Genomic DNA, 230686 nt, shown 5'->3' with positions numbered 1-230686 from the left:
ACGGTGCTCTCGCTGATGCCGAGGCTGTCGGCGATCGCCTTGTTTCGCTTGCCCGTGGCGAGATGGCCCAGCACCTCGAGTTCGCGGGGGTTGAGGTCGCCGAGCTGTTGTTCGTCGGGCCTCACCGCCGGAGGATCGAGCGGAATGGCGACGGCGACGCGGGAGCCCCACCCGTCGACGGACTCGACGGCAATCCGCCCACCGAGGGTGTGGACGCGGCCCGACAGTTGCCGAACGAGTGCGTCGGTGTCCAGGCCGCCGGCGCCGTCGTCGCGGACTTCGACCAGAAGATTGGATCCGTCGCAGTCCCAGGCGATGCGAATCCGTTCGAGCGTCGCCTGTGCGGCGAAGGCGAGAACAGCGCTGCGCACCACCGCGCGTGCGGCATGCGCGACTTCACCGGGAAGGGCCCGTCCGTCCGCGGGCGGATCGACGTAGTCGACGACCAGTGGCCGGTGCTGCAGAAGGGGCCGGAGTTCACCCTGTAGTCGGGCGAATGCGGTGGTGACGGCTTCCTCCGTGAGGAGGCGGTCGGACTCACCGGCCGAGCGCAGCGCCACCAGGGCCGTGGACGCGGTCTCGCTCGCCGTGATACGCGACCGATGATCGTCGAGATCCTTGGACCGGAGAGTCGCGAGGATCGACTCGAGGGTGGCGGCATGTAGATCCGTCAATTCGACGATGGTCCTGGCCCTCTCGCTCGACGCCGCCCGCGACTCCGCCAGATAGGCCGGACTGGCCTGCGCTACCTGCAGTCGAATGGACACGGCCACGACACCGAACGCGGCCCCGACGAGGTCGACGTCGCGGATGCGCTGACGGGTTTTCGGTACGACGAGCAGCAAGGTGCCGGTGGCGTCCAGCAGTGCCCAGACCTTCCGCTTCGAGCCGGCGATCACGGCGTGATCGTCGAAGACCTCGTCCACGGCCAGCTGGGTGCGCAGTGCATCGAGTTCGGTGATGGTGACCCGCTCGACGATCGACGGATCTCCGCTGACCTTCCGAGGACGTCCCGTGCATTCACGGGTGAAGATCACGAGTGCGGTGTGCGGCCAGATGTCGGCGAGAAATTTCGAGAACCGGACGGCGATGTCGGGGAGCGAGCCGTCGATGACGTCGCGCATCGAACCGAGGAGATCCGCAGGTGACACCGAGGTCGAGCTGGAGAGAACCACCTTACGAGGGTATCGCGCGGTGCTGGTCAGGCCCGAGCCTCGGCCCGGGCGGCATCGATGACGTCGGACCGCTCGAGACCCAGAATTTCCAGGGCGCGGGCCGCCGTGCCGTGTTCGACTCCCGCTACCGCGCGGACGATGTCCGCCCCGGTGAACGGTCGACGTCCCGCCTTTGCCACCGCTGTCGCCTCGCGGAAGGCCTCGCGTGCTGGTGCCGACAGGTGCAGGGGGCCGGAACGGGGCCGGCGCAGTGCCGTGTCGACGGAGGTGGTGTCACCGATGCCTGCTGCAGCGAGTGCGTCACGGTGCACCCGGGTAATGGCCTCGCGCAGAGCGTCCCGGTCGGACCCCAGACGCTCGAACACTCGCCGAGAAGTGCCGTCCGGCAACGAAAACGACGCCAATAAGAGATGTTCCGCACCGGGCTCCCGGTCACCGAGCCGGTCGGCTTCGGCTTCGGTCTCGGCGAACAGCCGTTTCATCGACCGCATGTCGCGCCATCCGCGGGTCAGCATCATCGTGTGCCTCTCCTCTTCGCGTTGCCTGTTTCTCTGCGTCCGGGGCCCAGACGCTTGTGTGCCGCCTGCCCTGAGATTCCGAGAGCCTGACCGATCGCCGACCAGGTCCAGCCGGAAGCGAGGGCCAGCTCCACTGCCTTGCGCTCGAGCTGATCCGCCTGACGTCGAAGTGCCACCACGGCCGCCAACGCGGTATCCGGATCCAGATCGTCAGCCACAGCTGTCAACATATGTTGATGAGGCGACTCCGTCAACCTTTGTTGATAGGCCGGTGGGTCTGCGGTCAGGCGAGGTTGATCGTCGCGAAGATTGTGGTCGGTCGAGGCGAACCACCGGGCGGCTCCACACTGAATCCGAGGGCCGTCGACTCGTCGATGCCCGTGACGACGGCCGTCGTGGACGGAGATACGGCGCCGGCGTCCATGATCCCCGCCGACACCGGTTCGTGGGAGGGACCGAGGAGCCACATCTGGTACACCGAGCCCGGAGCAGGCGGAGCGACATCATTCATCACCAGGACGCCCGCGTCGACATCCTTGGAGAAGACGACCGTGGCCGAACCGCCACCGGCAATAGGCGCTACCGCCGTGCGGACGTCGTCGGCCGCCAGAATCTGGGCGGGAACGGGCTCGGTGGAATCATCGCGGAACTGCTGCACCACGGTCACACCGCCGACCGCGAGAACGACCACTGCGGCCGCCGCTGTCAGCGCGGCGATCAGCCGGTTGCGGCGTCGACTGCGCGCGCCGTCGAGCGACACCGGGGTGGTCGCGGCGGGCAGCGACCCGAGGATGCGGCCGATCAGGTGGGCGGGCGGTTCCACTGCGGTAGACGCGGACTGTGCGGCCATCGTTTCCCGGACATCTCGTACCGCGTCGGCGAACTCGACGCGAACCTGGGGCGTAGCGTCCCGCACCGCGGCGTCGATCTGGCGCCGTTGCACGTCGTCGACCGCGTCGAGGGCGTATACCGGGGCGAGATCGAGCAGAGGGTTGGTGGACTCATCCATCGACCTGCACCCCCAAACACTGCCCGAGCCTTCTCAATCCGTCTCGGATCCGCGATTTCACGGTGGGTAGGGCCACGGACAACCGCTCTGCCACCTCGCGGTAGGTGAGTCCGCCGTAATAGGCCAGGACGACGGTCTCCTGCTGGATTTCGGTGAGAGTGCCCAGGCAGTCGATGACGTCATTCTTGTCGCCACGGCGGGCAACCTCTTCGGACACGGCGTCGAACGGGCCGTAGTAGCTCGCCGCGCCGTAGGTCGATTCCCGGTCGGTGCCCGACTGCTCGGAGCGCACCCGATCGACCGCACGCCGGTGCGCCAAGGTGATCAGCCACGACAGCGGTGAGCCCTGGCGGGGGTCGAAGCTCGCTGCGGACTTCCAGACCTGCAGATACACCTCTTGGGTGGTTTCCTCGCTGTAACCGGGGTCGCGGAGAACGCGCAACACCATGCCGTACACGCGCGCGCTCGTGCGTTCGTAGAAGACGGTGAACGCTTCGGTTTCGCCCGCGGCAATCTGCGCGAGCAAAGCCGTCAGCGTCACGTTCTCCGTGGCCCTGTCGACGCCGGTCATCGGCCTTGTCCGTTCATCGAACTTCAGCCTAATCCCAGCCTGCGGCCGGTGCGACCAGGTCGGGGACATCGACCTCTCCAGCAACCGGGTTGCCGCCTCGAACGCCCCGACCTCGGTGACCGAATCGTTCATCGGATTGCCGCCGACGGTGGGCACGCGGATGAGCGCTTGCGCACGTGCCTCGTCGTTGTGGCGAAACCGAATTCCATATCAGTGATTCGAAGCTGAAGTGGCCGTGGATTGCCGGATCGACTCGGGCCCAGAGGAATACATCGTTGGGGCCGGTCCTCTGCCTCTTCCTGCAACGCACAAACCCGGCGGCACCGAGATTCGGTACCACCGGGATCTGTGTGTGATGGCTGAGCCGGGAATTACTGCGGCATCAGGACGGAGTCGACCAGGTACACCGTCGCGTTGGCGGTCTGCACGCCACCGCAGATCACGCCGGCGTCATTGACCTTCAGGTCGTCACCCGAACCGGTGACGGTGACGGAACCACCCTCGACGGTGGCGTGCTCGCCATCGATGTCGTCCGGTGCGATCTGCCCGGGCACCACGTGGTAGGTGAGCACCTTGGTGAGCAGAGCAGAATCGGTCTTCAGCGTTTCGATGGTGGCGGGATCAACTTTTGCGAATGCGGCATCCACAGGCGCGAAGACCGTGAACTGTCCACTGTTGAGCGTGTCCACCAGGTTGACCTGCGGATTGAGCTGTCCCGACACCGCAGCGGTGAGCGTGGTGAGCAGCGGATTGTTCGAAGCGGCGGTGGCCACCGGATCCTGCGCCATTCCGTTGACCGACCCTGCGCCCTCGGGCACGGTCTTCGCGTACTCGGCGCAACCGGGACCCACCAGGTTGGCGGCCGGGTCGGCCATCGCGGAAGAAGTGGTGGATCCGGAGCCGGAGTTCGACTCGGAAGTCATGGTGTCTGCGGCGCCGGCAGTGCTCGACGAGTCGCTGTCGTCCGAGGAGCATGCTGCGCCCAGCAACACCAAGGACGTGCTCGCTGCGACTGCCAGTACCCGTGTGGTGATGTTCATGGAAATTGCCTCTCTCCGATGTGGGTGCGGTTGCGCACCATCGACAGCCATTCGGAGCGGTTCGCGAAGCGGATGGGTCCGCTTTTTATTTTTGTATCCAACCCATCCGGTGGCGAGGCGGCGTCGAATTCCTTCCGCAAGGGTGCCGCGCAGCCCTCTCTTCGGGGTGTGCGTGTCACCGCGAACTCGATCACCGGAAGAGGGCTCGACATGGGCGTTTCGACAATGCGTGGATGTGCCGTCGGACTTGCGACCGCTGCCGCCGCTGTGTTGCTTGCAGCGGGTCCGGCGCAGGCAGAACCGATGGGGCAGGCGGAGTTCCCTGGGGCACTAGCCCCTGTCGCCGACCTCGACGTGGAGCGGTATGCCGGTACCTGGTACCAACTGGCAGCGGTACCGCAACCGTTCAACCTCGATTGCGCGCGCGACACGAGAGCCACCTACGGAGTGCGCGATTCCACGAATGTGAGTGTTTCCAACTCCTGCACGACGTGGACGGGGGGAACGAGCGGCATCGAAGGGAACGCGCGCGTCAACGATCCCGTCACCAACGCACAATTGCACGTGAGTTTTCCCTCGGTACCGTTTCAGAGCGGACCCGAGGGTCCCACCAACTATGTGGTGACCTACATCGCCGACGACTATTCGTGGGCACTGGTCGGCGATCCGGCGCGCACGTCGGGTTTCGTCCTGTCGCGGACTCCTGCGGTAGACGATTCCGGCTGGACGCAGATCCGCCAGGTGGTGGAATCGCGGGGTTACAACTCGTGCCTGCTGCTGACCTCACCGACCACCGGAGGTCGAGACAACATTCAACCCCTCTGCACCGTGTGACCCAGGCGGGCGGCGGCGCCGGTGATGTTCTCCATCATTCCCCGAAAGATGATCCCGTGGAACGGAAGGATGGAGTACCAATACAGCCGGCCCGCCAGTCCTTTCGGGAAAAATATGGCGCGTTGCTCCAACCGCGACGAGTCCTGATCGACGGGGCGGACACGCCATTCGAGCCAGGCTCCGCCGGGAGCCCGCATCTCCGCGCGCAGCCGCAACAGCGAACCGCGCTCGATATGCTCGACACGCCAGAAATCCAGTGGATCACCGGTATTGAGCTGCTTCGGATTTCTACGACCGCGAGTGAGCCCGACACCGCCGGCGATCCGATCGAGCCAGCCACGCACGGACCAGGCCAGCGGAAACGAGTACCATCCGTTTTCCCCGCCGATACTCTCGACGACGCTCCACAGGGTGTGCGCATCCGCAGCGCACTCCTTGCTGCGCTCGTCGGTGTAGACCACCTCACCGGCCCAGTCGGGGTCGGACGGAAGCGGATCGGACGGGGCACCCACGGGGGACGCACTTGCCCAGGTGGTCTCGACCTCACCGTTGTCGATGCGCCGCAACGCCAATCGAACGGCGTCACGGTACGACGTCAGCCCTGCTGCCGGTGGTGGAATCACGTCGTCGATGTCGTGCTCGCCGACGACGGCATCGTTGTGCAGTGATTCGATCAGTGCGCGGCCCAGCGAACGCGGTATGGGGGTGACCAGTCCTATCCACAAACCGGCGAGTTTCGGTGTGAGCACGGGCAGGACGAGAATTCTGCGTTGCCGCAGTCCGGCGATCTCCGCATAGATCTGCATCATCTCGCCGTACCGGATCACGTCGGGGCCGCCGATGTCGTAGGAGCGGCTGCGCGGTAACGGGGCCTCCGCTGCCGCGACGAGGTAGTGCAGGACGTCGCGGACGGCGATGGGTTGGATCTTGTTGTTCACCCACCGCGGCGTCGTCATCACGGGAAGTCTGTTGGTGAGGTGACGGATCATTTCGAAAGAGGCCGAACCGGATCCGATCACGACCCCGGCCTGCAGAACCATTGTGGGCACGCCGGACTCGGTGAGGATCTTCCCGACTTCCGTCCGAGAACGGAGGTGCGGAGACAGGTCCGCGGATTCGGGGTGGAGCCCGCCCAGATAGACGATGCGTCCAACCCCGGCCGTGTGGGCGGCTCGAGCGACGTTCTCCGCGCTGACCCGTTCGGCCTCCTCGAACTCGTCCGGGCCGCCCATGGAATGGACGAGGTAGTAGACGACGTCCACGTCCGCGAAAGCGGCAGAAAGGGATTCGGGATCGCTCAGGTCACCGCGAGCAATGTCGACGTCCGATGCCCACGGAACATCGGTGAGCTTCTCGGGGGAACGTGCCAGCACCCGCACCTGATACCCGGCTTCCAGCAGTCGGGGTGCGAGGCGTCCACCGATGTATCCCGTAGCACCCGTGACCAGTACGCGTAACTGTGTCATTCCCATACGCTACCCGTCACGGGTGCCGCCTTGCTCGATCAACGCTAGGGTCGAGTGATGGGCATCGTGCATTCGAGCGTGATCCGATCCGCGCGGGACGAGCTGTTCGCGTGGCATACGAGACCCGGGGCCTTCACTCGGCTGTCGCCGCCGTGGCAGCCGCTGGCGCTCGACGAGGAAGCGGAATCCCTGAAGGCGGGGCAGGCGGTGCTGCGCTTGCCGGGCGGCCTGCGGTGGACAGCCCGACACGACCCAGCGGGGTACGACCCGCCGCGGCAGTTCGTCGACTATTCGGCGGGGCTCCCGATGCGGTTGCTGGTGCCGTGGCGGCACACGCACACGTTCGAGGTCGTATCCGAAGACGAGACCCGGATGACCGACCGCGTCGACACCGCCGTCCCTGGCCGCTTCCTGACCTCGACGTTCCGCTACCGGCATCGCCAGGTCGCCGACGACATGGCCCGCCACCAGTGGGCATCGACCCTGGCGCCGGGTTCCCGCACGATCGCGGTGACCGGTAGTTCGGGCTTGGTGGGTTCGGCTCTCACCGCGTTCCTCGCCACGGGAGGGCACCGGGTCGTCCGCTTGGTGCGCCGCACGCCGCGGACCCCGGACGAGCGGCGTTGGAACCCGGCCGCTCCGGCCGCCGATCTCCTCGCGGGCGTCGACGCGGTGATCCACCTCGCCGGCGCGTCCATTGCGGGCCGCTTCACCGACAGCCACCGCCGTGCCGTTCGGGACAGCCGCATCGAACCCACTCGGCGGCTGGCTGAGCTGATCGCATCCACTCCCGACGGACCCAAGGTCTTCGTCACTGCGTCGGCGATCGGCTACTACGGTCCGGACCGCGGCGACGAGCTCCTGCACGAAGCCGACGAGCGTGGTGACGGCTTCTTCGCCGACACGGTGGCAGAGTGGGAAGGTGCGACCGCTTCCGCCTCCGATGCGGGCGCGCGGGTGGTGGCCGTGCGGACCGGTATCGTCCAATCGCCGAAAGGTGGTGTCCTGCGGCTACAGCGGCCACTCTTCGAAGTGGGACTCGGTGGCCGGCTCGGTGCAGGTACGCAATGGTTGTCGTGGATCGACCTCGACGATCTGGTGGACATCTACCATCGGGCCGTCGTCGACACGCGCTTGACTGGTCCGGTGAATGCCGTCGCGCCGAACCCCGTGCGCAACGCGGAGTACACGGCGGTACTTGCGTCGGTGCTGCACCGGCCGGCGTTCCTACCGGTGCCCGACTTCGGACCCAAACTACTCCTGGGTGAGCAAGGGGCCCGAGAACTGGCCCTCGCGAATCAGCGAGTTGTTCCGGGACGGCTTCTCTCGCGCGAGCACCGGTTCCGGCGCCCCGATCTCGAAAGTGCCCTGCGGCATCAGCTCGGGCGATTCACGACAGCGGAGTAGCACCCCGTTCCTTGTCGTACGCGGCGACGACACGTTTGGGGGCGGTGAGGCGCCACGCCTCCTCGACCAGCTCCGCCAGTTCGGTCGACGTCACCGCCTCCAGAACCACGTCGATCCACCCCCAGCGCCCGAAGAACGGTGCCACGAGAAACACCTCAGGATCTTCCTGAACGAGGGCGGTCTGGGTTTCGAGGGTGGCTTTCAGACACACCGTGGGCGCGCCGTACCCGACCAGACCGAACATCTTGTTGCGCACCCGGAAGGTCGGCTGGTCACCCCAGTTGGCGACCACCACCTCGTGTGCCTCTGGCAGAGCCAGCATCATCGTGCGCACCTCGTGCTCGGTCGGCATCACAGCTCCCACACTTCCTCGTGTTGTCGGGTTCCGTTATATCCGGCCGCACCGACATCGCTCGGGTGTTGCGAGCATGGCAGGTGGGAGTTCGTAGAGTGACGGTGGTGACGATCGAGGCACCGGAACAGGAGTGAACCGATGACCGAAGCAGAACCGGCCGGCCCGACCGGTGGTGGTCGAAGTCCCGCAGTCGAGGCGGGGCTGGCAGTGCGCCGCGAGGTGATGGGCGCTGATTTCGTCGAGCGGGCGCTCACCCGCACTGCCGGTACCGACAGCGAATCTCTGCAGGAATTCGTCAGTGAACACGTCTGGGGTGCTGTATGGAACCGGCCCGGGTTGGATCGGCGCAGCCGTAGCCTGCTCAACCTCGGGATGCTGATTGCACTGCGGGCGCACGGTGAGCTGAAAGGGCATGTGCGCGGAGCTCTTCGAAACGGTCTGACCCGCACGGAGATCGTGGAGGCGGTCATTCACGCCAGCGCCTACTGCGGTGCCCCCGCCGGATTGTCGGCGATGGCTGTGGTGCAGGAAGCACTCGACGAGGAACTCGGTCCGCTCGCGGGCACAACCGACGCGTCGTGACGGTATCGGATTCGGACCCACCCCTCGCGGGTCCGAATCCGATACGCCTTCACTGCGTCAGCCGGTGACGCCGGTGATCTCGTTCGGCGTCTGCGGAAGATCGGCCGAATCGGACACGGTCCAGGACTCGAGGTCGACCGCGTGGATCCTGTTCTTCGCCGGATCGGTCACGTAGGCCGTGCCGTCCTGCACGAACAGAGCGGGCCGGGGCGACTGCCACTTCTCCGGCTCGGTCCAGGGGTCGATCAGCGGCACCGTACGGGTCACCGTCTTGGACCCGGGATCGATCACGTGCAGTGCGCCGTCGGTACCCAGGACGAGCGCTTCACCGTGCACACCGCGGCCGAGGGAACGGAACGTGTAGCTGGTGCCGAGGTCGACGAGCGTCAGCTGTCCGGTGGTGGTGTCGGTCAGGCTGACCCGCTGAGGACGCTCGAGCTCGGCGTCCGGGTCGGTCTTGTAATCGCCCAGGATGATCGGGGAATTCTCGTCCCCGGCCTGGTTGCCGATGCGTCCGTACGGATCGGGACTGGTCACCTTGGTGATGACGCCGTCACGGTAGATCAGCAGGCCGTTCTGGCAACCGACAACCACGGTTTCGTCCGCCGCCACGGCTTCGCCGTGTACGCCGGGGCACTCCTCGTTGCGCGCAATCTCCTTGCGGTCGCGGTCGAGTACGACGATGCCGGTCCGCTCGTCTTCGTTGCCCACCGTGGTGAGCATGCTGCCGTCCGACAGTTCGACCGCCACACCATGGTGCGCTTCCGGTGTCGTGTAGTCGGTGGTCTCGGGCAGACCACCGGCGAGCTTTGCCGGGTCGAAGACGCGCACCAAGCCGGTTCCGTCGTCGAACAGCACCGTTTTGCCGTCGTGCCGGACCACGTGCCCGGGCGTCGTCGCGTCGAACGAGATGTCCGTGACAGCCGGATCATTGACGAAATGGCTGTCGCCGTCCGTCCAGGTTCCGGTGTCGAGCGCGGTGAAACTGCTGCCCGTGCTGATGAGTACATGCCGGCCGTCACCCGCCGGGTTGAGGCGGTTGAACCCGTCCATCTCGGCGGTTCCGACGACATCGAGTGTCTTCGCGTCGAGCACGAGCACGCCTCCGTCGTAGCTCAACGCGAGGCGGGGCGTCGCCGAATCGGTGCGCGTTGCGTTGTCGGTGGCAGCGTCTGCCGAGTCGGAAGAGCAGGAAGTCAAGAGCGCAGCCGAGAGTCCTAGAGCAACAAAGGCCGCGGGCAGGGGAGATCTACGCAAAAGGGTCACCCATGAGAAGTACTCCTTATCGCAAATGATTGTCAAAGCCATGGATGTGCATGTGGCGATGTGTCACGACGCCAGGCTCCGGCTGATCGTGAGGGAATTGGAGTCCATCATCTGTATGTAGGTCCCGGCGTCCGACCCCACGTCCCCGAGTGACTCGGTGAACAGGGAGACGACGGCGACGGGCAACCTCGCCTCCGAAGCCAGCACTTCGGCGAGCCGATTCGGTTGTGACGAATCCACGAAGATTGCCGGTGCCTTCGCGGAAGTGATGGTGGCGGCGAGTTGCGACAGGTCGGAAGCGCTGGGTGACGCCAGTGTGGTTCCACTCGGAATGACGGCGCCGACCACCTCGAAATCGAATCGCTCTGCGAGATAGCCGAATACATGATGGTTCGTGACCAGTGTGCGGCGCTCTTCCGGAATGCCTGCGAACCGAGACGTCATCCGCTCGGTCAGCTCCTCGAGTTGACCCGAGTAGTCATCGGATCGATCTCGAATCACCTGTGCGTCCACACCGGTCACGTGCTCGATGACCGCGTCGCGAACAAGGGCGACAGCTTCGCGCATGCGGTCCGGATCGGTCCAGATATGTGGGTCCAGTAAGCCCGAGGACTGCCCGGTGCCGTACTCGATGGGCCGCACACGCTCACCGACCTCGAGAATCGGGATCGACTCGGCCCGGGCAGCTTCGACAGTGCTTCCCAATCCCTCTTCGAGCCCGAGTCCGTTGGATACGACGAGATCGGCGCTCGCCACCCGTGCGGCTTCCGGGGCCGAGATCTCGAACGAGTGCGGGTCGGCATTCCTCGGCATCAGCACCATGACGTCGGCCTGATCCCCGACGACGTTCTCTACCACGTCACCCAGAATGTTCGTCGTCACCACCACCAACGGGCCATCGGCGGCTGAGGAGGCACACGCGGTGACGGCCGAGGCGGTGAGCGCGAGCAGAAGACCGAGCGGCACCAGGCGCCGCAACGTCGCCGTCATGAACCCACGACGCTGACCGAGGAGACGGAAATTCCGACATCAAGCCTGCGTGCTATTCGTGCGTTGTCTCGATAGTCGATCTCTATCACGGCTTTCGCTTCCGGGTCGGTGACGTAGGCGCGATTGCCGCCGACGGTGATCGCTGCGGACTCGTGCGGCTTGTCGCCGGTCAGGGCCGTGGCGGATGCCGTCTCCGCCCCGGACGCTGCGTCGAACACCCGGAAGGTGCCGTCGGCGAGGACGGCGAAGAGCGAGCGGCCGTCGCCGGACAGGTTTACGTCGAGCGCCGCGGCCGGCGTCCGAACGTGGGTCCAGTGGTGGGTCAGTGGATCGAGCAGCAGCACACCGTCATTGGCGGTAGGTGATCCCGCTGTCGCGGCTAGGAGGGGCGTTCCGTCGGTCCCACGGAACGCGGTGGGGCGGGTGCTCGGTCCGATGCCTTCCGGGTACGGAATCTTCTCCGCCGTCCACTGTCCGCCGGTGACGCGTGCGAGGAAGACACCGTCGTCACACGCCGCGAGCGCGTAGGAGTCGAAGACGGCGTGTCCGTTCGCTGCCGGGCACGCGACGTCGAATGCCGTCTCCACCCCGCTGTCCGCGTTGCGGAGCTCGAACGAAGCCGGTGCGAAAGCCCCTGCGCCGGTGCCCGGTCGAGAGACGAGGTAGCGATCGGCGACGGGTATCGCCATTCCGGCGTGCGCAGATGCGGACGGCACGACCTCGCCGACCTCGGCGCTGTCCTTGCGCAGCTGCGCGAAGTCGATCACGTCGGCGCGGCCGTCGGCATCGAAAAATGTGGCGACCTTGTCGTCACCGATTACGACGGCTCCCGGCTGTTCGCCGGTCAGCTTGCCGATCTCGATGGGGGCCTTGGTGTAAGAGTGGTTGTGGTCGCCGTGGTCGATGGTCCATGATCCGGCGTCGACCACATGCACGGTGCCGCCCGATGCATCGACTGCGAACGCGTAGCGGTCCTTGACTGTGGTGAGGACCGTCGGATGGTCGAAATGGAACGAATGGATCTTGTCCGCGGTCGTCAGATCGAGGACGTCGACACGGCCGGACAGCGCGTCTGCGACGACCAGTCGTGGCTCGGGCCCCTCTACCTCGGTGGCTCCTGCTTCGGCCGCGAGGTCGCTGCCCGGCCTGCTCTGGCCGCTGGGCGCGGTCTCGTCCGTCGCGTCCGAGCCGCACCCGGTCGATACCAGCGCGGTGATCGACATGGCGAGCGCCGCGCGCACCAATGTCCTGTTCTGCACTATGCACTCCATCTACTACTAATGATAATCATTACTGATAGGCTAGCCAATCGGCACAGGCGCGGGCGAACTCGCTGCACGTAGGCGCATCACTGCAGTTCGGATGAGTACGGCGACGAAGAATTGCAGCACGGCCAGTCCGGCAATGGTGGAGCCCGCGGCGGTGTCGGCGTTCCACGACACGATCAGTCCAAGGGCTGTGGCCGACCATCCGAGCAGCACGGCCAGGCTCATGGTTGCGACAAGCGAGCGGCCGAAGAGTGCCGCGGTGGCGGAGGGCGCAACCAGGAGTCCGAAGACGAGCAATGTTCCGACGATGCGGAACGACGCTACGACGGCGAGGACTACCAGGGCGAGCAGCGCCAGGTGCGCCAACCGCGGCCGCAACCCCAGTGTGTGTGCTTTGCGTTCGTCGAAGACCAGAGCAACGAACGGCCGGTAGGCCACCACGGAGATCAGGGCTGCGACGACAACGGCTGCGGTGAGCCAGATCAGATCGTCCCACGTTGCCGACAGCACATCCCCGAACAGGAACGCCGTGAGATCGACCGCGAACGAGCGTGCCCGCGAGACGATGACCACACCGAGTGCGAGCATTCCGACGAACAAAAGACCGATGCCCGTGTCCTCGGACAGCCGGGAATTCTTCGACACCCACGAAACGCCAAGAATCATCACCACCGCGCTCGCGGCTGCGCCGAGGACGAGGTTGGCGCTCGCGAGGTACGCGACCGCCACGCCGGGCAACATCCCGTGGGAGATGGCTTCACTCATGAACGCCATTCCGCGTACCACCACCCAGGTGCCCACCAGCCCGCACAGAACGGAGACCAGCATTCCGGCGAACAACGCCCGGCGAACGAAAGACACCATGAACGGATCGAGTAGCCACTGCATGGTGCTAACCTAAGCGATAATGATTGTCGTAAGCGAACTCACCGTGCGGTACGGGACCGCCGTGGCGCTGAACCGTGTCAGCGCATCCTTCACTGAGCGGACGGTTACCGCGCTCATAGGGCACAACGGGTCCGGCAAGTCGACGCTGCTCCATGCACTGGCCGGCATCCTGCGCCCCACGTCCGGAAGCATCGACGGCCTCCGCGGGCGGCGCGTCGCCTACGTGCCACAACGTACGGCGGTCGGGGACAACCTGCCCCTCACGGTGCGCGAGCTCGTCGGCATGGGCGCGTGGCAGCGCCGTGGACTGTTTCGCCGCCTCACCCCCGACGACCGCCAAGCTGTGGAGGTTGCGTTGACGAGGCTCGACATCACGGATATCGCTGCGCGGCAAGTAGGTACGCTGTCGGGCGGTCAACGGCAACGCGCGTTGCTCGCTCAGGCGCTCGTGCAACGCGGTGACCTACTGCTCCTCGACGAGCCGACCACCGGACTCGATGCGCAGGCCCGCGCCGTAATCAACGACGTGATCGACGAAGAAGCCGCACGAGGTGCCATCGTCGTCGTGGCCACCCACGAGCTGCTCGATGCCGAGCGCGCCGGTTGCACGCTGACGTTGACGGCCGGGTCTCTTCAGGGGCCGACGGACGCCACTGTGTCCGGGAAGTTCTCTGTGTCTGCTTAGTTTTCTGTGTCCGCCTGGCTCTCTCGTTGCAGTTCGACGAGTACGAGCCGGTTGCCGTCGGGATCGCGGAAATAGAACATGGGCGGTACGTAGTCGCCGAGGCGCATGACCTCCGCGTCCACATCGACACCGTGCGCCGCGAGAGTCGCATGATCGGCGTCGGCGTCCGCAGTGGACAGCCGAATGCCGGTCTCGACGCCGGCCGGTGCGCCCTCACGTTCCGGAACCAGGGCAATGGAGGTGACTGATCCTGGGGGTGCCACCTCGACCCAGCGCTGCCCCTCGCCGAACTCGGCATCCATGCGGCGTTCGAAACCGAGTGTGCTGACGTAGAATTCGAGGGCCCTGTCCTGATCGGCGACAGGCACGGCCACCGTATGCACCCCGTTGATGTGTGTCTTGCGCTGTGCGGTCACGGTGTCATCCCCTTCTCGTCACCTCTCCTCGCCGGAGCTCACGGCTGCGCGAACGCCTTCTCGAGTGCGGCGATGTCCAACTTGCGCATCTGGAGCATCGCCTGGACGGCGCGCTGGGCCGCGGCGGTGTCGGGGTCGCTCATCAGCTCGTACAGGCGTTCGGGGACCACCTGCCAGGAGACTCCGAAGCGGTCCTTCACCCAGCCGCACTGGCTTTCCTCGCCACCGTCTGACGTGAAAGCCGCCCAGTATCGGTCTACCTCGTCCTGATCCTTACACCTCACTTCGAACGAGATGGCTTCGCTGAACGTGAATTGCGGGCCGCCGTTGAGTGCGGTGAACGGTTGCCCGTTGATGTCGAAGGACACCGTCATCACCTTGCCCTCGGGGCCGGGTGTGCCGGGCGCGTAATAGGTCACGTCGGTGATTCGTGAGTCCGGGAAGAGGGAGGTGTAGAACTTTGCTGCCTCTTCACCGCGGTCGTCGAACCAGAGGCAAGGGGTGATGGGTTTCATGACGTGGGTCCTCTCGGGTGATTTCGATCAATCCTCACCGATATGGACCACGCACATGCCCGAAACTCATCGCCCGGCGGCCACGAATCTCAGCGGACCGTCCGAGTGGTAGCCACAGCAATCGCACCGAGCAGCCCCACCAGGGCAAACGCATAGAAGCCCCACGGGACGGCGTAACCGGCTCCCAGCATCACCCCACCGAGAATGGGACCGCAGATCGCGCCGACGCGTCCCACGCCTGCAGACCAGCCCAGCGCGGTCGCACGGATCTGCGGCGGATGGTTCGCCGAGGTGAATGCGTAGACCAGCACCTGCGCACTGAACACGAAGCACCCGGCGAGAAACACCAGCACATAGATCCCGAACGACACCTTGACGCTGAGCAACGCCAGGAACACCGCGGCGCCGGCGAACCAGATGATCGCCGCAGGACGAGGGCCGATTCTGTTGGCCACGCCGCCGGCAATCAGAAGTCCGACCACCGCGCCGGCATTGAGGATGAGCAGGAAGGTGAGCGAGGCCCCGAGGTTGTATCCGGCTTCGCGCATGATGGTCGGCAACCAGGTGTTGAGTCCATAGACGAGCAGCAGTCCCATGAAGGACGTGACCCAGATAGCGATGCTGTTGCGCAGGAACGGACGTGAGAACAGGGCGCGCACCGGATTGGCTGCGGACGCGACGGGTGCGTCGGCGGCCGGCGCGGGTTCCAGTTCCAGTCCGTACTGCTTCGCGATGGCCTCGGCCTCGGACCGCTTGCCCTGCGCGAGGAGGTACGACGGCGATTCGGGGAGGTAACGCAACATCAGGGGAATCAGCACGATCGCGGGCAGCGCACCTGCAACGAACATCGACCGCCAGCCGAACGGCTCGATCAGCACGATGGCCAGCGCGGCCGTCGCGACCGCACCCACGTGATACCCGGTCATCAGCAGAGTCGATGCCGAACCGCCGCCTTGCTTCTTCGAGAATTCGTTGACCAGAGCCAGCGCCGTCGGGAGTGCGCCACCGAGGCCCACGCCGGCGAGGAATCGGAACAGTCCGAAGAAGAACGGGTTGGGCGCTACCGCGCACAGCAGTGTCAAGAGCGAGAATGCCGCGACCGCGTACAGCAGCGCGCGCCTGCGGCCGATCACGTCGGTGAGCGTGCCGATGACGAGCGCCCCGATCGTCATGCCTACCAGGCCGAACGTCGAGATGAACGTGATTGTGCCTGTAGACAGACTCCAGTCGGCGTCGTCCCGCAGCGAGGGGATCACGGCGCCGAGCACCACCAGATCGAACCCGTCGAGTAACACCGCCACCCAGCAGAGGGGTGCGACCCAGAGGGCAGTGGAGGAGCGCATCGCGCTCCGTTCGGAAGTGGTCATCAGATCCTCGGCTTCAGCAGTGTTCGTCAATTGAACACAAGTTCATATTGCGCACCGATTGTGGGGTGAGTCATAGATCCGTGTCAAACGGCGTCGGTTCGCCGCACCACACCCGGAATACTGGCGGCATGGCCGGAGCCGACGAACGCAGCATGCTGGGCCGGGCATTTCTCGTTCTCGGTGCGTTCACGTCGGAACGGCCGCGTCTGTCCCAGTCGGAGTTGAGCAGGCGTACCGGTCTGCCCCTGCCCACCGTGCATCGGCTGTGCCGGCAGTTGGTGGAACACGGCGCGCTCGAGCGGGCCGACGACGGAACCTACGAAATCGGGGTCCAGCTGTGGGAATTGGGGGCTCTCGCGCCCCGCGCCCACGGACTGCGGCAGGTGGCGCTGCCGTATCTCGAGGACATCTACGAGGCCACCCGCGAAAACGTCCAGCTGGTGGTCCGGGAGGGACTCGAAGCGCTGTACATCGAGCGACTGTCCGCGCGGGGTGCCGTGACCGTGGTCGGGCGTGCCGGGGGACGGCTGCCGCTGCACGCGTCGAGTGGTGGTCTGGTTCTGCTGGCGTTCGGCGGCGGCGAGCTGCTCGACGCCGTGCTCGCAGCCGGCCTCGAGCGCTTCACCCCGGCGACCATCACCACCGAACACCGGCTTCGCAGCACCCTCGACGACATTCGCCGAACCGGATGGGTCACCTGCCGTGAACATCTCAATATCGGGACGCTGGCCGTGGCTGCGCCGGTGTCGCGGTCGACGGGCGAGGTCGTGGCCGCCGTGTCGGTCGTGGTGCCTGCGGAGAAGGATCCGGCACCGCTGATTCCCGCCGTGCGGGCGGCGGCACGGGGCATCTCGCGCGGCGTCGCCTAGTGGTCTTTCACTCAGTGGAAGTGGGGGTTTCGGGAGTGCGGTTCGGGCGCAACAGTGACTGGTGTCACGAACTACGCGAGGAGTCTGCGCATGAACACACAGGTCGGGATCGTCGGCGGAGGCCCCGCAGGACTGACGCTGTCCCACCTTCTGCACCTGCAGGGCATCGAGTCCGTGGTACTCGAAACCCGCACCCGCGAGGAGGTCGAGGGCACGATCCGCGCCGGTGTGCTCGAGCAGAACACGGTGGATCTGATGGTCGACACCGGGCTCGGCGACCGCATCAAGCGTGAGGGGCACACCCATCAGGGCATCGAACTGCGGTTCGGCGGCAAGGGGCACCGCATCGCGTTCGACGAACTCACCGGCGGCCGCGCGGTCACGGTGTACCCGCAGCACGAGGTGCTGAAGGACCTCATCGCCCGCAGGCTCGCGGACGGCGGTGACCTCCGCTTCGGCGTATCGGACGTGCACGTGCACGACCACACGTCCGAATCCCCCAAGATCATCTATCGCGATGCCGACGGCAACGAGCAGACCCTCACGTGCGCCCTCGTCGCCGGATGCGACGGGTCGCGGACCAGCACCCGCGCCCTGATCCCGGCCACCACCGTGCGGACGGACCACTTCCGTCAGTACCCGTTCGCCTGGTTCGGCATCCTCGCCGAGGCCCCGCCGTCGTCGGAAGAGCTGATCTACGCCAACCACCCGCGCGGCTTCGCGCTGATCAGCACCCGCACCCCGCAGGTGCAGCGGCACTACCTGCAGGTCGACCCCGACGATTCGGTGGACAACTGGTCCGACGACCGTATCTGGTCCGAACTGCACGCCCGCGTCGACGGCGAGGGCGCAGAAATAAAAGACGGCAAGATCTTTCAGAAATCGATCCTGCAATTCCGCAGCTTCGTGTGCGAGCCCATGCAGCACGGCAACCTCTTCCTGGCCGGCGACGCCGCCCACACCGTGCCCCCCACCGGCGCGAAGGGCATGAACCTCGCGATCGCCGACGTCTACTTCCTGTCCAAGGCGATGTCCGAGTACTTCACCACCCGCAGTCGGGCCGGGCTCGACAGCTACACCGACACGGTGATGCCGCGCGTCTGGCGCACCCAGCACTTCTCCTGGTGGATGTCCTCGATGCTGCATCGGCTCCCCGACGACACCGGATTCGGCCACAAGCGGCAGATCGCCGAACTCGACATGGTCACCCGATCAGTCGCCGGACGCACCCTCATCGCCGAGAACTATGTGGGCACCCCGCTCGAGCTGTGAGTACTTATTAACCGCCCGCGGTTAATAAGTACTCACAGGCGGCGGAGCTGCTTCTCCCGGGAAACGACTCCACTCACAAACTAGAACCTGTTACATTCGCCGAAGGGGGAACGACAACAGGAGCCGCCATGATCCTCGATCGGTTCAGAGTGGACGGCCGGGTCGCCGTCGTCACGGGCGCGGGCCGCGGCATCGGCGCGGCCACCGCAGTGGGGCTTGCGGAGGCGGGCGCTCACGTCGCCATCTCCGCCCGCCATGCCGATCAGCTGCAGAAGGTGGCGACGCAGATCGAGGAGGCCGGGCGACGCGCGTTGGTCGTGCCCGCCGATCTCATGGATCTGCAAGCCGTCGCCGCGCTCGCGGACGCCGCGCAGGAAGAGTTCGGAAGGCTCGACATCGTCGTCAACAACGTCGGCGGCACCATCCCCAACGCCCTTCTCGACACCGACTCGGACTATCTCGAGGAGGCATTTCATTTCAATGTGAGCACCGCACATGCACTTGTGCGGGCGGCGGTTCCGCACATGCTCGCGCACGACGGCGGGTCGGTGGTGAACATTTCGTCGGTGATGGGCAGGCTGTCCGGCCGCGGCTATCTTGCCTACGGAACGGCGAAAGCCGCACTGGCACATTACACCCGGCTGGCGGCCCGCGATCTGAGCCCTCACGTCCGCGTCAATGCGATCGCCGTGGGGTCGGTGTTGACGTCCGCACTCGAATTCGTCGCCTCCGACGAGGCAGTGAAAGCGTCGATGGAAAGTGTCACCCCGCTCGGCCGGATCGGCGACCCCGAAGACATCGCGGCGGCCGTGCTCTACCTGTCCTCGAAGGCGGGTTCGTACATCACCGGCAAGGTACTCGAGGTCGACGGAGGCCTCGACCAGCCGAACCTCGACCTCGGCCTTCCTGATCTGAAACTCGGAGAGAAGCCATGAGCTACCGCGTCGTCGAATGGTCCACCGGCACAGTCGGGCGACATGCCATCGCAGGGATCGATGCCCGCGACGACCTCGAACTGGTCGGCGTCTGGGTGTCCAATCCGGACAAGGTCGGGAAGGACGCCGGTGAACTGGCCGGCCTCGACCGTGAACTCGGGGTGAGGGCCACCGACGACAAGGCTGCCCTGCTCGCGTTGAAACCGGATTGCATCGTGCATACCGCGATGACGGACGACCGCATATTCGAGGCCGTCGAGGAGCTGATCTCCTTTCTCGAAGCGGGCGTCAACGTCGTGTCGTCGGGTCCGGTGCTACTGCAATATCCGATCGGCGTCGTCCCGGCCGAACTCGTCGACCGCATCCGCCGTGCCGGGGAGCAGGGTGGCGCCAGTCTGCACGTCAACGGCATCGACCCAGGGTTCGCCAATGACGTTCTGCCGCTGGCCATGACAAGTTTGTCGCAGCGCATCGACGAGGTCCGCTGTTACGAGATCGCCGACTACTCCACGTACTACCAGCCCGTGGTGATGCGTGACATCTTCGGATTCGGGAAACCTCTCGACGAGACGCCGATGCTGTTTCAGCCCGGAGTGCTGTCGCTGGCGTGGGGAAGCGTTGTCCGCCAGATCGCGGCAGGCCTCGACATCACACTCGACGAGCCGCTGGTGGAGAAGGTCGCACGGATTCCGGCAGACCACGACCTCGACGTCGTGTCCTGTCACATCCCCGCAGGCACGACGGCTGCCGTGCGGTTCGAGGTCATCGGCACCGTCGACGGCGTACCGCGCGTGGTACTCGAGCACATCACCCGGACGCATCCGGACCAGATGCCCGAGTGGCCGAAGCCGAACCGCGGTGACGGCTGCTATCGCATCGACATCACGGGAGAGCCGATGATGTCCGTCGAGTTCAACCACAACGGCGAAAACGGTGACCACAACGTGTCGGGCATGATCGTCACCGCGATGCGACTGGTGAACTCGGTGCACGCCGTCGTAGAGGCCGAACCCGGCCTCGTCACCGCACTGGATCTTCCACTCATCACCGGTCGCGGGTTGTGCGCTCCGCGCCCCGTGAGTACTTCTTAACATCGGGCGGTTAAGAAGTACTCACAGGGGCGAAGCCCTCACGGGCGAAGCCGTCAGTGCGCCTCGGCGAGCTCCGCTCCGATGCCGGTCTCGGCCCGCACCAGCATTTCGGCGAACTTTTCGTCTCGGTCGGACTTGATGCCGTTCCGCCGTTCCGCGACGAGCGAGCCGATCACTGCTGCAGCCAAACCCAGAGGCATTGTGATGATGACGGGCAATTGGATGGTGAGCGGTGCCGGTCCGCTGCCCAACCAGAGCGCCTCTGTGAACATCAGGCTGATCACGGTCGACGCCAGCCCCACGGAGATTCCCCACACGGCTCCTGTGCTGTTGAACCGTCGCCAGTTGAGACTGAGGAGCAGGCTGGGGAGGTGAGCGCTTCCCGCTACCATGAACGCCATTCCCATGAAATAGGTGATATTCGTGCTGTCGCCAATGGCCATGGTCAGCCCGATGGCGATGATGCTGAACGCAACCGCGGCGTACCGCGCGATCTTCGCTTCGCGGATGTCTGTGGATTCCGTGTCGGCGGCTTTCGTGCGGGTGACGGTGGGCCAGACGTCGTGCGCGAATGTGCCCGCCGCCGAGATCACCACACCGGCGACCACGGCGACAATGCTGGCGAATGCCACGGCCGCCACCATAGCCAAGGCGATGGATCCGCCTACCGTGCCGACGCCGCCGCCGAGTTCGGTGACCAGGGTGGGTGCCGCAAGGTTGCCGCCGGCACCGACGCGATCTGCTCCGTCGGGTCCGAGAAGTGCAGCGGTGCCGAATCCCATCACGATGACGATCAGGTAGAAGGCGCTGCACAGCGCGACAGTCCAGCCGAGAGACTTCCGTGCAGTCGCGGCCTCCGGGACCGTGAAGAAGCGAATGAGGATGTGCGCCATGCCCGCGGTGCCGAGGGCGAAGGCCAGTGAGTACGAGATGAGATTGATTGCGCCGGTCTGTCCGAAGATGAGTCCGGGCGTCAGGATCGCGTCTCCTGCGGCGGCGTTGTCGGTGGCGTCGGACAAGACGGACGGGAGACTGAACCCGAACTTCGCGAGAATTCCCAGGCAGACGATGATGGCCAGCACGGACAAGATGGACGACTTGATCACCTGGACCCAGGTGGTGGCAAGCATGCCGCCGACGAAGACATAGATGCCCATCAAACTTCCGGCGACCACGACGGACAGCCCGAAGGGAATGCCCGAGACCGACTCGAGGAGGACGCCCGCCGCGACGAGCTGGGCCAACAGCACGAAGGTGCCGGTGACGATCGTGCTGAGCGCGACCACCACCCGGACCTGCCGGGCACCCGTCCGGAACACGAGAACGTCGGCAAGAGTGTACTTTCCGACGTTGCGCATCTTCTCGGCGAGGAGGAACAGCACAGGGAGGAAGGAGACGACGGAGGTACACAGGATCACGGCCCCGTCGACGCCCTTGTAGAAGATCAGTCCGGTGGTACCCAGGAAGCTGCCCGCGGAGATGAACTCGCCGGCAATCGCGAAACCGTTCTGCCAGCCGGTGATCGAGCGACCGGCCGCAAAGAAGCCGGTGGCGCTGCGACTGCGCCGGGACGCGGCAAAGGTGACCCAGAGGGTCAGGGAGATGACCGCAGAGCAAATGGCAATGGCAAGGTAATCGGCTTCGCCCGTCATGCGGCACGCTCCTGATGGCGTAGTTCGATGGCCAGAACGGCCGCATCGGCGGCCGGCTGAATGTAGGTCCGGGATAGCCGGAAGTAGGCGTACACCAGAAGCCAGGTGCCGGCGAACTGGGAGAACACCACCCACAGTGAGAGCGGTATGCCCAATAGTGCAGTCCTGCCGAGCACTTCGGGGAAGAAGGCGAACCCGACGAGGAAGCTGGTGAACAATCCGACCGCGACGACGCCGAGGCTTGCCGTCACGGCGCGGCGACGTCGTCGCAGTTCGACGAACTCCGGCAACGCGAGGATCGGTGACCAGATCGCGGCGCCGGATTCGGTGAGGGAGGCGTCGGTGGTCATGCGTGCACCGCCGCACGGCGCGCGGAGTCGAGCGCGAACCGGTTCTCGTCCCAGCCGTCGGTCAGCGGCCCGAAGTAGTGGAAGCGGACCTGTTTGCGACGGTACAGCCAGCGGTCGCCGACGCGGACCACCTCGTCGGTGTATCGGCCCGCTGCGATCGACGAGGTGCCACCCGACACGCACGGTTGCCACAGAAACGAGCGCACGGTCGCGCGGTCACCGTCCAGGTCGATCTCGAGGTTGGTGATGAAGTGCCAGAACGCCGTGAGGCCACCGGCGGCGAGTCCGGAGAAGAACTCCCTCATCCCGGCCTTACCGCGGGGGTTGGACAGGCCGTCGAACTCTCCGTCGTCGGTGAACAAGTCCATCAGAGCGTTCCAGTCGCCGTCGTCGAGTAGACGGCAGTACTGCGCATCGAGTGTCCGGATGGACTCGAGGTCTTCCAGTCGGCGGATTCGTTCTTCGAGGGTGCTCAAGGCGGCGTACCTCCACGGTGCAGAGCGGGTGAGGAAACACGGTCATTAACGGCCGTTCATGTGATGGGGACCATAATCGAGGGTGGGAGGGTAGTCAAGACGACGGTTGTTGCCCATCCGTCCTGGTCGCTCTACTCTCCGAGAGATGAACACTCGGTCAATCGTCGCCGCTCAGCCGACCGTTCGGCAGCGCATTCTGGACACTGCGCTCGACGAGTTCTACTTCTCGGGGTTTCACGCGGCGACGATGCGGAACATCGCGAAAAATGCCGGTTGTAGTGCGGCAAACGTGTATAACCACTTCGAGAACAAGGCCGAGCTCCTCGTCGATATTCTGCGTTCCGCCAGCGACGAGCAGTTCACCGCTACCCGGAACGCCCTGCGGAAAGCGGGCCCGGCACCGGCGGATCGGTGGCGAGCTGCCGTGGTGGCGCACTCGCTGTACACCGCGCGACACCAGCGCGCCTGCCTGGTCGCCAACACGGAGCTGCGGTACCTCGAAGAAGTCGATCGCAAGCGGGTGGTCGGATCTCGGGACGCGCAGGAACATCTCTTCGTCACCATCGCGGAAGAGGGCGTGACCAGCGGCGACTTCGACGTCCCGCACGTCCATCAGGCTGTCACCGCGGTCTTGACCATGTGTGCCGGCATCGCTCTCTGGTACCGGGCCGAGGGTCCTCTCTCGGCGCAAGCGGTTGCCGATTCGTACGGCGTCTATGCGCTCAACCTCGTGGGATACCGCGCACCCTGAGTCGGCGCTGTCCGAGGTCACCGTTGACGCCGGTGGCGCACCCGTGCTGTACTGGGTGAACAAGCGTTAATGTGATTCGGGTGTGGAACCTGAGTTCCCCCGTCTCGCGCCCCGAATCTCGAATGGATGAGGAGTGTCCATGACTCACCGGCCGTCACAGCCGCGAACCGATTCGCCGCGATATCTCACCGAGGACCGACTGGCGATCCGTGACCTGGCACGCGACTTCGCGATGAGCCAGGTGCTGCCCGTCGCCAACGAACTCGATCCGGTCCAGGGAACCATCCCCGACACCCTCAAGAAGGCCATGGCGGACGTCGGATTCTTCGGCATCATGATCCCCGAAGAGCACGGCGGTCTCGGTCTCGGTGTATTCGAGTACTGCCTTGTGGCCGAAGAACTCTCCCGTGCGTGGATGAGCGTGTCGGGGCTCCTGGCGCGTGGCAACGGGATGGGGGGCGGCTTCACGCCCGAGCAGGAAGCCGATCTCCTGCCCAAGGTGGCGCGCGGTGAGTACCTGGGTGCCTACGCGTTGTCCGAGGCGGAGGCCGGTTCCGACGTCGCCAACATTTCGTGCCGTGCGGTCCGGGACGGCGACGACTGGGTGGTGAGCGGCACCAAGATGTGGTGCACCTACGCCGACGAGGCCGACTACCTCGTTCTCTTCGCCCGGACGGACCCGCAGAAGGATCCGGCCAAGCCGCATCGCGGCATCAGCGCCTTCCTCATCGAGAAGGAGCGCGGCGAGTTCCCGCAGGGCATCAGCGGTACCAAGATCCGCAAGATCGGCTATTTCGGCTGGAACACGTGGGAGTTGTCGTTCGACAACTACCGGGTGCCGGCCAGCGCGATGCTGGGTGAGGAAGGCAAGGGCTTCTACCTGGCAGTGAGTGGTCTGGAGGTGGGTCGTGCGCACACCGCTGCGCGGGCCATCGGCCTCGCCCGGGCCGCGCTCGAGGACTCGATCGCCTACCTCCACACCCGTCGGCAGTTCGGTCACGAACTGGCAGATTTCCAGCATCTGCGCTTCAAGGTCGCGACGATGGCGGCCGACATCGAAGCTGCCCGCCAGCTCATGTACTCGGTGGCCACCGATATCGACACCGGACGCCGGTGCTCTCTCGAAGCGTCGATGTGCAAACTCGTCGCGACCGAGATGGCCGAACGCGTCACCAGTGAGGCCGTGCAAATCCATGGAGGCGCGGGCTACACCACCGACTTTCAAGTGGAAAGACATTGGCGCGACGCACGATTGACGAAGATCTTCGAAGGTACCAGTGAAATTCAGATGCGGATCATCTCGGACGAGTTGCTGGGGAGAGTGTCGGAATGAGTGTCCTCACGCAACAGCAGCGCGTGGCTGTCGGCGACAGGGCCGTCAGCGCCGAGCGCCGGGTGTCCGACGTCATTGCCGCGTCGGGCGCTACCTTCCCCGGATCGGGTGCGTCACTCACGGGGGTCGTCATCGCCGGAGTGCTCGACGCATCGAACCTGGACGGCGCAGCCCGAACGGGTCTGCAATGGAACACCGTGTCGGCGGTAGAGGCCGACGATGTCGTTCGGGCCGAGTCGGTGATCACCCGCGTTCAGCGGTCCGAGGACACGGTGGAGGTCGACCGGCATCTGCGGTTGATCGACGAGAACGGAAGCGTCCGGGAGCAAGGAGTCGAAACCTGGCGGCTGCCTGAGGGGTCTGCCGTCGGAACCGATCCGGCCACGGATTTCTGCACCGTCGCGTGGGCGGAGCTTCTCCGCGAAGCACTCGCCGACGACCGGAACTTCACCTCGTCGTTGGCCACCTGGGACGGGACGATAGGCCTGTGCTGCCTCGACGGTTCGGGGCACAGCCGTGAGGTGCATCTGAGGATCTACCGTGGACGCATCATCGACATCAGTAGGCGAGTTCCGGGGGGTGCGACGTTCACGCTTCGCGCGCCGGCGTCGACATGGGTGGACTTGATCTTCGGTGAACATCACGACTTCATGCGGCGTGCAATCCGAGGCGAATTCTCTTCCGCGGGAGACGGTTACGAATACCTGCGTCTCACCAAGCCACTCGACATCCTCGTCACCCACGCCCGGGCCGCCGCGAATGACCGACGATGCGCGCAGAACGACACCTCGCCACTCACCGGGGGAAGGGAGGCCCGCTCATGATCGAGGCCCGCTATCTGAACATCGATGGCGCTCTCGGGTTCGTCGAGATCGTCACACCCGACACGTCCACGGACGGCACACCCACGGTGCTGTGCCTGCACACTGCGGGGCAGAGCGGGGTGCAATGGCGGCACGTGGCATCGGCACTGTCGAGGAGGGGCTATCGGGTGATCGTGCCCGACCTTCCCGGTCACGGCCGCTCCGAGCCTGCGGTCGGCGGGCCCGTCACCGATCTCGTCGTCTTTGGGAACTGGCTGTGGAAAGTGCTCGACCTGCTCGGAGTCGAGCGACCCTATGTCATAGGCTGCTCGATCGGCGGGAAGCTGACCCTCGAGCTGGCGACGCGCCCCGAGCGCCCACTGGCCGGCGCGATCGCGATGGCAGCCGAGGCAGGGCCCGGCCGGGTCAACGTCGGCGGACTGCGGCGCGAACTCGAGGATGTCGCCGGTCCGAGTCGCGGTGACCGCACCTACCTCGGCACCCTGGCCTCGGTGGGACACTCCGTGCCCGCGGAGGCAGCCCAGCTGATCGCCACGATGCACAAGCGTGAAGACCCGGAGATTTCGTCGTCGGATCTCATAGCCTGGGGAATGCACGACGTCCGGAACCGTCTGGGCCACATCACGTGCCCGCTCCACGTCGTCGCCGGAGAGCAGGACCCCTGGATCCAGACCGGTGCGGTCGAGAAGGTGGCAGCGGTGATCAATTCGGCGCGACCGGGCTACGCGCGCTACACGAAGCTCGACGGAATCGGCCACTACCCCATGGAGGAGGTCGACGACTTCGCGTCGTTGGCGGACCAGTGGCTGACCGAGTTGCGTTCGGCGGAGGTGCTGTCGTGACGGCGCACGACACGGCCACCCGCCGTGACTCGCTCGCTTCGCTTCTCGACGAACTGGTGACGGCCGACCCGGATGCTGTCATGACGATCGACGTCGTGGGTGACAGGCGTGTACCCCTAAGCCGCGCGGAGTTCGCTGCACGCGCCTCCAGTGTGGCGTCGGAACTGCGACAGACCGGTATACGGCGTGGCCAGTGTGTGGCTGTGCTGCTTCCGAACTGGTCGGATGCGGTGCTCTGGCAATGGGCGGCGTCGGCGGTCGGGGCACACGTCATCGGCGTGAATACCCGCTACAACACGCAGGAAATTGCCCACATTCTCACCTCGGCCAGGCCGGCGGTAGTGGCGGTGGCCGCCCGGTTCCACGGACTCGATCTGTTCCGACGACTACGGGATGCGCAGCAGGATCTCGACATCCCGGCTCCGGTCGTCGCCGTCGTGCGAGGGCCGGAAGTGGGCGCGTGCGAGCTCGAGTGCGCCGCGTTCGACCTCGGCAGCGGCGCCTGGAACGTGGGTGACGGGACCGACGGTTCTTTGCGGGTACCGCAGACGCCCGACATGGCGAGCACGACCGTGGCCGGCGCCCACGCGGACGCCGACGACCCGCTCGCAGTGGCATTTACGACTTCGGGATCCACCGGGGTACCGAAACTGGCCGCACATCGGGAAAGTGCAATCGTTCGCCACGCACGCGCGGACGCCCGCCTTCTCGGCATCGAGCCCGGTGATGTGACCCTGTGTGTGCTACCGGTGTCCGGCGTCTTCGGATTCAGTACCGCGATGGCAACACTCGCGGGCGGTGGTGCGCTGCTGATGGAACCGGTGTTCGACGCCTCCGCGACCTCCCGGCGTATGCAGTCCGAAAGGGTCACGCACGTCGTGGGCGGCGACGACCTCTTCACCCGCCTGTACGACACCTGGCACGGCGGGGAACGCGCTGACCTGTCCTCGCTGAAGAGGATCGGTATCGCAGACTTCCTCGGCCGGTCTCATGAGGTGGCAGCGTGGGTGCGCGACGAGTTCGGTGCCGTCACCACCGGCGTCTTCGGGTCGTCCGAGGTGTTCGCCCTGATGCTGCTCTGGACGGATGGTGACCCGGAATCGTTGCGGTGGAACGGTGGGGGACGCCCGGTGTCCCCGGAGATCGAGGTTCGGATAGCCGACCCTCTGGACGACTCCGTACTACCGGACGGTCAGCAGGGTGAACTTCAGGTCCGCGGACCGAACGTCGTCGACGCGTATCTCGGTAGTCCGGATGCAGCGGCGCGAGCATTCACGGCGGACGGGTGGTTTCGCAGCGGCGATCTTGCCGTCGCAACGGGCGACGGCGGCTATACGTACGTATGCCGGATGGGTGACGTACTGCGGTTGCGCGGATTCCTGGTGGATCCGGCGGAGATCGAGCACCGGTTGGCCGAGCACGAGTCCGTGCACCTGGCGAAGGTCGTCGGGATCACCGGCGCCGGCGGATACACCCAGGCAATCGCCTTCGTCGTCCCCACGGAGGGTGCAGAAACCGGCGCTGCCGAATTGAAGGCGTGGTGCGCAGAGTCGTTGGCAGCGTTCAAGGTTCCGAGCGCCGTGCACATCATCGAACGAATGCCCACCACGGTGGGTGGAAACGGAACCAAGATCCGAGCGGTCGAGCTGCGCGAATGGGCGCAGCAGTGGACCGATCACGAAAGGGATTTCCGCAGTGCCTGAAAACTCGAATGCCCAGGCGAACGATGTCGTCGTCTGTGAGCCCCTGCGTACCCCGGTCGGACGCTATGGCGGGCAGTTCAAGGACGTTCCCGCTGCGGACCTCGGTGCCCGCGTGGTGTCCGAGCTACTGGCTCGCACGAAGATCGAACCGGAAAGCGTCGACGACGTCATCTTCGGGCAGTGCTACCCCAACGGTGAAGCACCCGCCATCGGCAGGGTCGTGGCCCTGGATGCCGGCCTGCCGGTGACCGTTCCCGGACAGCAACTCGATCGCCGTTGTGGGTCCGGCCTGCAAGCAGTGCTCGACGCAGCGATGCGTGTGCAGACGGGGGTGGCCGAGTTGGTCATCGCCGGCGGCGTGGAGTCGATGAGCCGCGCCGAGTACTACACCGAGTCGATGCGCTGGGGAGCGGGCGGAGCGCCGGCAGCACTCCACGACCGTCTGGCTCGCGGGCGGGTGACCGCGGGGGGCCGGAACTACCCGGTTCCCGGCGGCATGCTCGAGACGGCGGAGAACCTGCGCCGCAAGTACAACATCAGCCGCAGCGAGCAGGACGAACTTGCGGTGAAATCCCATCAGAGGGCTGTCGCAGCGATCGAGTCGGGGAAGTTCGCTGAGGAGATCGTTCCGGTGGAGGTTCCCCGCCGCAAGGGCGACCCGCAGCGTGTCGATCGGGACGAGCACCCCCGGGCGGACACGACGGTCGAGTCGCTCGCCCGGTTGCGCCCGATCATGGGCCACAGCGACCCGGATGCGACCGTCACCGCAGGAAACGCAAGTGGGCAGAACGACGGCGCCGCAGCCTGTCTCGTCACCACCCGTGCCCAGGCGGAGCGTCTCGGCCTTCGGCCACTCGCACGGCTGGTCACCTGGGCGGTGGCCGGGGTCGAGCCGTCCGAAATGGGTATCGGACCGGTGCCGTCCACCGAGCGGGCACTGAAGCGCGCGGGGCTGACGCTCGCAGACATCGACCTGATCGAACTGAACGAGGCATTCGCGGCACAGGCGCTGGCCGTCACGCGGGAATGGAACTTCGGAACACAGGATTTCGACCGCACCAACGTCAACGGGTCGGGCATCTCGCTCGGCCATCCCGTCGGTGCGACGGGAGTGCGAATCCTCGCCACCCTGTTGCGCGAGATGGACCGTCGCGGCGCCCGCTACGGACTCGAAACGATGTGCATCGGCGGCGGCCAGGGATTGACGGCCATCTTCGAGCGGGCATAGCCACTCAGCTGTCGAGAGTCCGAATCCAGTCGGTGAGCGCCCGCACAACCTGTGCGGGCGCTTCCGGCAGTAGTGCGTGACTGGCGTTCGGGATGACGGACACGGTGACCACTTCGCCCAACTGGTCCCGCAGTTCGTTCGCCGTCTCGCGGGGTCGAAATGGGTCCAGAGCTGCCTGAAGGTCGAGAATCGGCTGATGTGCCACGGCCCACCACTCCTCTTTGGGTGTAGCGGCCGAGGCTGCGAGCTGCTGTTTCGACACGTACGGGTACCAGCCGGTGAGCCACTCGGCGGGGTCGTTGCCGGGTGCGAAGAACCCGGTCTGCAGATGGCGGAGCCGCTCGGATTCGGGCAGGGACGAGTCGGCGCACTGCACCGCCAGCGTGGTCAACTCGGCAGGATAATGCCGCGCCCCACCCGCCGCGACCACGACGCCGCGCACCAGCTCCGGCCGGTCGGCGGCCAGCATCCGGGCGACGTAATGCCCGAAGGCATGGCCGACCACCACTGCCGCGCCGTTGTCCTGCGCCTCGATCACTGCTGCCACGTCGGCGGCGAGGTCATGCAAGGTGATGTTGTCGAGCGGTCCTTCGCTCCGGCCGATTCCGCGGGGCTGCGGGCGGGAGACGCGGTACCCGTTCCGCGCCAAACCCTCTGCGACGTCGTCATAGTCGTACGATTCGCGGCCCAGTGAGGGCAGCAGAATTACCGACGGACCGTCACCCTCGACGACGACCTCGATCACTGCGTCGCTAGTGTGCACGAACTCGGTCGTTCTGCCTGTCATCATGCTTCCTGTCCTGTACAGCAATGCCCCGGGTGAGGCGATGCGAATCGTCTCACCCGGGGAAATGGTGGGTGGGTATCAGTCCGTGGCGGGATCGAGCGCGAAGTCGTAGTCGACCACCTTACGTCCCGCGTCGTCGATCACTGGATCGAGCAGCAGTTCGGGTTTGGTTGCGGTGGCGACATCATCGTCGACCCAGTCCCCACCGGCAAAGTACAGCTGCGTGATGATCGGCTGCTTGCCGGGAGAGGTCACCCGCAGGTGGAGGTGCGCCGGACGCCACGGGTGCCACCCGGCAGCCTCGATGAACTGGCCGGTGGGCCCGTCGGTCGGGATCTGGTAAGGCGCAGGCTGAATAGTCGTGATCTCGTATCTTCCCTCCGAGTCGGTCACGATGGTTCCGCGCAGATTCCACTCGGGGAGGTGGGGTGCGAACTGAGAGTAGTAGCCTTCGTCGTCGGCATGCCACAACTCGATGGTTGCCCCGCTGAGTCCTGCGCCGTCCAGGTCGGTCACCTGACCCCGGAGGACCAGCGCCGGGTGCGCCCGATCTTCGTCACGCATCGGAAGCGTGCACCGGGCCGGGAGCTGTGGCGCTCCGGGAACGTAGTACGGACCCTCGATGCTTCCTTTGGTGCCCTTGAAGTTCCGCGAGTTCACCTCTTCGATGTCGTGCTCGACGAACACGTCGAGAAGTAGCGGCCACTCACCGCCCTCGCCCACATCGATGAGCCACTGCTTGAGGACGCGGTACTCCGGATAGGTGACGGCATGCTTCTCGATCAGGGCGCTCAATCCGGCGAGCGCCTCGGTAGCGATGGCGGACAGACGCTCCGGCGAGGTATCGGCCGTGAATCTGGCGCCCTTGAATTTGTCCGTCGCGGCGTTGCCGGAGCCGACCGCGGTGGGGCTTTCTGTGGTGATCATATTCTCTCCTGGTCTGAGGGGCTAGCTGCGGCCGAAGTAGGACACGTCGTCGTTGCCGATCAGGTCCGGCACTGTCCAGCCGTCGAGGTCGTACTCGGCCAGGCACTGCTCGGCCAGGCCCTTCATGGAGCTGACGGTTCCCCGGTTCTCGGCGAACATGAGCAGTTCCGCCTTGACGCCCTCGTGGTTGCCGGCGTAGTTGCGTTCGTACAGTTCGTGGCGGCCACCGAACTCGCTGCCGATCGAATCCCACAGCGCCTTCATGATCTTGACGCGATCGACCGCGGTCATGCCCTCCGACCCGCGGACGTACTTGTCGAGGTACGGCCGGACGTCGGGACTCTTGAAGTCGGCGGCCGACGACGGCAGATAGATCAGCCCGGATGCCACGTCCTGTTCGATGATCTCCTTGATGCGGGGGTAACCCTGCTGCATGAACATGCGGTAGGTGAGGCCGTACTCGAGCTTGGGGATGACCGTGTCGCCCACCCACGGCTCCGGGTCGCGGACCATCGATTCGGTGAGGGACCAGAACAGGTTGCGCCAGCCGATCACTTCACCGACGCGGGTCTGTACCCCTCGGAAGCCGCCCGCTCCGGTGGCGTCGAGTGCCTTCATCAACATGCCGGCGATGAAGTCGAGCTTCACGGCGAGTCGCGTGCACCCCTGCAGGGTGAAGCGCGGCAGAAAACCGGACTGCGGGAAGAAGGCGTTGATCTTCTCCACGTCGCCGTACATGAAAACGTTTTCCCACGGCACGAGTACCTTGTCGAAGACGAAGATGGTGTCGTTCTCGTCCATCCGGCTCGACAGAGGATAGTCGAACGGGCTTCCCATCACCGCCGCCTGCTGCGTGTAGGACGTGCGGCAGATCAGCTTCACGCCTGGGGCGTCCATCGGCACCGTGCAGATGAGCGCGAATTCCTTCTTCTTGATCGGCAGACCGTAGTGGGCGATGAAGTTGTAATTGGTGATAGCCGAACCGGTCGCGACCACCTTCGCGCCGGAGACGACGATTCCCGCGTCGGTTTCCTTCTCCACCTTCATGAACACGTCGCCGACCTCGTCCGGGGGCAGCTGTCGGTCGACCGGCGGGTTGATGATGGCGTGGTTCCAATACAGGACCTTTTCCTGCGACTCCTTGTACCAGCGTTCGGCGTTGTCCTGGAACGGTGAGTACAGCTCCTTGTTCGCGTGGAGGGTTCCGAGGAACGAGGCCTTGTAGTCGGGGGACCGGCCCATCCAGCCGTAGGTCATCCGTGCCCAGGTGGCGATGGCGTCGCGGTCCTTCAGCAGGTCATCCGAAGTCTTCGACGCCCGGAAGAACGGCATAGTGACGCCGCCGTTTCCGGTGTCGGTGGGTGTCGTCAACGTGTCGACGTGCTCACCGGTATGCATCGCGTCGTAGAGTCGCGCGGTCATCCGGATCGGGTTGCGGAACGCGGGGTGGGTGGTCACGTCCTTGACGCGATCCCCATGCAACCAGATTTCTCGGTCATCACGCAACGATTCGATGTATTCGTCGCCGGTCATCGGCCGCGACGCGAAGTTCTTCGTGCGGTTGGCCTCGCTGTCGGCGGCAACGTTGACCTTGGTGCGGTCGACGGTGGTCTCGGGGGCGGATTCGGTGGTGGTCATGGTGTTCCCTTCGATCAGAATTACGAGGCAGCCTGGGCGAGTTGCAGGTGGAGCGGAGTGAACGAGGCGGCGGCGTCGAACCATCCGCTGTGGGGGTCGTCGAGGCAGCCGTTCCACGCCGTGGTGCCCGAAGTGGCTCCCAGGTCGTGAAAAGTGCTGCGGTAGAACAGCAGCGGATCTTTGGTCGAGTCGACGGACGCGTCGACGATCTCGCCGATGAAGATGATGTGGTCACCGCCGTCGTAGGAGGCCCAGGGCGAGCAGATCAGCGTTGCTGCGTTGCCCGACAGTGCGGGAGCGATACCCGAGGAGTCCCACACCGGTTCCGTCCGTTGCGGCTTTCCGGCGAAGTGCATGGCCGTGTCGAGTTGATCGGCGGCGAGGATGTTCACCGCGAACGGTGCGTCGGTCAAGTAGCCGCACGCCTTCGACTTCCGGGTCAGCGTCACCTGGCACAGCCGAGGCTCGATCGAGATGGCGGTGAAGGCCGTGACAGTGGCTCCGTGCGGAGTGCCGTCTGCGTTGGTGCACGTGATCACGGTGACGCCGCTGGCGAACTGGCCGAAGATGTTACGCAGAGTGCGTTGATCCATTTCGAGACCGCCTTTCTGCACGATTCGTGCGAACGCCCCTGCATTTCCAGGGCATGCACACAACATATGACGGCCGTCACAGCCCGTCGATCCGCATTGCGAAGGCGCGATCCGGATCGCGAAAGAAAGTTGCGGGGGTCGGCGCCCACGCCCTTGTAGTGACGGACGTCACAGGCAATGCTAAGGTCGGGAATTGCCCGTGCGCGGCCGTAGCGCGAGGTGAGAGGTCTGGAAGCAGGCATGCGAGAACAGCTGGTGGGTTCGGGTTTCACGGACTGGGACGAAGTCCACGAAGTGGTGGCCGACGCGTACTTCCCTCACGACCTGCGTCCGCTGTCCCGGGACGACGCGGCAAGGTCATCGCTCGAGTCCACCGAACTCGGCCCCTCCCGGCTCGCGCGAATCGGGTTCGGCGCGGCCGTGTCGATCGAATCCGACCACCCGGGCGCATACGGCATCAACATCCCGCTGGCCGGCCACATCGTGTCCGTCACCGGTGCCAGGGAAGTGACGTCGACGCCAGGATTCGCGACGATCTGCCCACCTGACACCCGCACCGTGATCACCGACTGGAGTAGCTCCTGCGAGATCATCGGTTTCAAGGTGGAACGGGACTATCTGCAGCGGGAGATGGACCGCGTACTCGCGAGGCCGGGCCGGCAGTTGCCGCGGCAACTCGACCTACGGTCCGGCGCGGGCGCCGAGTGGCTGGGATTCGTCCGATCCGTCGCCGACCAGGCGTTGCACAACAGCATCCTCCTGCAGAGCGATCAGGTGTCGCGGCAGCTCTGCGGTGCACTCACCACCGCGCTCGTACTCGCCGCGATGCCGGATGACGACGCCGGCGCATCGGGTATCCGACCGCGCATCGTCAAAAGGGTGGTCGACGCGATCCAACAAGACCCCGCCCGCCCCTGGACCGCGGGCGAGATGGCCGAACTCGTCGACGTCAGCGTCCGCCGCATGCAGCAGGGATTCCGCGAATACGTGGGTATGACGCCGATGGAATATCTCAGCGACGTCCGGCTCGAGCGCGTCCACGCAGACCTGACCGCAAGTGTCTCCCCGACAACGGTTTCCGACGTCGCTTCTCGCTGGGGCGTCATGCATACCGGCAGATTCGCGGCCGCCTACCGGCGCAAGTACGGGGTGACGCCGTCCGACACCCTGCGGGGCGGGGAGTCCTGAGGGCTGCGTGGTCTGGTCTGGTGTAATCGCGGGTGGTGTTCGAGGCGAATACCCAGGACGTACGCTCTGGTAGCACGATTCCGGCGGTGAGTTTCAGGCGTGGTCCTCGCCGCCGCAAACCCGGCACGCTCCAGGCCGACAAGGACTGCGACAAGCACCGCCGGATCGCTGCGCGGGCAGAGGGCATTGTTCGGAGCATCGCCCGACGTGGCGTCGACAGGAACGAGCGGCCCGGTAGACACCGGTGGAAGATCGAACGCACCAACGCCTGGCTCACCGGGTATCGGCGCCTGACCATCCGCTACGAACGCCACGGCGATCACTTTGTCGGATTCCTCCATCTCGCTGCGGCACAACCGCTTCAAGACGGTCCCCACATGGGGCAAGGTCTTAGTCGAGCGACCAGCTGTGCGGTTCCTGGATCGTTGCCAAGATGCGGTTCGATGTGATTGCTCACCTAGGTGGATTGGTCGGGAGATCATCAACAGCTTGCGCGGTCTAGTGCGGTGATCCTTTCAGTCGGCATCGGGGCGGGCACCTGGTAAGGCTGCCGCAGAGGTCCAGTGAAGTTCCGCTGCAAGCGAATGGTCCCACTGACATGAGTGACTCGCGGAACGTGTCGGACCCCTGGGGTAGTGTTGCACTCATCAGTTCGACTGGGGGGTCGGTGAATAGCGCAGTGCTGGATAGCTCAGTGTTGAATAGTCCGGTGGCAGAGCAGCTGTCGACGTTATCTGCATCTATCGACGTGCTCCTCGAAAGCGATTTGACGGCACTGCGCGATTCCGACGTGCTCGAGGCCATGCGGCGATTGGAGCAGTCGCTGCGCCGCGCCGAGGCGGTGTCGCATCGGTTGGTCGTCGAGAGTGTCGAACGCTCGATACCGGCCGCACTCGGATACAACTCGCCGAACAAGCTACTCGTCGACGTTCTCCGTGTGTCTGCGGTGGACGCATCCGCCCGCGTCGCGGCGGCGCGAAACCTCGGTGTGTGGCATACATTGTCCGGTGATTCGATTGACCCTTCGATGCCCGAAACTGCTGCAGCGCAACGTGACGGCGACATCGGACCCGGTCATTCACGCGCAGTGGTCAAGGTGATGCGGAAGATCCCGCACGCAGTCGACAATGACGACGCTTCCCACGCCGAATCGATCCTGGCCCAGCTGGCGAGAACCGGGACACCCGAGGACGTCGAGCAGGCCGACACCGGATACTCGCGTACCTCAACCCAGACGGAAACCTCGGTGACGACCGTGACCGCAAGCGCAGACGCGGCATCTCGCTCGCGCGGCAGGATTCCGAACTGATGTCGAGAATTTCCGGTGAACTCGATCCCACGGCGCGAGCGTTGCTCGACCCGATCCTCGCCAAATGGGCCCGCCCCGGAATGAACAACCCTGACGATCCGGAATCACCGACGGGTGACATCGAAGACGCCACACTCGATCGCGCAGCACTCGCAGCGGCGGCCGCACGCGACACCCGCTCGGCGGCCCAGCGTAACCATGACGCGTTCAGTGCCATATTTCGGGCGCTGCTCGAAACGGGGGTACTCGGCAGACACCGCGGCCTGCCCGTCACCGCGATCATCACGATGACGCTCGATCAACTCGAAAAGGCCGCAGGCGGTCTCGCGACGACAGCGAGCGGTGGTCTCCTACCCCTCGAGGACGCATTGACGCTTGCCGAGCATGCTCATCCGGTTCTCGTACTGTTCGACCATTCCGGTCGTCCTCTGCGCCTAGGCAGACGTCGTCGGCTCGCCAATGCCGATCAGCGGCTTGCCCTGATCGCTGCCGACGGCGGATGCACCCGTCCGGGATGCGCCGCGCCGGCCAGTCTGTGCGCCGTCCACCACGTCACCGACTGGCAGAAAGGCGGCGGGACCGACATCGACAACCTCACCCTCGCATGCGATGCGTGCCACGCACAGGTCAACGATGGCTCAGCTGGCTGGAACACCACATCAACCCGCACTGATTCCGAATTTCCGGGCAGGACCGAATGGATCCCACCACCGCAGATCGATCCCACACGAGCTCCGCGAATCAATCACCGGCACCACCCCGGTGAGTTGATCGAGCATGCGCGGGCGAGTAAAACACGAGGCCAGAGTCTTCACCGAACGGAGCGAGGTGCAGGGTGATGCAGCAGGAATTACCCGCAGTCCACCATGAGGTGCCGAGGGCCGCGCAGCACCGGGTTGGGTCGGTACGGCGGCGGGTCCTCCACGAGGCGCGGGTTCGGGAGTCGGCGGATCAGTTCATTGAGCGCCATCTGACCTTCGAGCCGGGCGAGTGGTGCGCCGAAACAGCTGTGTATGCCGCTGCCCAAGCCGAGGTGCTGGTTGTCGGCGCGGTCGGGAACGAACCGATCGGGGGCGGTGAAGCGCTCCGGATCCCGGTTGGCGGAGGCCAAAGCCAGGACGATCGGTGAACCCTTCGGCACGGTCACGCCACCGACCTCGACGTCGACGATCGGGGTTCGCTGGGGAACCAAATGGACGGGCGGTTCGAACCGCAGCAACTCCTCGACCGCCAGAGGCATCAGCTCCGGATGGCGCTTCAGGCGGTCCAGCTCGTCCGGATTGCGGAGCAGGGTGAGCATGCCATTGGTGATGAGATTGACGGTCGTCTCATGGCCGGCGATGAACAACATGATCGAATTGGTGACCAGCTCGAGAGTGTCGAGACCGCCGTCATGGTGATCGGCCGCCAACCCGGACAACATGTCGTCACCCGGATTCTTTCGGCGTTCCTCGATCAGCCCGGCCATGAACATGCCCATTTCCATCTGTGCCTGCTGAGCTGCCTTCATCTTCGCGTCGCTGTCCGAATCGCGGGTCGGTTCGATGGAGGCCACCAGCGCATCCGCCCACACGTGAAAGCGCGGTTCCTCCTCGCGGGGAACACCCAGCAGTCGGCAGATCACGGACACCGGGAAGGGATACGCGAAGTCGTCGACGAGATCGATGCGGTCCTTCCCCTCGAGGTTGTCGACAAGGGTGGACACGAGGTCCGCGAGTTCTCCGCGCATGGAGTCGACTCTGCCGGGCATGTGCGGCGGTCCGAACTGCCGCGTCGTCAACCGCCGAAGCCGGTCGTGCTCGGGCGGGTCCAAACGGATGAATGCGGGCCCACCGTTGTCGGCTCGATCGGCGCCGGGCATTCCTGCACGGCGATTGTGCAAGTCGGAACTGATACGCGGATCGTGCAGCAACGCGGCGACGTCGTAATACCGTCCGACGAGGTAGGAACCGTTGTCCTGCAGCGCCGCCGGTGTCTCACGAAGTTCCTCGTACAAGGGATACGGGTTCGCTCGATTCGACTGGTCGGTGATGCGTTCGAGCAACTGCGCACGCGACATGACGAATCTCCCTGTTACTTGGGTTACTTAGGCGCCGAGACGAACTCGACGTGGCGCTCGGTGGGCAGGTGTCCGGTCACAGACACGGTCGGGCCGTGGCTCAGAATGGCGGGGTCGGGCAGCTCCGACGACCGCACCTCCCAGGGATCCGTCCGGTCCATCACGGCGAAGTCGGGCGGAAATGCAGCCGCCGATTCGATGAGGCCGCGGTAGAAGTCCAGCCATCTGCCGTGGTTGAACGCGACTGCCGCGGTGAGGCGTCCACGGAAACCGTAGGCGGCGACGAATCGGCGTTCCTCGACCGACCCCTGGGAGACGACCACCTGATCGGAATAGGTGGGGATACCGACCGATTTGATGTTGACCTCGAACTGACTGGACCAGAACGCCGGAATGTCGAGATGAGGGCGGCGGTGCAACCCCTCGTGGATCATGTTGTGGGCAGCCACTTCCGCTTGCCCGATGGCGTTGCCCCAATGCTCGAGCGCGATCAGTTGGTAGTCGTAGAGCGGATGTGGTTGCCGGGCAATGTCACCGGCCACGAAAACGTTGTCGGTGACGAGACCGTTGAGGTCGAACGCGCGGCAGCCGGCGTCGCAGGCCACTCCCCGTGGTCCCGCGGCGAGACCGGACCCGGCCAGCCATTCGGTGTTCCGGATGCTGCCCTGAGCGACGACGGCCACATCGACGTCGAGGGCTGTTCCGTCCGACAGGTGTGCCCGGCGCAGTCGGCCCTGCCCGTCACCTTCCAATCGCGCAACGGTGATGCCGCATCGTAGGTCGACACCGTGGTCGCGCTGCATGTCAGCCGCGACCGCCGCGACCACTCCGCCGAGGGCCCCCACCAGAGGCGCCGGTCCACGTTCGGTGACCGTGACCGACAACCCGCGCTCGCGGCACACCGATGCGATCTCCGAACCGGTGAATCCGGCGCCGATGACCAGCACATGACCGGGACCTGCAGACAGCCGTTCGTCGAGGCGCCGCGAGTCGTCCAGAGTGCGAACCGTAAAAACACCGTCGAGGTCACTTTCCTCCGGCTTCGGCCACGGGCGTGCCCGCACACCGGTCGTGAGCAGAACCTTGTCGAAGGGGACGCTGTCGCCGTCGCCGAGCACAACCCGGTTGTCCTCGAGGTCCAGCGCGGTTGCCGGGACACCGAGTCTCCACTTGGCGTCGAGGTCGGTTCGGGCGGGCAGCGTCGCGTGTTCAGGCGGCATGATCCCGAGCAACACCGCTTTCGACAGTGGCGGCCGATCGTACGGTTCGTAGGGTTCGTCACCGACAATGGTCAGTGGGCCGTCGAACCCCAGTCGTCGTAACTCGTCCGCTGCGCGCAAGCCGGCGAGCGATGCACCGACGATAACGACCCGCATGTCACTGCTCATGCGACTGCGGCCGAATGTCGGTGGTGATGGCCTGCACCGGGCAGGCGGCCGCGGCCTGCGAGACCCGCTCGCGTTCGCCGTCGTCCGGTCCGGCGTCGTAGAGAAGGGACTCCTCGCCGTGCAGCGTGAAGACATGCGGTGCGAGAAACACGCACTGCGCGTATCCCTGACACCGATTGAGGTCGACGACGAGTTTCACGTCCATCACCCGATCCTGAACAGTTCCGTTGCCGAGGGGTCCACAGGGACAGTGCGGCGCACGGCCGCCCGTTCGAAACCGGCGAAAAATCCGCCGGTTGTCAGTATCCCGGAGCGGACGGTCTGTACGGTTCGGATCCGCTGTTCTGGAGTTGTTCAGAACTGCCGTGCCCATCCCGCACGCGTGCGGGGAATACCGCCGAGTAGAACCCCGCGGTAAGAACGGCGGTTACAAGTAGTTTCAGAGCGGACGGATGTCACTGTCCGGAAACGACTTTGGCCGTTGCGGGGAAATAGGCGACGAATCAGCACCGATCGTGATGTGATGTGCTCACACATGATCGGAAAACGCCGAGCAGCGACAACTCAGGGGCGAAAGATTGACGATTGAAGCTCACCGCGACACCCGCGAAACGCGCCACCTTTCCGCGTTGGATGCAGCGATAGACATCCTGACCGACGCGCGAGGGGACTCTTACAGCCCGGACCAAGCATTCGACGAACTGCTCGACACCTCGATGCGACATCAGGTGGATATCGGAGACCTGGCGGAAGCACTCGCCGATCTTGCGGAGGGCGTAGACCCGCCCGACGGTCATCGCCGGGCACGTGAGGTGGCAGGTCGGGCGTGGGCCTCGCTCCTGCACTGACCCCGATCCTCCACTGACCCCGCTCCTGCACTGATTTTCAGTCAAGCGCTGTTTTCGATCAAGCGCTGAACGGGGCTACGGCACGCGCGTCAGCCCGAGCACTCGATGCAGGTGCGGACGGCGGGAAGTGCGTCGAGCCGGACGTCGGCGATGGGCCTCCCGCACCGGATGCACGTGCCGTAGGTTCCGGCATCGAGTCGCGCCAGCGCGGCCGTCAGCTCCTCCACGTCCCGGCGTGCATCGGTGAGCAGGGCCGATACCTGGGCCCGTTCGAACGCGATGGTCGAGCCTTCCGGATCGTGCTCGTCGTCGTCCGTGGTGAATTCCGATCCCTCGACGATGGCGGTGAAGCGCCTGCTCAGGGACGCGAGCCGGTGCTCCGCATCGGCCTGTTCGGCCAAGATCCGGGCGCGGTAGTCGGGAGCAGACGAGTCGAGCGTCACACGTCGTCCTCCGATGGTCGATGGAAGTGCTGGTGTCGACGGTATAACCCCTTCTACGGTGAGTCGGTGAAGAGACCCCTCATACGTATGTCACGGGCGGCCGCGAGTGTGACCGTAGCCTCCCTGACGATGGTCGGCACGTGCCTCGCCGCCCCTTCCGCGTCCGCAGACGATGCTGCCGGGGCACCCGGTGATGTCGTGGAAGTGGCTCCGCTCCCAGACGCTCTGTGGATTCCCGGTGCCGCCGACGCGCAGCGCATCACCTACTGGTCGATCGGCCCGGACGGCGATCCTGCACTCAGTACCGGTGCGATGTACGTGCCCCCCGGCGAGGCGCCCGAAGGTGGCTGGCCAGTGGTCGCGTGGGCGCACGGCACTTCGGGTCTGGCCGATCACTGCGCTCCCTCTCTCGTCGGGCCGGGCCTGCCCGAGCGGGATTATCCGTACCTCGGGCGCTGGCTCGAGCAGGGATATGCCATCGTCTCCACCGACTATGTCGGGCTGGGCACGCCGGGAGTGATGCCCTATCTCGACGGCAAGGTAGAGGCGCACAGCGTCGTGGACTCCGTGAAGGCTGCGCGTGCCGTCGACGAATCGCTGTCCAACAAGTGGGTGGTGGTCGGCCAGTCTCAGGGCGGCGGCGCCGCTGTCATCACCGGGCGCTATGCGACGGAGTACGGCGGGAAGTCGCTCGACTACCGCGGCGCCGTCGGTACCGGCGTTCCCGCGAACATCGAGTTGGCATTGCTGCCGCTCGGAGGAGTTCCCCCGACCGCCATTTCGGCAGGACTCACGTCGTATCTGTTCTACATCCTGGCCGGCCTGCGCTCTGCTCATCCCGAGATCGGCCTCGACGCCTACCTCACCCCGCTCGGTGCGCAGTATGTCGACGCCGCCGAGCAGTTGTGCGTCCACGAGATGCACGAGGCCGCCGAGGGGGTGATCGTCGGTGATCTCTTCAGCAAGCCACTGAACGAGATCCCGAACTTCTACCCGTTGTTGGTGGACTACATGGGTGTGCCCACCAGTGGTTACGACCGCCCGCTGTTCATCGGGCAAGGTCTCACGGACATCGACGTACCTGCTCCTTCGGCGGTCTCCCTGGTGGCGGCACTCACCGCGAACGGTGAGCCGGTGACGTTCAAGACCTATCCCACCGATCACAGCGGCACGTTGATCGAGTCGCAGGCGGACACCATCCCGTTCGTGAGGGAACTCTTCGCCGGGTAGCGGCACGTGTGCAGATCTCGGACACTTGCGGATCCGGCCGCACGGCACTATGGCGTGGGTCACAGACTGTCGGTACGTTCAGGAGGGGTCGCGTGTCGTGTGCACGGCCCGCACAGGCCAAGGAGGCGAGGGTGGGATTCGGCGGCTCGACGGGGTCCGCGGCAATGCGGCCCGAGATCGCATTGTCGTGGAAACGGTCGGCGCTCAGCGGCCTCGAACCGAGTTCGACACCGGACGCCGATCCCTGCAGCGACCTCGACGGATCCAGCCGGTTACTGCAGGCAGCGCGGCCCATCCTCACCGAAATGGAAGCCCAGATCCAGGGCACCGGCTTCTGCGTTCTCCTCGCTGACCGCGACTGCCGCATAGTGGCCAGACTCTTCGACGGGGCCAGGGTCGAGCGGATGATCGATGCCGCCGGAGCTGTGCTGGGCACACGATTCGGTGAGGACTGTGTCGGAACGACGGCGCTGGGCACGCCGCTCGAGATACGCCGCGGCGTCGTCATTCACCGCGACGAACACTACCTCGAACGGTTCAAGGACTTCAGTTGTTACGGCCACCCCATCGTCCATCCAGCGACTCGCCGGGTGGAAGGCATCCTCGACATGACGGGGATCGCAGCCCGGGCGAACCCGCTCTTCGCCCCGTTCCTCGCGCGCGCGGCGAGTGACATCGAACGACGCCTGCTCGAGGGGTCTCGGGTGTCGCAACAGCGCCTGGTCGACGCGTTCCAGCGCATCTCGCCCCAGAATCAGCTCGCGGTCACCGCGATCGGCGAGGACATCCATCTCAGTAATCGGGTCGCACTGGACCTTCTCCAGGTGGCCGACCATGCGACGCTCCGCAGCATGGTCGCCGATCTGCGCCCCGATCAGTCGAAGACGGCTCGTATTCGACTGTCCTCCGGGGAAGCTGCACTGGTGCAGGCCGACTACGTCGCGGGCACGGAGGGCGGGGCGGTGTTCGTCGTCCGCCCGGAACATCGGACCACCACGCCGATTCGCCGCGGGAGGTTGGCGTCCAGTTCGGTGCTGCAGCGCAGCAGGTCGGAACTCGCGCGGCTGCGGGACACCAGGGAACCGGTGGTCATCAGCGGTGAGCCGGGCACCGGCAGAACCACCGCGATTCGCGACCTCGCCGGTGACAAGTCGCTCGTATGTATGGACGCTGCCGGCATCGCGCTCGACGGCACCCAGCGATGGCTCGACAGGCTCGTCACGCTGGCATCCGGTTCGGTAGACGTTCTCGGGATCGAAGAGGTGCAGTTGCTTCCCGAGTCGATGCAACCGCTCCTCGCGAAGATGCTCGAATCGGAAGCAGGCCCGCGCATCGTCCTGACGAGTACACCTCTCGACAGTGTCCCACCGAGCGTTGCCGGGTTGGTCGGTCGGTGTTCCGGACAGGTGGTGCTCCCGCCGTTGCGGCAACGCAGTCGCGAGTTCGCGGACATCGCGCAGGCGATCCTCGACTCGCTGGAACCCGGATTGCGCCTTACGGCGAGCACGATCGAAGCCCTCGTGGCCCGCGAGTGGCCGGGGAATCTCGCCGAGCTGTCCGTCGTCCTACGAACTGCGGTGCGGCGACGCACCAGCGCGAACATCACTGTCTCCGATCTGCCGGAGTCGTATCGGACGCCGCCGCGAGTGACCCGTCTCGCTGGACGTGAGCGCGCGGAGCGGCAGGCGATCATCGATGCGCTGCAGGAATGCGGAGGCAACAAAGTGCATGCCGCGAACGCGCTCGGTATCAGCCGCAGCACGCTGTACACCCGTATGCGCGCGCTGGATATCACTGGCTGACAGCGCTTCGCGTATACCGTCGTCGAACGGCGAAGGTGTCCGGAGTCAGGACAGTTAGTGACATTGCCATCCGTGCACTATGGGCTACGTCACATTCACGACTTCGGAGGTTTTGATGACAGCGACGATCGAGCCGAGCCAGGCAGAACTCTTGCCGGCAGTACGGAACTTCCTGTCCGGTACCAAAAAATTCTTGGTCGGCGGGCAGTGGGTGGAATCCGCGAACGGTGAGACTTTCGAGACCATCGACCCGGCGGACGGTCAGGTCCTGACCACGGTGGCCCGCGGCGGAGCCGAGGACATCGATCGCGCAGTTCGCGCCGCCCGTAAGGCATTCGACGAAGGTCCCTGGTCGACCATGAAGCCGAACGAGCGGGAACGTCTCATCTGGCGGGTCGGTGACATCCTCTCCGAACGCGCCGACGAGTTCGGCCAACTCGAGTCGCTCGACAACGGTAAGTCGGCGGGCATCGCTTCCGCCGTCGACGTCGCCTGGTCCGCGGACATCTTCCGGTACTTTGCCGGCTGGGCCACCAAGATCGAGGGCAGCACGGTCAACGTGAGCATGCCTTTCGTCCCGGGTGGGCAGTTCCACGCCTACACCTTGCGTGAGCCCGTCGGTGTCTGCGGCCTCATCGTGCCCTGGAACTTCCCGCTGCTGATGGCCGCGTTCAAGCTGGCGCCCGCACTGGCGGCCGGCAATACGGTAATCCTCAAACCCGCCGAGCAGACACCACTGACCGCCCTGCTGCTCGGTGAAGTGTTCGAGGAGGCAGGCTTCCCACCCGGTGTGGTCAACATCGTCACCGGGTACGGCGACGCCGGCGCGGCATTATCCGCCCACGACGACGTCGACAAAATCGCGTTCACCGGTTCCACGGAGGTGGGCAAGAAGATCGTCGACGCCGCCAAGGGCAACCTCAAGAAGGTGTCCCTCGAACTCGGGGGCAAGAGCGCCAACGTCGTGTTCGCCGACGCCGACTTCGACGCCGCCGTGACCGGTTCACTCAACGCCTGGCTGTTCAACCACGGCCAGTGCTGCGTCGCAGGGACCCGGATGTTCGTCGAAGACAGCATCTTCGATGACTTCACCGCTGCGGTGGCCGAGGCGGCATCGCAGGTCAAGATCGGCCCCGGTCTCGATCCCACCACTCAGCTCGGACCGCTGGTGTCGCAGGAACAGTTCGACAAGGTGACCGGTTACCTGGCTGCGGGACTCGCCGACGGTGCCCGCGCCCTCACCGGCGGAAAGCGCTGGGGCGAGAGCGGGTTCTACGTCGAACCGACCGTATTCGTCGACGTGAAACCCGAATTCAGCATCGTCGAGGAAGAGATCTTCGGCCCGGTCGTGGCAGCTTTGCCGTTCAACGCGCAGGAAGGTGTGGCCAAGGCCGCAAACAGCAGCATCTATGGTCTCGCCGCCGGCATCTGGACCAAGGACCTGTCCAAGGCGCACCTCACGGCCCGTCAGTTGAAGGCCGGTTCGGTATGGATCAACCAGTACAACGGTTTCGACACGGCAATGCCGTTCGGCGGGTACAAGCAGTCGGGCTGGGGTCGTGAGCTCGGTGCCACCGCCATCGACCTCTACACCCAGACCAAAGCCGTCAACATCGCACTCTGATCGTCACTCGTCGAGGAGAAGACATGAAGACAAAAGCAGCCGTCCTACTCGGACCGGGCAAGCCCTTCGAGATCATGGAACTCGAGCTGGACGGTCCGGGGCCGGGCGAGGTTCTCATCAAGTACACCGCCGCCGGTCTGTGCCATTCGGACCTGCACCTGACCGACGGTGACCTGCCGCCGCGCTACCCGATCGTCGGTGGGCACGAAGGCTCCGGAATCATCGAAGAAGTCGGGCCCGGGGTCACGAAGGTCAAGCCCGGCGACCACGTCGTCTGCAGCTTCATCCCGAACTGCGGAACGTGTCGCTACTGCGCCACCGGGCGTCAGAACCTCTGCGACATGGGCGCGACCATCCTCGAAGGATCGATGCCGGACGGATCGTTCCGATTCCATTCCGGCAAAGAGGATTTCGGTGCCATGTGCATGCTCGGAACCTTCGCGGAGCGTGCCACCATCTCGCAGCACTCGGTGGTGAAGATTGACGAGTGGCTGCCGCTCGAGACCGCGGTGCTCGTGGGCTGCGGCGTCCCGTCGGGCTGGGGAACTGCGGTGTACGCGGGTGGCGTCCGGGCCGGCGACACCGTCGTCATCTACGGCATCGGCGGCCTCGGCATCAACGCCGTGCAGGGAGCGGTCAGTGCGGGAGCCAAATACGTCGTGGTCGTCGACCCGGTGCCCTTCAAGCGTGAGACGGCGCTGAAGTTCGGCGCCACACACGCGTTCGCCGATGCCGCGGAAGCCGCCGCCACGGTGAACGAGTTGACGTGGGGGCAGGGCGCGGATCAGGCACTGATTCTCGTCGGAACCGTCGATGAAGAGGTGGTGCAGAACGCGACCGCCGTCATCGGCAAGGGCGGAACCGTCGTCATCACCGGGCTCGCAGATCCCACCAAGTTGACGGTGCACGTGTCCGGCACCGACCTGACGCTCAACCAGAAAACGATCAAGGGAACCCTCTTCGGCTCCGCGAACCCGCAGTACGACATCGTCCGGCTGCTGCGCCTCTACGACGCCGGACAGCTGAAGCTCGACGAGCTGATCACCACCAAGTACACCCTCGAGCAGGTCAACGAGGGGTATCAGGACCTGCGGGCCGGCAAGAACATCCGTGGCGTGATCGTGCACCAGTAGGCGCCTCCGGCGCTCGTGCGCGGTTGACGAGTCCAGAGACTCCTCAACCGCGCACGGGCGCGGAGCGCCACACGTCGGCGAGGAGGTCGTACGACTTCAGCCAGGACTCGGTGTCCTCGGCCAGCGAGGCGACGATCAGCTCGTCGGCCTGGGCGTGCTCGGCGAACTCGTCGAGGTACGCCTTGACCTCGGTCGGCGTTCCGACGGCGGAGTAGCGCACCATCTGGGTGATCTGCTGACCTGCGGGTGAGGTCATGATCAGGTCGACTTCCTCGGGCGTGAACTTCTGCCCGCGCCCGACCATCTGCACCACACGACGGCGGAGTGAGGATTCGAACTGCCGATGCGCCTCCTCGCTGGTGTCTGCAGCGATGGCGTTGACACCGGCGATCACATACGGCTCCGCCAGCTGTTCGGACGGCTCGAAGCGCTCCCGGTACAGCGTCACGGCGTCGACCAGGGAGTCGGGGGAGAAGTGGGACGCGTTGGCGTAGGGGAGTCCGAGCTTCGCGGCGAGCTGAGCACCGAACAGCGAGGAACCGAGAATGTAGAGGGGGACGTTGGTGCCCTTGCCCGGTATCGCGTCGACCCCGGGAACCCGGGACTTGCCTGCCAGGTAGGCCTGGAGCTCGAGAACGTCCTGCGGGAATCGGTCGGCCGACGCCGGGTCGCGGCGCAGCGCGTACATCGTCTTCTGGTCGCTGCCGGGTGCGCGCCCGAGTCCGAGATCGATGCGACCGGGATGCAGGGTCTCGAGAGTGCCGAACTGTTCGGCGATGGTCAGCGGGGCGTGGTTGGGCAGCATGATGCCGCCCGCACCCAAACGAATGCTGCTGGTGTGTGCGGCGACGTGGGCGATGAGCACGCTCGTCGCGGACGACCCGATCGATGCCATGTTGTGGTGTTCGGCGTACCAGATGCGGCGGTAGCCGCGCGTCTCCGCGAGCTGCGCCAGCGCCACGCTCGCCTCGAAGCTGTTCCGCGCCGAGTCGCCCTCGCGGATATGGGCCAGATCCAGAATCGACAGCGCAGCACTCACGGACTTCGTCACCTTTCGTCACCGAACAGGCGCGAGACGTTAGCCTCGCGCACTACCTCCGAAGTCCAACCGCGGAGGCAGTGCGCGTATTCCTGGGTCAGCCGCCGACCAGAGGGCGGAGCGTGCGGCCGGTCAGCTCCACGATGCCGGGCTCGTGCCCGTTCACCACGAGGTTGAGGACGATGCCATCGATGCCCTTGTCGAGAACACGGGTCTGGATCTGCTCGGCCACCTCGTCCGGTGATCCGCAGAACTGTCGTTGGGTGGCCGCGGCTCGCTCCTCGTCGGAGGCGGTGGAGAGGTCGACGCCCTGAGTGAGCAGGAATTCCTGCTGGAGCTGTCGGGCGCGGTCACCGCTCTCGTCGATGATGACGAAAGCCAGGTAGCTGGTCTCGAGGGTGGAACGGTCTCGCCCGACCTCCTCGCACCGTGCGTCCAGGGCCTGGAGCTTGCGCGGGATCTCCGCCGCGTTGCAGATGATGTTCAGGTGGTGTGCGAACTGCGCGGCCAGCCGGAACGTTTTCTTCTCGCCGGAACCGCCGAGGAGGATCGGCAGGTCGTTGCGGATCCGGGGTTCGTTGATGGCATCTTCGACGTGGTACCACTTGCCGTCGAAGGTGGGACGCTCCCCCTGCAGCATCGGCGCAATGATCTGTAGTGCCTCGTCGAGGCGTTCGAAGCGGTCGGTGAACGTTCCGAATTCGTAGCCGAACTGGCGGTGTTCGAGTTCGAACCAGCCGGCCCCGATACCGAGGACGGCGCGGCCGCCGCTGACGACGTCCAGCGTGGACACCGTCTTCGCGAGCATGGGTGGGTTGCGGTAGGTGTTGCCGGTCACGAGGGCGGACAACTGGATGGTCTCGGTGGCCGTGGCGAGAGCGCCGAGCGCGGTGTAGGCCTCGAGCATCGGCTCGTCGGGCTTGCCTATCCCGGGCAACTGGTAGAAGTGATCCATCACGAACGCGGTGTCGAAGCCGGCTGACTCGGCCTCGCGCGCCTGCGCGATGACCGTCGGGAAGAGATCCGCGACGGAGTCGGAGTAACTGAAGTTCGGCATTTGGTAACCAAGGCGAATAGTCACGCGCTCGACGCTACCCGGATCGCGGCGAAGGCACCCCCTTTATCTCGAGGGGGTACTTGTGCACCCTGGGGTGGCTGGTGAGGGATGCGGTGGGCGCGCACACTTGTGGCGATGAACACCGCCCTGCCCTTGACCGCCGCGCAGCGGTCCATCTGGTTCGCGCAGCAGCTCACGCCGGAGATTCCGTACGTCATCGCCCACTACGCCGAGCTGCACGGGCCTGTCGACCTCGCAGTCCTCGGTGACTGCACCCGTCGCGCGCATCTCGAATTCGGTTGGGGAGCAATCCGTCTCCTGGATGTCGACGGGCAGCCACATCAGGTGGTCGACCCGACTGTGGTCGATCGGGTGCCCACTACCGACTTGCGTGACGAGAACGACCCCGTCGAAGCGGCCCACCGGTGGATGCACCACGACCGAAGCGCGCGCACGGACATGTACGACGGGTCACTCCTCGTGTCACACATTCTGCAGCTGGGAGACGAGCACTACTACTGGTACTCGCGAGCGCACCACATAGCGTCGGACGGGTACGCCGCGATGATGCTGATGAGCCGCACCGCCGAGCTGTACGTCGCCGCTGTCGAGGGCAGGGAACCGCCGGACTGCCGCGCCGTGGGACCGGAACGCGTCATCCAGGAGGACGCCGCCTACCGCACCTCCACCCGGTTCGTCCGGGACCGCGACTACTGGCGGGAACAGGGCAGCGATCTCCCTTCGGTCGTCGGATTGAGCGGACGCGCCGCGCGTTCCGACACGACCGCCCGGATTGCAACCGGACACGCAGCTCGAAGCGCGAGTTCGCGCAATTCCACGGCAGTGGCGGTCGCCGCCTTCGCCTCGTACCTCGCCAGGATGACCGGCAGCGACGACGTGGTGCTCTCCTTGCCGGTATCGGCGAGAACGACGGCCCGTCTGCGGACTTCAGGAGGATGCGTCTCCAACGTCATTCCGTTGCGACTCGGGGGTATCGGCTCGGGCACGGTTCGGAACGCGGTGGCAACGACCGAGGCTGCAGTGACGGCCGCCCTGCGCCACCAGCGCTACCGTCGCGAGGACATCGGCCGCGACCTCGCCTCGGGCGGGGTCGAACTCATGCATTTCGGCCCGGTGATCAACCTCATGATGTTCAAGGAGATCACGCTGGGCGCCGTGCAGGCAACGGTTCGGGTCCTTACCACCGGTCCCGTCGCAGACCTCGCCGTCAACATCTATCCAGGATCGTCGGACCGTGCCGCCCGGATCGACTTCGAGGGGAACTCGTCCCTGTACGGTCAGGCGGAACTGGCCGGGCACCACAACCGATTCCTCGCCTTCCTCGACCGATTCACCGCCTCGATCGAGTCGGAGTGCCTGATCTCCGATCTCGACATCTTCCTTGCCGGTGAACGTGAGAACTTCGCCCCCGCGCACGGGCTTCCGGATATCGTCCCGACTACTCTGGACCGTCTCCTCGCGGGGTGCGTCGCCGATGATTTCGAGGCTGTCGCGATACGCGACCAGGGGCGTGAGCTGTCCTACGGTGACCTGGACCGCGTCGCCAACCGGCTCGCCCAGGAGCTGATCTTCAGGGGTATCGGTCCCGAGAGCTTCGTCGCAGTCTCCGTCCCCCGGTCCCTCGAATCGGTGCTGGCGTTGTGGGCGGTCGCGAAGGCCGGCGCGGCTTATGTCCCGATCGACCCGGCACACCCGAGCGCCCGCGTCGCCTATTGCCTGGCCGACTGCGGCGCGACGGTCGGGTTGACCGTTCGTTCGGAGCTCGATCGTCTACCCGCCACGGTTGATTGGCTGACTATCGATGTCGACGAACAGCCTTGCTCAAAAACGACTTCCGCGACGACGGACGACGTGGAACGAGTGAGTCCCCTGCGTCTGGATCACCCCGCCTATCTGATCTACACGTCCGGGTCGACCGGGGCGCCGAAGGGCGTCGTCGTCACTCATCGTGGTCTCGCCAACCTGGCGCAGGAGATTCGGGACAAGTATGCGGTGTCCACGCGTTCTCGTGTTCTGCATTTCGCCTCACCGAGTTTCGACACCGCGCTCGTCGAAGTGCTCGCGGCGTGTATCGGAGGCGCAACGCTCGTCGTGACCCCTCCCGGGCACTTCGGCGGCGACGAGCTGTCGCGACTGCTGCGCGAGGAACACGTCACCCACCTGTTGACGACGCCCTCCGCCCTGGCGGCGATCGACTCCGCCGCGAAAAACGAGCTGGAGTTGGTGCTGGTCGGAGGAGAAGTGCTGTCTCCGGAGTTGGTGCGGCGCTGGGCTGGTGGCCGAGAGATGCGCAACGCGTACGGTCCGACGGAGACGACGTGCAGCGTCACTCTGACCGAGCCGATGTCGCCGGACGGAAGAGTGACGATCGGCGGTCTCATGCGCGGTGTGGACGCGGTGGTTCTCGATCATCGTCTGCGTCCGCTGCCGCCGGGCGCGGCCGGTGAGCTCTACCTCACCACGGCAGGCCTCGCCCGGGGATACCATCGGCGTTGCGGCCTGACCGCCGCACGGTTCGTCGCCAATCCGTTCGGCGACAGCGGATCCTGCATGTTTCGCACCGGCGATATGGTGCGGTGGACGGTGTCGGGGACTCTCGAGTTTCTCGACAGGGCCGACGACCAGATCAAGATCCGTGGGTTCCGGGTCGAGCTCGGCGAGATCAACGCCACGTTGAACACTTATCCGGGCGTCACCTATGCCACGACGATGGTGCACAGGAATTCGGTTGGTGATCCGAACCTCGTGTCCTTTGTCATGGTCGAGGGAAACGCGCCGATCGATCGGGAAGCGTTGAAAGCGCACGCGGCGCGATTCCTGCCGGACTACATGATTCCGAAATCGTTCATGCTCGTGCATTCGATTCCGTTGACACCGACGGGAAAGCTCGACCGGTCGGCTCTACCCGTTCCGGAGTTCGGCTCGGATTCGGTGCCTCATCGCGACCCGGAGACACTCGCCGAGCACCGCGTCGCCCGGGTCTTCTCCCGAGTGCTCGGGGTGGATTCGGTGGGCGCCGACGATTCCTTCTTCGACCTGAGCGGCGACTCGTTGTCGGCCATCCGGGTGGTCGGGACGCTCAACGCCGAGCTGGGCACAACGCTGGGTGTGCGAGAACTGTTCGATGCACCGACGGTCGCAGCACTCGCACTGTCGATTACGGACGCTTGTGAACACCCGTCGCGAACTCAGGTGCGGGGGGCACCGAGATTGGGCGCCGCAGGATTCCAGGGCGGCCAGGGGATGCCCGAGCTCGTACCGCTGTCTCCCTCGCAACAATTCATCGACCGCACGCTCGTGGATCCCGCTCTCCACAACATCCCCTTCACGGTACGAGTGCGTGGGCCGTTCGATGCCGAAGCGTTGCAGTCGGCGATGGCAGACGTCCTCCACCGGCATCGCTCGCTGAGAACCGTGTATCCGGACTCCCCGGCGGGTCCGTACCAGCGCGTGCTCGACGTGGTCGACGCCCTGCCCGACCTGTCGCCGGTGCCCGCCGGCGAATCGGATGCGGAGGACCAGACATCGGACCTGCTGACGGCGGGATTCGACGTGCGCCGCGACCCTCCGCTCCGCGCCCGGCTCTTCCGTCTGGGCGACCACGACCACCTCTTGTCCTGCGTCCTCCATCACATCTGCGCGGACGGGTGGTCCCTGGCTCCCTTGGCGCGCGACCTCGCCGACTCCTACCGTTCCCGGGCGATGGGTGGTGAACCCCAGTGGGAGCCACCGGCCGTGGACTATGCGGACTACACGATGTGGCGTCGAACGATGCTCGGCGACGAGAACGACCCCGACAGTGTCGCGTCGAAACAGATCGGCCACTGGACGAAGGAACTGTCGGGCCTTCGCGGAGAACTCGCGCTGCCCACCGACCGACCCCGGCCGCACCGGTGGACCTATCGAGCGGGGCGACTTCCGTTCACCCTCGACGAGCATGCGCATCGGGGGCTGCTCGCGACCGCGCACGAACACCACGCCAGCCTCTTCACGGCGCTCAGGTCGGCCGTGGCGGTACTGCTCGCCCGGCTCAGCGGCGATCCGGACATCGCGATCGGGACCCCGATCGCGGGCCGGGGAGATCCGGTGCTCGACGACGTGGTGGGTATGTTCGTCAACACACTGGTTCTGCGGACCCGGGTCGACCCGAGCATGACACTGTCCGACATCGTCGATCGATCCCGCGACGTGGAGCTACGTGCGCTGGCGAATGCGGATGTGCAATTCGAACGGCTCGTCGAGGTACTCGACCCACCTCGATCGGGGTCGCTGCACCCGCTCTTCCAAGTGGCGCTGTCGCTGAACAACTTCGCTCCGGCGGCCTTCGACGTCTCCGGGCTCGACTTCGAGGTGACTCCGCGGCCACTCGACATCGCCAAGTGCGATCTGCACTTCCACTTCACCGAGCGACACGACGCCGACGGAAGGCCCACCGGGATCGACGCCGAACTTGTGTATTCCGCCGACCTCTACGACGCCTCCACCGCACAGGATTTCGTCGACACGCTGCACACCATCGTCGACCCGATCGGTAGGTGACCTCACGGAATCGCCGTGATAGAGATACCTCATGAGCGGCATCCGGAGAATTGGTCGGGGAGTAGCGCTCGCGGCGGTCGTCCTCGCCGTGGCCGCCTGCTCCGGCCAGGAAGGAACGGCGGTCAGTGAGCCGTCGACGACGACGATAGCCACGGCTTCGGACACGGCGGGCGCCGAGGCGACGACGCCCGCGAGCCTGCCGTACACGGAGACCGAGCTGCGGGTCGGTGGTTCCACCGGCCGCGTCATCTACGACGTCGTCATCCCGCAGATCGAGGGCGGAAACTCGGCGGTCACCGCCGAGTTCAACGAATCGATGCGGGCCGCGCTCCAGGACCAGATCGACGGCTGGGGCACCGACGCCTTCACGCTGAGCAGCCAGGAGCACCGCGTCGTGCACATCGGCGAGCACGTGATCAGCGGGTTGCTGGTGACGTCGTGGAACGCCGATCCACCCGGTGCGCATCCCACCCCGATCGTCGCGACGGTGGTGGTGAATGCCGACACGGCCGCGCCGATCACGCTCGCCGATCTCTTCCCAGATCTGGATGCCGGTCTACGGAGGTTGTCCGAGCACTGCGCAACTCTGCTGCCGGCCACGGCTGCCGGCCCCGAGTTCGACCGCACCGGCATCGAGCCCGTCGTAAGGAACTTCGCCAACTGGCTCGCGACCCCCGCCGGGATGGAAATCCACTTCGACGACTATCAGGTGGGGCCGCACGCCGTCGGGCTGGTGACCGTCACCGTCCCCTGGGACGTTCTCGGTGACGTGGTCGATCCGAAGCTTGCCGACGTGGTGTCGAGTTAGTCCGTGCGCCGTCCATCCGTGGTAGAACAGGTATCAGTTTTGGTACCCGGAGGGTGATCATGGACCTGGAAGCTGCGCCGCGATCAGCAGACTCAAGTACGCCTACCTGCGCGCCCTCGACACCAAGCAATGGGACGAATTCGCCGACACCCTGCTCCCCGACGCGACCGCGAGTTACGGCGAACATCTGAGATTCGACTCACGCGACGCGGTGGTCGAGTTCATGAGAACCAGCCTCGGCCCGCAGACCATCACCGAGCATCACTGTGGCCACCCGGAGATCGACGTCGACGGTGACACCGCTACCGGCCGGTGGTACCTCTCAGACCTCGTGCTGATACCCGAACACGACATGGCGCTGCGCGGAGCCGCCTTCTACTCCGACCGCTATGTTCGCGGGCCGGACGGGCGATGGCGCATCGCGCACACCGGCTATGAGCGGACCTTCGAGGCGGTGATGTCTCTCGCCGACATCCCCAGCTTCCGGTTGACGGCGCATCCCTGATGGGCACGCTGGACGGCAAGGTGGCGCTGATCACCGGAGCAGGGCAGGGCGTCGGGGCCGGTATGGCACGTGCACTGGCCAAGGAGGGCGCGCGGATCGCGGTGGTGGGACGCACGGAGTCGAAACTCGTCGAAACGTGCGCTGCCATCGCCGACTTCGGTGGTGTCGCCGAGCCCGTCGTGTGTGACATCAGCAAGCGGGAGCAACTGGGGCCGATGGTCGCACGTGTGGTCGAGGTGTTCGGCGGCATCGACATCCTGATCAACAACGCCAACGCGAGTGCGCTCGGTCCGTTGCTGGAGGTCACTCCGAAGCTGCTGGACCGGGCCATGGCGGTGGGTCCTGTGGCGACTCTGTTCCTCATGCAGTTGTGCCATCCCCACTTGAAGGCACGCGGCGGCGGCTCGATCGTCAATCTCGTGAGTTCCTCGGCGGTGCGCTGGGACACCAGCGGTTACGGGCTGTACGCGGCCACGAAGGAGGCCATGCGCTCGCTCACCCGCACCGCCGCCAGTGAGTGGGGCGCCGACGGAATCCGGGTCAATGCCATTGCGCCGCATGCCCTCTCTCCCGGTTTGCAGTGGTGGACGGAGAACAATCCGGAGGAGGCGGCCGAGTTCGTCCGGTCGATACCGTTGGGCCGGATCGGGGACTGTGAGCAGGACATCGGACGCGCCGTCGTCTTCCTCGCCGGACCCGACGCCGGCTACCTGACCGGTGCCACCATCCCGCTCGACGGCGGCCAGGCACGCTGGAGTTGAGCGTCGAGCCGGTTGCCTGCGAGCACCCTGTCAGGGCAACCGGTGGAACGCCTCGTCCAGTCCGCGAAGCCCGCTGGTGTCGATGAGGAACTCCGATTCGAGGCATTTGCGGAGCTCGTCGGCGCTCGTCAGCTCGAGTCGGACGGACTCACCACCGAGCGGGTGGACGGTGAACCGGGTTCCGTTGAGTGCGTACCGTCGCCCTTCCGCGACCCGGGCAGCGAGGAGCCCGGTGACGAAATGGGAACCGGGCCAGGTGGACAGGTACCAGTTCGGCGCCTCGTAGTCGACGGGGTGCTGCGGGGTGAGGTCGAAGCGGTAGATGGGACGCCACTCGTCACCGACGAGGGCCTCCAAGAGGTAGTCGCCGCGCAGGTCGAGCAGCCGGAACGGCTCGAGCCGAGTGTCCTGCACCGTGTTCGTTTCGAGGCGCAACGTGGTGTCGAGGGTCATGCCGCCGAACCCGACGTCGATGATGCGCCGGTCACCTTCGACATCGACCAGAAGCAGCATGTGCGAGCGCGGGTTGATCACGTCGGTCGACGGCGACCCCCACAGCACCCGAGCCGCCAACGCCGTGACGTCGAAGCCCAGTTCGAGGAGGACGGCGCGCAACAAGAGGTTCTGCTCGAAGCAGTAACCTCCTCGACGCGATTCCACCAGTTTGCATTGCAGCGACTCGAGGTCCAGCCGATTCGGTGTGCCGAGGAACGGATCGAGGTTCTCGAACGGAATCGACCGGGCATGGTGGGCGGCAATGGCGTTCAGTGTTGCCGTCGTCGCGGATCGGTCCCCGTCGTATCCGATCCGTTCGAAGTACCGCTCGAGGTCGAGATCGCCTGCAGTTCCCATGACCCTCAGTGTAAGCACGCCCGAGTGGGTGATCAGGCGCCGTTCGCGTCCGGTGAGCGGCATCGTGCGCGCGAGCGTACTTTCGCACTTGTATGGGTGGAGACGGGCGCGCGGCGGAAGGACTCTCATGAAACGGGGATGTGTTGCGGCTGCCGCGTTGCTGGTGGGCTTTGCCGCCACCGGTTGCCAGACCGATTCGAGCACGGGGGAGTCGGCGGCGACATCGGCGGCGCAACCACCCGTTGCCGCTCCCACCGTTGCCGCTCCCACCGTGGTCGCGACCGAGTTGGAGGTGCCCTGGGGAATCGCGCTGTTGCCCGACGGCGCCGCGGTGATCGCCGAGCGTGACAGCGGCATCATCCGTCGTCTGCAACCGAACGGTGACGTGACCGAGGTCGGGGAGGTTCCGGAGGTGGCAGCGCGGGGGGAGTCGGGACTGCTCGGGCTCGCCGTGTCACCCGCCTACACGTCGGACCAGACAATTTTCGCCTACCTCACCACCGACGAGGACAACCGCGTGGTCGCCGTGCGGTACGACGGCCGCAGCCTCGGCGAGCCCGTCCCGATCCTCACAGGAATTCCGGCCGGGTCGATCCACGACGGGGGCCGAATCGCCTTCGGACCCGACGGCAAGCTCTACGTCACCACCGGTGAAGCCGGTGATCGGCCGCTCGCCCAGGATCCCTCCTCGCTCGGCGGCAAGATCCTGCGGATCAATCCGGACGGAACGATTCCGCCCGACAACCCGCTGTCCGGCTCACCGGTCTGGTCGCTGGGACACCGGAACGTGCAGGGCATTACCTGGGACGACGCAGGCAGGTTGTGGGCCACCGAGTTCGGCGCGAACACGTGGGACGAAGTGAACCTGATCCGGCCGGGCGCCAACTACGGATGGCCCGAGGTCGAAGGGCAGGCGGACGAGGCCGAATTCGTGGACCCGGTGGTGCAGTGGCCCACGGACGAGGCGTCACCGTCCGGCGTCGCCTACCTCGACGGGTCGCTCTGGGTGGCGGCATTGCGGGGCGAACGGTTGTGGCGGATACCCGTCGGCGGGGACGGCTCGCTCGGTGAACCGCAGTCGCTGTTCGCAGAGGAGTACGGGCGGCTTCGCACCGTCGTCGCCACACCGGACGGGGTGCTGTGGTTCAGCACGAGCAACCGCGACGGTCGGGGGTTGCCGGCAGAGAGCGACGACCGCATCCTCGCGGTGCGGCCGTCGGCCTGAAGTGCGGCCGGGCGTCAGTCGGTCCAGGGCGCGACGGGCGGCTTCACCCACATGATCTTCTCGTCCGCGTGTGCGGGCGATGCCGACGGATGATCCGGGTGGCGCTCGGCCCACGCCGACTTCTGGTCGAGCAGTTCGGCCACGGTGAGCCAGGTTTCCATGGTGCTCGGTGGATTGGATCCGGCTGCCCGCGCCAGTTTCCGCAGTGTGCTGTCGGTGAGGTCGAGCAATTCCTTCCCGCTGATAGCGCGATCCCAGACGTATTTGGCGAGCCCCACGGCCTTCTCGCGACGTTTGCGCGCCGCGCCTTCGGTGTGGGCGAAGTCGACTTCCTGAGGTTCCATCGCCTCCCTCTCTCGTGCGCGCCACTACGGTAGGTCACCGCGTGGTCGTGCCGGTATCGTGGGATGACGATTGTCGCAGCAGACGCGCGCAGTCGATGCGAACGGTAGGGAAGTCGGAATATGGGCAGGCAGCGTGGTGGCCGAACTGCGCACGCAGCCGAAGGTGGGCCCGTCGCCGGGGTCTATCCGATCGACACGGGAACCTGCGAACTCGCCGAGGACAACGTCAATCCCCACGGCTGGGTCCTCAATGTGAACGGCGTCGAAAGTTCACACATCGACCTCACGGATCCCGAACACCTCGATTTCGAGTACATGCGGTGGATGGCCGACCTGATCGGATCCCGCTGGCAGCGCGCGGACCGGGTGCGGGCGCTGCATCTCGGCGGCGGCGCGTGCTCACTTGCCCGTTATCTGTCGGCTGTGTACCCGGACGCCCGTCAGGTAGTGGTCGAACTGGACGGCAAGCTGGCCGAACTGGTGCGTCGGTGGTTCGATCTGCCGCGGGCACCGCTGCTCCGACTCCGCGTCGGTGAAGCCAGGGCTGTCACCGAAACCCTCACCGAGTCGAGCCGCGACCTGATCATTCGTGACGTGTTCGCCGGCAACACGACGCCTCCGTCACTCACCACCGTCGAATTCACCGGCCATGTTCGCAGGGTCCTGGCACCGGGCGGGATCTACGTCGTCAACTGCGGTGACACCCGCGACCTCGTGAAGGCGCGGCGGGAGGCGGCCACCATCGGCAGCGTGTTTCCGCACACCGCCGTGATCGCGGACCCAGCCATGCTCAAGGGCCGCCGCTACGGCAACATCGTGATCGCCGGAAGTGACGCGCCCCTCGGCGACGACCCCGCACTGGTTCGGCAACTACTGGGTGGTGGTGTGCCCGCACACCTCTGGGACGACGCGCAGGTTCGGTCGTTCGCCGGTTCGGCGCGCGTCCTGCTCGACGCGGAAGGATCACCGGGCGAGTCCGGGTGAGACGGCGCTGCGGGAACATCACCGACCGCACCGTGGTTGGGTGTCGGTATGAGCCTGGAAGTGAACGACGCGCAGCGTCCCCTGCTCGACCTCGTCGCGACACACTCGCACGCCGTCCTCACAACGATCAAAAGGGATGGCCGACCGCAGCTGTCCAACGTTCTCTACACCTGGGACCCCGACACGAACACCGCCCGGATCTCGGTGACCGCGGACCGGGCGAAGACACGCAACGCCGCGCGGGACCCCCGAGTGTCACTGCACGTGAGCGCGCCCGACTTCTGGAGTTACGCGGTCGTCGAAGGTGACGCCGAGCTGAGTGCCGTCGCCAGCGACCCCCACGACGCGGCCACCGACGAGCTCGTCGAGGTATTCCGCAATGCAGCAGGTCGGGAACACGATGACTGGGAAGACTTTCGTCGGGCGATGGTGTCCGAGCGACGGCAGGTACTCCGGGTCCGCGCGACACACCTGTACGGCATGGCCCAGCTGCCGTGAGCATTCGGCCCGGAACGTAGTTGTGGCAGGCCGCCGCCCCCGGTGGGACCATGGGGTGCATGCGCAGGAGGCGGTGGCCGGCGGCCGCGCCGCCCGCCACGGGAGGGGTCGTCGTATACGGCCCCGCCGCACTCGCGACTACCCGTGATCTGACGCTCCGGCTGGCAGAGGTGGTCGCCCACCCGGCGGGTCTCGAGCTGCGCATCGAGCTCACCGCCACGGGACGCACGGCTGACAGGGCGCGTCACGAAACCCGCCCCCTCGACGATCCCGACGACCCGTCCGCCCGCTGGTCGTATCTCGCGGTGCACGTGCGGGTGGACGACGTGGTCGGTGAGGCCGACCCGAGCCACCTGCAGTCCACGTCGAGGGTGGCCACGAGCGAGACGTCCGAATATCACACCGAGCCCCGCTACTGGGTCGGCGCCTACCCGGAGTCGGGCGTGATCACCCTGACCGTGGGGTGGCCGGAAATCGGGCTGCATGCCCGGACCGACGTCATTCGGCTGGGCCCCAACCCCGCCCGGTGACAGGGCGAATGTACCTTTCGGCGCGGTAGCAGCGTCGAAAGGTACATTCGCCTCGAAGTCAGCGAGGCTGCTCGGCCAGCTTGGCGGCGATCACACCGTTGAGCCGCTGCAGACCGCTCGGGGTGATGCCGTGGATCTGGCCCTCGATGCTGCGCACGACATGCGTGTCGCTCAGGACTTTCTCGCTGGACTGAATCAAAACCGTTCCGGCGCCCGTGAAGTCGAACTGTCGTTCCTCCCCCGAGTTGATGCCCATCATGTGGGCGCCGGCGGCGAGGAAGTTGCTGATCCACCCCTGGTCGTAGTGGTGACTCGGCGACGGGCAGTCCGCCCACCCGACCAGGGCTTCGGGGTCGATCCGCAGTGGCGGCTCGGCGAACATCACCGGGCCGTTGGAGGAGGCCAGGAACTTGCCGGTTCCGATGAGGGTAAGGAACCCCGGGACAATCGACTGGTTCAGCGACAAACCCGGTTCGAAGGCAAGGAGATTGGACGCCCGGATGGTGAGGTTGCCGTCGTCGAGGTCATACGAGTTGATGTCGTAGCCCCGGTCACCGATGATCAGCTTGCCGAAGCCTTCGGCTACTGCATACTCACCCATGTAGAGCGGCGCCGAGAACTGGTTGGCCACCATGTGCAGTGCGGCGCCGTGCAATCCGTGGGTCAGCGCCTGGAACTGCATCTGCCCGTAGTAGGCGATCATCGCACCCTTGCGGATGAACCAGGGGGCCGTGAGGTCGATGCAGTAGGCGTAACTGTTGTCCGGAATGTTGTCGCTGGCGCCCAGGGTCGACGGATTCAGCACGTTGCTCACAGTTTCTCCTCCGAAGCCTGAACGTAGACGATTCCTTGTCCGCTGCACTGCAATTGCATCGCTTCTCCGGCGCCGCGGCCCACGGCATCCCGCCAGCCGACCGCGGACTTCAGTTCTACCTGGACGTTTCCGTACGTACCGACGAACGCGTCGGGGTCGACGAGGATGGGGTTGGGACCGCCCACGGGGATCTCCAGGAAACCACCGTGCGCCAACAGCACCGCCGATCCGTACCCGGACAGCTGCGTCGTGAACATGCCCGTCCCGGACAACGCACCCGCAGCGGCGCCTCGAAGTGCACCGAGCATTCCGCGACCACCGCCGCCGCCCTGACTCATCACCGAGACCACCGAGCTCTGCAGTCCGGCGTTGTGGGCGAGCAGTCGGGACGCCTCGACGCACAGAGTTCCACCCTGCGACATGTCGACCACGTGCACCTCGAGACCGGCGTGACCGTAGTGCACCTCGCCCTGTCCCTGCGCGAGCATCGTGCGCTCGTGTTCGCCCTGCATCATCCGTCCGGCCATGCGGGTGAACCCGCCCATCCCGGCCATGGACTGCGAACCGGGGACCTGGTGCGGGGAGAACTGGACCTGACCGGTGTAGAACAGCATCGACCCGGTGCGCGCGACGACTCCGCCCGCTGCCCCGACATCGACCTTGACGACCTTCGAGTTGACCTGTGTGAACACCATGCTGATCACCGTTCCGCCGGCTGGATGGACACGACGCCGTGGCCGTCCCACTTGAGGGAGAAGGCTTCGCCGTTGCCCTGGCCGACGGCGGTCCGCCACGACACATCGGTGACGAAGGACTGGGTCAACTGCCCGCGGGCCGAGACGAAGGCGTCGGGGTCGACCACGAGTGGATACTGCGGCGACACCTCGAGGTGGATAAGCGGGCCGCCGGCCGAGAGGAGGGCCACCTGCCCCTGTCCCGACACCGTCGTGGTGAACAGGCCCTGGCCGCCGACACCGCCGCGGAGACCGGTGAAGGTGACGTTGGTGTTCAGGTTGCCGCTGAGTGCGAGGAGTTGCTGCGACTCCACCTGCAGCGTTTCACCCGCGAGGTCGATGACGGTGACGTGCTGGCCGCCCACCGCGAAGTAGACGACACCGTTGCCGGAGCATTCCATCAAGGACAGCGACTCGCCGGTGGCGCGCCTCTTCATCCCCGCCAGTACACCGTCGCCGCCACCGAAACCGGCCGATTTGAAGCTGACATTGCCCTCGTAGGCAATCATCGATCCCTGTATTGCCCGGATGGTGGTTCCGGCCAGTTGGGCTTCGACCACCTTCTTCGACTTCTCGAGCAGCCGCGCCATAGGTGCCCTTTCCAGTGCCGAGCGGCAGTGTTCGTGACCGGGTCACGAACACTGCCGCAGGATGTGAGTACAGGCAGAACCTAGCTGATGGTGACCGGTTTCGGCTCGTCCACGTCGTTGTCCGAGCTTCCGCCGGCGGCTGCCGCCTTGCGGTTGCGCAAGATGCTGGAGATGAACGCGGCTCCGATGAGGGCGACGCCGACGAGTCCGGTGACGTTCTCGTTGACGTGGTAGCCGATGGAGACGAGCAGGATCACGGCCAGGGCGCCGATGGCCCAGTGCGCACCGTGTTCGAGGTACACGTAGTCGGACAGGGTGCCCTTGCGAACGAGGAACACGGTGATCGAGCGGACGAACATCGCACCGACGAAGCCGAGGCCGAGGGCGATGATGATCGGGTCGGAGGTGATCGCGAAGGCACCGATCACGCCGTCGAAGGAGAACGACGCATCCAGGACCTCGAGGTAGAGGAACAGGAAGAAGCCGGCCTTGCCAGTGGCCTTGGCCAGTTCGGTCGGGCCGCCACTGGAGCCCTCGACGACCTCGCCGTTCTCATCCTCTTCGGGGGTGTTGAACAGTTCGCCGAGGCCGTTGACGGCGATGTAGGTGATCATGCCGAGGACGCCGGCGACCATCACGGTGGAGACGGTGTCTTCGGGCGCGATGTACGAGGCGGTCAGCAGAAGCAGGCCACCGGCGACGATCACTGCGAGCTGGTCGAGCTTGCCTGCGCGGGCGAGCGGCTTCTCCAGCCAGGACAGCCAGGTGATCTCGCGCTCTTCGAGGATGAATCCGAGGAAGAGCATCAGCAGGAACATGCCGCCGAACGCCGCGATCTGCGGGTGGGCGTCGGTGAGCAGGGTTTCGTAGCTGGGGCTGCCGTCGGGGAAGTATGCGGCGTCGTCGGCGGGCGGGTTGAGTGCGAGGTCGAGAGCGAGGACCGGGCCGAGGCCGGATGCCAGCCACACGATGACCAGCGGGAAGACCAGGCGCATGCCGAACACGGCGATGACGATGCCGACGGTGAGGAAGATTTTCTGCCAGAACTCGCTCATCCGTCGCAGCACGGTGGCGTTGATGACGGCGTTGTCGAACGACAGGGAGATCTCGAGGATCGAGAGGATGACGACGAGCAGGACGGCTTGGGGGCCTCCGTAGAGCGCCGCGATGATGATGGACACCACCGTGACAGCGAAGGACAGACCGAATATTCGCAGAACCACTGAGCGTGGCCTTTCTTGTTGGGCAATGCCGGGTGGCTACTGCTGGAATACGAACGCCGAGGAGGGTTCCACGTCAGCGACGCGAAACCCTACCCGGCTGATGTAGCGAAACTACCGTCAGACGTTGACGCCGTAGTCGCGGGCGATACCGGCGAGCCCGGACGCGTAGCCCTGGCCGATGGCGCGGAACTTCCACTCTGCGCCGTTCCGGTACAGCTCACCGAAGACCATCGCCGTCTCGGTGGACGCATCCTCGGACAGGTCGTATCGGGCGAGCTCGTTGCCGTTTGCCTGGTCGACGACGCGGATGTACGCGTTGCGAACCTGGCCGAACGACTGCGAGCGGGTCTCGGCGTCGTAGATCGAGACGGGGAAGATGATGCTCTCGATGTTCGCGGGGACCGCCGCCAGGTTGACGTTGATCACCTCGTCGTCGCCTTCGCCGGCGCCGGTGGTGTTGTCACCGACGTGCTCGATGGAACCGTCCGGTGAGCGCAGGTTGTTGAAGAAGACGAAGTGCTGGTCGGAGACAACCTTCTTGTCGGCACCCGCACCGATGGCGCTGGCGTCGAGGTCGAAGTCGGTACCGGTGGTCGAACGAGCGTCCCATCCGAGTCCGACAGCGACCGCAGTCAGGTTCGGCGCCTCCTTCGTGAGTGAAACGTTGCCGCCCTTGGTCAAGCTGACGCCCATTCAGGGGTCCTTTCGAGAGGAGGTGTTCGACCTCGACGGCTGTCGAAGTCTCGAGATCGTCGTGCACCACCACGATAATGAATTTGTCCGACTTGTCCCATCCGATAGCTGTCCACAGGTTTGTCCACAGGCGATTCCGGTCAGCTCGGGCCGACGGCGCCGACCAGTACGATTTCAGGTGTGACGAGCGGATGGTCGGGACGCTTCCGAGGAAGAGCCCGGAGCGACGAGTCGACTCGTCGCGCCCACGACACCATGGTCGCAGCGTTTCTCGACATGGACAACCGTCAGAGCATCGCCGCCGCGGCGGTCGACGCCTCGAAACAGCTCACCCCGGAACGCGGAGTCCAGCGGATGTGGGAGCCGGTTCGGGAGGGGTGCTATCAGGCGGCGTCCGCGTATCTCGCGGCGGAAGATCAATTCGACGGCGTCCAGTCGCCGGCGGCAACCGCCGCATTCGAGCAGGTCACAGCGCAATTGGTGGCCGCGACACAGGCGCTGGACGAGTTCTACCGCGCGCATCGCGGTCATCTCGAGGAATCCATGGCGATGCTGGCCGCGATTCCGCAGGTGGCGCAGCAGGCCCTGCAGACAGCCGAGGCCGCTCGGGACGGGCTGCGGCGACACCAGGCGTACGGCGACTATCCGTCGGTGCGGGCATCCGCTGCGGCGCTCGACGACGCCGTCGCGGCCTTGCAGGCAGCCCGGGGGGCCAACCCGGTGCGCGAAGCCGCGGGCCGGGTACGGGATGCTGCGGCGGCCCTCGACAGTGCGCTGGCGGCTGCGCCGTCCAAGGAGCGGGACGCGTCACATGCGGTGTCGTCGGTGACCACCCGGATCGCCGCCGTGCAGACCCGTGCCGAGCGGCTCGCGCCTGCCTACTCCGCACTGTTGCGAGAGTTCAACGCGAGAAGTTCGGCGGATCTCGTCCACAACCAACAGGACAGTCGCCTGCAGATCGAACAGGCCGAGGCCGATCTGCAGAAGGCGCGTGAGGCCCTGACCGCGGGCAACCCGGAAGGCGCGCTCGAGTTGACGAGCGCGGCGCGGACTCATCTGGCGGATGCCGAGGCGAAAGTGGACGGTGTCACCGACCGGTTGCGACTACTGCGGCACGTCCGCGAGAATCCGCGTGCGAAAGAGAACGAAATCAGATTTCGCCTGCGCGATGCCCAGATGTTGGCTGTCAATCGCGGGCTCGTGCGGGAATGGGGGTCGGTCCTCGACGCCCAGCTCGAGCGGATCCACCGGATCGCAGGGACACTGACGGGCAGGCACCCCGACTACTGGGCGTATATCACCCAGCTCGATGCGGTGTCGGCGTTCATTGCCGAGGTGGTTCAGAAGATGAGAGGACATACAGCGCAGCGATGACATGGGGGGACGATGAGTATTAGCGAACAGACCGCGGCAGGCGCCGTGACACCGGGTACCACGATGCCGCGGGTTCGGCACTTTCACCACCTCGACTCACAGACTCACGAACGGTTGTTCCTGCACGCTCCGCAGTCGCTGGAACCGGACGAGGACAGGGTGGTGCTGGCCGTCGCCCTCGGTGCGACGTTGTACGTGCCGGCCACCCGGTCCGATCTGGCGGACATCGTGCTTCGCCGGTCCGCGGAGGGCGTGTGCTCGATGGTCCTCGACCTCGAGGACGCCGTTGCCGACGATCAAGTGGAGTTCGCGCTGCTCAATGCCATCGACGCGCTCGACCGGCTGGCCGCTTCGGGTGGTGCCCGGCTGCAGCTCTTCGTGCGGGTGCGGGCGGCCGCTGATCTTCGGCGCATCGCCGAGCTGCTGACCACGGGCGCGGAGGTCCTCACCGGGTTCGTGATCCCGAAGTTCGGGAGCGTCACCGGCCGCGAATTCCTCGACGAGCTGGCCGCGGCGTCCGATCGTCTCGGCAAGCACCTGTACGCGATGCCCGTGCTCGAATCGCCGGAACTGGTACACCGGGAGACCCGTGACCACGAACTCGCGCGTATCGGCGAGTTGCTGGCCGAGCGTCGTGATCAGATCCTCGCGGTGCGGGTCGGGGCCACCGACATGTGCGGCACCTTCGGGATCAGACGTGACCGCGACCTGACGATCTACGACGTCCGGGTGGTGGCCGACGCGATTGCCGCCATCGTCAACTACCTCGGGCGTAGCGACGACACCGGGCACGTCATCACCGGACCGGTGTGGGAGTACTTCGCCGATCACGAGCGGATGTTCCGGCCCACGCTGCGCGCGACTCCGTTCGAGGAACACGACGAGGTGCGGTTCCGTCAGCAATTGGTGAGCCGGGATCTCGATGGTCTGCTCCGTGAAATCGCGCTCGACCGGGCCAACGGTATCCAGGGCAAAACGGTGATCCATCCCACCCACGTGGCCGCCGTGCACGCCCTGTCCGCGGTCACGCACGAGGAGTACCACGACGCTCTCGACATTCTCGGCGCCGACGGCGTCGGAGGGGTGCGCGCCTCGGGGTACCGCAACAAGATGAACGAGATGCGCCCTCATCGCAATTGGGCCGAGAAGACGCTCGTCCGAGCCAAAGTGTTCGGCGTGACAAACGAGGGGATCACATTCGTGGATCTGTTGACTGCGCTGGCCGTCCGATGACGTCACCGACCGTGTTACGTGAGGTGCCCTGGGCCACCGAGCATCTCGGGCTGACGCTCGCTCACGTCGATTCGGCGGTCGGGCTCACCGTTCCCGAGCTGATCGAGCCGGGGCTGCGCCGCAACCCGCGCCGGGCGCACCTGCTCGTCTCGACGGTCCTTGGCAAGCACCTGCCCACCGAACCCGGGGTCGTGATCTCCGCGGGCAACACCCTCGGTGACCTGGTTGCCGAGGTGCTCGGTTCGGACGTCGATCCAGTGGTGCTCGGGTTCGCCGAGACCGCGACCGGCCTCGGGCACTGTGTCGCCGCCCGGCTGCACGCCCGGTGCTACCTTCACTCGACTCGTCGTGACGTCCCGCAGGTGGGGACGTTCGCCGGGTTCGAGGAAGGGCACTCCCACGCCACCAGCCACCAGCTGCAACCGACCAGCGCCGAATTGTTCGCCAACGACCTGCCGCTCGTCCTTGTCGACGACGAGATCTCCACGGGGGCCACCGCAGTCGACGCGATACGCGCACTGCACCGGCACAACCAGCGCAGCCGCTACGTGGTGGCGTCGCTCGTGGACATGCGTACCTCGGAGCATCGCGACGCCATGGACGTTGCCGCGGCGGAGCTGGGCGTACGGATCGACAGTGTCAGCTTGGCGCAGGGCTGCACGGAGCTCCCGGACGGGCTGGTGGAGTCCGTCGCAGCTCTTCCCGACCCGGTGCTCAACGGCGTCGCCGAGCGGGCAGGCACCGTAGAGCGCGTCGACCTCACCTGGCCTGCAACGGTTCCCGACGGAGGGCGTCACGGATTCCTGAGCGAAGACGTTCCCGCCTTCGATCACGCTGTCGGATCCGTGGCTGCCGCACTCGGTGATCGTCTCGATTCCCGGCGCCCCGTGATCGTCGTCGGGCACGAGGAGTTGATGTATCTGCCGCTGAGGGTGGCGGAAGCGCTCTCGACATCCGGCCATCGGGTGCGATACCAGACGACGACGCGGTCGCCGGCGTACGTGCTGAACGAGGCCGGATATCCACTGCGCCGTGGATTCCGCTTCATCGCACCCGAATCCGGTGAGGAACAGCCCAGATTCCTGTACAACGCGCAGTGGCCGGACGAGGATGCCGTGGTGGTCGTGATGGTCGACGCGCCGGCCGACACCGACCGGCTGACTTCCAAGGGTGGCCTGCTCGACGTGCTCACCGCATCGGGCACCGACGTGGTGCTCGCAGTGGTGTCGGGAGCCGACCCCGCCCGGCTACGGGCCGCACGAGAAGGTGTGTCGTCGTGACAGGTCCGACCGGACCCGGCCCGTTGACCGGACCCGCATTCGGGTCGTACGCCGCCGAAGAGGTGGCGTGGCTGCTCAAAGACCTCTCCCACGTCAACCTCGAGGCGGACGTGGCAGAGCGGGAACGGCGCATCCAGGCGGGTGACGCCCACTACGCCGAAACCCTGCCGATCGAGTATCAGCCGGACGTCGAATACCGCGAGCTGTTCGAGAAGGTCCTGCAGGACAGTGCCATCCGACTTGCCCGGGCGGTGGGGACCGTGACCGAACTGGTCCTGGCCGAACGAGGCCGGGACATCACCCTCGTATCGCTGGCGCGCGCCGGGACCCCGGTGGGCGTGTTGATGCGGCGGTGGGCGCGCGAGGTTGCCGGAGTGGCGCTGCCCCACTACGCCGTCTCGATCGTCCGGGACCGCGGTATCGATGCGACCGCCCTTGATTATATTGCGGCGCATCATGATTCCCGCAAAGTGGTGTTCGTGGACGGCTGGACGGGTAAGGGCGCCATCGCGCGAGAGCTGTCGCAGGCGCTCACCGAGTACCGCGACGCCGGGGGTGCCGTTTTCGACGACGACCTCGCAGTCCTCGCCGACCCCGGGCACTGCGTACGCACGTTCGGCACCCGCGACGATTTCCTCATCGCCTCCGCCTGCCTCAACTCGACGGTCTCCGGACTGGTGTCGCGCACGGTCCTCAACGACACCCTGATCGGGCCGGGCGACTTCCACGGCGCCAAGTTCTACGCCCACCTCGCGGGTGAGGACGTGTCCAATCATCTCCTCGACTCCGTCTCCGCCGCTTTCGCCGATGTGCGCGAACACGTTCCCGGTGACGTGGATAAGCTACTCCGCGGTGACCGGACACCGACCTGGGACGGCTGGAAATCGGTCGAGGCAATCCGCGAGCAGTACGGAATTTCCACCGTCAACTTCGTCAAGCCGGGAGTCGGCGAGACCACCCGGGTATTGCTGCGACGCGTGCCGTGGCGTGTACTCGTTCGCGACCTCGACGCGCCTGAGCACGCGCACATTCGACTGCTCGCCGCGGCGCGCTCGGTTCCGGTGGAGGAAGTGCCCGACCTGGCGTATTCGTGCATGGGCCTCATCAAGGATGTGACATGAGCAGGCAGGACACCAAAAGTTCAGGCAGGACGGCGCTGATCGCCACCGACCTCGACCGGACCATGATTTATTCGCGTACCGCGATGGAGCTCGGTACGGCGGAGTCCGACGTGACGTCCACGCCGGACGCCGAGGACGTGTTGTGCGTCGAGGTGTACGACGGAAAACCGTTGTCGTACGTCACCTCCGCCGCCGAGGCTATGCTGAGGAAGCTCACCGCTTCGGCGGTGGTGGTCCCCACGACGACGAGAACCATCGTGCAGTTCCAGCGGATCGAGTTGCCCGGCGCGCCCTGGCGGTATGCCATCACCACGAACGGCGGAAACATCCTGGTCGACGGGGTACCCGACGAGCAGTGGCGCACCGGTGTCGAGACCGCGCTCGCAACCGGTGGCGCCTCACTCGAGGAGGTCGGGACCGAACTGGGTCGCCGGATCGACGACAGCTGGGTCCGCACTTTCCGCGTCGCCGACGAGTTGTTTTCCTACCTGGTCGTGGATCCCGAAGCGATGCCGTCGGGATTCGTCGAGGAGTGGGACGAATGGTGTGCGGCGCGGGGATGGGGGGCGTCGCAGCAGGGTCGCAAGATCTACACGATGCCGAACGCGGTGTGTAAGAGCCTCGCGGTCGCCGAGGTTCGTTCGCGGCTGATCGACGACGGGGTGCTTCCATCGGATGCACCCGTTCTCGCAGCCGGTGACGGTGCGCTCGACGCCAACATGCTGAGCGCCGCCGACGCCGCGATCCGCCCACGCCACGGAGAACTCGAATTGGCGAACTGGCAGCATCCGACGCTGTCCATCACCGAGAGCAGCGGTATCGCCGCTGGTGAGGAGATTCTCCGGTGGATGTCGGCGCGCGTCGCCCACGGTGCGGCGGCGACGTCTGTCACCTCTCTTTTGTAGGTTGGTAGGCAAACCGGTCGAACGGGACGAACCCGACGCTCCCCACAGTGAAGGAATCACGCAGTGTCCACTCCGCTTTCCAAGGGTCAGAACGGCCCACTGAGCGTCAACGAGGTCGTCGTCTCTCTCGAACTGACGGCCGCCGCAGACCTGTCCGCACTTCTCGTGACCGAATCGGGGAAGGTGCGCTCCGACGCCGACTTCGTCTTCTTCAACCAGCCGAGCGGTCCGGGTGTCCAGCTGGTTCCGGGACCTGCCGGTCAGGCGGCCTCGCTGAAGGTGGCGCTCGGGTCGGTGCCCGCCGACATCGAGCAGGTGCGTGCGGTGATCACCCTCGACGACACGAACAGTAACTTCGGCCGATTCGCACCGCCGACCGCTCGGGTGGCCGATGGTGCAGGTAACCCGTTGTACGAGTACAAGATCGAGGGCCTGAACTCCGAGTCGATCGTGATCGCTCTCGAACTGTATCGGCGTCAGGGTGCCTGGAAGGTGCGGGCCGTGGGCCAGGGGTATGCCGGCGGATTCGCGGCACTCGTCACCGATCACGGCGTGTCCGTCGACGACGCGCCCGCACCTGCACCCACACCGCCCCCGGCCGCACCGACACCGCCTCCGGCGCCTGCAGCACCGACACCGCCTCCGGCGCCTGCAGCTCCGACTCCGCCCCCGGCAGCGCCAGCTGCGCCTGCCGCCCCGGCCGCCCCGGCCGAGGTCAGTCTCACCAAGTCGCGGCCGGTCAGCCTCACCAAGGGGCAGAAGGTCACTCTCCGCAAGGAGGGGGGTGTCGCGCTCACGTTCATCCAGATGGGCCTCGGCTGGGACCCCGTCGAGAAGCGTGGAATGTTCGGCAGCCGTTCCGCAGACGTCGATCTCGACGCGTCGGCAGTGCTGTTCGCCGACAACAACCTCGTCGACGTCGCCTACTACGGACAGCTGGCCTCCAAGGACGGTTCGATCCGGCACCAGGGTGACAACCTCACCGGGGAGGGCGCCGGCGACGACGAGGTGATCATGGTGGATCTCACCCGCATCCCACCGCACGTGTCCAGCATCGTCTTCATCGTCACCTCCTACCGCGGGCACACCTTCGAACAGGTGAAGAACGCTTTCTGCCGGTTGGTCGACAGCACCTCGCAGGCCGAGCTCGCCCGGTTCACCCTGCAGGGCGGCATGCCGTTCACCGGAATGGTGATGGCCAAGGTGTACCGCGTCGGCGGCGAATGGAAGCTCCAGGCGATCGGTGAGGGCATTCAAGCCAAGCACGCCGGTGAAGCGGCTCCGCAACTCACCCGCTTCCTCGGCATCTAGGGCAGGGCGGTGACGATTCACCTCGCGGCCGGCCAGAACACGGTGCTGCCTTCGCATTCGGTGCGTTTCCAGGCGGTGAACGCGAGCCCGATCGACGTGTCGGTGCTCGTGGTCGACGGAAACCTGCGCGCGCTGTCGTCGGATCACTTCGTGTTCTACAACGCTCGATCCGCGACCGGCGTGACTCTCGACGACGGCAACGTGATTCGGCTGAATCTAGGCGAGGTGGACGGCACCGCTTCGGCGGTGCTCTGTGTGGTGAGTGTGGACCCGACGGCCGACGAGGGAACACCCCTCCCTCGTAGCGGTTTGTCGGCCACACTCTCCGACGAGCACGGCGCTCCGCTGGTCGCTTTCGAGGTACCGCTCGTCGGCAGCGAGACGGCGGCAATCTGCCTCGAGCTTTATCGCCGCGGCGACGAGTGGAAGGTGCGGGCCGTCGGGCAGGGCTACGACGGCGGCCTGGCGGAGTTGCTCACCCGGCACGGGGTCGAGGTGGACGAGCCGAAGCCGACAGTCCCTGCCCCCACGCCTGCCGGGCCTGCCGCCGTGCCCCTCGACCCAGCCCACTCGTTCGAGCGGGCATGGATGATCTTCGAGGATGCAGCTCGCTCTGCCGCCTCCTTCCGGGCATCCCGCGACTATGCCCAGGCCCGGCTGGACGATGAGCTGTCGGCGTCGGTGGCCGACCAGTCCACGAGAAACAGCCCCGCCGCGGCGGGATTGCAGGCCCGAGCCCACGAACGTCACGACGCGCTCCTCGCCGAGGCGCAGTCGAAATTCGCGGGTGAGACAACGCAGTTGGCCGAGGAACTCCGCGTCATCGACCCGCTGCTGCCGCGCTCGCTGGCCACCTTCGAATCGACTTCGTGGTCGGCCCGGGACGCGAGCAGTGCGATGACCGACGGTCTGCGGCTCGGCGAATTGTCCGCACCCGATCTCGGTGACCTGCGGGTGCCGTTCTGTGTGCACTATCCGCTGGCTCGCCCGCTGTGGATCGTCGGGGACTCGGCGGAGGCCGCGCCGGTCGTCGCCGCACTGGCGGTACGCATGCTGGTGGCATCCGCCGCGGCAACGCCCACGCTCGAAGTCGTGGACATCAGCGGTTCGTTGCGCGCTCTCACCGAGCCGCTCGCCGCGCTGCTGGCTGCCCCGGTGGTGACTGCCGCCGCCGACATCTCGGCACGGCTCGCCGCACTCTCGGACAGCGTCGACCTTGCAGAAATGGCCGCACACAGCCGGATCGCGGATGCGAGGCCGTCCCCACGCCTCGTCATCCTCAACGATTTTCCGCACGGCTACGGAGCCGAGGATGCTGCGCGCATCGTCCATCTGGCCGACCACGGTCCTGCAGTGGGGACGTCCCTGATCATCGTCGGCGACGACAGTGCGGCGGAGACGGACCCCGGTGTCGCGGTGCTCGAGAGATTCGCGCAACAAGTTCCATCTTCGGGGGTTCTCACCGTGTCCGACCCGTGGACGGGCAACCAGTGGATCCTCACGCCCGACCGGCTTCCCGCCGATCCGCTCCAGCGTGCGTCGGTACTCGATTCGCTCACCGGGCGGTAACTTACTCGTCCGGTAGCTCGATGCCGAGTTCCCGCGCCTTCGCCGCGACCGCGTCGGGGAACACGTTGCGGAACAAGAACAGGTCTTGTCCGAGAACCCACCCGGGCGCAAGTTCCGTCGCGTAGCGCTCGAAGTAGCCCAGCTGCTTGCCGAACAGCACCAACTCCTCGGGGCTCGCGACACCCCACTTCTTGCCGATCCCGACCAACGCCATGATCAGCTCGCTGAGGCGCAGTTCGCCGAGGTCACGCCCGAGGAGGGGCGCGAGGGCGGCCGCTACCTGCAGTCCGACCTCCTCGTCGGTCGCAGGGTTGTCCGTCACGTATCCCAGGCTCCGGATACCGCGGGCCATCCGGGAGAAGTCGCCGTCGATCAGCGTCGCATAGAACATGTCGCGGAGAATCTGACGCCACGACTCCGGAAGCTCCCCGACGATGCCGAAGTCGAGCATCGCGATACGGCCGTCGTCGAGCACCCACAAATTCCCTGCGTGCACGTCGCCGTGGAAGGGCCCGTGGACGATGACCGATTCGAGCCAGACCTTCACGCCCCGGCGGATCAGCATCCGGGTGTCCATGTGTGCGAGATCGGGGAAACGGTCGAGGGGCAGTCCGTACATGCGTTCCATGCAGATCACGTGGGGACCGCAGTAGTCCCAGTACACCTCAGGGGTGGTGACCCCTTTGTTGTCCCCGAACGCCCCGATGTTGGTACGGAATCGGGCCTGGCGATCAGCCTCGACTGCGCTGTTGAGCTCCGTCATCGTGGCGGCGTGCAGGTCGCGGATGATGGCCGTGGCGTTGGCGATGCGGAAGAACTCGAAGAGCCGCTCGAGGATTCGCGCTCCCCAGTACGCGGTGCGCAGATCCACCACCATGCGGCGGAAGATGTCGGGGCGCTGTACCTTGATGACCGCTTCCCGGCCATCGTGCAGAACGCAGGCGTGGACCTGCGCAACGGAGGCGGCGGCAAGGGGGATGTCGTCGAATGCGGCGAACAATGCGTCCACCGGATGTCCCAGGTCTTGCTCGATGACCCTGCGTGCCTCGGCAGCGGGTACCGGTGGGACGTCGTCGAGACATCGCAGGCACGCGTTGGCCAGCGGGGCGGGGAACACCCCGGACGACGACGCCATCAATTGCCCGACCTTCACGAAGGTAGGTCCCAGCACCTCGAACCCGTCGACCAATCCTTCCGACGCCGCGTCCGCGAGGGTGCGGCCGCGGCGACGGAAGGGCCAGCTGGCGACGGAGAACAGCACGTAGGCCACGACGACGACGCCGATGACCACCGCTCGCCACAGTTCCGCGCCGCGAAACCGGTCGAGGGTGACGGCGTCGACGGTCAAGGCTGCTTCGGGCGGTCCCGAGGCGTAGGGGCCGACTGGACGTGCCGTTGGCTCTTGCACAGTTCCTACCCTTGCGTTCAGTCCTGGCTGCCGTTCAGTGGGGACCCTACCCCGACCGATGAGCCGGACTTCTGCCGGTATGCGGGACGTGCTGTCACACTATTTCGTTAGCGCAAGTCAGATCCCCAGCGCGGCCGCGAGTTCGCGAAGCGCGGGAACCGGATCGTCCCCGGCCGGCAGCACCTGAATAGCGACGTGGTCGGCACCGGCATCGAGGTGTTCGCGCAGGCGTCCGGCGATGTATTCCGTGTCCCCGTGAGCCACCAGGGCGTCGATCAGGTCGTCACTGCCGCCGTCGGCGATCTGCTCGTGGGTGTACCCGAGCCGTTCGAGGTTGCTCACGTAGTTGCGCAGGTGCAGGTAGGGGTTGTCGACGGCGGCCCGTCCGATGGGGCGGGCCCGAGCGGTATCGGTGTCGAGAACGACCTTCTGCTCGGGCGCGAGTATCGGACCGGTGCCGAGGAGTTCGCGGGCCTCGCGGGTGTGTTGAGGAGTGGTCAGATACGGGTGCGCGCCGGCGCTGCGCGCCGCCGACAGCTCCAGAACCTTCGGGCCTAGTGCGGCCAGAACCCGGCGATCGGCCGGCACTCCGGCTTCGTCGAGGACGTCCAGGTAGCTCACCAGAGAGGAGTACGGCTTGCTGTAGTTCAGTCCCGGCTGTTCGGGATGGCCGACGCCGATCCCGAGGAGGAAACGCCCGGCATGACGCTTTTCGAGGCGGTGGAATGATTCCGCGACCTCTTCGGCGGGCGCAGTCCAGATGTTGGTGATGCCGGTGGCCACGGTGATCGTGGAGGTGGCGTCGAGCAGGCGCTCCGCCACCTCGAGGTCGGCCGGCGGAGACCCGCCGATCCAGATGGCGCCGTAGCCTGCCTTCTCTATTGCAGCGCCCACCTCGGGCTGTAGGCCGCCCGCGTGTCGCCATACGCCGAACTGTCCGAGCTGCGGGGTATTCGCTGTGGTCTCTGTCATGTGGCGTGCAACCTCCCCTGTTCGTCATTCATTCCGGCGACTCGTACTCGGCGGACCGTCAGCTTCCCGGTGCGCGATAGTCGGCCTCACGCCGTACTGCGTCGTCGATCTGTTCGGGCGTCAACAGCATGACCGACTCCGACCGTGCGGCACCGGATGCGGCGGTACGGATGCCGAGAGCAGCGGCAGCGACTTCGTCGGGTACGTCACCGATGACGAACAGATCTCGTCCGCCGAGCGCGAAGTAGCAGGATTCTACTGTCCCGCCGATGCTTTCGACCATCCGTGTGATTGCCTCGCGTCGAGCGGTGCCGCCCTCGGTGAGGAGGCCTTGCGCGCCTTCGGATGAGTACGTGACCTGCCAGAGGTATTTCGGCATGGGGCCTCCTCGGTTGTGGTCCGTCCCATGCTTCTCCCCGGGAGCGATCACGCGCAAGGGGCAACGCCGTTAGTGTCGTGATATGGCGCAGGCCCGAATAGGTATCTCCGGTTGGACGTATCCGGGCTGGCGTGGTGATTTCTATCCGGAGGGACTGGCTCACCGGAAGGAATTATCCTATGCGGCGGGGCGATTGACGTCCATCGAGATCAACGGGTCGTTCTATTCGTTGCAACGACCCACCAGCTACGCGAAGTGGCGGAGCGAGACACCGGAGAGCTTCGTGTTCGCGGTCAAGGGTGGCCGCTACATCACCCACATGAAGCGACTGGTGAATGCGGAGAGCGCAATGGCCAACTTCTTTGCCTCGGGTGTGCTCGCGCTCGGTCCCAAGCTCGGGCCCTTCCTGTGGCAGCTCCCCCCGACACTCGCCTTCGACGAGTCGAGCCTGGGTGCCTTCTTCGACCAGCTTCCGCGTACTACCGCGGAGGCGGCGGCGCTCGCGGCTCACCACGACGAGAAGCTGTCCGGCGATCGAGTTCTGCTCGAGACCGATGCCGACCGCCCGCTACGCCACGCGCTCGAGGTTCGCCACCACAGCTTCGACACGGCGGAGGCGACCGAACTGCTCCGTGCCCACGACATCGCCTTCGTGGTGGCCGACACCGCGGGCCGGTATCCGTTGGTGGAGGCGACCACCAGCACCTTCGTCTACATCCGGCTGCACGGCGACAAGGAACTTTACGCAAGCGGTTACGACGACGAAGCGCTCGACCGGTGGGCACGCAAGATCGAGCGGTGGATGGAGAAGGGGCTCGATGTGTTCGTGTACTTCGACAACGACATGAAGGGGTATGCACCGTTCGATGCGCTCCGGCTGATCGAGCGCGTGCGGGGGAATGGAGGTGTCGGGCCGCCGTGAGAGGGTGATGGCGCACTTCTCCCGGAGAAAGAGGATCACCCGATGTGGCCTACACACTGGCCGACGGTCGCCCGTGACATTGCCGAAGCGGTCGACACCGCACTCGCCGCTGCTCGCTCTTCGGACACGGCAGCGCTGACCGAAGCAGCGGCGAAGCTGGCCGGGGCACCGCCGGAACAGGTTCGGGTGGTGCTGGCAGCCGTGGTCCGGGAACTGCTCGAGACCCTCCACCCCGACGGCCTCACCGGCGAAGATGTGCAGGACGTGCTCGGGCGCTGCGCTCGCGCGGCCGCGCTGTGGCTCCCCTTCGTCCCGGTCGACGCCTTCGTCAGCGTGCTCACGGGTGCACTCGGGGTGACCGAGGTGGAGGAGAACCCGCGATCCCCGGAATGCGTGTTCGAGGCGGCGGTTCTGGTGATCGCCGACCTGTCGGCCACGGCCGCAGTGCCCGCTACCGACTACTTGCGGCGGGCGCTCGACGAGATCGCCCGCGCCGAAACCGTCGAAATGCCCTGATCGGCTAGGGGTGGACTCCGGACTCGACGTTGGTGGCGATGCGGCGGAGCAGCCCGGCCAGAACCGCGCGTTCGTCCTCGTCCAGACCGTCGAGCAGCCGCCTGTCGCGCTCGATTCGTCGCGGGAACTCGGCGTCGACGAGCGCGCGCCCGGCGTCGGTCAGGTGAATCATCACCACCCGCCCGTCGCGCTCGAAGGGCAGGCGTTCGACGAGGCCGAGCCTGCCGAGCCGGTCGACGTGTTTGGTGGTGGATGCGCCGCTGAGCATGGTCACGGCGGTTACTTCGCTGGCCCGCAACGGCCGCCCGCTCCGGGCCAGCACGCACAGCACGTCGAACTCGGGACGGGAGACGCCGTGTTCGTCGAGCGAATGGTCCAACTGCTGCAACGCGCGCGACCCGATGCGGGTGATCCGCCCGATCACCTCGATCGGTGAGGTATCGACCTCGGGATAGGTTTCAGCCCACTCGCGTCGGACGCGGTCGGTGAAGTCCTCGTCCGGACGGGAAGTGCTGCTCATGACAGCCATGGTAGCGACCGACCTCACACTAGTTCACAACTATTTTACTAGTGAAATATACGCTACGCTCGAGCAATGCAGGTTCTCCCTCGATGCGTACCCGACAGCAGTCGACTCGCGCACTGCCGCACTGCGCTGAAGCATTCGGTGACCCCCGCCACCTGGCGTCGAGCGCTCGAGGTTCACCCGGTCGACGCCACCATCGCGCCGGCGATACGCGTGGGTGCGGCCACAGCGCTGGTGTTGGTGCTGGGCGGACTGCTGGGGCACGGAAACCTGGCGGGACTCGGTGCGCTCGGTGCGCTGACGGCGGCATTCGGGCGGTACGAGCCGTATCCGCAGCTCGCCCGCAAGGCCGGTTTCGTGGGGATCGCCTTGGTTGTCTACGTCGCTGCCGGCGCACTGCTCGGTGCGGCCGGCTGGGCGGTGTGGTGGCAGATCGCCCTGATGTCGGTGGCCGCGGGTGCCGCTGCCTGGCTGCTGACCGCCTTCCGGATCGCCGGCCCCGGTCCCGTCATCCTGATCTTCGCCGCCACCGCTGCAGTCGGGTATGCCAGGTCTCTCTCCGACGTGGGACCGGCTGTGGCCGCTGTCGCAGGGGGAGTGGCCGTCGGGTGGCTCGCCGTCATGACGCCCTATTTCTTCCTTCCGCTCGGACCTGCGCGGCTCGCGGTGGCGAGGGCACTCGCGGCGGTGTCGGAACTGGGTCGTGAGTGCGAGGGCGAAACTCTGACCTCTGCCCGCCGGGCCGTCGATCGTGCGTGGGAGGTGCTGGCACACACCGGCAGGCGCCAGGACGCGCACGTTCGTCAACTCTCCGTCCTGCTCGCCGACGCGGAAACGGTGGTCGAGCGGTGGACGTCGGATCGAGACTGCGCCACCCTGCACACCCTCGCCGAATACGAGAGCGAACTTCGCAAGGTGAAGCGCCGCAGTGTTCTTCCCGGGGTCGAGGGTCCCGATCGAGATCTGCCGGCGCCCGGCCGTTTCCTTCCGGACGGCATGCGCCGACTGCGGTCACGGGACGCGGCGGTCACTGCTGCCCGCATTGCGGTGGCAGCGCTCCTCACCGGATGCTTCTGCCTCACTGTGGAGTTGGAGCATCCGTTGTGGGCATCGATGGGTGCGATGGCGGCCATGCAGGGCATGACTTTCAGTCAGACGGTGCAGCGCGGGATCCAGCGATTGACCGGAAATCTAGCCGGCGCAGTCCTCGCGGCAGCATTGATCGCCGCGGCTCTGGGATACTGGCAGACGGTGGTCGTGATCGTCGTACTGCAGACGGCGACCGAACTCGTCGTCATCAGGAATTACGGCTTCGCGTCCGTCGTGATCACCCCGATGGCTTTGCTGCTCACCGGTCTGGGGTCGGCAGTCACCCCCGGCATCGCGGTCAGTCGGGTTATCGACACCCTGGTCGGCGTGGTGATCGGCGTGATCGTGTCGGCCGTGGCCATCAGTCGCACGGACGACCACCACGTGTCCCGGTCGAGTGCGTAGAACTGCGAAATACCCTTCAAGTACGCGCCGATCGGGTGTGGAATGTCTGTATGGACACAGAACAACTTCTACCGACGGATCGTCGAAGGCTTGCGCGGACAGCAGTGGAGTCGCTCGGTACGCAACGCAGTGATCACGCCATCGTCCGGGTGACCTGCCCGGCCAGTCACCGCGTTGCCACCGTGTACCGGACGGACGAGGGCCCTGTGGTCGTCGCCGGGGGTGGTCCCGGGGGCCACGGATCACGTGATCGGGCGGGCACCGGACACCATGGCGATCGACCCGGCACCGACTACATCGACATGCTCGACGCCTCCAGATTCGAGGACGATCAGATACCGGCTCGGTGCGCGTGCGGTTCCCGCACCCTTTCTCGGTCGGAACTTCGGCAGGCGGTCCAGTCCCACACACACGCCGTCTCGGTTCCCTGAGGGACCGAGCCGGGGTAGTAGAAACATCCGCGGGTCGGCGAGCCGGCCTGTGGTTGGATACCCGCATGGGGAAACGACGGTGGCTCCGCCGCATGCTCGGGGTGGGAGCGGTGGCGGGGATCCTCGCCGGAGTCGTCGTGGCCGCGTCGACGGTCTGGGTGTCGCGTCAGGCCACCGGCCACATCTATGACCTCGAGGATGCTCCGGCAGCTCCCGTGGTAATCGTCCTCGGTGCGCAGGTGCGTGACGGCAAGCCGATGGCGTACCTGTCCGGCCGGCTCGACGTCGCCGTCCAGCTCGTGAAGGACGGCCGCGCGCGTGCGGTCCTCGTGTCGGGTGACGCGGGCGGGAGGTCCGGCGACGAGGTCGCGGCGATGACGGAGTACCTGGTGGAGAAGGGCATCGACCGAGATGTGATCGTCGGTGACCCCTATGGGCTCGATACCTACGACACGTGTGTGCGGGCCATACATACGTACGGTGTGACGAAGGCTCTGGTCGTCACCCAGGAATTCCACGTGCCGCGGGCCGTCGCGCTGTGCCGCGACGCGGGCATCGACGCCGACGGCGTCAACGCGGGCTGCGACTGCAGTGTGTTCGCGAGGGCCAGGAACACCATCCGAGAACCACTGTCCAGGCCCAAGGCCGTGCTCGACCTGTTGTCCGGCCGGGACCCCGCGGTGGTGTCCGCTCGGGACGATGCACTCGCGAAGGCCCTCGCACGCCAGGACTGACTTCCGGCGTGAGTCACATGCCGCCTCGGTATTCTTCTCACAGTCGACGATCGGAGGCTGAGCATGGTGTCCGATTCCGGTGCCAGACCGGATCCCAGTTCGCAGGACATCCGGAAATGGCGTCGCTATCTCGCCGACGAGCGCGCGGAGGCGGCGGTCTACCGGGACCTGGCAAAGCGTCGAACGGGTGAGGAACGCGCGATCCTCCTTGCACTCGCCGATGCCGAGGGTCGTCACGAAGCGCACTGGCGGACGCTCCTCGGGGAGCACGTCGGCAAGCCCGTGCGCGGTGACCTCCGGACTCGAATCCTGGGTGTCCTCGCGAAAAGGTTCGGCTCGGTGTTCGTGCTCGCCCTCGCACAGCGCGCGGAGACGCGCTCGCCCTATCCGACGGACGTCGACGCCACCGATGCCATGGGCGCCGACGAACGCATCCACGAAGAAGTGGTACGCGCACTGGCTGCGCGGGGACGGAATCGGCTCTCCGGCACCTTCCGTGCCGCCGTGTTCGGTGCCAACGACGGTCTGGTCAGCAACCTGGCGCTCGTGCTCGGCATCAGCGGAAGCGGCGTCTCCAATTCGATTGTTCTCCTGACCGGTCTTGCGGGTCTGCTCGCCGGCGCACTCTCGATGGGAGCAGGTGAGTACGTATCGGTCCGATCGCAGCGCGAGCTGCTCGAGGCCTCCACGCCGGGGCGTGCCGCCCGTGAGGCGGTGGCTCTCCTCGACGTCGACGCCAACGAACTGGCCCTCGTCTACCGGGCGCGCGGAATGTCGGTGGAGGAGGCCGAGAACCGCGCGAACGAGGTGCTGCAGACCACGTATCACCCTGAACCTGCCACCGAGAGCGTCGACCAGCACGAGGCCGTCGGCACCGGCATCGGTGCTGCCGCGGCGAGTTTCAGTTTCTTCGCCTCAGGCGCCATCATCCCCGTACTGCCGTACCTGTTCGGGCTGGAGGGCACCGCAGCGCTCCTCGTCGCTGCTGCGCTCGTCGGCGTGGCGCTGCTCGGAACTGGTGTAGTGGTCGGGCTGCTTTCGGGTGGCCCACCCGTCAAGCGGGCTCTACGCCAGCTGGCAATCGGTTACGGCGCCGCAGCCGCGACCTATGTGCTGGGGACGCTGTTCGGGACGGGCGGCTGAGACTCGCCGGGACCTTCCGCGGGGACATTCGGGTCCGTCAGCACCGCGCGTACAGCGTCGGGTAGCTTCTCGCGACGACTGCGCGGCGGCTTCTGCCCCGACTGCAGATAACGCTGCACGAAGCTGTGCGGAAGGTCGATGACGGCGAGCACGACGAGGTCCGATTCTCTGCGGCCCGCACGCCCGAAAACGTTTCGGGTCAGGGCCGCCATGCGTGCGGCGTGTCTCTGTCGGTGGCCTGGACCTCCGCTCGCAGCGCCGGGTCGAGATCGAGGTGCAGCACGTCCTCCCGGCGCAGGCGATCGAGTAGGAGCGTGTCCTGCGGCGTCTCGACGCAATGGTCGTAGAACGCGAGCGCGAGCTGCACGGCCATCTCGACCGGATCACCGGCGGCGTCGCTTCCGTCGGGCACCGGTTCGATCTATCACCGCTTCGCGTCCGTCGACGAGTTGCTGGTACGCGTGTGGCTACGGGCGGTACAGCGCACCCAGCAGGTGTCCCCACCGCGAATGCGGGCATGACCACGGGCCGCCGATACAGCGGCACGGACGCGGTGGCCGCCGGGATCGTCGACCGGACCGCCCAGGAAGGGCTGACCCAACCGGAGACGTCAGGTCACCAGTGAACGGGTAACGACGTCCTGTAGCGACAGCCGACGCCGCGGAATGTTACCCCCGGGTATGGCGTGTGGGAATCGGTGGACGTAACCCGGCGATGCTAAGTTGCCCTCGCCAGGTGTGGCCGAGACGGACCTGCGCGCGGAAAGAGTGGACAGCGGAGGGGTTCGGGGATGTCGAAGAGATGGGTCGCGTCGTTCGCGGCGGTGGCTATCGGTTCGGGCGTGATCGTCTACTCGAATCAGAGCTCGGCCGGCGCCGAACCCGAAACGGTGTCCAACGGGGTGCCGGGTAGTGGTTCGTGCGCCAGCGACAGCACCAACGAAACCGCTTCGCTCATACCGGAAAAGCTCGAAATTCCGATCCCGTACCCGAAGATCACCACCGTTCCGTACCCGGCGCCCACCACGGAACCTACGCGTATTGCTGCGCCACCGCTGCCCGCGGACCCGTGTATGGATCCCTGCCCCGACCTCACCGACGACACCGAGCTCGATCCGGGAAACTTGTCGAGCGTGTTGAACATTCCGGATGTCAGCGTGAAATTCACGCCCTTCCACCTCGGCATTCCCGTCCCCGGCGCAGACGTGGCCTTGCCGCCTCCGCCGCCGCTGGTGCATCCCGCGACCGAGGAAGCGCCCCGGAGTCCTGCTCCGGCAGCCCCGAAGATCGGTGACGTGACCCGGGTGGCCAAGGTGACCGGGGCCGGCTCCGTCAGCCGGACCGACAAGCGCTACCAAGTCAACGGCACCGACCTGGGCATCATGTGGGAGAGTGCGCCCGACCAGGTCGCGGTCGCCTTCGGTGACACCGTCGGCAAGGGCTTCATGCCGCCCGGTGGCCAGGGCGGCGACTGGCGCAGCAATGTCCTCGGCTTCAGTTCCGACCGCAACCTCGCGGACGGGATGAGCCTCGACAGCATGGTGCAGGACAGCCGTTGTCACGCGGCGGAACTGCTGGACAGCCGGAAACTCGACAACGTCGAGATCACCACCATTCCGACGTCGGGATTCGCGGTCGGCAACAGGCAGTACATGAGTTACATGTCGATTCGGACGTGGAACAGCATTCCCGCAACGTGGTGGACGAACTATGGCGGCATCGCCTACTCGGACGACGGCGGGTCGACGTGGACCAAGGACCCCTACGCCAAGTGGGACAACATTTTCGGCGTCACCAAATTCCAGGTGGCCTCGATGGTTCCGGTCGGGGACTTCGTCTACATGTTCGGTACTCCCAATACCCGGCTGGGTTCGATCGGCCTCGCGCGGGTTCCCGCCGATCAGGTGCTCAACAAGTCGGCGTACCAGTACTGGCAGCACGGAAACTGGACCCCGGTCGGTGGTTTCAACGAGGCCACCCCCATCGTGAACGCGCCGGCCGGCGAACTGTCCGTGCGGTACGAGGAGGCCACCGGCAAGTGGCAGATGTCCTACCTCGACACCTCCAAGGCGGCCATCGTTCTCCGGGAGTCCGATTCGCCGCAGGGTGAATGGTCGGACGGTGCCCCGATGGTCAGCGCCATGGAGTATCCGGAGCTGTACGGCGGTTTCATCCACCCGTGGTCGAGTGGTGAGGATTTGTACTTCACCCTGTCGACGTGGTCCGACTACAACGTGTTCCTCATGAGGGCGAAGTTGGGCGGCTAGCGCCCGTGAGTGGTTGACGAGCCCTGGGACTCCTTAACCACTCACGAGCCCGGAGGGCCTACAGCAGCCCGTGCCGGGGCGGAATGGTCCTCGACAGCGTCCACCGGCCGATGTGCTGGATCTTCCAGCGTGTCGGGTCGTGCAGGGTGTGGGTACGCGCGTCGCGCCAGAAGCGGGAGAGGTTGCCCGACTCCGACGCACTGCGCGTGCCCCCGAGCTCGAACAGCACGGACGACGCCTCGAGTGACGCCCGTGCCGACGCCACCTTGGCAGCGGCCGCGTCGATCGAGGCGACGACGGCCGTCGACTCGGTCAGGTCTCTGCGTGCGGCGTCGATGCTCTGGGCCGCCTCTCGCAGCAGAGCGGTGGCCGCCCGCACCCCGAGCGATGCTTCACCGGCCAATTGGATGAGCAGGGGGTCGTCGACGGCGTCGCCGACACCGGCTTCGAAGTACGGCCGCGCCCGACGTGCCGACCGTACCGCTTCGTTGAGCGCGGCGGACGCGATGCCGGCGTCGATGGCTGCGTGCAGGATCTGCGCCTGCGCACCGTACGTGGTGGGTGCCTCGAAGATCGGGGAGAACGGAACGACGTGGGCCGCGGGCACCCGCACGGAGTCGAGGGTGACGGTGCCGCTCGCGGTGGTTCTCTGGCCCATGCCGTCCCAGTCGTCGACAATCGAGAGTCCCGGTGCGGTCCTCGGGACGTAGGCAACAGCTTTGGCCGGTCTTCCGGTTGTTGTGGTGGCCCCGGTAAGTGTGGCCCGTACGGCGATCCAGTCGGCGAAGAGCGCGCCGGTGCTGTAGAACTTCGTTCCGTCGACGACGAAGTCGGGGCCCTGCTCAACCAGAGTGGTGGCGTCGACGTCGATGGTCGTCGTCCCGCGCTCGCTTTGCGCGTTGGCGAATTGCGCACCGGCGAGAACTTCGCTGTAGAAGAACTTGCGTTGATCCGAAGTCCCTTGAAGCCGCAAGACCTCGAGGAACGTGTAGTGGCTGTGCGGGATCTGCGCGATACTCGGATCGGATTCTGCCAGAAGGCGAAACACCTCCGTGAGCGTCTCCATTCGCGCGTCGATTCCGCCGTGCTCGCGCGGAACACTCAGCGCGAGAAGGCCGGACTGTGCCAGTGCCCGAATCTGGTCGTGCGGCAGTGTCCGTTCCGCGTCACGGGCCGAGGCGTCGACGGCGAATTGTGCGGCGAGATCGGCGGCGGCGGCCAGGGCCTGCGCCTCGTCGGTGATTCGGTGAGCGTTCTGGACGGCGGTCATGGTCCTCCGAGTGGTCGTGACGTGCCGAGTCCGGCTACCGGGTGTGGCAGCCGGACTCGGTGATCAGTGAAACGTAGCTGTGCGAGATCCTATGTGTACCAAGTTGGTTCGGGAATCTCGCCGGTCAGGACGTAGCCGCCTACCTCGCGGCGCTTGTACGCAACGGGATCGTGCAAGGTATGCGTGCGGACGTTACGCCAGAAGATGTCCAGCCCGACGCTGTTGGAGGTGGCGCGCGCACCCGTCAACTCGAAGACTCTGGTTCCGATTTCGAGTGCAACGTCGGCAGCCCGTAGTTTCGCTGCGGCAATCCGCACGGCGAGATCGCCGCGAGCCTGCTCGGTGAGGTTTTCCCGTGCGTCGTGCAGAACCGCGTCGGACTCGCGATTGACCTGATCGACGAAGGCCTCCGTCGCCCACAGCTTCGCCTGCAGGTCGCCGTAGCCTTCACGCAGGTACCACTCGTCGGTGGCGAGTTCCTTGTTGTCGCCCCCGTACGGCCATGGGCGGGTGCGCGTTCGGGTGTACTCGGCGGCGGTGTCGAGGGCGCCGCGGGCGATTCCGACGTAGAAGTTGGCGAACACGATCTCGAGTGCCGGAAAATTCAGCGTGTTGTAGACGAGCGGCTGGAACTCCTTGTCCACGAAACCCGCTGCGCCGGCCCAGTCCACCTCGACGTCCTTGATCTCCACCGTGCCGGAATCGGTGAGACGCTGACCCAGGTTGTCCCAGTCACCGCGGAAGACGATGCCGTCCTGAGCGGTCGGAACGATGGCGAACACATGGGTGGCGGTGCCCTCGATGATGCCCTCGAGCACGGTGAGGTCGGTGGCACGTCCTCCGGTGGAGAACGATTTCACGCCGTTGTACACCAGGGTCTCGCCACGGTCGACGATGGTGAGGTCGGTGTCCCGCGGGTTGACCGCACCGCCGAAGAGGAAGTTGTTGCTGGTGTACAGCTCCTCCACCGCGCCGATCTGAGGTTCGGTGCCGACGAGACGCACCGCCCACGCCCACAGGTAGTGGTATCCGAGGAGCTGCCCGATCGAACCGTCGCCGCGAGCGATCACCCGGACCACCTGATACGCCGTCTCCCAGCGCTGTCCGCCGCCACCGAACTCGGTGGGGCCCAGGAGTGTGACCAGTCCGCTGTCCTTGAGGAGCTGGACCTCCGCGTAGGGGGCGGCTCCGACGCGGTCGCGTTCGACGGCGTCGCGGGCGAGGATATCGCTCACCTTCTGTGCGCGGGCAATCCACTCTGCGCTCGTGGTCGGGGTCTCTGTCCAGACTGTCTCTGCCGTGGTTACTGTCATGACTGATCTTCTGTGTCGTTCCGTGCGGTTCCGATGGCCCAGACGTAGGTGGGTTCGGTTCCGTTGATTTCGTAGTCGCCGACGACCTTCGCCTTGAACACCACCGGGTTGTGGCTCGCCACGGTGCGCGCATTTCTCCAGAACCTGTCGAGGCCCCAGCAGCGGTCTACACCCGAGGCGCCGAGTGCGTCGAAAATCTTCGCCGTGGCCGGGACGACGAGGGACGTCGAGGCGATCTGTCCTCGCGCGGACGCGATTTCGGCGGCGATGTTGGCTGCCTTCTCCTCATCGGGGTCGCTGCCGAACGCGGCCTCGTACGCCCATTGGGCCGGCTCCGCGGCATGAATCGCGATGGCCTCGGCTGCGTGCGCGGCAGCGGACACCTCACCCACCACCTGCTGGATCTGGGCGTCCTGAGCGTAGGTGGGTGCGTTGCCATGACTGAACGTGCGGGTGCGGGCGGCGACGCGTGCGGCAGTGGCGTCCGTCGCAGCTCGGGCAATCCCGGCCAGAGTCGCCAGGTGGAACAACTGGTAGAAGGCGGTCTGATACTTGAAGCGCGTGGAGAAGTCGAAGATGTTCTCCGGCCGGACCACTGCGTTCTCGTAGGTCGACGTGCCCGAACCGGTGGTCTGTTGCCCGAAACCGTTCCAGTCGTCGCTGTGGGTCACGCCCGGTTGGCGTGCGTCGACGGCGGCGATGACGAAAGCACCGGTGTCGGTGCGCTGCGAATACAGGTCGATCCAGTCGGCGAAGATGGACCCCGTGCTGTAGTACTTGGCGCCGTTCGCGAGGAAGTGATCACCGTCGGGTGAGGGCGATACCTTGGTGTTGGCTTCCCCGAGGGCGACGTCCCCGATCTCCGTCCACGCGTTTCCGACGAGTTGGCCCTCGACGAAACGCTGCAGCCACAGGTCGCGGTCCACGCCTTCCGCCGCCACCAGACGGTCCTCGACGAATGCGAAATGGCCACGCAGAGCCTGCGTGACATTGGAATCCGCAGCGGCGAGTTCGACGAGAAGCCGGAACAGCTGCGGAATGCTCGCGCCGAAACCGCCGTGCGACGTGGGCACCCGGATTGCGCCGAAACCAGCCTTCTTCAGGGCGTCGATTTGTTCGTAGGGAAGGACATGGTCGCGCTCGCGCTGCACCACCCCCTCGGCGATGTCGGAGAAGATGGGTCGGAATGTTTTGGCGAGCGTGTTGTAGTCCGTCTCGCTTGGGATCGGGGAAGCAGCTCTTCGCTCCTGTACGGCTGTCATGTCAGCGAAGCTCACACGCCTCCGCAGGAAGGGGGAAGGGTTGCACGCGTCATGATCGGAAGGGTGGGCACCACCGCGGTGAACAGGTTCGATCCTGGGTATGTCAACGGAACACATCGCCGATCAGATCAAGTTCGCCTACTGGGTGCCCAACGTCAGTGGCGGACTGGTCACGTCCGACATCGAACAGCGCACGAGCTGGGACTACGAATACAACAAGACGCTCGCCCAGACGGCGGAGAACAACGGTTTCGAGTACGCACTCAGCCAGGTGCGCTACGAGGCGAGCTACGGCGCGGAGTTCCAGCACGAGTCGACCAGTTTCAGCCTCGCGCTGTTGCTGGCCACCGAGCGGCTGAAGGTGATCGCGGCGGTGCACCCCGGATTGTGGCAGCCCGCCGTCCTGGCGAAGTTGGGGGCCACAGCAGATCACCTCTCGAACGGCAGGTTCGCGGTGAACGTGGTGAGCGGCTGGTTCAAAGACGAGTTCACCCACCTCGGAGAGCCCTGGCTCGAACACGACGAGCGCTACCGGCGCAGCGCCGAGTTCCTGCAAGTGCTGCGCAAGATCTGGACCGAAGACGAGGTCGATTTCCGGGGGGACTTCTACCGCATCCACGACTTCACGCTGAAGCCGAAACCGTTGAACACGCCGGAACGGCCCAACCCGGAACTGTTCCAAGGCGGAAACTCTTCCGCGGCCCGGGTGAACGGAGGACGCTACGCGGATTGGTACTTCTCCAATGGCAAGGATTACGACGGTGTCACCGAGCAGATCGTGGACCTTCGCCGGCATGCGCGTGAGGCGAACCGCGAGGTGAAGTTCGGTCTCAATGGATTCATCATTGCCCGCGACACCGAAAAGGAAGCCCGCGACACCCTCCGGGAAATCATCGACAAGGCCAACAAGCCGGCCGTCGAAGGGTTCAAGTCGGCCGTCCAGCAAGCGGGTGCGTCCACCGCCGACAAATCGGGTATGTGGGCGGATTCGACCTTCGAAGATCTGGTGCAGTACAACGACGGGTTCCGCACCCAGCTGATCGGCACACCCGAACAAGTCGCCGAGCGGATCGTCGAATACCGGCGCCGCGGGGTCGATCTCATTCTGGGCGGCTTCCTCCACTTCCAGGAGGAGATCGAATACTTCGGCGCCAAGGTGCTGCCCCTTGTCCGCGAACTCGAGGCCGCTGAGAGGCTTGCGCCCGTGAGTGGTTAGCGAGCCCAGAGACTCGTTAACCACTCACGGGCGGCGGAGCCGCCTACCGGGCGAGGGCCCGGCCGGCGGCGCGCCCGGAGAAGATGCAGCCACCGAGGAAGGTGCCCTCGAGGGCGCTGTAACCGTGCACGCCGCCGCCGCCGAATCCGGCGACCTCACCCGCGGCGTAGAGGCCCTCGAACGGCGTGCCGTCCGGCTTGATGACCTGGGAGTCGAGGTTTGTTTCGAGCCCACCCAGGGTTTTGCGGGTGAGGAGGTGCAGCCGAACAGCGATCAGCGGGCCGTTTTCGGGGGAGAGTATCTCGTGGGGGGCGACGACGCGAGTGATCTTGTCGGCGAGAAGGTTCCGTGCATTGTGGATAGCCATCACCTGGAAGTCTTTGCTGTAGCTGTTCTTCACCTCGCGGTCTCGGGCCACGATTTCGTGTTCGAGGTCCTCGTACTTGATCAGCGGCTGGTCGGTGAGCGCGTTCATGCCGTCGACGAGGTCGCGAAGGTTGTCGCGGACCACGAAATCGACCCCGTGCTGCTTGAATGCTTCGACCGGTCCGGGCGCACCCTTTCTCAGGCGCGCGGCGAGGAGCTTGAAATCCCGCCCGGTGATGTCGGGGTTCTGTTCGGAGCCCGACAGCGCGAACTCCTTCTCGATGATCTTCTGGTCGAGCACGAACCACGTGTGGTGGTGGCCGCTGTTCATGATGTATTCCAGTGTTCCCATGGTGTCGAACCCGGGGAAGTTGGGGCTGGGCAGTCGTTTCCCGTTGGCGTCGAACCACATGGACGACGGGCCGGGAATGATCCGGATCCCGTGATTGGGCCAGATGGGATCCCAGTTCTGGATGCCCTCGGTGTAGTGCCACATGCGGTCGCGGTTGACGATGTTGCCGCCCGCGTTCTCGGTGATTCCCAGCATTCTGCCGTCGACGTGCGCCGGGACCCCGGCGAGCATGTTCTCGGGCGCCTTGCCCAGCCGGGCAGGCCAGTTCTTCGCGACCAGTTCGGGGTTTCCGCCGATGCCGCCGGAGGTGACGACCACCGCCTGCGCCGAGAATTCGAAGTCCCCGACCGCCGTTCTCGAGCTCTTCACCCCGCGCGGCTCGGTGGACGGTTCGAGGACGGTGCCGCGCACCCCGGTGGCGGCGCCGTTGGTGACGACGATCTCGTCGACCTGATGTCGATGCTTGAACGTGACCAGTCCGCGCTGTGAGGCGGCGATGACGCGGGTGAGGAAGATTTCGACGACACCCGGTCCGGTGCCCCAGGTGATGTGGAAGCGGGGCACCGAGTTGCCCTGCCCGAGTGCAGATCCCCGACCGCGCTCGGCCCACCCGACATTGGGCATCAGACGCAGGCCGAGGTCGTGCAGGTATTGGCGCTTCTCGCCGGCGGCGAACTCGACGTACGCCTGCGCCCACAGGCGGGGCCACTGGTCTTCTCGTTCACGGTCGAAGGCGGCGGTGCCCATCCAGTCCTGGATCGCAAGCTCGTACGAGTCCTTGATACCGAGACGCCGCTGCTCGGGCGTGTCGACGAGAAACAAACCGCCGAGTGACCAGAAGGCCTGCCCGCCGAGGTTCGAGGAACTCTCCTGCTCGACCACCAGGACTTTGCGGCCCGCCTTCACCATTTCATAGGTGGCGACGAGACCGGCCAAGCCGGCGCCGACGACGATGACATCAGCCTGTTCGGTCACGAAGACTCCTCTTGTCGGGCGGTGCGTGGTGGGGTGGTGTCGGGCCGGCTGTAAGCCGTCACGACGTGGGTGAACAGATCGACGCGTAGTTCCCGGGCTGACGCGCTGGCGTCCTCGATCAGGCACTGGACGCTGGTGCCGTCGTGTACGGCGACCAGGGCGCGGCCCAATGTTTGTGGGTCGCCGACAATGGTGCGGCCGAGTCGGCCGAGGGCGCTCTCGAGGATCGGCACTATCGTGTCGAGGATCGCTTGTTCGCGCGCCGCGAGGGCCTTCTTCAAGGCGGGATTGCGTAGCGCATGCGCGGTGAATTCGGCGTTGATCCGGTACCACTGGTCGTCGACCGGAACGACGTCGAGTATGAGGGCGGTACCGGCACGCACTTTCTCCGACGGCGGAAGATCGGTCAGGTCGATGTCCGACGACTCGGCTGCCAGTCGAATGTGCTCGAGCATGGCGGTGGATCGCTGTTCCCACATGGCGAAGAACATTTCGTCGAGGGAGGCGAAGTTGGAGTAGAAGGCTCCGCGCGTGTATCCGCCGCGCTCACAGATCTGTTCGACAGTCGATCGCCCGAACCCGTTCTCCGAGAACACCTCGCCCGCTGCGTCGAGCAGGCGCCGCCGAGTTTGGCCTCGCCGTTTCGTCACCCTTCTCGGCGCGTCGGTGGCACGGTGAGGGGTGGGCGCCGAAGATGTCGCCATGTTCCCTCCTCTGCGCCGGGGTCGGTGGACTCACTCGATACACTAACGTATCGAATACGCCGGTGTATCGAAGTCGGTGTGACGGGTGAGTGCCGACGGATGGCCGGGTCAGAGGTAGAGGTCTTGCTTGCGGATCGCAGATGTGGCGGCGACGCTGACGATCGATGTGGCGACGAGGTAGCCGCAGGCGAGCCACGGGGCGCCGCCGCCGATTGCGATGAGGGCGGTGAGGATCATCGGAGTCACACCGGAGGCGTAGATCCCGGAGAATTGATACACCACCGACAGTCCGGTGTAGCGGATCTCGGTGGGATAGAGATTCGCATAGAGAGTGCCCTGCGCTCCGTAGAACAGAGCGTGGATGATCCCGAATACAAGCACCAGCGCGACGGTGAACCAGAGCATGTTCTCGGTGCCGAACAGGCCGAAAGTCGGGAACACCGCCATGACGACTGCCGCGATCGTGACGGCCAGCAGGACGGGCACTTTCGCGAAGTCCAAGCTCTTCGTCGCGTAGGTGATTGCGAAGACGCTTCAGGTGTTGAACGCAGCCCCTTCACCCCAGCGCGAGAGTAATCCGAGCACACTGCTGCGGCGGATGGGGCCGCGAAACACGTCCTTCAACGGAGCGGAGGAACGCGTCTGCAGTTCGTGCACTTCCCGGAATGCCGGGGTCTCCTCGACCTTCAGTCGCACGACGAAGCCGATGACGACGAGGATCAGGCTGAGCAAGAACGCGATTCGCCACCCGTACGAGAGGAATTGGGTGTCGTCGAAGATCACCTGCAGGGCCGCGAAGACTCCGGTTCCCAGTGCGAGACCCAGGGCGAGGCCGATCTGCGGGATACTCCCGAACAGCCCGCGTCGCCGCGCGGGGCTGTGCTCGACGGCGAGAAGCACGGCGCCCGCCCATTCGCCACCCAGGGCGAACCCCTGCAGAATCCGGAGCAGGAGCAACAGCACTGGGGCGAGAACACCGACCTGCTCGGCGGTCGGCAGCACGCCCATCAGGGCGGTCGCGATGCCCATGATGAACATGGTCAGCGCGAGCGTCTTCTTGCGCCCGATGCGGTCGCCGATGTGGCCGAACACGACTCCACCGATCGGGCGGACCACGAAACCGACTGCGAACGTCGCGAAAGCCAGCATGGTGCCGACGAAAGAGGTCTGGTCGGGAAAAAAGAGTTGGTTGAAGACCAGGCTGGCGGCAGTTGCGTAGAGGAAGAAGTCGTACCACTCCACAGTCGTGCCCAGGAGACTGGCGGCCACGACGGTGCGTAACCGCGTGCGCCGCTCGAGGTCGGATTCGGTCGACGGCGAGGAGGCGGGTTGGGAGACCGTGGTCATGGGCCGGTGACGTTATCGGTGTCCGCCGCCTGCCTTCACCCTCCGAATCACGGTGAATGAAACCCTCCCGCCGGGGCCGCCCGGTTGATGAACTGGGCAGCGCTGCCCATCTTCGTCGACAAGGATCCCGCGTGTCTTTGCATTTCCACTGGTTCCTCCCCACCTACGGTGACTCCCGCAACTTGATGGCAGGCGGCCACGGAAGCTCGATGGCGGGGGATCGTCCCGCAACGCTGAAATACCTCAACCAGATCGGCGCAGCCGCGGAGGCGAGCGGTTTCGAATCGGTTCTCACTCCCACCGGCGCCTGGTGCGAGGACGCGTGGCTCACGACGGCGATGATGGTGGAGACCACTGAAACGTTGAAGTTTCTGGTCGCATTGCGGCCAGGCTTGCTCAGCCCGACGCTCGCCGCTCAAATGGCGTCGACGTTCCAATGGCAGTCGCAGGGGCGCCTGCTGCTCAATGTGGTGACCGGTGGAGAAGACCACGAGCAGCGGACGTACGGCGATTACCTCGACAAGAACCAGCGATACGCACGGTGCGGAGAGTTCCTCGACGTCATCCGGCGTCTGTGGTCGGGCAACGGTCCGGTCGACTACGCCGGCGAGTACATCCGGGTCGAGAACGCTTCGCTGCAGCGGATTCCTGATCCCGTGCCACCGATCTTCTTCGGCGGGTCGTCACCTGCGGCCGGTACCGTCGCGTCCCAGTTCGCCGACACCTACCTCACCTGGGGTGAGCCGCCCAGTGCTGTCGCCGGGAAGATCGCGTGGATCCGGGACCTCGCCGAGGTACAGGGGCGCACGCTCGACTACGGCATCAGACTGCACGTGATCAGCCGCGACACCTCCGAGGAGGCCTGGGCCGAAGCCGACCGGCTGTTGGCAGCGCTCGATCCGGCCACGGTCGAACAGGCGCAACAGAGCCTCGCCCGCTCGGGCTCGGAGGGACAGCGGCGCATGCGCGAGCTGCACGGCGGAGGCAGCGCGTATTCACAGGCGAGTGACGCGCGGAGTCTCGAGGTGGCGCCCAACCTGTGGGCAGGTGTCGGACTGGTGCGGGGTGGCGCCGGCACCGCGCTGGTCGGCTCGCACGAGGAGGTCGCCGACCGCATCGCCGAATACGCGGCACTAGGACTCGACCATTTCGTGCTGTCCGGTTATCCCCACCTCGAGGAGTCGTACCGCTTCGGAGAGGGCGTGCGGCCCATACTCGAGCGCCGCGGGCTCGTCCAGCCACGCAGCCACCGCCTGGGCGACCTGTCGGGCTCGACGGCGTTCCTGTCCTCTCGTCGGTAGGTACTGCCAGACTGGGAGCATGACGGCGGCTGCTCGAGCACGACGACGCGGCCCCGACGTAGGTTCGGTGCAAAACACCACACAGGCAGGGGCAGCACATGATTACAGGCGTATCCCTCGTAACGCTGTACGTCACGGATCAGGACGAGGCGAAGAAGTTCTATGTCGACACGCTCGGCTTCGTCGAGGGCACCGACGTCACGATGGGTGACGGGTTCCGCTGGGTGACGATCATGCACCCGGACCACTCCGAGCTCGAGGTCACCCTCATGAAGCCGGGACCGCCGCTCGACGCCGACATGGCAGAGGCGATCCGGCGTGCACTGGCGAGTGGGACGATGGGCGGCTTCGGATTGACCACCACCGACTGCCGCAAGACCTACGACGAGTTGCGCGCGAAGGGGGTCGAGTTCACGCAGCCTCCGGCCGAACGCCCCTACGGGGTAGAGGCGGTGATGCGCGACAATTCGGGGAACTGGCTGGTGCTGGTCGAGAAGCGCGAGTTCACGGGCGAAGATTTCCCGCACTGATCATCCTGGAACAGTCAGCTCGGACCGGAACCGTCAGCAGCGCGACCGGTGACGGCGGACGGCGTCCCGGTTGGCGCAGCGAGGCGAGCAGTAGCGTTGCCGCCCGTTCCGCGAGGTGTCTGCATAGATCACTGTGCATTCCTCCACCGCGCACCGGCCGAGGCGGCTCATCCCTCGGCCGACGAGATGCAATGCGGTTCCGACGGCAATGAGTGCCTCGAGCACTCCGGCGAGGGAACGCTGGTCGTCGCGATAGTGCAGATGCCAGCCGTCGCCGGCGTGGTTGGTCAGACGTGGGTAGGCGGACGCCTTGGCGAGGAGGAGATTGACCTGCTCTGCGCGGTCCTGCTCGTTTGCGGCGTCCACGATGACCGCCCACCGGTCGAGCACGGCGACCACGTCTCCGAGGTCGTCCTCGGAGACCGGGAAATCGACGACGACTCCGGCCTCGATGCATCGGGCCACCAGTTCGTCGATGGTCCGGGGCCGGCGATTCGCCAGATCAGCGGCGAGTTCCACCGCATACTCCCCGTAAGGGTTGAGATGCACAATGTCATTACATCACGCTGGAGCCATGAGTGAACGGCACGAGCACGCCTGGCGGGAAGTATCGCGACATCGGACGAGTGCAGGGGTGGTGTCCTACACGGGCTGTAGTTGCGGACGTTGGCGATTAGTCCTGGTAGAGACTGCGATAGCGGCATCTACGCAGATCTACGTCTGATCGCAGAAAGGCATAGATTCGTCTACGGAACGGTGACCTCCCCGACGAGGGGCTGGCATTTTCGGCGCGGGACGCACATAATCACCACGTGAGCCAAGTTACTGTTACTTCGAGTTCACTCATCTTCGCGCAATCTGGCGGAGAGGGTGGCGGCGCAGCGTTCGACCAGATCATCGGGATCACGGTGGCGACGGCGGTCATCACGATCGGCCTGCTGTGGATCGCGTACCTGCACCGTGCGCGGAAGATCACGTGGCTACAGTCGATTGCCGACGCCGCGGGTCGCAAGCTGGACCGCCCCGCGTGGGTGGCGCTCCCGCTGTTCACCTTCGTGGGCACCATTCTCACCGCGTTCTTCGGCTTCATCTGGGACGTGAGTCTGCATATCGGACGCGGGCGTGACGACGGCCCGCTGGCGAACCCGGCGCACTACTTCATCCTCGTGGGTCTCTTCCTGCTGTTCATCACCGGCATGCTGGCGATGATCTTGCCCCGCGACGAGAAGCCAGGTCCGGCCGCTCTGAAGATCACCCGCACCTGGTACGTCCCGGTGGGCGGGGTACTGGTTGCCGGGGCGGGCTTGTACGCCCTCATCGGTTTTCCGCTCGACGACGTCTGGCACCGCATCTTCGGTCAGGATGTCACGCTGTGGGGCCCCACTCACCTCATGCTGATCGGCGGAGCGGGACTGTCTCTGATCGGCGTTCTCCTCCTCGACTTCGAAGGTCGCGCCGCCAAGACGGGTGAGACGGCCGCCGACAGTCGGCTCATCTGGTTCCTCCGGTGCGGCACCTTCGGTGGACTGATCATCGGCTTGTCCGTCTTCCAGATCGAGTACGACTTCGGTGTCGAACAGTTCCGGTTGGTCCTGCAGCCGATGATGATCGCCGGTGCTGCCGCATTCGCGCTGGTCGCCGCGCGCATCGTCCTCGGTCCTTTCGCGGCACTCGTCGCGGTCGCCGTCGCCGGAGTGGTGCGCGCTGTGACCGCGTTGATGGTTGGCCCGGTACTCGGGGCCCCGACCAACGTGTTCGAACTGTGCCTCGGCGCAGCCGTGGTCATCGAACTGCTCGCCCTCACCCCGCTGATCAAGAATCGGGTGGCGTTCGGCGCCGTGGGCGGATTCCTCGTCGCCACGGTGGGACTCTGGCTCGAATCGTTGTGGATCGACGCCATGTACCTCTACCCCTGGCCCACCAGTATGTGGCCGGAGGCACTGGCGATGGCCGTGCCCGTCGGTATCGCAGCAGGAGCCTGTGGTGCGCTGCTCGGCCGGGTGCTGCGGTCCGAGGGTTTGCCGCGTCCCGCGCTCAGCCGGACCATCGTGGTCGCCACCGTACTGGTGATCGGCGGTGCAACCGCCAACGGCCTGATCGCCACCGTCCCGGAGAACGCGACGGCCACAGTGGTCCTCACCGACGCGGCACCCGACGGCGGCCGAATGGTCAATGCCGAGGTCACCATCGATCCGCCCGATCTGGCGAGCGACGATCCGGCCTGGGTGTCCATCCTGTCCTGGCAGGGCGGGCCCGACCTCGACAACGGTTTCACCGTGGACAACCTCGAACGCACCGGGCCAGGAACCTACCGGACCAACGAGCCCGTGCCGGTGCACGGAACGTGGAAGACATTGCTGCGCGTGCAGGACGGGCGCACCATGACGGCGGTGCCGATCTTCCTGCCGAGCGACCCGGGGATCGGTGCCGAGGAGCTGCCCGCGGAGTCGTCGTTCACCCGTGAGTTCGTCCCGGAGATCACCATCTTGCAGCGGGAGCGCAACTTCGATCATCCCAGCTGGTTGTTCGCCGCTGCCTCCCTCGTCGTGTTGGCCTGCACACTCGCACTCGTCACCGCCCTGGCCTGGGGCGCCGGACGGATCGGCAAGTACACCAGGGGGCAGGCGACCGCCGACACCCGCGAGGACGTGAACGTGACATGAGTCCGGCGAGCGACCCGAATGTCGTGTATCTCGCGGACCACTCGGTGTTGTTGGCGATTCCCGCCTTCGTTCCGGCATTCCTCGTCGTCGGTCTGGTCGTCTATCTGGCGGTCCGGGACCGTAAAGCCGAGGCAGCCGAGAATGCCGAGAACACCGATGACGAATCAACGAAGCGGAAAGAGGAGGACGTCTAGGTGATCAGGCGGTTGACCGCCGTGGTGGTGCGGTTCCGGAAACGAAGCCCCCGGCACCGGTACGCCGGCCAGTGAGACCTCGGCAGAGACCACACCGGACGCGGCCGAGGACAGTGTCGTGATCGACCTCCGGATCAACCAAGGCACGGTGACGCCCACCAACGAGCGCATCGACGTCGCGGTAGGACAGACCGTGACCGTGCGCGTCGACAGTGACGCCGACGATGAACTGCACGTACATGCGGTGCCGGAGCACTCGTTCGAAATTCACCCGGGGACGGGCCAGCAGACCCAGTTCTCGGTAGAGGTTCCGGGCCAGGTCGCCTTGGAGCTGCACGAGACCGGCAAGACGGTGGCCACCCTGCTCGTGCGTCCATGACCGCTGTGCTCGCACACGGGCTCGGTGGGTCCACCGATCTTCCGATTCCCTTCACCTTTGCCCTTATTGGCGCGAGCTGGGCGCTGACCGTGTCGTTCGTCGTTCTGGCCTTCGCGTGGAAGACCCCGAAACTCGATCCCGACCGCCCGGGCCGCGCCCTCCCCGACTGGGTCACGCGGTTCGCGGACTCGCCCATCACCCGGAACGTCCTGGCGGGTGTAGCGCTCGTCCTCACCGCGTGGGTGGCTCTGGCCGCGTTCTTCGGACCGTCGACGTCCGCGGACAATGCGTTGCCCGGTGTGTTCTACGTGCTTCTGTGGGTGGGCCTGGTCGCGGCGTCGCTGGCGTTCGGCCCGATCTGGCGGGTGCTGTCCCCGGTACGGACAGTGCATCGAATGGGTTGCGCCGTGCTCGGGCGCTCACCCGGAGAACGGAACCGGCGTTACGGCGACTCCTGGGGATATCGACCGGCGGTGGTGGGTCTGTTCGCTTTTGTGTGGCTCGAACTCGCCTATTCAAATCCGGGTTCGGTTACCGCCGTGCGTACCTGGTGTGTGGCCTACCTCGTCACGACGTTGGCCGGCGCTGTTGTCGCGGGGGAGCGCTGGTGCGAGCGAGGTGATCCCTTCGAGGTCTACAGCACCCTTGCATCCCGGTTGTCACCGCTGAGCCGCAACCGCGGTGACGGCCGGATCGCCTTACGTAATCCGCTCGACCATCTGGGGTCGATGCCCGTGCGCGCCGGGTCGGTGGCATTGATGGCGACGCTGCTGGGGTCGACGGCGTTCGACAGCTTCTCCGCCTTTCCATGGTGGCAGCGCACCCTCGACGCAGCCGGGGGACCAGTAGCGGAGACGCTGGCGCGCACGGCCGGACTGCTCGTCTTCATCGGCTTCGTGGGTGTGTCGTTCTGGGCGGCCACCAGGGCGACGGGCGGCCTACGTCCCGAGCAGCGCGCCGCCCTCCCCGGATTGCTCTCGCATTCGTTGATTCCGATCATCATCGGCTATGTGTTCGCCCATTACCTGACGTACCTGGTGGAGAAGGGTCAGGCGACGGTGATCCTGCTGGCCGACCCGCTGGGGCGCGGATGGAATCTGCTCGGACTGGGCAACGCCGAGGTGGCGTACATACTGTCCGAGCACCCGTCCGCGACCGCGTCGATCAAGGTGCTTTGTGTGCTGATCGGGCACGTCCTGGGCGTGGTCGCGGCACACGACGCATCGGTGCGAATTCTGCCGCGCGGGCATCAGCTCACCGGACAGCTGGCACTGCTGCTCACCATGGTCACGTACACCTTCGGTGGGCTGTACCTGCTGTTCGGCGGCTGAAGCGCACGCTCGGCGTGGAGGCTGTCAGCGTTGGAGAACGACCGCGGCCTCGGCGGTGAGCGAGGAGAACGTGAACGTCTCTTCGAGGTACAGCGTCACGTCGGTCGCGGTGTGGCTGTCGTAGCCGATGGACAGGTCGGCGCCGAGGGTCAGCTGGTTGTCACCGCCACGGGTGGAGAGCACGTACCCGCCGCGGATCGCCGGGGCCCAGATAATGTCGCCGGTGACCAGGGCGTCGAGGTGGTGGAACACCGGGTGCCCGGCATCGCGGGTCTCGCTGACTGCCGTGTACGTGTCGGCGTCGACTACCACCGAGTACGGTCCCTCGACACCGGCGAGACGCAACGCCGACAATGCCGAGGCCACGGCGTCGGGAACGAGAAGCGGATCTTCGGGCAAGCTCAGGACGGGATTGTCGCTGGACGCGCCGATGCCGCGAATCCCGGCCTGCTCGAACCCGTCGAAGATCGACTGGTCCTCGGCGAACGCGAGGGCCTTCGCGGCGTCCTTGACGGGCTGCCAGTCGGAGTCGAGAGAGCCCCTGGCCACGTCGTCGACCTCCGCGCGACTGAGCGTGAACGGGAAACGCAGTTCGACGAGGGGATGGACCTGGCGCAGTTGTGCCCGAATTCGGCTGTCGGAGGTACTGATCGGGGTGACGCGCCCGACGTTGTGGGCGGAGTAGGAGTAACCGAACGGCCCCGCGACGTCGACGACCCGTCGCCCGGCGACATGGCGCTTGAACGTACGGGCCGCCTCCTCGCTGATCTGCTGCCACGCTGCCTCCGTCACCGGGGCGAGGTTGCGGTGCAGATTGCTCGAATCACTCATTGCGATACTCCTTTGAGACCACCGATGTTCAAGGACAGGTCGTACGGGTCCGGCTCCTCGGCTTCGCCGGTGACATTCGATGGCGTCTCGGCGCTCTCCGGTTCGTCGGCGAGGGACTCGAGGACGTCCCGGCTCGGAACGAAGAACAGCGTGCCTGTGACGGCCGTGGAAAAGTCGAGGATGCGGTCGTAATTGCCGGGCGGTTCGCCGAGGAACATGCGGCGCAGCATCAGTTCGGTGACGCCCGGATCCCTGGCGTAACCGATGAAGTAGGTGCCGAACTCACCGGCCGCCAGGCTGCCGAACGGCATGTTGTCGCGGAGGATCTGGTGTTCGACACCCTCATCGTCGACGATCGTGTTGAGGGCGACGTGGGAGTTGCCGGGCTGTGCGTCCTCGTCGAGCTCGACATTCTCGAGCTTGGTACGCCCGATGACGCGTTCCTGCTCGGTGACGCTGAGCGACGTCCAGGCGCTCATGTCGTGCAGATACTTCTGCACGATCACGTAGCTGCCACCACGGAAATCCGGATCCTCGTCTCCGATGAGGGCGGCCTCGTCGGCGTCGGCGTCCGTGGGGTTTTCGGTGCCGTCGACGAATCCGAGGAGATCGCGGGCGTCGAAATACCGGAAGCCGGACACCTCGTCGACAACGGTGGCAGCGGACCCGAGCGCTGCGACGAGCAAGCGGCCCAGCTCGAAACAGAGGTCGGCGCGGGCAGCCTTGATGTGGAATAAGACGTCGCCAGGAGTGGACGGGGCGCTGTGAACGGGTCCGGACAGGGGGAGGAAGCGGTGCAGCAGAGCCGGTTTGGCGGCGGGGCTCAAACGGTCCCAGAACTCGGACCCGATGCCCACCACACACGACAGCGATCCCGACAGTTCCCGGAAACCCACGGCCTTGAGAAGGCTTTCGAGGTCGGCGACGACGTCGCGGACCGTCAGCGCGTCCTCTCGCGACTCACCCGCCACCACGACGAGGAAGAGCGATGCCGCACTCGGTGGTGTGAGAACGGCTTGCGCAGCCAATCTCGGCACTGGACCCGGCATCACGGCCTCCGATCATCTCGACAACGACGCTGCACCGACCGACGGGTCCCATTCAACACCCTCGGCTGAATCCGTCGACTCGGGACCGCAATCCTTACCGGAACACGATGTCGGTGGGTGCGTCTACCGTCGGCGACATGCCACTCTCTGCGCACGAGCGCGAACAGTTCCTGGCCGAGCCGCACATCGCGGCGCTGTCGGTGTCCGCGGGCGAGCACCGCGGGCCCCTGACAGTCCCGATCTGGTATCAGTACCACCCCGGTGGCGAAGTGTGGGTGCTCACCGGCCCCGGGTCGGAGAAGGCGCGCCTCATCGAGGCGGCCGGGCGATTCACGATGATGGTCGAACGAGTCGAACCCACCGTTCGATACGTCTCCGTCGAGGGCGCGGTGACGCGAACCGCCCCGGGAACGGACGACATGATGCGGGAGATGGCTCAGCGTTATCTCGTGCCGGAGAAGGTCGACGCCTACCTCCACTTCGCCAAGGCTCAGCTCGGCGAGCAGGTTGCGATCTACCTCCGGCCCGAGCACTGGCGATCGGCAGATATGGGATCGAGCTGACTCGCTCCGGTGCCCGGGGAAAACGCCTCAGACCTGCACGGTGTCGAGAAGGGCTTCGGCAACGGCTTCGTTGCCGAAGAGTTGGAGGCTGTCGAGCGGCCGCCGCCGCCACACGGCGAGGAGTAGTTGTTGCGCCGAGCCGCGCAACGCGACGTCGGCTTTCGTGTGTTCGGTCGTGACGGACATGCCGTCGTCGGTGAAGGCCAGCAGCCACTCGGCGTCATCGGTGTCGGTGCCGTGCAGGTGTACGGTGCGGCCGAGCAGGCTTTCGGGCACCTGCCCTGCACCAAGAAATCGCGAGGCTATGGCCTGGATCCACTCGCCGACGCCGTCGGCCGCTGCGGTGGGGTCTGCGGGTTCGGGCAGTGGCCCACCGGCCGTGTGGACGGCATCGGCGGCGTCGAAACGATGGACCGTCGCCTCGTGAGCCTGTCGGCGAACCCACCACCGCAAGGTTGCGGGTCCGACGAAGGTGGTTGCGGGCACATCGAGATCTCGCTGCTCGAACTCGGTCATCATCGACTCGTGAGCTGAACGGTAGGCGTCGAGACACTCCGGTCCCCGTGGCATTTGCCGCGCCGGTCGAGCCTGGTCGAGAGCGGCTCCGGGGCCTGCCTGCATCACGGCGGTCACCCACAGGTGGACTTTGCCGGTGTGCCGGACCACGTGTTCGAGCGTCCAACCCGGGCATGACGGTACCGGCGCGCCAAGAGCGTCGGCCGGCATCGACGCGATGCGCTGCCCTTCGGTGCGCAGAACGTCGAGAAGTAGGGGCGTGCCGGGGTTCGTCATCCGCTCACGGTAATCCATCGTCACAAGGTGTACGGGGCAGTCGACGCCTGGATTTGTTCGAGGAATTCGGGTGGGACGGCAGGCCACTCCGGTTGCCAGTCGCCGGCCAGTTGATCTGCCCGCAGATCCGCGGAGAGGGCGACGACGAGCGGTCCACCGTCGGGGAGAATGCGGCGAAGGCCCCGGACGGCGCAGATGGACGCCACGGAAGCGAGTACTTTCTTGGCCTCGTCTTCGCGGCCCGCCGCGGCAAGGCACGCCACCAGCAGTCGATCGGCCAGGAGCAGCGCCCGTCGGCGTCCGCTGCCCTCCAGCCTGCCGGTCCACTCGTGCGCCCATGTGCAGGCCAGCTCGATGTTCTCCTGGGAACGGGTGGCGAGGAGGAGACGGATGGCGGTGGCTTCTTCTACCTGCGCTGTGATCGAGTTCAGCCCCTGCACCGGTCGGCGACGCTCTGCATAGGTGATCGGTGTGGCTGGCCCGAGTGCGGGATGGGCGGAGATCCCCAATCTGCGCCGTTCGTTCTCCACGCGGGCCTTCAGGCGCGGAAGTCGATGCGCAGTGGCGATTTCGTAGCCTTCGTGCAGCCGGCGGGCGGCTTCATCGCGGTTGTTCCGGAGTGCCTTGATATGGGCCCCTGTGACGTACCGGGCGATCTTGAAGTCCACGCCGCCGCTTTCCGCGCCGAGGCGGTAACCGTCGTCGAGTAACTGCTCCGCCTCGTCGAGTTCGCCCCGCTCGTAGAGGAGCTCGCCGAGAAGGGAACCCGCGAGCCGGCCCGAGGGCGCGTGCACTCCGCCGGCTTTCCGCGCGCCACCCCTCGCCTTGCGGAAGCGCTTCTCGGCCTCGTCGACGTCGAGTTCTTCCTGCGCGCAGATGCCCACGTAGCACTCACCGTGAACCATGTTGTGCGGTCCCTTGTTCCGCTGGTAGTAGGGTTGCGCTCGTTCCTGGAGCCGTCGCGCTGCGGCGAAATCGAATCGATACACTGCGGCGAAGGTGGCGACGTTGGAAGCGGCCGACACCACCCAGGGGTGCAATGATTCCGGCTGGGCGAGGCTCTCGGCGACGAGTTCGTCGATGTCGTCGATCCGGTCGGCGCGCAGCTCCCCGACCCCGCGAACCGCACCGATCTCGGCGTGGAGATCCGCGATGTCCCCCGGGTCGAGTGCGCTGTGTTCAAGGGCACGCTCGGCCAGTTCGAGTGCCCGCCGCGCCGGTTCCATGCGGCTCAACATCATGTCTGCCCAGGCAACGGTGATCTGCAGTCGGGCACTGCGCTGCACCAACCGCGGCGGGAGCTTGCCGACCAGGGAGAGCAGCGTCGCGGTCTGCGAATGCTCGAAGAGCGACAACCCGTCGGCCTCCACCAACTCGACGGCCCGTTGTTCGTCACCGGCCGCCAGAGCATGATCGACAGCCTCCCGGAGCAGTCCGTGGTTGCAGAACCACTCCGACGCTGCCCGATGAAGTTCCCGAAGACGTTCGGGCTGATCGCGTTCGAGCCTCCTACGGAGAAATTCGGCGAAGAGGGTGTGGTAGCGAAACCACGTCCGCTCGTCGTCGATGTGACGAAGGAATAGATCCTGGTCCTCCGCCTCCTCGAGCATGGCCTGCCCCCGCGCCGTGTCCGCGAGGGTGCAGGCGAGGCGTCCACAGATGCGGTCGGTGATCGACGTGGCGAGCAGAAAATCGAGCATCGCCGGTTCGAGGGTGTCGAGGACGTTCTCGGCGAGAAACTCGCCGATCGCATGATGCCGTCCCGACAGCCCGGCGATGAGTTCCCCGGGATCGGACCGGCCCCGCAACGACAACGAGGCCAGCTGCAGCGCCGCCACCCAGCCGTCGGTGGAATCTCGGAGTTCGGTGACGTCGTCGTTCTCGAGGGGCAGACCACCGAGGTCGACGAGGAACTCTCGCGCCTCACCGTTGTCGAAACGGAGTTCGGCATAATCGATTTCAACCAGTTCGTCCTTGACTCTCATCCGGCTCATCGGCAGGCCCGCCCGGGTCCGGCTCACGACGACCACCTGAAGGTGGTGACACCCGTTGTCGAGGAGGAACTCCAGGGCGGCGATCGTCGCCGGATCGGACACCCGTTGCCAGTCGTCGATGATCAGCGCGACGCGCTCACCGCTCGAGTGGATCTGATTGACGAGGGAGGTGAGTACGTACCGCTCGGCCTCGTTGTCGTGCTCCTCGAGAACCTGACCGAGTTCCTCGGCCAAACTCGGCCGCACGTGCCGGATCGCCTCGATGAGGTGCGCGACGAACCAGACCACGTTGTCGTCGTCGTTGTCGACGGTCAGCCATGCGACGGCCACACCGTCCGCGGTCAGGACATCACGCCACTGCACAGCCAGGGTGCTCTTCCCGAAGCCGGTCGGGCCGTGGATGACTGTGAGTAGCCGGCGGCGGCCGGCCCGCAACAGGTCGATGAGGCGTGCACGCTCCACCAGTCGCCGGGTGGGCACCGGCGCCCGGAACCGGGTAGCCGGCGTCGGCGGTGGTGTCGAGGTGTCCCGTCGCCTGCCGGTGGTGGAGCGAGGGGTGTCACCGGTTGTGGTGCCGGCGCCGGACGGTGCGGCATCGGCGGGATGGACGACGACGATGCCTTTGTCGACGGGCATCGCCATCTCGTCGACGGGCAGCCCGTGACGGCGTTCGATGTCGCGGAGTTCGTCTCCGAACGCGGCGGCGGAGGCCGGACGCTCCTCCGGGTTACCGGACATCGCCCGTTGGATCACGTCGCTCACGTCGGCGGGAAAGCCTTCCTGGCGCAGATCGGGCACAGGCTGGGTGGTGATCCGCAGGAACTGGGCGATCACCTCCTCGCCGTGGTGCCGCTCGAACGCGGCATGACCGGTGATGGCGCTGAACAGGGTGGCGCCCAGGCTGTACACGTCGGACGCCGCGGTCGGTGCCCGTCCCGACAGCACTTCGGGGGAGGTGAACGCCGGTGATCCCGTGACTGTGCCGGCCGAGGTCTCGAATGCCCCGGACATCCGTGCGATGCCGAAGTCGGTGAGCTGCGGCTCGCCGTATTCGGTGAGGAGGATGTTGCCGGGTTTCACGTCGCGGTGGAGTATTCCCACCCTGTGGGCGGTCTCCAGGGCGCCGGCGAGTTTGACGCCGATTCGGAGCGCCTCGCTCCACGGCACGGGACCCCTTCTGCGGATCTGCATGTCGAGCGAGTCGTGGGGATGAAATTGCATCACGATGAAGGGTTTGCCGCTGTCCGTAGCGCCGACCTGCATGATGTTGACGATGTGTGGGTGTCCGCTCAATCTGCCCATCGCGCGTTGTTCCCGCAAGAATCGTTCGAGGTTTTCTGCGTCGAGTTCCGCGGTGAGCACCTTCACGGCGACGGTCCGGTCGAGCTGGGGTTGCACGCAGCGGTAGACCACTCCGAATCCGCCGCGGCCGATTTCTACGGCATCCTCGAGCCCGACTGCGGAGAGTTCGGCTGCGAGCGTGGGAGCGGCGCCACGCTGAGTCGCGAGCGGATCAAATTCGGCCATCGTCGGCCTCGACCTGACGTTGTGGCGTCAGCAACCGCGCGGGCATGCAACCACCTCTTTGCTCGTCGTCGAGCATATCGTGGCGCGCAGTGCCGTGCCGCCGCCCCAGCGTGCACATGCCCGCGAACCGTGGACAATCGAACGATGCCACACGTGCGGAGAATCGTGGACCTTTCCCACACGATCGGTCCCGGAATGCCGGTGTATCCCGGCGATCCGGTGCCGATGCTGACGCCGCACCGCACGATCGAACGCGATGGCTACAACGTCTTGGGTGTCCGCTTCGGATCGCAATCCGGCACCCATGTAGATGCGCCCGCCCACATGGACGCAACCGGCGCCACCGTCGACGCCCTGCCGCCGGAGCTGTTCGTCGGCCGCGGCGTGTTGTTCGACGTCCGGGATCTCGGTGCGCGCGAACGTATTACCGTTGATGCGATCCGGGCCGCTGCCGAACGCGTAGGACCCGGCGACATCGCCCTGTTCCATACCGGATGGTCGCGTTATTACGGCAGCGACGCCTATTACATGCACCCCTATCTCGATCCCGATGCCTGCGAACTACTGCTCGATCGGGGGGTGCGGACATTCTGCGTCGACGCACCGAGTGTCGACGAGACGCCCTCCGACGAGCAGGCCGACAACGGATATCCGGTGCACCACCTGATCGCCGCTGCCGGGGGAGTGATCGGCGAGAACCTGTGCCACGTCGACCTCATCGACTTCCCCGACCCCCTCGTGAGCCTGTTGCCGATCTCCATCGAAGGCTCGGACGGCGCCCCCACCCGTGCGGTGGCGCTCGACCTCGGGTACTGAAGTCGACGGCGGGCTCGAACCACATGCACGCGCGGTGACTGTCAGCCTCCGGCGACCGACTGCAGAATCTGTATTTCCTGGCCCGGCGCCACTTCGGTGCTCACGCCGCTCAGTAGGCGAACGTCCTCGCCGTTCACGTAGACGTTGACGTACCGGCGCAGGGCGCCGGTCTCGTCGCGAATGCGCCTGCCGAGCACTGGATACCTTTCGGCGAGAACGTCGAGGACCGCCGCCACTGTTGCCACGGAGTCGAGAGCCACGTCGACGGTGCGTTCACCGCCCACGATCGAGGCGAGGGCGCGCGGAACCCGAACGGACACCGCCCCGGTCACGGCGCGGCCACCACCGCCGCGCGCACACAGAGGACGTCGGGCAGGTGTCCGACCACCTCGGTGAACGTGGCGCCCTCGTCGGCGCTCGCATATACGGCACCGCCGCGCGTACCGAAATACACTCCCACGGGGTCGGCGGTGTCGACGGATGCGGCGTCACGCAGCACCACGTTGTACTCGCGTTCGGGTAAGCCGCGGTCGAGCCGGGTCCAGGTGTTGCCGGCATCCTCGCTGCGGTACACGGCGAGGCGGCCGTCCGGTGGGATCCGTTCGGCGTCGGCCTCGATCGGCACCACCCACACCGTGCCCTCGCGAGACGGATGGGTGAGCATGACGAAACCGAAGTCCGACGGCAACCCGTCGGCAATCGACTTCCACGTGTCGCCGTTGTCGTCGGATCGGTACACGCCGTGATGGTTCTGCGCATACAGCCGATTCTCGGTCACCGCGTCACGGGCGATCTTGTGGACGCATTGCCCGAACTCCGGATTCGGATCCGGCAGGAAGCCCGCCGAGATGCCCGCATTGCGCGGCTGCCAGGTGCGGCCGCCGTCAGTGGTGCGGTAGACGCCACCCGTGCTCATGGCGACGTGCACCGTGTGCGGGTCGCGGGGATGCGGAACCACGGAATGAGCTGCAGCGCCGCCGAACCCGGCACCCCACTGCGACCGGTGCGGGTGGTCCCACAGTGCGCGCTCGAGTTCGAAGTGCTCGCCGCTGTCCAGGGATCGCCACACCGAAATCGGTTCACAGCCCGCCCATACGACACTGGGCCGGTCTGCGCTGTCCGGTTGGAGTTGCCAGATCCGCTCGAGCGCGGCGTCGTCGGTGTCACCGAATCGGATCGCTCCGTGGTCCGGTTCGACCCATGTGGCGCCCAGGTCGTCGGAGTGCGCGACGGTCGGTCCCCAGTGCTCCGACCGGACCCCCACGAGAATGCGGGTGCGGCCCGCGCGGGTGTCGATGCCGATGCTGGGGATTTCGTGCATCAAGAAGTGTGGGCCCGAAAACGACCACGCGGTGCGGTTTCGGCTGGTGGCCAGCCAGAGGCCCTTCTTGGTTCCGATCGCGAGCAAAACTGTGTCGGCTGCGCTCATCGTTACATCGGACCACTCGGTCCGGCGAATGGCAATGGTGCGATCACACCTCGACGGTCAGGTCAGCTGGCGAGGGAATGCGACGCGTGGATCCGGGACCGCAGGTGGGCGAGCGCGCGGTGCTGGGCGACGCGAATGGCCCCGGGCGTGGTGTCGAGCACGCGAGCCGTCTGTTCGGCGGACATCCCGACCACGATGCGCATGAACACGATCTGCTGGTGCCGGACCGGGAGCGTCTGCACCAGTTCGTCCATCTCCCCTCGAAGTTCGGTGCGCAGCACGTGGTGCTCGGGCCCCTCGTCGATATCGACGGTGTGATGCGCAGTGGCCGATCGTGCGGTGGGCACCGACAGGCGATTGGCGCGCCGACGGGCATCGGCCACCTTGTGTGCGGCGATACCGAAGATGAACGACAGCAGGGATTTACCTTCGTCGCGGTAGGTGCGCAGTGCGCTCATCAACGCGAGGGAGACGTCTTGGGTGACGTCGTCGGCCGAGGCGTGCGGGTGTTCCACCGATTCGAGTCGGGACGTGCAGTAGCGATGCACCACCGGGTGGGCGATGCGGAGAATCTCTTCCACGGCCTCCTCGTCCCCGACGGCGGCGAGGGGTGCGAGGCGCTCGAGCTGTGCTCTGACGTCCGTCTCGATCATGGTGTTCTCCCGTTCCGTGTGACTGCTTCCAGCCTCGGCGGAACGGGCGCCCGTCGATAGGCACCGAAGGGTGACGAACACCCACCCCCTCGTGGGCGTCGTGGACTTCATAGCGGGATCTAGGACACGCGCTAGATGTCCGCAGATTCGGTTATCGAGGTTGTTACCTTCGAGGCCATGGACCCCGTCCGTAACCCCTACGCCCCCGGTGCAGGCCAGCGTCCACCGGAGCTCGCGGGCCGAAGCAGACAGCTTGACGCGTTCGACGTGGTGCTCGAGCGGATCGCCCGCGGCCGTCCGGAACGCACTGTGGTGCTCACCGGCCTCCGCGGAGTCGGGAAGACGGTGCTGCTCAATCATCTGCGGTCGGCGGCCATCTCCCGCAGCTGGGGCACCGGCAAGATCGAGGCCCGCCCCGACCAGGACGTGCGCCGACCGCTGTCGTCGGCGCTGCACATGGCAGTGCGCGAGATCGCGGGGGCACACCGCAACCCCGATCGGGTCGAGGAGTTTCTGGGCGTGCTGAAGTCGTTCGCGTTGCGGGCGACGGCGGACAAGGGCATGCGGGAGAGATGGCAACCCGGGATCGACGCCCCGGCCGTGAAGGGTCGGGCGGATTCGGGAGACATCGAGATCGATCTGGTGGAGTTGTTGCTCGACGCCTCCTCGCTGGCGCGAGATGTGGGCGTCGGGATCGCGCTGTTCATCGACGAGATGCAGGACCTCGGTGCCGCGGACGTCTCCGCGATCTGCGGCGCGTGCCACGAACTCAGCCAGGACGCGGCGCCGCTCATCGTGGTCGGTGCCGGTCTCCCGCACCTGCCTGCGGTGTTGTCGGCATCGAAGAGTTACTCGGAGCGCCTCTTCAGTTACCACCGCATCGACCGGCTGGACCGGGCGTCGGCGGATCGCGCGCTGATCGCGCCCGCGGAGCGGGAAGATGTGAAGTTTGCCGACGAAGCCTTGGATGCGTTGTACGCGGCCGCCGACGGTTATCCCTATTTCGTGCAGGCGTACGGGAAGGCCACCTGGGATGTGGCTGCGGCCAGCCCGATCACCGAGGAAGACGTGCGGGTGGCGGCACCGACCGCGGAAGAAGAACTCGCCGTGGGGTTCTTCGGTTCCCGCTACGAGCGCGCGACCCCGGCCGAACGCGAGTACATGCGGGCGATGGCGGATCTCGCCGGCGACGACGGCCCCGTCGCGACAGCAGCGATCGCCGCCGAACTCGGTCGTAAACCGGCCTCGTTGTCACCCGCCCGGGACGGCCTGATCAAGAAGGGCTTGATCTATTCGGCCGAGCGTGGATCCATCGGGTTCACCGTCCCGCATTTCGGCCGGTATCTGCGCGGCCAGAGCGACTGAGAGATCGGTAGTGCAATCTATCGCTTTCTAGGCTCAACGCTAGAGAGTCGAATACGACGCTAGCGGGAGTCGTGGAGTTCAGCCCTGATCGATGTAGTGCTCGAGCTGGTCGCGTTCGCTCTGCAGCTCGCCGATCCGGCTCTTCACCACGTCACCGATGCTGACGATGCCGACGAGCTGCCCCTCCACCACCACGGGCAGATGCCGGATCCGGCGCTCGGTCATGGTCTCGGCGAGGCTGTCCACACTGTCGGTGGGCAGGCAGGTGAACACCGAGGTGCTCATGATGTCCGCGACCCGTGCCTTCAGCACGTCGGGTCCACGCTCGTGAATCTTGCGCACGACGTCGCGCTCGGTCACGATGCCGACCAACGAGCCCTTCTCGAGCACCACCAGCGCGCCGACATTGTGCTGGGCGAGCTCGTCGACCAGGCTGGTCACCGACGTATCGGCGTCGACCGTCGCTACCGCCGTACCCTTGCTCCGCAATACATCCGCGATCCGCATCTGGACACCCCGATCCATCCGCACTCGTACCCGCCGGGTCGATCGCGGGCAACTATCGAGCCTAGGCCAGCGCTACGGCAGCTCTCCGCATGTTTACCTACTCGTGACCGTAGCCTTGCGAACGATCCTGCTCCTCGGGCCACGCCGTTCCTCCGTACATTCGGCGCCGATGACTCGAGTGAGCGGGGCCGCCGCATACGACGCGGCGGGTGTAGACGGGATTCGATCGCTGTGGGAGCGCGTGAGCGCGGTCAGCCCCACCCCGGCGACGTGGATCGTCCAGGTGGTGGCAGTGGTAGCGGTTGTGCTCGTACTCGAGCCCCACGCCTGGCGCATCACGCGCAACGTGGTGACGATCATCCACGAGGGTGCGCACCTCGTGGTCGCGCTGCTCTTCGGCAGACGACTGAAAGGCGTCCGGCTGCACTCGGATACGTCCGGGGTCGCGATCTCGTCGGGCAAGCCCACAGGACTCGGTGTCGTTCTCATGACCTTTGCGGGGTATGTGGGTCCCGCGGTCCTCGGCCTCGGCGCAGCATGGGTGCTCGGTACCCGCCATGCCGTCGCGGTGCTCTGGATCGGGGTGGTGGCACTCGCCGCCATGCTGATCCTGGTTCGGAACCTCTACGGGCTGTTCTCCCTCACCGTCGTCGGAGCCCTCCTGTTCGGGTTGGTCTGGCTCGGCACGGAGCAACAGCAAGTGGCGGCTGCCTACCTGATCACGTCCTTCATGCTGGTGGCGTCGCCGCGGCCGGTCATCGAACTGCAGCGGAGTCGGGCACGGCGGGCCGCCCCCGACTCCGACGCCGATCAGCTGGCGCGGCTCACCCGCGTTCCCGGCATCGTCTGGGTGGGGCTCTTCCTGCTGGTCAACATCGGATGTCTCCTGCTCGGAGGCTGGTGGATTCTCCGTCCGGTCGGGGGGTGATCGCGGGCCCCGCTCGTCATGCGACCTCGTGCTCGCTGCCTGCCGCGACCTTGCGCAGGCCGCGGTAGGCACCTTCCGCCGTCTGTCGCCCCGCCACCACGGCTTCCACCTCGGCGGCGATAGGCATGTCCACGCCGTGGTCACGGGCGAGTTCCATGACGGTCGGTGCGGTCTTGACACCCTCCGCGACCTGGCCGAGTTGGGCGACGGCCTCCTCCACGGTGAGTCCGCGGGCCAGCGCTTCGCCCACCCGGCGGTTACGGGAACTGGGGCTCATGCACGTCGCGATCAGGTCACCGACACCGGTGAGGCCGGCGAAGGTTCGCGGGTTGGCGCCCATCGCCTCGCCGAGCCTCGTCATCTCGGCGAGCCCTCGGGCGAGCACCATGGCCCGCGTGTTGTCGCCGACGTCGAGTCCGTCGGCCATGCCCGACGCGATGGCCACGATGTTCTTGAGCACGCCACCGAGCTCGCACCCGAGCACGTCGGTGTTGCGGTAGACGCGGAAGACTGGGGACGCGAACAGTGGCTGCAGGGCGGTCGCCACTCGAACGTCCTGGGTGGCCACCACGGAAGCCGCGGCAAGTCCGTCGACGATCTCCCGAGCGATGTTCGGCCCCGCGAGGAGCCCGACGGGATGGCCGGGGAGGCATTCCGCGATCACCTCGGTGGGACGCAGCCGAGTGCCGGGCTCGAGTCCCTTGGCCAGCGACAGCACCGGTACCCACGCGCGCACCTCGTTGGCAATCTGCGAGAGGGTGCCGCGGACGGCATGTGAGGGCACCCCGACGACGAGGACATCTGCCTCCTGCGCTGCCTCGACGAGGTCGGCGGTGGCGCGCATCGAATCGGGGAGTACGCGGTCACCGAGGTACCGGGAATTCCGGTGGACGGTGTTGATCTCGTCGGCGGTGTCCGAGCTCCGCGCCCACAACAGGGTCGGTGTGTTCCGCGCCGCCAGTCCGGCCACCGTGGTTCCCCACGAGCCCGCGCCGAGAACGACGACGCGTACCGGCCGGGCCATTATCGATCACTCCTGTATCGATCACTCCTGGGGCGAATAGGGTTCATACCGTCAAGCGTGGCATCGGAAGCCGGCGACCACACCGAAATCGCCAACGGAGCCCCCGGACCGCGACGTACGGTGGCTTCATGAAGTGGTCGAACGCCCTCGGGATTCCGGCCGCCGCGCTGGCCGCCGTGGCTTCGTATGACCTGCTCCAGCGGCGGCACGCTCTGCTGCGCAATTTTCCCGTCCTGGGCCACGGCCGATATCTGCTGGAGTCGCTCGGGCCGGAGCTTCGGCAGTACATCACGACCAATAACGACGAGGAGCGTCCCTTCACCCGCGATCAGCGTCGCTGGGTGTACGCGTCGTCGAAAAAGGAAACCAATACGTTCGGGTTCGGCACGGACAACGACATCGAGTTCACCGACGGCTACACCATCATCAAGCACCGCACGTTTTCCGACATCGCCCCGTCGGCCGTTCCCGGGGGTGGTGACACACTTCAGCTCCCGTCGGCCAAAGTTCTGGGTTCGGCACGCGGCCGGGCCAAGGCCTTTCGTCCACACTCACTCGTCAACATCTCGGCGATGAGTTTCGGCTCGCTGTCGTCGGCGGCGATCACCGCTTTGAATCGCGGTGCCACGGCGGCGGACTGCCTGCAGAACACCGGTGAGGGCGGGCTGTCTCGCTACCACCGGAACGGTGCGGATCTGGTGTTCCAGATCGGTACCGCCTATTTCGGGTGCCGGGACGAGGACGGCCGCTTCGATCTCGATCGACTGGTGTCCCTCGTGCACTCCGCCCCGGTACGGGCCATCGAGATCAAACTCAGCCAGGGTGCGAAGCCGGGGCTCGGTGGCCTGTTGCCCGGTGCGAAGGTCACGGCCGAGATCGCCGAGATCCGCGGCGTCCGGGAAGGCAGCGACTGTGTCAGTCCTTCACGGCACACCGCGTTCCACGACGTCGACAGCATGCTCGACTGGGTGGAACTCGTCGCCGCCGAGACGGGACTGCCGGTGGGCATCAAGTCGGCCGTCGGAGACTCCCGGTTCTGGGAATCGCTGATCGAGGAGATGACCCACTCCGACCGGGGCGTCGACTTCGTGACGATCGACGGCGGCGAGGGTGGCACGGGTGCGGCACCGCTGGTGTTTTCCGACGCGGTCTCGTTGCCGTTCCGCAGTGGATTCGCCCGGGTGTACTCGATGTTCGCCGAGGCAGGACTCACCGACGGCATCACGTTCATCGGCTCCGGCAAACTGGGTTTGCCCGACAACGCTGTGGTGGCGATGGCTCTGGGTTGCGACATGATCAACGTTGCCCGCGAGCCGATGCTCGCGATCGGTTGCATCCAAGCCCAGAAATGTCACACCGATCGATGCCCCACGGGAGTGGCCACCCAGAGCAGTTGGCTGGAACACGGCCTAGACGCCCAGGCGAAGTCGGTGCGGGCCGACAACTACATCCGATCGCTGCGGCGGGACGTGTTCAAGGTGGCCGAGGCGTGCGGAGTTGCACATCCCGGACTGATCACGGCTTCGGATGTGGAGGTCGCGGACGGCAACCGCCGCGCGACTACTCTCGCCGAGCTCTACGGTTACCGGGACGGGTGGGGACTTCCGGGACTCGCCGATCGCGACGAGATCACCCGGCTGATGGCCGAATACGCGGAGGGCCCGGTGGGCGAGACCGGCTCACCCGACGCGCAGACGAAGCCCGGAACCACTGGCACTACCGGCACTACCGGCACTACCGGGGCCGACGGTCACCGCTGATACACGTCGGGGATGCCGTCGCCGTCGTCGTCCCGGCTCTCCGCAAGCGCGATGTTGCGGTAGGCGCCGTTGCGCATTCGCAGGACCGCCGAGGCCAGGACTGCGGCGGCCACCGATCCTGTCAGTACGCCGACCTTGACGTGATCACCCCGCAGGGAGTCCATGCCGAAGGCGAGGTCGCCGATGAGGAGGGAGACGGTGAATCCGATGCCGCCGAGCAGGGCGACGCCGAGAACGTCGAGCCAGGCGAGGCCGGAGTCGAGGGTCGCCCGGGTGAACCGCGACATGAGGTACGTCGTGCCGAAAATCCCGACTGCCTTGCCGATCACCAGGCCGGCGACGATACCGAGTGCGACCGGGTCGCGTAGTGAGGTGCTCAGTCCGGAGAATCCGCCGACGGTGACCCCGGCGGCGAAGAAGGCGAACAACGGCACTGCGAATCCCGCCGAGATGGGCCGAATTCGATGCTCGAAGTGTTCGGCCAGACCGGGCCCGGCATCGGGTCCGCCGGCCTTCTCGCTGCGAAGCACGGGAACGGCGAAGCCGAGGAGGACGCCCGCCACGGTCGCGTGAATGCCCGACTCGTGCACGAGGATCCAGGTAGCCCCGGCGAGGGGCAGCAGGATCCACCAGGAGCGGACGCGTCGTTGCACGGCAACGGTGAACAGTGCCAGCGGGATCAGCGCGAGAAGCAATGGGCCGAACGCGAGCTCGTCGGTGTAGAAGACGGCGATCACGGTCACGGCCAGCAGGTCGTCCACGACTGCGAGGGTGAGCAGGAAGGTGCGCAGGGCTGCCGGAAGATGAGTGCTCACGATGGCGAGGACGGCCACCGCGAACGCGATGTCGGTGGCCGTCGGAATCGCCCAGCCGGCGAGCGCCCCCTCACCGGTGCGGGCGTTGATCAGAACGAAGACCAGCGCGGGGACGGCCATGCCGCCGACGGCGGCGGCGATGGGAAGAGCGGCGCGGCGAGGATCACGCAGGTCTCCGGCCACGAACTCCCGTTTGAGTTCGAGGCCCACGACGAAGAAGAAGATCGCGAGCAACCCGTCGGCGGCCCACGTCCCGAGCGAGAGGTTCAGGTGCAGTGAGGCCGGTCCCACGGTGGTGTCGCGCAGCGCCGTGTACCCGTCGGACCACGGCGAGTTCGCCCAGACCAGAGCGATGACCGAGCCGATCAGGAGCAGCGCTCCGCCCACCGTTTCCTTGCGGAGGATGTCGGAGATCCGTGCGGTCTCCGCCCACGATCCGCGGGCAAACAGCGTCGATCGGTTTTGGGATTCGCTCACGGCACACTCCTGGAAATCGGGTCGACAATATACTTGCCGACCAGACTTCCCGGCGCACCGTGGACCACCCTACCGTCCCGGAGTGGTCAACGTTTGCGCGCGGTCACCAGGAGATATTCCCATTCCATGGCGGTCCCGTCGAAGTGGCGTCGCGCGAGGTCGGCGAGTTCACCGTCCAATGCGGCCACCCGCTCCGGGTCACCGGCGATGTTGCGGTACACGGCGATCGTGGGGCCGTACCGCTCCTTGAAATAGTCGCGGAACTCCTCGGGGGTCGGGAACTTCTCGACGTGCAACGTCTGCCGCGTCGCCGTCAGATCGGTCACCCTGTCCCCGAACAGTTCGCGGACGTGTTCCTCGCGACCCCAGAGCGGTGGGGGTTGCGCGCCGGGTGGGGGAGCAGGGGCATACGGTTTCATCGTCGCGAACATCTGACCGATGAAACCCTCCGGCGTCCAGCTGAGCAGTCCAATCCTTCCTCCCGGACGGCAGACACGGACGATCTCGTCGGCGCTCTGCTGGTGGTGCGGCGCGAACATGACGCCCACACAGGACATGACGACGTCGAACTCCTCGTCGTCGAAGGGCAGTGCCTCGGCATCCGCTTGCTGCCATTCGACCGCAGCCCCCGCCGCAGCAGCCTCACGGCGTCCCACATCGAACAGTTCCGGGGTGAGGTCGCTGGCGACGACGTGGCCCCCTGCGAGCGCGGCGGGAATAGCGGCGTTGCCCGACCCCGCTGCGACATCCAGGACGTGGTCGCCCGACCGCACCTCGCACGCTGCCACCAGCGCCGGTCCGAGGTCCGGGATCACCTCGCCGGCCAGCGAGGGGTAGTCGCCGAGCGCCCACATGGCGCGGTGCCGGGTTTTCAGCTCGCGGTCGGCCTCGACTGCGTCGATCGTGTCCTTCATCTCGAAGACCTCCTGTGGTCGGATGGGCGCCTGGTTGTCAGGACGCTCAGGTGCCAGCCTTCGCGCAACGGGTGCCCGGGAAAAGACACCCTGGGGTGGTTTCCGGCCCCCCGACTTCAGCCGTCGTTGCGGAACTGCGCCGCGAGTTCGCTGCGGGAGCGAACGCCGAGCTTCGCGTAGACCCGTGTCAGGTGGTACTGCACCGTCTTGACCGACAGGAACAGTTCTCCCGCCGCCTCCTTGTTGCTGGCACCACCGGCGACGAGTTCCGTCACCGCCTGTTCCTGAGGCGTCAGGTCCGCGAGTGAGACACGACTGCGCTCGAGGTTGAGCCCGCCCGCCTTGATTTCGCGGTCGCACCGCAACACGTACGACGTTGCACCGAGGGCCGAGTATCCCTCCCGGGCGGCCTGGATCACCGCATCGGCATCACGGCGTTTACCGGCCCGTCGCAGGGTCTGGCCGTACGCGAAGTTGACCCGGGCGCGGTCGTAGGGCAGGGGCAACGTGTCGAGATGCTGCAGTGCTTGCTCGAAGACGGCTCGGGCGGCGTCGATATCCCCTCGGGCGCCGAGTATGCGTCCGCGGGCGTAGCCGAGCCGCGCCTGGGCGGAACGGTGCTGTCGCGCTGCGGCCCGTTCCTCGTGTGGGATGAGGAAGGTGTCGGCGTCGTCCACTCTCCCGACCATGACGAGCGCATTCGCGTAGACGTCCGGCCAGTGCCAGAACCCGGGTTCGTCGACGCCCTCCCGCGGCCGGAGCCGGGTGAGGGGTTCGAGTGCGCGAATCACCGTGGGGTAGTCGGCTTCCACCTCGGCGCACTGGGCGCGTGCCAGCGAGGACGGTAAGAACATGATCGGGTAGTCGTGGAGGCTCGCGGCCGCCCGCCGGAGGTGATGCTGTGCGGCATCGCGGTTGCCACGCAGCGCCTGCGTCTGCGCTCCCGTCCAGTGCACGAGTGGCCGCAGTAGGTCCAGCCCGACATCCTCCAGCTGACGCGCGGCACGTTCGACGGTGGCCACGGCCCCACTCCAGTCACCCAGGGCGAACTGGGTGCGTGCCAACCAGGCCTGCGCCCACAGCGAAATACGGGCAGACCCCATCCGAAATGCCGTCGGGACGGCACTTTCGAGTTCCTGCCGCGCCGCCTCCGGCTCGTCCAACGCCAGGTCGAGCCACCCCCGGGCCATCTCGAAGCGTTGCGACTGGGCGCCCAGTGCGACTGTGGCCGACAGGTGGTCGTACGCGGCCCGCGCCTCGGCTGTCTTGCCCGTCGCTGCCAGTCCTAGGCCCATGATCGCCGCGGATTCCACGGCCGAAGGATCGCTCGGGTCGACGAGTGACACTGCCCGCGAACCCCACTGGACGAGGTCGGGCCCATGCCACCGGGCCAAGGAGTCGAGGACCCGGCGCTGACAGATCAGTGCGGCAGTCGCCGGATCCGCGGCGGGGTCGCAGGCAGACCACGACTGCGTGAGCAGCAGGTCGGCCTCCGCGGGGCGGCCCCGCTGGATGGCCAGATAGCCGAGGACGGCGTCACGGAGCGGGCTTGCGGGGAAGCTTTCGATCTCGGGTGCGAACGCGATCGCCTGCGGCAGATTTCCGGTCCCGACCAGGGCGTCGACGGCGCGGATCAGGCGTTGCTCTCGAATGCGTCGGTCTGCGCTGAGGCGGCTCGACTTGATCAGGGCGTCCGCGACGGCGGACCAGGCCCCGACCGTGGCCCGGTGGACGGCGTGGCGGTCGAGTTCATCGGCGAGTTCGGGGTGGGGAAACGGCGACGCGGCAGCGAGATGGTCGAGGCGCTGACTGTCGTCGTCGACGACGCGTGCTGCGTGCTCGTGCAGGTCGCGCAGTCGGATCGGGCCGAGGTCGCGGTAGACGGCGGCCCGGGTGAGTGCCGAGGGGAACACCAGCACGGTAACGCCGCGATGCTCACCCATCGTCAGCAGTCCCGCTCGGTGCGCCTCGTCGAGTGCTTCGACAGGATTCTCGATGTCCGCAAGTTCGGCGACATCGGCGAAACGCGGATCACCGCCGAGGACGGAGGCCGCTTCGACCAGGGCGCGCGCGGGCGCCGAGCACGCCGTGAGCCGCGAGCGCACCGATGCGGTGACCGCCCGGGGGACGGGCAGCACGGGTTGCCAGTGGGACCAGGCGCCCGGATCCACTTCGTGCAGGAGTTGCGTGACGTGCCGGGGATTTCCGGCCGTGTGCTGCGTGAGCTGGTGCGCAAGGGGCGCTGGAAGTTCCACGTGCGCAATGCGGTTCGCGAGTGTGCGAATGTCGGACGCATCGAGGGGCGGGACACACAGCCGGTGACGGTGATGTCGGTCGAGGAGCTCGATCACGTCGGGCGAGACGTCGGCGGACGGTTCCGACGTCGTGATCAGCACCAGCATGGCAGGGCGGTCGAGAAGATAACTGGCCGACGTCACGGCCTGCAAAGAGTCGAGGTCGGCCCAGTGTGCGTCGTCGAGTACGACCACGGCCTTCTCCCCGGGAAGTGCGGTCACCGCGGCGGCGAGCTCATGGGCGACGCCCAGAGGATGTCGTGCGGTCACTGCGGACCCCAGCATCTGCTCGACCACGCCGAACGGGTGCCCCGTCGCCCAGGGCGTAGACACTGCGGCAAGTGTCGGCACCTCGGAGTGCGCCGCGAGGAACGCCTCGACGAGGGTGGTCTTGCCGATGCCGGCGGCCCCTTCGACCAGCACGACGGCCGGCATGTCGGGAGTCGCCCCGCGCAGGAAAGCCTCGAGACTTGCGAGCTCACGCGAACGGCCGACGAGTTCGCTGTTGGCTGGGTCACTCACAAGGCTCACCGTATCGCGACGCGATTTCAGGCGGGTGCCTGGCAGAACGGCGGAACGCTTGTAACGTGAGGTGAGAAGCAGCTGATCGACACGGACGCAGCAGTCGAGAGATCCGGTGCACTTATGACGACGGACGCGAACTCCACCAAGCTGGAGCGGGTGGTCATCCGCTTTGCCGGCGATTCGGGTGACGGCATGCAGCTGACCGGGGACCGGTTCACCTCGGAGGCGGCGGCATTCGGCAACGATCTCGCGACGCAACCGAACTTCCCCGCCGAGATTCGTGCGCCGCAGGGCACATTGCCAGGGGTGTCGTCGTTCCAGATCCAGATCGCCGACTTCGACATTCTCACCGCCGGTGATCGCCCCGATGTGCTGGTGGCAATGAACCCTGCCGCGTTGAAGGCGAATCTGCCCGACCTGCCTCGCGGCGGGATGATCATCGTCGACATGGACGGGTTCACCAAGCGGAACCTGTCGAAGGTCGGGTATGCGGCCAGTCCGCTCGAGGACGATTCCCTCGCGGACTACACGGTGCACCCGGTCCCGATGACGACGCTGACGGTGGGCGCGGTGCAACCTGCGGGCCTGAGCCGAAAAGACGGTGAGCGGGCCAAGAACATGTTCGCGCTCGGATTGCTCTCGTGGATGTACAACCGGCCCACACGCAGTATCGAGCAGTTCCTGCGCACCAAGTTCGCGGCGAAACCCCAGATTGCTGAGGGGAACCTCCTCGCCTTCACGGCGGGGTGGAATTACGGTGAGACGACGGAAACCTTCACCGCTACCTACGAAATCTCGGCCGCGACCCTGCCGCGGGGCACCTACCGTCAGGTGACCGGCAACACCGCGCTGGCCTTGGGAGTGGTGACGGCGGCGCAGCTGGCCTCCCGCGAGGTGTTCCTGGGCACGTACCCGATCACTCCGGCGTCGGACATCCTGCACGAGCTGAGTAAGCATCGGAACCTGGGCGTCACCACCTTCCAGGCGGAGGACGAAATCGCCGGTATCGGGGCGGCCCTCGGGGCGTCGATCGGCGGGGCGCTGGGGGTGACGAGCACGTCCGGACCGGGCCTGGCGCTGAAGAGCGAGGCGATCGGGCTGGCGGTGATGACGGAGGTGCCGTTGCTGGTGATCGACGTGCAGCGCGGTGGGCCGTCCACCGGACTGCCGACCAAGACGGAACAGTCGGATCTGCTGCAGGCAATGTACGGGCGCAACGGTGAATCGCCCGTTGCGGTGCTGGCGCCGCGGTCACCCGCCGACTGCTTCGACACCGCTGTCGAGGCCGCGCGGATAGCCCTCACCTATCGCACGCCGGTGCTTCTGCTTTCGGACGGTGCCATCGCGAACGGCAGTGAACCGTGGGCTGTTCCGAATGTGGCGGACATGGACCCGATCGACGTGGACTACGAGAAGGCGCCTCCGCCGGAGGGGGTGTTCGCGCCCTACGCGCGCGACCCGGAGACGCTGGCCCGCGCCATGGCGGTGCCCGGCACCAGCGGGCTCGAGCACCGGATCGGTGGGCTCGAGAAGGCCGACGGCAGCGGTGACATCTCGTACGATCCCGCCAACCACGACCTCATGGTCCGGCTGCGGCAGGCGAAGATCGACGGCATCACCGTCCCGGATGTGGTGGTCGACGATCCCTCCGGTCAGGCGGAGTTGCTGTTGATCGGGTGGGGTAGTTCGTACGGTCCGATCGGTGAGGCGTGCCGCCGGGCCCGGCGGGAGGGGAAGAAGGTTGCCCGGGTGCACCTGCGACACCTCAACCCCCTGCCGTCGAATCTCGGTGCGGTGCTCCGCAGTTATTCCACAGTGGTGGCACCCGAAATGAACCTGGGCCAGCTGGCGATGATTCTGCGATCGAGGTACCTCGTCGACGTGCAGTCGGTCACCAAGGCGCAGGGTCTCGCGTTCCTCAGCGACGAAATACACAGGGTGATCGACGCGGCGCTGGCGGGAACGTTGCGCGAGCAGGAGCTGGCCAAGACCTCCGACGCGCTCGCTTCGGCCACCTATCGGACGAACCGCCCCCGGCAGGAGGAACCGGCGTGACCCAGATGATCAATCGCATCGGGAGGACTCTCGCACTCAGCGCGACCGCGCACGTCCCACACACCGATGTAGCGCAGAAAGCCAAGGACTTCACCACGGATCAAGAGGTGCGGTGGTGTCCGGGTTGTGGTGACTACGTCATCCTGGCCACGATCCGCAGTTTCCTGCCGGAGCTCGGCCTGAAGCGCGAGAACATGATGTTCGTCTCCGGCATCGGATGTTCGAGCCGGTTCCCCTATTACCTCGACACGTACGGCGTGCACTCGATCCACGGCCGTGCCCCGGCCATCGCGACCGGGCTGGCGGTGACACGTCCGGACCTGTCGGTGTGGGTGGTCACCGGTGACGGTGATGCCCTCTCCATCGGTGGCAACCACCTGATCCACGCGTTGCGGCGCAACGTGAATCTGACGATCTTGTTGTTCAACAACCGGATCTATGGCCTCACCAAGGGCCAGTACTCACCGACCTCGGAGGTCGGGAAGGTCACCAAGTCCACCCCGCTGGGGTCCGTGGACCACCCGTTCAACACGCTGTCCCTGGCGCTCGGTGCCGAGGCGACGTTCGCGGCCCGCGCCCTGGACTCCGACCGCAAGGGCCTTACCGAGGTGCTGCGTGCGGCCGCGGCGCACCGGGGCACGTCGTTCGTGGAGATCTTTCAGGACTGCCCGATTTTCAACGACGGTTCGTTCGACGTGCTCCGCAAGGAGGGTGCGGAGCAGCGGCTGATTCCGTTGACCCACGGAGAGCCGATCGTGTTCGGGAACGCAGGCGAATACTGCGTCGTGCGTGCCGGTTTCGGTCTGAAGGTGGTCGAGACCGCCAACGTCGACCGGAACGAGATCGTCGTGCACGACGCCCACACCGATGATCCCGACTACGCGTACGCCCTCTCGCGGCTGTCCGACCAGGACCTCACCCACACGGTGACCGGCGTATTACGCAGCGTTGTGCGCGACACCTACGACGATGCGGTACGCAGGCAGAACGACCTCGCCCGCGAGAGGGATCCCGTAGACGAGGGCTCGCTCCAGCGGCTTCTGACCGGGCACGACACCTGGACCGTTTAGGCGGTGACGGGCGCAACCTCGGCGCGGAGGGCGACTCGTGCGCGCGGTACGAAGAACGTGACGAAGGCGCCCAGTACGGCAATGCCCGCGAACACGGAGAACGCGACCTGGCTGCTGATCCCTGCACTGATGAGTGCGCCGCCGATGAGGGGTCCGAAGATTCCGCCCAGCCGGCCGAATCCGGCGCACCATGCCACTCCCGCAGCGCGGGCGGAGGTCGAATAGTAGTTGGACACGAAACCGTAGATCAGCACCTGAGTTCCGATCGTGCCCACTCCGGCAACTGCGACCGAGGCGAGCAGCACCGGGAGTGGGAATCCCAGGGTGAGCACCACCAGCGCGACCGCAGCGAGGAAGAACGTGGTGGCCACGACTCGCTGAGGGCCGATACCGTCGGCGATCTTGGAGGCGATCAGACCGCCGATGATGGCGCCGCCGTTGAGGACCAGCAGGAAGGACAGCGACCCCTTGGCGTTGAAGCCCGCGTCTCCCATGATTTTCGGCAACCAGGTGTTGAGTCCGTAGGTGAGGAGGAGGCCGGAGAAGCTCATCACACCGAGAAGTCCCGTCGCCCAGGCATACCGGCGGGTCGCGAGGGCCGCGAATCCGACTTTCTCGACCGATGCGTGTTCGAGGGCGATCTCCTCTGCGTCGGGCATCGGGATGCCCGTGTATTCGGAGATGCGGCGGGCCTTGTCCTCGTACCCGCGTGCGACGAGCCACTTCGGGGACTCCGGTAGCTTCATGAGGGCCAGTGGCAGCAGCGTGACGAGCGGGAGTGCGCCGATCCAGAACAGGCCACGCCAGCCGATCGCGTCGCGGAGCACTATGGCCAGCAGAGATGCGAGTACACCGCCGGCTGGGACTCCGCTGTAGACGATGGCGTTGTACAGATTGCGCTTTCCGGGAGGTGCGAATTCGGCGACCATCGCGCCCACGGTGGCGACGAGTCCGCCGACCCCGATCCCGGTGAAGAATCGGAGCAGTCCGAAGGTGGTGATGCTCGTGGCAAGCGCCGCGAGCCCCATACCCACGGAGAACCATACGATGTTGATCAGCATCATCCGCCGGCGGCCGAGATAGTCGCCGATGGCGCCCGACGCCAGTGCGCCGACCATCACACCGACGAGGGCGTAGGAACCGAGCGCGCCGGCCTGGGCCGGTGAGATCGCCCCGAGTTGACTGGGGTCGTCGAGCAACATCGGGAGGATGGTGCCGTAGACGACGAGGTCGTAGCCGTCGAAGACGATGGCGATGGTCGCGAGTGTGACGATCCAGGTGACGGCCCTGCGATGGCGGGGGCTGGCCCAGCTGTCGGTCGTGGATGAGTTCATGGTGATCTCCGCTCGGGAAGTCTGACGAGGAGCCGGGTTGCCCGCCAATGAGGCGGTGGAGATATGTGGGGCCGCTAGCCGAGGTCGCCGCCGGCGACGGGCAGTACCGAGCCGGTGATGTAGGAGGCCTCGTCGGAGGCGAGGAAGAGGATCGCGGCGGCCTGTTCGTCGAGGGTGCCGTACCGCCTCAGCAGGGATGAGTCGACGGTCTGGTCGACGATCTGCTGGTACCACGCCTTCTCCTGCTCGGATTCGGTATCGGGACCGCGTGGGACGCGGCGCGCCGGTGCCTCAGTTCCTCCGGGAGCGGTGGCCACCACGCGAATTCCGTACTGTGCCGCCTCGAGCGCGAGCGACGCGGTGAGAGCGTTGACCCCGCCTTTCGCGGCTGCGTAGGGCACGCGATTGACTCCGCGGGTTGCAACCGACGATACGTTGACGATCGTGCCGCTGCGCTGCGCGATGAGATGCGGCAGTGCGGCGCGGCACGTCCACAGCGTCGGGAACAGCGATCGCTGCACCTCCGCGGCGATCTGTTCCGGCGTGTAGTGCTCGTACGGTTTGGCCCAGATCGTTCCGCCGACGTTGTTGATCAGCACGTCGATCCGGCCGTGCTGGGCGCGGGCCTCGTCGATCGCGTCCTGCGCGTCGGTGAACTGTTCGAGGTCCGCGGTGATGCTGTGTGCCTCGGCCCCCTTCTCCCGCAGTACCTTGGCGACGTCGTGGACGAGTTCGGCGCGGTCGACGAGGACGACGGACGCGCCCTCGTCGGCGAGCCGGGTTGCGACGGCCAGCCCGATTCCCTGTGCGGCGCCGGTGACGGTGACGGCCCTGCCGTCGAACCGATTCGCGTAGAACGCCGGCCTCATGCGACTGTGCTGTTCTCGATGGCGCGGCACATGGTGGTCTTCGCGTGTGCGCTGTGCGCGACGATCAGTTTCCGTGCGGAGTCGCGGTCGCCCTTGTCGAATGCGGCGACGATGTCGAGATGCTCTTGCGGGATGTGCTCGTCGACCCAGCCGGAGTTCCGGAGGACCTTGCGCATCAGCTGGGTGACCTCGAGCCGGTTGTACGCCTCGAGCAGCACCTCGTTGCCGGTGCAGCGGAAGAGGAACTCGTGGAACCGGAAGTTGGCGTCGGTGAATGCGTCCGCGTCGGTGAAGTGGTCCCGGTCGATCGAGGCGCCGGACGCTTCGGCGAGGATGCGGTACTCGCCCAGCTGTTCCGGAGTCAGTCTGCCGATGGTGAGTTCGAGCGCGCCGAGCTCGAGTGCCATGCGGGCGTCGAACTGCGCATCCGACTCGGACAGCGGCTGGTGTTCCTCGCCGATCTCGTACTCGGGCACAGCGGATTCGGGCGTTTCGGCCGGTCGCGGTGCGGGTGTCTCGGATCTGTGGGGCGTCGCCGCAGTGTTGAACTTCTCGAAGTAGAAGTTTGCCGGCGTGATCCCCTCCGACTTCAGGTGGTCGCGGACGGCTTCGACCATTGGCGGCGGCCCGCACAGGTACACGTCGACGTCACCGTCGTTCAGATGCGCCGGCTCGAACAGTCCGGTGACGTACCCCTTGTTCGGCGCGCTGCTCGCCGGATCCGATACGCAGTAATCGAATGTGAACTGCGGCAGCGACTTCGTGTATGCCTCGAGCTTGTCCAGCTCCACCAGATCTGCGTCGGACGAGACTCCGTAGACCAGGTGCACGGGGTGGTCGGCGGCGTCGGTGCGCATCGTGTCGAGGATCGACAGCAGCGGGGCCAGCCCGGTGCCGCCGGCGAGTAACAGAGCGCGACGCTTCTGCTCGCGGAGGAAGAAGCTTCCCATCGGGCCGGTGAACTCCAGCGTGTCGCCGATCTGTGCGCGGTCGCGCAGGTATTCCGACATCAGGCCGCCGTCGGTGATCTTGACCAGAAACGACAGTTCCTCGGACGTGGGCCCGGTGCTGAACGAGTACGAGCGCGTCGCCTCCGTCCCGGGCACGGTGATGTTGACGTACTGCCCGGGGAGGAACACCAGATCTTCGCGGTTCGCGATCTCGATCGTGAACCCGATGGTGGTGTCGGAGAACCTGCGGATCGCCGTGATCGTCGACGAGAACGTACCGGTGGCGGTCTTGGCGACGTCGGAGGTCGTCGGAATCCGCAGCACCAGATTGCTTTCCGGCATCATCTGGCACGGAAGGCAGTAGCCCTGCTCCGCCTCGTCGTCGGTGAGCGCTTCCTCGATGTAGTCGCCGCCGTCATACGTGCCGGATTCGCAGAGCGACTTGCAGGTGCCGCACGCACCGTCTCGACAGTCGAGGGGGATGTTGATGCGCGCGCGGTAGGACGCGTCGGCGACCGTCTCGTCGCCGTCACACTTGATGAAGCGGGTGATCCCGTCCTCGAAACTCAGTGCAACTTGGAAAGTCATGAAAACAGCTCGATTCGCGAAGAATGGGGAAGAAGGTCAGATGTGATAGATGTCGACCACGTGGTGGATGTAGTCGTTCTTGAGCACGACCTTCTTCTTCAGGATCAGCGGCTGCTCACCGGAGAAGTCGATGGTGTAGAACGAATTCCCGAAGTACGTGTCGACCGTGTTGTAGCGGAAGTAGAGCGTGAACCAGTTGAACCGGACGTCCACGACCTCGCCGCGACGCTCGGTCACCTCGACGTTCGAAATATTGTGACCGGTACGCGGTTCCGGCAGGCTCGTCGCGCTCGACCTGTCCGTCTTGATGCGGAACACCCGATCCTCGATGCCGCCGCGGTTGGCGTAGTAGATCAGGGAGATTTCGGTCATCGGGTCGGTGGTCAGTTCACCGTCGTCGGCCCATGCCGGCATCCAGAACTCGGAGTCGGGGTGATAACACTCGATCCACTTCTCGAATTCACGGTCGTCGAGGTGGCGGGCCTCACGGTAGAGGAACTGCTCGATATCGTGCTGGGTGACGGTGTTTTCGGCTACTGCAGTCATGAAACTTTTCTCCCTCAGCGGTTGTTCGCAGCAGCGGCAGCGTCGGCGTCGAGCGCCTTGGTGAGCGCCTGCACCCAGTAGCCGTGCTGGATCGGGTAGAGGCCCTCGTCCTCGGTCTTCACACCGCTGGAGATGGGGTTGATACCAACCTTCTTCGCATCCTCGTCGGGGCCCCGGAGTTGGTGGGTGACACCGCGGCTGAGGTCGTTGAACGGTGCGGCGCCGGCCTGGTACGTCTTCTGGCAGGAGCGGAACTCCTCGAGATCATCCGGGGTGGCCATGCCGGTGGCGTTGAAAAAGTCTTCGTACTGGCGGATGCGGGCTGCACGTGCCGCCCGGCTCTCACCCTTGGGGGCGATGCAGTAGATGGTGACCTCGGTCTTGTCGACGGAGATGGGACGGAAATGCCGGATCTGCGAACCGAACTGGTCCATCAGATACACGTTCGGGTACAGGCACAGGTTGCGGGACACCCCGATCATCCAGTCGGCGCGGTCCTCGCCGTACTCGGCGACGAGTTCGTCGCGACGCTCGTTGAGGGGGCGGTTGGCGGGGTCTGCCCACTTGGTCCACAGCAGCAGGTGACCGTTGTCGAACGAGTAATACCCGCCCTGCTGCTTCGACCACTTGCCGGCGTCCATCGCCTTGGTGGCGTTGGTGGATTCGCCCGACTCCCGGCGCGACGTGGTCGCGGCGTAGTTCCAGTGGGTGGCGGACACGTGGTAGCCGTCGGCGCCGTTCTCGGTCTGCAGCTTCCAGTTGCCGTCGTAGGTGTAGGTGGATGCACCGCGCAGCACCTCGAGTCCCTCGGGTGACTGGTCGACGATCATGTCGATGATCTTCGTGGTGTCACCGAGGTGTTCCTCGAGCGGCGGGACATCGGGGTTCAGGCTGCCGAACAGGAATCCGCGGTAGTTCTCGAACCGCGCGACCTTGGTGAGGTCGTGGGAACCGTCCTTGTTGAACTGTTCCGGGTAGCCGGCCTCACGCGGGTCCTTGACCTTGAGGAGCTTGCCGGAGTTGTTGAACGTCCAGCCGTGGAACGGGCAGGTGAAGGTGGTCCGGTTGTCCGTCTTCCGCCGGCAGAGCATGGCGCCGCGGTGGCTGCACGCGTTCACCAGGGCGTTGAGTTCGCCCTCCTTGTTCCGGGAGATGACGATCGGCTGACGGCCCATGTACGTGGTGAAGTAGTCGCCGACGTTCGGGATCTGGCTCTCGTGGGCCAGGTAGATCCAGTTGCCCTCGAAGATGTGCTTCATCTCGAGTTCGAACAGATCCTCGTCGGTGAATACGCTGCGTCGCACCTGATAGCGTCCGGTTTCCGGGTCTTCGATCAGTGCGTCGGCCAGCTTGGCGCGCACGTCGTCGGACGGCGCTGTGTACAGGGTTTCAGTCATGGGATCCTCCAAGATCTCCGGGGGCTTGCGCCCTGCGAGGGCGCCCGGGTCCGGCAATGGATTCCACTCTTGCAGCCTGTGCGCTGCATCACACTAGGCATTTACCGAGTACTGCCTAGGACATGTTCACGATGCGCACACCGGGGCCGGCGACCCCGGTGTGCGCGACGTTCAGACGGCCGGGGTGAACTTCTCACGGAAGATCCGCCGCGGAGCCATACGACGGCGCTTGAACGCCTTGACGCCGGCGTCGACCATGGCGGGTGGCCCGCACAGGTAACCGGAATAGCCGCGACAGCTGTCGAAATCGTCGACGAATGCGTCGGTGACGTAGCCGGTCCGCCCAGGCCACGTCTGGTCGCTCAGGCATGGCCGGTAGCGGAATCCGGGGTGCGCGCGTTCCCACTCCTGGAACAGGTCCACGTCGTAGAGGTCGGCTTCCTCGCGCACGCCGTGATACAGATGAACCGTGCGGTCGGGTGTAGCCCTGAGCGCTTGGGCTGCTATCGATTTGAGCGGCGCGAGCCCAGTTCCGCCGCCGAGCAGGATCATCGGCCCGTCGTCGTCGGTGTCGAGGCAGAAGTCACCGAGCGGACCCACCATGTCGACGCGATCACCCACACTCAACGGTCCGAAGATCCAGTTGTCGGTGGCCAGCCCGCCGGGTTGGCGGCGAATGTGGAATTCGAGCACTTTCGACTCACTGGGGGAGTTCGCCATCGAGTACTGGCGCCCCTGATCTGAGCCCGGCACCCGTAACTCCACATACTGCCCTGCCGAGAACTCGAGCGGACTGTCGAGAGTGACGAGTAAGCGCCGGGTGTCGCGGGCGATGTTCTCGATGCCGCTGACCGTGCCCACCAGGTCCCGCAGGGCATGAACGGTCGCCGCGGGTGCCGAGTCCAGCCGCTCCACCACCGTGTCACCGCAGGGAGCAGCCTGGCAGGCCAGCGCGAACCCGGCGTCACGCTCGGCCGCACTCAGTGTGCTGTCGGGAGATCTCCGATGATCCACCGAACCCGACACGACCCGCAGTTTGCAGGTCCCGCAGGTGCCCTGGTTGCACGAATTGGGCATCCAGACGCCGCCGCGGAGAAAGGCGTCGAGGATGGCTTGATCGGGACCGCACTGGACTGTGTCGGTGCCGACGGACACGGTGTGTGTCTCGGTGCGGGTCATGGTCATACCTCCCAAGTGGTGTGCAGTGCTGTCGGGCCGCGGAAACCCCAGCCCCAGAATTCGACGTCGGCGCCGGTGTCCCGTTCGAGGTTGGGGATCGCCTCGAAAAGCTCTTCGAGCCCGATGCGGCACACGTGATTGGCGAAGTAGATACCGGCGCAGGCGTGCTGTCCGGCGCCGAACGCCAGATGGGGCAGCGGTGGGCGGGTCATGTCGTACTCCGTCGGAGCGTCATAGACCTCGGCGTCGTGGTTGGCCGAGCCATAGGACATCAGGACGACCGAACCCTCGTGCAGGAAGACGTCGCCGACTGTGACGTCCTTCGTGCTGATGCGGGCGGTCGCCGACCAGATCGGGGAAGTCCAGCGCATGCCCTCGGAGATGGCGCGCGGAATCAACGCGGGTTCGTCGATCACCGCCTCGAGCTGCTCCGGACGGCTGAAGAGGCCGACGAGGGTCGACGCCATTGCGTGCCCGGGTTCCTGCATCGCGCCGAGCAGGAAGACGAAGAGCGTGGGATAGATGTAGTCCCGCTCCCGTACCTGTCCCTCGGGCATCCCGTCGTGCAGCCAGTGGGAGATGGCGCTGTCATCGGGATTGACGATCCAGTTGTCGATCAGGGGGTCCACGATGGCCCGGATCTCGGCCTTCGCGTCATCGCCCTGGATGAAGCCCTCCGGATTGGTGAACTCACCGTTCTCGTCCACGCCGGCATTCGTGAAGGAGTTCGACAGCCGGCGGAACCAGTCGCGTAGCGTGTCCGAGCTGACGTCGTTCAGGCCGAGCAGGTCGCCGAGGGCTCGCACGCTCACCGGCTCGCAGTACTGCGACACCAGGTCGGCCTTGCCGTCGTTCTCGAACTGCTCCACGTAACGCCGGGCAATGGGGCGGACGAGTGAATCGACCCAGCGGTCCACCTCCGACGGCTGCAGAGCGGGGTCGACCATCGAGCGGAGGTCGCGGTGGATATCGCCGTTGACCCCGATCACCGCGGGGTGGCCGAACGTGCGGCCGCCGGCCTTGGTGATGATTCCCTCGAAGTCGGGGCTGGTGGCGATGGCTCGGCACAGCTCCGCAGTGGTCGCCACGTAGGAGCCGAGGACCGGGAGGTACGCCAGTGGAGCCTCGGCGCGCAAACGCTCGTACACGGGGTAAGGGTTGCGTTCGAGTTCCGTCATGGTGATCTCGTCGATCCAGGAAAGGGTCGCAGTCATGGGATTCTCCTTGTTCGGTAACAACTTTCGCTGCAACGGCGGGTGAAGGAGAATGTAGGTGCCGGCTCTCGGGCGCGTCTAGCCGATTCGCGCGACGGCTGGACGATGTGCGCGACTAGTTGTGATTGGTATCTCAGTTATCCTCGACTCAGCGGGACGACACAGCTTCAATGGAGGTCGGAACGACATGTGGACGAGGCAGGTGTAGGCGATGGCATCGACGGTTACCGAGACTCATGACTGGGACGCGGCGTCGAGGGCGGTGGCCGGTGCGTACTTCCCGCACACGTTGACGGACCTGTCTCCGGACGGCTCCCTGAAACTCTCGATGCGTACCGTCGATTTCGGGTCGGTCACCCTCGGAAGACTGGGCTGGGGTGCGGACGTGTCGATCGCCTGCGACTACCCGGGCGCGTACGAGGTCAACATCCCGCTCTCCGGCTCCCTGGAGTCGCGCTCCCCGGTGGGTGACGTGGTGTCACGGCCCGGCCAGGCAACGGTGTTCCGGGCGAACGAACCCACCCTGATCAGCCGGTGGAGCGGGGATTGCTCGGTGCTCGGCGTCAAGTTCGACAGCGAATACCTCGAACGGGAAGCGGATCGCATACTGGGCACCGATGTGCGCTCGAAGTTGCTGCTGCCCTCTCAGATCGACCTCACCGACGCCTCGGGCAACAGCTGGTTCCGACTGTTGAGGTCGCTGACCGCGCAACTGCGCGAACCGTCCGACCTGCTCGCCAATCCGGTAGTGGGACCGCAGCTCGCCGGCGCCATCACCGCGGCCTTCGTCCTGGCAGTCACACCGGATCAGGAGGTGCGCAGGACGGCGCCGCGTCCCCGCATCGTCAAGCGCGTACTCGACGGGCTGAACGACGACCCGGCCCGCGCGTGGACGGCGGCAGACATGGCCCAGCTGGCGGGCACCAGCGTTCGCCGGCTGCAGGAAGGGTTTCGCGAGTACGTCGGGCGCAGCCCGTCCGAATGCCTCCTCGACATCCGCCTGACGCGCGCCGACGCCGATCTGAGGGCACGGGAGCCAGGTGTCACGGTGTCCGACATCGCTGCCCGGTGGGGTTTTACCCACGCCGGCCGGTTCTCCGCGGCATATCGTCGCAGGTACGGCAAATCCCCGTCAGAGCTCGTGCGCTTCTGACGGGGATTGCGCGTGTGTAGTTACTTGTTGCCGAAGTACGAGACGTCGTCGTTGCCGATGAGGTCCGGCACCGTCCAGCCGTCGAGGTCGTACTCGGCCAGGCACTGCTCGGCCAGACCCTTCATGGAGGCGACGTCACCACGGTTCTCGGCGGCGAAAAGCAGTTCCGCCTTGACGTTCTCGTGGTTGCCGGAGTAATTCCGCTCGTAGAGTTCGTGCCGGCCACCGAACTCGGTGCCGATCGAATCCCACAGCGCCTTCATGATTTTCACGCGGTCGACTGCGGTCATGCCGTCCGAGCCGCGAACGTACTTGTCGAGGTACGGACGCACGTCGGGACTCTTGAAGTCGGCGGCCGACGACGGCAGGTAGATCAGCCCGGATGCCACATCCTGCTCGATGATCTCCTTGATGCGGGGGTAGCCCTGGATCATGAACATGCGGTAGGTGAGGCCGTATTCGAGCTTGGGGATGACGGTGTCGCCGATCCAGGGCTCCGGGTTGCGTGCCATCGATTCGGTGAGGGACCAGAACAGGTTTCGCCAGCCGATCACTTCCCCGACTCGGGTCTGCACGCCTCGGAAGCCGCCCGCTCCGGTGGCGTCGAGTGCCTTCATCAGCATGCCGGCGATGAAGTCGAGCTTCACGGCGAGGCGGGTACAGCCCTGAAAAGTGAAGCGGGGCAAGAAGCCCGACTGCGGGAAGAAGCCGTTGATCTTGTCGACGTCGCCGTACATGAAAACGTTTTCCCACGGCACGAGGACCTTGTCGAAGATGAAGATGGTGTCGTTCTCGTCCATCCGGCTCGACAGCGGGTAGTCGAACGGGGTGCCCATCACCGCGGCGTTCTGGGTGAACGAGGACCGGCAGATCAGCTTCACGCCCGGTGCGTCCATCGGCACCGTGCAGATGAGCGCGAATTCCTTCTTCTTGATCGGCAGGCCGTAATGGGCGATGAAGTTGTAGTTGGTGATCGCCGAGCCTGTGGCCACGACCTTGGCGCCGGAGACGATCAGGCCCGCGTCGGTTTCCTTCTCCACCTTCATGAACACGTCGCCGACCTCGTCCGGGGGCAGCTGCCGGTCCACAGGAGGATTGATGATGGCGTGGTTCCAGTAGAGAACCTTCTCCTGCGACTCCTTGTACCAGCGTTCGGCGTTGTCCTGGAACGGCGAGTACAGCTCCTTGTTCGCGTGCAGGGTTCCGAGGAAGGACGCCTTGTAGTCGGGGGACCGGCCCATCCAGCCGTACGTCATCCGCGCCCAGGTGGCGATGGCGTCGCGCTCCTTCAGGAGGTCGTCGGACGAGGTCGGCGCCTTGAAGAACGGCATGGTGACGCCGCCGTTTCCGGTGTCGGTGGGGGTGGTGACCTTGTCGACGTGCTCACCGGTGTGCATCGAGTCGTAGAGACGGGCAGTCATGCGAATGGGGTTCCGGAACGCCGGGTGGGTGGTGACGTCCTCGACACGCTCGCCGTGTAACCAGATCTCGCGATCGTCACGCAACGATTCGATGTACTCGTCGCCGGTCATGGGCCGCGACGCGAAGTTCTTCGTGCGATTCACCTCGCTGTCGGCGGCGACGTTGACCTTGGTGCGGTCGACGGCGGTGTCGGGGGCGGATTCGGTGGTGGTCATCGAGATGGCCTTTCTTCGGGAATCGGAATCAGGAGACGGTGTGGAGATGGAACGGGGTGAACGAGGTGGTGGCGTCGAACCAGCCACTGTGCGGGTCGTCCATGGAACCGTTCCAGGCGGCCGAAGCCGACGGGGTGCCGAGGTCGTGGAATGTGCTGCGGTAGAACAGCAACGGATCCTTTCCTGTGGTCTGCGCGTCGACGATCTCGCCGATGAAGATGAGATGGTCGCCGCCGTCGTACTCGGCCCACGGCACGCACGACAGCGTGGCGGCCGAGCCGCAGAGGACGGGGGCGGTGGGGCCGTCCGTCCATGTCGGCTGCGGCTCCTGCGGCCGGCCGGCGAAATGCAGTGCTGTGTCGACCTGGTCGGCGGCCAGGATGTTCACCGCGAAGGGCGCGTTGCTGAGGTAGCGGCACGCCTTCGACTTACGGGTCAGCGTCACCTGGCACAGCCGTGGCTCGAGGGAGACGGCGGTGAAGGCGGTGACGGTGGCCCCGTGCGGTTCGCCGTCGGAGTTGCTGCACGTGATGACAGTGACTCCGCTGGCGAACTGTCCGAAAATGTTCCGGAGTTCGCGCTGTTCCATGATCGGAAGCCTCCCTTCGTGTCGGGGCGCTGGTGCGGTGAACACGAAGGTACGACCAGGTCCACCGCGCGTCGATCCGCTGTGCGAGGTGCCGATCCACTTTGCGCAGTGACTCGGATCACGGCGGAAATTGCAATCGATGGTGTCCGCGGTCACACTTGTGCCATGTCGACCACGTCCAGGTTCGTCCGTTCCGATGATTGGGACGAGGCGTCGCACGTGGTGTCGGACGTCTACTTCCCGCACCGCCTGACCCCGCTGAGCAGAGAGACCGCCGGCAATACGGTCGCGCAAGCCGTGGAGCTGGGCCCGGTGAAGATCACCCACATCGGGTGGGGAGCCGACGTATCGATCCAGTCGGATCACCCGGGTGCGTACGCGGTGAACGTGCCGCTGTCGGGACACCTGGAGTCGGTGACCGGGAAGACCGAGGTGTCGTCGGTGCCCGGGTCGGGGACCATCTGTCCACCCGACACCACGACGCTCATCACCGACTGGAGCAAGGACTGCTCGATCATCGGGGTGCGGGTCGACCGCGACTACTTACACAGGGAGATGGCGCGGATTCTGGCGCGGCCCGGACTGCGCCTTCCCCCGCAATTCGATCTGACCAGCGAGAACGGTGCCAGTTGGCTGGCGTTGGTGCGGTCACTCCTCGATCAGATGTTGCGTTCGGACGGTGTCTACGCCAACCCTCTCGTCGCCGAGCAGCTGTCGGGGGCGGTCACCACGGCACTGGTCCTGGCAGCGATCCCGGACGACGAGACGGCCGGTGCCGGTACCCGGCCGCGCATCGTCAAGCGGGTCATCGACGAGATCCACGCCGACCCCGCGCGGGCGTGGACGGCCGCCGAGATGGCCGAGATCGCGGGTGTCGGGGTCCGGCGCCTTCAGGAGGGATTCCAGGAGTACGTCGGGGTGAGCCCCCGCGACTACCTGCTCGACGTGCGGCTCGATCGTGTCCACGCCGACCTGCTCCGCGCCGACCCCTCGGCCACGGTGTCCGATGTCGCGATGCGGTGGGGGTTCACCCACACCGGCCGGTTCGCGGCGGCGTTCCGGAAGAAGTACGGGGCGGCGCCGTCGGACGTGCTGCGCGGCTGATGTCGTCTGGTCGGTCGCCGTTCGGCCTGGCTACGACAGGGCACCGATCCGGGCACGGGCACGCAGCGCGATGAGTTCCCGGGCGTGGGCCTCGAGCCCGCGATCCTCGTCGGACTGCGGAATCCATTGCCGCACTGTGGTTGCGGCGCCTTCCTCGTCGACCGCGGCGACCACGGTGAGGCAGTGGGTGGTCAGATTCATCTCGCCCGTGCGCGGATCGCCTGATCGCACGTGCACCGAGATGTGCATGGTCTGCGCGCCGGTATGGAGCAGTCGGGCATCGACCTCCACGACGTGACCGATCTGGATCGGCCGGTAGAACCGGACCCCACCGGCGTACACCGAGACGCACGGACCGCCGCTCCAGGCGGTACCGCAGAGGTAGGCGGCCTCGTCGATCCAGCGCATCACCGTGCCACCGTGGGTCTTGCCGCCCCAGTTGACGTCGGTGGGGGCTGCGAGAAATCTCATGACCGACACGGGTGCCGTGCCCTTGTCCGTGTATTCCTGCCTGCTCATCGCCTCTTCGATGTCGGCGCGGAGTCCGACCCGCATGATCGCCTCGTCGGCTTCGGCGTGGTCCTCGGCGGTGACGGGCCGCCACGGCGGGACGTTCTTCGGCTTGCCGGAATCATCGACGGCCACGAAGATCACCAGACAGTTACTGGCCTCGGTGAACTCACCGGTACGCGGGTCGGCCGAGGACACCGTGCACTGGATGTGCATGCTCGAGCGGCCCGTGTGCACCAGCCTTGCCTCGACCTCCACCAGGTGACCGGACTCGATCGATCGGGTGAAGCGGATGTTTCCCACATAGGCGGTGACGCAGTAGCCGCCACTCCAGCCGACCGCGCACGCGTAGGCGGCCTTGTCGATCCACTCGAGGATGCGACCACCCTGGATCGATCCGCCCAGGGTTGCTACCTCCGTGGGTGCCGCGAGGAAGCGGAGTGTGATGCTGCGGGGAGGGGTGTTCATCGATGTAATCCTCGGGGATGCGACGTGGCCGGCACAAAGCGCGAACCGGGGCGGCGAAACGTCGTTGTCCGCCGATGGCGGGGCAATTATCCCACGGATGCCCCGGGCCCACCCGTCCCCGATGTGAACGGGCCGCGGGTTGACGAACCGTGTGACTACAAGCACACTCGATAACGACCGCACAGCGTTCTCGCGGTACGCACAGCGTACGAGAGAGATCGGATCTGATAATGACCTCGACGTCGACCACGTCCGCACCGCACGTGGATCGGGCAAGCCTCGACCACGTCGACCGGGAGTTCTACCTCCCCGCCCAGCGAGTGCTGCCCTGGAAGGCAAACCTCGCGGCACTCCCCGGTGAACCCGGAACTCCGCTGCGCATCACGGGAGTGGTGCGGTCGCGCGACGGCGAAACGTTGTCGGGGGCAGAGCTCGAGGTGTGGCACGCGGACGCCGATGGATGCTATTCCGGGTACTCCGTCGAGATTCTGCGCAACAACCTGCGCGGCATTGTCGTCACCTGCGCCGGGGGTCGCTTCGACATCTCCACCATCAAGCCCGCGCCGTGCGAATTCTCCAGCGTCCCCAGCGATAACGAGGTGGGTCACATCAACGTGATCGTGCATGCGCGCGGTTACCGCTCGCTCGGGACGCGGGTGGTACCGCCACCCGGCGCAACGCACGAGATGTCCTGCGAATTCGTGCTCGACCCGCTGTAGCCGGATCGCAGCTGTCAGCCCGCGAACCCCATGTCGGAGCTGAGGGCGGCCGCGGCGGCGAGGACGCACGGCACGGCCTGTTCCCGGAATTGTGCGGGCGTATTGCGTGCAGTGGAGGTGGAGCAGGCCACCACGCCCACGACGGAGCCCGCCGCGTCCCGGACCGGGGCGGCCAGCGAGATGAGTCCCTTTTCGAGCTCCTCGGACGTCAACGCGAATCCTTGCTCACGAACCTTGGTGAGTTCACGTTCGAGCTCTGCGGCGCTGCCGATGGTGTCGGGTCCGTTTTGGCGAAGGTCGACTCGCTGACCACGCGTTCGACGACGTCGGCGGGAGCCCACGCGAGCAGTGCGCGCCCCATCGACGTGGCGTACGCGGGGACGCGGGTGCCTACCGAGACGTTGATACTCATGATCCGGCGGACGGGAACGCGCGCTGCGTAGACCACGTCGGCCCCGTCGAGCACTCCCAGCGAGGCCGACTCCTGAGTCTTCTCCGCCACCTCGAGCAGTCGCGGCATCGCCGCCTCGATGAGGGCGTGCGACTCCGAGTAGTGCTGCCCGATGCTGAGCACGCGGGGCGTGAGTGACCACCGGCCTCCCGAGCCGGCGACGTAACCGAGCTTCTGCAGTGTGAGCAGGATCCGGCGGACCGCGGGACGCGAGAGCCCCGCTTCGGTCGCGAGTTCGGCCAGTGTCGGGTTGGGGCGCTGCGCATCGAAGGCCAGAAGCACTGCGAAGCCACGTTCGATGCTCTGGATGTAGTCGCGATCGTTCTCGGGCATTGCGGCCTCCACCAGCGGTTTCGTCAGGGTGCACGGAAGTTGGGGTTGACATTTCAATGTGACTGCGCGCACAGTAGATATGTACGCACAGCGTGATGTTAGTACGCATAGCGTACAGAACGCAAGACCTCGGCGCGTGAACACCCACCGTGTCGCCCACAACTCGATATCAGCCTTATCCGCTTCCCTCCCAGCCCAAGGAGAAACAGATGACCACCACCGAGAGCCCCACCGCCGCCGGATCCGGCTCCGCAGCCACCGACAAGTTCAAGTCCGAACGCGTCAGCGCCGACACCTCACCGGAGCGGCTCGCGGCGATCGCCAAGGACGCCCTCGGCGCGCTCAACGACGTGATCCTGAAGCACGGCGTCACCTACCCCGAGTACCGCGTGTTCAAGCAGTGGCTGATCGACGTCGGTGAGGGCGGGGAGTGGCCGCTGTTCCTCGACGTGTTCATCGAGCACTCCGTCGAAGAGGTTCTCGCCCGCACCCGCAAGGGAACCAAGGGCAGCATCGAGGGGCCGTACTACATCGCCGGTGCGCCGGAACTGCCCGCCACCTGCACCCTGCCCATGCGCGACGAAGACAAGAAGATCACCCCGCTGGTCTTCTCCGGCCAGGTCACCGACCTCGAGGGGAACGGGCTCGCCGGCGCGAAGGTCGAGCTGTGGCACGCCGACAACGACGGTTACTACTCGCAGTTCGCCCCGCACCTGCCCGAGTGGAACCTGCGCGGCACGATCATCGCCGACGAGGAGGGCCGCTACGAGATCACCACGATCCAGCCGGCGCCCTACAAGATTCCGACCGACGGCCCGACCGGTCAGTTCATCGAGGCGCAGAACGGTCACCCGTGGCGTCCCGCGCACCTGCATCTCATCGTGTCGGCTCCCGGGAAGGAGTCGGTGACCACGCAGCTGTATTTCAAGGGCGGCGAGTGGATCGACAGCGACGTCGCGTCCGCCACCAAGCCCGAGCTCATTCTCGACCCGAAGACCGGTGACGACGGCAAGAACTACGTCACCTACAACTTCGTGCTCGACCCCGCGTGAGCTGTTCCACCCGTAGAGAGAGTGATTCGATGACCGACCTGTCTATCGTTTCCGTCGAAACGACGATCCTCGATGTGCCGCTGGTGCGTCCCCACAAGTTCGCCACCACGTCGATGACGGCGCAGCCACTGCTGCTCGTCGCCGTCACCACCGCGGGCGGCGTGACCGGTTACGGCGAGGGTGTCGTTCCGGGCGGCCCGTGGTGGGGCGGCGAATCGGTGGAGACGATGCAGGCGATCGTCAAGCGTTACATCGTCCCGGTCCTGCTGGGGCGGGGTGTCGACGAGATCACCGGAATCATGTCGGACATCGAAAGGGTGGTCGCGAACGCGCGTTTCGCGAAGGCCGCCGTCGACGTCGCATTGCACGACGCCTGGGCGCGCAGCCTCGGTGTGCCGGTGCATACGCTGCTCGGCGGAGCCTTCCGTGACAGCGTCGAGGTCACCTGGGCTCTCGGCGCCGCTCCCGCCGAGGAGATCGTCGAGGAGGCCCTCGGTCTCGTCGAGTCGAAGCGGCACTTCAGTTTCAAACTCAAGATGGGCGCCCTCGACCCGGAGGTCGACACTGCCCGGGTCGTTCGGATCGCCCAGGCACTGCAGGGCAAGGCCGGCGTCCGGATCGATGTCAATGCCCGCTGGGACCGGCTCACCGCGCTGAAGTACGTGCCCCTCCTCGTCGAAGGCGGCGTCGAACTGATCGAGCAGCCCACCCCCGGTGAACAGCTCGAGGTCCTCGCCGAACTCAACCGGCTCGTCCCCGTCCCCGTGATGGCGGACGAAAGTGTCCAGACGCCGCACGATGCTCTCGAGGTCGCGCGGCGCGGCGCGGCCGACGTCATCGCCGTGAAAACCACCAAATGCGGTGGGCTCAAGCGCAGTCGCGAGGTGGTGGCCATCGCCAAGGCGGCCGGCATCGCCTGCCACGGAGCCACGTCCATCGAGGGGCCGATCGGCACAGCGGCGTCCATTCACTTCGCCTGCTCGGAGCCCGGCATCGACTTCGGTTCCGAACTGTTCGGACCCCTGCTGTTCAGCGAAGAACTGCTGCAGCAACCACTGCAGTACGGCGACGGCAAGGTGCATCTGCCCGAAGGTCCCGGGCTCGGAGTCGAGCTCAACATGGATGCCGTCAAGACTTGGACCAGGAACTGAGGAGAACACCACCCGATGGCACTCTTTCACGTCCGGATGGACGTCAACATTCCCCGCGATCTCGACCCGGACGTCCGGGACGAGACCATCGCCAAGGAGAAGGCCTACTCTCAGGAGCTGCAGCGCTCCGGTAAGTGGCCGGAGATCTGGCGAATCGTCGGAAAGTACAGCAACATCAGCATTTTCGACGTCGACTCGGCCGACGAACTCCACGAAATACTGTGGAATCTGCCGCTGTTCCCCTACATGAACATCGAGATCACCGCGCTCACCCGGCACGGTTCCGACGTCAAGTAGGCGGCTCCGCCGCCCGTGAGTGGTTAACGAGTCCAGGGACTCGTCAACCACTCACGGGGCGCGGAGCGCCCTATCGTTGCTGCGCGAGGAGCCGGTCGACGGCCCGCACGCTGAGGACGTGGTCGAGTGCCATGGTGGCGCTACCGACCACCCCGGACAGCTCCCCGTGCGTCCAGGGCAGAATCTGTAGCTGTTGTGTGGCCACGGCAATAGCATTGCCGTACAGGGTTTCCCGAAGTCCGGCGACGAAAGTGTCGTAGGCCTGTGCCATGTCGCCGCCGACGATGACGACCTCCGGGTTGAGGAGATTGACCACGCCGGACAACACTTCGCCGATCTGACGCCCGCTCTCCCGGATCATCCGCCGCGCCTCCGCGTCGCCCGCGAGCGCCAGCGTGATCACGTCGCGGATGTGGGTGACGTTGCGTCCCTGTCCCTGAAGGTTACGGACCAAGGCCCACCCACCCGCAACGGCCTCGACACATCCCACGTCGCCGCAGCGGCACACCACACCTTGTGCCGCTGCGGTTTTCGTATGTCCGATTTCACCGGCAGCGCCGAGAGCGCCCCGCTGAAGGGCTCCTCCGGACACGATCCCGGCGCCGAGGCCGGTGGATGCCTTGATCAGGAGCATGTCGGCGAAGTCGCGGCGCTCTCCACGCCGCTCCGCCAGAACCATGACGTTGGCGTCGTTGTCGACGAAGACGGGCGCATCGGTCACCTCGGCGAGAAACGGTTGCAACGGCACTCCGTCCCACCCCGACATCATCGGTGAGTTGAGGCTGCACCCGCGCTCGATGTCGACGGTGCCGGGCAGGCTGATTCCGACTCCCACGGTGCGGCGGGCCGTCCCACCCAGGCTCTCGCGAAGCGAGATCAGACGTTGCGCAATGACCGGCATCAATTCCGCTGGGCTCGTGCCGATTTCCTGCTCGACGTCCTCGACGACGAGGACGTCCCCGGCCAGGTCGCAGATCGCGAGCTGGGTGCGACTCCGGCCGATCGCGGCGGACAGCACCACCCCTGCCTGAACATGGAAGGAGAGCTTGACCGGTGGCCGGCCGCCGGTCGAGACGCCTTCTTCTCGTTCCACGACGAGTCCGGACGCCTGCAGTGTCGAGACGCGGGCCGCCACCGCCGTGCGGGACAGGCCGGTGAGATTCCCGATCTCGGTTCGGGTGGTTGCTTGGCCGTCGCGGATGAGCGCGAAGACGTCGCCGCCCGTCGCCGGGGAAGTAGTCGATCGTGGCGTCGTCCGCATACGGCCATTCAACCAACCCGGACGCTCGACTGACAACGTAAGCGATGCATCTTTGTTCTTGAAAATACTTAAGTCTGTCTTGATTGAGAGCCAAAGGTGCCCTACTCTCGTCTGTGACGGCCCACACATTGGCTTTCAGAGGGAGAATGACATGCCACCTGCGAACACGGTCTTTCCAGCCAAGACGGTGGATCCCTGCGACTTCGTCGTCTTCGGCGGAACAGGCGACCTCGCCGTCCGAAAGCTGCTTCCGGCGCTCTACCTGCGCGATCGCGACGGACAGCTACCACCGGAGACCCGAGTGATCGGCGCCTCGCGAGCGGGCCTCGACACCGAGGGCTACCGGGACAAGGTCCGTGGGGAACTCGCGCGGTTCGTCCCGAATGATCAACTGGATGCGCAGACGTGTGACCGATTTCTCCGTCGGCTCGAGTACGTGAGCGTCGACCTCGCCGATCCCGACACCTGGACGGGCCTCACCGAATGTCTCGCGGGGCGGGAGGAGCTCATCCGAGTCTTCTATCTAGCCTGCGCACCGGGACTGTTCGGGCCGATCTGCGAGAACCTGCAGTTGCACGGCCTTGCGAGTGCGCGGTCCCGGGCGGTACTCGAGAAACCGATCGGACACGACCTCGCCTCGGCGCGCGCCGTCAACGACGCGGTCGGCGCCGTATTCGACGAATCGCAGATCTTCCGCATCGATCATTACCTCGGCAAGGAGAGTGTGCAGAACCTCCTGGTCACTCGCTTCGCCAATACGTTTCTCGAGCCGTTGTGGAATTCCACGTCCGTGGACCACGTGCAGATCAATGTCGCGGAATCACTGGGTGTCGGGAGTCGTGGGGGGTACTACGAGTCGGCCGGAGCGCTGCGCGACATGCTGCAGAACCACCTGCTGCAGCTGCTGTGCCTCGTCGCGATGGAACCACCCACCTACGTCGATCGTGAGACTGTGCGCGACGAAAAGCTGAAGGTGCTGCAAGCGCTGAAGCCCATGAGCCCGGACGATGTCGAACGGTGCACCGTCGCAGGACAGTACGGTCCCGGACTGGCCGAGGGTGTGGCCGTTCCCGGTTACCGAGACGAGGTCGAGAACCCCCACAGTCGCACCGAGACGTTCATTGCCGTGAAGGCCGAGATCCAGAACTGGCGGTGGGCGGGTGTGCCGTTCTACCTGCGCACCGGTAAGCGGATGGACCGCAGATGCTCGGAGATCGTGGTGCAGTTCAAGCCCGTCCCGCACCCGATGTTTCCCGGCAGTGAAGGCCACAGCGAACCCAACCGTCTCGTGATCCAGCTCCAGCCCCACGAGGGCATGCGATTGCACATGACGGCCAAGGAACCCGGCCCCGGTGGTATCCGCCTGCGGCCGGTGTCGTTGGACCTCAACTACATCGAGACGTTCAAGCGGCCCTCACCGGATGCCTACGAGCGGTTGCTGATGGACGTCGTCCGGGGCAACCCCACCCTGTTCATGCGTCGCGACGAGGTGGAGGCAGCATGGGAATGGGTGGAACAGATCCTTGTCGGCTGGAACCGCTCCGAACGGCTCCCGCGCCGGTATCCGGCGGGTACCAACGGACCCACCGACGCCACCACTCTCATCGAGCGCGACGGACGCATCTGGCACGAAGGAGTTCCCGCATGACCGAAACACCCACACCGACTGCCGACGTGCACCCCGTCCTCGCCGCCGTCACCGAGCGGATCATCGAACGCAGCAGGCCCGAGCGCACGATTTACCTGGACCGGATCCGGCAGGCGGGCGACCACGGACCGGCCCGCGGCAAACTGGCCTGCGCGAACCTCGCGCACGGCTTCGCCGCGTCCGGCCCGGCCGACAAGAAGGCGCTGCGCAGCTTCGTCAAGCCCAACATCGCGATCGTCTCGTCGTACAACGACATGCTGTCGGCGCACCAGCCGTTCGAGCACTTCCCGCGACAGCTGAAGGCCGCGGTCATGGAGGCCGGTGGCATCGCCCAGTTCGCCGGCGGTGTTCCCGCGATGTGCGACGGCATCACCCAGGGCCGCGACGGCATGCAGTTGTCGTTGTTCAGCCGTGACGTGATCGCGATGGCGACGGCGATCGGACTGTCGCACGACATGTTCGACGGCGCGCTGATGCTGGGTGTGTGCGACAAGATCGTGCCGGGAATGCTCATCGGCGCACTGGGATTCGGGCATCTTCCGACGATTTTCGTTCCGGCCGGACCGATGACGTCCGGTCTGCCGAACAACGAGAAGTCCCGCGTTCGCCAGCTCTACGCGGAGGGCAAGGCCGAACGTGAGGAACTGCTCGACGCGGAGGCGGCCAGCTACCACGGCGCAGGCACCTGCACGTTCTTCGGCACGGCCAACTCCAACCAGCTCCTCATGGAGGTCATGGGCCTGCACTTGCCGGGGTCGAGCTTCGTCAACCCGGGGACGCCGCTGCGAGACGCCCTCACGTCCGAAGCGGGGAAGCGGGTCACCGGGCTCACCGCGCTGGGCGACGACTACACGCCGGTCGGCGAGGTCGTGGACGAGCGTGCCGTGGTCAACGGCTGCGTCGCGTTGCTCGCGACCGGCGGATCGACCAACCACACCATGCACCTCGTCGCGATCGCCCGGGCCGCGGGCATCACGCTGACCTGGGACGATCTGGCGGAGCTGTCCGCGGTGGTGCCGTTGCTCGCCCGCATCTACCCCAACGGTTCGGCGGACGTGAACCACTTCCACGCCGCCGGCGGCCTCGGCTACGTGGTCTCCTCCATGCTCGATGCGGGCCTGCTGCACGAGAACGTCAAGACCGTTGCCGGCGCCGGACTCCGCCGTTACACGGAAGAGCCGAAGCTGTCCGGTGATGGCGTCGAATGGCAGCCGGGTACGCGAATCAGCCTCGACACCAGCGTGTTGCGCGGACCGGAAGACCCGTTCGACGTCAGCGGTGGGCTCACGATGCTCACCGGAAATCTGGGTTCGTGCGTGATGAAGACGTCGGCCGTTCACCTGGACCACCGCGTGGTGACCGCGCCGGCCAGGGTCTTCGACGACCAGCTCGACTTCCTCGCCGCGTTCGAGGCGGGCACGCTGACAGGCGATTTCGTGGCCGTGCTCCGGTACCAGGGCCCACGCGCCAACGGCATGCCCGAATTGCACAAGCTCACACCGGTACTCGGTGTTCTGCAGGACCAGGGCCGGAGGGTCGCATTAGTCACCGACGGCCGGATGTCCGGCGCCTCGGGCAAGGTGCCGGCAGCTATTCACCTCACCCCGGAGGCGGCCGCAGACGGACCGCTCGCGCGTGTGCGTGACGGCGACCTCCTGACCGTCGATGCCGTGACCGGAACTGTGAACGTGCACCTCGACGACGAAGAACTCGCCGCCCGCCCGGCGACCGGTCGTGCGCTCAGTGCCGACGAGTGGGTCGGCACGGGGCGTGAACTCTTCGCCGGACTCCGCGCCGCCGTCGGACCGGCCACCCAGGGCGCCAGCGTCTTTCATCCCCAACCCGCATAAGGAGCAATTCCAGTGACTGTCAGTCCTTCTCTCCTCGACCGTGTCCCGGTCATCCCTGTCGTCGTGATCGACGACGTTGCACATGCCGTTCCGGTGGCGCGTGCGCTGGTGGCCGGCGGCATCCCCATGATCGAACTGACCCTGCGCACATCCTGCGCACTCGACGCCATCAAGGCGATCGCGACCGAGGTGCCGGACATTTGCGTGGGTGCAGGCACCATTGTGGAACCGGACCAGGCGGCGCGTGCGGCAGAAGCCGGTGCCCAGTTCCTGGTGTCGCCGGGTAGCACCGAGTCGCTGCTGAAGGCGATGACCGACACCGGTTTGCCGCACCTTCCCGGTGCCGCGACCGTGTCCGAGGTGTTGTTCCTCCTCGAACACGGCTACCGGGAGCTCAAGTTCTTCCCGGCCGAGGCGTCCGGGGGTGCCAAGTTTCTCGGCTCGATCCATTCGCCGGTTCCCGCGGCCAGGTTCTGCCCCACCGGCGGGGTGTCGACCTCGAATGTGCGGGACTACCTGGCACTGCCCAACGTCGGGTGTGTCGGCGGATCCTGGCTCACGCCCTCCGACGCCGTGAAGCAGAAGGACTGGGACCGGATCAGCGCGCTGGCCAGTGAGGCGGCAGCACTCGCTCGTTAGGCCGAGAACGCGCGCGGTACGGTGAGGTCGTGCGAGACAAGGAAAACGGTGATCCAGGACGGCCGGGCTCGCAGTCTTCGCTGAAGTCCGCCAATCAGCACCGAGTGGTGCGTGCCCTGCAGATGTCGGGCGAGCTGACTCAGGCCGAGATCGCCAGGCGCACCGGTTTGGCTCCCGCCACCGTCTCCAACATGGTCAAGGAACTGACCGCGGCCGGAATGGTCACCGTGCCCGACGGCGACCACCCCGGCCAGCGCGGTCGGGCGGTGCGACTGACGCGGAAGATGGGGCTCGCGGTCGGGATCGACTTCGGCCACCGCCACCTCACCGTCGCAGTCGCCGACATGGCACACGATGTCCTGGCCGAGGAGAGAGTCGAACTCGCAGCCGGACATCGCGCCGAAGAAGGCGTGGTGCAGGCGGGCACCCTTCTCGACGCTGCCCTCGACCGTCTCGGCTGCGACCGCACGTCCGTCCTGGCCGTCGGCATGGGCCTGCCTGCGCCGCTCGAGACCGACACCGGTGAGGTCGGTGGCCCGTCGATCCTCCCCGGCTGGGTGGGTGTCGACGCCGCCGCCATCGCGTCCGATCATCTCGGTATCGCCGTCCACGTCGACAACGATGCCAACCTCGGTGTATTGGCCGAGCACATGTGGGGCGCAGGCCGGGGAACCACCGATCTCGCATACATCAAACTGTCCGACGGTGTGGGCGCGGGCCTTGTCCTCGACGGCCGGCTCTACCGTGGAAGAGGCGGCACCGCAGGCGAAATCGGCCACGTCACTCTCGACGAGTTCGGTCAGGTATGCCGTTGCGGCAACCGAGGATGCCTCGAGACGCTCGTCGCCTCCCACGTCGTCATCGCCCTGCTCGAGCCGAGCCGCGGCACCGGCCTGAGTATCGCCGACGTCGTCGCCATGGCCGAGAACGGTGATGCCGCCTGCGTCAGGGTGCTCGCCGACACCGGCAGGCATGTCGGCGTCGCAGCCGCGAGCCTCTGCAACCTCCTCAACCCTGAGCGTCTCGTCATCGGCGGGGAACTCGCCCTGGCGGGCGATTTGCTGCTCGGTCCCCTTCGTGAGGTCCTGGCGCGTTACGCCGTGCCCAGCGCAGTGCGATCGCTCGAGGTGCGCGTCGCCGAGTTGGGCTCCCGGGCCCAGGTGCTCGGTGCCGTCGCGCTGGGCTTGCGTTCTGCACTGCCCTCCTGACCGACACCGCCCGCCTGGCTGACAGCATTCATTCCCGAACATCACGCTCGGTATTTTCGGGTTTCTATGTTCATAGGTTGACGATTCGCGGCTTTCTTGCCTACTGTGGTCCACACCACATTTATTGCGTGCGCCTTCGCCGCGCGGCGGGTCTCGGCCTCGCATACACCCCCTTCCTCCCGAGGAGTCCCATGACCGAAAACGTTCTGTCACCCGGCGCAAAGGTGCCGCCCAGCGACACAGGGGAGGGCACAGCTGTGCCCTTCCGGATCGCGGCTGTCGCTGCCTTGGGCGGCCTCTTGTTCGGATACGACAGCGCGGTGATCAACGGCGCGGTCTCGGCGATCGAAGGCAAGTTCCAGGTCGAGTCGGCCTTGCTCGGCTTCGCCATCGCTTCGGCCCTGCTGGGCGCGGCCGCGGGCGCCATGGTGGCCGGCCGCATCGCCGACCGGTACGGACGGCTCGTCACGATGCAGGCTGCCGCGGTGATGTTCCTGCTCAGCGCGCTGGGGACGGGGTTCGCCCCTGATGTCGAAGTCCTCGTGGTGTTCCGCATCGTCGGCGGCCTCGGTGTCGGCTTGGCCTCGGTGATCGCCCCCGCATACATCGCGGAAATTTCTCCGGCCCGGGTGCGGGGACGCCTGGGTTCACTGCAGCAGCTCGCGATCGTCACCGGCATCTTCGTCTCGCTCCTCGTCGACTACGCCCTGGCCGCCCTTGCCGGCGGGTCCCAGGAGGAATTGTGGTTCGGACTCGAAGCTTGGCGGTGGATGTTCCTCGCCATGTGCGTTCCCGCGCTCGCGTACGGACTGCTGTCGCTGACCATCCCCGAATCGCCCCGCTACCTGATCGCCCAGGGTCGTCTCGGTGAGGCCCGCGGCGTTCTCGCAGTGCTTCTCGGGGAGAAGGGTCTCGACCTCAAAGTCGAGAGCATTCGTGCCACTCTTGCTCGCGAGAACGAACCCTCCATCAGGGACCTGAAGGGGTCGGCGATCGGTCTCCTGCCGATCGTGTGGATAGGGATCGGTCTGTCGGTCTTTCAACAGTTCGTCGGCATCAACGTGATCTTCTACTACTCGAGCGTGCTGTGGCAGGCGGTCGGTTTCGACGAGGGCAGTTCGCTGCAGATCACCGTCATCACCGCGGTGGTCAACATCGCGACCACTCTCATCGCGATCGCGTACATCGACCGGGTGGGCCGTCGACCGCTCCTGATCATCGGCTCGGCCGGTATGGCCGTGACACTGGCGACCATGGCCGTCATCTTCGGCACCGCTTCCACCACCGTCGTGAACGGGGTGACAACTCCCCAGCTCACGGGTCTGCAGGGGCCGATCGCGCTGATCGCCGCCAACCTCTTCGTGGTGGCCTTCGGAATGTCGTGGGGACCCGTGGTCTGGGTCCTGCTCGGAGAGGCCTTCCCCAACCGCATCCGGGCGGCGGCCCTGTCCCTGGCTGCCGGTGCGCAGTGGGCGGCGAACTGGCTGATCACCGTGAGCTTCCCGTCGATGAAGGATTTCTCGCTCGGCATCTCCTACGGCTTCTACGCCGTGTGCGCGGTGTTGTCGCTCGTCTTCGTCCTCCGCTGGGTCAAAGAGACCAAGGGCGTCGAACTCGAAGCCATGCAATCGGATCCGGTGGTGTAGATACTCAGCGCTCGGCGTCGTCCTTCAGTTCTTCGATCGCGGTGGCGGATTCGGTGACGATCGCCCGCATGGCCGCCTCCGCGGCAGCCGCATCGCCCCTCTGAACGGACGAAGCGACGACGCCGTGGAGCGCAATGGCCTCGTCTTCGGCGACGTGCGGCATGAGCGAATGCCGGGTCCTGCCCTCGAGAACCTCCACCACGATCTGCGACATCGCCCTCAGTAAGGGATTGCCCGAGGCGGCCAGCAACGTCCGATGAAAGTCGGAGTCGTGGCCGAGATAGGCGTCGGTGTCCGCAGCCCGGGCGGTGGACGCCATGCCGATCACTGCCGCTGTGAGCGCGCCACACTGTTCCGGTGTGGCGCGCTCTGCTGCGAGACGGGCCGCGAGAGGCTCGATACCCGACCGCAACTCGCTCAGACTGGACAGCTGCTCGAAGCGCTGTGGCCCGGCCAGCTTCCATCGAATGACGCTGGGGTCGAGGGAGTTCCAGTGGTCCTCGCCGAGGACGGTGATGCCTACTCTGCGCCGGACCGCGAGAAGTCCCAGAGATTCGAGTACGCGCACCACTTCCCGGACCACGGTGCGGGAGACGGAGTACTGCGTCACCACGTCGTCGGCCGAGATGCGGGTGCCGGGCGCGACGACACCCGCCACGATGTCGCTTCCCAACCGGTCGAGCACCGTCTCGTGCAATTGCCGGTACTCGACGGCGTCTGAGTTGGTCATTCGCCGATGCTCCCATGATCGCCCGCACTGAACACACATTGACGCCCATCTTCGCTTCTAAGTACTACGTAATGGCAGCGCATCTTGTAATCGTAGGATTTATGAGGCAAAGTGACGGGCGTCACGAACATGGGTCGAGTCCACCACCGATAACCCGGGAGCAACAGATGGGTACCGCTTCACTACTCGCCGCCGCGGACAGCGCCGGTCATGACGCGCGCTTGATCACGGCCGCCGTCGTCGGCGTCGCCGCCATCATCGCGATGATCACCTGGCTCAAGCTGCATCCCTTTCTCGCGTTGGCGATCGGTGCCGTCGGTGTCGGTATCGCCGCCGGGCTCGGAGCCACGGACTCGGTGGCCGCCTTCGTGGAGGGCTTCGGCGCGACGATGGGAAGTGTCGGCATCCTCATCGGGTTCGGCGCAATGTTCGGAAAATTGCTTGCCGACTCCGGTGGCGCAGATCGGGTGGTCGACACGCTCGTCGCACGTTCCGGGCCACGCACACTGCCCTGGATGATGGCTCTGGTCGGCGCGGTCATCGGATTACCGATGTTCTTCGAGATCGGCCTCGTACTGCTGATGCCGGTGATCATCTTGGTAGCTCGACGGTCGGGCCTGTCGCTGATGCGCATCGCCATCCCCACCCTCGCCGGTTTGTCGGCCATGCACGGCCTCGTCCCACCGCACCCCGGACCGCTCGTCGCGGTGTCGGCCCTCAACGCCAATCTGGGGCTCACCCTCGCGCTCGGTGTGGTCGTGGCCATTCCCACCGTGATCGTGGCCGGGCCGCTGTTCAGCAAGCTGGCGGCGCGCTGGGTGGACGTGCCGGTACCCGAGCTCTATGTCACCACCGAGGACCTCGAGGGTGCCGAGGCAGCGGCCGAGCGTCAGCGCCCCGGTTTCGCGGCGACCCTCGCCGCCATTCTGCTGCCCGTCGTCCTGATGCTGGGTAAGGCCATCGCCGACGTCATCGCCCCCGATTCGGAGGCCGCCGCCAAGAACCTGCTCGACTTCCTCGGAACCCCGGTCGTCGCCCTCGGACTGGCCGTGCTCGCCGGGATGGCGCTACTCGGCCGCGGTGGCGGTATGGACCGCAAAGCCATTGCGTCGTCGCTCGAGAGTTCGCTGCCCCCGATCGCGGGAATCCTTCTCATCGTCGGAGCGGGCGGCGGATTCAAGCAGGTTCTCATCGACACGGGTATCGCCGATGTGATCGCCGAAGCCATCAAGGGCAGCGCTCTTCCGGTGCTGTTCCTCGCCTGGCTGGTCGCGGTGTTGATCCGCGTCGCCACAGGTTCGGCCACCGTCGCGACTGTCACCGCATCAGGGATTCTCGCCCCGGTCGCTGCCGAACTGACGTCCACCCACGTGTCGTTGATGGTTCTCGCCATCGGCTCCGGATCACTCTTCCTTTCCCACGTCAACGACGCCGGCTTCTGGCTTGTCAAGGAATATCTGGGAGTCTCGGTGGTCCAGAACCTGAAGACGTGGACGGTGATGGAGTGCATCATTTCCGTGACCGGCCTGGCCGGTGTCCTCGCGCTGAGCGCATTCATCTGAGGGATAGACCAATGACGCGTAACGACAAGGCAATTCCGGTACTGGTACTGATGGGTGTGTCCGGGTCGGGGAAGTCCACGGTGGCCGGGATTATCGCCGGCGCCATGGGATGGGACCTGCAGGAGGGTGACGCCCTGCATCCGCCGGCGAATGTCGCGAAGATGGCGTCCGGGCAGCCGTTGACCGACGAGGACCGGTGGCCGTGGCTCGACCTGATCGCGGCCTGGATCAAGGACCACACCGACAAGGGTCTCCCGGGAATCATCACGTGCTCGGCCCTCAAGCGCAGCTATCGTGACGTGCTGCGCGGCGATCAGGTCGTGTTCGTCCATCTCGCCGGATCGAGAGAACAGATCGGGCAGCGACTGACCACCCGGCTCGACCATTTCATGCCGGCTTCGCTCCTCGACACGCAGATTTCGACGCTCGAGCCGATCGAACCGGACGAGAACGCCATCGTCGTCGACGTTGGTGGTTCGCCCACCGAGGTGGCCGCCGACATCATTGCGCAGCTCGAGCGCCGATTGGAGAGCTGAACTTCGGGTACTCGGAATCGAAATCCGGGGGCGAGGTTGGAGGGTGCATGCAGACACGCGGATCGACGGTGTGGCACTGGGACGTCAGTCGGCGAGCGCGGCTGACGTTTCTCTTCGCCCGGACCGTGATCAAGCCGTTGTTCACGGTGTGGCCGACCACGGACCGTGCCCTGCAACTCCTGGCCGTCATCGACGAGTTGACCGACCGGTTGCCCAAGCCGAACGGCCTCGACATCGAGAAGATCACTCTCGGCGGGGTGCCGTGCGAGAAGATCACGCATCCGCGACGCTCCACCGGCGCGCTCGACGGCGCCACCATCGTCTACTTCCACGGCGGCGGCTTTGTATTCTGCGGGCTCGCTACCCACCGCGCCCTGTGCGGACTCCTCGCCGCGCGCACGGGTGTGCCGGTCGTATCGGTGGAATATCGCCAGCTCCCGGAGGCGGCAATCGGAACGTCGCTCGTCGACGCGATGACCGCGTACACCGAAGTTCTGAAGCAGTGTGAGGATCCGACGAGGGTGATCGTCGCCGGAGATTCCGCCGGGGGATACCTCGCCATGAAGGTGGCCGAGGTGGCTGCGCTGCGAAACCTCGTGCCGCCTGCCGCGGTGATCGGCTATTCCCCGTTGCTCAATCTCGATCTCGAGGACCATGATCCCGAGTTCATGAAGCGCGACGCCTATCTGCCGATGTCGCAGGTGGCCAAGCTCAAGGACCGATGGCTGGCCGGTCCGGACGACATTCCCGGCGCGCAATCCCCGGTGAATGCCGACCCGGGACTTTTCCCGCCGGTCTTTCTCACCGCTGCCGAATACGAGCTCATGCGTCCCGATGTGGAGATTCTCACCGACAAGTTCGACCGCGCGGGGCAGGACATCGAGACGCATTTGTGGAGTGGCCAGATCCATGCCTTCCCGGTGATCGGCAAGGCGCTGAAAGAAAGTCGGGTAATCATCGACCTCACCGCCGACTTTGCGGCCCGGGCACTGTCGCGGTCGAGGCAGCGCTCGGCCTGAGCCGAACGCCGCCTCCCATCCGCTACGCGGGGTTGATTACTCGGCGAAGCAACGGTGAGACGGTGACCAGGAGCCCAGCCAGCGCGACCCCGGTGACGAGTACCAGACCCGAATGGAACTGGTGGAAGCCGGTGCCGCTGATGCTGGTCGCGGCATGTGAGCCGGCGGTGACCAGCGCAGTCGTGAGTGCCAGAACGAGTGCGGCACCCACCTGTGCAGAGGTCTGCACCAGTCCCGACGCCAGGCCCTGCTCGGAGTCGTCGACGCCCGACGTGGCCTGGGCCATGATCGACGTGAATCCGAAGGCGAACCCCACCCCCAGCAGAATCACACTGGGCAGGATGGCGAAAACGTAGTTCGGATCGTCACTACCGGCGAAGAGGAACCACAGGTAGCCCAGGCTGAGGGACGTCAGCGCGGCGATGATCATGCGTGCCGTGCCGAAAGCATCGATGAGCCGTCCGACGAACGGCGATCCAAAGGCTACGATCACGCCGGCGGGGAGCAGGCCCAGGGCCATCTCGAGGGGCGACCAGCCCAATACCGACTGCAGGAAAATGGTCATCATGAATTGGAAGCTCAGGTAGGAGCCGAACAGTGCGACGATGCTGAGATTGGCGCGAACGATCGTTCCCACCCGCAGGATACTCAGCCGCACGAGTGGGTGTGCCACCCGCTGCTCCACCACGAAGAACGATGCGAGAAGTGCTGCGGCCAGCGCGAAGGACCCCAGAGTGAGCGGTTCCGACCATCCGCGCGCCGGCGCCGACACGACGGTGTACACGGTGAGCAACATCCCGGACACCAGTGTTGCTGCTCCGACCACGTCGTGCCCGCCCGTGTCGGCGGCTCGATCGCGCGGAATCAGGATGGTTCCGGCAACCAGCGCGAGAACTGCGAACGGCACGGGCATGAGGAAGGTCCAACGCCAGCCGGCGCTGGTCAGGAGGCCACCCAGGATCAGCCCGGACGAGTAGCCGCTTGCTCCGAACACCGAGAAGATCGACAACGCCCGGTTGCGCGCCGGGCCTTCCTTGAACGTCGTCGTGAGAATCGACATCGCGGTCGGCGCGGTGAACGCCGCGGCCAGTCCCTTGACGAAGCGGCTGGCGATGAGCAGCGTGCCGTTGTCGACGAGACCGCCGACCAGGGACGCGACGGCGAACACGGTGAGGGCGATCAGGAACACCCGACGCCGCCCGAGCAGGTCGGCGGTGCGGCCACCAAGTAACAGCAGTCCGCCGAATCCCAGGACGTAGCCGTTGATAATCCATTGCAGCGAGGTGGTCGACAGTCCTAGTTCAGTGCCGATGGAGGGCAGCGCGACGCCCACCATCGACACGTCCAGACCGTCGAGAAACATTACGAGGCACAGCACGGCGAGGATGCCCCAGAGGCGGGGAGTCCAGGTCTGCTCGGTCGGCGAGGTGGTCTCGAGGATAGTCACAGAAGGGAATGTAGATGCACATGCAATCAATGCGCAAGCACTAATTTCGTCCGCATTTAATTCCTTTGCATCTAATTCGGTCGCGCGCTAGGATGCGGACATGGGATCGAATGCAGACCTGCGCGACACGTGGAGGCTGCTTGCAAGCAGGTACAACGACATAGCCTGCGAGTTGGACCGTGAGATGCAACACGCTCACAGCTTGAGCATGAGTGATTTCGAGACGCTCGACCGCCTCATGGATGCCACCTGTGACCGGCCGCGCATGCAGGACCTGGCCGCAGAGATGTACCTCAGCCCCAGCGCGTTGTCCCGCAGCGTGGCCAGACTCGAGAAAGCCGGCCTCGTCGCCCGTTCCTTGTGTGAAGCAGATCGGAGGGGCGTGTTCGTGGACGTCACCGAACACGGGCGGCAGGTGCACGCCGACGCCAAGAAGATTCAGTTGGCCGTTCTCAACGAAAAGCTCTCGGACGCAACCTGACCGTCAGGTGAGTGACGTCGGAGTGAGGTAGTCGTCGGAGGGGAATTCGCCGTCCACCACGGCGGTGACAACCGTGTTTTCGAGAGTGATGGCCCCGCCGTGATTGTCGAGAAACGCGGTGTCGGCGGCGTCGCGACCCGTCGCGATCCGCATCAAAGATTCACGCGGGGCGAGTTGCGTTGCGTCGACCACCCGCCATTGCTCGTCGACGAACGCCTCGACGACAGCATGAAAATCCATCGGATTACACCCCGGTGCGTACACCGCCACGAGGCGGGCAGGAATGGTGACGGCGCGCAGAAGCGCCACGGTGAGGTGTGCGAAGTCACGGCATACCCCAGCGCCGGAAAGCATGGTGTCTACCGCGCTGTCGGTGGATCTGCTCGATCCACCCTGGTAAAGCAACCGTGACCCGACCCAGTTCGTGATGTCCTGCACGAGTTCGGCCTTCGGCTTGGATAGATCGAACTCGCCGCCGGTGAATCCGAAGAACTTGTCCGCCTCGGCATATCGACTGGGCCGCAGATACTTCGAGATGTCGTAGTCGGTGACCGGAGGCGGATCGCCCTTGCCCGCAACCGAAGCCGAGTACTCGACGCGCAGTGATCCCGGCGCTACCTCGAGCAGGTGCACGCGAGTACCGTGCTCTGCCAGGATCTCCCGTGCGTCGATCCGGTCGCCGTCGAGAGTGAACGTCAGCGACTCCGACAATTCGGAGGCCGGATTCCGCGCCACCGCAATCTTGAACTCGAGACTGGTGGCGTCGGTGACCTCGATGTCGAGAGTGGCGGAGACGTGACGTTTCATCAGCCCATCCTGACATCCCCCGAACAGGTGTGCAGTGCACCCCTGCCGCGGACGCGCGCGGTCAGCTCTGAACGCGGGGACGCAACCAGTTCACCAGGTCGTCGAGAACCTCTTCGTTCTCAGGTTCGTTGTACACCTCGTGGTAGAGGTTTTCGTAGATCTCGACCGTCAGATCCGGGGAACCGGCGTACTCGGCAATCAGTTCGGTACCACGGACGCTGGCGAGTCCGTCCTCCTTGCCGTGCTGGAGCAGGAGCGGGACAGTCAACGATGGCAGCCGCTCGGGCAGCTTCTCCGCGGTGACGATCATGCCGCGGGCGATGCCGGCAGGAACCTTCCCGTGATGCACCAGCGGATCATCCTCGTAGGCCGACACGACAGCCGGATTGCGGGAAATGAGTTTCGCGTCGAGTGACTCCACCGGCAGCCCGGGAAGGAACCGGCCCATGAGCTTGCCTATCTCGACGACCACCCGCGGCGTCCCACTGGTGATGTCGACGGCGGGCGCCGACAGCATCAAAGCCTTCAAGTCCTGCTGATGATCGAGCGCGTAGGACAGGGCGATGGCACCCCCCATGCTGTGGCCCAGGAGAAAACGATCGGTGCCGGGCCAGTCGGTGGATGCAATACCGAACAACTGGTGCAGGTCGTCGGTGAACTCGGTCCAATCTCGCAGGTGAACTCGCTTGCCGCCCGATCGTCCGTGGCCACGATGATCGGGAGTGTAGATCGCGAGGTCGAGTTCGCCGAGCCTCTCGATCACGTGGTCGTAGCGCCGGGCATGCTCGCCGAATCCGTGGCAGAGGACCAGCACGCCGCGGGGGCGACGGTCCGGGAGCCACACGTCGTAGGCGATGCGGACTCCACCGACACCGGCGAAGGATGATTCTCGATGGTGCATGACGCCCCTTCGTTGTCCCAGTTCGACGACTCAGATCATCGCACGGTAAGGGGGCTCGGCAAGGCGTGAATCACGGGACGCGCGGGATCATTTCTCGAAGGGTTTCCCTTTCGGGCCCTTCGACAAGAGGTCGATGACACTGGTCGAGGTGCGCCGTCGCAGCCAACCGCGCGGACCGTCCGCACTCAGCGCGGCGTGGGCGGCATTCAGCCCGCAGACGCCGTGGACGCCACCGCCCGGGTGAGCTGAGGAACTGCCCAGGTAGAGACCGCTGATCGGCGTCTCTGCGCGGGCATTGCCCGGTCCTGGCCGAAACACCAGCTGCTGGTGGAGCTGCGCAGTCCCGCCGTTCACGGCGCCCCCGACGAGGTTGGCATTGGACGCCTCCAAATCGGAGGGTCGCTGGACGACGCGCCCGACGACGATGTCCTTGAACCCGGGCGCGTGCGCCTCGAGCACGTCGTCCACCCGCTGTGCCAGCAATTCGGCGGACGCGTCGTCGCTGACGCCGCGCGGAAGATGCGTGTATGCCCACGCACTTTCGGTGCCCTCGGGTGATCTCGTCGGATCCGAGGTGGTCATCTGACCGAACAGCAGGAACGGAGTCTCGGGGACGGTTCCGGTGGTCAGATCGGCCATCCAATGCACGAGTCCGTCGTCGCCGGCCCCGAGATGGACGGTGCCCGCCCCGGCAAGGCTGGCGGAACGCCACGGAATCTTGTGCGAGAGCGCATAATTCACCTTGACAACCGGTGTGTCCCATTCGAAGTGCCGTAGATCGTCGCGCAGCCGGGACGAGACTGCGGCGTCCGGGAGCAGCGAGCCGTAGAGGGCCGGTGCCGAGACATCGGCGACCACGGCCCGGCGCGCGAGGAAATGTGCACCCGACGCCGTTCGCACGCCGACGGCGCGCCCGGCACGCACGTCGATGGCGGTGACCGCATCGTTGTAGTGATACTGCGCGCCGGCGCGTTCTCCTCGCCGCACCATGGCGGCTGCCAGCTCACCCGCCCCACCCATCGGCACGGGGTAGCCGTGGTCCTGGGCGAGCATCGTCAGGATGTAACCCATGACGCCGCTGCCGGCGGAGTCGGGCGGAACGTCGGCGTGCATCGCGTTGCCGAGCAGCAGCACGCGGGCAGCCTCGCTGCGGAACAGCTCGTGGGCCATCCGCCGGGCAGGAAGCAGGAGGAATCGAGCCAGCCGCAGAGTATCCGCGGTGCCCAGTTGCCGCAGCAGGCGACCCGGGCCCCGCACGGGCGGGAACGGGCTGAACAAGGTGTTGATCAACGGGTCCTTGATGTCGTGCCATTGCTCGACCAGCTGCATCCACGCGTCACCGTCACCGGGCTGCCTGCGTTCGAGATCCGCGGCGGTGTCCGCGGGATCCGGATGGATGACGGGCGCATCCTCGTCGTCTGCCGACCGGGCGTGTCCGAGGGCTTTGGGTGCGTAACTCCACCGCAGCCCGTGCGCTTCGAGGTCGAGCCCGCGGATCGCAGGGGAGACCTCAGACAGCGGATAGAAGGCGCTGAACAGGTCGGAACAGTATCCGGGCACGAGCTCCGCGGATCGCACGGCGCCACCAGCTGTGGGCTGTGCCTCGACAACTGCGACATCCCACCCTGCGTCCGCCAGAGTCGCGGCAGCGACGAGGCCGTTGGGGCCGGATCCGATGACCACTGCGTCGACGTTGTTCACTCTCTCAGCCTGACAGAAAACCCGGTAGGCCGCAGCCTGCCCGTCGAATGGCTATGGCTGGGCGGTGTTTTCGCGGTGCCCCGTCACGAAGCGGCCGCCGGCGTGAACTGGACGGGCAGGTGTTTCAGGCCGTTGATGAAGTTGGATCGCAGTCGCTGGGCGGGCTCGGTCTGCTCCATGTCGGGCATACGACGCAGAATTTCGGCGAGCATCACCTTCATCTCGGCCCGTGCGAGGTTGGCGCCGAGACAGAAGTGGTGACCGCCGCCGCCGAACGCAACGTGGTGGTTGGGGGAGCGGTCGATGTCGAACGCATAGGGGTCATCGAATACCGCTTCGTCGCGATTGCCGGACATGTGCCAGATCACCACTCGATCACCCTCGGCAATCTCCACACCACCGAGCACGGTGTCGGTGGTCGCGGTGCGCCGGAACTGCATGACCGGGGTGGCCCAGCGCAGACCCTCCTCGATGAGGGAGTCGAGCTTGGCCGGATCGTCGAGCACCTTCCGGCGCTCGTCGGGGTGTTCCATCAGGGCCAACTGCGTGTGCGAGATGGCGTTGCGGGTGGTCTCGTTGCCGGCGACCGCGAGCAGCATGAAGAACATGTTGAAATCGAGTTCGCTGAGTTTCTCACCGTGGACATCGGCCTTGATCAACGCGGTCGCGATGTCGTCGCGCGGATGCTGCTGACGGTCCTCGAACATCGACTGGCTGTACGCGAACATCTGAGCGGCGGCGTCGCGCTCCTGACCTTCCTCACCGTGGAACTCCGGGTCGCTCGAACCGATCATCTGGTTGGTCAGGTCGAAGATGAGCTTACGATCCTCCTGCGGTACACCCAGGAAGTCGGCGATGGCCTGCAACGGAAGTTCTGACGCCACATCGACGACGAAGTCGCATTCGCCCCGTTCGATCACCGCATCGACGATCGTGGTGGCCCGGCGCGCGAGGATGTCGTGGAGTTCACCGATCCGCCGCGGTGTGAAGCCCTTGCTGACGATTTTGCGCAACGCCGTGTGGTCGGGCGGATCCATGTTCAGCATCATCAACTGCTGGCCGGCCAGATCTGCGGGGTCGAGGTCGTCGATGTAGGTGGCGCCTCGCCAGGACGAGTAGGTGGTGGCGTCCCGGTTCACGGCCACGATGTCTGCGTGGCGGGTGACGCACCAGAACGGCTGGCCGCTGTGGTCGTAATGCCGATAGATCGGTGCATCTCGGCGAAGCGCGGCGAACATCTCGTGCGGCACGCCGTTCACATACGTGTCTGGGTCGTATAGATCCACGTCGTCGAGCTGCACGGTACCTCCTGAGCCTCCCCATCGAGAATACGTTCTAGTTCGGGAGGATGGGGCGGCATGAGCGTACGCATGCAAAAACGACCCCGGAGATTGAAATCTCCGGGGTCGTTCTCTGTGGTAGCGGGGACAGGATTTGAACCTGCGACCTCTGGGTTATGAGCCCAGCGAGCTACCGAGCTGCTCCACCCCGCGTTGCATTTCCTACTGTACACGCTCTCCGGACCACCCTTGACCATCCTCGGGGAGGGGTGGATCACAGCAGCCGAAACTGCACCATTTCGATGGCGTTCTCGATGGCTTCGGACACCACCCTGGTCCGTTCGTCGGCGCCGGCAGCGGCGAGAATTTCGAGGCGATCGGCGTCGCCCATCGGGATGTAGGTGGCCAGCTCGTAGAGCCGCGCCCCCAGGTCACCTCGGAAACCGCTGACCACGGGAACCTCGGGTGGGACGTTGTCGGTGGCGACCGCCAGCCGCCGCAACAGGCCGTACAGGAACTCGAGTCGCTCGACGAGGGCCGGAAATTCGTAGTCGGCGGTCTGTGTGCCGGTGTTCTCGTCTGGCCACAGATCGACCTCGGCGATCGGATAAGGATTGTCGGGCAGCCACTTCGACACCTTGATGCGATCTTCGGTCCGGCAGAACAGCTCGTAACGTCCGTCGCCGACAGCGGCATGGGATTCGATGCGGGCGATGGTCCCGACATCATGGCGGACGTCACCACCACCCACCTCGTGGCCGCGGGCGATCAGGACGACACCGAAGCGGGGGCCGTCAGGTGAGGCGAGGCAGTCGCGAACCAACTCCTGGTACCGCGGTTCGAAGACGTGCAACGGCAGCTGCTGGCCGGGCAGCATCGCCGATCCCAGCGGGAACATGGGGAGCAGTGGCATCAGGGGATTCGCAATCGGGGGACGGGCGTCGCCGGCAACGGGTCGACGCGATCGATCTCATCTATGAGGTGCTCGGACCACATCAGCAGTCCGGAGATGTCGAGGCCGTGCGGTGCCTCGACCTCGTAATGCCGGATACGGTCGTGACCTTGGCGCAGAAGTGAGCGGGCGCCGGTCTTGTTGCCGCGCATCAGATGCGTCAATCCGACGGCGAGCTGCGCGAGTCCTTGCCACAGTTCCCGCTCATCCTCGGGCGCGATCTTCCACGTGCCTTCCAGAACTTCATGGGCGTGGAAGGGCATGCCGTGGTCCAGTAGGCGTTGCGCTTCGGTGATCGACTCGTCGGGTGGTAACCGCAAGTCATCCGGGATTCGGGGCACACCCTCGGCGTCGTGCGGCAGCGGGCGGCCGAGTTCGTCGCGGGGGCGCGCATTGACGGGTTTGCCTGTTCCGTCCCTGTCCCGATCGGCCATGCGACCAGAGTAACGCTCAGCGCCGTCTCGGCGAAGGTGCGACCAGGGCAGTGCCCAGACGTTTCCCGAGCTCTTCGTGGACGGTCTGAACGGTCGCCGATTGCAGATGGACGCGGTGATCCTGGTGGTAGAGGTATCGTCCGTCGGCTTCCACATCGATCCACGTCAGTTCACCGAGCACCGGCTCGTCGAGCTCCCGGCGTGGTCCCCGGATGCAGATGTATCCGATTCCCTTCCGTGGTCGAGTGACCAGTCGCCTCAGTAATGCGCCGTCCGAAGCCTGAGCATGCTGCAGCACCGAGGAGCGGTGGCCACCGGTATCGAGGTCGTCGGGGTGTGCCGTCAGCGAGGGGGTTCGTCCGGGTGCGCAGTCGGGAAGATCGAGCAGCAACCGGGTAGTGAGCCAGTCGAGATTTGCGCTGTCCGTGGCGGTGTTCAAGTCGAGTCGTATGTCTCCGCGCCCGGGAGAACCTCGCAACTGTTCGGCGACGACCGCAACCCGGCCACGGATGCTGCCCCTCCGCCGCACCCCAGAGTCGGCTTCGGCGGAGGGGACGACGACGGTAACCGACATATCAGGGTTCCGTAGGGCGGCTATCGCGGCGTCGAGCTCCGGCTCGCGGAGGGCGAGCCGCCACTCTTTCAGTTCGCCCTGTTGGCGGGCGTACCCGTCCGCGGTCGCAGCGGCCGAACGATACAACAACGGGTACGGCATTCTATCGAGATTCGTTGCCTCCCAGAGAGACATGAACTGCGCCGAGGACAGCTGCCAGTTCATGCGCCGATGACCGGTGGGGCTACGGGATCGAGTTTGCCGATCAATTCGTTGCCGTTGTCGACGTTGATCAGGTAGCTGGGGGTTTGGTGTTCGGTGTCACCATCACCGTTGCCGCCTACCCTTCCGGGGGCACCCATCATGCCTGGACCCATGCCCATTCCGGGTCGGCTCATGCTCGGCTTCACCGGTGTCGCGGCAGCTGCGGCGGCCGCCGCACCAGCTCCTGCCGCTGCACCACCAGGGGGTATCGGGCTTCCCGATACCACTGAGCTTCCCTGTGATTCGCTGTCCCGCTTGTCATTGCGCTTGCGGGTGCTCGATCCGCCAGCGCCACTGCCACCACTACCCGCGCCGGAGCTGCTCGACCGCGAACCTCCGCCGTAGCCGCCGACACCGCCGGAACCTGCGGTACCACCCACACCTGAACCGGCCGCCCCGGCGTTCTGGCTGTTCGCGGCGGTAGTCGGGGCCGCAGTACCTGCTGATCCGGATCCAGTGCCTCCGCCCTGTCCGGCCCCCTCGGCACTGGCGGCAGACGTGGCCGCCGGGTCATGGGCGTTGGGTTGTCCGTCCGTCGCGGCATCACCGTTCGCGGGGGAATCGCCGGTGCCGGACGCGAACCCCCCGTCGCCGTTCAGCACAGATCGGTCAGTCGCACCCGTCGAACCCGCGCCGTCCACGCCGAGGATTCGCGCACCGTCAGCAGCTGCGCCTGATGGGGAGTGCGGCGCAGGAAGCACCGGCACGTTCGTGCCTACGTCCTGATAGTTGGGGACGTAAATGTTCTGCAGCTTGCGTACAGCTTCTTCGCGCGCCGCTTCCCGTGCTTCTTCCTGGGTAGCCGCCACAGTTGGTGTCAACGGAAGAAGGCTGAGAGGTTGGTCGGACGTCGGTGCCGGAATCGAGTTCTTCACGTCCTGCGCGGCGCTGCTCAGAATGTCGAGCTTCACCCCTATTGCCTGCACGCCCGCGGTGAGTTTGTCGCTCGCGCCCGCGAGGGTCTCTGTCGCAGCAAGGGCGGCGTCGGCGGCTGCGCCCTCCCACTTCTCGGCAATCGTGCTTCTGAGAAGCGCAAAGCCGAACCCGATAGGCAGAGAGCTGACGATCGCGTGGCAAGCCTGCGCGAGATCGCCAATGACGCTCGGATCCATCTCCCTCGTCTTCGCGTACATCTCCGCGTGCTGCCAACCCTCGAAGCTCTCCATCATGGTGATGTACGGGGGATCGATCTCATCCGACCCAAGCTGATCCGCCGAATGCTGCAGCTTGGTGCGGTGCTCCGCCCCTGGACCCGACGGCAAGAGAACATCGAAAAGGGAAGCGAGCGGATCCTGCGGCGCCATCGGTCAGTCCCCCTTCGGGATGAACGGCTCAAAGATCCGGGCGGTGTCCTCGAGGCCTGTGCACCACCCGGATTCGGGTGTCGCACCGGGGTGATCTGAGAAGATACTCCGCGTGAAACCTAGTACGCCGTATGAGGTCTCGATGCTCAACTCGCAGTAATCGGTCACCGTACTGTCGAAGATTAGTAGCGCACTTCGGCCATTGATATCGATGGGTGCGGCGTGGCCACGCTTCTTCTCTTCTTCCTCGGCGAAGGTGATGTTGCCCGAGAGAACGTTCATGCCGTAGTAGAAGCCCTCAGGCTTGCGAAAGCTGTCATAGCTACAGCCCAAGAAGGTATACGAGTCAGGTGTGAAGTCGGCGTTCTTCTTACTTTTAGGGTCGTACCCGGCTGCGGTCAACGTCGCATCGGATAGATCTAGGCAGGGATCAAAGACGACCTGAGGCCTGTCGGACTGATCCACATGCCGGGGTACCCGCATCGTTGAAGTGGGCATATCGACCGGATCGGAATCGCCGCTCGCGGATTCGGTGCCACATCCGCCCAGCAGGACAGTGAGGGCCGCGGCTCCGCAGAGTGCCTTGCGTATCATTGGTCGGCTCCAGTTCGAATGCCTGCGAGCGCGAGACTGATCGCGCTATCCGTGTCGGCGAACGCTTCACCCCCCGCTGTGAATGTGTCACGCATCGTGAGGATGACATCGCGAAACTCCCTGAGGCGCTCACGGACCGAACCTGAGCCATCTCCACCGTTGAACTTCTCGTCGTAGCGAGCCTGAAGCTGTTGAGCGGAGTCGAATCCTCCGAAGCCCGAAACAAACCTCAACTGGTCGGCGTTCTTGATCGCCTGGTCCACCTGCGAGACCATTGCGTTGCAGATACCCACACATCTTTCGATCGCGTCATCTTCCAGACGCAGTGTGTTGCTCATTCCCCATCCCCCTGCTCGACTGGACCCCCACGGTCGCGTGCGGTGATGCTACCGCACACGTGTGTTGGGGTCGGATTGCAAATCTTGCTGATGTTCAGGCCGCGTGAAGGTAGTGGATGATGAGGCGCTCGACCGGTGAGGTGACCTCGGTTCCGCGGATTCGTAAGGGCCTGGGCAGTGGGGGTGCCGTTGACCGGTATCGGTGTCCTGTGGGCGTGCGCAGTTCGATTTCGTGTGCCTTGCCGGGTTGCTGGTGCGCACTGGCGTTCCACCCGACCCCCTGCTTGGCGTAGTTGCACGCAGCACAAAGCCCGGCACCGTTGTGTGCGGTGGTGGGGCCTCCGGTATGCCGGGACTGGATGTGGTCGTGGTGTCGTATCGGCGCGTCACACCATGGTGTTCGACAAGTTTTGTCGCGGAGATCGATCAGCCTGGCCAGGCCCGTCGGGAAGCACCGTGCCTGCGACTCCGTGGCGGTCAAGGCACCCGACTGCGGGTTGGCATACACCCGTCGCAACAAGGCTCCCGACTCGGACTCGGCGCTGGCGGCGTCCGAAACCCATTGCCTGGCAAGCGCTGCGGGAACAGGGCCGTACCCTTGCACGTGAGCGGGTTCGCATCCGCCACCGAGAAGGGCTTGGTCGGAGATAACCAGGTTCACTGTGATGACGGGCCGTTCGGCAGCGGCGGTGCTACCGGTGACGCGGGAGACCAGGAGGTCGGCCATGATCTGCGACCTGGTTCGCGCATCGCCTGCGGCCAGGATCGCGTCGGCATCGCGGGCGAGGGTGGCATGTACGGCTACTCCCTGCGCCACTGGCAGGAGGGCGCTGACGTACGCCATGGTGTCGGGTGCCGGTCGTGAGGTGACCCGCCGATCGGAGACGGCCTTCCGCGCTCGACGAACTACCGCCTCCGCATCGATCCGCGCGGCGGCAGCCCGGACCTTGGCGCACACGGCCTGGTCGCCGAGTCCGTCGAGCGTCGAGGAATCGGCACAGAGTAGGAAGTCGAGGGCAGTGCGATCTTCCCGCGTGAGACAGGCGGTTTCGCGGACGAGGATGGTGGCCCGCCACTCACTGAGGATTCCCTGCTCGAGCAGTCTGAGGGTGCGAGGCATCTCGTGGACCAGCGCGGTGGCCATTCCGAGATGGCGCCCACCGCGAAAGGGGGAGTCGCGCCGCGCCAACGCCACCTGGTTGGCGATGCCCCGCCCTTGCTGATTTCTGGGCACGCCCTGATCGGCGCGAGACGCGCGAATGGAGGCATCGAGGTCGGCCGTCACCCGGGCCTGTGCCCCCGCGCATGCGGCCTTCAGTTCTTCTAATGTGCGGAGTAGGTCGATTCGCGCAGCATCATCGATATCGCTGCCCAGATCCGGCAACTCGGCCAGAAATGTAGACACTGCTGCTGAATCCACCGAAAGCCCCCACCGTCGAATCCCCCGAATCGAACTTATGTTCGATGTTACTCGCCGGGCGAGGCAAGGGCAAGAGTCAGTTCGCTCCCACCATGCGCATGGCAAGGTCTGCGTAGAGGTCGGCTACTACATGGGGTTCGGTATAGGCGCCGGCCGGAAACCATCGGCAGATGTCGACGCACAGGGACATGAGGGCGAGGGTGACGCCTTCGCCGTCCGGAACGGTGAACTCACCGGTGGCGGCGCCGGCATCGACGACGGCCCGGACGATGCGGGTGATGTCGCGCCGAAGCTTGACGACGTCGCGATAGTGCTCGGGGGTGAGTGCGTTGAGTTCGTACTGGACGACACGTGCCTGGGCGTGATGGGTGGCCTGCCAGCTGGCGAAGGCTCCGATCAGCGCCTTCAGTCGGGTCGACGGCGGCTCGTCCGGTAGATCGGCGCCGGTCACGACGTCGAGGGCCGCGGTGTGTCCCTCGTAGCTGATGGCGAAGAGCAGTTCTTCTTTGGACCGGTAGTGCGGGTACATGGCTGCCGGGCTCATGTCGAGCCGGGCCGCGATCTCGCGGGTAGTGGTTCCGCCGTACCCGTTGGTGGCGAAGGCGTCGACAGCAGCAGCGCGGATGCGCGCGGCAGCCTTGGAGGGGCTGATCACCTGACTCGGTGATTCGCTCATGACTCTCTCCATCCTCGGCTCTGCGGCGGTTGACAATACCGTGTCGCAGTATCACTATAAGCAAGCGCTTAGAAAATAAGCAGGCGCTTACATGCCCGAAGCGTCCACACAGCGAAAAGTTCGAACCCAGAAGGATTGGTCATGCGACGCACCCTGTACGGCCCCGATCACGAGGCGTTCCGCGAGTCCGCCCGCGAGTTCGTGAACCGCAACATCATGCCGGTGGCAGACAAGCTCATCGAGCAGCGCTTCATCGACCGCGAAATCTGGCTCGAGGCCGGCCGTAACGGCCTCCTGGGACTCGAAGTACCCGAGGCTTACGGCGGAAGCGAAGCCGGCGACTACCGGTTCAACGCTGTTCTCGCCGAGGAGCTCTCACGTGCGAGTGCTGCTGTGTCGTCGAGCTTCGGGATTCACGCCGACGTCGTCGCGCCCTACCTTGTTCAGCTCACCACGGAGGAGCAGAAGCAGCGCTGGCTGCCGAAGTTCTGCACCGGCGAGCTGCTCACCGCAATCGGGATGACCGAGCCGTCCGGCGGTTCGGACCTGGCTGCGCTGAAGACCACCGCGGTCAAGGACGGCGACGACTGGATCATCAACGGTTCCAAGACCTTCATCACCAACGGCTACAACGCCGACCTGGTGATCGTCGCTGCACGCACGAGCCCGGAGAAGAAGTCCAAGGGAATTACCCTGTTCGCGGTCGAGACCGGGATGGCGGGCTTCGAGCGCGGCCGCAAGCTCGACAAGGTCGGTCAGCACGAGGCCGACACGGCGGAACTGTTCTTCGAGGACGTTCGGGTGCCGTCCACCAACATCATCGGCGAGATCGACCGCGGCTTCATCCACATGATGGAGATGCTTCCCCAGGAACGCGTCGGTGCCGCCGTCTCGAACATTGCGCACGCAGCGCCGATCCTCGAGGAGACGATCCAGTACGCCAAGGAGCGCAAGGCGTTCGGTCAGTCCATCGGATCGTTGCAGTGGAACAAGTTCCTTCTTGCAGATCTGGTGACGCGCGTCGAGGTGACCCAGGCTTTCGTCGACAACTGCGTCGCCGCCCATGCCGCCGGTGAGCTGACTGCCGTAGACGCGGCCAAGGCGAAGTGGTGGACTGCACAGGTGCAGAACGAGGTCCTCGACCACTGTGTCCAGCTCCATGGTGGCTACGGCTTCATGACGGAATACCGCGCCGCCCGCGCGTGGATGGATGCGCGTGTCACCAAGATCTGGGCCGGTTCCAACGAGATCATGAAGGAACTGATCGGCCGCGACCTCGGCCTCTGAGCCCGTACCCCGTAGCCCGACGACAAAGGAGTCGCTTCGTATGTCCGTTCTCGACAAGTTCAGCTTGACCGACCGGGTGGTCGTCGTGACCGGTGCGTCTTCGGGTCTCGGGGTTGCGTTTGCACAGGCTGCGGCGGAGGCGGGCGCCGATGTGGTGCTCGCCGCCCGGCGCACGGACCGTCTCGAGAAGACTGCGGAGCTGGTACGGGCTGCGGGGAGGACGCCGCTCAGTGTGGCGACGGACATCGCGGACCCGGCGCAAGCGCAGAACATGATCGACAAGGCCATGGAGCAGTTCGGTCGAGTCGACGTGCTCATCAACAACGCAGGCGTCGGTACCGCCGTGCCCGCGACGAGGGAAACCCCCGAGCAGTTCCGGCAGGTCGTCGACATCAACCTGAACGGGTCCTATTGGGCGGCTCAGGCGGCCGGCAAGGTGATGAAGCCGGGCAGTGCCATCGTCAACATTGCGAGCGTGCTGGGGTTGACCACCGCGGGACTGCCCCAGGCCGCGTACGCCGCGAGCAAGGCCGGGGTGATCGGTTTGACCCGAGACCTCGCGCAGCAGTGGGGTGCCCGCAAGGGGATCCGCGTCAACGCGATCGCCCCCGGATTTTTCGAGACGGAGATGACAGACCAGTACCAGGACGGGTACCTCGAATCGATGCGGCCGCGGCTGGTGCTCGGCCGGCTCGGTGACCCACAGGAGCTGGCTGCGACCGTCGTCTGGCTGGCGTCGGACGCTGCCGCGTACGTCACGGGACAAACTATCGCGGTGGACGGCGGCATCACGATCACTTGAGCGTCGGATTGGGCCGGGTCGGTGCGCTGGCGTATAAGTAGGAAATGACCACGCGCACCGCCCACGAAGACTGGGACGATCAACCCGCCCCGTCGATGGCGGCCACCGCTCTGCTGCGGGAGCCGCCCGCGACCCCTCGGGGGGCACGTACTCGTGCGGCTCTGGTGGCGGCAGCGCGCACGGTGTTCGAGCGGTCCGGGTACCTCGACGCGCGGCTCACCGACATCACCAAGGAAGCTCAGTGCTCGACGGGGTCTTTCTACACCTACTTCGACAACAAGGAGCAGGTGTTCGCCGCTGTCCTGGAGGCGGCGCAGGAAGACATGATGCACCCGGGAATGAAGCGGGTGCAGGACACCGATGATCCGTACGCGGTGCTCGAGGCCAGTAACCGCGCGTACCTCGAGGCTTATCGTCGCAATGCCAAGCTGATGGGGCTTCTCGAGCAGGTAGCCCACATCGACCCGGCATTCGCGGACCTGCGCCGGCAGCGTGCCGACGCCTTCATTGCCCGCAATGCCCGGGGCATAGCCGAACTACAGGCGCGCGGAATTGCCGACACGAAGCTGGATCCGATGCTGGCGTCGCGGGCGCTGTCCGGGATGGTCAGCCGCCTGGCCTACAGCGCCTTCGTGGCGAACGAGCACGGCTCCGGAGGCACCCCCATCGAATTCGACGACGTCGTGTTCACCACTACCCGAATCTGGGCGAACGGCCTGCGGTTTCCCGATCGGGACTGAAGACAGTGGCTCGGTGACGGCAATACCAGGTCCGCATACCTGAATCCGACACCGGATTCAGGTATGTTCTGTGGAAGACTGGGGCTCATCAGCGTGTCCCCCGAGGGAGGAATCTCGTGCAGATCGCGCAGAAAGTTGCCATCGTCACCGGAGGTGGAGGCGGAATCGGTGGTGCTCTGGCGGAGCGGCTGGCCGCGGAAGGCGCCCGCGTGGTCGTATCCGACCTCGACGCAGCGTCGGCGCAGTTCGTCGTCGATCGGATCACCGCCACCAGTCCGGGTGCAGCTATCGCGGTGGGAGCGGACGCATCGGACACGACGCAGATCGCATCGCTCATCTCGGCAGCGGAAAGCGAATTCGGTCCCGTCGACCTCTACTTCGCCAATGCAGGTGTGGCGGCAGGCAGCGACCTCGAATTCGACGACGCAGTGTGGGACCTCGCGCTGGACGTCAACGTTCGCGCGCACATTCGGGCCGCGCGTCTGCTGGTACCGGGCTGGGTCGAGCGCGGCGAAGGATACTTCGTCAGTACGGCCTCGGCGGCCGGACTCCTGACGCAGATCGGCTCGGCGCCCTATTCGGTGAGCAAACATGCGGCCGTGGGCTTCGCCGAGTGGCTGTCCGTCACCTACGGCGATCAAGGTGTGCGCGTCAGTTGCCTGTGCCCGATGGGTGTCAACACCAAGCTGTTGACGGACGACGCTGCGTTGTCGGCCACGGCTGCACGCGCAGTCACCACGGCCGGAGCGGTACTCGAACCGGCCGACGTGGCCGAATGTGCTCTCGCAGCAATCGAAGCGGAGCAGTTCCTGATCCTTCCGCACCCCGAGGTGCTGGAGATGTATCGACACAAGGGCGCCGACTACGACCGATGGATCCGGGGAATGCGCCGCTATCAGGCCGCACTACTCGGCCAGACTTCCTGACCCACCTCCACGAGGAGTTCGCATGTCTGTGTTCGACGTATCCGACCGCGCGAAGAAGTACCAGACCGATCTGCTGGAGTTCATGGACTCGCACGTGTATCCCGCGGAGAGGGTGTACGACGAGCAGATGCGCGACGCGGGTGATCCGCATTTCCAGCCGCCGATCCTCGAGGAGTTGAAGGCGGAGGCGCGTAGCCGGGGTTTGTGGAATCTGTTTCATCCGCATCCGGAGTGGGGGCCGGGCCTGACGAACCTCGAGTATGCGCCGTTGGCAGAGATCATGGGCCGCAGCCACCTCGCGTCCGAGGCGTGTAACTGCAACGCCCCGGACACCGGGAACATGGAAGTGCTCACGCTGTTCGGCACCGACGAGCACAAGGAGAAGTACCTGAAGCCGTTGCTGGACGGGACGATGGCGTCTGCGTTCGCGATGACGGAGCCCGCGGTGGCGAGTTCGGATGCGACGAACATCGAGATGTCGATGGTCCGCGACGGCGACGACTACGTGCTCAACGGCCGGAAGTGGTTCGCGTCCAATGCCTTGCATCGAAACTGCAAGGTAATGATCGTGATGGGTAAGACCGATCCGTCGGCGGCGCCGCACCGGCAGCAGTCGATGATGGTGGTTCCGATCGATGCCCCCGGTGTCACGGTGATGCGGGGCCTGCCGGTGTTCGGATATCAGGACCGGGAGGGGCACGCGGAAATCGACTTCGCAGACGTGCGGGTTCCGGCCAAGGACGTGCTGAAAGGTGAGGGGGAGGGTTTCGCGATCGCCCAGGCCCGGTTGGGCCCGGGACGCATTCACCACTGCATGCGGGCGATCGGGATGGCCGAGCGGGCGCTCGAGCTGATGTGCCGGCGGGCGTCGTCGCGGGTGACGTTCGGGAAACCGGTCAGCGAAAACGCCAATATTCAGGACTGGATCGCCGAGGCCCGGATCGAGATCGAGATGGTGCGCCTGTTGACGCTCAAGGCGGCCTACCTGATGGACACCGTCGGGAACAAGGAGGCGCGCACGGAGATCGCGGCGATCAAGGTGTCGGCACCAAATATTGCGCTGAAGATCATCGATCGGTCGATCCAGGTGCACGGCGGCGCCGGTGTCACCGACGACTTCCCGTTGGCGATGATGTATGCCCATATGCGGACGCTGCGCCTCGCGGACGGTCCGGACGAAGTGCACAAACTTTCCATCGCAAGACGAGAACTGCGCAAATACCGTTCGACAACCGACGACAACCACCATGGAGGAAACAAGTGAGCCAGGACCGTAGAACCGCCATCGTCACCGGATCGGCCCGCGGTATCGGCGCCGCCGTCGCACAGCGGCTGGCGAGCGACGGACATGCAGTCGCCGTCCTCGACCTCGACGAGTCCGCCTGTGCCGGGACGGTCGACGCGATCACGTCGGCCGGCGGCGAGGCCCTCGCCGTGGGTGCCAATGTGGCGGACGAGGCCTCGGTCACGGCGGCTGTCGAGCGCGTGGCGTCCGAGCTGGGCGCACCGACGATCCTGATCAACAACGCCGGGATCACCCGCGACAACCTGCTGTTCAAGATGTCGGTCGACGACTGGGACGCCGTGATGAACGTGCATCTGCGTGGAGCCTTCCTGATGTCACGTGCCGTCCAGAAATACATGGTGGATGCCAAGTTCGGCCGCATCGTCAACCTGTCCAGCACGTCGGCGCTCGGCAACCGCGGCCAGGCCAACTACTCGGCCGCCAAGGCAGGCATGCAGGGCTTCACCAAGACGCTGGCGTTCGAGCTCGGCAAATTCGGCGTCACCGCGAACGCGATTGCGCCCGGATTCATCGAGACGGAGATGACCGCCGCCACGGCCGAGCGCGTCGGTATGAGCTTCGAGGATTTCAAAGCCGCCGCGGCGTCACAGATTCCTGTCGCTCGTGTCGGTCAGCCCGAGGACATCGCCCACACCGCCTCGTTCTTCGCGAGTGAAGGCGCCGGGTTCGTCTCCGGGCAGGTCGTCTACGTCGCCGGCGGACCGAAGGACTGATCGATGAAGGCATGGCGTGTGCACGAAGTAGGACAACCCAGGGAGGTCCTCACTTTCGAGGACGTCGCGGACCTGGAGCCGAAGTCCGGGGAGCTGCTGGTCAAGGTTCTTGCAGCTCCCGCCAACTTCCCGGACGTGCTGTTGTGCCGCGGCGAATACCAGATCAAGCCGCCGCTGCCTTTCACTCCCGGGGTGGAATTGTGCGGCGAGGTGGTGGCGCTCGGTGAGGGTGTCACCGAGTTCGCGGTCGGTGACCGGGTGATCGGCATGCCCAGCCTGCCGAACGGCGGTTTCGCGGAGCTCGCCGTGATGTCGGTGGCCACGGCCTTCCCGGCACCGGCCACATTGGACGACGCGGAGGCGTCGGCGTTGTCGATCGGGTATCAGACGGGGTGGTTCGCGCTCCACCGCAGGACACAGCTGCGGGCGGGCGAGACACTTCTCGTGCAGGCGGCAGCCGGTGGAGTGGGTAGCGCGGCCGTGCAGTTGGGCAAGGCGGCCGGCGCAAAGGTGATCGGTGTGGTGGGCGGCCCGCAGAAGGCCGAGTACACCCGGGCTCTCGGCGCCGATCTCGTCGTGGACCGGCACAGTGAGGACTTCGTCGCCGCAGTGAAGGACTTCACCGGGGGGCGGGGCGCGGACGTCGTGTTCGATCCGGTGGGTGGCGACTCGTACGCCAAGTCCACGAAGTGCATCGCGTTCGAGGGCCGAATCGTCGTGATCGGTTTCGCCAGTGGCACCATTCCCTCGCCCGGCCTCAACCATGCGCTGATCAAGAACTACTCGATCATCGGACTGCATTGGGGTCTCTACAACGCCTACGATCCCGCGGCGATCAGGGAGTGCCACGCAGAGCTGACACGGTTGGCCGATGCCGGTGACATCAAGCCGATGATCAGTGAACGCCTCGGACTCAGCGAGGTAGCGGACGGACTCGCTCGACTCGGCGAGGGAACGACGGTCGGTCGGCTCGCTTTCCTGCCGGGCCGCTAGCTGCCGTCGGCGTCGCCTTTCTCGTACAGCTCCTCGAGGTTGTGCCGCAAGGTCGCCTCGGTGTTCTTCACGGCCGTCTCGACGAACGGTTCGACGATGAGCCCGAGGGCCTTGCCGGCCAAACCTCCGGGGAGCTTGTACGCGAAGTCGACGCCGAGTTCGGTCTTGTCCGGACCGAGCGCCACGAACGTCCATGTCGACGAGTTGGCCGCGCCGTCGAGCGATGCCAACGTGATCACCCGATCCTTCTCCCATGCGGTGACCTCGAGGCGGGATCGCAGCGTGGTCGGGCCGATGTGAATCGACGCATCGAACGTCGAACCCAATCCCTGATCGAATTCGCCGATGGGATGGAACTCCGACACGCCGAACATCCAGTCGGGGACTGTCCTGTAGTCGTCGATGTACGTGAACGCCACGTCGATGGGGACGGCGGCTACCGCGGAATGACGGACGTGGATCATCGGGTGGTCCCTGGCTCTCTGTCGGAAATGACTGTCGATCTGGGCGACCTCGCTCAACTCTAGTGAACTCCCGGTACCGAAGCAGGGCGTCGCCGGGTCCCCCTTCCTTCTTGGGCCGTCCGTGCGCGGCTGATTTTGCTGCACGGCGAGAACAGTTCAGGCAGACTCCGACGTAGGTGTGATCCAGGCCATATTTCCTTCTCGAGGAGTCGGCGTGAAGACGAAAGCAGCGGTCATCAAAGGCATCGGGCAGCCCTGGGAGATCGAGGAGATCGAACTCGGCGATCCGGTTTCGGGGGAGGTGCAGATCCGTCTGGCGGCATCAGGGTTGTGTCACTCGGATGAGCACCTGCGGACCGGGGCCACGCCCCTGCCCTTCTTTCCGGTCCTGGGCGGCCACGAGGGCGCAGGCGTGGTGACCAAGGTGGGCCCAGGAGTGTCGAATCTTGCCGAAGGGGACCACGTGGTCCTCGCCTTCGTCCCGGCGTGCGGACGATGCCGTTCCTGTGCGAAGGGCATGCAGAACATCTGCGACGAGGGTGCCGGTCTCCTCACCGGGCAGGCGATCGCCGATAAGACCTTCCGGGTCACCCTGGGCGGTGAGCCTGTTCTGCAGATGTGTCTGCTCGGCACCTTCTCCCCCTACGTGACGGTGAGCGAGGCGTCGGTCATCAAGATCGAGAACGACATCCCTCTCGACAAGGCGGCGCTCCTCGGCTGCGGCGTCTCGACCGGATGGGGCTCGGCCACGCAGATCGGTGGAACGCAGGTCGGTGACACCGTCGTGGTCATCGGCGTCGGTGGTGTCGGCATCAATTCGGTGCAGGGCGCGGCCAGTGCCGGCGCGCGTTTCGTCGTCGCCATCGATCCGGTGGAGTTCAAGCGGCAGAAGGCGAAGGAATTCGGTGCCACCCATGTGTTCGCATCGGTCGAGGAGGCGGCTCCGACGATCGGCGAGATCACCTGGGGGCGGATGGCCGAGGTCACGATCATCACGGTCGGTGAGATCGAAGGCGACATGATTCAGCCGGCGATGAGCATCACCGGCAAGGGCGGCCAAGTGGTGGTGACGGGAATGGGTAGCGCGGCAGACACGCAGGTGACCCTCAGTCTCTTCGAGCTCACCTTGCTGCAGAAGCGGTTGCAGGGCGCCATCTTCGGCGGCGTCGGCCCGAGGTCGCAGATCCCAGCGCTCCTCGACCTCTATCGCAACGGAACGCTGAAGCTCGACGAGTTGGTGACCCGGACATATCGCCTCGAGCAGGTCAACGACGGATACCGGGACATGCTCGACGGGAAGAACCTGCGTGGGCTGATCGTGTACTCGGACGACGACTACTGAGGGGACGCTCTACCGTATGTCCCATGACGGTTAACGGCACGGAGGCCGGTAGTTCGTGGCGGGAATACACGGACCAGGGGTTGTCCAAGGTTTTGGCGGCCGCCCTGGCTGCGTTCGTCGAGAAAGGGTACGACGGCGCCTCGATTCGTGAGATCGCGGCCCGTGCCGGACTGTCCGTACCCGGCCTTTACCATCACTACCCCTCGAAGCAGGCACTGCTCGTGGGGTTGACCAACGCGGTGATGCGTGACCTGCTCGACCGCAGTCGCGCGGCCGTCGCCGAGGCAGGGCCGACTCCGGGCGAGCGGTTCGACGCGGTGATTGAATCCCTGCTGCGTTTTCACATGTATCGGCGTGAACAGTCCTTCGTGGCGTCCCGGGAGACGCGGAGTATGGAGCCGGACAGCAGGCACGCTTACATTGCCCTGCGGGACGAGCAGCAGCAACTGGTCGACGACATCGTGCGCGACGGCGTCGCAGCCGGCCTGTTCCGGACACCCTTCCCGGAGGATGCGAGCCGTGCTGTCGTGACGATGTGTGTCTCGGTCGCCACGTGGTACCGCGAGGACGGGCCGTTGTCGCCCGACGAAATCGTCGAACGGTATCTGGTGATTGCTCGTAGCACGGTAGGGGCTGTCGACTGACGTCTTGACCACGTCACGTTCCTGTGGGATCGTCGACTCCAATGCGACCGAGCGAGTGATCGGTCGGTCCGGGTGTTCGTATTGACTGGAGGTAGTGGTGGCGATCGATCTGACCTATGCGCCGGAGGTGACGGCGCTGGTCGAGAAGACCAGGGCGTTCACCCGTGAGGTGGTGCTGCCTGTCGAGGACGAACACGGCGGCGACATCACCGCGGCAGGTGGCGACACCCTGCGGGTCGAGCTGCAGAAGGCCGCCAAGGAGGCCGGTGTCTTCGCCCCGCACGCTCCCGTCGAATACGGCGGACACGGGTTGAACATGACGGACCGGGCCCCGGTCTTCGAGGAAGCCGGTTACTCGTTGTTCGGCCCGATCGCCCTCAACATCGGCGCGCCCGACGAGGGCAACGTCCACATGCTCGCGCACATCGCCAGTGCGGAGCAGAAGGAGCAGTTCCTCGCTCCCCTTGCCCACGGTGACGTGCGGTCGGCTTTCGCCATGACCGAGCCCTCCCCGGGCGCCGGGTCCGATCCGTCGGCATTGACCACGAGGGCCGAGAAGGTGCCCGGCGGGTGGAAGATCAACGGGCACAAGTACTTCATCACCGGTGCCGACGGTGCCGGATTCTTCATCATTTTCGCGCGCACGTCGGGGCAGCCCGGCGATCGCGGCGGCGCCACCATGTTCCTCACCCCAGCCGACGTGCCCGGTCTGAAAGTGGGCCGGCACATCGACACGCTCGACCGGGCGATGATCGGAGGCCACTGCGAGGTGTTCTTCGACGATCTCTTCATACCCGACAGCGGTGTGCTCGGTGAGGTGGACGAGGGATTCGCCTACGCGCAGGTGCGGCTCGGCCCGGCCCGGATGACGCACGTCATGCGCTGGCTCGGTGCGGCGCGGCGCGGTCACGATGTCGCGGTGGCCCACGTCGCTCGGCGTGAAGGGTTCGGCGGCAAGCTGGGCGATCTGGGCATGGTCCAGAAGATGGTCGCGGACAACGAGATCGACATTGCCGCTACTCGTGCGTTGCTGACACAGGCGTGCTGGGAACTCGATCAGGGCGGGCACGCGAGCAACGCCACGTCCATCGCCAAGACCTATGCCGCAGAGGCGATCTTCCGGATCGTCGACCGCTCGATCCAGATGTGTGGTGGTCTCGGTGTGTCCGGCGATCTGCCGCTCGCACGGCTCTCCCGTGAGGTGCGTCCGTTCCGGGTGTACGACGGCCCGTCCGAGGTACATCGCTGGGCGATCGCCAAGCGCGTCATCGGTGCCGCGAAGAAAGCGGCGCGGGAGGCGGGGGCATGACCGAGCATCGCGGGCTCGACCTCGTTGCCCTGGAGAAGTTCCTGACGGAGTCGCAGGTTTCGCTCGACGGCGAACTGCGGGCCGAACTGATCTCCGGCGGAAAGTCCAACCTCACCTACACAATTTTCGACGACTCCTCGCGGTGGGTGCTGCGAAGGCCGCCCACCGCGGGGCTCACACCGTCCGCGCACGACGTGGCCCGCGAATACCGGGTCACGTCGGCGCTGCAGGGCACGAGCGTTCCCGTCGCAGCCACGGTGGCGCTGTGTGAGGACAACAGCGTGATGGGGGCCCCCCTTCACCGTCGTCGAACACGTCACGGGACAGGTGATCCGCACCCAGTCGGAGTTCGATGTACTGTCCGACAACGAAATCGACTCCTGTGTGGACGAATTGGTCCGGGTGATCGGTGACCTGCACAACGTGGACTATCAGGCCGTCGGCCTGGGAGAGTTCGGGCGCCCCGACGGATACGTCGCCCGGCAGGTGAAGCTGTGGGCGGGCCAGTGGGCCAGGGTCAAGACCGAGGATTCGGCCGACGTCGATCGTCTGCACGCTGCTCTCGCGGAATCCGTGCCCGACCGGTCGGAGTCGTCGATCGTGCACGGCGACTACCGGATCGACAACACCATCCTGTCGGCGGCAGACGTGACCAAGGTTGCGGCGGTAGTGGACTGGGAACTCTCGACTCTCGGCGACCCTCTCACCGACGTCGCGTTGATGTGCGTCTATCGCGCGCCCGCCTTCGACCTCGTGCTCGGTGAAGCAGCGGCGTGGACGAGTCCGCGGATGCCGTCCGCCGACGATCTGGCCCAGCGGTACACCGTGGCGTCCGGTCGCGAACTGAAGAATTGGAACTTCTACCTGGCATTGGCCAATTTCAAACTGGCCGTCATTGCCCAGGGCATCCACCACCGGTACCGCGCGGGTGCCACGGCGGCCGAGGGATTCGACAAGGCTGGTGAGGCGGTGCCCGCGCTCGTCGACGCCGGACTGCGCGCACTGAAGGGGAAGTCCGCATGAGCAGGTCTGCACTGATCACGGGAGCATCGCGCGGAATCGGTCGCGGTATCGCCACCCGCCTCGCCGAAGCGGGCTACGGGCTGACCCTCAGTGCTCGTGACGCCGAGCGTCTCGAGGTCGTGGCAGCCGAGCTGCGCGCGGCCGGCGCGAAAGAGGTGGTCGTCGTGGCCGGCGACCTCGCCGATGAAGCCTCCGCCGGCCGCGTGGTAACCGCGCATGCCGACACCTTCGGTTCACTGAATGCGTTGGTGCTCAACGCAGGTGTGGGGACGGCCGGGCCGATCGGCGAGTTTCCGATGCGCCGCTTCACCAAGAGCGTCGATGTGAATCTGCGGGCCCCGTTCAGCTTGCTGCAACAGGCGCTGCCGATGCTCCGGACCGCCGCGACCGAGAATCCGGCGAAAGGCGCCAAGGTCATCGCCTTGGCCTCGATCACCGGCGTCTACGCCGAAGCGGGACTGGCCGTCTACGGGGCCACCAAAGCCGCCCTGATGTCACTGGTCGAGACACTGAACGTGGAGGAGTCGGGCAACGGAGTGTCCGCTACCGCCCTGGCTCCCGCGTTCGTCGACACCGACATGTCCGCGTGGACCCACGACAAGATTCCGCCGGAGTCGATGATCGAGGTAAACGACATCGTCGAACTGGTCGATGCGCTGCTGCGACTGTCGTCCCGCGCGGTGGTGCCCAAGATCGTCGTCGGGCGCGCGGGAACGGACGGGTACCGGGCTTGAGTAGACGTCAGACCTCGTCGTCCTCTTTCGCTTCGCCGCGCTTACGGAAGAATCTGAAGCCGGGAACGCCCTGGATCGCCTGACGCACACCCTGCACTTCCTCGAGGAGCAGGTGAATCTCCGGGGACACCGTGTCGAGGCTGGCGAGGATGGGCAGCAACCCCTCCATACGCAGTGTCAGCTCGGGAAGATGATTCACCAACCCGATCGCCGCATGAATCTCGTCCTCCGACAGGTCGTCGACGAACCGTGCCGCCATCGGCGCCGCCTTGGTTGCGAGCGGCTCGTACAGGCCGATCAGGGTCTGAGCCGAGGTGGACACCTCCGTGCTCGAGGTGACCACGGTCGCGGCTCGGTCGGCTACCTCGTTCGCCTTGGCGACGGCCATTTCGGCGCGTTCGCTGATTGTCTCGATCCGGGTGATGAGCACCTCCACTCGGTCGAGCAGCGCGGCGACTCGATCGGGGAGTGAGGCAGCGAAACCAGCGGTGTCCATCGACCAGCGGGCCATACCCGTGGCGGTGCGCACGAGGTCGTCGGGGCTGGGGAATGCGAGAGCCATTCCCACATCCTGCCTGATGCCCTCGCGGGGCCGTCTCACGACGGCCCCGCGAGAATGGGGCATCGGGGTGATCTCACGTTTCGGCGTTACCAGGCGTCTACCTGTCAGAGGTCAGCACACCTGGAAGGATTGTTCCCGTGAATGCCGAACGAGCAGCACACACCGTCATCGATTCCCCGATCGGTCCCCTCACGCTGGTCAGCGTGGACGGGGTTCTCAGCGGCATCTACATGGCCGAACATCGGCATCAGCCCGATGTCGCGACTTTCGGTGAACGCGGCGACGGGGGTTTCGAGGCTGCCGCGACACAACTCACCGAGTACTTCGACGGTGGACGCACCGAGTTCACGCTGCCTCTCGCCGCCCGCGGCACACCGTTTCAACAGCGGGTATGGGACACGCTGCGGACCATCCCGTACGGGCAGACGTGGACGTACCGGGAATTGGCGGCGGCGCTCGGGAGTCCCACGGCCATCCGGGCGGTGGCCGCGGCGAACGGCAAGAATCCCATCAGCATCATCGTTCCGTGCCACCGGGTCGTCGGAACCGACGGCAGCCTCACGGGGTATGCGGGAGGGCTCGACCGCAAGCGTTTCCTGCTGACCCGCGAAGCGGAACGGGCGGGAATCCGGCTGAGCCGATGGGCCTGATTCCGTTCGAGCAGATCGTGGCCGAGCACGGCCCCACGGTGTTGCGGGTCTGCCGGGCGGTGGTCGGCCCGGTCGACGCCGAAGACGCCTGGTCGGACACGTTTCTCGCCGCCATGCGCGCGTATCCCGATCTGCGGCCTGAAAGTAACGTCGAGGCCTGGCTCGTGACCATCGCGCACCGCAAGGCGCTCGATCACATTCGGGCCCGGGAACGCCGGGCCGTTCCCACGGATCACGTTCCCGAGCAGACCACCGACCGCGGGCTGCCCGGAAGCGGCGACCCCGAATTGTGGGAGGCGGTGGGTGCCTTGCCCATGAAACAACGCGCAGCCGTGGCCTACCGCTACTTGGCAGGATTGCCCTACGCCGACATCGCGGTGATTCTCGGCAACTCGCCGGACGCTGCCAGACGCGCCGCGGCCGACGGTATTGCGGCCCTGCGTAGGTCCCGCTCGATCTCGATGCTGGGAGAAAGAGTGAGTGGAGAAAGAGGATGAACACCATTCCGGACATCATCGACGCCTTGTCGGTATCGGATTCCGATGTCGAACGACGACTCCGCACCCGGCTCGCCGCCGCCGCCGACGACGCCGGACTCCTCGACGTCGCGTACCGGACCGTGGACAGTCCTGTCGGTTCGCTGCTCCTGGCCGCGACCGACCGTGGCCTGGTGCGTGTCGCCTTCGCCGGCGAGGGCCACGATGCCGTGTTGCAGAGACTCGCCGAGCACATCAGTCCCCGGATACTCCGCGCGCCGGCCCGGCTGGACGCGGTGGCCCGCGAACTCGAGGAGTACTTCCGGGGGGAACGCACGTCGTTCGACGTCCCGCTCGACTTCCGCCTGGCCAAGGGCTTCCGGCGGGAGGTGCTCACCCACCTACCCGAGATCCACTACGGCCAGACGTGGAGCTACGCCACCGTCGCGGCCGCTGCGGGCAGTCCCCGCGCCGTGCGGGCCGTCGGAACCGCCTGCGCGACAAACCCTCTGCCAGTGGTGGTGCCTTGCCACCGAGTGGTGCGCAGCGACGGCAGCCTCGGCCAGTACGTGGGCGGGGCCGCAGCGAAGTCCCTGCTACTGACGTTGGAAGCCGCAGCGTGAGGGTTCTCCTGCCCTACCGCGACCCCTTCACCCACGCTCCGCTGTGGAGTGCACTGCGAGCCCACACCATCGCCGGTCTCGAGCGGCACGATCCCGACACCGGCGCCCACACACGCGTGGTGAACGCCGCGCACGGACCCGCCCTGGTGACCGTTGTCGTCCGCCCCGAGAAACGGCATGTCGAGACCCACATCGTCCCGGCACATTCCGCCGATATCGGGGAGTTGACCGATATCGTGCGCCGCTGGCTCGATTTGGACGCAGACCCGCTGGTCATCGACGCCGCACTCGTCCGGCACCCGGAACTCGCTTCGCTGGTGACCTTGCGGCCGGGACTCCGCCGGCTGGGCAGCGTCGACGGCTTCGAGACCGCAGTCCTTACCGTGCTGGGCCAGCAGGTGTCGCTCGCCGCAGCGCGGACGTTCGGTGCCCGGTTGGTCGCTGCCTACGGGCGACCGGTGCACGGCGAGTTCCGTGCGTTTCCCGCACCCGAGGTACTGGCCGATCGATCGCCGGAGGAGTTGCGTTCCGCGATCGGTGTGACCGGCGCCCGGGCACGCACTGTGCATGCGCTTGCGCACGCCGCCGCGGACGGGTTGCGGCTCGACGCCGACACCGAACCGGCGAAGTTCCGGGCCGGTGTACTCGCGCTGCCCGGAATCGGACCGTGGACGGCGGACTATCTGACGGTGCGAGTGCTCGGCGACCCGGACGCGTTTCCTGCCGACGACCTCGTTCTCAGGCGGGCACTCGGCGTGGGTAAGGGCAGCGAAGCTGCCGCTCTCGCCGAGGCGTGGCGGCCGTGGCGTGCGTATGCCCTCTTCCACCTCTGGACTGCAGAGGCGTTCTAGCCCTTCGTTTTCAACACCCTAGTCCTTTGCCTGTGCCAAATCGGACGGCCACCAGATCTTCTTGCCGATGTCGTGTGAGAGGGCGGGAACGAGGATGCTGCGCACGATGATCGTGTCGAGGAGCACGCCGAAGGCCACCGCGAAACCGACCTCGGCGAGGAACACCAGAGGTAGCACACCCAGCACCGCGAACGTTGCTGCGAGGACGACACCGGCCGACGTGATCACGCCACCGGTGACCGCCAGTCCGCGCAACACGCCCGACCGTGTGCCGTGCTCCTGGGTTTCCTCGCGCACACGGGTCATCAGGAAGATGTTGTAGTCGATGCCCAGTGCCACGAGGAACACGAAGGCGAACAGCGGGAACGCCGGATCGGCGTTGGCGAAGTGGAACACGTGCGTGAAGAAGAATCCGCACACGCCCAGAGTCGCGGCGAAGGACAACACCACCGTGGCGATGAGGATGACCGGTGCCAGCAGTGCGCGCAGGAGCACGGCCAGCACCAGGAAGATCACGACGAGCACGATGGGGATGATCAGGTTCCGGTCGTGCACAGACGCCGTCTGCACGTCGAGGGTGGTTGCGGTGCCTCCACCGACCAAGCCGTCGGCGCCGGGAATTGCGTGCACCGTCTCACGTAGTCGCTCCACGGTCGCCAGGGCCTCCGGGGAATCGTACGAGTCGGCGAGAGTCGCGTTGACCACCATGCGACCGTCGATCGGCGCCGCGGTGAGGAAGTCGGGCGGGCAGCCCGTCTGTCCTGCTGCGGCTGACGCCACCGCCTCGGGGTTCGCCTTGACCAGTGCGGACAGCTTCGCCACGTCGACCTGTGGACACACGGCGCCGGGCTCCTTCGATACCCCGTCGACAGCGCTGACCGCGTCGATGACCGCCTGCGTCTGGGCGGCGTTGGTCAGGATGACGGCCGGCGCGCCGGCGCCCGGATCGAACTTGGAGTCGTAGAGTTCCTGCCCGACGACGGCGTCCGGGCGGTTTGTGAAGCTCTCGGAGGACGTCAGCCCCTCCGTCTTCAAACTGCCGATGCCCACCAGGAACAGTGCGGCCAACAGCACTGTCGTACCGATCCAGAACGGCCGGTCCTTGCTGCCGACCTGGGCGGCGATCTTGCCCCACAGACCGTGCGTGGTGAGATCCGCTGCCTCGTCCACCCGAGGCTTGCGTGGCCAGAACACCCACCGACCGGCGGTGGCCAGAGCCACCGGCAGGAAGCTCATCATCACCAGATACGTGCAGGCGATGCCGATGGCAGCAACGGGACCGAGGCTCTTGTTGGAATTGAGCTCCGAGAAAGTCAGGCACAGCAGGCCCAGGATGACGGTGACCGCGGACGCCGTGATGGCGGGAGCCGACTCCCGCCAGGCCTTGGCCATCGCGTCGAACCGGCTGGGATAGAAATGGAGCTCCTCTCGATACCGAGAGATCAGGAGCAGGGCATAGTCGGTGCCCGCACCGATGACCAGGACGAAGAGAATGCCTTGGCTCTGACCGGTGAGCGTGAGCACCTCCGCCTTCGCGAGGAAGTAGATCACCATCGACGCCAGGCCCAGGGCGAGTAGCGCCGAGAACAGCGGGAAGAACCACAGCACCGGGGATCGATACACCACCAGCAGGATCAGGACGACGACGAGCAGGGCGGCACCGAGTAGGGCGCCGTCGAGCCCGGCGAACGCATCGATGAAGGCCACGAGTAGACCGCCGGGCCCCGCGGGGAGCACCTCGAGCCCGACGGCCGCGTTCTCGGCTGCGGTGAGCACATCCTGTTCCGTGGTGGCGAGCACGTCACCGGCGACGGCAGTGCCGTTCTCCTTTGCGACGAGGGGAACGAAAATCGACGCCGTGGTGCCGTCCTCGGAGTACTGGGGTTGCGACATCCCCTCCGCATCGACGCCCTCGACGGCGGCAATGTCCTCGCCGGCCTGCGCGATGGCAGCCTTGTCCTGATCGGTGAGTGCCGAGTCGCGGTGAAACAGTACGAAGCCGGGAATCGTCTCCACTGTGAGGAACTTCGACGACTCGTTGGTGACGACGGTCGACTCTGCGGTACTCGACAGGTAGGCGGCGTTGTCGTTCTTCTGAACCTCGGTCAGCTTTCCCTGGAACGACCCACCGAATCCCCCCGCGAAGAAGGCGATGATCGCGATGGCCACGATGGTGAACGCGGGCCAGCGGAATTTGCGCGGCGCCTCACCGCTTGTGCTCGCGCCCGTCGAATCCAACTTGGTCATGGGTTCTCCTTCGCCGCCCCCACCAGCAATGGGTCCCAGTACACCACGCGTGGCCCGTCGGCGACACCGGAAATTGGTGTGGTCAGGACTCGATAGAACTCTCGCCGTAGCAGTCCCGCACTGCCACGTCCATGGGGAACCGCACCCGGGTGTCCCCGAAGAGCAGGCGGGTGGCCACGTCGACGGCTCCGAGAACGTGCCGGGTAGCCGTCTCCGGGTTCCGGGTGTGCACCATCACCTCGTCGTGCTGGAAGAAGACGAGCTCGCTGTCGGAATCGTCGGCGAGCCGGCGTCGCAGATCGGCCAGCACACAGAGCGCCCATTCGGCGGCGGTGGCCTGCACGACGAAATTGCGCGTGAACCGCCCACGCGAACGGGCGTCACCGTGTGACCAGAAATCGGATGCGGGCGGTGGGCAGGCCCGGCCGAGCCACGAACGCACCACCTCACCCCGTTCGCCTGCCCGGGCAGCCTTCTCCACGTACTCGACTGCGACAGGGAAACGTGTGCGCAGCAGGGTGAGTAGCGAACGGGCCTCACCCGCCGTGGCACCGTACAGAACACCGAGGATCGCCACCTTGGCCTTGGCGCGGTCACCGTCGAACGTCTCTGCGGCTACCGGGGCATACAGGTCATCCGCGCCCGCCGCAGCCACCATGCGCGGGTCTCCCGACATGGCCGCCAGAATGCGGGGCTCCAGCTGACCGGCGTCGGCGATGACGAAGGTGTGACCCGGGTCGGCGATCACGCTCGACCGGAGCGGCTTCGGAATCTGCAGCGCCCCGCCACCACGACTCGCCCAGCGGCCGGATACCACACCACCGGGCACGTAGACCGGCCGGAAGCGGTTGTCGCGGACCCAGCTGTCGAGCCACTGCCAGCCGTTGGTGCTGAACAACTTCGACAGGTCACGGTGACGCAGGAGGAGGGGCACGGCGGGATGGTCGATCTCGCGCAGCAGATGCTTGCGCGTCGACACCAGTTCGATGCCTTCGCGGCGGAAGGCGTCGACTACCTCCACATGGGACGCCGGGTTGATGCTGCGGCCGAACGCCGCACCGATCTCGCCGGACACTGTCTGGATGCGCTGGGGAAGGTCGTACCCCACCGGGCGTGGTCCCAGTGCGGCTTCGAGGAACGCCTCGTGGGCGGGAGCCGAGAAGGGTAATCCGTCGAAGCCCATTTCCGCGGCGGCGAGCGCGCCCGCCGACTCCGCCGCCACCAGAAGATCCAGCCGGGAATCGGTGCCGATCGTCTTCCGTTGTGCAGCGAAGTCGGCGACCACCTGTTCAGGATCGGCGACCGGTGTGGTGTCGAACAGACCGAGACGATCGTCGGTGAGCGGTTCCTCGGCGGGTGGCGCCGGAACCCCGTCGCGCATGCTCAGGATCGCGTGGGTGAGGGCGAGGTCGTGACAACGCCCCACCCGTATTCCGGCCCGCAGCAACGAAGGGTAGACGGCCGCGGTGCCGGTCCAGATCCAGCGGGGATGACCGGCGGCTTCGATGTCGCGCACCGCACCCGCGGCGTTGGAGTGATGTCGTGGCGACTCGAGCGGAACTCCGGCCGGATCGGTGCGGATCGTCGTCGCACCACCATCGGCGTCCGGAACCATCACCACTCTCACGGGCCCAGTCTGCTCCCCGCCTCCGACAGGCCGGGACGCCCCCGTCGGCAGCGAGGAAACCCGCAGGTAGGGCAGTACACTGGGGCAAGATGCTTCTCGCCGGAAGGAGGCGCATCCGATGGCAACCATCGAGGAGTTCGAGCGGTCGGTCACCGACAAGGTGATCGCCGGACTCCACTCCACATTCGCCGACTACAAGGCTCGGGGAGTCAGAGTGTCCGAACTCGGCGATCCCGATCAGTTCGTCGAAAGGATCCTGGCGGCCGCGCCGGCCCCGCATCCCTGGTACGAACAGTTCGGAACGTATTGGTCGAGTTCGTCCGCCTGATCTACGCTCCGGCCACGTCCACCGTTTCGAGTGCGTTCGGTGCCTTGTGCCGGCGATGCAGTCCCTTACGGTCGTAGAAACGGGTGACGACGGCCCCGAAGATCAGGCCGATGAGCAGACCTCCGGCGGTCATCCACACTGCATGGATGAGTCCTGCGTCGCCCTTCGCGCCGAAGAACAGGATGGCGCGCACCCCGATGTAGATCTGGTGCATCGGCTCGAATTCGCCGAGCCAGGTGTACAACCGTGGTGCAGCCTCGAGTGGGATGGTTCCTCCCGAGGAGGGCAGCGCGAGGACGACGAAGATCATCAGATTGATGAGCAGTCCGAGATTGCCGAACGCGGCCATCACCGACATTGCCGTGATACCCACAGCGGCGATGGCGAAAGCGCCGTACTCCCACAGGGCCAGCGGGTCGGTGATCGGCAGCCCCAGGGCCGAGCTGATCCACAAGTACAGCCCGGAAACGATTCCCGCGAGCAGTGTCATGAGGGCCCACTTGACCAGCAAGGTGTTGAAACGCGAAATCGGCACTGCCTCGTTGTGCAGGTACAGCGGCCCGACCTCCGTGGGGGTGAATCCCAGCATGCCGTCGACGAGAGTGCTCGCGATGGTGGCGCCGGTGAATCCCGCAAGGACGAGGAGCAGGGCGTAGTAGAACGCCGCCAGACCGTATCCGGTGCCTTCGGGCAGCGGGTTGTGGGCGACGGTCCGGACGTCGATGGGGTCGGTGAGGACGAGCCGGCTGGCACCCGACAGCTGGGCATCGGGTGCGGTAGCCGCGAGTTGCTGCGTCACCTGGGCGGTGAGTTGCTCGCCCATCGTCTGATTGGCTTTGTCCATCGCCATCTGACCGATGTTCGACACCAGATTCGCGCTGATCGTTCCTGCCCGCGGATTGGTGTAGATGGTGATGACGGGCCGCTCCACGTCACCGGGAATCACACTCGCCTGAGCCAGGATGAACGTGCGTTTCGTGAAGTCGCTCGGAATGACGATGGCACCGTAGAGGTCACCGTTGTCGAGTTTCGACTGCGCCTCGGCGATTCCGATTCGCCGGAGTTCCACCTTCTCGGGGTCGACACCCTCGATCAGCCCCGCCTCGATCTGGTCGCCGAGGTTCTGCTGCTGGGGCGGAGTCGAGCCGGGCAGCGTGTCACCCTCGTCCTGGTTGACCAGCGCTATCGGGAAATGGTCGAGATTCTTGGTGGGGTCGAGCATGCCGCCCATGTACAGCGCGGCCAACAGCGACATGACGATCGACACCAGCAACAGTGGTGCGATCCAGAAGCGTGGTGTCCGAAGCACGCTCGTCTTGCCGGACCCGCTCGTCTCGTGTGCCATTGCCCCTCGCGTCCTCCCGTGTCGACACCGGTCGACCCGCACCCGACCAGCCGGGTCAAGCCTAGGCGGTCGTCCGGGAAATGCCGGGTCGACTCGAGGACTCGGCCGGGTCACGGTCGTTGTCGGCGGCCGCCTTGTACGCCGATTCGGACATGCCGCGGTGCCAGTACCCGATGAGCAGCACCTGGGACCGATCGAGCCCGACCTCGGTGCGCAGGTATCGGCGGAGTTCGCGGACCGTAGCGGATTCGGCACCCACCCACGCGAACACCGTGGACCGGTCGGCGGGCAGGACAGCGGCACGGACCGTGTCGGCGAGGCGACTGGCACCGCCGCGGCGGTACAGCCATTCCACCTCGACTCCGGCTGGATGACGTAGATCCTGGCGCTCGTGCTCGTCGGCGACGTCGATCAGCACCCGTCCCGACGCATCGGCGGGCAGGTCCTCGAGGATGGCCGCGATGGCGGGAAGTGCCGACTCGTCGCCCGCCAGCAGGTACCACTGCGCGGGACGGATCGATTTACCGCCGCCGCCGAGCACACCCAGCCGATCACCGGGCGCGGCGCTCCGGAGCCACTCTGCAGCGACACCGTCATCGCCGTGGTCGACGAAATGCACGTCCAGTTCGGCGTTCTCCCGGCTGAGCCGCCGCACCGTGTACGTGCGTACCAGTTGCCGTCCCTCGGGCTCCGGCCACTGGTAGCGGCCGCTCACGTCGGGATCAGGGAGTAGCAGTCCGTGCACGGGATGCGGAAAGCACAACTTGATGTTGGGTACACACGATCCCGCGGCGTAGTCGAGTACCTCCGTCCCGGCGAACCGGACGCACGTCATCCGTGGGGTGACCGGGCGAATGTCGGCGACCTGCAGAACAAGTGGGAGGCGGGGCGCGCTCATCGGGCCGCAGTGACGTCGAACCAGGCGTCGAGGGTCGGCTCGCCGACGAGGTCCACGAGATCGACGGAGGCGCCGGCCGTCCGCCACCGCTCCACCAGCGCCATGACGCGCACCGAGTCCATGCCCTCGTCGAGGAGGTTCGCCGAATCGTCCAGTTCGGTCACCGGAACGCCGAGCACGTCGGCGACGTCCTCGCGAATCCGGTTCCGGCTGAGTGCGGTCTTCGGGGCAGAGCTCACGGGTTTCCCTCCGGTTCGTCGCTCGGAACTCGACTCGTTGAGCGTCTTCGGCGACATGGGGTAGGTTGCTGGGTTAGTGAAGCCTAAGCATAGTTCGTCGCTTCCGCGAGCGGGAATAGCGAACTGCTGCGACCGAGTGTGAATGGATGACGATGGCTGGATTCTCGAGGTACGCAATCGACTTGACACCGCTACGGACGAGTCGCGAATTCCGGTACATCTTCGTTGCCCGTACCATTTCGATCTTCGGACTGGGCCTGCTGCTCGTGGCGGTGCCGCTCCAGGTGTACGACATGACCGGTTCCACACTCTCGGTCGGCGCGGCCAGCATCGTCGTGGGGTCGTCGGTGTTCATCGGAACGTTGTTCGGTGGAGTGATCGCGGACAGGTACGACCGGCGACCCGTGATCGCCCTCGCGCGAGCCAGTGCGGGTATCGCTTTCGCGATCCTGGCGGTCAACGCGTTTCTGCCGACGCCGCAGCTGTGGGTGATCTACCTGTGTGGCGTGATCGAGGGACTGGCAGGCGGGATCTCGTCGACGGCTCTGATGGCCGTGATCCCGTCGCTGCTGCCGAAGGACAAGATGGCGGCCGCTGGGGCACTGATGACGGTCATGGCCGACCTCGGCACCGTCGCGTCGCCGGCGATCGGCGGCGTGATCATCGCGACCACGTCGGTGGGCACCAATTACGTGCTCGCCGCTGTCTCCTCGGCGATCACGGCCTACTGCATCGCCCGGTTGCCTTCGCTGCCACCACCTGTCAAGAACACCGAGGGCCCCCTGCGTTCGATCGCCAGCGGGTTCACCTACGCCGCCAAGGATTCCGTGGTGGGCGGCACTCTGCTCGTGGGCATCTGCGCGATGATGCTGACGGGATGGAACGTTCTGCTGCCCGCCTATGCGAGCGAGGTGCTCCACACCGGTCCCGCCGCAACCGGCTTCCTCTACAGCGCCCCCGCCGTGGGCGCGCTCACCGGATCGCTCACCAGCGGCTGGACCGGGACGGCCCGTCGAGGCGGACTCGTAGTGTTCTTGGCCGCGATGATCGCAGCGGGAGGCCTGGTGGGCGTGGGCGCCGTGCCGATGTTCGCCGTCACGTTCCTCGGCCTGGCCGCACACGGATTCGGGCGGGTAGTCGGCGACATCCTGCGCTACGCCGTGATCCAGACCGAGACGCCGGAGGAATACCGGGGCCGCGTCGCCGGTGTGTGGGGGGCGCAGATCTCCACCGGTTCGGCAGCGGGAGCACTCGTCGCCGGTGCCGTCGGTGCCGCAGTCGGTCCGCGGGAAGCGTTCCTGCTCTACGGCGCCGGCGGCATCGCCGTGCTCGCCGTCCTGGCGCTCGTCCTGAAGGGACTGCGCACCTACAGCAGTGCCGCCGCCGAAGACCTCTCGGCGGCGGCACAGTGACGCTGTGGGGGAACTAGCTGGTCGAGACGTTGTTCGCGGCCTGCGAGAGCTGCGGAACCAGCTTGTCGAGCAGCCACGGCATGCTCAGGACGTTCGGTGAGCTCGACGCGAACACCAGCGGCGGGTCGGTCAGGCCGATGTAGGAGTTGGTGCGCACCGACTTCAGACCGGCGAACAGCGGGTTCGACTGCACCTCGTTCTGCAGTTCCGGCGACAGATACCACGCGAGGAGAACATCCGGGTTGTACGTGGGCAGCAGTTCGAGGCTGACCGGAGCTGCGAACTTGGTCTGATCGCTGTCCTCCCGAAGCTGCTGCGCGAGCGGGTCGACGGTGAACCCGAGACTGACGAGCATCTTCAGCCGCGGATCGGTGTCGAAATAGAAGTTGTACGAGCCCGGCTCGGTGCCGCTACCGAACGCCACCGTCTTGCCGGCGAACTCGGGATGCTGCGACTTCTGCTCGGCCAGCGTCTCCTGCGTCTTCGTGACCAGTTCCTCGGCCTGCGCGGACCGTCCGAGAGCCTTTCCGACGGTGGTGATCTGGTCTTCCCAGCTGGTCGCCCAGCGTCGTTCCGGATATGCCACCGTGGGCGCGATGGCCGACAGCTTGTCGAACTGCTCCTGGTTCAGTCCCGAGTGCACGGCGAGGATGACATCGGGATCTAGCGATGCAATCTGCTCGTACGGCATCTCCTTGCTCGACGCCGTCAGCAGGGTGGGCTCGGCGTTCGGGTCGAGTTCCTCGAGGCGTGCGCGTGACCACGGCAGGAGGCCGTCATCGGTTCCGGTATCGGACTTCATGTTCTGGACGGCGACGGGAACGACGCCGAGCGAGAGTGCGGCATCTTCGCTGCCCCAGCCGAGCGTGATCACACGCTCGGGGGCTTCCGTGATCTCGGCGGTGCCCAGTGCCGACGAAATCGACACCGGGAAGGCCGACGCATCGGCCTGTCCGGTGGCGAAAGCCGCCGAGTCGTTCGAGTCGAACGTCGACTCGCTGCAGGCACCGGCCAGCAGAGCGGTTGCCGCGAGCATCACGATCCCGGCTCTGTGCCAATATCTTCCGGACGTTGTCATCGATCTCCCTGTTCTCTTACTTGATGGGTGTGTGGGGTGCGTGAGCCGAACGCGGCCAGTGCCTCGTTCACCACCGTGCCGACCTCCCCGATCCAGCGGGGTTGGGTCATGTCCTTGTGCTCACAGTCGAGGTCGTGATTGACGATCGTTCCGTTCACGAAGGGCTCCCAGAGTCGGTGCGTGGCCGCAGTGGCGGGATTGCGTGCCGCCGTGAAGAAGAGCAGGTCGGAATCGACGACGATCTGCGAGGGCTCGGACTCGAGGCGCACGGCGTTGGCGAAGTTGTCGATCATCGCAGCGGGGGTGTGCTCGTTGATGCCGGCGAGAGCGCTGCCCTCGCCCCGGAGGATGTCGATCACCTGCTGCCTCGTCAGTCCCTCCGCGAGAAGCGGTTCCGGGTCGTACCCGACCATGTACAGCAGTGCGGCCAGCGCGTCCTGCTCCGTCGGCATGGACGCCCAGGCGTCGGAAGGGAAGGAGTCGAGCATCACCAGCATGCCCAGCTCGTCACCCTGCTCCTGGAGCGCGCCCGCGATGGCGTGTGCCACCACACCGCCGAGCGACCAGCCGAGGAGGTGGTACGGCCCGGTCGGTTGCACCGCGCGCATGTGCTCGAGGTACTCGGCGGCCATGTCCTGAAGGGACTCGGGTGGGCGGGACGAGGTCGACAGGTTCGACGCCTGCACCCCGTACAGCGGGTAGTCGGAGTCGATGTGCCGCAGCAGTCCCGAATACCCCCAGCTGATCCCGCCTGCAGGGTGGAAGCAGAACACGGGCGGCCGGGAGCCCTCGGTGCGGAACGGCAGCAGGACGGCGAGCGCGTCGGCGTCGGAATCGTCGTCGAGGCGGCCTGCAAGTTGCGCGACGGTCGGCGCGGCGAACAATGACGCCACCGTCGCGGTCACGGACAGTCGCTTCGAGACTTCACTCATCAGCCCCGCGGCCATCAGCGAGTGGCCACCGAGGTCGAAGAAGCTGTCGTCGATACCGACTCGCTCGAGACCGAGCGCCTCGGCGAACAACTGGCACAGTACTTCCTCGCGTGCCGTGCGCGGACCGCGCTCGGACACCTGCAACGACAGGTGCGGGACGGGTAACGACGATTGGTCGAGCTTGCCGTTCGGGAGGGTCGGAAACTCCTCGACCGCAATGAATGCCGCGGGAATCATGTAGTCGGGCAGTCGGCTGGCGGCACGGCGGTGCAGTTGGTCGGGGTCGATGCGGCCGCCGGGAACGGACGTGGCATACGCGACCAGGCGTTGATCACCGGGCCGGTCCTCACGCACCACGACTACGACGTGCTCGACGTCCGGGTCGCCGGCGAGCACCGACTCGATCTCGTTGAGTTCGATGCGGAACCCCCGCACCTTGACCTGCGTGTCGGCGCGGCCGGTGAAGTAGATCTGCCCGTCCCGGCCCCACCACACCACGTCCGATGTCCGGTACATGCGGGTGCCGGGGTCTCCGAACGGGTCGGCGACGAATCGTTCGGCGGTCTTGGTGCTCTGGTGACGATAGCCCTGGGTGACGCTGGCTCCGGCAAGGTACAGCTCACCGGAGACCCCGGGTGGCACCGGCCGCAATCCCGAATCCAATACGTACGCATGCTTACCCGGATCGATGACGCCGATCGGTACCGGGCCCTCGTGTCCCGGCCGCACCAGGGCCAGCGTGGCATTGACCGTGCACTCGGTGGGACCGTAGGCGTTGAAAAGCCGCCGGCCGGGCGCATACCGCTCGATCAGCTGGGCAGGGAGTTTCTCGGCACCGAGCATGAGATCGACTCCGTCGGGGATCGAGTGCTCGGGCGGGAACGCGGCCGCGAAAGATGGGGGGACACCCACGAAGTTCACGCGGTGGTCGCGGATGACGCGCGCGAGCGGTTCACCCGGGACACGGTCTGCGTCCGTGGCGACCACCAGGGTTCCGCCCGACAGCAGTCCCCACATGATCTGCCAGAACGCGAGATCGAAACTGATCGAGGAGAAGTGCAGTGCCCGGGTCGTGGAGTCCATCCCGATCACGTCCGACTGCAACGACAACAGGTCCGCGATACCGCGATGCGGAACCACGACGCCCTTCGGCACACCCGTCGAACCGGACGTATAGATCAGGTACGCCGCGTCATCGAGTCGCAGTGGTCGGGTGCGATCACGGTCCGTGACAGGTACGGCGGGGTGCGCGGACAGAAGCGTCCCAACCTCGGGGTCGTCCAGGTCGATCAGCGGAACGCCGGTGCCCAGCGCGCTGCGATCCGGTACCCCGACGGACGAGGTGACGACGGCGACCGGGGAGCCGTCGGCGAGCATGTGCGCGATCCGGTCCGCCGGATACGTGGGGTCGATCGGTAGGTAGGCGGCACCGCTCTTCAGCACGGCGAGAACGGCGACGATCAACTCGGCTGATCGGTCGAGCGCGAGGGCGACCACGTCTCCCGGTCCGGCACCACGCGCAATCAACAGCCGTGCAAGCATATTCGCACGCGCGTCGAGCTCGCCGTACGAAAGGGACGTCGCCGGCCGGACACCGCCTCCCACGGCGAGAGCCTCGGCGTCCGGCGTGCGGGCCACCTGCGCGGAGAAGTACTCGTCGAACGTGCGGGCCTCGATGCTGTGGCCCCGGTGTGACCACGTGCCGAGCACCTGCGCACGCTCGACGTCGGTGAGGATGTCGAGTCTTGCGATGGATTCGTCATGACCTGCAACGAGTCGCTCGATCACCACGGCGAGGCGATCGGCCAGCGAATCGACGGTCGCGTCGTCGAACAGTTCGGTGGAGTACTCGATGGTCACGTCGACCCCACCCTGACCGGCGTGTTCCTGGAAGCGAAGTGACAGGTCGAATTTCGCGGACGTGGCGTCGAGCATCCGCACCGACGATTCCGCGCCGTCGAACCGCTGCAGTGAACCGTCGTCCTTCCAGTGCGACAGCATCACCTGGAAGAGCGGATGGCGGGCGCTGGACCGTGGTGGGTTGACCAGTTCGACGATGCGGTTGAAAGGGACGTCGGAGTGGTCGACCGCCTCGAGGTCGACCCTCCGCACGCGGTCGAGCAGCTCGTCGAATGTGGGAGCCCCCGACACATCGGTGCGAAGGACGACGGTGTTGACGAAGCAGCCCACCATGCCGTCGAGGTCGGGGTGGCTGCGGCCGGCTACGGGGACGCCCAGTGCGATGTCTTCACCGGCACCGAGTCGCTCCAGCAGCACCGCGACTGCGGCGTGGACGATCATGAAGAAACTGGCGCGCCGCTCCGCCGCGAGCGCTTCGATCGCGGCGTGCAGCGACGGCGGCAAGGTGCGGTGCACGCTGGCACCGCGATGGGTCGGCAGCGCTGGGCGCGGCCGGTCCGTGCGCCAGCCGAGTTCCAGCGGGAGCCCTGCGAGTTGCTTCTCCCAGTAGTCGAGCCGGCCGCCGGAGGCACGTTCGCGCTGCCAGACCGCGACATCCGGATACTGCAGGGGGAGAGGTTCGAACACCGGCGGGCGGCCGGCGCGGCGGGCGTTGTAGGCGAAGGCCAGGTCGCCGAGCAGTTTCGACTGCGACCACTCGTCCCCGATGATGTGATGAATCAACAGGACGAGGGTGTGCTGCGGTTCGTACAGGACGGCACGCAGCGGTGGTTGCTCGGCCAGTCCGAGGCCCACCGTGGTCATTGCCGAGACGTGGGCTTCGATGTTGCCGATGTTGCCGACCCGTTCGAGGCGGACCTTCGACTGCTCGGCGGGCAACACCACCTGCTGCGGAACGGAGTCGACGAGGGGAAAGACCGTACGCAGCGACTGATGCCTGGTGACGACGTCCGTGAATGCAAGGGCGAGAGCGTCGGGATCCGGTGCGACGTCGAAGTCCACTGCCAGGCCGAGGAGGTAGGTTCCGCCGCCCGCGGCGCTGTCGAGGAACCAGAGCCGTTCCTGGGCAGGAGACAATGGCACAGCCGTGCCCTCGGGGATTTTCCGGGACCGGGGGCCGGAGGCGGTGCCCGTTCTCCCGGTCTCGTCGACGCGCGCGGCCACTGCGGCCACGGTGGGATTGTCGAAGATTGTCGCGACACGCAGCGCGACACCGAGTTCCGCACTGATCGACGACACCAGGGCGGCCGCCAGCAGGGAGCTGCCGCCCAGAGTGAAGAAGTCGTCGTGAATGCCGATCTGCTCGGCCCCGAGCACAGCGGTGAACAGGGGAAGGATGCGGTGTTCGGTGTCCGTGAGGGGACCGTCGGCGGATGCCCCACGCCAGCGCGGAACCGGCAGTGCAGCTTTGTCGACCTTGCCGTGGGACGTCAGCGGCAACCGATCGAGAAGCATCAGCGTGGACGGTGTCATGTACCCCGGGAGCGTGCGTATCAGGTGCCCCCGCACCGCGTCCTCGATGTCGTCCGGATCGGTCCCGGGTTCGGGCACGACATACCCGACGATCCTGTCGTCCCCGGACTTCGGTGCATACACGGTGGCGACGGCGGCACGCACCCCGGACACCGCGGTCATCGCGGCCGTGATCTCGCCGAGTTCGACGCGGTACCCACGCAATTGGATCTGGTCGTCGATCCGGCCGCGGTAGTCGAGGGAACCGCTGGCGTCGTAGCGCGCGAGATCGCCTGTGCGGTACATCCGTTGCCCGCCCGGCACGAACGGGTCGGCGACGAACCTGCTTGCGGTCAGCCCGCGACGGCCGAGATATCCCGGTGACACACCGGGCCCCGACACATAGATTTCTCCGGTGATGCCCGGCGGTACCGGACGCAGCCCCGGTCCGAGGACGTAGGTGCGCAGATCGCCGAGGGGGACCCCGATGTCGACGGAATCGGGAGTGGTGACCCGAGCTGCCGTGACATGCACGGTGGTCTCGGTGATTCCGTACATGTTGATCAGTTCGGTGTCACCAGGCGAGCCCGCGGCGAACCAGGAACGCAGAACGGCAGGATCGAGTGCCTCCCCGCCGAAGACGACGTAGCGCAGGCGAAGTCGCTCCCGCGCACCTTCGGAGTCGAGTGCATCTACCAGATGGCCGAAGGCCGACGGTGTCTGGTTCAGCACGGTGACACCTTCGTCGACCAACAGCTCCGCGAGGTCCGCGGGCGAGGTGACGACATCCTCCGGGACGGTGACGAGCCGCCCGCCGTAGAGCAGGGCTCCCCACATCTCCCACACGGAGAAGTCGAAGGCATACGAGTGCAGCAGTGGCCAGCAGTCGTCGGCGGTGAAGGTGAACCACTCACGGGACGCCGCGAACAGGCGCATCACGTTGCGGTGCGGGATGGGAACTCCTTTGGGCACACCGGTGGAGCCGGACGTGTAGATGATGTACGCGATGTCGTCGGCGCGAACCGTACTGTCCGGGGAGGCCGACGGTGCGGTCTCGGCGACGTGGTGGTCGATGCGGGGTAGGTGGCCCAGCACTGCGGTGGAGCCGATAGCCAGAGTCGGTTCGGCGTCTTCGAGGATGAAGCGGACGCGTTCTGCCGGTGACGAGGGATCGATGGGCAGGTAGGTCGCACCGCACCGCAGGACAGCGAGGATCGCGACGATCAGTTCGGTGCCCCTCGGGAGGCTGACGGCCACCACGGTGCCGCGGCCGGCGCCTGCGTCCTGAAGTCGGCGCGCGAGAATTCCACTGCAGCAAGCGAGTTCCCGGTAGGTCAGCTCGTTCACCGCTCGACGATCCGCGTGACGGCCCGCCTGCGTAAGGAAGGAGGAGACGATGGTTTCGGCATCGGCATCGGCATCGGGCTGCTGAGTCCGGTGCAGTCCGGCCGACGACTGCCACAGCGCCCACTCGTCGTCGGCGCAGAGGTCTACGGTCGCTACCGGTCCGGGCGCGGACGAGATTCGCTCGAGGTACTGCGCGAACCGCTGCAGGTGGACCCGCATCTCGTCTGCGCTGTACACCACTGGATTTCCGGCCCATTCGAGGGTGAGGTGGTCGCCTGCGCCGGTCACCGAGATCACCACGTCATCGACCGGCCCGGTGGCCACCTGATGGATCACACCGCCCGACGGACCGAAACGTAGAGCCGCGTCGAAGGGTTTGACGTTGACCACAGGCCCGCCGCCTGCACTCCGATGGGTGCTCCGGACCCGCTGGAACGGGCGCGCTTTCGTCAGCTGGGCCGTCGTCCGGGTGATCACGTCGCCGAAGGTGGGGTGTCCGCCGAGTGAGACGCGGAGCGGCACGACGTTCGTCGCGGTGACCGGCGAGGTGAGTTCCACGCCTGTGCGGGCTAGCACCGGGATCCGGAGAGTCACCTCGTCGGCGCCGGTGTGGGCGGCGAGGTAGCCGGCGGCCGCAGCGTAGACCGCGTCCGCCCACGTGGCGCTGTGCGCGGAGGCGGAGGCGCGCAAGCCGGTCGACACGTCCGGCCCGAGTATGAGTGCGACGCGGTGCGGATCCGCAGTCGGGCGGCGGGTGGTGTCGGTGAAGGTGACGGAAGTGCTTGCTCGTGGCTCCGGTTCGGGCAGTGCGGAGTCGAGTTGCCGGGCCTGCTCGACGTGATCCCGCAGTGTGGGAAAACGGGCGGGCCGTGGATCGGTGCCCTGGTGGAAAGCGGTGTAGAGGGCGGCCACCCGGCGCGTGAGAAGTGAATAACCGTACGCGTCGAGAAGAACGTGTGGGGCCCGCAGATACCAGAGGGCACCGGTGTCCACGCGGATGACGGCAGTGCGCACCAGCGGACCGGCCGAGAGGAGGTCGAGCGGTCGGCGGACATCCGCCCGCATCCACTCGAGGGCGGCGTCCCGGCTCAGCTCCAAGGTCTCGACCTCGGGACTGCGATCGTGCAGCTGCAGTACGTCGACGGGTTCGGCATCCGGCTCGGCGTCGAACCGAACCGATAACACCTCGGCCTCGTCGATCAGCGTGCGTACGGCCTTCGTCAGCGCCCCGATGTCCACGGTTCCGTCGATGTCGACGTACTCGGCTGTGGTGTAGGCCGATCCGGTCTCGTCGAGCTGATGCCCGGACCACAACTCATATTGAGCAGCGGTCAGGCACAGTGCTGTAGTGCCCTCCGCAGTTTCCGCGGCGGACGGCGACGATATCGAGAGGGACATCTGACGGTGCTCCTGGTATTTGTCGGCGTGGGCTTCCGGCTTGCGACCTCTGCGGTGGTCAGCCGACTTCGAGGGGGGCGAGCGCGGATACCAGGGCGTCGGTGGTGAGCACCGAGCCGCATCGCTTGGACGCGTACGTCAATGCCATCAGATGTTCTTCACGACTGAAATCCGCGGTCGCGTCGGAAACGAGGAAGGGTTGGACATCCGACATGAAAGCCTCGGCCGCGCTGAGCATGCACCCCATGTGCGTGTATACGCCGGTGACGATCAGCTGATCACGACCGTGGTGGCCCAGCAGCTGCCGGAGGTCGGTGCGCTGAAATGCCGAATACCGCCACTTCGTCACCTGGATGTCGCCGGCGCGTGGTGCCAGCGGTTCGATCACCTCGGTGTCGCGGCCCGACGAAAGTCCGGGGCCCCAGAAATCGGCGAGAATGCCACGTCGTGAGGGGTGCTGGTCGCCCGGTTGCATCGTGTAGACGACGGGAATCCCTGCGAGCGAGCAGGCTTCGCGGATGCGGATCATGTTGGCGAGCGCGGTCGACATCGGCTCCGAGTGCACGTCGTAGGCGTCGATGAAGTAGTTCTGCATGTCGTGGATGAGCAGTGCGGACCGTCGAGGGTCGAGACGCCAGGAGACTTTCGATTCGGGTACTTCGGAAACATCCGGAATCGGGTACGTCGCAATCGGCGGGATGGCCATGTATTCCCTCACTGTCGGTCGAGCCTTGGAAGAACCCCTCGAACATTCGGTTAGGCTAACCTTTGTTACATCGCTTGTGCAATCGGTACGTTCTGCGCTCGGGGAAGACCGGAGGAGGCGTCGCACAGTAAGGTGACACACCGGTGGGGGCCGGTCACGGGCCTCACGTGCCGGAGCCGCCGAGCCAGGAGAGACCGTTGACCAAGCTGCTGTTGTTGCTGCTGATCGTTGTCGTGATCGTCGGCATCGTGCTGATTCTGCGGAGCCGGACAGGCAAGAAGTCTGCGCCCCCAGCCCGCGTCGATCCGCTCGCCGACTACCCCGAGGTGTACGACCCGTACAAGATCGGTGTCGGCGACATCATCACGTACGCAGGCATCGACCACGTGGTGCGCGGCACGATCACCCTCGACGAAGAGGGATACATCTGGCACGAACACCTGCTCGACGGCTCGACCGGGCAGCGGTGGCTGACCGTCGAGAACGACGAGGGCAACCTCGAGATGACGCTGTGGATGCGGCGTGAAGGCACCGGACTCGAGCCGAACGGTGACGTTATCCTCGACGACCGGGTGCACCGGCAGATCGAGCGTGGTACTGCCTCGTTCACCGCGGAAGGCACTACCGGGACTGCGCCCAGCGGCATCGTCGACTACGCGGACTACGAGACCGCCGACAAGACCGGACTGCTGTCGTTCGAGCGCTGGGCTCGGACGCAGTCGTGGGAGGTATCCACAGGCCGAGCAGTCACCCGCAGTGAGCTCACCGTTATCCACTCGGGTCCACCGCAATGACGTTGCACATCCTGGACATCGAGTCACGGGATGTGACGGCCCGCGCACTCGGTCTCGTCGTGAACGCCGAAATCCCGGTTCCGTTGGCACAACTCACCGTCGTGAACGGCAACGACTCCGTCGTCCTCGGTGTGCTCGGTGCGTCACACGCGGTCAAAGCCTCTCTCGGCGGCCACCACATCACCGAGCAGGTGTCGTGTGATGCGGTGCGGGCCGGCGGGCAGCCGCTGCCCGTGTCCGAGAGGGCGAGTGGATACCACTTCACGTCCGACACCCGGACAGTCGACCGCGTCCACCTCGAAGAGACCGCCGACTGGCTGCGCCGTCAGGCCACCGAGGCGGACGGGTGGATCTGCGGATCGTTCCCCGGCGACCCCACCGCGTTGACGGCCCTGACCGCACAGTCCGGGCACGCGGGCGGGTGGGCCTGGCAGACCTGGCACCTGTATCCGGGCGAGAAGGACGGGGTAATCGTGGAGACGCGAAGCAGGTGGCAGCCATGACACGCAACGCCAGGCGGGCGCTGATCGCCCCGCTCCTACTCGTGATGCTGGCGCTCACCGCCTGCGGCGGCAACATCCGCGACTTCATCGGAGACACGTACACGCTTCAGAACACCTCCGGCGACGCCCGGACGTACACGTCCAAGGACCCCATCGGGACCACGGTGTCGAAAATCGTCAGCGAAGAAGCCCCGGCCGCCCGCAAAGCCGACGGTGGCAGCGAGTACCTGCGCTACGACGACGACATCGTCACCGTCAGCGGGGCTCCGGGCGGTGGCAGCCTCATCCGCGTCGAAGACATCGACGGCCGATACCGAAGCGGTGGATTCGCCTACCTGGGGCCCGGATTCAACCCCGGCTCACCGGCCGGCGGCGCGGGCGGCAGTGGCGGATCCGGCGATGCCAAATGACCATCGACCTACAACTCGGGAGTAGTGCGTGAACATCACCTATACGGCCGCAGCCACCGAAATCGGCACCGTCGACGCCGGGCTCCTCGTAGTCGGCATGCTCGGAACCCTGGCGTACTTCGTGGTCGGGATCGCCGTCCTCGGGGTCGGCTTCCTGGTTCTCGACCTGGCCACGCCCGGCAACCTTCGGCACCAGGTGTATATCGACAAGAACCCGAATGCGGCCATCCTGCTCGCGTCCAACCACCTTGCTCTCGCCGTCATCGTCGTCTCGGCCATCCTCACGAGCGACGACGGGTTCGCCCAGGGGCTCGCCGATTCCGCGGTCTACGGTCTGTTCGGAGTGCTCCTGCAGTTGATCGCGTTGCGTCTCATGAACCGCCTACTGCCGGGGCGGCTCGTCGAACTGGTCGGCAACCCGAAGATGTGTGGTGCCGCGTGGGCGGTCGGAACGTCGCTCTTCGCCATCGGGCTCGTCAACGCCGCCGCGCTCACCTGAACCGATGACAACGGCGGCGGCACAGTCCGAGGTGAAGCGGGCGCTCGACGGACGTTCCCGCGTCCTCCTGCTCGCGGCGGTCGCCGCCTGCGCCGCCTGCGGTTTGATCTACGAACTGGCATTGCTCACCCTCTCGATCAGCCTCACCGGCGGCGGCATCACCCAGACCTCCCTGATCGTTGCCGGATTCGTGGCCGCCCTGGGTGTGGGCGCTCTCGCAGCAAAACCACTGCTCTCCCACGCCGCCGTGTCGTTCGTCGCCGTGGAGATCGTGCTGGGCCTCGCCGGGGGATTCAGCGCAGTCACGCTGTATGTGACGTTCACGTTCTTCGGTTCCAGCGCAGTCGTTCTCGTCCTCGCCACAGCGCTCATCGGTGTTCTGGTGGGCGCCGAAGTACCCCTGTTGATGACTCTGCTGCAGTCGGGGCGGAGCGACAACGACGCCGAAACGACGGGCAAGGTGCTGGCCGACCTGAACGCTGCCGACTACGCGGGCGCACTCGTCGGTGGATTGCTGTGGCCGTTCGTCCTACTTCCGATCGCCGGCATGATTCGCGGCGCCGCCATCACCGGGATCATCAACCTCGTGGCGGCTGCGGTCGTGGCGCTGATCCTGTTGCGGTGGCAGCTGAGCGTGCGCACCCGACTGCTCGCGGTGGTGGCGCTGCTCGTGGCGGCCGCAAGTATCGCCGTGTTGCTGGTGCGCGCCGACAATATCGAAACCACATCACGGCAACGGCTGTACACCGACCCGGTGGTGGCCGCCGAACGGTCGCAGTACCAGGAAATCGTCATCACCGAACGCGGCGGGGACGTGCGTCTGTTCCTCGACGGCGACCTCCAGTTCTCGAGTGCCGACGAGCACCGCTACACCGAATCCCTCGTCTACCCGGCGATGGCCCGCAACCCGGAAAGGGTGCTGATCCTCGGCGGGGGTGACGGTCTCGCCGCCCGGGAAGTACTGCGGCTGAACGGCGTGCGAGAGATCGTGCAAGTAGAACTCGACCCCGCCGTGATCGAACTCGCCACCACCCGCCTCGCCGACCTCAACAAGGGTGCACTACAGGATCCTCGCGTGCACGTGGTGATCGACGACGCCTTCCGGTGGCTGCGGGATCCACCCGTCACCGGCTTCGACGCCGTCATCGTCGATCTTCCGGATCCCGACACCCCGGCGCTCGGACGCCTGTACTCCACCGAGTTCTACGGGCTCGCGGCCCGGGCGCTCGAACCCGGCGGTCTGATGGTCGTGCAAGCGGGAAGCCCCTATTCGACACCCGACGCGTTCTGGCGGACCACCTCCACAGTCGCGTCGGCGGGCCTGAGTGTCACGCCGTACCACGTACTGGTGCCCAGCTTCGGCGACTGGGGGTTCGTCCTCGCCTCCCCGGAGTCCGAGGCGCCGTCGCTACGCCTCCCGTCGGACGCGCCCGAGCTGCGATTCCTCGACGGCCCCACTCTCGCGGCGTCCGCGGTCTTTTCCCGCGACCGACCCCCGCGCGAACTCGAGCCCTCCACGCTTGACAGGCCGCGCATCGTCGATGACATGCGTAGGGGTTACCAGCGCTGAGCGCTGCGGCTCCGCCGCCTGTGAGTACTTCTTAACCACCGAGTGTTAATAAGTACTCACGGGGCGCAGTTAGTTCATAGATATACTAAAAGCGACAGTGGCGGGCAGTCGGCCCGCCACCCGGTCGCGATAGGGTTTCCTCATGAGCGATGACGCTGCGCCGGTGCCTGTCGAGGTGCCCGAGCGCCTCGACTTCTGGTCGTTCATCGAACTGGCCAATCGGCGTTTGAGCACCGAGTACGGATCGACGCACCAACTGGCGACGCAGGTTCTGCTCACGCTGAACCGGGCGTCCAATGTGGTGACCTACGACCTCGAGTCGTCGATCCACCGTCCGCGGGGGCTGTCGTGGTCGTCGTTCCGGCTGATGTTCGTCACCTGGCTGGCCGGGCCGATCGATGCGAAGAGTGCGGCCGAGCTCACCGGTATGAGTCGGGCTGCAGTCTCCAATCTCACGAAGTCGCTGGTCGGCGCCGGTCTGATGGAACGAACACCCGATGAGCGGGACGGCCGATCGGTGCAGCTGTCGCTCACCGAGCGCGGTCGCCGGGAGATCGGGGAGATCTATCGTGAGCAGAATGAGCGCGAACATGCGTGGGCGAGCGTGCTCACCGAACCTGAGCAGCGCATCCTCGTCATGCTGCTCGACAAGTTGATCACCAACCGTAGCCAGTTCGACGTTCGCGGACGCAACTAGATCCTTCCTGGTGTCGTTATCGGCCTGTGCTTGCCATCACGCACTCAAACTAGTTAATGTGTTTACTAAGCGACGACACATCGAGGAGGCCGGTCATGGCGTTCTATCGGCAGGCGGGCAACATCCCGCCGAAGCGGCACACGCAGCACCGTGACGAGGACGGTCAACTCTACTTCGAGGAGTTGATGGGCGAGGAGGGCTTCTCCTCCGATTCGTCGCTGCTGTATCACCGGCACATTCCCTCGGCGATCGTCGACGCCACGGTGTGGGAGCTGCCAGATCAGACCACGACGCCCAACCATCCGCTCTCGCCGAGGCACCTGAAGCTTCACGACCTCTTCCCGGAGTCGGTTTGGGCGGAAACCGACGTCGTAACCGGACGTCGGCTGATCCTCGGCAACGGTGACGTGCGCATCTCGTATGTCGTCGCCGGCAAGGAATCGCCGCTCTACCGCAACGCTCTCGGCGACGAGATGGTGTACGTCGAATCCGGCGCGGCCACAGTGGAAACCGTTTTCGGTGCGCTCGAGGCGAAGCAGGGCGACTACGTCCTGATCCCGATGTCGACCACCCATCGGTGGATTCCGACCGGTCCGGACCCGTTGCGCGCCTACGCAATCGAGGCCAACAGTCACATCGTCCCGCCGAAGCGGTACCTGTCTCGGTTCGGGCAGCTACTCGAGCACGCACCATATTGTGAACGCGACCTCCACGGTCCGGGGGAGACGTTGCAGGCCGAGGGCACCGACGTCGAGGTGTTCGTCAAGCACCGCACCTCGCACGGCATCGTCGGCACCCGGATGGTGTACGCCAACCACCCATTCGACGTGATCGGGTGGGACGGTTGCCTCTACCCGTATACCTTCAACATCTCCGACTACGAGCCCATCACCGGGCGCGTGCACCAGCCGCCGCCGGCGCATCAGGCGTTCGAGGGTAACAACTTCGTCATCTGTAACTTCGTGCCCCGCAAGGTCGACTACCACCCGTTGTCGATTCCGGTGCCGTACTACCACTCCAACGTGGACTCCGACGAAATCATGTTCTACTGCGGCGGCGACTACGAGGCCCGCAAGGGTTCCGGCATCGGACAGGGTTCCATCTCCGTCCATCCCGGAGGGCATGCCCACGGTCCGCAACCCGGTGCTTACGAACGCAGCATCGGGGCCGAGTTCTTCGACGAACTCGCGGTCATGGTCGACACCTTCCGGCCCCTCGAGCTCGGCGAAGGAGCGCTGGCGTGCGAGGACTCCGGCTACGCCTGGACCTGGGCGGGACGGGGGCCGGCGCAGTGATCGGAATTCCCGCGCTCTTCACTGGTCTGTGCGACGACGCCGCCCTGTTCCCCCCCGGCAATGCGCCCTTGCCCGATGCCATCCCCGCGCACACACGTCACCGGACGTCGTCGTACGCAGACCTGGTCGGACCGTTCGTCTTTCCGGCCTCTCGGGTGGACGAACTCACCCCGGCCGAGCTCGACGTGAGTCTTACTCTCCCGGGCGGCCCTGCCACTCTCGAGGCCGCGCTCACGCGCATTGCCGCGGTGGAGGGAGTCACCCCGGTTGCCCTCGAAATCGCGGTTCCGGCGGAGCAGTCGGCCGCGGACTTCATGACCGCAGTGCAGGCCCTCGAGACCTTGACGGCCGGACTCGATGTGTTCGTCGAGATTCCACGCGACGAGAGGCGTTCTGATGTGCTGGCCGCACTCGTGGGTACGTCGGTCTCGGCAAAGTTCCGTACAGGCGGTGTCGTTGCGGAGGCCTACCCGGACGAAGGTGAACTCGCGGCCGCCATCCACACCGTGGTCGCGACCGGGGTCCCTTTCAAAGCGACGGCCGGACTCCACCATGCCGTGCGGAACACGGATCCGGACACCGGGTTCGAGCAGCACGGCTTCCTCAACGTGCTGCTCGCCGCCCGGCACGCACTCGGCGGTGGCACCGTCACCCAACTCGCCGCGACACTCGCCGAACGCGACGGCGCACTTCTCGCGCAGGAGCTCGGTGACCTCTCCGACGACGTGGTCGAAGCCGTCCGCTCCTCGTTCCGTTCCTTCGGAACCTGCAGCGTCCTCGAGCCGCTCGAAGACCTCGTCGGGCTGCAGCTCGTTCCGTCATCCGTCCTCTCCACAGAACAGGGAACCTCCGCATGACCACGCTCGACATCCCCGACGATTCGCTTTTCGGGATCGACAACCTGCCGTACGGCGTGTTCTCGACCGCGGACTCGGCCCCACGGGTCGGAGTGCGGGTGGGGGATTCCGTCGTGGATCTCGCCGCCACACTCGGCGACGACGTCTTCGCGCAGCCGACCCTCAATGCCTTCATGGCGCAGGGCAGGGACCGGTGGGTGGAGGTCCGCCGGCAGATCACCGAACTGGTGCAGGGAGACGTCGACGCGGCTGCCGTGTTCGCGGTCGACGAGGTCACCATGCATCTGCCGGTGGATGTGGCGGACTACGTCGACTTCTACGCATCCGAAAACCATGCCACGAATCTCGGACGGCTGTTCCGGCCCGACTCCGAGCCGCTGATGCCCAACTGGAAGCATCTGCCGGTCGGGTACCACGGTCGGTCGAGCACCGTCGTCGTGTCGGGCACCGACGTCATCCGGCCGTGTGGGCAGCGCAAGGCCCCGGCGCAGGACGCCCCCGACTTCGGTCCGTCCCTCCGCCTCGATATCGAGGCGGAGATGGGCTTCCTCGTCGGCGTCCCGACGAAGCTGGGGGAGACCATCACACCGGATCAGTTCGCGGACCACGTGTTCGGCGCCGTGGTGGTCAACGACTGGTCGGCCCGCGACATCCAGGCGTGGGAGTACGTGCCACTCGGCCCGTTTCTCGGCAAGAGCTTCGCCACCTCCATCTCGCCGTGGGTGGTGCCGCTACTCGCCCTCGAGGCCGCTCGCATCGACACCCCGACCCAGGATCCGGAGCCGCTACCGTACCTGCGGGGCGAGGAGAAGTGGGGCCTCGACATCGATCTGACCGTCGAGTGGAACGGGCACGTGGTGTCGCGGCCGCCGTACGCGCAGATGTACTGGTCGCCTGCGCAGATGCTCGCACACACCACTGTCAACGGTGCCACCGCCAGTACCGGCGACCTGTTCGCGTCGGGCACCATCTCGGGTCCCGAGAAGAATCAGCGCGGTGCCTTCATCGAACTCACCTGGGGTGGCAAGGAACCGGTCCAGGTCGGCGACGAGACCCGTACCTTCCTCGAGGACGGCGACGATATCGTCATCTCCGCCACCGCGCCGGGCCCGAACGGCAGTCGCATCGGCTTCGGTGACGTCCGTGGTCGTATTCTGCCGGCAACACCACCTGTGAGTACTTGTTAACCGCGGACGGTTAACAAGTACTCACAGGTGGTAGGCAGTAGGCATGACCCAGAACTTCGTGGACACCACCGTCGAGCCGGACAACGGCGTCGCGTTCCTCACCCTGAATCGGCCCGAACAACGCAACCCGCTGTCGTCCGAGGCGATGCGGGAGGTCACCGCAGCGCTCCGGAAACTGGGCGGCGACGACACCACCCGCGTCGTCGTCATCAGGGCGGAAGGGCCGGTCTTCTCCGCGGGACACGACCTGAAGGAGATGATCGGTCGCACCCTGGAGGACGAGCAGGCCATCTTCGACACCTGCGTGGAAATGATGCAGACGGTTCAGGACATCCCGCAGCCGGTGATCGCGTCGGTGCAGGGCGCCGCTGTCGCGGCGGGCTGTCAGTTGGCCGCGTCGTGCGACCTCGTGGTGGCGTCGTCGGACGCAGTATTCGGGACTCCGGGTGTGAAGATCGGACTGTTCTGCTCGACTCCGATGGTGGCGCTCAGCCGCGCGATCGGGCGGAAGCGGGCGCTGCAGATGCTCCTCACCGGCGACACGATCGACGCGGCGACGGCCGCGGACTGGGGGCTGGTCAATATAGTTGTCCCCGCCGCGAAGCTCGCGGACGAGACCAATGCCCTCGCCAGGAAGATCACGAAGGCAAGTCCACTGACGGTGAAAATCGGCAAGCAGGCCTTCTATCAACAGATCGAATTGCCGCAGAACCAGGCGTACGAGGCCATGGCCGACACGATGGCGGCCAACGCCGTCACGTGTGACGCGCAGGAAGGCATGCAGGCGTTCGTCGAGAAGCGGGCCCCGCAGTGGCGGGGGAAGTAGGCGTCGGCATGGTGAAACCTCAGGCGGCATAGTTGGACGTCCTATAACCTTCGGGTATGAGTCTGGATCCGCATACCGATACCGTCGACGGAGTGCTCCGGCGCTCGGCAGCCAAGTTCCCCGACCGCACGGCTCTGCTCTTCGAGGAGCGCACGTGGACGTACCGCGAACTCGACGACGCGGTGAGCCGGGCCGCCGCGTACCTGCAGTCCCTCGGGCTTCGGACGGGGGAACGCGTCGCCGCGTACGGCACCAATTCGGATGCCTACGTCATCGGGTTCCTTGCCTGTGCGCGTGCCGGTCTGGTGCACGTACCCGTCAACTACGCATTGAAGGGTGATGAGCTGACCTACCTGGTGTCGCAGTCCGGCAGCAGTGCGGCACTGGTCGACCCGGCGCTTGCGGGAACACTCGACTCCGTCCGCGATGGGCTCGACCTGCGCCATGTCGTACCCCTGCGCGACGCCGAGGGTTCCCTGCTGTCGCACAGCAGTTCCGGTGACGTACCCGTCCTCGCGGAGCCGGTCGCCTCTACCGACCTGGCCCAATTGCTGTACACGTCGGGCACGACATCGAAGCCGAAGGGCGCCATGATGACTCATGGTGGTCTCGTGTGCGAGTACGTGTCTTCCGTGATCGCGCTCGCGCTGAACGACGGCGACAACCCGTTGATCTGCATGCCGCTCTATCACTCGGCGGGCATGCACGTCTTCATGTTGCCCTACCTGTCGGTGGGAGCTTCGGTGAATCTCATGCAGGCTCCGGACATCCCGGAGATTCTGCGGCGAATCGAGGACGATCGCATCGGATCGCTGTTTCTCGCCCCGACGGTGTGGGTGCCGCTCGCCGGACATCCGGATCTGGAGACACGCGACCTGTCCTCGCTGAAGAAGGCACAGTACGGCGCGTCGATCATGCCGGTGACGGTGCTGAACCGGCTGCGTGAACGCTACCCCGACCTCGGTTTCTACAACTGTTTCGGGCAGTCCGAGATCGGTCCGCTGGCCACGGTGCTGCAACCGGAGGAGCACGAGGATCGGCCGTCGTCGTGTGGCAAGGCAGTGTTCTTCGTCGAGACGCGGGTGGTGGATCCGGACGGCAATGACGTCCCGGACGGCACCCCCGGTGAGGTCCTCTACCGTTCACCCCAGCTGTGTCTGGGGTACTGGGACAACCCCGATGCCACGGCAGAAGCCTTCCGTGACGGCTGGTTTCACTCGGGCGACCTGGTCACGCGCGACGCGGACGGTTATATCACCGTGGTCGACCGTATCAAGGACGTCATCAACACCGGCGGCATTCTCGTGGCCTCGCGGGAGGTCGAGGACGCCGTCTACACGCATCCGGACGTCGCCGAGGTGGCCGTCATCGGGACGCCGGACGACAAATGGATCGAGGCGATCACCGCGGTGGTGGTGCTGCGGGAGAACGCGACCGGAGTGACACCCGACGGGCTCATCGCGCACGTCAAGGAGCGCATCGCGCCGTTCAAGGTGCCGAAGCAGGTGGTCTTCGTCGACGAACTGCCCCGCAATCAAAGCGGCAAGTTGCTCAAACGGGAACTGAGAGTGACGCTCTGATCACCGCCTGGTCGACGCCCTCTCGACGAGTTCGACGGGAAGTTGCACCGACTCCACGTCGTGACCGGCGATCAGCGACAGCAGGTGACGCACGCCTGTCGCTCCGATGAGACGGGCCGGTGATCGCACCGTCGTCAGCGGCACCGGTAGCTGGGCGACCACCGGAATGTCGTTGTAGCCGACCAGTGCGAGGTCGTCCGGTATGCGCAGACCGAGGTCGCGGGCGACACCCAGAACACCGATGGCGATGGTGTCGCTGACAGTGAAAATCGCGTCGGGACGTGCGTCGCGGTCGAGCAGGATGCCGGCGGCTTCGACGCCACCCGACACGTCGAAGTCCGAGCGGACGAGGCGGTCCGGGGGCAGTGCGATCCCGTCTTCGGCCAGCGCGTCGCGGAATCCGGCCACCCGGCCGCGGGAGGTGCTGGCGTGTTCGGGCCCCGCGATGACGGCGACGTCGGTGAAACCCCGATCGAGGAGGTGCCGGCCGGCGAGGTATCCGCCCCGGTGGTCGTCACCGGACACGAACGGCAGGCCGACGTCGGCATGCCGGTTGAGTTGGAGCATCGGCAGCGCACCCACCGACAGTGATTCGACGAACTCCTGTCCGGGGCTGTGCAGGCTGCTGAGCAGCAGCCCGTCCACCTGCCTGCTGACGAGGAACTCGATGGCTTTGCGCTGGGCGTCGAGATCGTCCGGCGGGCTGGACAACAGGACCGAATATCCTGCGGCCGTGGCAGTCTCCTCGATGCCCTGGAACATGGTCGCGACCACGCCGTCGGTGAGCCGCGGCATGACGACACCGAGGGTGGTGGTCTTGCGCGTCCGCAGGCTGGCCGCCCACAGATTCGGCTGGTAGCCGAGTTCGACCGCCACCTCGCGGACCCGTATCGCGGCCTCCGACCAGCCGTCCGCGGGTTCGGGCTGCCTGAGCACGCGAGACGCCGTCGACACGTGGACCCCGGCGCGTTCCGCGATCTCTCGGAGGGTCGGCGGACGCCCGGAGGTGCGTGTCGGGCGGTCCGGCAAGTTCACAGGCAATCCTCGCGCTCGGGGGTGGGGGGTACGGCCTGCCGCGTGGTTGACGGCAATCGGAAACGCGCCCTAGTCTACGTGACGAAATCGTTCGTGCAATCGTTCTTGCGAACGTTTGCACACCAGCCCCACCGGCCCCGTGGAGGAACCATGTCCGACCCACAGTCCCTGTCCCAGCTCTTCGCTCTCGACGCCCTCCTCGACGCCGAGGAGATCGCGATCCGCGACACCGTGCGCCGCTTCGCCGACGAGCGCATCCGCCCCCACATTGGGGAGTGGTTCGAGGCCGCGGCGCTGCCGGTGCGCGAGCTGGCAGAAGGCCTCGGTGAGCTCGGTGTGCTGGGTATGCACCTCGAGGGGTACGGCTGCGCCGGTATGAGCGCCTCCGCCTACGGTCTGGCCTGCCTCGAACTCGAGGCCGTCGACTCCGGAATCCGGAGCCTGGTATCGGTGCAGGGCTCGCTGGCGATGTACGCGATTCACCGCTACGGCAGCGAGGACCAGAAGCAGGAGTGGCTGCCCCGTATGGCCGTCGGCCAGGCGATCGGCTGCTTCGGCCTCACCGAGCCCGACTTCGGCTCCAACCCCGCCGGGATGCGCACCAATGCCAAGCGGGACGGTGAGGACTGGATTCTCAATGGCACGAAGATGTGGATCACCAACGGGTCCGTCGCGGACGTCGCGGTCGTGTGGGCGCGCACCGACGACGGCATTCGCGGATTCGTCGTGCCCACCGACACCCCCGGCTTCTCGGCGCCGGAGATCAAGCACAAGATGTCGCTGCGGGCGTCCGTCACCTCGGAACTCGTGCTCGAGGACGTCCGGCTGCCCGCTTCCGCAATGCTGCCGGAGGCCAAGGGGCTGTCCGGTCCGCTCGGCTGCCTCAACGAGGCCCGATTCGGCATCATCTTCGGTGCGATGGGTGCCGCCCGCGACTGCCTCGAGACCGCCATCTCCTACGCCCAGGACCGTCAGGTGTTCGACAAGTCGTTGGCCGCCTATCAGATCACTCAGGTGAAGATCGCGGACATGGCGCTCGAGGTCGGCAAGGGTCACCTGCTCGCTTACCATCTCGGACGTCTCAAGGACCGCGGCGAGGTCCGGCCCGAACAGGTGAGCACCGGCAAGCTGAACAACGTCCGCGAGGCCATCGCCATCGCCCGCGAATGCCGTACCATTCTCGGTGCCAATGGAATCACGTTGGAGTACCCCGTCATTCGGCACGCCAACAACCTCGAGTCCGTACTCACCTACGAGGGCACGTCCGAGGTGCACCAACTCACCATCGGCAAGGCGTTGACGGGCGAGGCCGCGTTCAGGTGAGCGGGTCGCTCGAGTCGGGTCGGCGTGCTTCGCTCGACGGTCTGCTGATCGCCGATTTCGGCCGGGTGCTGGCCGGACCGTATGCCACGATGCTCCTCGCCGATCTCGGCGCCGAGGTGGTGAAGGTCGAGCGTGCGGGCGTCGGGGACGACACCCGGCAGTGGGGACCGCCGTGGGTGGGCGAGGAGTCGACCTACTTCCAATCGGTGAACCGCAATAAACAGTCCGTCGCCTGGGACTTGCGCAGCCCCACCGACCTTCAGCAGGCGCGGGAACTCGTCGCCCGGGCGGATGTCGTGGTGGAAAACTTCCTGCCCGGCACCATGGACCGGCTCGGTCTCGGCTACGACGCGGTGCGGGATTCCAATCCCGACGTCGTCTACTGCTCGGTGACGGGGTTCGGTGGACACAACAACCTGCCCGGCTACGACCTGCTCATCCAGGCCGTCGGCGGGTTGATGAGCATCACCGGTCCCGAACCCGGCGTCCCGACCAAGGTCGGGGTTGCCGTCGTCGACGTCATCACCGGGCTGCACGCCGCGGTCGGGATCCTGGCTGCGTTGCGTCACCGTGACCGGACCGGCGAGGGACAGCGGGTCGAGGTGAACCTGCTGTCGTCGTTGCTGTCCGCCCTCGTGAACCAGACGTCCGGGTATGTGGGCGCGGGTGTCGTTCCGCAGGCCATGGGCAACCGGCATCCCAGCATCGCGCCGTACGAGGTCTTCGACACCGGAGACCGCCCGCTCGTGCTCGCGGTGGGCAATGATCGCCAATTCACCTCTCTGGTGAAGGTTCTCGGAGTTCCGCACCTCGCCGACGACGAGCGGTACGCCACCAACACGCAACGGGTGGCGCACCGCGGGGAATTGGTCCGGGACCTCACCGAAGCGCTGTCCGCAGGGTCGGCAGATGAATGGTTCGAGAAGCTGGCCGCGCAGGGTGTCCCGTGCGGGCCGCTCAATGACATCGCCGATGCCGTCGCGCTGGCCGAGCGTCTCGGGCTGAATCCGGTGGTCGAGATCGACGATCCACGCCGGGACTCACCCGTGCGGCAGGTGGCGAACCCGATCCGGCTCAGTGCCACCCCGGCGAGGTACCGCAGCGCGCCGCCGCTGCTGGGCGAGGACACCCCAGCTGTGAGTACTTCTTAACCCCCCGCGGTTAAGAAGTACTCACAGGGGGACTTTCCTAAGAGAGTGTTAGGAACCCCCGCGGACCCTTCCGAATGTCTGTGACCTGCCCCACTGTGGTGGGAACGGAGAGATTCAGGACATCGGAAGGAGTCCACGTGAGCACCGCACAGACTGGTGAGCGCCGAGTGATCGGCAACGTCTTGAAAGGTTCGGTCGGCAATCTGATCGAGTGGTACGACTGGTACGTCTACGCGGCGTTCAGCGTGTACTTCGCGAAGGAGTTCTTCCCCGAGGGCGACACCACGGCCCAGTTGCTCTCGACAGCAGCTGTTTTCGCGGTCGGATTCCTGATGCGGCCGATCGGCGGCTGGGTCATGGGGCGGTACGCCGACCGGCACGGCCGCCGCTCGGCGCTCACCTTGTCGGTGACCGTGATGGCGGCGGGCTCGCTCGTCATCGCGCTCACGCCGTCGTACGACAGCGTCGGACTGGTGGCTCCGGTGCTCCTCGTGCTCGCCCGCATGCTCCAGGGACTGTCGGTCGGCGGTGAATACGCCACCAGCGCCACGTACCTCGCCGAGGTCGCCTCACCGGGTCGGCGCGGGTTCTATTCGAGCTTCCAGTACGTGACCCTCGTCGCCGGGCAGCTGTTCGCGCTGGGTGTGCAGATTATCCTGCAACTGCTGTTGCCTGCCGAGGCCATGCAGTCGTGGGGCTGGCGAATTCCGTTCGTCATCGGTGCGGCAGGTGCCGTCGCGGTGATGTGGCTGCGTCGCACGATGGACGAGTCCGAGGCTTTCACCGACGAGGTGGAGTCGAAGCGTGACACAGACACCCCGGACGACGGGCCGAAGGAAGGTTCGCTCCGGATGCTGCTGCAGTACCCACGCGAGTGCCTGCTGGTGTGTGCCCTCACACTCGGTGGCTGTGTGGCGTTCTACACGTACACCACGTACATGCAGAAGTTCATGATCAACACCTCCGGCATCTCCAAGGACACGGTCGCGTGGATCAACTTTGCGGCTCTGTTGGTCTTCATCGTGTTGCAGCCGCTCGGCGGAGCCCTGTCGGACCGCATCGGCCGGCGCAAGCTGCTCATCTTCTTCGGTGTCGGTGGAACCCTGCTGACGGTCCCGCTCATGACCGTGCTGGGTAGCACGTCGAATCCGCTGGTTGCCTTCGGGCTGATGATGCTGGGCCTCACCGTCGTCACCGGATACACGTCGGTCAACGCGATCGTGAAGACCGAGCTGTTCCCGACCAAGGTCCGCGCGCTCGGAGTCGGACTGCCGTACGCCCTCACGCTGGCGATTTTCGGCGGCACGGTCGAGACCGTCGCCCTCGCCCTGAAACGGGCCGGTCACGAATCGCTCTTCTTCTACTATGTGACCGGATGCATCGCGATCTCGCTCGTCGTCTACGTCTTCATGCGGGAGACGTCGGAAGGTTCGCCGCTCGACCGGGCGAGCAGCCGGGCCGACAGCCCGGACGACGATGTCGAGCTGGTCGACTCGCGGAGCTGATCGAAGGGAACGGAAAGTGCAGATCGCGGTGGTCGAGGACGACGACGGAGTCGGCGACGCACTCGTGGATGCGCTGGCGAACCACGGCCACGACACGGTGCGCATGCGACGCGGCTCCGACCTCCTCCTCGGCCATCGCGGTATGGACGCGGTGATTCTCGATCTCGGTCTCCCCGATGCGGACGGCCTGCAGGTGCTTCGGCAGCTGCGGGCCGTCAGCGACGTTCCGGTCGTCATCCTCACCGCCCGCGACGACGAGCGTTCGGTGGTCCGCGGGTTGCGCGGCGGGGCGGACGACTACCTCGTCAAACCGGCGCGGCTCGCGGAGTTGCTGGCCAGGCTCGACGTGGTGACCCAGCGCCGCCGAGCCGCCGAACGGCCGGCCTCGCAGCAGATCACCGAAGGCGACGTGGTGGTCGACCTGGCGGCACGCGAAGTGGAGGTCGCAGGCGAACCGATCGCGCTGACGACCAAGGAGTTCGAGCTTCTCGAGGTCCTCGTCGCCCGGCCCGGCGCCGCGGTGAGCCGCCAGCAGCTGATGGACGCAGTGTGGGGCGACGCCTATGTGGCGATCTCACGCACCCTGGACGTGCACATGACCGGACTGCGAGCGAAACTGGCTCGGCCAGGCCTCATTTCGACCATCCGCGGGTACGGTTACCGCTGGGGCAACTGACGTGCGGCGACGGGTGCTCGCCGTCCTGCTGGTGTTCGCGGCCCTCGCGGTGGTGGCGTTCGCGGTTCCCCTCGCTCTGGCCACCGGCGCCGGGAGAACGCAGGCCCTCCGCTTGAGCCGGGAGGCGGATGCTACACATTTCGCCAGCCTCGCCGGGCAGACGCAGGCCCCCGGCAGTGCTGCGTTGTTGCGGGAGGAAGTGGCGCGCTACCACGAGTTGTACGGCGAGGGGGTTCTTATCGTGGACGCTCGGGGCGGCGTCCGCGCCGGAGCGGGACTGTCGCCGGCCGACCCGGGCGTGGGCGAGGCGATCACGGCCGGACTCCGAAATCAGAAGAAGGGCATCGGCGGTTCGCTGACACCGTGGTCGGCGGACCGTGTCCTCTCTGCCGTCCCCGTCGGCACCGGGGCGCAGGTCGACGGCGCCGTCGTCCTCGAGGTGTCCACCCGAGCGGCGCGCGAGTCGATCCGGACGTCGTGGCTGGTGATCACCGCCGGGGCGCTCGCGGCGCTGGTGGCGGTGACCGCTGTGGCCATCGCGCTGTCCCGGTGGACCGTTCGTCCACTCGGCGCACTGACTGCCGGCGTCGCTGCCCTCGCGGACGCCGTCCCGTCGCCGAAGCCGTGGACCCGTCGCACTGCCGGCAACTCCGCGGACCGCTACACCGGACCGCCGGAGGTGCAGGAACTTGCGCGGGCCTTCGACACCATGGCGGGCGCCGTTCAGGCTTCCGCCCACGCACAGCGCCGACTCATCGCCGATACCGCGCATCAACTTCGGAACCCGCTGGCGGCTTTACATATTCGATTGGATTCTCTCGGCCCGCACGTCCGCGAGGCGGGGGCGGAAACCTATCGCCGGACGAGTATGGAAGTGGACCGCCTCGGCGGAATCCTCGACGGACTGCTGGCATTGGCAGTCGCCGAGGCACCCGCCGAGACCTCGCACGGCGGCTGCGACGTCGGTGCAGTGGTCGCCGACCGGCTCGACGCGTGGGCGGAGGCGCTGGCGGAGTCGGGGATGGCCGCGACCTCGGACGGCACCGACGAGCCCTTGTTCGCCGACTTCCGGTCCAGTCAGCTCGCTCAGATCCTCGACGTGCTGCTCAGCAACGCGCACACCTATGCGGGTTCCGGGTCGACGGTGCGAATCGACACCCGGAAGACGGAGTCCGGCATCCGTATCCGGGTGAGCGATGACGGCGTCGGGGTGTCCGAAGACGAGGTCGACAAGTTGTCCTCGCGCTTCTTTCGCGGGTCCGGATCCGGCCGGCCGGGCACCGGTCTGGGGTTGTCCATCGCCACCGCTCTCGCTGACAACGGTGGTGGTTCCCTCACGGTGGCGGCCGCGCAGCCGCACGGTCTCGAGGTAACCGTGACGCTGCCGGAATCGCCCGACGGCAACGGGGAGGTGTTGTGATCTCCCGGCGCGAACTTCTCCGCGGACTCGCGGCCACCGCAGTGGCCACGGCGGCCGGGTCGGGCGCCGCCTGTTCCGGTGGCACCCGTGAACAGCTGCGACTCGCCGCCGGTGAGGAAGGCGGATTCTTCTGGGAGTTCGCACAGCTGACCGCTGCTGCCGCGGAGCGCGCCGACCTGGGCGTGACGATCGTCCCGCTGCGGACTGCCGGGTCCGTCGACAACCTCGCGGCGCTGGCGTCCGGGGAAGCAGAGCTCGCCCTGAGCCTCGCCGACGCCGCGGTGACGGCCATGGACGCTGCCGCGGTGACGGCCATGGACACTGCCGCGGTGTCGGCCATAGATGCCGCCGCCGACTTCACCGCCATCGGCAAGGTGTACGAAAACTACATGCAACTGGCGGTGCGCGCCGATTCCGAGATCAAGGACACGTCCCGACTTGCCGGAGCACGAATAAGTTTGGGAGCGCGAGGATCAGGCGCAGAACTCACCGCGGAACGAATTCTCGAGGTGCTGGGCCTCGGCCGCCCCGGCGACGTCACACGCCTGCACCTGTCGATGACGGATGCAGGCCACGCTCTGCGCGAAGGCAGCGTCGACGCCGTCCTGTGGGCGGGCGGAGTGCCCACACCATCGTTTGCAAACCTGGGTATCGCGCTGCGACTCCTCGATCTGTCCGCAGAACTCGACTTGCTGCGACAGCGGTTCGGCCCCCGATACGAGTCCGTGCTCATTCCGCCGGGTACCTACGGAAGTCAGACACCGGTCGCGACAATCGGATTGGCCAACCTTCTCCTCGCCGGCCGCACGGTGACCGACAAGGCTGCCGGTGCACTCGTGGAAGTGCTGATCGACCATGCCTCGGAACTGGTGCCGGATCAGGCGACGGGCAGCCAGTTCCTCGATCGGCAGTCGTTGATCGTCACCGCCGGAGTGCCGTTGCACCCTGGTGCCGCCGCGGCATACCGGCGGCACCACGGCTGAGGGCGCCGAAGGCGCCTGGTTACAGCCCCAGATCCTTCGCGATGATCGTCTTCATCACTTCGCTGGTGCCGCCGTAGATGCGGGACACCCGGGTGTCGGCGTAGAGGCGTGCGATGGGGTACTCGAGCACGTAACCGTATCCGCCGTGCAGCTGCAGGCACTTGTCGATCACCCGGCCCGCGGCCTCGGTGCAGAAAAGTTTGACCTTCGCCGCGTCGGGCACGGACAGTTCACCGGCATCGTGGAGTTCGAGTGCGCGATCGGCCATCAGCTGGATTGCTTCGACCTCGGTGGCGCACTCGGCGAGCACGAATTTGGTGTTCTGGAATGCTGCCACCGGTTTTCCGAAGACGTTGCGTTCCTTCACGTAGGCGAGGGCGTGTTGCAACGCGGCCGCGGCGGTGGCTGACGCGCCGAGCGCGATGGTCAGCCGCTCCTGCGCCAGGTTGTGGGTGAGGTAGCTGAATCCGGCACCCTCTTCACCGAGCCGATCCTCGACCGGAACCTTGACGTCCGTGAACGACAACTCGGCGGTATCGGACGCCTTGAGGCCGATCTTCTCGATCTTCCGGCCCACCGCGAAACCCTCGGCGGTGGTGTCGACGACGAGAATGGACAGCCCCGCCCGGCGGTTCTCCTGCGTGCTGGGAGCGGTGCGGCACACCACGAGAATGCGGTCGGCGAGCGCGCCGCCGGTGATGAACGTCTTGGCGCCGTTCAACACGTAATGGCTGCCGTCCTCCGACAGCTTCGCGGAAGTCGCGATGTTGGCGAGGTCGGAACCGGTACCGGGTTCGGTCATCGCGATGGCGAACATGATGTCGCCGGAAGCGAATCCCGGGAGCCAGCGCTGCTTCTGCTCATCGTTCGCGTATTCGACCAGGTACGGCAGGATCAAATTGGTGTGCACCGAGAAGCTGCCGAACGTGACACCGGCCGCCGCCGTCTCCTCACCGACTACCGCGGAGAACTTGAAACTCTTCTCGCCGCCCCCGCCGTACTCCTCAGGCACCTGGATGCCCAGCACACCGAGCTCGCCGAGCCGACGATAGAAATCACGCGGGGGATGTCCCTGTACCTCCCAATCATGGTGGACGGGAGCCACTTCCTTGGCGATGAAGTCGCGGATCGTCTTCCGGAACGCCTCGTGATCTTCGTTGAACACCGTACGCTGCACGGATCTCTCCTTCGATTTACAGTGCGTAACTACGCAGTACGCCCTTGCTGATGATCGTCTTCTGAATCTCGCTGGTGCCTTCGCCGATGAGCAGGAACGGTGCCTCACGCATGAGCCGCTCGATCTCGTACTCCTTCGAGTAACCGTAACCGCCGTGGATACGGAAGCTGGCCTGGGTGACCTCCGAGCAGTACTCGCTGGTGAGGTACTTGGCCATGCCGGCGGCCACGTCGTTGCGTTCGCCGGAGTCCTTCAGTCGTGCCGCATTGACCATCATCAGATGTGCCGCTTCGACCTTCGTCGCCATCTCGGCGAGGCTGAACGCGATCGCCTGATGCTGCGCGATCGGCTTACCGAACGTACTGCGCTGCTGCGCATATCGGGCCGCCAGCTCGAACGCGCGGATCGCCACACCGCACGCGCGCGCGGACACGTTGACCCGTCCGACCTCGATCCCGTCCATCATCTGGAAGAAGCCTCGACCCGGTGTGCCACCGAGGATGTCATCGGCCGCGGCGGTGTAGTTGTCGAACAGGAGCTCGGTGGTGTCGATGCCCTTGTACCCCATTTTGTCGATCTTTCCGGGGATGGTGATGCCCGGGACCACCTCACCGAATCCGGCGGGCTTCTCGATGAGGAATGCGGTGAGATTGTCGTGCTTCTTGGCGGCACCTTCCTCGGTACGAACCAGGGCGGCGACGAGGGTGGAGCTGCCACCGTTGGTCAGCCACATCTTCTGGCCGTTGATGACGTAGTTTCCGTCGGCGCCGCGCTTGGCCTTGGTGCGGATGGCGGCGACGTCGGAGCCGAGTTCCGGCTCGGACATCGAGAAGGCCCCGCGAACCTCACCCGTAGCCATCCGGGGCAGGTAGTGCTCCTTCTGGGCATCGGTGCCGTGCTGACGCAGCATGTAGGCGACGATGAAGTGAGTGTTGATCACCCCGGAGACGCTCATCCAGCCCCGCGCGAGTTCCTCGACGCACAGGGCATAGGTGAGGAGGGATTCGCCGAGGCCGCCGTACTCCTCCGGGATCATCAGCCCGAACAGGCCCATGTCGCGCATCTTGTCGACGATGGCCTGCGGGTAGGTGTCGGAATGCTCGAGTTCCTGTGCGACGGGGATGACGTCGCGATCGACGAAGGTTCGCACGGTGTCGATGATCTCGGTCTGGAACTCGGTGAGGCCGAGAGTCTGGGCGAGGCGGCTCATAGGGGTCCTTCGAATACGAGTTGTACCGAGCAGGGGAGTGCGGAACCGGGGCGCGGACGAGCGCCTCGGGAGCCGCGAGGTCGGATTTCAGCTTGCCCGACTTCCCGTGGAGCGGCTAGAGGCCGTCGGCTATCGGTCGGATAGCGCACTTCAATGCTTCTTGCATCTGCCTGTGACCTGCGGGGGCCCTGACCCATAGGTAGTGGCAGCCGGTGCGTTCGCCGAGTGCGTATTGATCGGGTGGGCCCGCATCCGTTGAATGGGCTTGACGCTGTGACCTGCACCACCCATTCTCCGAAGGGATCACCAGGTGACCCACTCCACCGCCACCCTCGACGCACCCGTCGACATCGGCTCCGAGTCCCGCCGCCGTGCGTGGGGCTTGACCGCCCTCCTCGTGTTGCTCTACGTCGTCAACTATGCCGACAAGGCCGTACTCGGCATCATCGCTCAACCCCTCGCCCAGGAGCTGGGACTGAGCTCCTCCCAGATCGGTCTGGTCGGGAGCTTGTTCTTCCTGACCTTCACGGTCGGCGGATTCTTCGCAGGCGTGCTCAACCGATGGATGTCCCTGCGGTGGGCGCTCGTGCTGCTCGCGCTGGCCTGGTCGGTGGCCATGCTGCCGCTCGTCGTCGCCGCAAGCTTCGTGGTGCTACTCGGCAGCCGGCTACTCCTCGGCCTCGCCGAGGGCCCGAGCTCGGCGCTGCTGCACACCGGGGCGTACTCCTGGCACGCGCCCGCAAAACGCGGACTGCCCAGCGCACTGTTGGCCGGCGCGGCGTCCATCGCGAAGATCGCCGTTGCTCCGGCACTCGCATTCGTCACCGTCACATTCGGCTGGCGCTACGCCCTGATCGCGCTGTCGGTGATCGGGGTCGTGTGGTGTGCCGTCTGGCTGACCGCGTGGTCCGAGGGTCCCTACATTCGCAGTGGCAAGAGCGCGACCACCGATGCCGACGGTGACGCCGAGGAGCCCGCCGTACCGTGGAGTCGAATCTTCACGACACGCACGTTCATCAGCGGCGCCCTCCTCGTCATGAGCGTGTATGCACTGGTCGCAGTGGTGCTCACCTGGCTGCCCTCGTACTTCGAGGTGGGCCTCGGGTACAGCCGCCTGCAGGCCGGATCGATGTTCGCCTTCCCGAGCATCGCGGGACTGATCCTGATGCTCCTCACCTCCGTGATCGGCGACCGCCTCCTGGTGCGCGGCTCGACGTCCCGGATCGTGCGGATCATCGTGCCGGCCGTCGGGGTGCTCATCTGCGGCGCGATCCTGCTTGCCCTGCCGTCCATCGACACCCCCGCCCTGGCCGTGCTCGTGGTGTCGGTCGGGTACGGTTTCGCCGCCTCGGTGTTCCCGCTGCTCAACTCCGCGATCTCCGAGATCTGCCCGCCGCGTCAGACGGCCGGCACGCTCGGGGTGTTCCTCGCGATCATGGCGGTCGGCGGCCTCGTCGCCCCGTATGCGACCGGCCTGATCGTCGACGCCGCCAGTTCGCCCGCCGCGGGCTACGCGACCGCGTTCCAAGCGCTCGGTCTGGTCGCCGCGGTATGCGCCGTCCTCGCGTTGATCCTGGCCAACCCGGAACGCGACAAGAAACTGGTTCGAGGCGACAGTGTGGGGAGCACACGATGAATGACGCAGTAATTATCGACGCAGTCCGCACACCGATCGGCCGGCGCGGAGGGTCCCTTTCGGATATTCATCCGGCCAATGTGTCGGCCCACGTGCTCGAAGCCCTCGTTGCCCGTACCGGTCTCTCCCCGGATGAGGTCGGCGACGTCATCTGGGGCTGCGTCAGCCAGGCAGGCGAGCAGGCGGGCAACGTCGCCCGGACCGCGGTGCTCGCCGCCGGCTGGCCCGAGAAGGTGCCCGGCACCACGCTCACCCGGGCGTGCGGATCGAGTCAGCAGGCGGTGAGCTTCGCCGCCGCGACCGTAATCGCCGGCCACGAGGACATCGTCGTCGCCGGCGGTGTCGAATCGATGAGCCGCGTTCCGATGGGCAGTGCCAGCAAGAACGGCGAGCACTTCCCCGCAACCGTTCTCGACCGGTACGGCGTCGACGGCTTCAGCCAGGGCACCGGCGCAGAAATGGTGGCAGCGAAATGGGGATTGACTCGTCGGGTGCTCGACGAATACGCACTCCGCTCTCACGAACTCGCGGCGCGTGCCGCTGACCGCGGCGCCTTCGACGGGCAACTCGCGCCGATACCCGGCGTACTCGAGGGTGATGAGGGAATCCGCCGCGGTGGTTCGCTCGAGTCCCTCGCGAAACTGAAGACCGTGTTCAAGGACGACGGCGTGATCCACGCGGGCAACTCGTCGCAGATCTCCGACGGCGCGGGGGCGTTGTTGATCACCACGAGTGACAAGGCTGCGCAGCTGGGACTGCGTCCGATGGCCCGGATACACACCAGCGCGGTGGTGGGTGACGACCCCGTCATCATGCTTACCGGTCCCATCGCAGCCACGGACAAAGCCCTCTCGCGGGCAGGACTGACCATCGAGGACATCGGCGCGTTCGAGGTCAACGAGGCCTTCGCTCCGGTTCCGCTGGCTTGGCAGGCGGAGACCGGTGCCGCCATGGACCGGCTGAACCCGGTCGGCGGCGCCATCGCCGTCGGCCACCCGCTCGGTGGATCGGGGGCGATCCTGATGACCCGGCTGGTCCATCACATGCGCGACAACGGCATCCGATACGGCCTCCAGACCATGTGTGAGGCAGGCGGACTCGCCAACGCCACCATTCTCGAACTTCTCTGAACCACCACTTTTCCGAAGGGACCCCACAGGCAATGGAACTCAAAGGCATCTCCACCGCGGTGACCGGCGGCGCGTCGGGACTCGGACTTGCCACCGCCCGTCGACTGGTGGACGCCGGGGCTCAGGTGACGCTCATCGACCTTCCCCACTCCGAGGGTGCGGCGGCGGCGAAAGAACTCGGCAGCGCAGCGCAGTTCGCCGCGGCCGATATCACCGACCCCGAACAATTCGCGGCGGCCCTCGATGTCGCCGACGAACGAGGCGGACTGCGCGGCATCGTGCACTGCGCCGGCGCGGGACGACGAATGCGGATCCTGGACAACGACGGCAAGGCCGGCTCGCTCGAGGATTTCGAGTTCGTGATTCGCCTCAACCTCGTCGGCTCCTTCAACGCTCTGCGGTTGGGAGCGGAACGGATCGCCCGCCACGACGAGATCGACGGCGAGCGCGGCGCGATCGTGCTGACCGCCTCCGTCGCGGCATTCGAAGGTCAGATCGGCCAGATCAACTACACGGCGTCGAAGGCGGGCATCGTTGGTATGACCGTCACGGCGGCGCGGGATCTGGCCAGCCGAAACATCCGGGTGTGCACCATCGCCCCGGGAATCATGGACACCCCGCTCCTCGCGCGACTGCGCGAAGACGTGCGGGCGTCGCTCGAGAAATCCGTACCCAGCCCGTCGCGGCTGGGCAAGCCCAGTGAGTTCGGGCAACTCGCCTGCTCCATCCTCGAGAACGGCTACCTCAACGGTGAGACCATCCGCCTCGACGGTGCCATCCGCATGGCACCCCGCTGACCAGTGAGGACCCACGTGAACAAGCTGGTATTGCACTACCCGGATCTGACGATGGCGGCCTTTCCGCCCAGCATGGCGGCCCTGTACGGAGACCGGGCCGCGGTAGTCGACGGCGACACGGTGTGCACCTACCGTGAACTCGACCAGCGGTCGGGTGCATTCGCGTCCGCATTGCGGGACGCCGGTGTGACCGAGCGTGATGTGTTGCTCCTGCACCTCGGCAACTGCATCGAGTTCGTGGTCGCGTACTACGGCGCCCTGCGGGCCGGTGCGACCGTCACCCTGGTCAACCCGCTGCAACCCGTGCCGGGACTCCGCACACAGATCGTGGACACGGGTGCGGTCGCGGCCGTGACCCAGCCCGGACAACTGGACAACCTCACCGCGGCTGCCGACGGCACCACCGTCCGCACGATCGTGGTGGCGGGACTGCCCGCCGGGCGAGGTCGCGGTCAGTTCGGATTCGACGAGTTCGTCCGCGGGTACGTCGCCACACCGTTCCCTTCGAAGGTGACCGGAGACGACGTGGCCCACCTCGCCTACACGGGCGGCACCACCGGATTGTCGAAAGGTGTTCGGGTACTGCACCGCAACGTCCTCGCCAACGTGATCCAGATGGTCGCCTGGCGAGCGGGACACGCGGTGCTCGCCAGCGCTGACGGTGGTATCGAGTTGCGACCTCTCGCGGAACTGGGGGATCGCGGTGTGGAACCCGGGGTCGGGGCGACGGTCGTCGTGTCGCCGCTGTTCCATGCCCACGCCCTGATCAACATGTCGTTCCTGCTGCTCTGCGGCGCGACTCAGGTGTTCGCCGGCCGGTTCGAACCCGGCAGGATGCTGGAGCTGATCGAGAAGCACCGTGCCACCTACATCACGGGAAGCCCGGCAATGTGGCACGCGGTCGCCACTCATCCCGACGCGGCGACCCGGAACACCGATTCGGTGCGCGTCGTCTCCTCCGGTGCGGCCCCGATCGACCACGTCACACTCGAGGCACTCGGCCGCGCGTTCCCCTCGGCGAAAGTGGTCGAGGGGTACGGGTTGACGGAAGGCACATGTCTTATCGCATCCGCGCCGCTGACCGGAGCCGACGCATACAAGCTAGGGAGTGTGGGTCTGCCGGTGTTCGACACCGAAGTGCAGATCCGTGCGGCCGACGATTCCGGGGCCGTACTCGACGCCCACACCCGCGGCAAGCTGTGGGTCCGCGGCCCGCAGGTCACCGACGGTTACCTGAATCAGCCCGAGATCACCGCGCAGCAGTACGTCGACGGCTGGCTCGATACCGGTGACATCGCGTACGTCGACGAGGACGGTTACCTGTTCATCTGCGACCGCACCAAGGACATGCTGATCTACAAGGGCTACAACGTGTATCCGCGTGAGCTCGAGGAGATTTTGGTCTCGCACCCGGACGTCTCCTCCGCTGCCGTCGTCGGCAGAGAGGCCGGCAGCGTCGGTCAGGAGCCGGTAGCGTTCGTCGTCCCGATGCCGGGGGCGGCGGTCGATCCGGATGCGGTGTCGGCGTTCGTGGCCGAGCGGGTGCTGCCGTACAAGAAGGTGCGTGACGTGGTGGTGGTCGAACAGTTGCCGACGTCGGCGGCGGGAAAGATCCTCAAAACGACTCTGCGGAAGTTGCTCGAGGTCGCGGCTACCTAGAGGACCGCGAAAGTAACCGGCCCCCAACCGCTCTCAGCGGTGGGGGCCGGTTGTTATTTCTTCAGCGTTGCGCGCGCTTGACCAGGCCTCGTCCGATGATGAGCCGCTGGATCTCGCTGGTGCCCTCGTAGAGGCGCAGGAGACGGACGTCACGGTAGATGCGTTCGACGGGGACGTCCCGCATGTACCCGGTGCCACCGTGGATCTGCACCGCCAGGTCGGCGACCTTGCCCACCATCTCCGTGCAGAAAAGCTTGGCGACCGACGGCGCGATGCGCCGGTCCTCACCGGACACCCACGCCCGGGCGGCGTCCCGGACGAGTGCCCGCCCCGCCATCACGCCGGTCTGCTGATCGGCGATCATGGCCTGCACCAGCTGAAAGTCGCCGATCGCGCTGCCGCCCTGAGTAGCGGTGGCGGCGTACGCCACCGACTCGTCGAGTGCGCGCTGGGCCGCACCCACCGACAGCGCGGCGATGTGCACCCGGCCGCGCGCCAGCGACGTCATCGCGGCACGGTAGCCGACGTCCTCGCTTCCCCCGACGAGAGCGGAATCAGGCACGCACACATCGGTGAAATGCACGTCCGCGGTCCAGGCCCCTTCCTGGCCCATCTTGCGGTCCTTCGCGCCTACCTGCACTCCGTCGGCGTCGGCGGGGACGAGGAACACGGCGATGCCGGTGCCGTCCGCGTCTGCGGGGCGGGTGCGGGCGAACACGACGAACAGGTCCGCGAGTGGTGCATTGGTGATGAACCGCTTCTCGCCGTTGATGATCCAGCCGTCGCCGGTCCGCGTCGCCTTGGTGCGCAGTCCCGCGGGGTCCGACCCCGCGCCCGGTTCGGTGAGCGCGAACGACGCCACCACCTCGCCCGACGCGATGCGCTCGAGCCACGTCTCTTTCTGCTCGTCCGTGCCGAACGCCACGAGCACCTGCCCGGCGATGCCGTTGTTGGTACCGAACATGGAGCGCAGGGACAGCGACGTGTAACCGAGCTCCATCGCCAGTTCCACATCCTGCGTCAGGTCCAAGCCGAGTCCGCCCCACTCCTGCGGGATCGCGTACCCGAACAGCCCCATCGCTTTGGCAGCCTCGCGGATGTCGTCGGGGATCGCGTCGGCATCCATGATCTCCTGCTCGCGGGGAACCACAGCGGAGCGAACGAAACTGCGCGTCTGGGCGAGGATGTCCTGAAAATCGTCGTCGCCGACCTGAGATGTGGTCATGGAATCACCGGCCTGCAAAGTTGTCATGAAGTCACTGTCGGATGGTAGTCGCCGCATGTCCAATACGAATCGGACCACGCCGCCATAGGAGATCCCGATGATTCCGACCCGTCCAGGAGGGTTCTGCGCCGATATATTCGGCTGGTGCCGGAAACCCCCGAGTGGCGGGAGGGCACTCGTCATGTCGAAAGGACTTCCATGGAACTGCTCGCCAACCGCACCGCCGTCGTCACCGGAGGCGCTCAGGGTATCGGCTTCGAAATCGCCCGGACCTTTGTCGAGGCCGGCGCCCGTGTGGTGATCGGTGACCTCGACCTCGACGCCGCCACGGCAGCAGCCGACAAGCTCGGTGGCGCGGACGTCGCCCACGCCGTCCGATGCAACGTTGTGCACGCCGAGCAGGTCGACGAGATGCTGGGCGCAGCCGTCCAACGCTTCGGCTCGCTCGACGTGATGGTCAACAACGCCGGCATCACCCGCGACGCGACCATGCGCACCATGACCGAAAACGACTTCGACCTGGTCATCGACGTGCACCTGAAGGGTACCTGGAACGGGACGCGCAAGGCGGCCGCCATCATGCGGGAGGCCAAGCGCGGCGCCATCGTCAACATCTCCTCGCTGTCCGGCAAGGTCGGCATGGTGGGGCAGACGAACTACTCGGCGGCCAAGGCGGGCATCGTCGGGCTCAGCAAAGCTGCGGCCAAGGAGCTGGCCCATCACGGTGTCAGGGTCAATGCGATCGCGCCGGGACTCATCAGGTCGGCCATGACCGAGGCCATGCCGCAGAAGGCGTGGGACCAGAAGATGAGCGAAATCCCGATTGGGCGTGCAGGCGAGGCCGGCGAGGTAGCGAACGTTGCCCTGTTCCTCGCCTCCGACCTCTCGTCGTACATGACCGGCACGGTCCTCGAAGTCACAGGTGGACGCTTCATGTGACGCGCACCCACCCTCCCGACATTTCCCCGAAAGGCCATCATGCGTGAAGTCGTCATCTGCGAACCCGTCCGCACTCCCATCGGACGGTACGGCGGCATGTTCCAGTCCCTCACCGCCGTCGATCTCGGTGTCGCTGCTCTGAAAGGACTGCTCGACCGCACAGGCGTCGAGCCGTCCGACATCGAGGACGTCGTCCTCGGCCACTGCAACGCGAACAGTGAGGCGCCTGCCATCGGCCGTGTAATAGCGCTGGATGCGGGGCTACCGATCACCGTGCCCGGCATGCACATCGACCGCAGATGCGGATCCGGTCTGCAGGCCGTCATCCAGGCGGCGATGCAAGTGGCGGCCGGTGACAACGACCTCGTGGTAGCCGGGGGCACCGAGTCGATGAGCAACGCGTCCTTCTATTCCACCGATATGCGTTGGGGTGGAGCGCGATCCGGTGTGCAGATGCACGACAGCCTCGTGCGCGCCCGGTCCACCGCGGGCGGCCGCTTCTACCCGGTTCCCGGGGGAATGATCGAGACGGCGGAAAACCTGCGCCGCGAATACGGCATCTCACGCACCGAGCAGGACGAGCTCGCGGTGTCTTCACACACCAGGGCCGTAACGGCCCAGAAGAACGGCATCCTCGCCGAAGAGATTGTGCCGGTGACCGTGCGCAGCCGCGCCGGTGAGCAGGTGATCGACACCGACGAGCATCCTCGTCCCGACATCTCACTCGAATCGCTGGCTGCCCTGAAACCGATTCTGGGCAAGACCGATCCGGAATCCACTGTGACCGCCGGCAACGCCAGCGGGCAGAATGACGCTGCAGCAATGTGTTTCGTCACCACGATGCAGACCGCGGAACGGCTCGGTCTGCGTCCGCTCGTGCGTATGGTGTCCTGGGGCGCGGCCGGTGTCGCACCGAAGATCATGGGCATCGGTCCGGTCCCGGCCACCGAGGTCGCGCTGCGCAAGGCCGGGCTCGCCCTCTCCGACATCGACCTGATCGAACTCAACGAAGCGTTCGCGGCGCAAGCGCTGGCCGTGATGCGCGAATGGGATTTCGGCGCAGCGGATCTGGATCGCACCAATGTCCACGGTTCCGGAATCTCCCTCGGTCATCCTGTCGGTGCGACGGGTGTACGGATGCTGGCAAGCCTGGCCCGGGAACTGGATCGCCGTGACGCGCGGTACGGGCTCGAGACGATGTGCATCGGTGGTGGGCAGGGCCTGGCCGCAGTGTTCGAACGAGTGGCGTAGACGCTAATTCCCCTGTGGGCCTGTGCCACGCGCGCGGATGAGTTCCACGAACGCGCGTCCCACGGGGGAGAGCGTTTCCGGATCGAAGGCGATCCCGAATCTCCGGGCGAATCTGGGCTCTACTTCGCGCACGATCGCGCGGTCGCGGGCCGACTCCGCAATCGACCTCTCCACCAGGGTGCCGCCGATTCCGGCAAGTACCAGGGGAAGTCGCGCCTCCCGGTGATCGGACAACACGGCCAGGGGCGGCCGTGCCCCCGCGTGGCGAATCGCCTCTTCGATTTCGTCGGCGAGGGAGTGACCGCGGGGCACGAACACCATGGGCACTTTGGGAAGTGCGGACAGCGGGACCGGTCCGTCCGGGACCTCGGTGTCGGCGGGATACACGAGCCAGTACTCCTGCTCACCCAGCTCCACCACGTCGAGGCCGTCTTCGTCGAGGGGCAGGTGTGCGACGACGAACTCGCAGTGCCCGTCCTCGATCAGGGAGGCGGCCTGTGCTTCGGATTTCAGCTCACCGAACCGCACCGCCACTTTCGGGTAGGCCTGCCGGAACTCGGCGACCAGGTCGACGAGCGGGCCGAGGACCAGGGCGGGAAACGCCATCACGTCGAGGCGGCCGGCGAGTTCTCCGTCGGCGGTGGCGAGCAGATCCTCGACGGCGGTGACGTCGCGCAGGATCTGGCGGCTCGGGCCCACCATGCTTCGTCCGGCGGCGCTGAGAACCATGCCCCGGCCGATGCGATGGAACAGTTGCACGCCCAGTTCCCGCTCGAGACCCCGCAATGCCTGGGAGATGGTCGGCTGGGCGACGCCCAATGATGCGGCGGCACCGCCTATGCCCTCGTGCTCGACGACGGCGAGGAAGTACTCGACCTGACGTAACTCCATGTGCTCAGCCCCTTGTCGACGTGTCGTGTGCGCTCGCGACGAACGCTGCGGCCGCCGGCGAACTCGGTCCGGAGCGCTGCACCAGGCCGACGGGCCGGGTCAACCGCGGTGACAACGACCGGATCGTCACACCGCGCAGTTCCTGTTCGGCGACGACACGGGGAAGGACGGTCGCTCCCGCCCCGCGCTGGACCAGGTCCCAGGTGGCGCTCGGATGCGAGCAGTCGATGACGACGTTGTCCGTGTTTTCCCCGAGGAGTTCGAAGATCAGCGCCGCGTCACTCTTGTCACCCAGGTCCTGAATCAACGGGACCTGACGCAGGGCAGAGCGGGGTACGGGGTCGGGAAGGGCGGCTGCGAGCTGGTCGGGCACGGCAAGCACCAGCTCCTGCTCGCCGATCGGGACCGACAGCAGAGCACTGTGATCCACGGACAGGTCGATCACCCCGAGCTCCGCCTCACCGCGTCGCAACGCCCCGAGGACGCCGGTAGGGCCGTCGCTGTCGATGATGCGGACCGTGATCCGCGGATACTGCCGGCGGAATCGGCGGACCAGTCCGACGATCGGGTCGATCGAGAACGCCGAGTACGTGACCACGTCGACCCGGCCGGATTCGAGTTCACGGACCGCCGCCACCTTCGCCTTCGCCCGTTCGACATCGGTGAGGATGCGCCGCGCCGCCACGTCCAGTGTCCGGCCCGCCTCGGTCAGCTCGAGCCGTCGGCCCGTGCGATCGAACAGGGTTACCCCGAGGCGACGTTCGAGAGTGCGAATGGCCTGCGACAGCGACGGTTGGGAGATGTACAGGGACTGCGCCGCCCTGGTGATCCCGCCGTGATCGACTACCGCGACGAAATAGGTGACGAGATGCAGGTCCACCCGGTCATCGTACGGAAGCCGTGGTCGCGCCCGGCACTACCCATTCGCCGGTGAACGCGGGAGGGCGTTTCAGGGCGAACGCCCGGAAGGCGTCCGGCGCATCGGTTGCGAAGTTGACGGCCTGCGCTCGCGCCTCGTTGTCCAGCGCCTCGCGCAGCGACGAGGACGACCCCTGTTCGAGCAACCGGGCCGATTGCGTCACCGCGACGGGCGGTCCGGCGGCGAGCCGGCGCGCGAGGTCCTGCGTCACCGTCCGCAGCTCGGAGGGTTCGGCGAGCACCGATACCAGTCCGAGAGCGTGGGCCTCGGCGGCGTCGACCATGTCGGCGAGCATCACCAGGCGCTTGGCCTGGTGTAACCCCACGAGCCGGGGAAGCACCCACGACCCGCCGAAGTCGACCGACAGTCCCCGTTTCGCGAAGATCTGACTGAACTTCGCGGTGGTGGAGGCCACCACGAGGTCGCAGAGCAGGGCGAGATTCCACCCGGCACCCACGGCGTAACCCTCCACCTGGGCGATCACCGGCTTCGGAAATTCGGCAAGGGTCGCGGCGACGGAATTGATCGTCCGCATCCGGTCGAGAGGATGCTGTCCAGTCCGTCGTTCGACGTCGGCGCCCGTGCAGAAGTTGCCGCCGGCACCGGTGACGATGACCGCACGGATGTCACGCTCCGCTTCGAGCACACGCAGAGCGTCCTCGAACTCGACGAACGCGTCCAGGGTCAGCGCGTTCATGCGGGCGGGCCGATTCAGAGTCACGGTGGCCACAGCGCCGTCGCGGGTCACCGATACCGTGTCCCCGCTCATCGGCCGGACCACACGGGTGAGCGCTTCTCGGCGAATGCACGCGCACCTTCCTGCGCATCCTCGGATGCGAACACCGGGTCGAGGTACTGCCGCTGCGCGGCAAACGCGTCGGGGTCGGTGTATCGGGCAGCCATCGCAACGACCTGCTTGGTGGCCCGGACCGCGAGGGGACCGTTGGCGGCGACGCGCGCGGCGAGCGCGCGTGCGGTGGAAAGTGCCTCGCCGGGTTCGGTGAGGTGGTTGACGAGGCCGTGCGCGTGGGCCGTTTCCGCTGTGAGCGGGTCGCCGGTGATCGCCATCTCCATGGCGATCGGGTAGGGCAGCACCTTGGGTAGCCGCAGCAAACCGCCTGCGGCTGCGGCCAATCCGCGCTTCACCTCGGGAATTCCGAACTTGGCGTCCCTCGCCGCGACGATGATGTCGGCCGACAACGCCAGCTCGCACCCGCCGGCCAGAGCCCAACCCTCCACGGCGGCGATCAGTGGCTTCGTCGGTGGGGCCTCGGTGAGCCCGCCGAAGCCCCGCCCCGGCAGTGACGGGCGTTCGCCGCGGGAGAAGGCCTTGAGATCCATTCCGGCGCAAAATGTCCCGCCGGCGCCGGTGAGAATGGCGATGGTGAGGTCGGGGCGCGCTTCGAACTCGTCGACGGCGGCGGCGAGGGCCTTGGCCACCTCGAGGTCGACGGCGTTCTTCGCTTCCGGGCGGTTGAGGGTGATGACGGCGACGCCATCGGCGAAATCGGTGAGAACCACCTTCATGGGTGTCCTTCTACGGTGTCGGGGTGATGGGAAGTGACCAGCGTTCCGGATGGCCGCCGAGCGAGCGGATGTGTCCGCGGCCGGCGAGTACCAGCAGGTGGGCATGCGTTTCGCGAACCGCGAGACGCAGGAGACGGTCGGACATTGAATCGAACGGGCGCGACCACGACACGTTCGTCGAGATCTCCCACGCCGTCGACTCGGGGCGGTCGCGGAGGGCGGCGACAATTTCCGTGAACCGCTCCTCGTGGTGACTCATCAGCTGCTGCGCCCGGTCGGCGATGCCGCGGAAGCGGTACTCGTGGGCGGGTAGCACCAGTCCGTCCGGCATGGTGGTGGTGGTGTGCAGCGAGAGCAGGTAACGGTGCAACGGGTTGTCCAGCTCGCCGGGGATTGTGGAGATGTTGGGACTGATGCGGGGCAGCATGTGGTCGCCACTGAACAGCAGTCCGTGGCGTTCGTCCACGAAGGTCAGATGGCCAGGAGTGTGGCCCGGTGTCCAGACCGCCCGCAGATCCCAGCCGGGCAGGTTCAGCGAAACGCTGTCGTCGAGCACCACGTCGATGTACTCGCCGGGGCCGAATCGGACCAGATCGACACGGGCGGCGGCGCGAACCCCGGCAGGTGCACCGAGCCGGTCGAGCTGTATTTCCCACGTCCGTTCGTCGGCGGTCTCGTCGTCCGGGGTGCGGTGGCCGAGAAGTGTAGCGTCCGCAGCGTGCATCGCGAGGGCGGCGCCGCTCATCTCCCGCAGCCGCGGTGCGAGACCGAAGTGATCGGGGTGCAGATGGGTGACGGCGGCATACCGG

214 protein-coding genes, 1 tRNA gene and 6 pseudogenes (2 of these 221 cut by a window edge) are annotated in these 230686 nt (G+C 66.0%); 114 read left to right on the top strand and 107 right to left on the bottom strand.

From position 1 onward, the window contains the following. From CBI38_RS27855 to CBI38_RS27830, 6 genes are all read right to left on the bottom strand, one after another. Positions 1-1124, bottom strand: the 5' portion of a protein-coding gene (locus CBI38_RS27855; protein WP_109335414.1) for a helix-turn-helix transcriptional regulator. It extends 106 nt beyond the left edge of the window; only the first 1124 of its 1230 coding nucleotides appear in the window; the start codon lies at positions 1122-1124; the stop codon falls past the left edge of the window. Between the two features lie 77 nt (positions 1125-1201). Beyond that, positions 1202-1693 carry a Clp protease N-terminal domain-containing protein gene (locus CBI38_RS27850; protein ID WP_109334029.1) on the bottom strand — a complete coding sequence of 164 codons (492 nt, stop codon included), beginning with the start codon at positions 1691-1693 and terminating at the stop codon, positions 1202-1204. Further along, positions 1690-1911, bottom strand: a complete 222-nt coding sequence (locus CBI38_RS27845; RefSeq protein ID WP_109335413.1) for a hypothetical protein — start codon at positions 1909-1911, stop codon at positions 1690-1692. The genes CBI38_RS27850 and CBI38_RS27845 overlap by 4 nt, the downstream gene beginning before the upstream one ends. 65 nt (positions 1912-1976) lie before the next feature. Continuing rightward, complete coding sequence (locus CBI38_RS27840; protein ID WP_109334027.1) at positions 1977-2702, bottom strand: anti-sigma factor; 726 nt, start codon at positions 2700-2702, stop codon at positions 1977-1979. Beyond that, positions 2695-3273 (bottom strand): sigma-70 family RNA polymerase sigma factor, encoded by a 579-nt coding sequence (locus CBI38_RS27835; RefSeq protein WP_109335412.1) that lies wholly within the window; start codon positions 3271-3273, stop codon positions 2695-2697. Before CBI38_RS27835 ends, CBI38_RS27840 begins: the two co-directional genes overlap by 8 nt. A 371-nt stretch (positions 3274-3644) precedes the next feature. Beyond that, positions 3645-4313, bottom strand: coding sequence for a fasciclin domain-containing protein (locus CBI38_RS27830; protein WP_109334025.1), 669 nt, complete (start codon positions 4311-4313; stop codon positions 3645-3647). 210 nt (positions 4314-4523) lie between these two features. Here CBI38_RS27830 and CBI38_RS27825 point away from each other — a divergent pair, with 210 nt between their 5' ends. After that, complete coding sequence (locus tag CBI38_RS27825) at positions 4524-5147, top strand: lipocalin family protein (protein ID WP_109335411.1); 624 nt, start codon at positions 4524-4526, stop codon at positions 5145-5147. Here the strand turns inward: CBI38_RS27825 and CBI38_RS27820 are convergent. Further along, positions 5126-6613: an SDR family oxidoreductase gene (locus tag CBI38_RS27820; RefSeq protein WP_109335410.1), complete on the bottom strand. Its 1488-nt coding sequence runs from the start codon at positions 6611-6613 to the stop codon at positions 5126-5128. The genes CBI38_RS27825 and CBI38_RS27820 overlap by 22 nt on opposite strands. A gap of 57 nt (positions 6614-6670) precedes the next feature. Here CBI38_RS27820 and CBI38_RS27815 point away from each other — a divergent pair, with 57 nt between their 5' ends. Beyond that, on the top strand, positions 6671-8020 hold the full coding sequence (locus tag CBI38_RS27815) for a TIGR01777 family oxidoreductase (protein WP_109334023.1): 1350 nt from the start codon (positions 6671-6673) through the stop codon (positions 8018-8020). On the opposite strand, the gene CBI38_RS27810 is transcribed toward CBI38_RS27815, so the two are convergent. Next, complete coding sequence (locus CBI38_RS27810) at positions 8004-8372, bottom strand: MmcQ/YjbR family DNA-binding protein (protein WP_109334021.1); 369 nt, start codon at positions 8370-8372, stop codon at positions 8004-8006. The two genes, CBI38_RS27815 and CBI38_RS27810, sit on opposite strands and share 17 nt — an antisense overlap. A gap of 141 nt (positions 8373-8513) precedes the next feature. On the opposite strand from CBI38_RS27810, the gene CBI38_RS27805 reads away from it, so the two are divergent. Further along, on the top strand, positions 8514-8957 hold the full coding sequence (locus CBI38_RS27805; RefSeq protein WP_109334019.1) for a carboxymuconolactone decarboxylase family protein: 444 nt from the start codon (positions 8514-8516) through the stop codon (positions 8955-8957). A 57-nt stretch (positions 8958-9014) separates the two neighbouring features. Here CBI38_RS27805 and aztD read toward each other — a convergent pair whose 3' ends face one another. From aztD to aztB, 4 genes are read right to left on the bottom strand one after another with little or no spacing between them, the layout of a single operon-like run. Continuing rightward, entirely contained in the window at positions 9015-10265 is a 1251-nt protein-coding gene (gene aztD / locus CBI38_RS27800) for a zinc metallochaperone AztD (protein ID WP_230989983.1), read from the bottom strand. 21 nt (positions 10266-10286) lie between these two features. Beyond that, on the bottom strand, positions 10287-11213 hold the full coding sequence (aztC, locus tag CBI38_RS27795) for a zinc ABC transporter substrate-binding protein AztC (protein WP_109334015.1): 927 nt from the start codon (positions 11211-11213) through the stop codon (positions 10287-10289). Beyond that, the gene (locus tag CBI38_RS27790; RefSeq protein ID WP_109334013.1) at positions 11210-12472 is read right to left on the bottom strand and encodes a YncE family protein; all 1263 of its coding nucleotides are present in this window, start codon (positions 12470-12472) and stop codon (positions 11210-11212) included. The genes aztC and CBI38_RS27790 overlap by 4 nt, the downstream gene beginning before the upstream one ends. 42 nt (positions 12473-12514) lie before the next feature. Then, positions 12515-13369 (bottom strand): zinc ABC transporter permease AztB, encoded by an 855-nt coding sequence (aztB, locus tag CBI38_RS27785; protein WP_109334011.1) that lies wholly within the window; start codon positions 13367-13369, stop codon positions 12515-12517. A 19-nt stretch (positions 13370-13388) separates the two neighbouring features. Between aztB and aztA the strand changes: the two genes are divergently transcribed. Then, on the top strand, positions 13389-14054 hold the full coding sequence (gene aztA / locus CBI38_RS27780; protein WP_109334009.1) for a zinc ABC transporter ATP-binding protein AztA: 666 nt from the start codon (positions 13389-13391) through the stop codon (positions 14052-14054). Here the strand turns inward: aztA and CBI38_RS27775 are convergent. The 3 genes from CBI38_RS27775 to CBI38_RS27765 all read right to left on the bottom strand — a co-directional run bounded on the left by CBI38_RS27775 (position 14051) and on the right by CBI38_RS27765 (position 16352). Next, positions 14051-14470 carry a VOC family protein gene (locus tag CBI38_RS27775; protein WP_109334007.1) on the bottom strand — a complete coding sequence of 140 codons (420 nt, stop codon included), beginning with the start codon at positions 14468-14470 and terminating at the stop codon, positions 14051-14053. The two genes, aztA and CBI38_RS27775, sit on opposite strands and share 4 nt — an antisense overlap. 38 nt (positions 14471-14508) lie before the next feature. Next, a complete protein-coding gene (locus tag CBI38_RS27770) occupies positions 14509-14985 on the bottom strand; it encodes a VOC family protein (RefSeq protein WP_109334005.1) in 477 nt (158 codons plus the stop codon). A gap of 89 nt (positions 14986-15074) precedes the next feature. Continuing rightward, positions 15075-16352, bottom strand: a complete 1278-nt coding sequence (locus CBI38_RS27765; protein ID WP_109334003.1) for an MFS transporter — start codon at positions 16350-16352, stop codon at positions 15075-15077. Positions 16353-16480: 128 nt separating this feature from the next. Here CBI38_RS27765 and CBI38_RS27760 point away from each other — a divergent pair, with 128 nt between their 5' ends. The 4 genes from CBI38_RS27760 to CBI38_RS27745 all read left to right on the top strand — a co-directional run bounded on the left by CBI38_RS27760 (position 16481) and on the right by CBI38_RS27745 (position 20519). Then, a complete protein-coding gene (locus CBI38_RS27760; RefSeq protein WP_109334001.1) occupies positions 16481-17221 on the top strand; it encodes an IclR family transcriptional regulator in 741 nt (246 codons plus the stop codon). A 90-nt stretch (positions 17222-17311) separates the two neighbouring features. Continuing rightward, complete coding sequence (locus tag CBI38_RS27755; protein ID WP_109333999.1) at positions 17312-18493, top strand: 4-hydroxybenzoate 3-monooxygenase; 1182 nt, start codon at positions 17312-17314, stop codon at positions 18491-18493. Between the two features lie 128 nt (positions 18494-18621). Next, positions 18622-19428: an SDR family oxidoreductase gene (locus CBI38_RS27750; protein ID WP_109333997.1), complete on the top strand. Its 807-nt coding sequence runs from the start codon at positions 18622-18624 to the stop codon at positions 19426-19428. Beyond that, positions 19425-20519, top strand: a complete 1095-nt coding sequence (locus tag CBI38_RS27745; protein ID WP_109333995.1) for an NAD(P)H-dependent amine dehydrogenase family protein — start codon at positions 19425-19427, stop codon at positions 20517-20519. Before CBI38_RS27750 ends, CBI38_RS27745 begins: the two co-directional genes overlap by 4 nt. A 53-nt stretch (positions 20520-20572) precedes the next feature. Here the strand turns inward: CBI38_RS27745 and CBI38_RS27740 are convergent, their stop codons facing one another. The 3 genes from CBI38_RS27740 to CBI38_RS27730 are packed head-to-tail and all read right to left on the bottom strand — an operon-like array spanning position 20573 to position 22997. Then, positions 20573-22171, bottom strand: coding sequence for a solute symporter family protein (locus CBI38_RS27740; RefSeq protein WP_109333993.1), 1599 nt, complete (start codon positions 22169-22171; stop codon positions 20573-20575). Continuing rightward, on the bottom strand, positions 22168-22521 hold the full coding sequence (locus CBI38_RS27735; RefSeq protein WP_109333991.1) for a DUF485 domain-containing protein: 354 nt from the start codon (positions 22519-22521) through the stop codon (positions 22168-22170). The genes CBI38_RS27740 and CBI38_RS27735 overlap by 4 nt, the downstream gene beginning before the upstream one ends. After that, positions 22518-22997: a nuclear transport factor 2 family protein gene (locus CBI38_RS27730; RefSeq protein ID WP_109333989.1), complete on the bottom strand. Its 480-nt coding sequence runs from the start codon at positions 22995-22997 to the stop codon at positions 22518-22520. Before CBI38_RS27730 ends, CBI38_RS27735 begins: the two co-directional genes overlap by 4 nt. 145 nt (positions 22998-23142) lie before the next feature. On the opposite strand from CBI38_RS27730, the gene CBI38_RS27725 reads away from it, so the two are divergent. The 6 genes from CBI38_RS27725 (at position 23143) to CBI38_RS27700 (ending at position 29678) form a co-directional block, all read left to right on the top strand. Next, complete coding sequence (locus CBI38_RS27725; RefSeq protein WP_109333987.1) at positions 23143-23748, top strand: TetR/AcrR family transcriptional regulator; 606 nt, start codon at positions 23143-23145, stop codon at positions 23746-23748. A gap of 139 nt (positions 23749-23887) precedes the next feature. After that, positions 23888-25081 carry an acyl-CoA dehydrogenase family protein gene (locus CBI38_RS27720; RefSeq protein ID WP_109333985.1) on the top strand — a complete coding sequence of 398 codons (1194 nt, stop codon included), beginning with the start codon at positions 23888-23890 and terminating at the stop codon, positions 25079-25081. Further along, a complete protein-coding gene (locus CBI38_RS27715) occupies positions 25078-25905 on the top strand; it encodes a hypothetical protein (protein WP_109333983.1) in 828 nt (275 codons plus the stop codon). The genes CBI38_RS27720 and CBI38_RS27715 overlap by 4 nt, the downstream gene beginning before the upstream one ends. Continuing rightward, positions 25902-26747 (top strand): alpha/beta fold hydrolase, encoded by an 846-nt coding sequence (locus tag CBI38_RS27710; RefSeq protein WP_109333981.1) that lies wholly within the window; start codon positions 25902-25904, stop codon positions 26745-26747. The genes CBI38_RS27715 and CBI38_RS27710 overlap by 4 nt, the downstream gene beginning before the upstream one ends. Then, complete coding sequence (locus CBI38_RS27705) at positions 26744-28450, top strand: AMP-binding protein (protein ID WP_109335409.1); 1707 nt, start codon at positions 26744-26746, stop codon at positions 28448-28450. The genes CBI38_RS27710 and CBI38_RS27705 overlap by 4 nt, the downstream gene beginning before the upstream one ends. Further along, complete coding sequence (locus tag CBI38_RS27700) at positions 28443-29678, top strand: acetyl-CoA C-acetyltransferase (protein ID WP_109333979.1); 1236 nt, start codon at positions 28443-28445, stop codon at positions 29676-29678. Before CBI38_RS27705 ends, CBI38_RS27700 begins: the two co-directional genes overlap by 8 nt. Positions 29679-29682: 4 nt before the next feature. On the opposite strand, the gene CBI38_RS27695 is transcribed toward CBI38_RS27700, so the two are convergent. The 4 genes from CBI38_RS27695 to CBI38_RS27680 form a co-directional block, all read right to left on the bottom strand. Continuing rightward, positions 29683-30468, bottom strand: coding sequence for an alpha/beta fold hydrolase (locus CBI38_RS27695; protein ID WP_109333977.1), 786 nt, complete (start codon positions 30466-30468; stop codon positions 29683-29685). A gap of 75 nt (positions 30469-30543) precedes the next feature. Further along, on the bottom strand, positions 30544-31392 hold the full coding sequence (gene catA / locus CBI38_RS27690; RefSeq protein WP_109333975.1) for a catechol 1,2-dioxygenase: 849 nt from the start codon (positions 31390-31392) through the stop codon (positions 30544-30546). Between the two features lie 21 nt (positions 31393-31413). Continuing rightward, a complete protein-coding gene (locus CBI38_RS27685) occupies positions 31414-33030 on the bottom strand; it encodes a 4-hydroxyphenylacetate 3-hydroxylase family protein (protein WP_109333973.1) in 1617 nt (538 codons plus the stop codon). A gap of 20 nt (positions 33031-33050) precedes the next feature. Further along, the gene (locus CBI38_RS27680; protein ID WP_109335408.1) at positions 33051-33623 is read right to left on the bottom strand and encodes a flavin reductase family protein; all 573 of its coding nucleotides are present in this window, start codon (positions 33621-33623) and stop codon (positions 33051-33053) included. A gap of 240 nt (positions 33624-33863) precedes the next feature. Between CBI38_RS27680 and CBI38_RS27675 the strand changes: the two genes are divergently transcribed. The 4 genes and pseudogenes from CBI38_RS27675 to CBI38_RS40040 all read left to right on the top strand — a co-directional run bounded on the left by CBI38_RS27675 (position 33864) and on the right by CBI38_RS40040 (position 36959). Further along, positions 33864-34811 carry an AraC family transcriptional regulator gene (locus CBI38_RS27675; protein WP_109333971.1) on the top strand — a complete coding sequence of 316 codons (948 nt, stop codon included), beginning with the start codon at positions 33864-33866 and terminating at the stop codon, positions 34809-34811. A 71-nt stretch (positions 34812-34882) separates the two neighbouring features. After that, a pseudogene (locus CBI38_RS40670) lies at positions 34883-35074 on the top strand (IS5/IS1182 family transposase); the annotation flags it as partial. A gap of 431 nt (positions 35075-35505) precedes the next feature. Next, a complete protein-coding gene (locus CBI38_RS40045; RefSeq protein WP_250645711.1) occupies positions 35506-36120 on the top strand; it encodes a DUF222 domain-containing protein in 615 nt (204 codons plus the stop codon). Continuing rightward, on the top strand, positions 36024-36959 hold the full coding sequence (locus tag CBI38_RS40040; protein WP_250645720.1) for an HNH endonuclease signature motif containing protein: 936 nt from the start codon (positions 36024-36026) through the stop codon (positions 36957-36959). Before CBI38_RS40045 ends, CBI38_RS40040 begins: the two co-directional genes overlap by 97 nt. An 11-nt stretch (positions 36960-36970) precedes the next feature. Here the strand turns inward: CBI38_RS40040 and CBI38_RS27660 are convergent, their stop codons facing one another. From CBI38_RS27660 to CBI38_RS27650, 3 genes are read right to left on the bottom strand one after another with little or no spacing between them, the layout of a single operon-like run. Further along, entirely contained in the window at positions 36971-38179 is a 1209-nt protein-coding gene (locus tag CBI38_RS27660; protein ID WP_109333967.1) for a cytochrome P450, read from the bottom strand. Between the two features lie 23 nt (positions 38180-38202). Next, complete coding sequence (locus CBI38_RS27655) at positions 38203-39567, bottom strand: NAD(P)/FAD-dependent oxidoreductase (RefSeq protein WP_109333965.1); 1365 nt, start codon at positions 39565-39567, stop codon at positions 38203-38205. After that, positions 39557-39775: a ferredoxin gene (locus CBI38_RS27650; RefSeq protein ID WP_109333963.1), complete on the bottom strand. Its 219-nt coding sequence runs from the start codon at positions 39773-39775 to the stop codon at positions 39557-39559. Before CBI38_RS27650 ends, CBI38_RS27655 begins: the two co-directional genes overlap by 11 nt. A 370-nt stretch (positions 39776-40145) precedes the next feature. On the opposite strand from CBI38_RS27650, the gene CBI38_RS27645 reads away from it, so the two are divergent. After that, complete coding sequence (locus CBI38_RS27645) at positions 40146-40415, top strand: ANTAR domain-containing protein (protein WP_109333961.1); 270 nt, start codon at positions 40146-40148, stop codon at positions 40413-40415. Between the two features lie 89 nt (positions 40416-40504). Here CBI38_RS27645 and CBI38_RS27640 read toward each other — a convergent pair whose 3' ends face one another. Continuing rightward, a complete protein-coding gene (locus CBI38_RS27640) occupies positions 40505-40858 on the bottom strand; it encodes a TraR/DksA family transcriptional regulator (protein ID WP_109333959.1) in 354 nt (117 codons plus the stop codon). 87 nt (positions 40859-40945) lie between these two features. Here CBI38_RS27640 and CBI38_RS27635 point away from each other — a divergent pair, with 87 nt between their 5' ends. The 4 genes from CBI38_RS27635 (at position 40946) to CBI38_RS27620 (ending at position 46647) form a co-directional block, all read left to right on the top strand. Next, the gene (locus tag CBI38_RS27635) at positions 40946-42088 is read left to right on the top strand and encodes a lipase family protein (RefSeq protein WP_109333957.1); all 1143 of its coding nucleotides are present in this window, start codon (positions 40946-40948) and stop codon (positions 42086-42088) included. Between the two features lie 164 nt (positions 42089-42252). After that, the gene (locus CBI38_RS27630) at positions 42253-43890 is read left to right on the top strand and encodes a sigma-54-dependent Fis family transcriptional regulator (RefSeq protein WP_109335407.1); all 1638 of its coding nucleotides are present in this window, start codon (positions 42253-42255) and stop codon (positions 43888-43890) included. Between the two features lie 115 nt (positions 43891-44005). Further along, a complete protein-coding gene (locus CBI38_RS27625) occupies positions 44006-45514 on the top strand; it encodes an aldehyde dehydrogenase family protein (protein ID WP_109335406.1) in 1509 nt (502 codons plus the stop codon). Between the two features lie 23 nt (positions 45515-45537). Next, complete coding sequence (locus tag CBI38_RS27620) at positions 45538-46647, top strand: NDMA-dependent alcohol dehydrogenase (protein ID WP_109333955.1); 1110 nt, start codon at positions 45538-45540, stop codon at positions 46645-46647. A gap of 43 nt (positions 46648-46690) precedes the next feature. Here the strand turns inward: CBI38_RS27620 and CBI38_RS27615 are convergent, their stop codons facing one another. After that, positions 46691-47686 carry an LLM class flavin-dependent oxidoreductase gene (locus CBI38_RS27615; RefSeq protein WP_109335405.1) on the bottom strand — a complete coding sequence of 332 codons (996 nt, stop codon included), beginning with the start codon at positions 47684-47686 and terminating at the stop codon, positions 46691-46693. A gap of 97 nt (positions 47687-47783) precedes the next feature. Next, on the bottom strand, positions 47784-48767 hold the full coding sequence (locus CBI38_RS27610) for an LLM class F420-dependent oxidoreductase (RefSeq protein ID WP_109333953.1): 984 nt from the start codon (positions 48765-48767) through the stop codon (positions 47784-47786). Between the two features lie 111 nt (positions 48768-48878). On the opposite strand from CBI38_RS27610, the gene CBI38_RS27605 reads away from it, so the two are divergent. The 4 genes and pseudogenes from CBI38_RS27605 (at position 48879) to CBI38_RS27590 (ending at position 55377) form a co-directional block, all read left to right on the top strand. Continuing rightward, a complete protein-coding gene (locus CBI38_RS27605) occupies positions 48879-53303 on the top strand; it encodes a non-ribosomal peptide synthetase (RefSeq protein ID WP_230989981.1) in 4425 nt (1474 codons plus the stop codon). A gap of 31 nt (positions 53304-53334) precedes the next feature. Beyond that, positions 53335-54111, top strand: a complete 777-nt coding sequence (locus tag CBI38_RS27600; RefSeq protein ID WP_109333949.1) for an RsiV family protein — start codon at positions 53335-53337, stop codon at positions 54109-54111. Positions 54112-54170: 59 nt separating this feature from the next. Then, positions 54171-54616 (top strand): annotated as a pseudogene (locus CBI38_RS27595) (nuclear transport factor 2 family protein). After that, positions 54616-55377, top strand: coding sequence for an SDR family NAD(P)-dependent oxidoreductase (locus tag CBI38_RS27590; RefSeq protein ID WP_109333945.1), 762 nt, complete (start codon positions 54616-54618; stop codon positions 55375-55377). Before CBI38_RS27595 ends, CBI38_RS27590 begins: the two are co-directional and overlap by 1 nt. Positions 55378-55407: 30 nt before the next feature. Here CBI38_RS27590 and CBI38_RS27585 read toward each other — a convergent pair whose 3' ends face one another. After that, positions 55408-56229, bottom strand: coding sequence for an arylamine N-acetyltransferase family protein (locus CBI38_RS27585; protein WP_109335404.1), 822 nt, complete (start codon positions 56227-56229; stop codon positions 55408-55410). Positions 56230-56356: 127 nt separating this feature from the next. Here CBI38_RS27585 and CBI38_RS27580 point away from each other — a divergent pair, with 127 nt between their 5' ends. After that, a complete protein-coding gene (locus CBI38_RS27580) occupies positions 56357-57454 on the top strand; it encodes a PQQ-dependent sugar dehydrogenase (RefSeq protein WP_109333943.1) in 1098 nt (365 codons plus the stop codon). 14 nt (positions 57455-57468) lie between these two features. On the opposite strand, the gene CBI38_RS27575 is transcribed toward CBI38_RS27580, so the two are convergent. Continuing rightward, complete coding sequence (locus tag CBI38_RS27575) at positions 57469-57798, bottom strand: hypothetical protein (protein WP_109333942.1); 330 nt, start codon at positions 57796-57798, stop codon at positions 57469-57471. Positions 57799-57918: 120 nt separating this feature from the next. On the opposite strand from CBI38_RS27575, the gene CBI38_RS27570 reads away from it, so the two are divergent. Genes CBI38_RS27570 through CBI38_RS27560 form a run of 3 tightly spaced genes read left to right on the top strand, consistent with a single transcriptional unit; the run spans position 57919 to position 59810 of the window. Next, positions 57919-58782, top strand: a complete 864-nt coding sequence (locus tag CBI38_RS27570) for a spermidine synthase (protein WP_109333940.1) — start codon at positions 57919-57921, stop codon at positions 58780-58782. Between the two features lie 48 nt (positions 58783-58830). After that, positions 58831-59280: a PPOX class F420-dependent oxidoreductase gene (locus tag CBI38_RS27565; protein ID WP_109333938.1), complete on the top strand. Its 450-nt coding sequence runs from the start codon at positions 58831-58833 to the stop codon at positions 59278-59280. A 59-nt stretch (positions 59281-59339) separates the two neighbouring features. Next, entirely contained in the window at positions 59340-59810 is a 471-nt protein-coding gene (locus CBI38_RS27560; RefSeq protein ID WP_109335403.1) for a hypothetical protein, read from the top strand. Between the two features lie 58 nt (positions 59811-59868). Here the strand turns inward: CBI38_RS27560 and CBI38_RS27555 are convergent, their stop codons facing one another. The 5 genes from CBI38_RS27555 to CBI38_RS27535 form a co-directional block, all read right to left on the bottom strand. Continuing rightward, on the bottom strand, positions 59869-60624 hold the full coding sequence (locus CBI38_RS27555) for an AIM24 family protein (protein WP_109333936.1): 756 nt from the start codon (positions 60622-60624) through the stop codon (positions 59869-59871). After that, positions 60621-61319, bottom strand: a complete 699-nt coding sequence (locus CBI38_RS27550; protein WP_109335402.1) for an AIM24 family protein — start codon at positions 61317-61319, stop codon at positions 60621-60623. Before CBI38_RS27550 ends, CBI38_RS27555 begins: the two co-directional genes overlap by 4 nt. A 5-nt stretch (positions 61320-61324) precedes the next feature. After that, positions 61325-61948 carry an AIM24 family protein gene (locus CBI38_RS27545; RefSeq protein WP_109333934.1) on the bottom strand — a complete coding sequence of 208 codons (624 nt, stop codon included), beginning with the start codon at positions 61946-61948 and terminating at the stop codon, positions 61325-61327. A gap of 80 nt (positions 61949-62028) precedes the next feature. After that, positions 62029-63171 (bottom strand): DUF475 domain-containing protein, encoded by a 1143-nt coding sequence (locus CBI38_RS27540; protein WP_109333932.1) that lies wholly within the window; start codon positions 63169-63171, stop codon positions 62029-62031. 117 nt (positions 63172-63288) lie between these two features. Beyond that, on the bottom strand, positions 63289-63864 hold the full coding sequence (locus tag CBI38_RS27535) for a TerD family protein (protein WP_109333930.1): 576 nt from the start codon (positions 63862-63864) through the stop codon (positions 63289-63291). 255 nt (positions 63865-64119) lie between these two features. Between CBI38_RS27535 and CBI38_RS27530 the strand changes: the two genes are divergently transcribed. The 7 genes from CBI38_RS27530 (at position 64120) to CBI38_RS27500 (ending at position 72657) form a co-directional block, all read left to right on the top strand. Then, positions 64120-65238, top strand: coding sequence for a hypothetical protein (locus tag CBI38_RS27530; RefSeq protein ID WP_109333928.1), 1119 nt, complete (start codon positions 64120-64122; stop codon positions 65236-65238). A 12-nt stretch (positions 65239-65250) separates the two neighbouring features. Further along, a complete protein-coding gene (locus CBI38_RS27525; RefSeq protein WP_204164832.1) occupies positions 65251-66471 on the top strand; it encodes an HpcH/HpaI aldolase/citrate lyase family protein in 1221 nt (406 codons plus the stop codon). Further along, on the top strand, positions 66468-67751 hold the full coding sequence (locus CBI38_RS27520) for a phosphoribosyltransferase family protein (RefSeq protein WP_109333926.1): 1284 nt from the start codon (positions 66468-66470) through the stop codon (positions 67749-67751). The genes CBI38_RS27525 and CBI38_RS27520 overlap by 4 nt, the downstream gene beginning before the upstream one ends. Next, on the top strand, positions 67748-68872 hold the full coding sequence (locus CBI38_RS27515) for a cysteine protease StiP family protein (protein WP_109333924.1): 1125 nt from the start codon (positions 67748-67750) through the stop codon (positions 68870-68872). The genes CBI38_RS27520 and CBI38_RS27515 overlap by 4 nt, the downstream gene beginning before the upstream one ends. Beyond that, complete coding sequence (locus CBI38_RS27510) at positions 68869-69777, top strand: HAD family hydrolase (RefSeq protein WP_109333922.1); 909 nt, start codon at positions 68869-68871, stop codon at positions 69775-69777. Before CBI38_RS27515 ends, CBI38_RS27510 begins: the two co-directional genes overlap by 4 nt. A gap of 63 nt (positions 69778-69840) precedes the next feature. Next, positions 69841-71088 (top strand): TerD family protein, encoded by a 1248-nt coding sequence (locus CBI38_RS27505; protein WP_109333920.1) that lies wholly within the window; start codon positions 69841-69843, stop codon positions 71086-71088. Positions 71089-71097: 9 nt separating this feature from the next. Next, on the top strand, positions 71098-72657 hold the full coding sequence (locus CBI38_RS27500) for a TerD family protein (protein WP_109333918.1): 1560 nt from the start codon (positions 71098-71100) through the stop codon (positions 72655-72657). A 1-nt stretch (position 72658) separates the two neighbouring features. On the opposite strand, the gene CBI38_RS27495 is transcribed toward CBI38_RS27500, so the two are convergent. The 3 genes from CBI38_RS27495 to CBI38_RS27485 form a co-directional block, all read right to left on the bottom strand. Continuing rightward, positions 72659-74065, bottom strand: coding sequence for an ABC1 kinase family protein (locus tag CBI38_RS27495; protein WP_109333916.1), 1407 nt, complete (start codon positions 74063-74065; stop codon positions 72659-72661). 117 nt (positions 74066-74182) lie between these two features. Next, positions 74183-75037: an LLM class F420-dependent oxidoreductase gene (locus tag CBI38_RS27490; RefSeq protein WP_109333914.1), complete on the bottom strand. Its 855-nt coding sequence runs from the start codon at positions 75035-75037 to the stop codon at positions 74183-74185. A gap of 58 nt (positions 75038-75095) precedes the next feature. Next, positions 75096-75416: a GYD domain-containing protein gene (locus CBI38_RS27485; protein WP_109333912.1), complete on the bottom strand. Its 321-nt coding sequence runs from the start codon at positions 75414-75416 to the stop codon at positions 75096-75098. An 82-nt stretch (positions 75417-75498) separates the two neighbouring features. Here CBI38_RS27485 and CBI38_RS27480 point away from each other — a divergent pair, with 82 nt between their 5' ends. Beyond that, the gene (locus CBI38_RS27480) at positions 75499-76338 is read left to right on the top strand and encodes a DUF72 domain-containing protein (protein WP_109333910.1); all 840 of its coding nucleotides are present in this window, start codon (positions 75499-75501) and stop codon (positions 76336-76338) included. 42 nt (positions 76339-76380) lie between these two features. Then, complete coding sequence (locus CBI38_RS27475) at positions 76381-76854, top strand: hypothetical protein (protein WP_109333908.1); 474 nt, start codon at positions 76381-76383, stop codon at positions 76852-76854. Between the two features lie 4 nt (positions 76855-76858). On the opposite strand, the gene CBI38_RS27470 is transcribed toward CBI38_RS27475, so the two are convergent. Continuing rightward, positions 76859-77374 (bottom strand): MarR family winged helix-turn-helix transcriptional regulator, encoded by a 516-nt coding sequence (locus CBI38_RS27470; RefSeq protein WP_418328291.1) that lies wholly within the window; start codon positions 77372-77374, stop codon positions 76859-76861. Between the two features lie 75 nt (positions 77375-77449). On the opposite strand from CBI38_RS27470, the gene CBI38_RS27465 reads away from it, so the two are divergent. Further along, on the top strand, positions 77450-78874 hold the full coding sequence (locus CBI38_RS27465; RefSeq protein WP_109333904.1) for an FUSC family protein: 1425 nt from the start codon (positions 77450-77452) through the stop codon (positions 78872-78874). Between the two features lie 242 nt (positions 78875-79116). On the opposite strand, the gene CBI38_RS38000 is transcribed toward CBI38_RS27465, so the two are convergent. After that, a complete protein-coding gene (locus tag CBI38_RS38000; RefSeq protein WP_162603290.1) occupies positions 79117-79281 on the bottom strand; it encodes a hypothetical protein in 165 nt (54 codons plus the stop codon). A gap of 89 nt (positions 79282-79370) precedes the next feature. Between CBI38_RS38000 and CBI38_RS27455 the strand changes: the two genes are divergently transcribed. Both CBI38_RS27455 and CBI38_RS27450 read left to right on the top strand, forming a co-directional pair. Continuing rightward, positions 79371-80039, top strand: coding sequence for a SanA/YdcF family protein (locus tag CBI38_RS27455; protein ID WP_109333900.1), 669 nt, complete (start codon positions 79371-79373; stop codon positions 80037-80039). A gap of 63 nt (positions 80040-80102) precedes the next feature. Beyond that, on the top strand, positions 80103-81182 hold the full coding sequence (locus tag CBI38_RS27450) for a VIT1/CCC1 transporter family protein (protein ID WP_109333898.1): 1080 nt from the start codon (positions 80103-80105) through the stop codon (positions 81180-81182). Here CBI38_RS27450 and CBI38_RS27445 read toward each other — a convergent pair. After that, a complete protein-coding gene (locus tag CBI38_RS27445) occupies positions 81146-81394 on the bottom strand; it encodes a hypothetical protein (protein WP_109333896.1) in 249 nt (82 codons plus the stop codon). The two genes, CBI38_RS27450 and CBI38_RS27445, sit on opposite strands and share 37 nt — an antisense overlap. Then, positions 81382-81594, bottom strand: coding sequence for a hypothetical protein (locus CBI38_RS27440; RefSeq protein ID WP_109333894.1), 213 nt, complete (start codon positions 81592-81594; stop codon positions 81382-81384). Before CBI38_RS27440 ends, CBI38_RS27445 begins: the two co-directional genes overlap by 13 nt. A 378-nt stretch (positions 81595-81972) precedes the next feature. Between CBI38_RS27440 and CBI38_RS27430 the strand changes: the two genes are divergently transcribed. Further along, positions 81973-83448, top strand: a complete 1476-nt coding sequence (locus tag CBI38_RS27430) for a DUF4185 domain-containing protein (protein WP_109333892.1) — start codon at positions 81973-81975, stop codon at positions 83446-83448. Between the two features lie 58 nt (positions 83449-83506). On the opposite strand, the gene CBI38_RS27425 is transcribed toward CBI38_RS27430, so the two are convergent. From CBI38_RS27425 to CBI38_RS27415, 3 genes are all read right to left on the bottom strand, one after another. Continuing rightward, the gene (locus tag CBI38_RS27425) at positions 83507-84718 is read right to left on the bottom strand and encodes an SfnB family sulfur acquisition oxidoreductase (RefSeq protein ID WP_109333890.1); all 1212 of its coding nucleotides are present in this window, start codon (positions 84716-84718) and stop codon (positions 83507-83509) included. A gap of 89 nt (positions 84719-84807) precedes the next feature. Next, a complete protein-coding gene (locus tag CBI38_RS27420) occupies positions 84808-86031 on the bottom strand; it encodes an acyl-CoA dehydrogenase family protein (RefSeq protein WP_109333888.1) in 1224 nt (407 codons plus the stop codon). Continuing rightward, a complete protein-coding gene (locus CBI38_RS27415; protein ID WP_109333886.1) occupies positions 86028-87293 on the bottom strand; it encodes an acyl-CoA dehydrogenase family protein in 1266 nt (421 codons plus the stop codon). The genes CBI38_RS27420 and CBI38_RS27415 overlap by 4 nt, the downstream gene beginning before the upstream one ends. Positions 87294-87393: 100 nt before the next feature. Between CBI38_RS27415 and sfnG the strand changes: the two genes are divergently transcribed. Continuing rightward, complete coding sequence (gene sfnG / locus CBI38_RS27410; RefSeq protein ID WP_109333884.1) at positions 87394-88509, top strand: dimethylsulfone monooxygenase SfnG; 1116 nt, start codon at positions 87394-87396, stop codon at positions 88507-88509. A gap of 43 nt (positions 88510-88552) precedes the next feature. Here sfnG and CBI38_RS27405 read toward each other — a convergent pair whose 3' ends face one another. The 3 genes and pseudogenes from CBI38_RS27405 to CBI38_RS27395 all read right to left on the bottom strand — a co-directional run bounded on the left by CBI38_RS27405 (position 88553) and on the right by CBI38_RS27395 (position 92253). After that, positions 88553-90202, bottom strand: coding sequence for an FAD-binding dehydrogenase (locus CBI38_RS27405; protein ID WP_109333882.1), 1650 nt, complete (start codon positions 90200-90202; stop codon positions 88553-88555). Beyond that, positions 90199-90906, bottom strand: a complete 708-nt coding sequence (locus CBI38_RS27400; RefSeq protein ID WP_109333880.1) for a TetR/AcrR family transcriptional regulator — start codon at positions 90904-90906, stop codon at positions 90199-90201. Before CBI38_RS27400 ends, CBI38_RS27405 begins: the two co-directional genes overlap by 4 nt. Before the next feature lie 108 nt (positions 90907-91014). Further along, positions 91015-92253: pseudogene (locus tag CBI38_RS27395) on the bottom strand (MFS transporter). Positions 92254-92384: 131 nt separating this feature from the next. On the opposite strand from CBI38_RS27395, the gene CBI38_RS27390 reads away from it, so the two are divergent. Continuing rightward, positions 92385-93554: an LLM class flavin-dependent oxidoreductase gene (locus tag CBI38_RS27390; RefSeq protein WP_109333878.1), complete on the top strand. Its 1170-nt coding sequence runs from the start codon at positions 92385-92387 to the stop codon at positions 93552-93554. Between the two features lie 98 nt (positions 93555-93652). After that, positions 93653-94084 (top strand): VOC family protein, encoded by a 432-nt coding sequence (locus tag CBI38_RS27385; protein ID WP_109333876.1) that lies wholly within the window; start codon positions 93653-93655, stop codon positions 94082-94084. Between the two features lie 33 nt (positions 94085-94117). Here CBI38_RS27385 and CBI38_RS27380 read toward each other — a convergent pair whose 3' ends face one another. Next, entirely contained in the window at positions 94118-94633 is a 516-nt protein-coding gene (locus CBI38_RS27380) for a CGNR zinc finger domain-containing protein (RefSeq protein ID WP_109333874.1), read from the bottom strand. Between the two features lie 263 nt (positions 94634-94896). On the opposite strand from CBI38_RS27380, the gene CBI38_RS27375 reads away from it, so the two are divergent. From CBI38_RS27375 to CBI38_RS27360, 4 genes and pseudogenes are all read left to right on the top strand, one after another. After that, positions 94897-96747, top strand: coding sequence for a hypothetical protein (locus CBI38_RS27375; protein ID WP_109333872.1), 1851 nt, complete (start codon positions 94897-94899; stop codon positions 96745-96747). Continuing rightward, positions 96744-96941 (top strand): hypothetical protein, encoded by a 198-nt coding sequence (locus CBI38_RS27370; RefSeq protein ID WP_109333870.1) that lies wholly within the window; start codon positions 96744-96746, stop codon positions 96939-96941. Before CBI38_RS27375 ends, CBI38_RS27370 begins: the two co-directional genes overlap by 4 nt. Before the next feature lie 100 nt (positions 96942-97041). Then, positions 97042-97320: pseudogene (locus tag CBI38_RS27365) on the top strand (hypothetical protein); the annotation flags it as partial. After that, the gene (locus CBI38_RS27360) at positions 97317-98651 is read left to right on the top strand and encodes a hypothetical protein (RefSeq protein ID WP_109333868.1); all 1335 of its coding nucleotides are present in this window, start codon (positions 97317-97319) and stop codon (positions 98649-98651) included. The pseudogene CBI38_RS27365 and the gene CBI38_RS27360, both read left to right, overlap by 4 nt. A 24-nt stretch (positions 98652-98675) precedes the next feature. Here CBI38_RS27360 and CBI38_RS27355 read toward each other — a convergent pair whose 3' ends face one another. After that, positions 98676-99482, bottom strand: a complete 807-nt coding sequence (locus tag CBI38_RS27355) for a family 1 encapsulin nanocompartment shell protein (RefSeq protein ID WP_109333866.1) — start codon at positions 99480-99482, stop codon at positions 98676-98678. Beyond that, positions 99479-100531: a Dyp-type peroxidase gene (locus CBI38_RS27350; RefSeq protein WP_109333864.1), complete on the bottom strand. Its 1053-nt coding sequence runs from the start codon at positions 100529-100531 to the stop codon at positions 99479-99481. Before CBI38_RS27350 ends, CBI38_RS27355 begins: the two co-directional genes overlap by 4 nt. Before the next feature lie 137 nt (positions 100532-100668). On the opposite strand from CBI38_RS27350, the gene CBI38_RS27345 reads away from it, so the two are divergent. Beyond that, positions 100669-101094, top strand: coding sequence for a pyridoxamine 5'-phosphate oxidase family protein (locus CBI38_RS27345; RefSeq protein WP_109335400.1), 426 nt, complete (start codon positions 100669-100671; stop codon positions 101092-101094). A gap of 27 nt (positions 101095-101121) precedes the next feature. On the opposite strand, the gene CBI38_RS27340 is transcribed toward CBI38_RS27345, so the two are convergent. Next, positions 101122-101886 carry a maleylpyruvate isomerase family mycothiol-dependent enzyme gene (locus CBI38_RS27340; RefSeq protein WP_109335399.1) on the bottom strand — a complete coding sequence of 255 codons (765 nt, stop codon included), beginning with the start codon at positions 101884-101886 and terminating at the stop codon, positions 101122-101124. A 20-nt stretch (positions 101887-101906) separates the two neighbouring features. Further along, positions 101907-105407, bottom strand: coding sequence for a serine/threonine-protein kinase (locus tag CBI38_RS27335; RefSeq protein WP_109333862.1), 3501 nt, complete (start codon positions 105405-105407; stop codon positions 101907-101909). Between the two features lie 144 nt (positions 105408-105551). Between CBI38_RS27335 and CBI38_RS27330 the strand changes: the two genes are divergently transcribed. Further along, on the top strand, positions 105552-106223 hold the full coding sequence (locus CBI38_RS27330; protein ID WP_109333860.1) for a cyclase family protein: 672 nt from the start codon (positions 105552-105554) through the stop codon (positions 106221-106223). 41 nt (positions 106224-106264) lie between these two features. Here the strand turns inward: CBI38_RS27330 and CBI38_RS27325 are convergent, their stop codons facing one another. The 3 genes from CBI38_RS27325 to shbA form a co-directional block, all read right to left on the bottom strand. Then, positions 106265-106555, bottom strand: a complete 291-nt coding sequence (locus CBI38_RS27325) for a ubiquitin-like small modifier protein 1 (RefSeq protein WP_109333858.1) — start codon at positions 106553-106555, stop codon at positions 106265-106267. Then, entirely contained in the window at positions 106552-107652 is a 1101-nt protein-coding gene (locus CBI38_RS27320; RefSeq protein WP_109333857.1) for a WD40/YVTN/BNR-like repeat-containing protein, read from the bottom strand. The genes CBI38_RS27325 and CBI38_RS27320 overlap by 4 nt, the downstream gene beginning before the upstream one ends. A 62-nt stretch (positions 107653-107714) precedes the next feature. Next, positions 107715-108305 (bottom strand): RNA polymerase sigma factor ShbA, encoded by a 591-nt coding sequence (shbA, locus tag CBI38_RS27315; protein WP_109335398.1) that lies wholly within the window; start codon positions 108303-108305, stop codon positions 107715-107717. Positions 108306-108482: 177 nt separating this feature from the next. On the opposite strand from shbA, the gene CBI38_RS27310 reads away from it, so the two are divergent. After that, positions 108483-109670 carry an ATP-binding protein gene (locus tag CBI38_RS27310; RefSeq protein ID WP_109335397.1) on the top strand — a complete coding sequence of 396 codons (1188 nt, stop codon included), beginning with the start codon at positions 108483-108485 and terminating at the stop codon, positions 109668-109670. Between the two features lie 78 nt (positions 109671-109748). On the opposite strand, the gene CBI38_RS27305 is transcribed toward CBI38_RS27310, so the two are convergent. Further along, entirely contained in the window at positions 109749-110177 is a 429-nt protein-coding gene (locus tag CBI38_RS27305) for a CBS domain-containing protein (protein WP_109335396.1), read from the bottom strand. A gap of 241 nt (positions 110178-110418) precedes the next feature. Between CBI38_RS27305 and CBI38_RS27300 the strand changes: the two genes are divergently transcribed. Then, entirely contained in the window at positions 110419-111105 is a 687-nt protein-coding gene (locus CBI38_RS27300; RefSeq protein ID WP_109335395.1) for a M50 family metallopeptidase, read from the top strand. A 16-nt stretch (positions 111106-111121) separates the two neighbouring features. On the opposite strand, the gene CBI38_RS27295 is transcribed toward CBI38_RS27300, so the two are convergent. Continuing rightward, positions 111122-112129 carry an NAD(P)H-dependent glycerol-3-phosphate dehydrogenase gene (locus tag CBI38_RS27295; RefSeq protein WP_109333855.1) on the bottom strand — a complete coding sequence of 336 codons (1008 nt, stop codon included), beginning with the start codon at positions 112127-112129 and terminating at the stop codon, positions 111122-111124. Positions 112130-112257: 128 nt separating this feature from the next. Here CBI38_RS27295 and CBI38_RS27290 point away from each other — a divergent pair, with 128 nt between their 5' ends. After that, on the top strand, positions 112258-113889 hold the full coding sequence (locus CBI38_RS27290) for an FMN-binding glutamate synthase family protein (RefSeq protein ID WP_109333854.1): 1632 nt from the start codon (positions 112258-112260) through the stop codon (positions 113887-113889). Here CBI38_RS27290 and nhaA read toward each other — a convergent pair. The 3 genes from nhaA to CBI38_RS27275 all read right to left on the bottom strand — a co-directional run bounded on the left by nhaA (position 113880) and on the right by CBI38_RS27275 (position 118911). Then, positions 113880-115181, bottom strand: coding sequence for a Na+/H+ antiporter NhaA (gene nhaA, locus CBI38_RS27285; protein WP_109333853.1), 1302 nt, complete (start codon positions 115179-115181; stop codon positions 113880-113882). The two genes, CBI38_RS27290 and nhaA, sit on opposite strands and share 10 nt — an antisense overlap. An 86-nt stretch (positions 115182-115267) precedes the next feature. Next, the gene (locus CBI38_RS27280; protein WP_109333852.1) at positions 115268-116095 is read right to left on the bottom strand and encodes a class I SAM-dependent methyltransferase; all 828 of its coding nucleotides are present in this window, start codon (positions 116093-116095) and stop codon (positions 115268-115270) included. Between the two features lie 116 nt (positions 116096-116211). Then, on the bottom strand, positions 116212-118911 hold the full coding sequence (locus CBI38_RS27275; RefSeq protein WP_109333851.1) for an AAA family ATPase: 2700 nt from the start codon (positions 118909-118911) through the stop codon (positions 116212-116214). Positions 118912-119034: 123 nt separating this feature from the next. Between CBI38_RS27275 and CBI38_RS27270 the strand changes: the two genes are divergently transcribed. Both CBI38_RS27270 and CBI38_RS27265 read left to right on the top strand, forming a co-directional pair. Further along, the gene (locus tag CBI38_RS27270; RefSeq protein WP_109333850.1) at positions 119035-120969 is read left to right on the top strand and encodes a 2-oxoacid:acceptor oxidoreductase subunit alpha; all 1935 of its coding nucleotides are present in this window, start codon (positions 119035-119037) and stop codon (positions 120967-120969) included. Between the two features lie 5 nt (positions 120970-120974). Beyond that, entirely contained in the window at positions 120975-122039 is a 1065-nt protein-coding gene (locus tag CBI38_RS27265; protein WP_109335394.1) for a 2-oxoacid:ferredoxin oxidoreductase subunit beta, read from the top strand. On the opposite strand, the gene CBI38_RS27260 is transcribed toward CBI38_RS27265, so the two are convergent. The 7 genes from CBI38_RS27260 to CBI38_RS27230 all read right to left on the bottom strand — a co-directional run bounded on the left by CBI38_RS27260 (position 122036) and on the right by CBI38_RS27230 (position 130116). Continuing rightward, positions 122036-123373 carry an MFS transporter gene (locus CBI38_RS27260; protein ID WP_109333849.1) on the bottom strand — a complete coding sequence of 446 codons (1338 nt, stop codon included), beginning with the start codon at positions 123371-123373 and terminating at the stop codon, positions 122036-122038. The two genes, CBI38_RS27265 and CBI38_RS27260, sit on opposite strands and share 4 nt — an antisense overlap. A gap of 74 nt (positions 123374-123447) precedes the next feature. Further along, on the bottom strand, positions 123448-124242 hold the full coding sequence (locus CBI38_RS27255) for a 1,6-dihydroxycyclohexa-2,4-diene-1-carboxylate dehydrogenase (RefSeq protein WP_109333848.1): 795 nt from the start codon (positions 124240-124242) through the stop codon (positions 123448-123450). Next, positions 124239-125780, bottom strand: a complete 1542-nt coding sequence (gene benC, locus CBI38_RS27250) for a benzoate 1,2-dioxygenase electron transfer component BenC (protein ID WP_109333847.1) — start codon at positions 125778-125780, stop codon at positions 124239-124241. Before benC ends, CBI38_RS27255 begins: the two co-directional genes overlap by 4 nt. Before the next feature lie 36 nt (positions 125781-125816). Next, positions 125817-126326 (bottom strand): benzoate 1,2-dioxygenase small subunit, encoded by a 510-nt coding sequence (benB, locus tag CBI38_RS27245; protein ID WP_109333845.1) that lies wholly within the window; start codon positions 126324-126326, stop codon positions 125817-125819. A 14-nt stretch (positions 126327-126340) separates the two neighbouring features. Further along, positions 126341-127723, bottom strand: coding sequence for a benzoate 1,2-dioxygenase large subunit (gene benA, locus CBI38_RS27240; RefSeq protein WP_109333843.1), 1383 nt, complete (start codon positions 127721-127723; stop codon positions 126341-126343). A 171-nt stretch (positions 127724-127894) separates the two neighbouring features. After that, positions 127895-128902, bottom strand: a complete 1008-nt coding sequence (locus CBI38_RS27235; RefSeq protein WP_109333841.1) for a 2Fe-2S iron-sulfur cluster-binding protein — start codon at positions 128900-128902, stop codon at positions 127895-127897. A 2-nt stretch (positions 128903-128904) separates the two neighbouring features. Then, entirely contained in the window at positions 128905-130116 is a 1212-nt protein-coding gene (locus CBI38_RS27230) for a cytochrome P450 (protein WP_109333839.1), read from the bottom strand. 211 nt (positions 130117-130327) lie between these two features. Here CBI38_RS27230 and CBI38_RS27225 point away from each other — a divergent pair, with 211 nt between their 5' ends. Further along, complete coding sequence (locus CBI38_RS27225) at positions 130328-131269, top strand: AraC family transcriptional regulator (RefSeq protein WP_109333837.1); 942 nt, start codon at positions 130328-130330, stop codon at positions 131267-131269. 20 nt (positions 131270-131289) lie between these two features. Here CBI38_RS27225 and CBI38_RS27220 read toward each other — a convergent pair whose 3' ends face one another. Both CBI38_RS27220 and CBI38_RS27215 read right to left on the bottom strand, forming a co-directional pair. Beyond that, complete coding sequence (locus CBI38_RS27220) at positions 131290-132906, bottom strand: 4-hydroxyphenylacetate 3-hydroxylase family protein (protein ID WP_109333835.1); 1617 nt, start codon at positions 132904-132906, stop codon at positions 131290-131292. 28 nt (positions 132907-132934) lie between these two features. Continuing rightward, a complete protein-coding gene (locus CBI38_RS27215; protein WP_109335393.1) occupies positions 132935-133495 on the bottom strand; it encodes a flavin reductase family protein in 561 nt (186 codons plus the stop codon). A gap of 165 nt (positions 133496-133660) precedes the next feature. On the opposite strand from CBI38_RS27215, the gene CBI38_RS27210 reads away from it, so the two are divergent. Further along, positions 133661-134599 carry an AraC family transcriptional regulator gene (locus tag CBI38_RS27210; RefSeq protein ID WP_109333834.1) on the top strand — a complete coding sequence of 313 codons (939 nt, stop codon included), beginning with the start codon at positions 133661-133663 and terminating at the stop codon, positions 134597-134599. Positions 134600-134629: 30 nt separating this feature from the next. Here the strand turns inward: CBI38_RS27210 and CBI38_RS27205 are convergent, their stop codons facing one another. Then, entirely contained in the window at positions 134630-135577 is a 948-nt protein-coding gene (locus tag CBI38_RS27205; protein WP_109333832.1) for an acyl-CoA thioesterase, read from the bottom strand. A gap of 230 nt (positions 135578-135807) precedes the next feature. On the opposite strand from CBI38_RS27205, the gene CBI38_RS27200 reads away from it, so the two are divergent. Then, positions 135808-136296, top strand: coding sequence for a dioxygenase family protein (locus CBI38_RS27200; protein WP_109333830.1), 489 nt, complete (start codon positions 135808-135810; stop codon positions 136294-136296). A 14-nt stretch (positions 136297-136310) separates the two neighbouring features. Here CBI38_RS27200 and CBI38_RS27195 read toward each other — a convergent pair. Then, a pseudogene (locus tag CBI38_RS27195) lies at positions 136311-137080 on the bottom strand (IclR family transcriptional regulator domain-containing protein). Positions 137081-137289: 209 nt separating this feature from the next. Between CBI38_RS27195 and catA (CBI38_RS27190) the strand changes: the two are divergent. The 3 genes from catA (CBI38_RS27190) to catC are packed head-to-tail and all read left to right on the top strand — an operon-like array spanning position 137290 to position 139580. Further along, positions 137290-138132, top strand: a complete 843-nt coding sequence (catA, locus tag CBI38_RS27190) for a catechol 1,2-dioxygenase (RefSeq protein ID WP_109333828.1) — start codon at positions 137290-137292, stop codon at positions 138130-138132. 29 nt (positions 138133-138161) lie between these two features. Further along, positions 138162-139283: a muconate/chloromuconate family cycloisomerase gene (locus tag CBI38_RS27185; RefSeq protein WP_109333826.1), complete on the top strand. Its 1122-nt coding sequence runs from the start codon at positions 138162-138164 to the stop codon at positions 139281-139283. A gap of 15 nt (positions 139284-139298) precedes the next feature. Beyond that, positions 139299-139580 (top strand): muconolactone Delta-isomerase, encoded by a 282-nt coding sequence (gene catC, locus CBI38_RS27180; RefSeq protein ID WP_109333824.1) that lies wholly within the window; start codon positions 139299-139301, stop codon positions 139578-139580. A 70-nt stretch (positions 139581-139650) separates the two neighbouring features. On the opposite strand, the gene CBI38_RS27175 is transcribed toward catC, so the two are convergent. After that, positions 139651-140841, bottom strand: coding sequence for an ROK family transcriptional regulator (locus CBI38_RS27175; RefSeq protein ID WP_109333822.1), 1191 nt, complete (start codon positions 140839-140841; stop codon positions 139651-139653). A gap of 151 nt (positions 140842-140992) precedes the next feature. On the opposite strand from CBI38_RS27175, the gene zwf reads away from it, so the two are divergent. The 5 genes from zwf (at position 140993) to CBI38_RS27150 (ending at position 147832) form a co-directional block, all read left to right on the top strand. Further along, the gene (zwf, locus tag CBI38_RS27170) at positions 140993-142489 is read left to right on the top strand and encodes a glucose-6-phosphate dehydrogenase (RefSeq protein ID WP_109333820.1); all 1497 of its coding nucleotides are present in this window, start codon (positions 140993-140995) and stop codon (positions 142487-142489) included. Beyond that, positions 142486-144339 (top strand): phosphogluconate dehydratase, encoded by a 1854-nt coding sequence (gene edd / locus CBI38_RS27165; protein WP_109333818.1) that lies wholly within the window; start codon positions 142486-142488, stop codon positions 144337-144339. The genes zwf and edd overlap by 4 nt, the downstream gene beginning before the upstream one ends. A gap of 12 nt (positions 144340-144351) precedes the next feature. Next, positions 144352-144978, top strand: coding sequence for a bifunctional 4-hydroxy-2-oxoglutarate aldolase/2-dehydro-3-deoxy-phosphogluconate aldolase (gene eda, locus CBI38_RS27160; RefSeq protein ID WP_109333816.1), 627 nt, complete (start codon positions 144352-144354; stop codon positions 144976-144978). A gap of 29 nt (positions 144979-145007) precedes the next feature. Continuing rightward, on the top strand, positions 145008-146186 hold the full coding sequence (locus tag CBI38_RS27155; protein ID WP_109333815.1) for an ROK family transcriptional regulator: 1179 nt from the start codon (positions 145008-145010) through the stop codon (positions 146184-146186). A gap of 191 nt (positions 146187-146377) precedes the next feature. After that, positions 146378-147832, top strand: coding sequence for a sugar porter family MFS transporter (locus CBI38_RS27150; RefSeq protein WP_109333813.1), 1455 nt, complete (start codon positions 146378-146380; stop codon positions 147830-147832). A gap of 4 nt (positions 147833-147836) precedes the next feature. On the opposite strand, the gene CBI38_RS27145 is transcribed toward CBI38_RS27150, so the two are convergent. Next, positions 147837-148562 carry a FadR/GntR family transcriptional regulator gene (locus CBI38_RS27145; RefSeq protein ID WP_109333811.1) on the bottom strand — a complete coding sequence of 242 codons (726 nt, stop codon included), beginning with the start codon at positions 148560-148562 and terminating at the stop codon, positions 147837-147839. A 167-nt stretch (positions 148563-148729) separates the two neighbouring features. On the opposite strand from CBI38_RS27145, the gene CBI38_RS27140 reads away from it, so the two are divergent. The 3 genes from CBI38_RS27140 to CBI38_RS27130 are packed head-to-tail and all read left to right on the top strand — an operon-like array spanning position 148730 to position 151679. Then, positions 148730-150124: a GntP family permease gene (locus CBI38_RS27140; protein ID WP_109333809.1), complete on the top strand. Its 1395-nt coding sequence runs from the start codon at positions 148730-148732 to the stop codon at positions 150122-150124. Positions 150125-150135: 11 nt separating this feature from the next. After that, positions 150136-150660 (top strand): gluconokinase, encoded by a 525-nt coding sequence (locus CBI38_RS27135; RefSeq protein WP_109333807.1) that lies wholly within the window; start codon positions 150136-150138, stop codon positions 150658-150660. A gap of 47 nt (positions 150661-150707) precedes the next feature. Next, a complete protein-coding gene (locus CBI38_RS27130) occupies positions 150708-151679 on the top strand; it encodes an alpha/beta hydrolase (RefSeq protein ID WP_109333805.1) in 972 nt (323 codons plus the stop codon). A gap of 22 nt (positions 151680-151701) precedes the next feature. Here CBI38_RS27130 and CBI38_RS27125 read toward each other — a convergent pair whose 3' ends face one another. Beyond that, positions 151702-153126 carry an MFS transporter gene (locus CBI38_RS27125; RefSeq protein WP_109333803.1) on the bottom strand — a complete coding sequence of 475 codons (1425 nt, stop codon included), beginning with the start codon at positions 153124-153126 and terminating at the stop codon, positions 151702-151704. Between the two features lie 100 nt (positions 153127-153226). Between CBI38_RS27125 and CBI38_RS27120 the strand changes: the two genes are divergently transcribed. Then, positions 153227-153607, top strand: a complete 381-nt coding sequence (locus tag CBI38_RS27120) for a MarR family winged helix-turn-helix transcriptional regulator (RefSeq protein ID WP_109333801.1) — start codon at positions 153227-153229, stop codon at positions 153605-153607. 3 nt (positions 153608-153610) lie between these two features. Here CBI38_RS27120 and CBI38_RS27115 read toward each other — a convergent pair whose 3' ends face one another. The 13 genes from CBI38_RS27115 to CBI38_RS27055 form a co-directional block, all read right to left on the bottom strand. Further along, positions 153611-154414, bottom strand: coding sequence for a transglutaminase-like domain-containing protein (locus CBI38_RS27115; RefSeq protein WP_109333799.1), 804 nt, complete (start codon positions 154412-154414; stop codon positions 153611-153613). Positions 154415-154475: 61 nt separating this feature from the next. Further along, on the bottom strand, positions 154476-155315 hold the full coding sequence (locus tag CBI38_RS27110; RefSeq protein ID WP_109333797.1) for an alpha/beta hydrolase: 840 nt from the start codon (positions 155313-155315) through the stop codon (positions 154476-154478). Positions 155316-155402: 87 nt separating this feature from the next. Then, positions 155403-157016: a phytoene desaturase family protein gene (locus CBI38_RS27105; protein ID WP_109333795.1), complete on the bottom strand. Its 1614-nt coding sequence runs from the start codon at positions 157014-157016 to the stop codon at positions 155403-155405. 83 nt (positions 157017-157099) lie between these two features. Beyond that, on the bottom strand, positions 157100-158317 hold the full coding sequence (locus tag CBI38_RS27100; protein WP_109333793.1) for a cytochrome P450: 1218 nt from the start codon (positions 158315-158317) through the stop codon (positions 157100-157102). 115 nt (positions 158318-158432) lie between these two features. After that, positions 158433-158509, bottom strand: a tRNA-Met gene (locus tag CBI38_RS27095). A gap of 61 nt (positions 158510-158570) precedes the next feature. Next, positions 158571-159209: an LON peptidase substrate-binding domain-containing protein gene (locus tag CBI38_RS27090; protein ID WP_109333791.1), complete on the bottom strand. Its 639-nt coding sequence runs from the start codon at positions 159207-159209 to the stop codon at positions 158571-158573. Next, positions 159209-159682 (bottom strand): DUF309 domain-containing protein, encoded by a 474-nt coding sequence (locus tag CBI38_RS27085; RefSeq protein WP_109333790.1) that lies wholly within the window; start codon positions 159680-159682, stop codon positions 159209-159211. The genes CBI38_RS27090 and CBI38_RS27085 overlap by 1 nt, the downstream gene beginning before the upstream one ends. A gap of 16 nt (positions 159683-159698) precedes the next feature. Then, a complete protein-coding gene (locus CBI38_RS27080) occupies positions 159699-160430 on the bottom strand; it encodes an ESX secretion-associated protein EspG (protein ID WP_257792493.1) in 732 nt (243 codons plus the stop codon). Between the two features lie 26 nt (positions 160431-160456). Further along, positions 160457-161803, bottom strand: a complete 1347-nt coding sequence (locus tag CBI38_RS27075; protein WP_109333786.1) for a hypothetical protein — start codon at positions 161801-161803, stop codon at positions 160457-160459. Positions 161804-161806: 3 nt separating this feature from the next. Continuing rightward, positions 161807-162397, bottom strand: a complete 591-nt coding sequence (locus CBI38_RS27070) for a DUF3558 domain-containing protein (protein ID WP_109333784.1) — start codon at positions 162395-162397, stop codon at positions 161807-161809. Then, on the bottom strand, positions 162394-162735 hold the full coding sequence (locus tag CBI38_RS27065; protein ID WP_109333782.1) for a hypothetical protein: 342 nt from the start codon (positions 162733-162735) through the stop codon (positions 162394-162396). The genes CBI38_RS27070 and CBI38_RS27065 overlap by 4 nt, the downstream gene beginning before the upstream one ends. A gap of 94 nt (positions 162736-162829) precedes the next feature. Continuing rightward, entirely contained in the window at positions 162830-164155 is a 1326-nt protein-coding gene (locus tag CBI38_RS27060; protein ID WP_109333780.1) for an HNH endonuclease signature motif containing protein, read from the bottom strand. A 76-nt stretch (positions 164156-164231) separates the two neighbouring features. Continuing rightward, positions 164232-164831 carry a TetR/AcrR family transcriptional regulator gene (locus CBI38_RS27055; protein ID WP_204164831.1) on the bottom strand — a complete coding sequence of 200 codons (600 nt, stop codon included), beginning with the start codon at positions 164829-164831 and terminating at the stop codon, positions 164232-164234. Positions 164832-164972: 141 nt separating this feature from the next. Here CBI38_RS27055 and CBI38_RS27050 point away from each other — a divergent pair, with 141 nt between their 5' ends. The 7 genes from CBI38_RS27050 to CBI38_RS27020 all read left to right on the top strand — a co-directional run bounded on the left by CBI38_RS27050 (position 164973) and on the right by CBI38_RS27020 (position 171598). After that, entirely contained in the window at positions 164973-166118 is a 1146-nt protein-coding gene (locus CBI38_RS27050) for an acyl-CoA dehydrogenase family protein (protein ID WP_109333776.1), read from the top strand. A gap of 40 nt (positions 166119-166158) precedes the next feature. Further along, positions 166159-166920, top strand: a complete 762-nt coding sequence (locus CBI38_RS27045; protein ID WP_109333774.1) for an SDR family NAD(P)-dependent oxidoreductase — start codon at positions 166159-166161, stop codon at positions 166918-166920. A 44-nt stretch (positions 166921-166964) separates the two neighbouring features. Further along, positions 166965-167660 carry a TetR/AcrR family transcriptional regulator gene (locus CBI38_RS27040; protein ID WP_109333772.1) on the top strand — a complete coding sequence of 232 codons (696 nt, stop codon included), beginning with the start codon at positions 166965-166967 and terminating at the stop codon, positions 167658-167660. Between the two features lie 116 nt (positions 167661-167776). Beyond that, entirely contained in the window at positions 167777-168586 is an 810-nt protein-coding gene (locus CBI38_RS27035) for an SDR family oxidoreductase (protein WP_109333770.1), read from the top strand. A gap of 22 nt (positions 168587-168608) precedes the next feature. Then, positions 168609-169850 (top strand): acyl-CoA dehydrogenase family protein, encoded by a 1242-nt coding sequence (locus CBI38_RS27030; RefSeq protein ID WP_109333768.1) that lies wholly within the window; start codon positions 168609-168611, stop codon positions 169848-169850. Then, the gene (gene fabG / locus CBI38_RS27025; RefSeq protein WP_109333766.1) at positions 169847-170605 is read left to right on the top strand and encodes a 3-oxoacyl-ACP reductase FabG; all 759 of its coding nucleotides are present in this window, start codon (positions 169847-169849) and stop codon (positions 170603-170605) included. The genes CBI38_RS27030 and fabG (CBI38_RS27025) overlap by 4 nt, the downstream gene beginning before the upstream one ends. A gap of 3 nt (positions 170606-170608) precedes the next feature. Beyond that, positions 170609-171598, top strand: coding sequence for an NADPH:quinone oxidoreductase family protein (locus CBI38_RS27020; RefSeq protein ID WP_109333764.1), 990 nt, complete (start codon positions 170609-170611; stop codon positions 171596-171598). On the opposite strand, the gene CBI38_RS27015 is transcribed toward CBI38_RS27020, so the two are convergent. Further along, positions 171595-172062, bottom strand: a complete 468-nt coding sequence (locus tag CBI38_RS27015; RefSeq protein ID WP_109333762.1) for an SRPBCC family protein — start codon at positions 172060-172062, stop codon at positions 171595-171597. The genes CBI38_RS27020 and CBI38_RS27015 overlap by 4 nt on opposite strands. Before the next feature lie 214 nt (positions 172063-172276). Here CBI38_RS27015 and CBI38_RS27010 point away from each other — a divergent pair, with 214 nt between their 5' ends. The 5 genes and pseudogenes from CBI38_RS27010 (at position 172277) to CBI38_RS26990 (ending at position 177114) form a co-directional block, all read left to right on the top strand. Continuing rightward, complete coding sequence (locus tag CBI38_RS27010; protein ID WP_109333760.1) at positions 172277-173404, top strand: NDMA-dependent alcohol dehydrogenase; 1128 nt, start codon at positions 172277-172279, stop codon at positions 173402-173404. 23 nt (positions 173405-173427) lie between these two features. Continuing rightward, positions 173428-174048 carry a TetR/AcrR family transcriptional regulator gene (locus tag CBI38_RS27005; RefSeq protein ID WP_109333758.1) on the top strand — a complete coding sequence of 207 codons (621 nt, stop codon included), beginning with the start codon at positions 173428-173430 and terminating at the stop codon, positions 174046-174048. A gap of 97 nt (positions 174049-174145) precedes the next feature. After that, a complete protein-coding gene (locus CBI38_RS27000) occupies positions 174146-175357 on the top strand; it encodes an acyl-CoA dehydrogenase family protein (RefSeq protein ID WP_109333756.1) in 1212 nt (403 codons plus the stop codon). Next, positions 175354-176380 (top strand): annotated as a pseudogene (locus CBI38_RS26995) (phosphotransferase family protein). The gene CBI38_RS27000 and the pseudogene CBI38_RS26995 overlap by 4 nt, the downstream one beginning before the upstream one ends. Further along, on the top strand, positions 176377-177114 hold the full coding sequence (locus tag CBI38_RS26990; RefSeq protein WP_109333754.1) for an SDR family NAD(P)-dependent oxidoreductase: 738 nt from the start codon (positions 176377-176379) through the stop codon (positions 177112-177114). Before CBI38_RS26995 ends, CBI38_RS26990 begins: the two are co-directional and overlap by 4 nt. A 7-nt stretch (positions 177115-177121) precedes the next feature. On the opposite strand, the gene CBI38_RS26985 is transcribed toward CBI38_RS26990, so the two are convergent. Next, the gene (locus CBI38_RS26985) at positions 177122-177676 is read right to left on the bottom strand and encodes a ribulose 1,5-bisphosphate carboxylase large subunit (RefSeq protein WP_109333752.1); all 555 of its coding nucleotides are present in this window, start codon (positions 177674-177676) and stop codon (positions 177122-177124) included. Positions 177677-177813: 137 nt separating this feature from the next. Between CBI38_RS26985 and CBI38_RS26980 the strand changes: the two genes are divergently transcribed. From CBI38_RS26980 to CBI38_RS26965, 4 genes are read left to right on the top strand one after another with little or no spacing between them, the layout of a single operon-like run. Then, positions 177814-178326, top strand: a complete 513-nt coding sequence (locus tag CBI38_RS26980) for a methylated-DNA--[protein]-cysteine S-methyltransferase (protein ID WP_109333750.1) — start codon at positions 177814-177816, stop codon at positions 178324-178326. Next, entirely contained in the window at positions 178317-178823 is a 507-nt protein-coding gene (locus CBI38_RS26975; RefSeq protein WP_109333748.1) for an RNA polymerase sigma factor, read from the top strand. The genes CBI38_RS26980 and CBI38_RS26975 overlap by 10 nt, the downstream gene beginning before the upstream one ends. Then, a complete protein-coding gene (locus CBI38_RS26970; protein WP_109333746.1) occupies positions 178820-179425 on the top strand; it encodes a methylated-DNA--[protein]-cysteine S-methyltransferase in 606 nt (201 codons plus the stop codon). Before CBI38_RS26975 ends, CBI38_RS26970 begins: the two co-directional genes overlap by 4 nt. Beyond that, the gene (locus tag CBI38_RS26965) at positions 179422-180276 is read left to right on the top strand and encodes a DNA-3-methyladenine glycosylase family protein (protein WP_109333744.1); all 855 of its coding nucleotides are present in this window, start codon (positions 179422-179424) and stop codon (positions 180274-180276) included. The genes CBI38_RS26970 and CBI38_RS26965 overlap by 4 nt, the downstream gene beginning before the upstream one ends. Before the next feature lie 18 nt (positions 180277-180294). Here CBI38_RS26965 and CBI38_RS26960 read toward each other — a convergent pair whose 3' ends face one another. Together CBI38_RS26960 and CBI38_RS26955 are read right to left on the bottom strand one after the other, a co-directional pair. After that, positions 180295-182523, bottom strand: coding sequence for an MMPL family transporter (locus CBI38_RS26960; RefSeq protein WP_109333742.1), 2229 nt, complete (start codon positions 182521-182523; stop codon positions 180295-180297). Positions 182524-182605: 82 nt separating this feature from the next. Then, positions 182606-184150: a bifunctional 3'-5' exonuclease/DNA polymerase gene (locus tag CBI38_RS26955; protein WP_109333740.1), complete on the bottom strand. Its 1545-nt coding sequence runs from the start codon at positions 184148-184150 to the stop codon at positions 182606-182608. A gap of 118 nt (positions 184151-184268) precedes the next feature. On the opposite strand from CBI38_RS26955, the gene CBI38_RS26950 reads away from it, so the two are divergent. Further along, positions 184269-184478, top strand: a complete 210-nt coding sequence (locus CBI38_RS26950) for a hypothetical protein (protein WP_109333738.1) — start codon at positions 184269-184271, stop codon at positions 184476-184478. Between the two features lies 1 nt (position 184479). Here CBI38_RS26950 and CBI38_RS26945 read toward each other — a convergent pair whose 3' ends face one another. The 3 genes from CBI38_RS26945 to CBI38_RS26935 form a co-directional block, all read right to left on the bottom strand. Next, complete coding sequence (locus CBI38_RS26945) at positions 184480-185823, bottom strand: YhgE/Pip domain-containing protein (protein ID WP_109333736.1); 1344 nt, start codon at positions 185821-185823, stop codon at positions 184480-184482. Positions 185824-185884: 61 nt separating this feature from the next. Further along, on the bottom strand, positions 185885-186721 hold the full coding sequence (locus tag CBI38_RS26940) for a siderophore-interacting protein (RefSeq protein WP_109333734.1): 837 nt from the start codon (positions 186719-186721) through the stop codon (positions 185885-185887). Then, on the bottom strand, positions 186718-186960 hold the full coding sequence (locus tag CBI38_RS26935; RefSeq protein ID WP_109333732.1) for a phosphopantetheine-binding protein: 243 nt from the start codon (positions 186958-186960) through the stop codon (positions 186718-186720). Before CBI38_RS26935 ends, CBI38_RS26940 begins: the two co-directional genes overlap by 4 nt. A gap of 152 nt (positions 186961-187112) precedes the next feature. On the opposite strand from CBI38_RS26935, the gene entS reads away from it, so the two are divergent. Next, on the top strand, positions 187113-188372 hold the full coding sequence (gene entS / locus CBI38_RS26930) for an enterobactin transporter EntS (RefSeq protein WP_109335392.1): 1260 nt from the start codon (positions 187113-187115) through the stop codon (positions 188370-188372). A 13-nt stretch (positions 188373-188385) separates the two neighbouring features. Here the strand turns inward: entS and CBI38_RS26925 are convergent, their stop codons facing one another. From CBI38_RS26925 to CBI38_RS26915, 3 genes are read right to left on the bottom strand one after another with little or no spacing between them, the layout of a single operon-like run. Then, the gene (locus tag CBI38_RS26925) at positions 188386-189450 is read right to left on the bottom strand and encodes an iron-siderophore ABC transporter substrate-binding protein (RefSeq protein ID WP_109333730.1); all 1065 of its coding nucleotides are present in this window, start codon (positions 189448-189450) and stop codon (positions 188386-188388) included. Beyond that, entirely contained in the window at positions 189447-196499 is a 7053-nt protein-coding gene (locus tag CBI38_RS26920) for an amino acid adenylation domain-containing protein (RefSeq protein ID WP_109333729.1), read from the bottom strand. Before CBI38_RS26920 ends, CBI38_RS26925 begins: the two co-directional genes overlap by 4 nt. Positions 196500-196557: 58 nt before the next feature. Beyond that, a complete protein-coding gene (locus CBI38_RS26915) occupies positions 196558-197205 on the bottom strand; it encodes an isochorismatase family protein (RefSeq protein ID WP_109333727.1) in 648 nt (215 codons plus the stop codon). 197 nt (positions 197206-197402) lie between these two features. Between CBI38_RS26915 and CBI38_RS26910 the strand changes: the two genes are divergently transcribed. The 11 genes from CBI38_RS26910 (at position 197403) to CBI38_RS26860 (ending at position 207423) form a co-directional block, all read left to right on the top strand. Further along, positions 197403-197999 (top strand): DUF4178 domain-containing protein, encoded by a 597-nt coding sequence (locus tag CBI38_RS26910; RefSeq protein ID WP_109333725.1) that lies wholly within the window; start codon positions 197403-197405, stop codon positions 197997-197999. Beyond that, entirely contained in the window at positions 197996-198502 is a 507-nt protein-coding gene (locus tag CBI38_RS26905) for a DUF2617 family protein (protein ID WP_109333723.1), read from the top strand. Before CBI38_RS26910 ends, CBI38_RS26905 begins: the two co-directional genes overlap by 4 nt. Then, positions 198499-198912 carry a DUF4247 domain-containing protein gene (locus CBI38_RS26900; RefSeq protein ID WP_204164829.1) on the top strand — a complete coding sequence of 138 codons (414 nt, stop codon included), beginning with the start codon at positions 198499-198501 and terminating at the stop codon, positions 198910-198912. The genes CBI38_RS26905 and CBI38_RS26900 overlap by 4 nt, the downstream gene beginning before the upstream one ends. A gap of 28 nt (positions 198913-198940) precedes the next feature. Then, positions 198941-199411 carry a DUF350 domain-containing protein gene (locus CBI38_RS26895; protein ID WP_109333719.1) on the top strand — a complete coding sequence of 157 codons (471 nt, stop codon included), beginning with the start codon at positions 198941-198943 and terminating at the stop codon, positions 199409-199411. A 4-nt stretch (positions 199412-199415) separates the two neighbouring features. Continuing rightward, positions 199416-200981: a polyamine aminopropyltransferase gene (locus tag CBI38_RS26890; RefSeq protein ID WP_109333717.1), complete on the top strand. Its 1566-nt coding sequence runs from the start codon at positions 199416-199418 to the stop codon at positions 200979-200981. Between the two features lie 142 nt (positions 200982-201123). Further along, positions 201124-201678, top strand: coding sequence for a MarR family winged helix-turn-helix transcriptional regulator (locus CBI38_RS26885; RefSeq protein WP_109333715.1), 555 nt, complete (start codon positions 201124-201126; stop codon positions 201676-201678). Positions 201679-201773: 95 nt separating this feature from the next. Continuing rightward, positions 201774-202973 carry a homogentisate 1,2-dioxygenase gene (locus CBI38_RS26880; protein WP_109333713.1) on the top strand — a complete coding sequence of 400 codons (1200 nt, stop codon included), beginning with the start codon at positions 201774-201776 and terminating at the stop codon, positions 202971-202973. Beyond that, positions 202940-203830 (top strand): hypothetical protein, encoded by an 891-nt coding sequence (locus tag CBI38_RS26875; protein WP_109335391.1) that lies wholly within the window; start codon positions 202940-202942, stop codon positions 203828-203830. Before CBI38_RS26880 ends, CBI38_RS26875 begins: the two co-directional genes overlap by 34 nt. Beyond that, positions 203827-205017: a fumarylacetoacetase gene (fahA, locus tag CBI38_RS26870; protein ID WP_109333711.1), complete on the top strand. Its 1191-nt coding sequence runs from the start codon at positions 203827-203829 to the stop codon at positions 205015-205017. The genes CBI38_RS26875 and fahA overlap by 4 nt, the downstream gene beginning before the upstream one ends. 43 nt (positions 205018-205060) lie before the next feature. Next, positions 205061-205843 (top strand): enoyl-CoA hydratase, encoded by a 783-nt coding sequence (locus CBI38_RS26865; protein ID WP_109333709.1) that lies wholly within the window; start codon positions 205061-205063, stop codon positions 205841-205843. Between the two features lie 56 nt (positions 205844-205899). Further along, positions 205900-207423 (top strand): acyl-CoA synthetase, encoded by a 1524-nt coding sequence (locus CBI38_RS26860; protein ID WP_109333708.1) that lies wholly within the window; start codon positions 205900-205902, stop codon positions 207421-207423. Here CBI38_RS26860 and CBI38_RS26855 read toward each other — a convergent pair whose 3' ends face one another. After that, positions 207424-208458: a LacI family DNA-binding transcriptional regulator gene (locus tag CBI38_RS26855; protein ID WP_109333706.1), complete on the bottom strand. Its 1035-nt coding sequence runs from the start codon at positions 208456-208458 to the stop codon at positions 207424-207426. It abuts the gene before it with no gap. Between the two features lie 150 nt (positions 208459-208608). Here CBI38_RS26855 and CBI38_RS26850 point away from each other — a divergent pair, with 150 nt between their 5' ends. The 6 genes from CBI38_RS26850 to CBI38_RS26825 all read left to right on the top strand — a co-directional run bounded on the left by CBI38_RS26850 (position 208609) and on the right by CBI38_RS26825 (position 215516). Beyond that, positions 208609-209781, top strand: a complete 1173-nt coding sequence (locus CBI38_RS26850) for an acyl-CoA dehydrogenase family protein (protein ID WP_109333704.1) — start codon at positions 208609-208611, stop codon at positions 209779-209781. Continuing rightward, positions 209778-210932, top strand: coding sequence for a CaiB/BaiF CoA transferase family protein (locus CBI38_RS26845; protein WP_109333702.1), 1155 nt, complete (start codon positions 209778-209780; stop codon positions 210930-210932). The genes CBI38_RS26850 and CBI38_RS26845 overlap by 4 nt, the downstream gene beginning before the upstream one ends. Before the next feature lie 137 nt (positions 210933-211069). Further along, the gene (locus CBI38_RS26840) at positions 211070-212437 is read left to right on the top strand and encodes an MFS transporter (protein WP_109333700.1); all 1368 of its coding nucleotides are present in this window, start codon (positions 211070-211072) and stop codon (positions 212435-212437) included. Positions 212438-212453: 16 nt separating this feature from the next. Then, entirely contained in the window at positions 212454-213113 is a 660-nt protein-coding gene (locus CBI38_RS26835) for a response regulator transcription factor (RefSeq protein WP_109333698.1), read from the top strand. Between the two features lies 1 nt (position 213114). Continuing rightward, on the top strand, positions 213115-214533 hold the full coding sequence (locus CBI38_RS26830; RefSeq protein WP_109333696.1) for a sensor histidine kinase: 1419 nt from the start codon (positions 213115-213117) through the stop codon (positions 214531-214533). Continuing rightward, complete coding sequence (locus tag CBI38_RS26825) at positions 214530-215516, top strand: TAXI family TRAP transporter solute-binding subunit (RefSeq protein WP_109333694.1); 987 nt, start codon at positions 214530-214532, stop codon at positions 215514-215516. The genes CBI38_RS26830 and CBI38_RS26825 overlap by 4 nt, the downstream gene beginning before the upstream one ends. A gap of 19 nt (positions 215517-215535) precedes the next feature. On the opposite strand, the gene CBI38_RS26820 is transcribed toward CBI38_RS26825, so the two are convergent. Both CBI38_RS26820 and CBI38_RS26815 read right to left on the bottom strand, forming a co-directional pair. After that, positions 215536-216693, bottom strand: a complete 1158-nt coding sequence (locus tag CBI38_RS26820; protein ID WP_109333693.1) for an acyl-CoA dehydrogenase family protein — start codon at positions 216691-216693, stop codon at positions 215536-215538. 16 nt (positions 216694-216709) lie between these two features. Then, positions 216710-217903 (bottom strand): acyl-CoA dehydrogenase family protein, encoded by a 1194-nt coding sequence (locus CBI38_RS26815; protein ID WP_109333691.1) that lies wholly within the window; start codon positions 217901-217903, stop codon positions 216710-216712. Positions 217904-218213: 310 nt separating this feature from the next. Here CBI38_RS26815 and CBI38_RS26810 point away from each other — a divergent pair, with 310 nt between their 5' ends. Genes CBI38_RS26810 through CBI38_RS26795 form a run of 4 tightly spaced genes read left to right on the top strand, consistent with a single transcriptional unit; the run spans position 218214 to position 223125 of the window. Beyond that, entirely contained in the window at positions 218214-219539 is a 1326-nt protein-coding gene (locus CBI38_RS26810; protein ID WP_109333689.1) for an MFS transporter, read from the top strand. After that, positions 219536-220669: a thiolase family protein gene (locus CBI38_RS26805; RefSeq protein WP_109333687.1), complete on the top strand. Its 1134-nt coding sequence runs from the start codon at positions 219536-219538 to the stop codon at positions 220667-220669. Before CBI38_RS26810 ends, CBI38_RS26805 begins: the two co-directional genes overlap by 4 nt. Positions 220670-220701: 32 nt before the next feature. Continuing rightward, positions 220702-221466, top strand: coding sequence for an SDR family NAD(P)-dependent oxidoreductase (locus CBI38_RS26800; RefSeq protein WP_109333685.1), 765 nt, complete (start codon positions 220702-220704; stop codon positions 221464-221466). A 51-nt stretch (positions 221467-221517) separates the two neighbouring features. Then, complete coding sequence (locus CBI38_RS26795) at positions 221518-223125, top strand: class I adenylate-forming enzyme family protein (protein WP_109335390.1); 1608 nt, start codon at positions 221518-221520, stop codon at positions 223123-223125. Positions 223126-223186: 61 nt separating this feature from the next. Here CBI38_RS26795 and CBI38_RS26790 read toward each other — a convergent pair whose 3' ends face one another. Beyond that, positions 223187-224350 carry an acyl-CoA dehydrogenase family protein gene (locus CBI38_RS26790; protein ID WP_109335389.1) on the bottom strand — a complete coding sequence of 388 codons (1164 nt, stop codon included), beginning with the start codon at positions 224348-224350 and terminating at the stop codon, positions 223187-223189. A 198-nt stretch (positions 224351-224548) separates the two neighbouring features. Between CBI38_RS26790 and fabG (CBI38_RS26785) the strand changes: the two genes are divergently transcribed. Both fabG (CBI38_RS26785) and CBI38_RS26780 read left to right on the top strand, forming a co-directional pair. Beyond that, on the top strand, positions 224549-225289 hold the full coding sequence (fabG, locus tag CBI38_RS26785) for a 3-oxoacyl-ACP reductase FabG (protein ID WP_109333683.1): 741 nt from the start codon (positions 224549-224551) through the stop codon (positions 225287-225289). 39 nt (positions 225290-225328) lie between these two features. Next, complete coding sequence (locus tag CBI38_RS26780) at positions 225329-226540, top strand: acetyl-CoA C-acetyltransferase (RefSeq protein WP_109333681.1); 1212 nt, start codon at positions 225329-225331, stop codon at positions 226538-226540. A 3-nt stretch (positions 226541-226543) separates the two neighbouring features. Here the strand turns inward: CBI38_RS26780 and CBI38_RS26775 are convergent, their stop codons facing one another. The 5 genes in view from CBI38_RS26775 to CBI38_RS26755 are tightly spaced (at most 10 nt apart) and all read right to left on the bottom strand, a layout consistent with a single transcriptional unit that may run on beyond the window. Continuing rightward, entirely contained in the window at positions 226544-227431 is an 888-nt protein-coding gene (locus tag CBI38_RS26775; protein ID WP_109333679.1) for a LysR family transcriptional regulator, read from the bottom strand. A gap of 4 nt (positions 227432-227435) precedes the next feature. Continuing rightward, entirely contained in the window at positions 227436-228311 is an 876-nt protein-coding gene (locus CBI38_RS26770; protein WP_109333677.1) for a LysR family transcriptional regulator, read from the bottom strand. Positions 228312-228315: 4 nt separating this feature from the next. Beyond that, positions 228316-229119, bottom strand: coding sequence for an enoyl-CoA hydratase/isomerase family protein (locus tag CBI38_RS26765; RefSeq protein ID WP_109335388.1), 804 nt, complete (start codon positions 229117-229119; stop codon positions 228316-228318). Further along, positions 229116-229877, bottom strand: a complete 762-nt coding sequence (locus CBI38_RS26760) for a crotonase/enoyl-CoA hydratase family protein (RefSeq protein WP_109333675.1) — start codon at positions 229875-229877, stop codon at positions 229116-229118. The genes CBI38_RS26765 and CBI38_RS26760 overlap by 4 nt, the downstream gene beginning before the upstream one ends. Positions 229878-229887: 10 nt before the next feature. After that, positions 229888-230686, bottom strand: the 3' portion of a protein-coding gene (locus CBI38_RS26755) for an MBL fold metallo-hydrolase (protein ID WP_109333673.1). 257 nt of this gene lie beyond the right edge of the window; 799 of the gene's 1056 nt are visible here — the last part of the coding sequence; its start codon lies off the right edge, out of view; the stop codon is at positions 229888-229890.

Origin of the sequence: Rhodococcus oxybenzonivorans, assembly GCF_003130705.1 — a bacterium.
Taxonomy (GTDB): Bacteria; Actinomycetota; Actinomycetes; order Mycobacteriales; family Mycobacteriaceae; genus Rhodococcus_F; species Rhodococcus_F oxybenzonivorans.
Note: the sequence above shows the minus strand (reverse complement) of the source record. Positions and strands in the feature narration are given on the sequence as shown.

Coding starts and splice junctions, on each gene's coding strand:
- CBI38_RS27850 (WP_109334029.1), bottom strand. CDS start 1,693: ATGATGCTGACCCGCGGATGGCGCGACATGCGGTCGATGAAACGGCTG.
- CBI38_RS27840 (WP_109334027.1), bottom strand. CDS start 2,702: ATGGATGAGTCCACCAACCCTCTGCTCGATCTCGCCCCGGTATACGCC.
- CBI38_RS27835 (WP_109335412.1), bottom strand. CDS start 3,273: ATGACCGGCGTCGACAGGGCCACGGAGAACGTGACGCTGACGGCTTTG.
- CBI38_RS27830 (WP_109334025.1), bottom strand. CDS start 4,313: ATGAACATCACCACACGGGTACTGGCAGTCGCAGCGAGCACGTCCTTG.
- CBI38_RS27825 (WP_109335411.1), top strand. CDS start 4,524: ATGGGCGTTTCGACAATGCGTGGATGTGCCGTCGGACTTGCGACCGCT.
- CBI38_RS27820 (WP_109335410.1), bottom strand. CDS start 6,613: ATGACACAGTTACGCGTACTGGTCACGGGTGCTACGGGATACATCGGT.
- CBI38_RS27815 (WP_109334023.1), top strand. CDS start 6,671: ATGGGCATCGTGCATTCGAGCGTGATCCGATCCGCGCGGGACGAGCTG.
- CBI38_RS27810 (WP_109334021.1), bottom strand. CDS start 8,372: ATGCCGACCGAGCACGAGGTGCGCACGATGATGCTGGCTCTGCCAGAG.
- CBI38_RS27805 (WP_109334019.1), top strand. CDS start 8,514: ATGACCGAAGCAGAACCGGCCGGCCCGACCGGTGGTGGTCGAAGTCCC.
- aztD (WP_230989983.1), bottom strand. CDS start 10,265: ATGGCTTTGACAATCATTTGCGATAAGGAGTACTTCTCATGGGTGACC.
- aztC (WP_109334015.1), bottom strand. CDS start 11,213: ATGACGGCGACGTTGCGGCGCCTGGTGCCGCTCGGTCTTCTGCTCGCG.
- aztB (WP_109334011.1), bottom strand. CDS start 13,369: ATGCAGTGGCTACTCGATCCGTTCATGGTGTCTTTCGTTCGCCGGGCG.
- aztA (WP_109334009.1), top strand. CDS start 13,389: ATGATTGTCGTAAGCGAACTCACCGTGCGGTACGGGACCGCCGTGGCG.
- CBI38_RS27770 (WP_109334005.1), bottom strand. CDS start 14,985: ATGAAACCCATCACCCCTTGCCTCTGGTTCGACGACCGCGGTGAAGAG.
- CBI38_RS27765 (WP_109334003.1), bottom strand. CDS start 16,352: ATGACCACTTCCGAACGGAGCGCGATGCGCTCCTCCACTGCCCTCTGG.
- CBI38_RS27760 (WP_109334001.1), top strand. CDS start 16,481: ATGGCCGGAGCCGACGAACGCAGCATGCTGGGCCGGGCATTTCTCGTT.
- CBI38_RS27755 (WP_109333999.1), top strand. CDS start 17,312: ATGAACACACAGGTCGGGATCGTCGGCGGAGGCCCCGCAGGACTGACG.
- CBI38_RS27750 (WP_109333997.1), top strand. CDS start 18,622: ATGATCCTCGATCGGTTCAGAGTGGACGGCCGGGTCGCCGTCGTCACG.
- CBI38_RS27745 (WP_109333995.1), top strand. CDS start 19,425: ATGAGCTACCGCGTCGTCGAATGGTCCACCGGCACAGTCGGGCGACAT.
- CBI38_RS27740 (WP_109333993.1), bottom strand. CDS start 22,171: ATGACGGGCGAAGCCGATTACCTTGCCATTGCCATTTGCTCTGCGGTC.
- CBI38_RS27735 (WP_109333991.1), bottom strand. CDS start 22,521: ATGACCACCGACGCCTCCCTCACCGAATCCGGCGCCGCGATCTGGTCA.
- CBI38_RS27725 (WP_109333987.1), top strand. CDS start 23,143: ATGAACACTCGGTCAATCGTCGCCGCTCAGCCGACCGTTCGGCAGCGC.
- CBI38_RS27720 (WP_109333985.1), top strand. CDS start 23,888: ATGACTCACCGGCCGTCACAGCCGCGAACCGATTCGCCGCGATATCTC.
- CBI38_RS27715 (WP_109333983.1), top strand. CDS start 25,078: ATGAGTGTCCTCACGCAACAGCAGCGCGTGGCTGTCGGCGACAGGGCC.
- CBI38_RS27710 (WP_109333981.1), top strand. CDS start 25,902: ATGATCGAGGCCCGCTATCTGAACATCGATGGCGCTCTCGGGTTCGTC.
- CBI38_RS27695 (WP_109333977.1), bottom strand. CDS start 30,468: ATGATGACAGGCAGAACGACCGAGTTCGTGCACACTAGCGACGCAGTG.
- catA (WP_109333975.1), bottom strand. CDS start 31,392: ATGATCACCACAGAAAGCCCCACCGCGGTCGGCTCCGGCAACGCCGCG.
- CBI38_RS27685 (WP_109333973.1), bottom strand. CDS start 33,030: ATGACCACCACCGAATCCGCCCCCGAGACCACCGTCGACCGCACCAAG.
- CBI38_RS27680 (WP_109335408.1), bottom strand. CDS start 33,623: ATGGATCAACGCACTCTGCGTAACATCTTCGGCCAGTTCGCCAGCGGC.
- CBI38_RS27675 (WP_109333971.1), top strand. CDS start 33,864: ATGCGAGAACAGCTGGTGGGTTCGGGTTTCACGGACTGGGACGAAGTC.
- CBI38_RS27660 (WP_109333967.1), bottom strand. CDS start 38,179: ATGTCGCGTGCGCAGTTGCTCGAACGCATCACCGACCAGTCGAATCGA.
- CBI38_RS27655 (WP_109333965.1), bottom strand. CDS start 39,567: ATGAGCAGTGACATGCGGGTCGTTATCGTCGGTGCATCGCTCGCCGGC.
- CBI38_RS27635 (WP_109333957.1), top strand. CDS start 40,946: ATGTCACGGGCGGCCGCGAGTGTGACCGTAGCCTCCCTGACGATGGTC.
- CBI38_RS27630 (WP_109335407.1), top strand. CDS start 42,253: ATGCGGCCCGAGATCGCATTGTCGTGGAAACGGTCGGCGCTCAGCGGC.
- CBI38_RS27625 (WP_109335406.1), top strand. CDS start 44,006: ATGACAGCGACGATCGAGCCGAGCCAGGCAGAACTCTTGCCGGCAGTA.
- CBI38_RS27620 (WP_109333955.1), top strand. CDS start 45,538: ATGAAGACAAAAGCAGCCGTCCTACTCGGACCGGGCAAGCCCTTCGAG.
- CBI38_RS27605 (WP_230989981.1), top strand. CDS start 48,879: ATGAACACCGCCCTGCCCTTGACCGCCGCGCAGCGGTCCATCTGGTTC.
- CBI38_RS27600 (WP_109333949.1), top strand. CDS start 53,335: ATGAGCGGCATCCGGAGAATTGGTCGGGGAGTAGCGCTCGCGGCGGTC.
- CBI38_RS27590 (WP_109333945.1), top strand. CDS start 54,616: ATGGGCACGCTGGACGGCAAGGTGGCGCTGATCACCGGAGCAGGGCAG.
- CBI38_RS27585 (WP_109335404.1), bottom strand. CDS start 56,229: ATGGGAACTGCAGGCGATCTCGACCTCGAGCGGTACTTCGAACGGATC.
- CBI38_RS27580 (WP_109333943.1), top strand. CDS start 56,357: ATGAAACGGGGATGTGTTGCGGCTGCCGCGTTGCTGGTGGGCTTTGCC.
- CBI38_RS27575 (WP_109333942.1), bottom strand. CDS start 57,798: ATGGAACCTCAGGAAGTCGACTTCGCCCACACCGAAGGCGCGGCGCGC.
- CBI38_RS27570 (WP_109333940.1), top strand. CDS start 57,919: ATGGGCAGGCAGCGTGGTGGCCGAACTGCGCACGCAGCCGAAGGTGGG.
- CBI38_RS27565 (WP_109333938.1), top strand. CDS start 58,831: ATGAGCCTGGAAGTGAACGACGCGCAGCGTCCCCTGCTCGACCTCGTC.
- CBI38_RS27560 (WP_109335403.1), top strand. CDS start 59,340: ATGCGCAGGAGGCGGTGGCCGGCGGCCGCGCCGCCCGCCACGGGAGGG.
- CBI38_RS27550 (WP_109335402.1), bottom strand. CDS start 61,319: ATGGTGTTCACACAGGTCAACTCGAAGGTCGTCAAGGTCGATGTCGGG.
- CBI38_RS27545 (WP_109333934.1), bottom strand. CDS start 61,948: ATGGCGCGGCTGCTCGAGAAGTCGAAGAAGGTGGTCGAAGCCCAACTG.
- CBI38_RS27535 (WP_109333930.1), bottom strand. CDS start 63,864: ATGGGCGTCAGCTTGACCAAGGGCGGCAACGTTTCACTCACGAAGGAG.
- CBI38_RS27530 (WP_109333928.1), top strand. CDS start 64,120: ATGGTCGCAGCGTTTCTCGACATGGACAACCGTCAGAGCATCGCCGCC.
- CBI38_RS27525 (WP_204164832.1), top strand. CDS start 65,251: ATGAGTATTAGCGAACAGACCGCGGCAGGCGCCGTGACACCGGGTACC.
- CBI38_RS27520 (WP_109333926.1), top strand. CDS start 66,468: ATGACGTCACCGACCGTGTTACGTGAGGTGCCCTGGGCCACCGAGCAT.
- CBI38_RS27510 (WP_109333922.1), top strand. CDS start 68,869: ATGAGCAGGCAGGACACCAAAAGTTCAGGCAGGACGGCGCTGATCGCC.
- CBI38_RS27490 (WP_109333914.1), bottom strand. CDS start 75,037: ATGACAGAGACCACAGCGAATACCCCGCAGCTCGGACAGTTCGGCGTA.
- CBI38_RS27485 (WP_109333912.1), bottom strand. CDS start 75,416: ATGCCGAAATACCTCTGGCAGGTCACGTACTCATCCGAAGGCGCGCAA.
- CBI38_RS27480 (WP_109333910.1), top strand. CDS start 75,499: ATGGCGCAGGCCCGAATAGGTATCTCCGGTTGGACGTATCCGGGCTGG.
- CBI38_RS27475 (WP_109333908.1), top strand. CDS start 76,381: ATGTGGCCTACACACTGGCCGACGGTCGCCCGTGACATTGCCGAAGCG.
- CBI38_RS27470 (WP_418328291.1), bottom strand. CDS start 77,374: ATGAGCAGCACTTCCCGTCCGGACGAGGACTTCACCGACCGCGTCCGA.
- CBI38_RS27465 (WP_109333904.1), top strand. CDS start 77,450: ATGCAGGTTCTCCCTCGATGCGTACCCGACAGCAGTCGACTCGCGCAC.
- CBI38_RS27455 (WP_109333900.1), top strand. CDS start 79,371: ATGGGGAAACGACGGTGGCTCCGCCGCATGCTCGGGGTGGGAGCGGTG.
- CBI38_RS27450 (WP_109333898.1), top strand. CDS start 80,103: ATGGTGTCCGATTCCGGTGCCAGACCGGATCCCAGTTCGCAGGACATC.
- CBI38_RS27445 (WP_109333896.1), bottom strand. CDS start 81,394: ATGGCGGCCCTGACCCGAAACGTTTTCGGGCGTGCGGGCCGCAGAGAA.
- CBI38_RS27430 (WP_109333892.1), top strand. CDS start 81,973: ATGTCGAAGAGATGGGTCGCGTCGTTCGCGGCGGTGGCTATCGGTTCG.
- CBI38_RS27425 (WP_109333890.1), bottom strand. CDS start 84,718: ATGACCGCCGTCCAGAACGCTCACCGAATCACCGACGAGGCGCAGGCC.
- CBI38_RS27420 (WP_109333888.1), bottom strand. CDS start 86,031: ATGACAGTAACCACGGCAGAGACAGTCTGGACAGAGACCCCGACCACG.
- CBI38_RS27415 (WP_109333886.1), bottom strand. CDS start 87,293: ATGACAGCCGTACAGGAGCGAAGAGCTGCTTCCCCGATCCCAAGCGAG.
- sfnG (WP_109333884.1), top strand. CDS start 87,394: ATGTCAACGGAACACATCGCCGATCAGATCAAGTTCGCCTACTGGGTG.
- CBI38_RS27400 (WP_109333880.1), bottom strand. CDS start 90,906: ATGGCGACATCTTCGGCGCCCACCCCTCACCGTGCCACCGACGCGCCG.
- CBI38_RS27385 (WP_109333876.1), top strand. CDS start 93,653: ATGATTACAGGCGTATCCCTCGTAACGCTGTACGTCACGGATCAGGAC.
- CBI38_RS27370 (WP_109333870.1), top strand. CDS start 96,744: ATGAGTCCGGCGAGCGACCCGAATGTCGTGTATCTCGCGGACCACTCG.
- CBI38_RS27360 (WP_109333868.1), top strand. CDS start 97,317: ATGACCGCTGTGCTCGCACACGGGCTCGGTGGGTCCACCGATCTTCCG.
- CBI38_RS27355 (WP_109333866.1), bottom strand. CDS start 99,482: ATGAGTGATTCGAGCAATCTGCACCGCAACCTCGCCCCGGTGACGGAG.
- CBI38_RS27350 (WP_109333864.1), bottom strand. CDS start 100,531: ATGCCGGGTCCAGTGCCGAGATTGGCTGCGCAAGCCGTTCTCACACCA.
- CBI38_RS27345 (WP_109335400.1), top strand. CDS start 100,669: ATGCCACTCTCTGCGCACGAGCGCGAACAGTTCCTGGCCGAGCCGCAC.
- CBI38_RS27340 (WP_109335399.1), bottom strand. CDS start 101,886: ATGACGAACCCCGGCACGCCCCTACTTCTCGACGTTCTGCGCACCGAA.
- CBI38_RS27335 (WP_109333862.1), bottom strand. CDS start 105,407: ATGGCCGAATTTGATCCGCTCGCGACTCAGCGTGGCGCCGCTCCCACG.
- CBI38_RS27330 (WP_109333860.1), top strand. CDS start 105,552: ATGCCACACGTGCGGAGAATCGTGGACCTTTCCCACACGATCGGTCCC.
- CBI38_RS27320 (WP_109333857.1), bottom strand. CDS start 107,652: ATGAGCGCAGCCGACACAGTTTTGCTCGCGATCGGAACCAAGAAGGGC.
- shbA (WP_109335398.1), bottom strand. CDS start 108,305: ATGATCGAGACGGACGTCAGAGCACAGCTCGAGCGCCTCGCACCCCTC.
- CBI38_RS27310 (WP_109335397.1), top strand. CDS start 108,483: ATGGACCCCGTCCGTAACCCCTACGCCCCCGGTGCAGGCCAGCGTCCA.
- CBI38_RS27305 (WP_109335396.1), bottom strand. CDS start 110,177: ATGCGGATCGCGGATGTATTGCGGAGCAAGGGTACGGCGGTAGCGACG.
- CBI38_RS27295 (WP_109333855.1), bottom strand. CDS start 112,129: ATGGCCCGGCCGGTACGCGTCGTCGTTCTCGGCGCGGGCTCGTGGGGA.
- CBI38_RS27290 (WP_109333854.1), top strand. CDS start 112,258: ATGAAGTGGTCGAACGCCCTCGGGATTCCGGCCGCCGCGCTGGCCGCC.
- CBI38_RS27280 (WP_109333852.1), bottom strand. CDS start 116,095: ATGAAGGACACGATCGACGCAGTCGAGGCCGACCGCGAGCTGAAAACC.
- CBI38_RS27270 (WP_109333850.1), top strand. CDS start 119,035: ATGACGACGGACGCGAACTCCACCAAGCTGGAGCGGGTGGTCATCCGC.
- CBI38_RS27265 (WP_109335394.1), top strand. CDS start 120,975: ATGATCAATCGCATCGGGAGGACTCTCGCACTCAGCGCGACCGCGCAC.
- CBI38_RS27260 (WP_109333849.1), bottom strand. CDS start 123,373: ATGAACTCATCCACGACCGACAGCTGGGCCAGCCCCCGCCATCGCAGG.
- CBI38_RS27255 (WP_109333848.1), bottom strand. CDS start 124,242: ATGAGGCCGGCGTTCTACGCGAATCGGTTCGACGGCAGGGCCGTCACC.
- benC (WP_109333847.1), bottom strand. CDS start 125,780: ATGACTTTCCAAGTTGCACTGAGTTTCGAGGACGGGATCACCCGCTTC.
- benB (WP_109333845.1), bottom strand. CDS start 126,326: ATGACTGCAGTAGCCGAAAACACCGTCACCCAGCACGATATCGAGCAG.
- benA (WP_109333843.1), bottom strand. CDS start 127,723: ATGACTGAAACCCTGTACACAGCGCCGTCCGACGACGTGCGCGCCAAG.
- CBI38_RS27235 (WP_109333841.1), bottom strand. CDS start 128,902: ATGACCCGCACCGAGACACACACCGTGTCCGTCGGCACCGACACAGTC.
- CBI38_RS27230 (WP_109333839.1), bottom strand. CDS start 130,116: ATGACTGCGACCCTTTCCTGGATCGACGAGATCACCATGACGGAACTC.
- CBI38_RS27225 (WP_109333837.1), top strand. CDS start 130,328: ATGGCATCGACGGTTACCGAGACTCATGACTGGGACGCGGCGTCGAGG.
- CBI38_RS27220 (WP_109333835.1), bottom strand. CDS start 132,906: ATGACCACCACCGAATCCGCCCCCGACACCGCCGTCGACCGCACCAAG.
- CBI38_RS27215 (WP_109335393.1), bottom strand. CDS start 133,495: ATGGAACAGCGCGAACTCCGGAACATTTTCGGACAGTTCGCCAGCGGA.
- CBI38_RS27210 (WP_109333834.1), top strand. CDS start 133,661: ATGTCGACCACGTCCAGGTTCGTCCGTTCCGATGATTGGGACGAGGCG.
- CBI38_RS27205 (WP_109333832.1), bottom strand. CDS start 135,577: ATGAACACCCCTCCCCGCAGCATCACACTCCGCTTCCTCGCGGCACCC.
- CBI38_RS27200 (WP_109333830.1), top strand. CDS start 135,808: ATGACCTCGACGTCGACCACGTCCGCACCGCACGTGGATCGGGCAAGC.
- catA (WP_109333828.1), top strand. CDS start 137,290: ATGACCACCACCGAGAGCCCCACCGCCGCCGGATCCGGCTCCGCAGCC.
- CBI38_RS27185 (WP_109333826.1), top strand. CDS start 138,162: ATGACCGACCTGTCTATCGTTTCCGTCGAAACGACGATCCTCGATGTG.
- catC (WP_109333824.1), top strand. CDS start 139,299: ATGGCACTCTTTCACGTCCGGATGGACGTCAACATTCCCCGCGATCTC.
- CBI38_RS27175 (WP_109333822.1), bottom strand. CDS start 140,841: ATGCGGACGACGCCACGATCGACTACTTCCCCGGCGACGGGCGGCGAC.
- zwf (WP_109333820.1), top strand. CDS start 140,993: ATGCCACCTGCGAACACGGTCTTTCCAGCCAAGACGGTGGATCCCTGC.
- edd (WP_109333818.1), top strand. CDS start 142,486: ATGACCGAAACACCCACACCGACTGCCGACGTGCACCCCGTCCTCGCC.
- CBI38_RS27150 (WP_109333813.1), top strand. CDS start 146,378: ATGACCGAAAACGTTCTGTCACCCGGCGCAAAGGTGCCGCCCAGCGAC.
- CBI38_RS27145 (WP_109333811.1), bottom strand. CDS start 148,562: ATGACCAACTCAGACGCCGTCGAGTACCGGCAATTGCACGAGACGGTG.
- CBI38_RS27140 (WP_109333809.1), top strand. CDS start 148,730: ATGGGTACCGCTTCACTACTCGCCGCCGCGGACAGCGCCGGTCATGAC.
- CBI38_RS27135 (WP_109333807.1), top strand. CDS start 150,136: ATGACGCGTAACGACAAGGCAATTCCGGTACTGGTACTGATGGGTGTG.
- CBI38_RS27130 (WP_109333805.1), top strand. CDS start 150,708: ATGCAGACACGCGGATCGACGGTGTGGCACTGGGACGTCAGTCGGCGA.
- CBI38_RS27120 (WP_109333801.1), top strand. CDS start 153,227: ATGGGATCGAATGCAGACCTGCGCGACACGTGGAGGCTGCTTGCAAGC.
- CBI38_RS27115 (WP_109333799.1), bottom strand. CDS start 154,414: ATGAAACGTCACGTCTCCGCCACTCTCGACATCGAGGTCACCGACGCC.
- CBI38_RS27110 (WP_109333797.1), bottom strand. CDS start 155,315: ATGCACCATCGAGAATCATCCTTCGCCGGTGTCGGTGGAGTCCGCATC.
- CBI38_RS27090 (WP_109333791.1), bottom strand. CDS start 159,209: ATGCCACTGCTCCCCATGTTCCCGCTGGGATCGGCGATGCTGCCCGGC.
- CBI38_RS27085 (WP_109333790.1), bottom strand. CDS start 159,682: ATGGCCGATCGGGACAGGGACGGAACAGGCAAACCCGTCAATGCGCGC.
- CBI38_RS27080 (WP_257792493.1), bottom strand. CDS start 160,430: ATGTCTCTCTGGGAGGCAACGAATCTCGATAGAATGCCGTACCCGTTG.
- CBI38_RS27075 (WP_109333786.1), bottom strand. CDS start 161,803: ATGGCGCCGCAGGATCCGCTCGCTTCCCTTTTCGATGTTCTCTTGCCG.
- CBI38_RS27070 (WP_109333784.1), bottom strand. CDS start 162,397: ATGATACGCAAGGCACTCTGCGGAGCCGCGGCCCTCACTGTCCTGCTG.
- CBI38_RS27065 (WP_109333782.1), bottom strand. CDS start 162,735: ATGAGCAACACACTGCGTCTGGAAGATGACGCGATCGAAAGATGTGTG.
- CBI38_RS27055 (WP_204164831.1), bottom strand. CDS start 164,831: ATGAGCGAATCACCGAGTCAGGTGATCAGCCCCTCCAAGGCTGCCGCG.
- CBI38_RS27050 (WP_109333776.1), top strand. CDS start 164,973: ATGCGACGCACCCTGTACGGCCCCGATCACGAGGCGTTCCGCGAGTCC.
- CBI38_RS27045 (WP_109333774.1), top strand. CDS start 166,159: ATGTCCGTTCTCGACAAGTTCAGCTTGACCGACCGGGTGGTCGTCGTG.
- CBI38_RS27040 (WP_109333772.1), top strand. CDS start 166,965: ATGACCACGCGCACCGCCCACGAAGACTGGGACGATCAACCCGCCCCG.
- CBI38_RS27030 (WP_109333768.1), top strand. CDS start 168,609: ATGTCTGTGTTCGACGTATCCGACCGCGCGAAGAAGTACCAGACCGAT.
- CBI38_RS27020 (WP_109333764.1), top strand. CDS start 170,609: ATGAAGGCATGGCGTGTGCACGAAGTAGGACAACCCAGGGAGGTCCTC.
- CBI38_RS27015 (WP_109333762.1), bottom strand. CDS start 172,062: ATGATCCACGTCCGTCATTCCGCGGTAGCCGCCGTCCCCATCGACGTG.
- CBI38_RS27005 (WP_109333758.1), top strand. CDS start 173,428: ATGACGGTTAACGGCACGGAGGCCGGTAGTTCGTGGCGGGAATACACG.
- CBI38_RS26990 (WP_109333754.1), top strand. CDS start 176,377: ATGAGCAGGTCTGCACTGATCACGGGAGCATCGCGCGGAATCGGTCGC.
- CBI38_RS26985 (WP_109333752.1), bottom strand. CDS start 177,676: ATGGCTCTCGCATTCCCCAGCCCCGACGACCTCGTGCGCACCGCCACG.
- CBI38_RS26975 (WP_109333748.1), top strand. CDS start 178,317: ATGGGCCTGATTCCGTTCGAGCAGATCGTGGCCGAGCACGGCCCCACG.
- CBI38_RS26970 (WP_109333746.1), top strand. CDS start 178,820: ATGAACACCATTCCGGACATCATCGACGCCTTGTCGGTATCGGATTCC.
- CBI38_RS26960 (WP_109333742.1), bottom strand. CDS start 182,523: ATGACCAAGTTGGATTCGACGGGCGCGAGCACAAGCGGTGAGGCGCCG.
- CBI38_RS26950 (WP_109333738.1), top strand. CDS start 184,269: ATGGCAACCATCGAGGAGTTCGAGCGGTCGGTCACCGACAAGGTGATC.
- CBI38_RS26945 (WP_109333736.1), bottom strand. CDS start 185,823: ATGGCACACGAGACGAGCGGGTCCGGCAAGACGAGCGTGCTTCGGACA.
- CBI38_RS26940 (WP_109333734.1), bottom strand. CDS start 186,721: ATGAGCGCGCCCCGCCTCCCACTTGTTCTGCAGGTCGCCGACATTCGC.
- entS (WP_109335392.1), top strand. CDS start 187,113: ATGGCTGGATTCTCGAGGTACGCAATCGACTTGACACCGCTACGGACG.
- CBI38_RS26925 (WP_109333730.1), bottom strand. CDS start 189,450: ATGACAACGTCCGGAAGATATTGGCACAGAGCCGGGATCGTGATGCTC.
- CBI38_RS26920 (WP_109333729.1), bottom strand. CDS start 196,499: ATGTCCCTCTCGATATCGTCGCCGTCCGCCGCGGAAACTGCGGAGGGC.
- CBI38_RS26915 (WP_109333727.1), bottom strand. CDS start 197,205: ATGGCCATCCCGCCGATTGCGACGTACCCGATTCCGGATGTTTCCGAA.
- CBI38_RS26905 (WP_109333723.1), top strand. CDS start 197,996: ATGACGTTGCACATCCTGGACATCGAGTCACGGGATGTGACGGCCCGC.
- CBI38_RS26900 (WP_204164829.1), top strand. CDS start 198,499: ATGACACGCAACGCCAGGCGGGCGCTGATCGCCCCGCTCCTACTCGTG.
- CBI38_RS26890 (WP_109333717.1), top strand. CDS start 199,416: ATGACAACGGCGGCGGCACAGTCCGAGGTGAAGCGGGCGCTCGACGGA.
- CBI38_RS26885 (WP_109333715.1), top strand. CDS start 201,124: ATGAGCGATGACGCTGCGCCGGTGCCTGTCGAGGTGCCCGAGCGCCTC.
- CBI38_RS26880 (WP_109333713.1), top strand. CDS start 201,774: ATGGCGTTCTATCGGCAGGCGGGCAACATCCCGCCGAAGCGGCACACG.
- fahA (WP_109333711.1), top strand. CDS start 203,827: ATGACCACGCTCGACATCCCCGACGATTCGCTTTTCGGGATCGACAAC.
- CBI38_RS26865 (WP_109333709.1), top strand. CDS start 205,061: ATGACCCAGAACTTCGTGGACACCACCGTCGAGCCGGACAACGGCGTC.
- CBI38_RS26860 (WP_109333708.1), top strand. CDS start 205,900: ATGAGTCTGGATCCGCATACCGATACCGTCGACGGAGTGCTCCGGCGC.
- CBI38_RS26850 (WP_109333704.1), top strand. CDS start 208,609: ATGTCCGACCCACAGTCCCTGTCCCAGCTCTTCGCTCTCGACGCCCTC.
- CBI38_RS26815 (WP_109333691.1), bottom strand. CDS start 217,903: ATGAGCCGCCTCGCCCAGACTCTCGGCCTCACCGAGTTCCAGACCGAG.
- CBI38_RS26805 (WP_109333687.1), top strand. CDS start 219,536: ATGAATGACGCAGTAATTATCGACGCAGTCCGCACACCGATCGGCCGG.
- CBI38_RS26800 (WP_109333685.1), top strand. CDS start 220,702: ATGGAACTCAAAGGCATCTCCACCGCGGTGACCGGCGGCGCGTCGGGA.
- CBI38_RS26795 (WP_109335390.1), top strand. CDS start 221,518: ATGGCGGCCTTTCCGCCCAGCATGGCGGCCCTGTACGGAGACCGGGCC.
- CBI38_RS26790 (WP_109335389.1), bottom strand. CDS start 224,350: ATGACCACATCTCAGGTCGGCGACGACGATTTTCAGGACATCCTCGCC.
- fabG (WP_109333683.1), top strand. CDS start 224,549: ATGGAACTGCTCGCCAACCGCACCGCCGTCGTCACCGGAGGCGCTCAG.
- CBI38_RS26780 (WP_109333681.1), top strand. CDS start 225,329: ATGCGTGAAGTCGTCATCTGCGAACCCGTCCGCACTCCCATCGGACGG.
- CBI38_RS26775 (WP_109333679.1), bottom strand. CDS start 227,431: ATGGAGTTACGTCAGGTCGAGTACTTCCTCGCCGTCGTCGAGCACGAG.
- CBI38_RS26765 (WP_109335388.1), bottom strand. CDS start 229,119: ATGAGCGGGGACACGGTATCGGTGACCCGCGACGGCGCTGTGGCCACC.
- CBI38_RS26760 (WP_109333675.1), bottom strand. CDS start 229,877: ATGAAGGTGGTTCTCACCGATTTCGCCGATGGCGTCGCCGTCATCACC.